General features: G+C 42.8%; 192 protein-coding genes, 2 tRNA genes, 2 pseudogenes and 1 riboswitch. Of the genes and pseudogenes, 80 read left to right on the top strand and 116 right to left on the bottom strand.

Going from position 1 to position 223,699, the window contains the following annotated elements:
- Positions 1-51: 51 nt before the first annotated feature.
- Complete coding sequence (locus tag M5U24_RS18235; RefSeq protein WP_298203196.1) at positions 52-582, bottom strand: rubredoxin-like domain-containing protein; 531 nt, start codon at positions 580-582, stop codon at positions 52-54.
- Between the two features lie 7 nt (positions 583-589).
- Positions 590-766, bottom strand: a complete 177-nt coding sequence (locus M5U24_RS18230; RefSeq protein ID WP_164994612.1) for a hypothetical protein — start codon at positions 764-766, stop codon at positions 590-592.
- Positions 767-1,005: 239 nt separating this feature from the next.
- Between M5U24_RS18230 and M5U24_RS18225 the strand changes: the two genes are divergently transcribed.
- Together M5U24_RS18225 and M5U24_RS18220 are read left to right on the top strand one after the other, a co-directional pair.
- Positions 1,006-1,266 carry a type II toxin-antitoxin system RelE/ParE family toxin gene (locus M5U24_RS18225; protein WP_298203194.1) on the top strand — a complete coding sequence of 87 codons (261 nt, stop codon included), beginning with the start codon at positions 1,006-1,008 and terminating at the stop codon, positions 1,264-1,266.
- A 12-nt stretch (positions 1,267-1,278) separates the two neighbouring features.
- Entirely contained in the window at positions 1,279-1,593 is a 315-nt protein-coding gene (locus M5U24_RS18220) for a HigA family addiction module antitoxin (RefSeq protein WP_099324422.1), read from the top strand.
- Positions 1,594-1,959: 366 nt separating this feature from the next.
- Here M5U24_RS18220 and M5U24_RS18215 read toward each other — a convergent pair whose 3' ends face one another.
- The 25 genes from M5U24_RS18215 to M5U24_RS18095 form a co-directional block, all read right to left on the bottom strand.
- Positions 1,960-2,736 (bottom strand): hypothetical protein, encoded by a 777-nt coding sequence (locus M5U24_RS18215; protein WP_099324423.1) that lies wholly within the window; start codon positions 2,734-2,736, stop codon positions 1,960-1,962.
- Between the two features lie 127 nt (positions 2,737-2,863).
- On the bottom strand, positions 2,864-3,049 hold the full coding sequence (locus M5U24_RS18210) for a hypothetical protein (RefSeq protein ID WP_099324424.1): 186 nt from the start codon (positions 3,047-3,049) through the stop codon (positions 2,864-2,866).
- Between the two features lie 75 nt (positions 3,050-3,124).
- Entirely contained in the window at positions 3,125-3,736 is a 612-nt protein-coding gene (locus M5U24_RS18205) for a hypothetical protein (RefSeq protein ID WP_298203191.1), read from the bottom strand.
- Positions 3,737-4,097: 361 nt separating this feature from the next.
- Entirely contained in the window at positions 4,098-4,694 is a 597-nt protein-coding gene (locus M5U24_RS18200; protein ID WP_298203190.1) for a hypothetical protein, read from the bottom strand.
- A gap of 1,145 nt (positions 4,695-5,839) precedes the next feature.
- The gene (locus M5U24_RS18195) at positions 5,840-6,655 is read right to left on the bottom strand and encodes an alpha/beta hydrolase (RefSeq protein ID WP_164994609.1); all 816 of its coding nucleotides are present in this window, start codon (positions 6,653-6,655) and stop codon (positions 5,840-5,842) included.
- A gap of 821 nt (positions 6,656-7,476) precedes the next feature.
- Positions 7,477-7,665, bottom strand: coding sequence for a hypothetical protein (locus tag M5U24_RS18190; RefSeq protein ID WP_099324519.1), 189 nt, complete (start codon positions 7,663-7,665; stop codon positions 7,477-7,479).
- Positions 7,666-7,714: 49 nt separating this feature from the next.
- Positions 7,715-9,160: a catalase gene (locus M5U24_RS18185; RefSeq protein ID WP_099324518.1), complete on the bottom strand. Its 1,446-nt coding sequence runs from the start codon at positions 9,158-9,160 to the stop codon at positions 7,715-7,717.
- 238 nt (positions 9,161-9,398) lie between these two features.
- Positions 9,399-9,605: a DUF3185 family protein gene (locus M5U24_RS18180; protein ID WP_099324517.1), complete on the bottom strand. Its 207-nt coding sequence runs from the start codon at positions 9,603-9,605 to the stop codon at positions 9,399-9,401.
- Positions 9,606-9,621: 16 nt separating this feature from the next.
- Positions 9,622-10,311 carry a Fe-Mn family superoxide dismutase gene (locus tag M5U24_RS18175; RefSeq protein ID WP_157820417.1) on the bottom strand — a complete coding sequence of 230 codons (690 nt, stop codon included), beginning with the start codon at positions 10,309-10,311 and terminating at the stop codon, positions 9,622-9,624.
- Positions 10,312-10,551: 240 nt separating this feature from the next.
- Positions 10,552-10,812 carry a hypothetical protein gene (locus tag M5U24_RS18170; protein ID WP_099324516.1) on the bottom strand — a complete coding sequence of 87 codons (261 nt, stop codon included), beginning with the start codon at positions 10,810-10,812 and terminating at the stop codon, positions 10,552-10,554.
- Between the two features lie 1,084 nt (positions 10,813-11,896).
- Positions 11,897-12,253, bottom strand: coding sequence for a DUF883 family protein (locus tag M5U24_RS18165; RefSeq protein ID WP_099324514.1), 357 nt, complete (start codon positions 12,251-12,253; stop codon positions 11,897-11,899).
- A 17-nt stretch (positions 12,254-12,270) separates the two neighbouring features.
- The gene (locus M5U24_RS18160; protein WP_298203185.1) at positions 12,271-12,681 is read right to left on the bottom strand and encodes a hypothetical protein; all 411 of its coding nucleotides are present in this window, start codon (positions 12,679-12,681) and stop codon (positions 12,271-12,273) included.
- Positions 12,682-12,705: 24 nt separating this feature from the next.
- Positions 12,706-13,149, bottom strand: a complete 444-nt coding sequence (locus M5U24_RS18155) for a hypothetical protein (RefSeq protein WP_157820415.1) — start codon at positions 13,147-13,149, stop codon at positions 12,706-12,708.
- A 219-nt stretch (positions 13,150-13,368) separates the two neighbouring features.
- Positions 13,369-13,566, bottom strand: a complete 198-nt coding sequence (locus M5U24_RS18150; protein ID WP_099324512.1) for a hypothetical protein — start codon at positions 13,564-13,566, stop codon at positions 13,369-13,371.
- A 125-nt stretch (positions 13,567-13,691) separates the two neighbouring features.
- A complete protein-coding gene (locus M5U24_RS18145; protein ID WP_099324511.1) occupies positions 13,692-13,979 on the bottom strand; it encodes a hypothetical protein in 288 nt (95 codons plus the stop codon).
- Between the two features lie 114 nt (positions 13,980-14,093).
- Positions 14,094-14,252, bottom strand: a complete 159-nt coding sequence (locus M5U24_RS18140) for a DUF3309 family protein (protein WP_099324510.1) — start codon at positions 14,250-14,252, stop codon at positions 14,094-14,096.
- 70 nt (positions 14,253-14,322) lie between these two features.
- On the bottom strand, positions 14,323-14,646 hold the full coding sequence (locus tag M5U24_RS18135; RefSeq protein ID WP_099324509.1) for a BON domain-containing protein: 324 nt from the start codon (positions 14,644-14,646) through the stop codon (positions 14,323-14,325).
- Positions 14,647-14,797: 151 nt separating this feature from the next.
- Entirely contained in the window at positions 14,798-14,977 is a 180-nt protein-coding gene (locus M5U24_RS18130) for a CsbD family protein (RefSeq protein WP_099326992.1), read from the bottom strand.
- A gap of 140 nt (positions 14,978-15,117) precedes the next feature.
- A complete protein-coding gene (locus M5U24_RS18125; protein ID WP_157820414.1) occupies positions 15,118-15,429 on the bottom strand; it encodes an antibiotic biosynthesis monooxygenase family protein in 312 nt (103 codons plus the stop codon).
- A gap of 208 nt (positions 15,430-15,637) precedes the next feature.
- A complete protein-coding gene (locus tag M5U24_RS18120) occupies positions 15,638-17,554 on the bottom strand; it encodes a sigma 54-interacting transcriptional regulator (RefSeq protein ID WP_205713373.1) in 1,917 nt (638 codons plus the stop codon).
- A gap of 59 nt (positions 17,555-17,613) precedes the next feature.
- Entirely contained in the window at positions 17,614-17,973 is a 360-nt protein-coding gene (locus M5U24_RS18115) for a circadian clock KaiB family protein (RefSeq protein WP_099324506.1), read from the bottom strand.
- 129 nt (positions 17,974-18,102) lie between these two features.
- On the bottom strand, positions 18,103-18,438 hold the full coding sequence (locus M5U24_RS18110; protein WP_099324505.1) for a circadian clock KaiB family protein: 336 nt from the start codon (positions 18,436-18,438) through the stop codon (positions 18,103-18,105).
- Positions 18,435-20,183 carry a circadian clock protein KaiC gene (gene kaiC / locus M5U24_RS18105; protein ID WP_099324504.1) on the bottom strand — a complete coding sequence of 583 codons (1,749 nt, stop codon included), beginning with the start codon at positions 20,181-20,183 and terminating at the stop codon, positions 18,435-18,437. Before kaiC ends, M5U24_RS18110 begins: the two co-directional genes overlap by 4 nt.
- Positions 20,184-20,221: 38 nt before the next feature.
- Entirely contained in the window at positions 20,222-20,473 is a 252-nt protein-coding gene (locus M5U24_RS18100) for a transposase (protein ID WP_099324503.1), read from the bottom strand.
- Positions 20,474-20,766: 293 nt separating this feature from the next.
- Positions 20,767-22,389 carry a sigma 54-interacting transcriptional regulator gene (locus tag M5U24_RS18095; RefSeq protein ID WP_099324502.1) on the bottom strand — a complete coding sequence of 541 codons (1,623 nt, stop codon included), beginning with the start codon at positions 22,387-22,389 and terminating at the stop codon, positions 20,767-20,769.
- A gap of 697 nt (positions 22,390-23,086) precedes the next feature.
- Between M5U24_RS18095 and M5U24_RS18090 the strand changes: the two are divergent.
- Positions 23,087-24,822, top strand: a pseudogene (locus tag M5U24_RS18090) (hydrazine dehydrogenase).
- Between the two features lie 64 nt (positions 24,823-24,886).
- Here M5U24_RS18090 and M5U24_RS18085 read toward each other — a convergent pair.
- Positions 24,887-25,141 carry a hypothetical protein gene (locus M5U24_RS18085; RefSeq protein ID WP_099324500.1) on the bottom strand — a complete coding sequence of 85 codons (255 nt, stop codon included), beginning with the start codon at positions 25,139-25,141 and terminating at the stop codon, positions 24,887-24,889.
- 969 nt (positions 25,142-26,110) lie between these two features.
- Between M5U24_RS18085 and M5U24_RS18080 the strand changes: the two genes are divergently transcribed.
- The 5 genes from M5U24_RS18080 (at position 26,111) to M5U24_RS18060 (ending at position 31,076) form a co-directional block, all read left to right on the top strand.
- Positions 26,111-27,601, top strand: a complete 1,491-nt coding sequence (locus M5U24_RS18080) for a SulP family inorganic anion transporter (RefSeq protein WP_099324499.1) — start codon at positions 26,111-26,113, stop codon at positions 27,599-27,601.
- Positions 27,602-27,612: 11 nt separating this feature from the next.
- On the top strand, positions 27,613-28,464 hold the full coding sequence (locus M5U24_RS18075) for a universal stress protein (protein WP_164994588.1): 852 nt from the start codon (positions 27,613-27,615) through the stop codon (positions 28,462-28,464).
- A gap of 208 nt (positions 28,465-28,672) precedes the next feature.
- A complete protein-coding gene (locus M5U24_RS18070; protein WP_099324497.1) occupies positions 28,673-29,992 on the top strand; it encodes a TIGR04282 family arsenosugar biosynthesis glycosyltransferase in 1,320 nt (439 codons plus the stop codon).
- Positions 29,989-30,831, top strand: coding sequence for a sterol desaturase family protein (locus M5U24_RS18065; RefSeq protein WP_099324496.1), 843 nt, complete (start codon positions 29,989-29,991; stop codon positions 30,829-30,831). The genes M5U24_RS18070 and M5U24_RS18065 overlap by 4 nt, the downstream gene beginning before the upstream one ends.
- 95 nt (positions 30,832-30,926) lie before the next feature.
- A complete protein-coding gene (locus M5U24_RS18060) occupies positions 30,927-31,076 on the top strand; it encodes a hypothetical protein (protein ID WP_298203179.1) in 150 nt (49 codons plus the stop codon).
- A gap of 36 nt (positions 31,077-31,112) precedes the next feature.
- Here M5U24_RS18060 and M5U24_RS18055 read toward each other — a convergent pair whose 3' ends face one another.
- Positions 31,113-32,051, bottom strand: coding sequence for a tetratricopeptide repeat protein (locus M5U24_RS18055; protein ID WP_099324495.1), 939 nt, complete (start codon positions 32,049-32,051; stop codon positions 31,113-31,115).
- Between the two features lie 339 nt (positions 32,052-32,390).
- On the opposite strand from M5U24_RS18055, the gene M5U24_RS18050 reads away from it, so the two are divergent.
- Complete coding sequence (locus M5U24_RS18050; protein ID WP_157820412.1) at positions 32,391-33,689, top strand: amino acid permease; 1,299 nt, start codon at positions 32,391-32,393, stop codon at positions 33,687-33,689.
- A gap of 66 nt (positions 33,690-33,755) precedes the next feature.
- Here the strand turns inward: M5U24_RS18050 and M5U24_RS18045 are convergent, their stop codons facing one another.
- The 5 genes from M5U24_RS18045 to M5U24_RS18025 form a co-directional block, all read right to left on the bottom strand.
- Complete coding sequence (locus tag M5U24_RS18045; protein WP_099324493.1) at positions 33,756-34,013, bottom strand: zinc ribbon domain-containing protein; 258 nt, start codon at positions 34,011-34,013, stop codon at positions 33,756-33,758.
- Positions 34,014-34,129: 116 nt separating this feature from the next.
- Entirely contained in the window at positions 34,130-34,702 is a 573-nt protein-coding gene (locus tag M5U24_RS18040; protein ID WP_169703559.1) for a peptidylprolyl isomerase, read from the bottom strand.
- Between the two features lie 81 nt (positions 34,703-34,783).
- Positions 34,784-35,143 (bottom strand): PilZ domain-containing protein, encoded by a 360-nt coding sequence (locus M5U24_RS18035; protein ID WP_099324492.1) that lies wholly within the window; start codon positions 35,141-35,143, stop codon positions 34,784-34,786.
- A gap of 139 nt (positions 35,144-35,282) precedes the next feature.
- Positions 35,283-36,485 carry an HD domain-containing protein gene (locus M5U24_RS18030; RefSeq protein ID WP_099324491.1) on the bottom strand — a complete coding sequence of 401 codons (1,203 nt, stop codon included), beginning with the start codon at positions 36,483-36,485 and terminating at the stop codon, positions 35,283-35,285.
- 69 nt (positions 36,486-36,554) lie between these two features.
- Positions 36,555-37,556 carry a peptidylprolyl isomerase gene (locus M5U24_RS18025; RefSeq protein WP_099324490.1) on the bottom strand — a complete coding sequence of 334 codons (1,002 nt, stop codon included), beginning with the start codon at positions 37,554-37,556 and terminating at the stop codon, positions 36,555-36,557.
- Positions 37,557-38,062: 506 nt separating this feature from the next.
- Between M5U24_RS18025 and M5U24_RS18020 the strand changes: the two genes are divergently transcribed.
- The 15 genes from M5U24_RS18020 (at position 38,063) to M5U24_RS17950 (ending at position 51,841) form a co-directional block, all read left to right on the top strand.
- Positions 38,063-39,343 (top strand): adenylosuccinate synthase, encoded by a 1,281-nt coding sequence (locus M5U24_RS18020; RefSeq protein ID WP_099324489.1) that lies wholly within the window; start codon positions 38,063-38,065, stop codon positions 39,341-39,343.
- A complete protein-coding gene (locus M5U24_RS18015) occupies positions 39,340-40,056 on the top strand; it encodes an isoprenyl transferase (RefSeq protein ID WP_099324488.1) in 717 nt (238 codons plus the stop codon). Before M5U24_RS18020 ends, M5U24_RS18015 begins: the two co-directional genes overlap by 4 nt.
- Complete coding sequence (locus M5U24_RS18010) at positions 40,053-40,898, top strand: phosphatidate cytidylyltransferase (RefSeq protein WP_298203175.1); 846 nt, start codon at positions 40,053-40,055, stop codon at positions 40,896-40,898. The genes M5U24_RS18015 and M5U24_RS18010 overlap by 4 nt, the downstream gene beginning before the upstream one ends.
- Positions 40,899-40,900: 2 nt before the next feature.
- The gene (locus M5U24_RS18005) at positions 40,901-41,893 is read left to right on the top strand and encodes a PhoH family protein (protein ID WP_099324486.1); all 993 of its coding nucleotides are present in this window, start codon (positions 40,901-40,903) and stop codon (positions 41,891-41,893) included.
- A gap of 67 nt (positions 41,894-41,960) precedes the next feature.
- Positions 41,961-42,395, top strand: coding sequence for an rRNA maturation RNase YbeY (gene ybeY / locus M5U24_RS18000; protein ID WP_099324485.1), 435 nt, complete (start codon positions 41,961-41,963; stop codon positions 42,393-42,395).
- A gap of 15 nt (positions 42,396-42,410) precedes the next feature.
- Complete coding sequence (gene recO, locus M5U24_RS17995; protein WP_099324484.1) at positions 42,411-43,184, top strand: DNA repair protein RecO; 774 nt, start codon at positions 42,411-42,413, stop codon at positions 43,182-43,184.
- The gene (gene bamD, locus M5U24_RS17990; RefSeq protein ID WP_164994583.1) at positions 43,181-44,107 is read left to right on the top strand and encodes an outer membrane protein assembly factor BamD; all 927 of its coding nucleotides are present in this window, start codon (positions 43,181-43,183) and stop codon (positions 44,105-44,107) included. Before recO ends, bamD begins: the two co-directional genes overlap by 4 nt.
- 25 nt (positions 44,108-44,132) lie before the next feature.
- Positions 44,133-44,678, top strand: a complete 546-nt coding sequence (locus M5U24_RS17985; RefSeq protein ID WP_164994582.1) for an LptE family protein — start codon at positions 44,133-44,135, stop codon at positions 44,676-44,678.
- A gap of 201 nt (positions 44,679-44,879) precedes the next feature.
- Entirely contained in the window at positions 44,880-45,764 is an 885-nt protein-coding gene (gene folP, locus M5U24_RS17980; protein ID WP_164994581.1) for a dihydropteroate synthase, read from the top strand.
- Complete coding sequence (cdaA, locus tag M5U24_RS17975) at positions 45,757-46,578, top strand: diadenylate cyclase CdaA (RefSeq protein WP_298203170.1); 822 nt, start codon at positions 45,757-45,759, stop codon at positions 46,576-46,578. The genes folP and cdaA overlap by 8 nt, the downstream gene beginning before the upstream one ends.
- Positions 46,579-46,580: 2 nt before the next feature.
- Positions 46,581-47,591 (top strand): CdaR family protein, encoded by a 1,011-nt coding sequence (locus M5U24_RS17970; RefSeq protein ID WP_099324480.1) that lies wholly within the window; start codon positions 46,581-46,583, stop codon positions 47,589-47,591.
- Positions 47,588-48,337: a pyridoxine 5'-phosphate synthase gene (locus M5U24_RS17965; RefSeq protein WP_099324479.1), complete on the top strand. Its 750-nt coding sequence runs from the start codon at positions 47,588-47,590 to the stop codon at positions 48,335-48,337. Before M5U24_RS17970 ends, M5U24_RS17965 begins: the two co-directional genes overlap by 4 nt.
- A 130-nt stretch (positions 48,338-48,467) precedes the next feature.
- Positions 48,468-49,337, top strand: a complete 870-nt coding sequence (gene dapA / locus M5U24_RS17960; RefSeq protein WP_099324478.1) for a 4-hydroxy-tetrahydrodipicolinate synthase — start codon at positions 48,468-48,470, stop codon at positions 49,335-49,337.
- Between the two features lie 11 nt (positions 49,338-49,348).
- Entirely contained in the window at positions 49,349-49,912 is a 564-nt protein-coding gene (gene folE, locus M5U24_RS17955; RefSeq protein ID WP_099324477.1) for a GTP cyclohydrolase I FolE, read from the top strand.
- Between the two features lie 261 nt (positions 49,913-50,173).
- On the top strand, positions 50,174-51,841 hold the full coding sequence (locus tag M5U24_RS17950; RefSeq protein ID WP_164994579.1) for a TolC family protein: 1,668 nt from the start codon (positions 50,174-50,176) through the stop codon (positions 51,839-51,841).
- 217 nt (positions 51,842-52,058) lie between these two features.
- Here the strand turns inward: M5U24_RS17950 and M5U24_RS17945 are convergent.
- The 4 genes from M5U24_RS17945 to ricT all read right to left on the bottom strand — a co-directional run bounded on the left by M5U24_RS17945 (position 52,059) and on the right by ricT (position 55,466).
- Positions 52,059-52,144 (bottom strand) — tRNA-Leu (locus tag M5U24_RS17945).
- 109 nt (positions 52,145-52,253) lie between these two features.
- Positions 52,254-53,075: a M48 family metallopeptidase gene (locus M5U24_RS17940; RefSeq protein WP_298203168.1), complete on the bottom strand. Its 822-nt coding sequence runs from the start codon at positions 53,073-53,075 to the stop codon at positions 52,254-52,256.
- Between the two features lie 17 nt (positions 53,076-53,092).
- Positions 53,093-54,655, bottom strand: coding sequence for a methionine--tRNA ligase (gene metG / locus M5U24_RS17935; protein WP_230405741.1), 1,563 nt, complete (start codon positions 54,653-54,655; stop codon positions 53,093-53,095).
- On the bottom strand, positions 54,648-55,466 hold the full coding sequence (ricT, locus tag M5U24_RS17930; RefSeq protein WP_157820409.1) for a regulatory iron-sulfur-containing complex subunit RicT: 819 nt from the start codon (positions 55,464-55,466) through the stop codon (positions 54,648-54,650). The genes metG and ricT overlap by 8 nt, the downstream gene beginning before the upstream one ends.
- 666 nt (positions 55,467-56,132) lie before the next feature.
- Between ricT and M5U24_RS17925 the strand changes: the two genes are divergently transcribed.
- Complete coding sequence (locus M5U24_RS17925; protein ID WP_099324472.1) at positions 56,133-56,690, top strand: hypothetical protein; 558 nt, start codon at positions 56,133-56,135, stop codon at positions 56,688-56,690.
- A 422-nt stretch (positions 56,691-57,112) separates the two neighbouring features.
- Positions 57,113-58,372, top strand: coding sequence for an IS701 family transposase (locus M5U24_RS17920; protein ID WP_157820408.1), 1,260 nt, complete (start codon positions 57,113-57,115; stop codon positions 58,370-58,372).
- Between the two features lie 242 nt (positions 58,373-58,614).
- Here M5U24_RS17920 and M5U24_RS17915 read toward each other — a convergent pair whose 3' ends face one another.
- Both M5U24_RS17915 and cysC read right to left on the bottom strand, forming a co-directional pair.
- Positions 58,615-59,610, bottom strand: a complete 996-nt coding sequence (locus tag M5U24_RS17915) for a GDP-L-fucose synthase (protein ID WP_099324470.1) — start codon at positions 59,608-59,610, stop codon at positions 58,615-58,617.
- A gap of 134 nt (positions 59,611-59,744) precedes the next feature.
- On the bottom strand, positions 59,745-60,356 hold the full coding sequence (gene cysC / locus M5U24_RS17910) for an adenylyl-sulfate kinase (protein ID WP_099324469.1): 612 nt from the start codon (positions 60,354-60,356) through the stop codon (positions 59,745-59,747).
- Between the two features lie 446 nt (positions 60,357-60,802).
- On the opposite strand from cysC, the gene msrA reads away from it, so the two are divergent.
- A complete protein-coding gene (gene msrA / locus M5U24_RS17905; RefSeq protein ID WP_099324467.1) occupies positions 60,803-61,435 on the top strand; it encodes a peptide-methionine (S)-S-oxide reductase MsrA in 633 nt (210 codons plus the stop codon).
- 43 nt (positions 61,436-61,478) lie between these two features.
- Here msrA and glmS read toward each other — a convergent pair whose 3' ends face one another.
- From glmS to gltX, 11 genes are all read right to left on the bottom strand, one after another.
- Positions 61,479-63,305, bottom strand: coding sequence for a glutamine--fructose-6-phosphate transaminase (isomerizing) (glmS, locus tag M5U24_RS17900; protein WP_099324466.1), 1,827 nt, complete (start codon positions 63,303-63,305; stop codon positions 61,479-61,481).
- A 20-nt stretch (positions 63,306-63,325) separates the two neighbouring features.
- Positions 63,326-64,333 (bottom strand): UDP-3-O-(3-hydroxymyristoyl)glucosamine N-acyltransferase, encoded by a 1,008-nt coding sequence (gene lpxD, locus M5U24_RS17895; protein ID WP_099324465.1) that lies wholly within the window; start codon positions 64,331-64,333, stop codon positions 63,326-63,328.
- A gap of 355 nt (positions 64,334-64,688) precedes the next feature.
- Positions 64,689-65,933, bottom strand: a complete 1,245-nt coding sequence (fabF, locus tag M5U24_RS17890) for a beta-ketoacyl-ACP synthase II (RefSeq protein ID WP_099324464.1) — start codon at positions 65,931-65,933, stop codon at positions 64,689-64,691.
- Positions 65,934-66,167 (bottom strand): acyl carrier protein, encoded by a 234-nt coding sequence (acpP, locus tag M5U24_RS17885; protein ID WP_099324463.1) that lies wholly within the window; start codon positions 66,165-66,167, stop codon positions 65,934-65,936. It abuts the gene before it with no gap.
- Positions 66,168-66,211: 44 nt separating this feature from the next.
- Positions 66,212-67,132: an ACP S-malonyltransferase gene (gene fabD, locus M5U24_RS17880; protein ID WP_298203164.1), complete on the bottom strand. Its 921-nt coding sequence runs from the start codon at positions 67,130-67,132 to the stop codon at positions 66,212-66,214.
- A gap of 6 nt (positions 67,133-67,138) precedes the next feature.
- Positions 67,139-68,134, bottom strand: coding sequence for a beta-ketoacyl-ACP synthase III (locus M5U24_RS17875; protein ID WP_099324461.1), 996 nt, complete (start codon positions 68,132-68,134; stop codon positions 67,139-67,141).
- 39 nt (positions 68,135-68,173) lie between these two features.
- A complete protein-coding gene (gene plsX / locus M5U24_RS17870; protein WP_230405740.1) occupies positions 68,174-69,205 on the bottom strand; it encodes a phosphate acyltransferase PlsX in 1,032 nt (343 codons plus the stop codon).
- 638 nt (positions 69,206-69,843) lie between these two features.
- Positions 69,844-72,501: an alanine--tRNA ligase gene (gene alaS, locus M5U24_RS17860; RefSeq protein WP_099324458.1), complete on the bottom strand. Its 2,658-nt coding sequence runs from the start codon at positions 72,499-72,501 to the stop codon at positions 69,844-69,846.
- A gap of 3 nt (positions 72,502-72,504) precedes the next feature.
- Positions 72,505-73,599, bottom strand: coding sequence for a recombinase RecA (recA, locus tag M5U24_RS17855; protein WP_099324457.1), 1,095 nt, complete (start codon positions 73,597-73,599; stop codon positions 72,505-72,507).
- 97 nt (positions 73,600-73,696) lie between these two features.
- Positions 73,697-74,260 carry an RNA 2',3'-cyclic phosphodiesterase gene (gene thpR, locus M5U24_RS17850; RefSeq protein WP_099324456.1) on the bottom strand — a complete coding sequence of 188 codons (564 nt, stop codon included), beginning with the start codon at positions 74,258-74,260 and terminating at the stop codon, positions 73,697-73,699.
- Between the two features lie 196 nt (positions 74,261-74,456).
- Positions 74,457-75,812, bottom strand: a complete 1,356-nt coding sequence (gene gltX / locus M5U24_RS17845) for a glutamate--tRNA ligase (RefSeq protein WP_099326989.1) — start codon at positions 75,810-75,812, stop codon at positions 74,457-74,459.
- A gap of 504 nt (positions 75,813-76,316) precedes the next feature.
- On the opposite strand from gltX, the gene M5U24_RS17840 reads away from it, so the two are divergent.
- From M5U24_RS17840 to M5U24_RS17815, 6 genes are all read left to right on the top strand, one after another.
- The gene (locus M5U24_RS17840) at positions 76,317-77,402 is read left to right on the top strand and encodes an ATP-binding protein (protein ID WP_099324455.1); all 1,086 of its coding nucleotides are present in this window, start codon (positions 76,317-76,319) and stop codon (positions 77,400-77,402) included.
- A gap of 18 nt (positions 77,403-77,420) precedes the next feature.
- On the top strand, positions 77,421-78,767 hold the full coding sequence (locus tag M5U24_RS17835) for a sigma-54 dependent transcriptional regulator (protein WP_099324454.1): 1,347 nt from the start codon (positions 77,421-77,423) through the stop codon (positions 78,765-78,767).
- Positions 78,768-79,040: 273 nt separating this feature from the next.
- Positions 79,041-79,448 carry a bacteriohemerythrin gene (locus M5U24_RS17830; RefSeq protein ID WP_099324453.1) on the top strand — a complete coding sequence of 136 codons (408 nt, stop codon included), beginning with the start codon at positions 79,041-79,043 and terminating at the stop codon, positions 79,446-79,448.
- Positions 79,449-79,608: 160 nt separating this feature from the next.
- Positions 79,609-80,319 carry an iron-containing redox enzyme family protein gene (locus M5U24_RS17825; protein ID WP_099324452.1) on the top strand — a complete coding sequence of 237 codons (711 nt, stop codon included), beginning with the start codon at positions 79,609-79,611 and terminating at the stop codon, positions 80,317-80,319.
- A gap of 70 nt (positions 80,320-80,389) precedes the next feature.
- Positions 80,390-81,967: an FMN-binding glutamate synthase family protein gene (locus tag M5U24_RS17820; RefSeq protein ID WP_099324451.1), complete on the top strand. Its 1,578-nt coding sequence runs from the start codon at positions 80,390-80,392 to the stop codon at positions 81,965-81,967.
- A 303-nt stretch (positions 81,968-82,270) separates the two neighbouring features.
- A complete protein-coding gene (locus M5U24_RS17815; protein ID WP_099324450.1) occupies positions 82,271-82,783 on the top strand; it encodes a RidA family protein in 513 nt (170 codons plus the stop codon).
- 447 nt (positions 82,784-83,230) lie between these two features.
- Here the strand turns inward: M5U24_RS17815 and gcvPB are convergent, their stop codons facing one another.
- Together gcvPB and M5U24_RS17805 are read right to left on the bottom strand one after the other, a co-directional pair.
- Positions 83,231-84,691: an aminomethyl-transferring glycine dehydrogenase subunit GcvPB gene (gene gcvPB, locus M5U24_RS17810; protein WP_099324449.1), complete on the bottom strand. Its 1,461-nt coding sequence runs from the start codon at positions 84,689-84,691 to the stop codon at positions 83,231-83,233.
- Positions 84,692-84,988: 297 nt separating this feature from the next.
- Complete coding sequence (locus M5U24_RS17805) at positions 84,989-85,210, bottom strand: DUF433 domain-containing protein (RefSeq protein ID WP_197705359.1); 222 nt, start codon at positions 85,208-85,210, stop codon at positions 84,989-84,991.
- 735 nt (positions 85,211-85,945) lie between these two features.
- On the opposite strand from M5U24_RS17805, the gene M5U24_RS17800 reads away from it, so the two are divergent.
- From M5U24_RS17800 to thyX, 7 genes are all read left to right on the top strand, one after another.
- Positions 85,946-89,395 carry a pyruvate carboxylase gene (locus tag M5U24_RS17800; RefSeq protein ID WP_298203159.1) on the top strand — a complete coding sequence of 1,150 codons (3,450 nt, stop codon included), beginning with the start codon at positions 85,946-85,948 and terminating at the stop codon, positions 89,393-89,395.
- 248 nt (positions 89,396-89,643) lie between these two features.
- A complete protein-coding gene (locus M5U24_RS17795) occupies positions 89,644-90,318 on the top strand; it encodes a winged helix-turn-helix domain-containing protein (protein ID WP_205713369.1) in 675 nt (224 codons plus the stop codon).
- Positions 90,315-90,524: a restriction endonuclease gene (locus M5U24_RS17790; protein ID WP_205713368.1), complete on the top strand. Its 210-nt coding sequence runs from the start codon at positions 90,315-90,317 to the stop codon at positions 90,522-90,524. The genes M5U24_RS17795 and M5U24_RS17790 overlap by 4 nt, the downstream gene beginning before the upstream one ends.
- Positions 90,525-90,636: 112 nt before the next feature.
- On the top strand, positions 90,637-91,110 hold the full coding sequence (locus M5U24_RS17785) for a type II toxin-antitoxin system VapC family toxin (RefSeq protein ID WP_099324445.1): 474 nt from the start codon (positions 90,637-90,639) through the stop codon (positions 91,108-91,110).
- A gap of 3 nt (positions 91,111-91,113) precedes the next feature.
- A complete protein-coding gene (locus M5U24_RS17780; RefSeq protein ID WP_164994572.1) occupies positions 91,114-91,287 on the top strand; it encodes a hypothetical protein in 174 nt (57 codons plus the stop codon).
- Positions 91,288-91,522: 235 nt separating this feature from the next.
- Positions 91,523-92,050 carry a cob(I)yrinic acid a,c-diamide adenosyltransferase gene (cobO, locus tag M5U24_RS17775; RefSeq protein WP_099324444.1) on the top strand — a complete coding sequence of 176 codons (528 nt, stop codon included), beginning with the start codon at positions 91,523-91,525 and terminating at the stop codon, positions 92,048-92,050.
- A 75-nt stretch (positions 92,051-92,125) separates the two neighbouring features.
- On the top strand, positions 92,126-92,854 hold the full coding sequence (gene thyX / locus M5U24_RS17770; protein ID WP_298203158.1) for an FAD-dependent thymidylate synthase: 729 nt from the start codon (positions 92,126-92,128) through the stop codon (positions 92,852-92,854).
- 832 nt (positions 92,855-93,686) lie between these two features.
- Here thyX and fliE read toward each other — a convergent pair.
- From fliE to M5U24_RS17740, 6 genes are all read right to left on the bottom strand, one after another.
- The gene (fliE, locus tag M5U24_RS17765) at positions 93,687-93,986 is read right to left on the bottom strand and encodes a flagellar hook-basal body complex protein FliE (protein ID WP_099324442.1); all 300 of its coding nucleotides are present in this window, start codon (positions 93,984-93,986) and stop codon (positions 93,687-93,689) included.
- Positions 93,987-93,996: 10 nt separating this feature from the next.
- Positions 93,997-94,440, bottom strand: a complete 444-nt coding sequence (gene flgC / locus M5U24_RS17760; protein WP_099324441.1) for a flagellar basal body rod protein FlgC — start codon at positions 94,438-94,440, stop codon at positions 93,997-93,999.
- An 11-nt stretch (positions 94,441-94,451) separates the two neighbouring features.
- Positions 94,452-94,829 carry a flagellar basal body rod protein FlgB gene (gene flgB / locus M5U24_RS17755; RefSeq protein WP_099324440.1) on the bottom strand — a complete coding sequence of 126 codons (378 nt, stop codon included), beginning with the start codon at positions 94,827-94,829 and terminating at the stop codon, positions 94,452-94,454.
- Positions 94,830-95,257: 428 nt separating this feature from the next.
- A complete protein-coding gene (locus tag M5U24_RS17750; RefSeq protein WP_099324439.1) occupies positions 95,258-96,628 on the bottom strand; it encodes a sigma-54 dependent transcriptional regulator in 1,371 nt (456 codons plus the stop codon).
- A gap of 41 nt (positions 96,629-96,669) precedes the next feature.
- The gene (locus M5U24_RS17745) at positions 96,670-97,992 is read right to left on the bottom strand and encodes an ATP-binding protein (protein ID WP_099324438.1); all 1,323 of its coding nucleotides are present in this window, start codon (positions 97,990-97,992) and stop codon (positions 96,670-96,672) included.
- 30 nt (positions 97,993-98,022) lie between these two features.
- Positions 98,023-98,880: a tetratricopeptide repeat protein gene (locus tag M5U24_RS17740; protein ID WP_164994568.1), complete on the bottom strand. Its 858-nt coding sequence runs from the start codon at positions 98,878-98,880 to the stop codon at positions 98,023-98,025.
- A gap of 626 nt (positions 98,881-99,506) precedes the next feature.
- Here M5U24_RS17740 and M5U24_RS17735 point away from each other — a divergent pair.
- A complete protein-coding gene (locus tag M5U24_RS17735) occupies positions 99,507-99,800 on the top strand; it encodes a BrnT family toxin (protein ID WP_099324436.1) in 294 nt (97 codons plus the stop codon).
- A complete protein-coding gene (locus M5U24_RS17730; RefSeq protein ID WP_099324435.1) occupies positions 99,797-100,036 on the top strand; it encodes a BrnA antitoxin family protein in 240 nt (79 codons plus the stop codon). Before M5U24_RS17735 ends, M5U24_RS17730 begins: the two co-directional genes overlap by 4 nt.
- A 198-nt stretch (positions 100,037-100,234) precedes the next feature.
- Here the strand turns inward: M5U24_RS17730 and M5U24_RS17725 are convergent, their stop codons facing one another.
- From M5U24_RS17725 to M5U24_RS17705, 5 genes are all read right to left on the bottom strand, one after another.
- Positions 100,235-102,070 (bottom strand): tetratricopeptide repeat protein, encoded by a 1,836-nt coding sequence (locus tag M5U24_RS17725; protein ID WP_298203157.1) that lies wholly within the window; start codon positions 102,068-102,070, stop codon positions 100,235-100,237.
- A gap of 263 nt (positions 102,071-102,333) precedes the next feature.
- Complete coding sequence (locus M5U24_RS17720; RefSeq protein WP_099324433.1) at positions 102,334-103,272, bottom strand: tetratricopeptide repeat protein; 939 nt, start codon at positions 103,270-103,272, stop codon at positions 102,334-102,336.
- A 149-nt stretch (positions 103,273-103,421) separates the two neighbouring features.
- Positions 103,422-103,802, bottom strand: coding sequence for an STAS domain-containing protein (locus tag M5U24_RS17715; protein WP_099324432.1), 381 nt, complete (start codon positions 103,800-103,802; stop codon positions 103,422-103,424).
- Positions 103,792-105,327: a response regulator gene (locus tag M5U24_RS17710; protein WP_099324431.1), complete on the bottom strand. Its 1,536-nt coding sequence runs from the start codon at positions 105,325-105,327 to the stop codon at positions 103,792-103,794. Before M5U24_RS17710 ends, M5U24_RS17715 begins: the two co-directional genes overlap by 11 nt.
- A gap of 39 nt (positions 105,328-105,366) precedes the next feature.
- A complete protein-coding gene (locus tag M5U24_RS17705) occupies positions 105,367-106,776 on the bottom strand; it encodes a sigma-54 dependent transcriptional regulator (RefSeq protein ID WP_099324430.1) in 1,410 nt (469 codons plus the stop codon).
- Between the two features lie 933 nt (positions 106,777-107,709).
- A riboswitch (cyclic di-GMP riboswitch) is annotated at positions 107,710-107,794 on the top strand.
- A gap of 95 nt (positions 107,795-107,889) precedes the next feature.
- Here M5U24_RS17705 and M5U24_RS17700 point away from each other — a divergent pair.
- From M5U24_RS17700 to M5U24_RS17690, 3 genes are all read left to right on the top strand, one after another.
- A complete protein-coding gene (locus tag M5U24_RS17700; protein WP_230408047.1) occupies positions 107,890-108,348 on the top strand; it encodes a hypothetical protein in 459 nt (152 codons plus the stop codon).
- Entirely contained in the window at positions 108,329-109,798 is a 1,470-nt protein-coding gene (locus M5U24_RS17695) for a diguanylate cyclase (RefSeq protein ID WP_164994563.1), read from the top strand. The genes M5U24_RS17700 and M5U24_RS17695 overlap by 20 nt, the downstream gene beginning before the upstream one ends.
- Positions 109,799-110,003: 205 nt before the next feature.
- Positions 110,004-121,076: an Ig-like domain-containing protein gene (locus tag M5U24_RS17690; protein WP_298203155.1), complete on the top strand. Its 11,073-nt coding sequence runs from the start codon at positions 110,004-110,006 to the stop codon at positions 121,074-121,076.
- A 439-nt stretch (positions 121,077-121,515) separates the two neighbouring features.
- Here the strand turns inward: M5U24_RS17690 and M5U24_RS17685 are convergent.
- Positions 121,516-122,618 (bottom strand): annotated as a pseudogene (locus tag M5U24_RS17685) (IS4-like element ISCku3 family transposase).
- Between the two features lie 413 nt (positions 122,619-123,031).
- Between M5U24_RS17685 and M5U24_RS17680 the strand changes: the two are divergent.
- The 3 genes from M5U24_RS17680 (at position 123,032) to M5U24_RS17670 (ending at position 124,760) form a co-directional block, all read left to right on the top strand.
- Entirely contained in the window at positions 123,032-123,205 is a 174-nt protein-coding gene (locus M5U24_RS17680) for a hypothetical protein (protein WP_157820418.1), read from the top strand.
- Positions 123,206-123,454: 249 nt separating this feature from the next.
- The gene (locus M5U24_RS17675) at positions 123,455-124,066 is read left to right on the top strand and encodes an HAD family hydrolase (RefSeq protein ID WP_099324520.1); all 612 of its coding nucleotides are present in this window, start codon (positions 123,455-123,457) and stop codon (positions 124,064-124,066) included.
- On the top strand, positions 124,047-124,760 hold the full coding sequence (locus M5U24_RS17670; RefSeq protein WP_099324521.1) for an outer membrane lipoprotein carrier protein LolA: 714 nt from the start codon (positions 124,047-124,049) through the stop codon (positions 124,758-124,760). The genes M5U24_RS17675 and M5U24_RS17670 overlap by 20 nt, the downstream gene beginning before the upstream one ends.
- 105 nt (positions 124,761-124,865) lie before the next feature.
- Here the strand turns inward: M5U24_RS17670 and M5U24_RS17665 are convergent, their stop codons facing one another.
- The 3 genes from M5U24_RS17665 to ruvC all read right to left on the bottom strand — a co-directional run bounded on the left by M5U24_RS17665 (position 124,866) and on the right by ruvC (position 126,387).
- Positions 124,866-125,147, bottom strand: coding sequence for a tetratricopeptide repeat protein (locus M5U24_RS17665; protein WP_099324522.1), 282 nt, complete (start codon positions 125,145-125,147; stop codon positions 124,866-124,868).
- A 36-nt stretch (positions 125,148-125,183) separates the two neighbouring features.
- Positions 125,184-125,834 carry a tetratricopeptide repeat protein gene (locus M5U24_RS17660; RefSeq protein WP_298203154.1) on the bottom strand — a complete coding sequence of 217 codons (651 nt, stop codon included), beginning with the start codon at positions 125,832-125,834 and terminating at the stop codon, positions 125,184-125,186.
- Positions 125,835-125,919: 85 nt separating this feature from the next.
- Positions 125,920-126,387 (bottom strand): crossover junction endodeoxyribonuclease RuvC, encoded by a 468-nt coding sequence (ruvC, locus tag M5U24_RS17655; protein WP_099324524.1) that lies wholly within the window; start codon positions 126,385-126,387, stop codon positions 125,920-125,922.
- 288 nt (positions 126,388-126,675) lie between these two features.
- Here ruvC and M5U24_RS17650 point away from each other — a divergent pair, with 288 nt between their 5' ends.
- From M5U24_RS17650 to M5U24_RS17630, 5 genes are all read left to right on the top strand, one after another.
- Positions 126,676-130,086 (top strand): DUF4175 family protein, encoded by a 3,411-nt coding sequence (locus M5U24_RS17650; RefSeq protein ID WP_099324525.1) that lies wholly within the window; start codon positions 126,676-126,678, stop codon positions 130,084-130,086.
- Positions 130,087-130,095: 9 nt separating this feature from the next.
- A complete protein-coding gene (locus M5U24_RS17645) occupies positions 130,096-131,727 on the top strand; it encodes a tetratricopeptide repeat protein (RefSeq protein WP_099324526.1) in 1,632 nt (543 codons plus the stop codon).
- Between the two features lie 259 nt (positions 131,728-131,986).
- A complete protein-coding gene (locus M5U24_RS17640) occupies positions 131,987-133,510 on the top strand; it encodes a cache domain-containing protein (RefSeq protein WP_099324527.1) in 1,524 nt (507 codons plus the stop codon).
- Positions 133,511-133,597: 87 nt separating this feature from the next.
- Complete coding sequence (locus tag M5U24_RS17635) at positions 133,598-136,051, top strand: hypothetical protein (protein WP_298203152.1); 2,454 nt, start codon at positions 133,598-133,600, stop codon at positions 136,049-136,051.
- Between the two features lie 49 nt (positions 136,052-136,100).
- Entirely contained in the window at positions 136,101-137,840 is a 1,740-nt protein-coding gene (locus tag M5U24_RS17630; protein ID WP_298203151.1) for an RCC1 domain-containing protein, read from the top strand.
- 759 nt (positions 137,841-138,599) lie between these two features.
- Here M5U24_RS17630 and M5U24_RS17625 read toward each other — a convergent pair.
- Together M5U24_RS17625 and greA are read right to left on the bottom strand one after the other, a co-directional pair.
- The gene (locus M5U24_RS17625) at positions 138,600-138,980 is read right to left on the bottom strand and encodes an RNA-binding protein (RefSeq protein ID WP_099324528.1); all 381 of its coding nucleotides are present in this window, start codon (positions 138,978-138,980) and stop codon (positions 138,600-138,602) included.
- A gap of 552 nt (positions 138,981-139,532) precedes the next feature.
- A complete protein-coding gene (gene greA, locus M5U24_RS17620) occupies positions 139,533-141,758 on the bottom strand; it encodes a transcription elongation factor GreA (protein ID WP_164994558.1) in 2,226 nt (741 codons plus the stop codon).
- 394 nt (positions 141,759-142,152) lie between these two features.
- Here greA and M5U24_RS17615 point away from each other — a divergent pair, with 394 nt between their 5' ends.
- The 11 genes from M5U24_RS17615 (at position 142,153) to M5U24_RS17565 (ending at position 151,679) form a co-directional block, all read left to right on the top strand.
- Positions 142,153-143,481, top strand: coding sequence for a glycerate kinase (locus tag M5U24_RS17615; RefSeq protein WP_164994557.1), 1,329 nt, complete (start codon positions 142,153-142,155; stop codon positions 143,479-143,481).
- Positions 143,482-144,637: 1,156 nt separating this feature from the next.
- Entirely contained in the window at positions 144,638-144,790 is a 153-nt protein-coding gene (locus tag M5U24_RS17610) for a P-II family nitrogen regulator (protein WP_099324532.1), read from the top strand.
- A gap of 531 nt (positions 144,791-145,321) precedes the next feature.
- On the top strand, positions 145,322-146,971 hold the full coding sequence (locus tag M5U24_RS17605) for an ATP-binding protein (RefSeq protein WP_099324533.1): 1,650 nt from the start codon (positions 145,322-145,324) through the stop codon (positions 146,969-146,971).
- Positions 146,972-147,001: 30 nt separating this feature from the next.
- Positions 147,002-147,358: a response regulator gene (locus M5U24_RS17600; RefSeq protein ID WP_099324534.1), complete on the top strand. Its 357-nt coding sequence runs from the start codon at positions 147,002-147,004 to the stop codon at positions 147,356-147,358.
- Positions 147,359-147,499: 141 nt separating this feature from the next.
- Positions 147,500-148,873, top strand: coding sequence for a trypsin-like peptidase domain-containing protein (locus M5U24_RS17595; protein ID WP_320414775.1), 1,374 nt, complete (start codon positions 147,500-147,502; stop codon positions 148,871-148,873).
- Positions 148,870-149,562, top strand: a complete 693-nt coding sequence (locus M5U24_RS17590; protein WP_099324536.1) for a Reeler domain-containing protein — start codon at positions 148,870-148,872, stop codon at positions 149,560-149,562. Before M5U24_RS17595 ends, M5U24_RS17590 begins: the two co-directional genes overlap by 4 nt.
- A 58-nt stretch (positions 149,563-149,620) precedes the next feature.
- The gene (locus M5U24_RS17585) at positions 149,621-150,127 is read left to right on the top strand and encodes a hypothetical protein (RefSeq protein WP_157820419.1); all 507 of its coding nucleotides are present in this window, start codon (positions 149,621-149,623) and stop codon (positions 150,125-150,127) included.
- Positions 150,128-150,233: 106 nt separating this feature from the next.
- Complete coding sequence (locus M5U24_RS17580; RefSeq protein ID WP_099324538.1) at positions 150,234-150,512, top strand: hypothetical protein; 279 nt, start codon at positions 150,234-150,236, stop codon at positions 150,510-150,512.
- 54 nt (positions 150,513-150,566) lie between these two features.
- Positions 150,567-150,995 carry a hypothetical protein gene (locus tag M5U24_RS17575; RefSeq protein WP_099324539.1) on the top strand — a complete coding sequence of 143 codons (429 nt, stop codon included), beginning with the start codon at positions 150,567-150,569 and terminating at the stop codon, positions 150,993-150,995.
- The gene (locus M5U24_RS17570; RefSeq protein WP_157820420.1) at positions 150,959-151,270 is read left to right on the top strand and encodes a CsgG/HfaB family protein; all 312 of its coding nucleotides are present in this window, start codon (positions 150,959-150,961) and stop codon (positions 151,268-151,270) included. Before M5U24_RS17575 ends, M5U24_RS17570 begins: the two co-directional genes overlap by 37 nt.
- Complete coding sequence (locus M5U24_RS17565; protein ID WP_099324541.1) at positions 151,257-151,679, top strand: hypothetical protein; 423 nt, start codon at positions 151,257-151,259, stop codon at positions 151,677-151,679. Before M5U24_RS17570 ends, M5U24_RS17565 begins: the two co-directional genes overlap by 14 nt.
- A gap of 189 nt (positions 151,680-151,868) precedes the next feature.
- Here the strand turns inward: M5U24_RS17565 and M5U24_RS17560 are convergent, their stop codons facing one another.
- Entirely contained in the window at positions 151,869-152,369 is a 501-nt protein-coding gene (locus M5U24_RS17560) for a hypothetical protein (protein ID WP_099324542.1), read from the bottom strand.
- 211 nt (positions 152,370-152,580) lie between these two features.
- Positions 152,581-152,898 (bottom strand): hypothetical protein, encoded by a 318-nt coding sequence (locus tag M5U24_RS17555; RefSeq protein ID WP_230405739.1) that lies wholly within the window; start codon positions 152,896-152,898, stop codon positions 152,581-152,583.
- 1 nt (position 152,899) lies between these two features.
- Here M5U24_RS17555 and M5U24_RS17550 point away from each other — a divergent pair, with 1 nt between their 5' ends.
- The 10 genes from M5U24_RS17550 to M5U24_RS17505 all read left to right on the top strand — a co-directional run bounded on the left by M5U24_RS17550 (position 152,900) and on the right by M5U24_RS17505 (position 163,709).
- On the top strand, positions 152,900-153,241 hold the full coding sequence (locus M5U24_RS17550; RefSeq protein WP_230405738.1) for a hypothetical protein: 342 nt from the start codon (positions 152,900-152,902) through the stop codon (positions 153,239-153,241).
- On the top strand, positions 153,198-153,596 hold the full coding sequence (locus tag M5U24_RS17545) for a hypothetical protein (protein ID WP_230405737.1): 399 nt from the start codon (positions 153,198-153,200) through the stop codon (positions 153,594-153,596). Before M5U24_RS17550 ends, M5U24_RS17545 begins: the two co-directional genes overlap by 44 nt.
- 263 nt (positions 153,597-153,859) lie before the next feature.
- Positions 153,860-154,876, top strand: a complete 1,017-nt coding sequence (gene fbp, locus M5U24_RS17540; protein ID WP_099324543.1) for a class 1 fructose-bisphosphatase — start codon at positions 153,860-153,862, stop codon at positions 154,874-154,876.
- Positions 154,877-154,903: 27 nt separating this feature from the next.
- On the top strand, positions 154,904-156,292 hold the full coding sequence (locus M5U24_RS17535) for a class II fructose-bisphosphate aldolase (RefSeq protein WP_099324544.1): 1,389 nt from the start codon (positions 154,904-154,906) through the stop codon (positions 156,290-156,292).
- 276 nt (positions 156,293-156,568) lie between these two features.
- Positions 156,569-157,075, top strand: a complete 507-nt coding sequence (locus M5U24_RS17530) for a Rieske 2Fe-2S domain-containing protein (protein ID WP_099324545.1) — start codon at positions 156,569-156,571, stop codon at positions 157,073-157,075.
- A gap of 3 nt (positions 157,076-157,078) precedes the next feature.
- Positions 157,079-157,906, top strand: a complete 828-nt coding sequence (locus tag M5U24_RS17525; RefSeq protein ID WP_099324546.1) for a cytochrome b N-terminal domain-containing protein — start codon at positions 157,079-157,081, stop codon at positions 157,904-157,906.
- A gap of 25 nt (positions 157,907-157,931) precedes the next feature.
- Positions 157,932-158,087 carry a hypothetical protein gene (locus M5U24_RS17520; RefSeq protein ID WP_164994551.1) on the top strand — a complete coding sequence of 52 codons (156 nt, stop codon included), beginning with the start codon at positions 157,932-157,934 and terminating at the stop codon, positions 158,085-158,087.
- 3 nt (positions 158,088-158,090) lie between these two features.
- Complete coding sequence (locus M5U24_RS17515; protein ID WP_099324547.1) at positions 158,091-159,791, top strand: FAD-dependent oxidoreductase; 1,701 nt, start codon at positions 158,091-158,093, stop codon at positions 159,789-159,791.
- Positions 159,792-160,011: 220 nt separating this feature from the next.
- Positions 160,012-160,845, top strand: a complete 834-nt coding sequence (locus tag M5U24_RS17510) for a cytochrome C (protein WP_099324548.1) — start codon at positions 160,012-160,014, stop codon at positions 160,843-160,845.
- A gap of 23 nt (positions 160,846-160,868) precedes the next feature.
- The gene (locus M5U24_RS17505) at positions 160,869-163,709 is read left to right on the top strand and encodes a c-type cytochrome (protein ID WP_099324549.1); all 2,841 of its coding nucleotides are present in this window, start codon (positions 160,869-160,871) and stop codon (positions 163,707-163,709) included.
- Between the two features lie 572 nt (positions 163,710-164,281).
- On the opposite strand, the gene M5U24_RS17500 is transcribed toward M5U24_RS17505, so the two are convergent.
- Positions 164,282-165,406 carry a tetratricopeptide repeat protein gene (locus tag M5U24_RS17500; protein ID WP_298203148.1) on the bottom strand — a complete coding sequence of 375 codons (1,125 nt, stop codon included), beginning with the start codon at positions 165,404-165,406 and terminating at the stop codon, positions 164,282-164,284.
- Positions 165,407-165,680: 274 nt separating this feature from the next.
- On the bottom strand, positions 165,681-166,004 hold the full coding sequence (locus tag M5U24_RS17495; RefSeq protein ID WP_099324551.1) for a hypothetical protein: 324 nt from the start codon (positions 166,002-166,004) through the stop codon (positions 165,681-165,683).
- A 578-nt stretch (positions 166,005-166,582) separates the two neighbouring features.
- On the opposite strand from M5U24_RS17495, the gene eno reads away from it, so the two are divergent.
- From eno to M5U24_RS17470, 4 genes are all read left to right on the top strand, one after another.
- Entirely contained in the window at positions 166,583-168,490 is a 1,908-nt protein-coding gene (eno, locus tag M5U24_RS18550; RefSeq protein ID WP_338140602.1) for a phosphopyruvate hydratase, read from the top strand.
- Positions 168,466-169,005, top strand: coding sequence for a septum formation initiator family protein (locus M5U24_RS17480; protein ID WP_099324553.1), 540 nt, complete (start codon positions 168,466-168,468; stop codon positions 169,003-169,005). Before eno ends, M5U24_RS17480 begins: the two co-directional genes overlap by 25 nt.
- Positions 168,971-170,227 (top strand): glutamate-5-semialdehyde dehydrogenase, encoded by a 1,257-nt coding sequence (locus M5U24_RS17475; protein WP_099324554.1) that lies wholly within the window; start codon positions 168,971-168,973, stop codon positions 170,225-170,227. The genes M5U24_RS17480 and M5U24_RS17475 overlap by 35 nt, the downstream gene beginning before the upstream one ends.
- Before the next feature lie 258 nt (positions 170,228-170,485).
- Positions 170,486-171,463, top strand: a complete 978-nt coding sequence (locus M5U24_RS17470; RefSeq protein WP_298203147.1) for an acetyl-CoA carboxylase carboxyltransferase subunit alpha — start codon at positions 170,486-170,488, stop codon at positions 171,461-171,463.
- A 167-nt stretch (positions 171,464-171,630) separates the two neighbouring features.
- Here the strand turns inward: M5U24_RS17470 and M5U24_RS17465 are convergent, their stop codons facing one another.
- From M5U24_RS17465 to M5U24_RS17440, 6 genes are all read right to left on the bottom strand, one after another.
- Complete coding sequence (locus M5U24_RS17465) at positions 171,631-174,168, bottom strand: tetratricopeptide repeat protein (protein WP_298203146.1); 2,538 nt, start codon at positions 174,166-174,168, stop codon at positions 171,631-171,633.
- A gap of 523 nt (positions 174,169-174,691) precedes the next feature.
- Positions 174,692-175,648, bottom strand: a complete 957-nt coding sequence (gene arcC / locus M5U24_RS17460; protein WP_099324557.1) for a carbamate kinase — start codon at positions 175,646-175,648, stop codon at positions 174,692-174,694.
- A 169-nt stretch (positions 175,649-175,817) separates the two neighbouring features.
- On the bottom strand, positions 175,818-177,152 hold the full coding sequence (locus M5U24_RS17455) for a cyclic 2,3-diphosphoglycerate synthase (protein ID WP_197705363.1): 1,335 nt from the start codon (positions 177,150-177,152) through the stop codon (positions 175,818-175,820).
- 229 nt (positions 177,153-177,381) lie between these two features.
- Positions 177,382-177,669, bottom strand: a complete 288-nt coding sequence (locus M5U24_RS17450) for a GIY-YIG nuclease family protein (protein WP_099326996.1) — start codon at positions 177,667-177,669, stop codon at positions 177,382-177,384.
- 481 nt (positions 177,670-178,150) lie between these two features.
- The gene (locus M5U24_RS17445; protein WP_298203145.1) at positions 178,151-178,468 is read right to left on the bottom strand and encodes a hypothetical protein; all 318 of its coding nucleotides are present in this window, start codon (positions 178,466-178,468) and stop codon (positions 178,151-178,153) included.
- Positions 178,469-178,660: 192 nt separating this feature from the next.
- Positions 178,661-178,921: a hypothetical protein gene (locus tag M5U24_RS17440; RefSeq protein WP_169703892.1), complete on the bottom strand. Its 261-nt coding sequence runs from the start codon at positions 178,919-178,921 to the stop codon at positions 178,661-178,663.
- A 287-nt stretch (positions 178,922-179,208) separates the two neighbouring features.
- On the opposite strand from M5U24_RS17440, the gene murI reads away from it, so the two are divergent.
- On the top strand, positions 179,209-180,009 hold the full coding sequence (gene murI / locus M5U24_RS17435) for a glutamate racemase (protein ID WP_099324562.1): 801 nt from the start codon (positions 179,209-179,211) through the stop codon (positions 180,007-180,009).
- A 73-nt stretch (positions 180,010-180,082) separates the two neighbouring features.
- On the opposite strand, the gene M5U24_RS17430 is transcribed toward murI, so the two are convergent.
- The 12 genes from M5U24_RS17430 to M5U24_RS17375 all read right to left on the bottom strand — a co-directional run bounded on the left by M5U24_RS17430 (position 180,083) and on the right by M5U24_RS17375 (position 194,857).
- Positions 180,083-181,090: a tetratricopeptide repeat protein gene (locus M5U24_RS17430; protein WP_298203143.1), complete on the bottom strand. Its 1,008-nt coding sequence runs from the start codon at positions 181,088-181,090 to the stop codon at positions 180,083-180,085.
- A gap of 40 nt (positions 181,091-181,130) precedes the next feature.
- Positions 181,131-182,216: a tetratricopeptide repeat protein gene (locus tag M5U24_RS17425; protein ID WP_298203142.1), complete on the bottom strand. Its 1,086-nt coding sequence runs from the start codon at positions 182,214-182,216 to the stop codon at positions 181,131-181,133.
- A gap of 20 nt (positions 182,217-182,236) precedes the next feature.
- Positions 182,237-182,824 carry a hypothetical protein gene (locus M5U24_RS17420; protein ID WP_298203141.1) on the bottom strand — a complete coding sequence of 196 codons (588 nt, stop codon included), beginning with the start codon at positions 182,822-182,824 and terminating at the stop codon, positions 182,237-182,239.
- Between the two features lie 217 nt (positions 182,825-183,041).
- Positions 183,042-183,332, bottom strand: coding sequence for a nucleotidyltransferase domain-containing protein (locus M5U24_RS17415; RefSeq protein WP_099324564.1), 291 nt, complete (start codon positions 183,330-183,332; stop codon positions 183,042-183,044).
- A 233-nt stretch (positions 183,333-183,565) separates the two neighbouring features.
- Positions 183,566-183,790, bottom strand: coding sequence for a DUF2283 domain-containing protein (locus M5U24_RS17410; RefSeq protein WP_099324565.1), 225 nt, complete (start codon positions 183,788-183,790; stop codon positions 183,566-183,568).
- Entirely contained in the window at positions 183,787-184,014 is a 228-nt protein-coding gene (locus M5U24_RS17405) for a hypothetical protein (protein ID WP_099324566.1), read from the bottom strand. The genes M5U24_RS17410 and M5U24_RS17405 overlap by 4 nt, the downstream gene beginning before the upstream one ends.
- A gap of 68 nt (positions 184,015-184,082) precedes the next feature.
- On the bottom strand, positions 184,083-184,754 hold the full coding sequence (gene phoU, locus M5U24_RS17400; RefSeq protein ID WP_099324567.1) for a phosphate signaling complex protein PhoU: 672 nt from the start codon (positions 184,752-184,754) through the stop codon (positions 184,083-184,085).
- A gap of 406 nt (positions 184,755-185,160) precedes the next feature.
- Entirely contained in the window at positions 185,161-185,412 is a 252-nt protein-coding gene (locus tag M5U24_RS17395; RefSeq protein ID WP_099324568.1) for a hypothetical protein, read from the bottom strand.
- Positions 185,413-186,055: 643 nt separating this feature from the next.
- The gene (locus M5U24_RS17390) at positions 186,056-190,822 is read right to left on the bottom strand and encodes a carboxypeptidase-like regulatory domain-containing protein (protein WP_298203140.1); all 4,767 of its coding nucleotides are present in this window, start codon (positions 190,820-190,822) and stop codon (positions 186,056-186,058) included.
- Between the two features lie 399 nt (positions 190,823-191,221).
- A complete protein-coding gene (locus tag M5U24_RS17385) occupies positions 191,222-192,778 on the bottom strand; it encodes a hypothetical protein (protein ID WP_099323647.1) in 1,557 nt (518 codons plus the stop codon).
- Positions 192,779-193,418: 640 nt separating this feature from the next.
- Complete coding sequence (locus tag M5U24_RS17380) at positions 193,419-193,952, bottom strand: transposase (RefSeq protein ID WP_099324570.1); 534 nt, start codon at positions 193,950-193,952, stop codon at positions 193,419-193,421.
- 371 nt (positions 193,953-194,323) lie between these two features.
- On the bottom strand, positions 194,324-194,857 hold the full coding sequence (locus M5U24_RS17375; RefSeq protein WP_099324571.1) for a transposase: 534 nt from the start codon (positions 194,855-194,857) through the stop codon (positions 194,324-194,326).
- Here M5U24_RS17375 and M5U24_RS17370 point away from each other — a divergent pair.
- Positions 194,856-195,101: a hypothetical protein gene (locus M5U24_RS17370; protein WP_298203138.1), complete on the top strand. Its 246-nt coding sequence runs from the start codon at positions 194,856-194,858 to the stop codon at positions 195,099-195,101. The genes M5U24_RS17375 and M5U24_RS17370 overlap by 2 nt on opposite strands.
- Positions 195,102-195,627: 526 nt before the next feature.
- Here the strand turns inward: M5U24_RS17370 and M5U24_RS17365 are convergent.
- The 24 genes from M5U24_RS17365 to M5U24_RS17250 all read right to left on the bottom strand — a co-directional run.
- Complete coding sequence (locus tag M5U24_RS17365; protein WP_099324572.1) at positions 195,628-196,110, bottom strand: hypothetical protein; 483 nt, start codon at positions 196,108-196,110, stop codon at positions 195,628-195,630.
- 237 nt (positions 196,111-196,347) lie between these two features.
- Positions 196,348-196,851, bottom strand: coding sequence for a hypothetical protein (locus tag M5U24_RS17360; RefSeq protein WP_164994542.1), 504 nt, complete (start codon positions 196,849-196,851; stop codon positions 196,348-196,350).
- A gap of 198 nt (positions 196,852-197,049) precedes the next feature.
- Positions 197,050-197,595, bottom strand: a complete 546-nt coding sequence (locus tag M5U24_RS17355) for a hypothetical protein (protein WP_164994541.1) — start codon at positions 197,593-197,595, stop codon at positions 197,050-197,052.
- Between the two features lie 315 nt (positions 197,596-197,910).
- On the bottom strand, positions 197,911-198,372 hold the full coding sequence (locus M5U24_RS17350) for a hypothetical protein (RefSeq protein WP_157820422.1): 462 nt from the start codon (positions 198,370-198,372) through the stop codon (positions 197,911-197,913).
- 794 nt (positions 198,373-199,166) lie between these two features.
- Complete coding sequence (locus M5U24_RS17345; protein ID WP_164994539.1) at positions 199,167-199,445, bottom strand: hypothetical protein; 279 nt, start codon at positions 199,443-199,445, stop codon at positions 199,167-199,169.
- 9 nt (positions 199,446-199,454) lie between these two features.
- Positions 199,455-199,721, bottom strand: a complete 267-nt coding sequence (locus M5U24_RS17340) for a hypothetical protein (protein WP_164994538.1) — start codon at positions 199,719-199,721, stop codon at positions 199,455-199,457.
- 114 nt (positions 199,722-199,835) lie between these two features.
- Positions 199,836-199,912, bottom strand: a tRNA-Val gene (locus M5U24_RS17335).
- Between the two features lie 312 nt (positions 199,913-200,224).
- Positions 200,225-201,709, bottom strand: coding sequence for a TrkH family potassium uptake protein (locus tag M5U24_RS17330; RefSeq protein ID WP_099324579.1), 1,485 nt, complete (start codon positions 201,707-201,709; stop codon positions 200,225-200,227).
- 33 nt (positions 201,710-201,742) lie between these two features.
- On the bottom strand, positions 201,743-203,098 hold the full coding sequence (gene trkA / locus M5U24_RS17325) for a Trk system potassium transporter TrkA (protein ID WP_099324580.1): 1,356 nt from the start codon (positions 203,096-203,098) through the stop codon (positions 201,743-201,745).
- Positions 203,099-203,263: 165 nt separating this feature from the next.
- The gene (locus M5U24_RS17320; RefSeq protein WP_298203137.1) at positions 203,264-205,339 is read right to left on the bottom strand and encodes a HEAT repeat domain-containing protein; all 2,076 of its coding nucleotides are present in this window, start codon (positions 205,337-205,339) and stop codon (positions 203,264-203,266) included.
- A 31-nt stretch (positions 205,340-205,370) separates the two neighbouring features.
- Positions 205,371-205,757, bottom strand: a complete 387-nt coding sequence (locus M5U24_RS17315) for a hypothetical protein (protein WP_099324582.1) — start codon at positions 205,755-205,757, stop codon at positions 205,371-205,373.
- A 314-nt stretch (positions 205,758-206,071) separates the two neighbouring features.
- A complete protein-coding gene (locus tag M5U24_RS17310) occupies positions 206,072-207,022 on the bottom strand; it encodes a carbohydrate kinase family protein (RefSeq protein WP_099324583.1) in 951 nt (316 codons plus the stop codon).
- A gap of 517 nt (positions 207,023-207,539) precedes the next feature.
- On the bottom strand, positions 207,540-208,448 hold the full coding sequence (locus M5U24_RS17305) for a chemotaxis protein (protein ID WP_298203135.1): 909 nt from the start codon (positions 208,446-208,448) through the stop codon (positions 207,540-207,542).
- Positions 208,449-208,989: 541 nt separating this feature from the next.
- Complete coding sequence (locus M5U24_RS17300) at positions 208,990-209,403, bottom strand: thioesterase family protein (protein WP_099324585.1); 414 nt, start codon at positions 209,401-209,403, stop codon at positions 208,990-208,992.
- Between the two features lie 562 nt (positions 209,404-209,965).
- A complete protein-coding gene (locus M5U24_RS17295) occupies positions 209,966-210,751 on the bottom strand; it encodes a dihydropteroate synthase (protein WP_099324586.1) in 786 nt (261 codons plus the stop codon).
- A gap of 31 nt (positions 210,752-210,782) precedes the next feature.
- Positions 210,783-211,739: an acetyl-CoA decarbonylase/synthase complex subunit delta gene (locus M5U24_RS17290; protein ID WP_099324587.1), complete on the bottom strand. Its 957-nt coding sequence runs from the start codon at positions 211,737-211,739 to the stop codon at positions 210,783-210,785.
- Between the two features lie 185 nt (positions 211,740-211,924).
- Positions 211,925-212,695, bottom strand: a complete 771-nt coding sequence (locus tag M5U24_RS17285; RefSeq protein WP_099324588.1) for a carbon monoxide dehydrogenase accessory protein CooC — start codon at positions 212,693-212,695, stop codon at positions 211,925-211,927.
- A gap of 14 nt (positions 212,696-212,709) precedes the next feature.
- Positions 212,710-214,644, bottom strand: a complete 1,935-nt coding sequence (locus M5U24_RS17280; protein ID WP_099324589.1) for an ASKHA domain-containing protein — start codon at positions 214,642-214,644, stop codon at positions 212,710-212,712.
- Positions 214,645-214,874: 230 nt separating this feature from the next.
- Complete coding sequence (acsC, locus tag M5U24_RS17275; protein WP_298203132.1) at positions 214,875-216,215, bottom strand: acetyl-CoA decarbonylase/synthase complex subunit gamma; 1,341 nt, start codon at positions 216,213-216,215, stop codon at positions 214,875-214,877.
- 844 nt (positions 216,216-217,059) lie between these two features.
- Complete coding sequence (locus M5U24_RS17270) at positions 217,060-217,686, bottom strand: ATP-dependent Clp protease proteolytic subunit (RefSeq protein WP_099324591.1); 627 nt, start codon at positions 217,684-217,686, stop codon at positions 217,060-217,062.
- A 366-nt stretch (positions 217,687-218,052) separates the two neighbouring features.
- A complete protein-coding gene (gene acsB / locus M5U24_RS17265; RefSeq protein ID WP_099324592.1) occupies positions 218,053-220,236 on the bottom strand; it encodes an acetyl-CoA decarbonylase/synthase complex subunit alpha/beta in 2,184 nt (727 codons plus the stop codon).
- Positions 220,237-220,266: 30 nt separating this feature from the next.
- Positions 220,267-222,228, bottom strand: a complete 1,962-nt coding sequence (gene cooS, locus M5U24_RS17260) for an anaerobic carbon-monoxide dehydrogenase catalytic subunit (protein ID WP_099324593.1) — start codon at positions 222,226-222,228, stop codon at positions 220,267-220,269.
- A 199-nt stretch (positions 222,229-222,427) separates the two neighbouring features.
- Positions 222,428-223,201 (bottom strand): AAA family ATPase, encoded by a 774-nt coding sequence (locus M5U24_RS17255; RefSeq protein WP_099324594.1) that lies wholly within the window; start codon positions 223,199-223,201, stop codon positions 222,428-222,430.
- Between the two features lie 239 nt (positions 223,202-223,440).
- Positions 223,441-223,699 (bottom strand): AIR carboxylase family protein (locus tag M5U24_RS17250; protein WP_298203129.1); only part of this gene is annotated, 259 nt, incomplete at its 5' end.

Raw genomic sequence — 223,699 nt, 5'->3', positions numbered from 1 at the left:
GAGTGATTAGCGGGATAATTAACATAAAAATACCATGATGAATAAAATTTGTCAATAAAACAAGTTAGCGCTTATGGGGGTATGCCCTCCGCTATGGAAGGCTTCTATGCCTTTTTCAAAAAAATTCTCTTTAAACTTTACATCAAAGGTGAAACCTGCACAGATTCTGTGGGCAGAATCCAGGTCATGTATGCGTACCTGGGATTTAAAAAATTCACGGTACTGGTTACTCGCACCAAGAAAATGGTGATGGGTAAAGATGATTGCATCAACAGGCTCAAGACGATTGTCAAAGCAGGAAGGGCAGTCTATCCAAAAAGACTTATCTCCTGTCTCGATACGATAAGCAGCATGTTCCAATCCAAGGGCGGGGAAGGAGTTCAAGCGGGTTACCTTTTCGTTCACAGGGGTTCCCATGACTTTAAATTTCGCAGAACATTCCGCTGAAGTAATAAATTTTTCCTTAGGGGCACCACAGAAAGGACAATTATCAGGATAATATCCTACTATGTTATAACCACATACCAAACAAACATATTGTTCTTTTTTCACTACACAATTTATTAAAGGGACACTTCCCATATTTAATTTACCTCCGATTCTTTTTCCTTTTCCTTTTCCTTGGCCTACCGGCCTTCTTTGGCAAAAGGCCACGATCAAGCGCTTTCTCAGGCTTTTTTACAAATCGCTCTGTGCCAAGCGGCCTCCCTGTTTTGTTATAGCCACTGAGGGTCTTTAGATTAAAACGCCTTGTCTTCATCGTCAAAAAAAGACGTCTCCCCGATTGTTTCCACGTTGGGTGATATGGTGCAGATAATTCACAGCGCAGACTCTCGCTATTTTTTTGGCATACAGGGCATACAGAGGAAAATATCACACCTTAACGTGCATGTCAAAAAATATGGGAAATGTCCCTACAATTCCCTACAATTCCAACGTAATTTTTTCTTGACGATAATAAACATTATGTTTATTATCTCTCAATGATAAAATCATTCCGTTGTCGTGAGACTCGAAAAATATTCTACCGCGAATATTCAACGAAGGTTTCCTCGTGATATGCAAATGCGCGCATTTGCAAAGCTCAATGCGATTGATGCAGCCATCCATCTTAAAGATTTGCACCTGCCACCATCAAACCGGTTTGAGGCGTTAAAGGGCGAACGTAAGGAGCAGTATAGCATTCGAATCAATGATAGATGGCGTATTTGTTTTGAGTGGCGTAATGGTAACGCAGAAGAGGTCGAAATTGTTGATTATCATTAAGGAGGTTACATAATGGCTAAACGTCGTATTACTCCAGTTCACCCTGGGGTATATCTGAAAGAATTACTCGATGAATTAAAAATATCACAATACCGGCTATCACAGGATTTAGGTGTGCCTGCCATGAGGATCAATCATGTGGTACATAGCAAACGTCCGGTAACTGCAGAGCTTGCCTTGCGTTTAGGGCGCTATTTTGGTCAAAGCCCGCGCTATTGGATGAACCTGCAAAGCCGGTATGATATGGATATTGCCGAAGATGCCTTATTCGAACAGGTAACACGTGAAGTTCGCCCCTTTAACGGTAGATTTATAATTCACAAGTAAACTTCGTTCATAGGTCGAAATAGAGGGACACTTCCCATATTTAATTTACACCCGATTCTTTTTCCTTGCGCATACTCTTGCTATTTTTTTGGCATACAGGGCATACAGAGGAAAATATCACACCTTAAAGTGCATGTCAAAAAATATGGGAAGTGTCCCTCTATAAGACCATAAAAGCAGAGGGACAAATATTGCTACCACAAATTCAATCTTTTTCATACTTTTACGTCCTTTCTGGTGCAGCGCACCATTAGTTTTTCTGTCTGGCGTTTTATTGGGAGTACACTTGTTTGAGACAACATCCTCTATTTACACAGCGATCCTTTCTGTTTTCTCGCAGCCAATGTATAGTCTCGCGCATGTTGTTTATTCGAGGAATTCAATGCGTTTAATATAAGCCTCGGCTTTTCCTCCACCCTCCGTTGTAGTAGTGTCAACCTCAAGACATAAAGCAGATATTGCAGGAGCTTCTTCTTTGTAATATGTTTGAAACGCACTAGTCAAATCAAACTCTGAAATTACCGTTTCATTAAGTTCCGGATTACCTACACAGACAAAACGCCCACTGTCGTGAAAATATTTCCCTTTGTAAGGTATGTTAATTTCGTCAGCTTCGCCGAGAAACAGGCTTATGAAATAAGGTAAATCCGGTATCATAAAATACCCACTGGACAATTTTTCTGGACCAAAAAATATATATAAACCCAAAGCCTGATTCCTATTTCCGCTCTCAAAGTTAGCATCATTCGGGTATTTACTGATTCCCCATTCAATGCGCACTTTAGAAACTTTCGGAATAATGACATCCTTAAAAACAAGAAAACCTCTGACGGGTTGCTTGGTTTTAATAAACAACATACCCTTCTGAATGGATAATTCAATTTCCGGATGATACTTAGCTGCACCCTCACAATAAAACCCCTTCGATTCCAACCATTTACGGACAGTACCGCCTGAATAATTCGAAAAATCGATTACATATTTTACCTTCTGAACCTTTTCATTGTCTTGTTTTTCCAGACTGTTGTCCTTAGCATCCTGCGATGACTCATGGCTCTCAGCTTGTTTATTTTCTTCAGAAGAAACGTTTCCGCTCAAAACAAATATTACTATAAATATGAGACTTGCAATAAAACTTTTCATTTTCGTTTCCTTTCCATGAAAAATAATGAAAGGAGAGAAGTTGGGATTTAACATATACATTCCCAACTTCTCAACCGTTTAACCTTATAACCTCACGTTTTCAATTATCCAAAACGCATTTGTAGTACTATTTTGCAGCGTCCTGAATTTTCTCACCAGCCTTTTCGGCCTGTTGCCCGGCTTTTTCTAAGGCCTTATCTAATTCCTTGCCTGCGCTCTCCACCGAACCCTCTTTTTTCTGGCAGCCGGCTAACCCTGCAATCAGAGCACTTATTGCTAACGCTACCATTACATTCTTGCCAAATTTCATCATTTATATCTCCTTTATTAAATACAAACTATATAAACGGGAGTATGCTGAGATTTCCCCAACCCATGGGCTACGATTTTACCAAAAATTGTTTATATCACTTTCAAGTGTATCAAGGCGTCCGGAAATTTCGCCTTTTTCATCGGAGGTAAGGGGTTGGCCTTTTATCCGTTGCAAAAATTCCCTTCGGACTTCATCTAATCTCAATTGGAAATCCCTTCCCCGGACACGCGGCAATCTTCCGATCAGCATCCCATCGTCAATCTTCCTCTGGAGTACGATCATCCAATCCTCGAGCCTTGTCTCATCGATTCTTGAAGGATAGGCACGCACCTTCTTGACCTCCCCTTCCAGCTCGTTCAGTGTCGCGATAAGGGGATCCCATTCTTTCTGCGTGGTCTTTCTTTCCCTCAGCACCGTATAATCCCTGCGGAGATTATCAAGTTTTATCAGAAAAGTCTGTGCCTCGTTATGGGTTAACTCACCAGATCCCAACCCATTGCCAATCGTCTGCTGAAGCGAAAACATTCGATCCTCGGTTTTCCTTTCGTTTTCAGGCCATCTTTGAGAATGATAAACCAAATCACATTGTACCAGAACGGTCGTCATCCCCAGAACAATTGCAATAAGTAATATCTTTTTCTTAAAATACCCTCCTTTCAAATATTTCAAATAATCAATTGCCTTCATCTTTCTTTTCCTCCTTTCTGAATTGTACATCGATGTAGATTTTTCAGATTGTTTATTCAGGAAACTGATACTTCAACCATGTATGTTGGGTTTCGTTCCCCGACCCAACCTTATAAATTAGGCCTTCGGCAACTTTTCATGGATACTGAACGTAGGGGTTGAAGATTTTCAACCCTTACATTGAAACATTGAAATCCCTTAACGGTAAATTAGGCCTACGGCGACTTCTCATGTAGAGCGAAGTGGCACTTCGCTCTACAGCCGCAATTTTGAAATGCTAAAACATCAAGAAAAGTCCCACAGGGTTCGGGCAACATAAACGGGAGTCTACCAGGATTTCCCCAACTCATGAGCTACGATTTTACAAAGCATTGTTTACATCGCTTTCAAGTAAATCAAGGCGGCTGGAGGTCTCTCCTTTTTCCTCGGTGGTTAAGGGTCGGTCTTTTATTCGTTGCAAAAATTCCCTTCGTATATCATCTAATCTCAATTGAAAGTCCCTTCCCTGGACACGCCGCAATCTTCCAATAAGCATCCCATCGTCGAGCCTCCTCTGGAGCACGATCATCCGATCCTCGAGTTTTGTCTCATCGATTCTTGAAGGATAGGCGAGCACCACCTTAACCTCCTTCTCCATATCTTCCAGTTTCGTGAGAAGGGGCGCCCATTCCTCTTGCGTAGTCTTTCTTTCTCTCAGCACAGTGTAATCCCTTCGGAGATTATCAAGTTTTACCACAAATTCCTGAGACTCATCAAGGGTTAATTCACCGGACCCCAACCCCTTGCCAATTTCCTGTTGAAGCAAAAACATTCGATCCTCAGTTCTTCTTTCATTTTCCGGCCATCTCTGAGAGACCGAAGCACATTGTACTAGAACGGTCATCATCCCCAGAACAATTACGAGAAGCAGCATTTTTTTCTTAAAATACCTTACTTGCAAAAAATCAATTACCTTCATCTTTTCTTTCCTCCTTTTCTAATTGTACATCGGGATAGACTTCCCAGAATGGTTATTCAGGGAACTTATACTTCAGACATGCAGGCCTGCGCTTTCAACCCTTGCTATTGTTTCTTTATCTTTTGCTTATGCTTATACACGCCTTTCGTTTCTATAGTACATTCCTTTCCTTAAAATGATTCGTGACAAATCGTGTCCTTCTCGTTTTCAATCTCCTCCTGCGACTAGCTCCTGCTCAACAAAATCAGGATCAGTACGATAATCAGCACCATCCCAAAAACAAAGCCGGGTTTATAACCCCACGACCGACTATATGGCCAGGTTGGGATTACGCCCAAAATGACCAGAATCAGAGCTCCGATTAATATTGTGCTAAGTGACATATTCGTGCTCCCGTTAAAAAATGAAGGTTAAATTAAAGTAGGGGCGAAGCATTTGCTATAAATTGTCATAAATGCGTTCATACCTAAACCGGCAAATGCTTCGTCCCTACTTTTTCAAAAAACTAAATTGTTACACAAAATGTGAGTTTTATAAGAATGGCACGGGTAAAACCCGTTTGCCCATGCCACCCGGCCATATCAATATTAAAAGGGGAGCATTCCCGATTTTTGGTTAACTAATTGTACATTGTGACACAAGCATCCTGCTTGTTGTATTTTACCCTCAAGCTGGATGCTTGTGGTACTATTCTTCCCCTTCCCCCTGCTAATGGCATTTTTACAAAAAATCGGGAATGCTCCTGTTCAAACTATGTCCCCCGCTGGCGGGGGTGCAGGGGGTGGACTGGATTTCTCCACCGATTCAACTACCCCTTTATTATGAAAACGAATTCGCCCCTCTTTCCCACGCTCCGCAGACAATTCCACCCCCTTAATCCCCCGCCAGCGGGGGACAAGCTTGCCATATCCCTGCAGCTTTCATGCCCTTGTGGGGTTGATACAGGTGCATTCCTGGTTTTTTGTGACTTCTGCCATGTTTTAATGAAACGTAAAGTAGTATTAACCCCTGGCAGCCTTGTTTTGCCCTAATCACACAAACGGTTACAAAAAATCGGGAATGCTCCTATTAAAAGCTCTTTTGTTTCCGAGGTAACGGGGCTTCATTAGTACCCCCGAAATTGGTATCAACTAAAACATACCGCATTAGCCAACAAAGTTCGCAAGCTCCTTGTTGAACTTCTCTTTCTCTTCGTAGAACAGGGCATGCCCGCTTTTCTCGAATCCTATCAGTTTTGCCCCCTTAATTCCTGCCGCCATTGCTTCCGCCAGTTCAAAAAGGCATATCTTGTCCTGCGTGGCGTGTAAAATCATAGTCGGCACGTTGACCTTTGCCATGTCACCACGCAGATCAGTATCCCGCAGTGCAATAAGACTGGCTGCGGTAGCATGAGGAGATGCTTCCATTCCCATATTGTGAAACCACTCGCCAAGCTTCGGACTCACTGCATTCTCGCTGCGGAAAAAGATTTTGCCAAAATCCTCATTAAGCTTTGCTCTATCTGCATAGCACAACTCTATAAAACCATTAACGGCTGCTGACTCCAGACCGTATTGGAAACCATGTCTTTTGACGAAGCTCGGTGCTGCCGCACCAAAGAGAGCCAGTTTTGATACTCTCTCCCCCTTGTGGCGGGCCATGTAATGCAGGGCAATAGCACCACCCATTGAAAAACCGGCCAGTGTGACGTCGCGCAGGTCAAGCGCCTCAAGCACCTTCCTGACATCATCCGCAAAGACATCATAGGTATATTCTCCCCAGGGTTTGGACGATTTGCCGAAGCCGCGCAGCGTAATACCCACGCAACGATAACCATGCTTAGGCAACTGCGTAAACTGATACTCATACATCTCAAGGCTTAGTGGCCATCCGGGAATGAACACGATTGTCTTGCCTTGCCCCCAGTCCCGTATGTGGAGACGGACGTTTGTATCAACTTCTATCAACTCGTTGCCTTGCATGATATACTCCTTTCCCGTGTTTGATTATATAATGTCTCTTTGCTAACCGTGCATCTGCGATACAGCGGTCTTTTAATCTGTTCAAGTTATTTACGAAGACTTCTAAGCATATTCCCTAATATCATTTTTGCCGGTAAGTTGTTTATTCCCAAGTGATCGGTCTTTCGGAATACCTCCTTTTATTCTCTCATCATTTGCTACGTCTACGTAGCATCCAAACACACAACCTGATGCATCTAAATTACAATTAAACCTGCCAAACCAGTCATCTGGCTCGAAAATAAGACTACAAAAAATAGCTCAAGCACAGGTACCGCAATATGATATGGTTATAAAACCATTTTTCATCGTTTCTGGGTGTTGCAAATGAAACATGATGACTGATGACTCATTTTGCCATTACGCGGGTATCCGTTTTGTCATTGCGAGGGTCTTTTTTTCAGCTTGTCATTGCGAGGGTCTTTTCCGAAGCAACCTCATAAACCGTAATAGAGATCCTTCCATCCTGCATTCATTCCATTAATTAATTCTATTTTTTTAGCCCTTGAGCCACCCTTAATTTGCTTCTTTCTCCCGCGATATGGCGTCTCTTATGTCACAAAATATCTCGTAGTATATTGATTGCTTCGGAAAAGACCCTCGCAATGACAAGCGGAGCCCCCCCTGCAATGACAAGCAGAGACCTTGTAAATTACAATCTGATACCTTTTGGATGGCCCTATACATTTGAACCGGTACAGAAACAGAAATGCCAGATGTTTTCGACTCGAAAGTAAAACTACAAAAAATAGCTCAAGCACAGGTACCGCAATATGATATGGTTATAAAACCATTTTCATCGTTTCTGGGTGTTGCAAATGAAACATGATGACGGCTTGCAGAATAATATATTTTTTATCGGTAGCCGTTATACCCACCCGTGCATTAGCAAGGGTGGGCAAGAACAAACAGCACCCAAAGAGTGCGAGGAAGCCAAACCCTATGTTTTTCTTTATGCTTTTATAGATCATTTTACCTATCCTTTCTATTTCCGCTTCAAGAGGAGAACGTATTATTCTCTTATGAAAGCCCTAGTCCCTTTGCAACACCTTCTCCATAAGCCTCATCTGCTTTGTAAAAATACGGAACCATCCTTTCCTGGATGTCTTTCGGCGTTTTTCTAAGACTTGCAACAATGTTTTCAATGAGCCGTTTCCGTTCGTCAGGCGGCAACAGCCGGAAGAGATTTCCGGGTTGGACGAAATCATCATCAATACCTCTTTTCTGTTCATAGCGATTCGCGTCACCTGAAATTTTCAGCGGCGGCTCATTATACGCGTGGTCTGCTTTGGGTCCTCCGAAACTGTTCGGCTCATAATTTACGGAAGCTCCGCCGTTGTCATCGAATCTCATTGAGCCATCCCGCTGATAGGTGTTTGCTGCCGTGGCAAGCGGACGGTTTATCGGTAGATGCCCAAAGTTCACGCCTAGTCTATACCGATGGGCATCTGCATAGGCAAAAATACGTCCCTGGAGCATTTTACAGGGAGAAAAAGAAATACCGGGAACAACGTTAGCAGGAGAAAAAGCAGACTGCTCGACTTCGGCAAAATAGTTCGAGGGATTGCGGTTCATCTCCAATACCCCAACCTCTATCAAAGGATAGTCACTATGCGACCATATCCTGGTTAAATCAAACGGATTCCACCGGTACGTTTCCGCTTCAGATTCCGGCATTACCTGGACATAAAATGTCCACTTAGGGTAATCCCCACTCCCGATAGTTTCAAATAACAGACGTGTATGGTAGTCGGCATCTTCCCCTGCAATACGGTCTGCATTTTCCGGAGTCATATTCCGAATGCCCTGTTGAGTCTTGAAGTGAAACTTCACCCAAAAACGTTCATTGTCCGCATTGATAAAGCTGTAGGTATGACTCCCGAAACCATGCATAAAGGGGATGCCCATGGGGATGCCGCGATCTGAAAACAGAATAGTTACCTGATGCAATGATTCCGGAACCTGCGACCAGAAATCCCACATCATGGTTTTTGACCTTAGATTGGTTTGAGGTTCACGTTTCTGGGTATGAACGAAATCGGGGAATTTTATGGCGTCCCGTACAAAAAACACGGGAGTATTGTTTCCTACCATATCCCAATTGCCTTCTTCAGTGTAGAATTTCAATGCAAAGCCTCTGACATCCCGAACCGTATCAGCAGAGCCTTTTTCCCCTGCCACAGTAGAAAATCGGCCAAATACATCGGTTTTTTTCCCAACTTCCGAAAAGATGCTGGCTTTTGTGTATCGGGTGATGTCTTTGGTAACGATGAAAGTACCATGTGCACCGGCTGCTTTTGCATGGACAACACGCTCAGGGATACGTTCACGGTTGAAATGCGCCAATTTTTCAAGAAGATGGTGATCTTGTAACAACGTCGGGCCGCGTTCTCCGGCGGTGAGGGAAGTCTGATTATCGCAGACAGGTATGCCTGCCGCTGTAGTTAAGACTTTAGTTTTACTCATTTCTTTTCACCTTTCAATTATATTCTCAAGAGTATCACAATTTGTGATTTACCATGTGAGAAAGAAAGCTCAGTTTGTGAGGACAAGGACTCTTCCTGACTTTTTAACAGGGTTTATAGATAATGTCGTACAAGCTCAACATGAACAAACAGGGTTTGTCCGTGACACCCCACTGTCAATTTAAAACCCACCTTTTATGGTCTTCATGGGTATAGTCATAAAAACAGGACCAACACGCTTAACTTCCCTTTGACCAACTCCGCAGTCCCACCAACCCCACAATTACAGCTACAGCGCCGCCGATCAACATCCATATCGCCTTGTCGGTGGGTGAGCCGGTGAAAAACCGGGAAATGTCGGAACTAAACGACTTCGTTGCGCTGACGCCTAAAATTATAAACAGGATACCCACGGCAAGTATTGCAAGCGAGACTACTTTGTTCATAAAAAAATCCTCCCTTTTATTTTAGCCTTGCTTCTGCGACTGACCAGTCAATGTTCTTAAAGAATGCCTCAATATAATCCGCCTTCTTTAGACCGTGATCTATCATAAAGGCATGTTCAAATACGTCCAGGATCAATATGGGATTGCATCCTGCAGGATGAGAAACATCGTGTTCATTTATCCAGAAGTTAATGAGCCTCCCGCTGGCACTATCCTGATAGAGGACTGCCCACCCGATTCCCCTCATACTTCCTACTGCCCTGAAATCCTTTTCCCACATCTCATAACTGCCAAATTCCGCTGTCATCTTTTTGGCAAGCGTTCCTTCCTTGTTCATGCCGCCTTTTTTCTTGCCAAGATTTTCAAAATAATATTCATGGAGCCTCATCCCATTAAATTCCCACCCAAGCCGTCTCTTCAATTCTGCAAACTCAGGGCTTGCCGTCTTTCCCTCCTTCAACATCTGACCGAGAGTATCGAGTACCTTATTTGTGTTTGTTACATATCCCTGATAGAGGGTAAAGTGGTTTTTCAAAAGTGTTTCGCTGAATCCCTCCATCCCGATGAGTTGCGAATAATCCTTTGCGGTGTATGTCATAATTTCCGTCTCCTTTTTTATTTCTGCATGTAAAGGGTTGTTAAAATTAAGTACGATTGCTGCTCCACCCACGCCTGCCAGTGTTAAAAATTCTCGTCTGCTAAGCATGGTACCTCCTTTTTTGGTCTTTTGGTGAAATAAATATCCATAAATAATTTCAGTGAAATGGTGTTACCACTCAGTCCTCAGTCTGCAATTTGCCGACGATAGACTGCCGATTACTACGGTATAATAAAAAATTCCCAGGCCATTACTTATCCGCGTCATATTTCGTTTTTTTTACGGCCTCCTTATCCTGCAATCAGTTAATAACTGATTGCAGGATGCAGTTTCCTTCTCAATTTAGCTTTAACAACAGCTAGTACCTGCGCCACTCTTGGGTTTTTCCCCTTTGTCTGTCACAATAGAGCCTTCTTCTGTAAATTTGAGCTTTTTTTCCACACCGTTCTTTACACACTCGACTGCATAACACGTTTTGCCATCGGCCTCTTTTTTCACTATTTTCTTGATGGTGCAGCCGGCAGTTTCCTTCTCAATTGCAGCCTTAACTACAGCCGGTACCTGAGCAATATTAATATTTTTCCTCTCGTCTGTACATTTATCTGACATTTACTTCTCCTTCTCTTGTTAAAGAGTTTAACCCGAACCACCTGGAACATTCCCGGTAAGATTGCTGGGCTTATCAAAGTTTTCGTAAAAAAAAATCCTATGACAAAATAATTTTAAAATATACTAATGTTTGCACGTACAATGATCTGTTTTGTCCTTTGTGCAATCTTTTGCACATTTTACATTGTCCGGGCACTTGCAACTGTCCGGACAATCAGAATTTCTTGCAAAGGTACTAGCGACACCAGCACTAAACAGTAACGCACTTACAAACACCGCTGTAATGCCAATTTTCTTAAACATATGCCTACCTCCTTTCAAATTAAAATACCAAACTGATCCCTTGGCGCCAGGCACCAGGGGAGAGGAACCGATACTGTTTTTCATACCGGGCCCCACAAAATAGTCACGGACGTCTTCGTCCGCGAATGATATTAATCACGATGACCACGATTGCGATCACCAGAAGAATGTGAACGAAACCGCTCAGGGTGGTGGAAGTGACCAGACCCAGAATCCACAATATGATCAACACAGCAGCTATAACTAAAAGCATAGTAATTCTCCGTTATATTAGGTTAAGTGTTTAGATTATTCCTGATTTTTTGTAACTATTCAGCGTAATTTATTAAACTACCGGAGATCAGAGCGCAACTCGTTCCCAAACCTTGTACTGAACATAGTGAAGTGCCTGTTTGGGAACGTAATGGCACTGGAAACTTTGTTTCCAGTGAGGGTCTGACTTGACAAATTACAAACTGTCTTAACCCTGTGATTTTATTCCCTATCTATCAGCAAACAGGCGAGAAACCGGAGTTTCTCGAACAAATGCATTCCCAAACTGGAGTTTGGGAACGAGCCGTGTATCGTTTACGCTGAATAGTTACGATTTTTTACCTATTCCTGAATCTTTTTCAGTTTTGAATATTCCAACATATAGGAAATTCAATGTTGCGAATTTAGAGTAAAGAGGCTCTTTGCTTTACTTTAAAAAGCCGCCGAAGGACTAATTTAAGCAGGCATTAATTCCCGGCTTAAATTCTCGCTTGCAAAATGCATTATCAAAGAACGAAAAACCTGCTAATCACTTTGAACGTTTGCCTGCTTCTATGATATAGCATAAGAGGAAACCACTAACGGCAGCAATGCCTACCGCCAACCATGGATTAGCATGAACTTTTCGATCAATTTCCATCCCTATTTCTTTCGTTTTCTCCTCTCCTCTCTTAACAGCCTCTTCCAAAGTATGACATGTTTTTTCTATCGCTTCCCTGCCCGTGTGTGTTGCTCCACTCATAATCTCTTTGAGATTTGAATATTTTTCACTAATCAACCGATTAATCTCACCGCTCTTTCCTTTTAATTCTCTATCCAGCAATCCAAGCGCTTCGTCAATTTTTAATATGTCTCCCGCTTTTTCTGTAGTTTGGTTATCCGCCATGCCCTCTCCTTTCTCATTTATTTTTTATCTTCAGAAACCGTATCCAAAACTTTTTGTATCAATGTACTTGCTTTCGAAAATTTCATCCAAAATCTCTGTGAAGTAAAGTAAAGAAGAACCCCTAGCGGAACCAGAAAATAGACAATACCGAGGGAAAAGATAACGAACATCTTTACTTCTTTACTCAAAGGAAAATAATAAAGAAACGCCACATGTAAAAATATAAAACCACTGATCATTACCACTAAACTCAAAATTAAGAGTACTATACCGATGCATATTCGCCGTATAAATCGAATGGCCTTGATATAGCAAATCACTGCCTTGATTTTAATTTTTGCAAAACTTGTGAATGTTTGCTCTTCTTGTTTCACAAGATCCGCTAAAATACACAAAATAAGATGGTAAATCATCTTCCTGGTCTTCATAATTTTCTCTTACCTGTATGAAGATTATTTGAAATGAGAAACAGCATCATTATAAGAACTCTTCAAACTTTCCAGGGCTGCATCCATTCCGGATTTAACATCCTCCCAGGCGTCAGCGCTTTTCAATTTGAGTTCATTTAATTTATCTTGTGCTTCTCCTTGCTTCTTTTGTAATCCTTCAATTATCTCATTGTACTTTGCCTTGGTATCTGCCCCTGCTTGCCCGGCCTTTGCCTGAAGGTCTTTTATCTTATCACTGAGGTAGTTCAATGTTGATTCAGCATCCTTCTGGTATTTTTCTTTTTGCTGTGTCAGGTAAGTTTTTTTTGTTTCAAGGGCTTCACCTGTTTCACGTTTGACCTCTTCTGTCGATACTTTGGTTTCCCCTTTTTCAGGCGTCTTCTTGTTACAAGACGTCATAAAAAACATAGAGACAAATAGTGCTACCATTAATCCAATTCTTTTCATATTTTTATATCCTTTCTGATACAATAAACCATTAAAAACCATCCAGGCACTTCACTTCACACCCGATTAACACACAAAACAACTCTTTCTCATATCCACAAAAAGCCTTTCCTTATATATCCGTTTTCAACCTTATCCTGCAATCAGTTGATAACTGATTGCAGGATTTAGCTGACCCATTGATACAGCAAAAGATGATGTATGTCTTTGTCCGGGATATTAATAACCCTTCTTTGCGTGACATACACATTTGCAATCATTTTCAGGTTTTGTTGGCAAGTGTCCGCATTTTTCGCATTCACGTCCCTCTTCATGACTTGTAGCCATAACAGAGCCAACCAACACTGTATTTACCGCACCAACACCAAACATCAGTGCACCAATAAATACCAGACCTACTCCATATTTCTTTAACATTTCTCTCTTCGCCTATTGTTAGGAAGATTATCCCGAACTCACAGGAACATTCCCGGTAAAGTTGCGGGGCTTACAACAAATTCACAATCTTGTACATAAACGAAGCCTTACGTGCGGCCATTACTTTACTTGAAATAGGAAACTACGTGGGCGATACCCGCCTGAAGGTCATCCACAACCTTATCCGTGGTCGCCTTGACCTTCTCCCACGCATCGTCACCTGCTTCCTCCACCGCCTTCAGCTTTTCAGAGGCAATACGCTGTTTGTCGCGTAGTTTATCGAGTTCCTGAGCGTACCTGAGCTTCACGTCTGCCGCTGCATTCTCCGCCTTCGCAGCCAATAGGTCAATCTGCGCCTTCGACTCTTGCAGTTGCTTCTCCATCTTTTGCTTATACGCGTCCTTCGTTTCCATCGTAATATTCCTTTCTTTAAATGGTTCGTTACTTTAAAAGGCATGACCTTTCGCAGCCACCTTGTGATAGTTTTTTCCAAAGTTCACCGCTTCATTTCCAACCTCCTCTTACGACTAGATTCTGCCCAATAAAAGCAGTATTACTATGATTATCACTATTACCCCGATCACACTGCCGGGTGTATAACCCCACGACCGGCTATGTGGCCAGGCGGGGATTACTCCCAAAAAGATCAGGATCAGAACTATGATTAAGATTGAAACAAGTGACATATTCGTTCTCCCGTTGAAAAAAGAAGATTAAAGTAAAGTACATTCCAGGATACATTTGCTTTTCGCCCGTTCATTTCACGGACATTTTGTTTTCAACAGCTCTGACGCCCTCTACAGATCTCGCTACTTCCACTGCCCTGGCAGCAGCCTCCGGGGAATCCACGAAGCCGCTTAACTGCACGACATCCTTGAAAGTTTCAACATTGATCTGGAGCACCTTAAGCATAGGATCATTAAATATTGCCGCCTTAACCTTGGACGTAAGAACAGAACTATCGACATATTCCCCTACGCTTTCACGCGTTGAGGTACCTGCACAGCCTGGACTGCCGGCAATCCACCCAACCAAAAAAAGTACTGCAAAAAAACGCTTGATCAAATTTGTTTTATCCATAATTTCTCCTCATGATAACAATATAAAGAACTTCGCTGAAATGATGGGTGTAATGCCTTCCCTTACCCTCCAGCGGTATAATGGTATCAACGTCTATCCGACCTCATCCGCGGCTTCAAAGGTGTGACGACGCATGATACGCGCCGCACTCTTACTTCCCCATGACTTTCTTGACCTGGCCGATCTTTTCCTGAACTTTACCGGCTCTCTTTTCGTCTTTGCCTTCGGCTTCCAACCCGGGATTCTCACTGACTTTCCCGGCTATCTCCTTGATCTTGCCCTTCACTTTGTGAAACTTGCCTTCTACCTGGTCATTCGTACTGGATTTCATGGTATTCCTCCTTTTGTTTTCGGTTTGACTGCTGGCACTCTGCCCCCAGTCTTCCCCGTAATTAAACTGCTGGCTATGCAAAAATTCTCTTCCCCGGACACACGTCAATCTTCCGGCCAGGATCCCTTCGCCAATCCTACTCAGTCGCACGATCGTCCGATCTTCGGGTAAATCTCCTCCATCCCTTTCGGGTGAAAAACGGCGTGGAACATCATTTCATAAGGCTCTCTGAGAAGGCACATCGCTCCCCGGATCACCTTAAAACGTTCCGACTTCAGGTGGGCCATAAGGTTCTTCCGGGTATCCCATTCTTCAAGAAGAAAGAGTCGATTTTCATCCTCGATACTCTGGTAGAAGTCGCAGCTCTCGCATCCCTTCTCCATCCTTATGAAACCGGATAGTGACGCGATCGTCTGTGACAACTCCAGGCGCTTCTCTGAAAGGACATTCATTCGTATGCTTAAGAGGATCATAAGGATACTACTGGCAAATGGTCTGCCAATAGCCGATGGAAAATATGAAGTGTGGATTAATCCTTTAATAACAAGGGGGTTAGGTTAATAGTAGAGGACGGCAGAAAAGTATGAAATGATTCGTTTAGCCTCAATATTTGGCGGGACATCAACATGTTGAGGGATACCTTGTGGAGAGGTGGACAATCTAATTGGGTTCTTTTGTCTCCGGCCGGACTATCCCGAGTTTATGCATCCTCGCTCTTAAGGTACTCGGGTGGATGCCCAGAATCGCTGCGGCCCCGTTCTTTCCCTCGATGCGCCATCGGGTTTCAGAAAGGATTTTAAGAATTTGGTCTCGCTCCGTCTCTTCCAATGTCCTCACGGTGGATGAAAATGCGGGCGATGAAATCTCCAGTTTATCTGCAAGTTGCAAAACCGGCCCGGGGCACAAGATCACGGCTCGCTCAATGATGCTCTCCAGCTCCCGGACGTTCCCAGGCCATGGATAATCCTGCAGCGCCTTCATCGCCTCCTTCTGGATCGACGTGATCTGTTTGCCCAATTTCCTGGAGTATCGCTCTACGAAGGCGTGTACCATCAGAGGGATGTCTTCTTTCCGCTGCCGCAGTGGTGGGACAGTGATGGGGAAGACGTTGAGCCGATAGTAAAGGTCCTGCCGGAAACGGCCATTGCGGATCTCTTCCTCAAGGTTTCGATTGGTCGTTGCCACTATCCGTACATCAACTTTGATGGTATGGGGCGACCCCAGGCGCTCAAACTCGTTATGCTGAATCACCCGGAGTAGCTTTGCCTGCAACTCCAGCGGCAGCTCCCCGATCTCGTCCAGGCAAAGGGTGGAACCATTGGCGACCTCGAACCGGCCGATCCGCCGGGTATCAGCCCCGGTAAATGCCCCCTTCTCCCGGCCGAATAATTCGCTCTCAATTAAATTGCCCGGCAGGGCAGCACAGTTGACCGTGATCATGGGGCGTTCCTTGCGGGGGCTCATGTCATGGATGGCGAAAGCGATCAACTCCTTCCCCGTACCGGTCTCACCAAGGATGAGGACAGTTGCATTCGTGGGGGCAACTTGTTCCGCGCGATAGAGAACATACTTGAGACTATCGCTTTGCCCAAGAATTTGGGCAAAGTGATGTCTCCTTTTGTTCTCGTGACGTAAGTAAATATTCTCGGCCTCGAGTCGGTCTTTCAATGTTTTTATTTCAGAAAGAGCCGTCCGAAGTTCGAGAGTCCGCTCCTCCACCTGCTGCTCGAGTTTGTCATGGTCTTTTTGCCGTGAGTCTTCCATCTTCCTGCGCTCGGTGATGTCCACCATTACGACAACAATACCGATGGCGCCTTTATGAGTAATAAGTGGGTTTGCGCTCAACAGAAAAGAATAAGTCTCGTTGTCCCCATGCTTGAAATTGACCTCAACCGCGTGAAGGAATTTGCCACTCATTGCAGGGAGAAGGATAAATGGCATCCCGTCTGGATAGAGGAGGTGAAATGCCTCGTCAAACACCTGGAAGAGTGGGCTTCTACCGAAGAGACTACTGGTCGACTGACTTGCACGGAGTATACGGCCCTGGGGGTCACAGAGAACAAATATTTCCGCAGCTTGATTGAGGATTTGAGTTGTCAGTTTTTCCTCCGCCAACATCTCCTCATTGCGCTTTTGTTCCGTCAGGTCGGTAACCACCATGCACACCACAGCGGGCATATCCGTGTGCTGAAGGGTGCTTATGGAAAGTAAGGCAGGTGCAGTATTTTCACCTCCGGTCTGCAAGGCCAGTTCCGCCTTACTGTTCCCCTTCAAACCCCGCTCAACCAATGCCTCAAATAATTGGCGGTCTGTTGATGAAATGTATTGGTAGATTGAAGATCCCATTACTTTTCCCAGAGATCTTTGGACGATATCTGCAAAACGTTGGTTACAGAAAAGGATCGTGCCGTCGGAGGCCAGAGTGACGGCCCCTTCGTTCATGGTTTCGACCATGACTCTGTAAGGATGCTCGGCGCCCGATAGTGTAAAGACCCGCTCTCCTTCCGCCGTTGAGACAACCAGTCCATCCACCTCACCGCCCCGGATAGCGCGCAGAGTTTCCTCCGCTTCCATCATCCGCGACGTAAGTTCCTGCAACTCATCCAAAAGTTGTTGTCGTGTTCTATACGATTTGCTCATTGGTTCGTACTCATGAATTCTTTGGGTTCCAGACCTATGCCTGCAAGAAACCTTTCCGTATCCGACATGTCGCCGATAAACCTCCGGAATGGCAGTGGGAGTTTTTTGATGAGCGTTGGGGTGGCGATAATCTGCTCTTCCTTGGCCAGATTGGGCTGCTGGTAGATGTCTATCACGTTGAGTTCGTAGCGCCCTGCCAGGTATGTCTCGCAGAGTTTCCGGACATTGGCGATTGCCCGGGTTGACTTTGGGGTCATCCCTGTAACATACAGCCGAAAAACGTGCTTTGCCTGGCCTAACTTCGTCGCCGCTTTTTCGAATTTCTCAGTGCTCGTTTTACCTCTGTTCCTCTCCATGGCTGTTACTCCAAAATTGATACTTCGACGTTGCCAAGCCCCGGCCTTCAGGACGAGGTAAAAGTGCCGATCCGTATCAACCCTGAGCAAACCCCGGGCTTGAGACCGGAGATAGTCGAAGGGTTGATTTTATCCTCCGGAGACAGAACGAATGTCGAGTCCCACCAGCACGCGCTCTGTGTTAGCCAGATCTCCGATAATCTTTTTAAGCGGTTCAGGGAGCTTCCTTACCAGTGTAGGTATGGCAATAATCTGGTCACCTTTAGCAAGCAGAGGATTCTTTAAAAGGTCTATCACTTCAATGCAGTATTTACCCGCAAGGTGCTCTTCGCAGATCCTCTTTAAATTAGCAAAGGCCGTAATTGATTTCGGGGTCTGACCGGCTACATACAACCGGAGATTCCAGACCCCTTCCGTAAAATCGGTCTTTGCTTTCTTCCTCTTTCCTGATGAGACAGCTTTCACTTTACCCTCCTTTCTCTCTTTTTTTTCGAGCGCTTCGCCGGACTGCTGAATGTCCCCTCCTTGCGAAGATGCGCCATTTCTAAACGACCTTCTGCCAGAACAGCTTGTCTTTTTCGCTCTCCTTCCGCCATCAAATGCAACTCTTCAGATTCCGCATCAAACTCGGCACGGAGGGCTGCGATTTTTGTTTCCAGGACATTCCTCTTGCACTCCTGCTCGCGGAACCTGCGATCCGCCTCATGCCGGCGTACCAACTCAGCGGCCTTTTCCCTGGCTTCCTGGGAGGCCCTGGCACTGCCGGTTAATACCTCGCCAAGACCGGTATAGATATCGATAAGGTCAATGCCCTGGTTCGTGAGCAGGAACTCCTGAATCTGGTTGGAGTGGGCCATGCCGCGTGACTTCAAAATGTAGATGCCCCGGTTGCGTTCACCATTGAGTTCGATATCCCGGAGGAGAAGCCATGTATCGATCAGAGAGGATATCTCCTCGCTTGTGTGTTCAAGGCTGCCTCCAAAATGGGTGAGGTCGGTAAGGAAAGTAGATATCTTTTTCATTTTCAAATAGTCGATCAGGCGCGTTAATATGGATTTAACCTCCGATGCTTTTCCCGCAGCGCTCAGGTTGCTGATCGGGTCTACAATGAAAACCTGGGGATTGAACTCATTGATCACCTTGTGGAAGGTGACAAGATGCATCTCAAGGCCGTAAAGCGAAGGCCGGGCTGAATGAAACTTGAGAAGCCCCTTCTTCACCCACCGGGCGAGATTCATGCCGATTGAACCCATGTTCCTGATGATCTGGCTGGGCGATTCCTCGAAAGCAAAATAGAGACAGCGCTCACCTCGCCGGCAAGCGGCATCGGCAAAGGCAGCAGACAAACTTGTTTTGCCTGTACCCGCTGTACCTGATACGAGGATGGTACTGCCCCGGTAGTACCCCTTCCCGTCAAGCATGGCATCCAACTTGGGGATGCCAGTGGAGATGCGCTCCGTGGAAACGGGGTAGTCGAGCCCCAGGGAAGTGATTGGCAGGATAGAAACGCCGCTCTCGTCTATCAGGAAAGGATACTCATCGGAGCCGTGAGACGAGCCGCGGTACTTGACAATACGCAGGCGACGGGTAGAAATTTGCTCCTCGATGCGAAAGTCGAGGAAGATCACGCAATCGGCGACGTATTCTTCGAGCCCGTAACGTGTCAGCATCTTGTCGCCGCTTTCCCCCGTGACGATGGCCGTCACACCGCGCTCTTTCAACCAGTGAAAAAGCCGGCGAAGCTCTGCCCGAATGATAGCGGCATTAGACAACCCGGAGAAAAGCGCTTCTATGGTATCCAGGACAACCCGCTTCGCGCCGATGGAATCAATGGCGCTGCCCAGGCGGATGAACAATCCTTCCAGGTCGTATTCACCCGTCTCTTCAACCTCACTTCGCTCGATTTTGACGTGGTCCGTTGCGATGAGACCACGCGACATCATGTCCGGGAGATCAAAACCGAGTGAGACAAAGTTCTTCGCGAGATCCTCCGGCGTCTCCTCGAAGCTCATGAAGACCCCGGGTTCTCCGTAATCCCTGACGCCTCGCATGAGAAACTCCATGGCGAAAAGTGTTTTGCCGGAACCCGCACCGCCGCAGATCAGGGTTGTCCTGCCTCTCGGAAGCCCTCCCTTCGTGATCTCATCGAGACCCCTGATGCCCGTCGGGCATTTTTCAAGAACAGCAACATCATGTTTTGCCTTAACCATCGTAACCTCCCAGCGCCTTTCTTAATCTGAAGTAATGCCTATAAGCAGGTAGGCTCTGCCTTTTTTACAAGCCCGTCTTTTACTGGATTTCGTTCTATGTATCTTATCACCGTCCATAAGTATGGCATTTTTTCTATTATCGTGGAATAAAAGCGACTCTGCCATAGCCTGCCGCTTCTTTTATATTTGCGGTTTATGTATTGTGTGTATACCAGATTTGTCCCGCCTATCCCTCTGGCAAGGGATTCTTCTTGTTCAGGCGTCACAAGTATATGGATGTGGTTTGTCATAGACAGGATGCCCAAATATCCAAACCCAATTTTTTACTATAGCAACGGAGGATCTTTAGATAAAACGCCTTATCTTCGTCATCAAAAAAGACGTCTCCCCCATTGTTTCCATGCTGGGTGATATGGTGCGGATAATTTACAGCGCATACTCTTGCTATTTTTTTTGGCATACAGGGCATACAGAGAAAAAAATCACACCTTAACGTGCATATCGAAAAATATGGGAAGCGCCCCTCCAATCCCCAATAAATATCTCATCAATAATTAAGTATGGTGTCCCCTGAATATTAAGGTCACCTCTGAATCCCAAATGCTTTAATTTTAGATGATAGGGTTGTAGATTTCATTCCGAGAAGTTCCGCCGCACCTCCAGCCCCGGAAATTTTCCAATTTGTTTTAATAAGTGCGGCAAGAATATTTTCCTTTTCCAAAGACTTCAATTCATCGGATGTCATTACCTCACCGGGTTCTCCGGAAGATTTAATACGCTGTGGGAGGTTTGGTGGTTTTTTAATAATATATACTTCCGGCAAATCTAATTTTAACTCCCCACCCCTTGATAAAATAACTGCACGTTCAATAACATTTTGCAGTTCGCGTATATTCCCTGGCCAATCATAACTCTGAAGTTGCAGAATCTGCTCTTTCTTCAGAAATAATTCTTTAAATCCAATACTCCGGCAGTTTTGCTTCAAAAAATGTCTTGCCAGGAGAGGTATATCTTCTTTTCTCTTACGAAGAGGGTCTATTTCAAGAGGAAAGACGCTTAAACGAAAATAAAGATCCTGCCGAAACTGTTTTGATTCCATCTCCTTTTCCAGATTTCTGTTGGTTGCGGCGATAACCCTTACATCAACACGACGAGTCTTTCCCTCTCCGATAATCTCATATTCCCCTTCCTGAAGCACCCGAAGCAATTTGCCTTGTAACTCTATTGGTATTTCTCCCACTTCATCAAGGAAAATAGTTCCTCCGTCAGCAAGTTGAAAACGACCAACCCTGTCCTTAATTGCCCCGGTAAAAGCGCCTTTTATATGTCCAAAAAACTCACTTTCAAAAAGTTCCTTCGGGATTGAAGCACAATTAACTTTAATAAGCGGGTTATTTTTTCGTTTGCTACGTTGATGAATCGCCAGGGCAATAAGTTCTTTTCCGGTACCGGTTTCACCTTTTATGAGAACCGTTGCGTTAGTTGGCGCCACAAGTTCTATTTGTTGGAGTGTTTTTTGTAAGGATGAACCTTGGCCAACAATATCCGCAAATGAATATGCTTCTTTGATTTCATCTCTGAGATACTCATTTTCCAGTTCCAACTGTTGATGTAATTGTTCTATTTCTTCAAATGCTCTTGCATTGGCGATGGCAGCGGCAGCGTTCGAAGCAAAAGTCCTGAGCATGATCAACAATGCCTGATCCAACTCTTTTCTGCTGAAAAGCGCAAGCACACCAAGTGTTTCATTTCGAAACACCAACGGCTGCCCATCAAAACTTGCTATTTTTTCTCTTTGCGCCCATTCAGTGTCCAATAACCAATCCGGATTTTCATAGATATCATTGCGTAAAACAGCATTTCCGGTTCCACCTATATAGCCTATTTTCCCTGAGGCGCTAACATTTTTCCGGGAATACGTGTAAAGGGGAAATCGTTTATAACGTCCTTTAATAGACGTTGGCCATTTTTCACTATAGAGTGATCTTCCATTGCTTGCAACCAGATGCAAACATTTAGTTTGATCCGGACACCCCTTCCGCCAATAACATGTATGACATATGTCACCAGGGGCAATGAGCCAAATCCTGGCAAGCACAACATTAGAGTCTTCAGCAAGCCCATTTACAATATTACGAAAAACCACATCCAATGAACGTTCGTTTGATACGGAAATAGCGATAGATTGGAAGAATTCCAAATTCATATTTTTAATAAACCTTTATTTATCCGAAAACAATGCATTTTCCACACTATCGTTAATACTCCAAAAACATACCGGTTTTTCAATTGGATTATAATATTTTGGATTTGCTTGAACGTCAATTTATTTATGTTTATTAAATCCCGTAAATAATAACGAATTATCGTAAGCACCTACGTATCATGAAGGGCGTTGTTTGTAATCGTATAAGCCGTAATTTGCCTAAACAAAAGGATATACGGATTTTTGATGCCATTGGCACAACGATTGTTATTTAAAAATACAGATTAAGTAATTTTTCAGACAACTCTATTTGTAAAAATCAATTAAGAAAGGGTGTATATGATGATTACAACGACATCGTCTTGCAGAACACTAAAGCTTCTATTCCTGATAATTTCCAGCTTCTTTTTAACGCCAATTGTTATTTACGTATTAATAGCGTTCAGTGTAACCAGCGCAATGTTTTTTTTAATAAAATGCTTAAGTTCGTGAATGAAAGATTTTTATCTTTTAAAATTTGTAAAAATGCTGGGATACTTTTTAACTATTTTCCGATACCGAAAGTCTTTTCTTAAAAAGGTGTAAGTTCTTTTTGTAAGGGGGTGATTGTCGCAATGCCTGATAATATTAGTTTTTGTAAAAAATTTTTGTTGAGATAATTAATTCCACACAGGAATTTTTGTAAAGGAGAAGTATCATGCGTAAATTTTTGAAAGTTACATTGGCATCAGCGTTGATTGGTTGTGGCGTTATAGGTACTGTTTCAAGCCTTATGGTGAAAGAAGCCAAGGCTGTAGAAATTATCACTCACTGGGTACCACACGAAGTTTATGGTATGCCTGGGGAGCCTGATAATAGTGGTAAGGTATTTTTCTCTGGTTTGAAAGCAAAATATATGGGTTACCCAAAAAGATGCACAGAGGTCACCATACCCGGGAAAAATACAGCAAGTTTTGGAAGACATTGCCTGCGTACCGTTATTACATCCCGGATTATATGTACAACAGGGATGAGGTAAGGCCTTCAAACCCGATTAAGGGCACATTTAAGCTGGAGCAGTGTGTTGCTTTTCACTCAGTTATGACTCCCGGCATTGTAAGGGATTATAATAAGAGTGCTCATTCAAAGGCAGAGCCGGCACCAACTGGTTGTGATACCTGCCACGGCAACAACCATCAGAAGTTAACTATGCCTTCATCAAAGGCTTGCGGGACAGCGGAATGTCACGAAACGCAGTACAATGAGCAAGGGCAGGGAGGAATTGGTTCCCACGCATCTTGTTCCAGTTTCGCTCAGGTTGAGTGTGCATGGTCAATTGAAAGGCCACCCGGAGATACAGCGGGTTGTACTTTCTGCCATACCAGCCCTGAAGAAAGGTGCAGCACTTGCCACCAGAGGCATCAGTTTGATCCGGCAGTTGCAAGACGCTCCGAGCAATGCAAGACCTGTCACTGGGGTAAAGATCACAGGGATTGGGAAGCTTATGATATAGGTCTTCATGGTACGGTATATCAGGTTAACAAGTGGGATACGGAACAGTTTGACTTCTCAAAGAAGCTTTCTGATGCTGATTACGTTGGTCCTACCTGCCAGTACTGTCATATGAGGGGCGGGCATCATAACGTGCAGAGAGCAAGTATCGTATATACCAGTATGGGTATGTCGATGGCTGATCGTGGTGCACCACTCTGGAAGGAAAAGAGAGACCGTTGGGTATCTATCTGTGACGACTGTCATTCACCAAGATTCGCCCGCGAGAATTTGCAGGCGATGGACGAGTCTGTTAAAGACGCTAGTTTGAAGTATCGTGAAACATTCAAGGTAGCGGAAGATCTTCTTATTGACGGTGTACTAGACCCCATGCCAAAGGATCTTTGTCCTGATTGGTCAGGTCAGCACATCTGGAGTTTGAAGATTGGCGCGTACCATGATGGAGAAGCTTACGGTGGTAAGACTGGCGAATCCGGAGAGTTTAGAATGTCAAACGTTACTGATGTGGAGAGGCTTTGTTTTGAAAGTGTTGGTTACTTCCAGACATACATTTACAAGGGCATGGCGCACGGCTCCTGGAATGATGCTACCTACTCAGACGGTTCATTCGGTATGGATCGTTGGTTGGTCAACGTAAAGCAGAATGCTTCACGTGCAAGAAGGCTTGCTGCTTTGGAAAAGAAGGTTGGTATTTCATGGCAGCCTGAGCAGTTCTGGAAAACAGGCGAATGGCTGGATCAGTTGACCGGGCCATATATCGTAAAGAATCACCCTGGCAAGACGATCTTCGATCTTTGTCCAGATCCAGGCTGGTTAGACACACATCATGCACCTGCTGAAGAGGTTGAGTACATTGAGAGAAAACTCAAGGAACTCGGCATGGAAGCTGGTACTCATGATGTTAAACAGGATTCTGAATCAAAGTCTGTGAGAGAACATTGATTTGTTAATGAATAAAAAGGAATCTGTGCAAAGTACGCACAGATTCCTTTTTATGTGCTGGCAATTACACAGCACCACACGCTTTTTCACTGCAATGGTAAATTGATGCTGAACATGTTACGGGAAAATAAATGACCACTTCCCATATTTCATTTACACCCGCTTTTTTCCCTTGACTTAGCGGCCTCCCTGTCGAGGTCGCCTCCCTGATAAGTGTGTCTAATTCTTTGTCATCTTTTACCATTAAGTCTTTATACTCCTCCCGTTCCCTTTCATCCAGCCAATCTGTATCGCAAGCATTCTTTTTTATTTTAACCATGGCAGGGTTTTTTATGTAAATTGTAGTGGCAAGACGTGCCTTGCAACTGCGAAGCTAAATCCAACAATAATGATGCTATTGAATGGTGGATTCACTATCGCTTAATCCACCATATCTTTGAATTTTTTTACAAGATGCTACGTCTAAGTTTATTTGGTACAAAATATCACATTATTTGTAACACTTTAGTAGGGGCGGAGCATTTGCCCGTTTGGGTATGAACTTATTTATAACAATTTATAGCAAATGCTTCGCCCCCTACATTATGCGGCAAACACCACTATTTTTGGAATTTTTCAAAAAACAAAAATGCTAGTTCCCAAGCCGGAGCTTGGGAACTAGCGTTTTTGTTTCATAGAACTAAAGTGTTACCAAAATTTACCCTGCCTTTAAAAAAGACATTTAATGTGAGAATATCAGGTTTATTGATTATGGGTCTTAGCACAAAAAAATCTGGAATACTCCCCCTTTCGAATATGTATATGTGATATGGGAAGTGTCCCTCCAATTTTGTTTGATATTAATTTTATTTTGTGTTATCTTTACGCCCTTGTTGTGCCAAGCACCATATACTTTTGCTTGTGAAACCTATGCCATCATTCATGCCTGGTCTCTTTCCTTTGAAGGGGTGCATTCCCGATTTTTTGTGACTTCCGCCATGTTTTAATAAAACGTACAGTAGTGTTAACCCTGACAGGGTTTCAAACCCTGTCAGGGTTGTTTTGCCCCAACTCCATGAACACTTACAAAAAATCGGGAATGCTCCCCTTCAAAGATTGCATGCCGTTTTCTATGTTGACTGCGTTTTGAACGTCATCTGCGAGGCGTGCGTCCTGATTAAGACGTAAATCTGCCTGATTATAACAAAATAATAAAAAAATATTTTATTGCCACGCTTTGCTTGTTCGTATCCAGCGACGTCAGTGTTTGGTTTGTCACATGTTTCATTTACGGGAGAAATAGTTCTACATGCTAAAAAACTGGAAAAGAGAGTGGTTTTCAAACGTACGGGGTGACCTGCTTGCCGGTATTGTTGTAGCGCTTGCCCTTATCCCAGAGGCAATTGCATTCTCAATTATTGCCGGAGTTGACCCAAAGGTGGGTTTGTACGCCTCATTCTGTATTTCTGTGATCATTTCCTTTGCAGGCGGCCGTACCGGTATGATCTCAGCGGCAACGGGTGCAATGGCGCTGCTCATGGTCACTCTGGTTAAAGAACATGGTCTGGAATACCTTCTTGCGGCAACGCTATTGACGGGCGCCCTCCAAATCATCGCCGGATTTCTCAGATTAGGGAACCTGATGCGTTTTGTGTCAAGTTCCGTAGTGAAGGGTTTCGTCAATGCCCTTGCTATTATGATTTTTATAGCGCAGTTGCCTGAACTTATGCATGTTAATTGGTATGTATATTCATTGGCGGCTGGCGGTTTGTGTATTATCTATCTGTTCCCTTATATACCGGTTTTGGGTAAAATACTGCCTTCTCCCCTTATTTGTATTGTAGCGGTGACGGCAGTATCTGTCGGTATGGGACTGGATGTCCGTACTGTTGGAGATATGGGTAAGCTTCCTGATACGCTCCCCATATTCTTATTGCCGGAAGTCCCGCTGACGTTTGAGACACTGACCATTATTTTCCCATACTCCTTTGCGCTCATGGTAGTGGGTTTGCTGGAATCTATGATGACGGCCACTATTGTTGATGATTTAACCGATTCAAAAAGTGATAAAAACCGGGAGTGCAAGGGGCAGGGCATTGCCAATATCGGAGCAGGGTTGATGGGAGGAATGGCAGGTTGCGCCATGATTGGACAGTCTATTATCGCTATAAAATCGGGCGGACGCGGGCGTCTCGTGGCTTTTGCGGCGGGGGTGTTTTTGTTAAGTATGGTTGTCTTTGCAGGAACATGGGTAAAGCAAATCCCAATGGCCGCCCTGGTGGCAGTAATGATCATGGTATCTATCGGGACATTTTCATGGAGCTCTATCCGAAGCCTGAAAAAAAATCCGCTGTCGTCCAGTATTGTAATGGTATCCACGGTTGCGGCGGTGGTTGCAACACATAATCTTGCTATCGGCGTGCTCATCGGCGTTTTATTGTCGTCATTGTTTTTTGCTAACAAAATCAGTCGTATTTTTGTGGTAAAAAGTCATATCAACAAAGCTTTGCCATGGCGTATTTATAAAGTAATAGGTCAGGTATTTTACGCTTCAGCGGATAGGTTTACCAACTCATTTGACTTTAAGGAAGCGCTGGAACGTGTTACCATTGATTTGTCTGAAGCGCATTTTTGGGATGTCACATCAGTTTACGCACTGGACAAAGTTGTAATTAAATTCAGACGTGAGGGAGTACATGTTGAAATTATTGGCATGAATGAAGCAAGCGCCACGATTGTAGATCAATTCGGAGTGCATGATAAACCCGAAGAAGTCGAGAAATTGCTTGCCGGTCACTAAGGAGAATAACGATGACAAATATCATAACCTGTATTGGCCGCTTCCACGTCTCCGCAGCAGTATGTGATGCCGGGGCGTGGGCCAGCCAGCGCTTAAACGCACATTTGAAATTGCTTCATGTACTCGATAAGTCTGAATATCCCATCAAGAGAGACCTCACCGGAAAAATCGGACTAGGCAGCCAGGAGCATTTACTTGACGAACTAACAGTGCTGGAAGAAAAGCATAGTAAATTGGCGAGAGAGCACGGAAAATACATGCTGGAAGCCGCTGAGCGCCGTGTCAGAGAAGACGGAGCAAAAGATATTTCCACACTTCAGCGACACGGTAGTCTTGTAGAAACCCTGATGGAGCTTGAGGACGAGACGAGACTTCTGGTTATGGGACGCCGGAGTGCGGAACACGATAACGCCGCTCACCCGATTGGCAGTAATCTTGAGAATGTGATACGCACGATACACAAACCTATTCTGATTGTACTATCAAAATTCTCCCCTCCAAACTGCTTCATGATAGCCTTTGATGGCAGCCCGACCGCCCAAAAAGCGCTTGATATGGTGGCCGGAAGCCCGTTGCTGAAAGGCCTGCCCTGTCATCTGATTATGGTATGCAGTGGTACAGATGAACGGAAAGCGCAACTGGAATCAGCATTTGACAAGCTGGTTTCGGCTGGTTTTGACGTGACACAAAAGACGCTCGAAGGCAAGGTAGAGGCGGCGCTTGGTACCTATCAGAAAGAAAATCAAATTGATCTGATGGTAATGGGGGCATATGGACATTCACGTATCAGGCAGTTTCTGGCCGGAAGCAATACAACCGCTATGCTGCGTACGAGCGATATCCCTTTGTTACTGCTCAGATAACTGTTTATATTTTATCCCTGCTTAAGCCGGCATAGTCAGAACCAAACAAGCACGAGACAAAAAATACGACGCACAAAACACGAAGGTAAAAACATCATGCGACCCGAAATGCTTTTAAAACAATTTCAGAAAATGAAAATAGCACATCAACATCAAGAACATAAAAAGGCCGTTACACCAATTGCTGTTAATAGCAGGCAACAAGTCCATGTACACCAATAGCAAGGCAACATTAATCCTGGAATTTGCAAAATATCCACAACCCGGCCATGTTAAAACGCGATTAGCCGCAAAGCTGGGGGACGAAAAGGCATGTCGTATTTACGATTATATGGCGCAAAAAACCCATTATGAACTACTCACCTTGCAGGGTCAAGGCAATGCAAAGGTGATTGTGTACGGAAACGGTGCAGGCCGGAGGCTGATTTCCCGCTGGCTGAAGGATTCATACGATGTATGGCTGCAACCGCAGGGCGATCTCGGCAAGAAATTGAAATACGCATTTCTCAGGGCATTCGAAAATGGATTCCAGACAGTTCTTGCCGTGGGTACGGACTGCCCTGACTTGACGGCCGAGAAGATACAGGATGCAATCGAACAACTCATGCACGCGGACGTTGTAATAATACCATCAGTGGACGGCGGATACGTTTTGATTGGCGCCCGTTCGATGCAAACATGCCTGTTTGAAAATATTGCATGGAGTTCGAATCTGGTACTTGAACAAACCGTGAGGCATGCGCATGAGAATGATCTGTCAATAGCGCAGTTAAGACCGGAGATTGACGTAGATACCCTGGACGATTTGAAAAAGGTTGCATGTAAGGCAATGCCCACGGTATCCATCATTATCCCGGTACTCAACGACAAATATCCTCTGGGAAAAACCCTCGCGACGCTATCCTGCATAAATACTCTGGGGGAGTTTGAAATTATAATAGTTGACGGCGGTTCAACTGATGGTTCTGACAACGTTGCAATTGACTTTAATGCAAGGCTGCTGAGAAGCACACCGGGACGCGCCGGACAGATGAATCTTGGCGTGAGTAATGCCCGTGGACGCTGGTGCTGGTTTCTCCATGCAGATTGCCAGCCTGGCCCGGAAGTAATGGCAAATTTACCATCGTATTTACTTTCCACGCGACTTGTATGGGGATTTTTCCGACAACGGATAACAGACCCCTCTCCCTGGTACCGACTGATAGAAATGGGAAACAGGCTGCGTGGCCGGATATTAGGACTCCCTTATGGCGATCAGGGGATTATAGTTCGAAAGGACATATTCCATAAGTGCGGCGGTTTTGCAGAAACACCCTTTTTAGAAGATGTTGTTTTATCACGCACCCTATCAAAGATATGCCGCCCAAAAGTGGCGCCCGGTGTGATAAAGATGTCACCACGCCACTGGAAATCGCTTGGCCCTTTCATTGCAACTATCAGGAATATGTCTACAGTATTTCGGTTATTAATGCTTAAGCAGTCTCCGGCAGATTTGCTAAAGCGCTTTCAGCAGTGGAGAAAAGAATGAATTTGAGCGAATATGTTTTGCAACACGAGATGGTCATTCGAATAGAATTTTTTTTCGGGATCTTATTGATCATGGCATTGTGGGAACGTTTAGCTCCCAGACGAAGGGCTGACATCCCAAAATTAATACGCTGGATTAATAATCTTGGCGTCGTGTTTCTTAACAGCTTCCTGTTACGCCTGATATTTCCAGGGGCTGCTGTGGGTATGGCGGTATTTGCCGGAGAACATGGTTGGGGACTATTTCATTATTTCCCAGTGCCATACGGTTTGGCGGTTATAGCATCGGTGGTTGCTATGGACTTTGTTATTTACCTGCAACATGTAATATTCCATGCCATTCCTGTTTTATGGAGGATACACCGCATGCACCATGCGGATTTGGATTTTGACGTCACCACCGGCATACGATTTCATCCTTTTGAGATTATTCTATCCATGCTGATTAAGTTTGGCGCGATTGCGGTGATAGGCGTGCCTGTATTCGCGGTAGTGTTATTCGAGGTGCTACTGAATGCGACATCCATGTTCAATCACGGCAACGTCCGTATAATGAGCCGTTTAGATCGTGTATTGCGCTGGATTGTTGTAACGCCGGAAATGCATCGGGTTCACCATTCGTCACGCTATGATGAAACCAACTCTAATTTCGGTTTTAACCTGCCGTTGTGGGATCGATTTCTGGGCACATACCGCGATCAGCCTCGTATGGGACACGAAGGCATGACCATTGGCCTCGAAAATTTCCGGGATACAAAACACTGTGTAATACTGACAGGTATGCTGGCAATCCCATTTATCGGCAAGTTATCCGGCTACACAATTAATCGCCGGAAATAGGGGATCAAACCAATGAAGGCACCCAACGACATTCTCTTTCTAAGGAGAACAGGGTTTTAACTGCGGTTGCTTGCAGCAAGCGCTGCAGCGCCCCGATGGTGAAATTTTTGGATGGTACTCATGAAATATCAGCATACCGTATCGGCGATGCATCTTTACTGGTAACACTCCGCTTTAGTTTTTTTGAAAACGTAAAACTGCTCATTCCCAAGCTCCAGCTTGGTAACGAGCAGTTTTTTTCATAGAACTAAAGTGTTACGAATGCTCTAACTGTAAGTATATTAGTGGTGGGCGCTGTAATTGCTTTTGTATATTTCAGCATGGCGGTCGGCTTCACTATGCATGCCCTGTGAACGATAGAGTTCCTCAAGCACTTTGTGTACATCGTAAAATTCGGGATCAACTTCAAGCGCTTTATTAAGGAAGGATTCGGCGCTTTTAGCATCCCCTTTTTCTATGTAAACAAGTCCGATCAAATAGAGAAAACTTGATATTTCTTCAGTATTTTCCAATGCGTTTTGCCACACAGCAATAGCGTCTTCCAGCTTTCCTAATTTTGTGTAGGCAATCCCAAGGTTATAATGGAATTCTGTTCTCTTAGGATTGATCTTAATGGCCTTTAACCACTCAGCAATCGCCTCCTCAAATTGCCCGTTTTTCGCATAGAGAATGCCCAAATTATACCGGGATTCAACAAGGTCCGGATTTATCGCAACAGCTCTGTTAAAGAGTCTGATCGCCTCATCCGGCCCTCCCTTATGAACATGTACAAGACCTAACCCCTCATAGGCTTCTGCGTTGTTGATATTTATGGCAAGCGCCTTTTCAAATGCGGTGATTGCTTCGTCAGATTTTGCCTTCTTATTTAATACTTTGCCTAGACCTACTAAGGCTTCCTCGGAAGAAGGATTTAGTTCCGTTGCCTTTTTGTATGCGTCCACCGCTTCGTCAAGCATCCCTTTTTTATCAGAAAGAACGGCTAAATTGTAATACACAGCCGGGTCGTTCGGGTTCGCTTCAACAGCCGCTTTTGCCGCTTCTATCTCTTTGTCCGGTCTTGAGGTACCGTGCATGCCCTGTACTTTTCCACCATGCATCGAACTCTCTTTTTGCTGAACGGCTGACGTTAAATCCTTTTCTTCTTTTCCACAACCGATAAAGTGAAAAAGAAATACATGCATCAGGATGAGACAGGTAATATGTTTGATTCTATGTATCATAAATCGTCCTTTTCTTTTGTTATGATGTTGTTTAATAAGTATAATTCAGAAGTACAGACTGGTCAAACAGGCAACTGTTGCCTGCTTCCCGATAATTGTTCCCCGTTTTAATGTAAAAACAGTAATAAGTAGAGATAGGAAATGAAACAGGTATTTTGTGAGGATTGTTCCCTATTTTTGAGACAACAAAATTCATTTGGCCCGGTCTGAGGAGTTTGTGAATAAGCATTGGTCGTTTACTGAAAGATAATTTTCAAAAAGTCATATCTTCGTCATTCATTATATAACGTAACAAACATTCGTCAATCCGAAATTATGGACATGCGGGAAAAATCAGTTATGAAAGAACATCGCGGCCTTGCAAGGGAGTTAAACTTCTTTGATGTTGTTTGCATGGGGTTTAATTGTGTTGTTGGCGCCGGCATTTTTTTGCTGGCGGGGCAACTTGATAGTTTGGTCGGTATTGGTGCTTTATTGGTCTTTCCCCTATGCGGTCTGCTTTGCTTCGCCGTTGCACTGTGCTTTGCGGAAATAGGAAGTATGTATGATAAAACAGGCGGGGCGTATCTTTATACCAAAGACGTCTTTGGACCATTTGCGGGGTTTTTGGTGGGCTGGATAATGTGGCTTGCCTCTATCATTGGCTGGGCGTCGGTTGCCAGTGGTTTCGGACTCTATTGCAACTATTTTCTGCCAAAAGATCAGCAATGGCTGAGTAAGGTTATTATAACGGCGCTTGTGATCGGATTAAGCATAACAAATTACTGCGGGGTAAAGCCTGGCGCAAGAAGTATAAATTTTTTTTCTATAGGAAAATTCACGGCGCTCTTCATTTTTATTGTGGCCGGAATGTTTTTTGTAAAAAGAGAAAATTTTGGACAATTGCACAGCAGCGGAAGTTTTAGTATGGCAACTACGCTGGCGCTCTATGCGTACACGGGATTTGAGTTTCTGGTTGTGCCGGCGGGAGAAATGAAGAATCCTCAAAAACATATCCCGCGTGTAATTATGGTGGTATTCATGATGGTGACTGCCCTGTATGCTCTCATACAATATGTTGCAATGGGGACATATCCTGATTTGGCAGGGTCAGACAAGCCACTGGCAGACGCAGCCTTTTATTTTCTGGGACCTGCAGGGGGGATCATTATTGGTATTGGGGCATTGCTCTCTATTGGTGGAGTGAATGCGGGCATTGCGCTCACCAGCCCGCGAAGCCTTTATGTACTGTCCGCAGACGGATTCTTTCCGCCCGTCTTTGCCAAAATACACCCAAAGTACCACACGCCCTATTTGGCAATAGCGGTAAACACGGTGCTGACGTTATTACTTGGGCTGACAGGGAGTTTTCGCTACTTAATAGCCGCGAGTGTGTTGGTAAGCATATTACAATACGTTCCCACCTGCCTGGCAGTTATTGCACTGAGACGAAAAAGACCCGACCGGAAACGGGGATATAAGATTCCGGGCGGATACGGTATTCCCGTCCTGGCGCTGATTATTTGTGGATGGCTGCTTTGCCATGTGGAGCTGAAAATAATCGGCGCAACGGCTTTGGCAATAGCGGTATCACTGCCGTTTTATTTCAGGGGCAGGTTTTTCCGGAAGAACCCCTGTCCGTACAAAAAGCAACCCTGAAATTTTTGCCTACATAGTGCCGTCAAAAATATTTTCTAACGATTACGATGAAAGATTTTATGGAAATCAGATCAGATAAATCCACAAAAAGGCCAGGATAACAATAATGGCCACGATGCTAAGAAAATATCTCTTTTTGAATAAAGACCTTGAAGGGCGCAGAACGGATGGTTCCGTTTCGGGAAGGTCAAGCCCGTCATACATCGTATCCTCTGACCATCCGGTATTTTCATCTGACCCGCATTCCTGGCAAGCAAGCGCCTTTCGCGGCGTCTGCGACCCGCAATTTGGACAAAAGAAGTATCCATGCATTTTTTCAGACATTATCGTAGGCTTTTTATATCGTGTTCAGGGCAAAATAGCAAAACACCTCTGCGATCGTTCGACTGATCTCACGACGAAGTCTCGGCGTTCTCTGCTGTAACGCTTAACTGTTATGTTTATTTTATCTCAATGGCTTTTTTCAGAACTACTGTAGAGCGGGGAACATCGCTATGTCCCTCTTTTTTTGTGGTAGGCATTTGTTCAATAGCATCAACCACTTCCATGCCTTTTATCACTTTTCCAAAGACACAATATCCCCACCCTGTTGCAGTTTGGCCCTTAAAATCAAGAAAACCATTATCCACCGTATTAATGAAAAACTGTGCAGTGGCAGAGTGCGGGTCCATCGTACGGGCCATTGCTACGGTACCCCTCAAATTTTTGAGTCCGTTATACGCCTCATTTTTAACGGGATCCAGTGTGGTTTTCTTACTCATACCTTCGGTCATACCCCCGCCCTGTATCATAAATCCCTTTATTACACGATGAAAGATTGTGCCGTTGTAAAAACCATCCCGGACATATTTGAGAAAATTTTCTACCGTCTCCGGGGCTTTTTCGGGATAAAGCTCTAGAACTATTTCTCCCTGATTGGTTTCGAGCAAAACTTTCGGATAAACCGTATTTGCCCGGGCATTTTGTATGAAGCAGGTTATTGCAATGGCAGCACAAATAAGTATTGTTTTCAAATCATTCTCCTCTCACTCAAGATGTTATTCAGAATAAATACATTATCACAATTTTTCAAAAAACGAACCTGTTACCGGCGTTTATTCTTTCAACCAGTATGCCAACTCATTTGTGACTTGTTCGTGGTCTCCGATATTGAGTTCAATCATTTTTCTCAAATGTGTTATGGTGTCAATATCTTCGCTTACAAATTTAAAACCAAAGTGGCCTGAATGAATATGGACAGGTTTTGCTTCAAAATTTAAATTAACATTCGACGAAGGAAGGTGGATTATTATTTCACATTTCTCACCTTTTATGAGGGGAATATTTTCTTTAAATTGCAGCAATGCGCCCTTCAGAGAGATGTCAAGCAGCTCTCCTCTGTATGTTTTGTCCTGATATTTTAATTGCGTATGCGCCACAAAATTAATGCGGCTGAAATGTCTTTTACCATCCATTGCTATTTCCTACCCTGAAAAATGTTTCAAACCATCCATACCTGTTTAACCGGTGGAAAAAAGAATAACACCATTAAATATTTTGTCAAAAAGCACGCACTGACGAATAGAAGTGTGCAAATAAATAACTTTCAAGGTACTACATCGCAAAGGCTGCAAATAAAGCCTCTATAGATATCCCTGCAATAGTGCTGTCTTTATATTTTTCTTCAATTTTTCGTCGTCCGTCCTGCAAATGTTTTGAATTCAGCCCAAGATCATTTGCCGTATACGCCTCTAAATACGCCGACAGGTCATCGGCAATCTTGATAAATTCTCCATCTATCGGGGCATAACCATCGCTATTGTATTTCTCATTTATCTTTTCGGTGGTAACATGCTTCACCCTTCCCTTTATTTTAATCTTGCTTTCATACTCATTCCGGGTGAAATATTTTATCTCCTCAAACCATCCCTCTTCTAACAATGGAGAGATCTCCTTTTCTGCCAACTCTTCTTCGATTTTACTGATGGCCTCCGGCATACCTTCCACAGACCTTTTAATCGGGGATAATATGTCCCTTGTCATTGCTTCAGGCAGATCATGAAACAACGCGCTGAAAAAATTATTATATAATCTTTTAGAACAGGCATTTACCTCTCTTGCAAAAAGATAACAAAATATTGCCACCAAAAGCATGTGTCCCAGTACGGATGTTTTTGGCAACCGGGGCGTTTGGCTCCATCGTATTTGAAACCGTAACTGTCCGCAGAGATCAACAAAGTTTAATATTTTCCCTTTGCAAATAATCTTTCGCATCCCGGCAAGATCCAGGAAGGGTTCCAGATCGTTTTTTAAAACCCTTTCAATTTCTTCTATTTTATAACCGGAAGGATGTACCTTCTGAATTATCTGAAATTCCCAGAAACTCGAATAAATATGAGACGCCTCCAATATTTTTTTTGTTAAATCATCGCCCTTGTTTGTATCAAACAAATAGTGCTTTAGTTCGGCATTCATTTCTTTTGGCAGTCCTTCAAACATTGGTTTGAGTTGTTCATAAACCCATTTGTTGAGCTGCCGGAAGACGTCCGGGTGTAGTTTTTTGATTTTCCTGTATATCGGAGATTTTATATCGGAGATAACAATGCGCCGTAATAGTTCAAATATCCCCCCCGTTATTATGGTATCCCAGTTAACCTGCCGCCCTTTTTCTTCTTCATACTTACCAAGACAATAAGCGATGATCATTTTATGCGCATGTTTATCCATCTCCGTTAACTCTACAGGACGTATCATATCGTTCCATCTCTGCATGGAAAAGGCTTCAAATAATTGTAGCGCCAGCTCACGCCTCAGCACCTTTTTAGTCTCCCGTTATATGCACGTAGAACCGTCAAAACGATAGAAAACACGTATAAAATGTTCCTCTCAGTGTTTAATAACCTTAATAAATGCATCTTCCCTTAAGTCGAGAATATATTTTTTCTTTAATCTTCCAATCTCTTCACGGTACAACTTCTTATATATTTCATCCTGCACGTCTTCAAATTTTTTTACTACTTCCGGTCTGATGAGTTCCACTTTGAAAATATGATATCCGACAGGAGACTCTGTTATCTTGCTGTACTCATTATCCTTCAGACTATTAACAACATCCCGGAGTTCTTTCCTCAACCCTTGTATCTCGTCAAAACTCCATTCGCCTCCTTTTTCAGCGTTGGGGCCTTCTGAATATGACCGTGCTACTGATGAAAAATCTTCCCCTGTGGAAAGAAGCGTCATGATTTTTTCAGCAAAGGCATATGTCTTTGCTTTGTCATTGTCGTGTGTGGAAAATTTGATCATTATGTGCCGCAGTTTTATTTCTTTTTTCTGGCAGAATTCATCCATGTTTTCCATATAATAGCGTCTTAATAGCTTTGGCGGGACTTTTACCTTATTATTAACGTTTTCTTTGATTATTTTATCAATCATAATATCTTCTTTAAGCTCAGTTTTCCTTTCTATAGGATTTATTCCCTGAGACTCTGCTATTTCATAGAACTTTGATAAGGAACCAACATTTTCGACGGCGCCTTTCAAAAAATAATCCAGTTCTTTCTGAACCTCATCCATCATTGATATATCCGTACCAAATACCTTCTGCGCTTCTTTCACCAACAGTTTCCTGTCTATTAATTCTTCAAGGGTATATTCCAGAATTTTCTCAATATTTTTTGCGAATTCCTCCTCGCTATATTTACTCCTTGCCTCCCTTATGGCTGCTGCCGAACGTTTAATGACTTCATCCTGGGTTATTATCGCCTCATCAACGACCGCCCGAATAAACCCAAGATTGTTTTTGTTCAGGACATCTTCTCCGCAAAACAGGTATGAACAGGAAAGCATTACCGGAAATAACAAGGCATAATAAATGTATTTTCTTAACATGTATTTCTCTTTTGTAAATTTTTTTCCGCAAATAAAACAGAAACCAAAACACTCGCCTTCTTTTTTCAGGGCCTTAATTATCGTAACTATTCATCGTAAACGATACACGGCTCGTTCCCAAACATATACTTCACTATGTTCAGTACAAGGTTTGGTAACGAGTTGCGCTCTGATCTCCGGTAGTTTAATAAATTACGCTGAATAGTTACTAATTATCTTTCTATCTCATAAGATTTTATCAGTAATTGCAAGTGATTCAAACAATTTAATTTTGCTATACGCTAATTTATGTCAGGGACGGTCAAAACCCAGCACTCCAGATATGTGGAAATTCGTAACACTTTAGTTTTTTGATAAAATCTACTAACGTTTATACCCGACTTGCCCTGTTCGGAAGTGTATTAGCTTGACATTAACTATTTCATTTTCTATAATCCTTTAAATGCTTGATATTTAAGGGATTCTGATTATTTTTGTTAATTTTTTCGATAGGAAAATTTTTTGCTATGGGATCAAATACCTGTCTTGTTGGTTTGCAGTGGGGTGATGAAGGGAAAGGCAAGATTATAGATATACTTACTGAATCGTTTGATATCATTGTTCGTTATCAGGGCGGTAGCAATGCCGGGCATACGATTGTTATTGATGGTGAAAAATTTGTATTACATCTTATTCCTTCCGGCATCCTCAGAAAAAACAAAAGTTGCATCATAGGCAATGGAGTCGTCCTTGATCCCCTCCAGTTACTCCAGGAAATCGATGAGTTACGGGGAAAAAATATAGCGATCGGCGGGAATCTGCATATCAGCGAGTTGGCACATCTTGTGTTTCCCTATCATAAAAAATTGGATGAATATTCAGAAGGTGAAAAGGGGGGAGAGAAAATAGGCACAACCCGAAGGGGGATTGGTCCCTGCTATGCGGATAAAATGGCACGAAGCGGAATCAGGGTATCGGATCTTTTTTGCCCGGAATATTTTAAACAAAGATTAAAACAGGTCGTAGATGAAAAAAACAGGATTTTCGTACATTTGCATGGCGCAGATGAATTGTCATGGGAGGCGATTTATGACGAATACCTTGGCTATGCGGAACGCATAAAACCGTTTGTTTGTCAAACGATTGAGTTTATGGATAAAGCAATAAAGGCAAAAAAGAGAATCCTGTTTGAAGGAGCGCAGGGTGCATTGCTTGATGTAGATTTTGGGACATATCCCTTTGTAACGTCTTCAACCGTCGTTGCAAGCGGCGCCGCTTCAGGCGCAGGTATTTCCCCCAGGCATATTCATAAGGTTCTGGGGGTAATGAAAGCCTATACTACAAGAGTAGGTAATGGTCCGTTCCCTACAGAGTTAACGGATAAAACAGGTGAACATTTGAGGGAAAAGGGCGGCGAATACGGTGCTACTACGGGAAGACCAAGGCGCTGTGGGTGGTTTGACGCGGTATCCGCTAAGCATTCGATAATGGTAAATGGCGCGGATAGCGTTGTTATGACTAAATTGGATGTATTGGATAACCAGAAAACAATAAAGATTTGTGTGGGGTATAAAATAGACGGCAAAGAGCATAAATACTTTCCCGCTGATTTGGTTGCAAGGAAAGAATATGAGCCTATTTATGAGGAATTGCCTGGCTGGCAGGAAGATACCTCCAAAATGCGTAATGTAAAAGACATTCCGTCCCGGACGTCAGATTACATAAAAAGACTTGAAAAGATTTTAGACGTGAAAATTGAAATGCTTTCTGTTGGCCCGGATCGTGGACAAATAATCAATTTAGTATGAAGAAAAACGGATCACTGCCTGAGCATATTGCAATTATCATGGATGGAAATGGCCGGTGGGCGCGGCAAAAGAAATTGTTACGGATTAAGGGACACGAGACGGGCGCCAAAGCTGTTCGTGAGATTACACGTGAGTGTGCAAAAAAACATATAAAACAGCTTACGCTGTATGCCTTTTCTCAGGAAAACTGGAAGAGGCCTAAAAGGGAAATAGATTTATTAATGAAACTCCTTAAGAATTTCCTTATTGGCGAACGGGAAGAAATCCAGAAAAACAATATCCGCCTGACAGCCATCGGCAGAATCAAAGAATTACCGGAATTTGTCCAGAGGGAACTCTCGGTTTCAATAGAAGAGAGCAAGATGAATACCGGAATGGTTCTTTGCCTTGCGCTAAATTATGGAGGGCGGACAGAAATAATCGATGCGACAAAAAAAATTGTTGCGGAATTGAAAAAGGGGAAACTGAAGATAGATGAAATTACAGAAGAGTCTTTTAAAAAATATTTATACATGCCCAATATGCCAGATCCGGATTTGCTGATAAGAACCGGCGGAGAAATGCGCATTAGTAATTTTTTATTATGGGAAATATCTTATGCGGAGCTGTGGGTAACAGACACGTATTGGCCTGATTTTAAAAAGCCACACCTTGAGGAAGCTCTTTTAGCATATGCGAACAGAGAGCGCAGATACGGGGGTTTAAAAGAGTGAGCACGCTTAAAACAAGGGTAACGCTTGGTGTAATTTTATTTGCGGTGTTTTTTGGAGTAATGAGCCTTGACGTCATGTTTTCCACAGACATTGGGTTCGGCTGTATTGCAATGGTTGCGGCAGGGATGGGATTGTATGAGTTTTACACTATTGCGGGTAAATGCGGATTTCGTCCATTTCGCGTAGCCGGCATCGGCATCGGGATATGGCTGTTTGTAAGCTATTGGGTATCCATACATGGGGACGCCGGCGCAGAGTCCCAATTTTTCAGAAAAGATATTGTTCTCGTACTCATTTTTTTGCTATTGCTCCTACAGGCGGTCACACGCGGCGCAAAAGATGCGATTAAAAATATTTCCGTAACGGTCTTTGGCATTTTTTATGTTCCTTTTCTGCTTGGTTTTGCGATTGCTTTACGCCATTTTCCCAATGGAACATGTGTGGTGATAATGGCCCTGTTGGTTTCAAAATTTGGAGACATTGGCGGGTATTTGTTGGGCAGGAAGTATGGAAAGCATAAGCTTGCAAGGAGTATAAGCCCCAATAAAACGGTTGAAGGGGCTTGCTTCTCTGTCATATGTAGCATTTTAGTAGTAGTGATATTTAATAGTATTCCGCAAACCAGGGTAATCAGCCTGCCATGGTCGGTTTTATTTGGAGCAGTTGTGGGTTCTTTCGCTATTTTAGGCGACCTGGCAGAGTCATTGATAAAAAGAGATGCGAATGTTAAGGACTCGGGGAATCTGGTGCCCTCCTTTGGCGGCGTATTGGATATTATTGATTGTTTGCTGGTAAGTCTGCCGGTGACATATTATTTTTTACTTTTTTTTAAGTTAATCTAAGCATGAATCAAGGAGTTGAAACACAAAAATACGTTGCAATAAAGGAAAATATACAGGAATTTTTACCCGCTAAAGATGCAATAATCCTTGAAAATGATGATGAAGCGTCCCTTTTATATGGAAACCATGATAAAAATTTGCGCCTGATAAGGGATGCTTTTCGGGTAAAATTAGTAGCACGTAACGGGGTATTGAAGATGGCGGGCGAAAAAGAGGGTGTCGAAGCAGCTAGAACGTCCTTAATTAAATTGCTTGAAATAATTAGATTCACGGGGAATCTGGGAGTGAAGGACGTGGAGCAGACCATTATGGATGTACAAAATTATGATGAAGGGGCACCCGCACAAGCAATCAATCTTTTCCAAAAAGAGATGTTCACAAGGCCCAAGACAGAGGGGCAGGCAAATTATATTGCGGCCATCAGAAACAATGATCTTGTTTTTTGCATTGGACCTGCCGGAACAGGAAAGACCTACCTGGCGGTGGCGATGGCGCTTTCTTTTCTCAAAAGCGGAGACGTAAAAAGGATTGTGCTTGCAAGGCCTGCGGTAGAGGCAGGAGAAAAACTTGGATATCTGCCGGGAGATATCAAAGACAAGGTAAGTCCTTATTTGCGGCCGCTGTATGACGCTTTAGCGGATATGATGGACGTCGGGCAGGTGAAAAAATATCTGGACAGCGATCTGATAGAGATCCTGCCGCTTGCATATATGCGCGGGAGAACCTTAAACAGCGCCTTTATTATTCTGGATGAGGCGCAAAATTGTACGGTAAAGCAGATGAAGACATTTTTAACAAGGCTTGGTACGAAATCAAAGGTTGTCGTTACCGGGGATATCACACAAGTTGATTTGCCGGGCGGGGAGTTATCGGGTTTGATTGATGCCCAGGAAAGATTTATGAATGTAGACAATATAGCATTCGTATATCTTGCCAAATCCGATATTGTCCGCCATAAGCTGGTTCGGGATATTGTTGCGGCATATGAATTATAGTATTTATAAGGTAAAAAATCTTTTTGGTTGCGGCTATGCTGCGCTATGATAGAAGAAAAAGGTTCTCATGAAGCTGGAAGTTGTAAACCGGCAGAAATCCTATGCTATCGATGAAAAACGCATAGTAAAATTGATAAAAAGGGTGTTAAAAAGTGAAAACAAAGACGCCAGCCTTAGCATTGTCGTCACTGATAACAAGGAAATAAGGAGATTAAACAAAGCTTTTCTGGGGCATGATTATGCAACGGATGTTTTGAGTTTTATTTATGATGCATCGGAAAATCATGTCGCTGGAGAAATCATTGTATCCGCAGAGATGGCATATAAAGTTGCAAAGGAACATTGCCATGATGCGGAAGGAGAAATAGCCCTGTATCTCATACATGGCTTGCTGCATTTAATTGGTTATAATGATAAAAAAAAAGGTGATGCAAAAGTCATGCATCGGAGGGAAAAGGAATTATTGTCAAAGCTTGGGTACAATATTTCTGTCCCGGATTAATTAACATACCATAATATGTCCATCTTAAAAACAGATGCAATTACCTTGGGAAGGACAGATTATAGCGATTCAAGCCAAATCATCATTTTCTATACCAGGGATTACGGGAAGATAAATACCATTGCAAAAGGCTTCAAGCGCTCTTCAGGCAAGTACAACTCAAAAGCAATCGATCTTTTAACGCACTACCGGATTCTCTTTATTAAAAAGGAACATTCTACCCTCCATACCCTCACCGATGCGGTATTGCAAAACAACTATCCCGCATTCCGGCATGACCTTGATAAGTATTTCAGGGCTTCCTGTATGGCAGAACTTGTCAACGAATTTACAGAAAAAAACGACCCCAACGAGCCGCTTTTTGATTTATTTCTTAATACGCTAAATCACATTGCCACTGACACAAACACCACAATATGGTTATTGGCCTTTGAGTTAAAAATGCTAAACATTTTGGGATATTTACCGGAATGGGAGCATTGCATTCATTGTAAAAAGAAAATACCCCACCATGAGATGGTTACTTTTAATGCAGTGGAAGGCGGCGCGAGATGTGTGGGGTGCCCTGGAGAATTGAAAAACGGAATGCTGATTTCTGCAGGCGCTATGTTTATTGCAGGTAGGTTGGCGAACCTTAATTTGCATCGGTTGGAACGTGTCCGGGTACAATTATCTATTTGTGTTGAAATAGAAAAGGTGCTGAGATATTATATTGTTTCGTTGTTGAAAAAAGAGTTAAACTCGTGGAAATATGTTAACTTTTCCCCGCAAGAAGGCATAAAAATATGAAATTGCGCTCAGGTTTTTTCCCAATAATAGTGCTTGCTGTTACATTTTTAATATCAACGGCGTCTTACGGAAAATGGGTCTGGAACAAAGATACCGGGTGGATGCAGCCGCCGACTGGCGACGTCGGATCGCCGGAACAGCGCTATAAAAATGCACTGTTCATGCTGGTGGAACAAAAATATGTTAGCGCCATAAAAGAGTTTAAACTAATTATTGACGGTTATCCGGACTCAGCGTATGCGGAGCTTTCTCAGATAAACATAGGATGGGCCTATTATCTCAATGGAGATTATAACCGGGCATTAAAGGCATATGATACGGTTTTGAGGGAATATCCGGGAACAAAGAGGACAAAAGAGGTGCATGAGAAGGTGTTTCAGGTAGGTATTGCGCAAATGGAGATGGATGAGAATGCCGCGATAAGGGTATTTGAAAAGATTATTGAAAATCACCCGATGGGACCTATTGCCCCTGAATCGCAAATTAAAATAGCAGATTGCTATTTCAAGCTGGGATATTATGAAGATGCGGTGGATGCCTATAAGAAATTTATGGAAAGCTATCCAAGAAATGAATGGATTCCCTATGTGCAGTATCAAATACCACTTTCAAAATTTTACTTCGAAAAACAGCAGGAGCGCAACTATGGTTTGCTTGTATCCGCAAGGGAAGGTTTTGAGGAATATCTCGTAACAAATCCCCATGGGGTGTATGTTGAAGACGCCAGCAGAATGATAGAAGAAATAAGGGTTATTGAAGCAAGGCGTGAGTTTGAAATTGGCGAGTTTTATTTGAGGAGAAAAACCCCGTCTTCCGCGTCAATTTATTTTAAATATGTTATAAAAGATTTTCCTGATACTATTTGGGCGGAAAGGGCTATGGAAAGATTGGAATTTCTCAGGATGATTGAAGCGATAAAATAACCCTATGAGAAAAAGATAAAATATTATGCCAAAGTGTTTTTATAAAATGACAATACCCTGTGTTTTTAAAAGAAGGCATTACACCCTTTCTGCTCTGGTGTTTCCAATGATCTTCTTTTTTATAACGGGATGCGGTTACAGCTCAAAGTCATTGCTTCGTTCAAATGTTCGAAGCATCTATGTCCCCATTTTTGATAATGATACCTTTCGCAGAGGATACGAATTCGATTTAACCAGGGCAGTACGCGACCAACTGTTGTTAAGAACAAATTTGCGTATTGTTGACAAAGATGAAGCAGATTCCATTCTGTTTGGAAAAATTTCAAGTGTAAATGAAAATGTATTAATTGAGGACAGAAAAGACAATATTGTGGAAAGTAGGGTAACTATCAGGGCGGACATTCGATGGGTTGATACACGGACGGGAAGGGCAATCGTTGAACGGAAGAATATAAAAGGCACGACAGAGTTTATTGTTTTAAGAAATGAAACACTCACTTCTTCCAGTAACGAATCATTTGTAAAATTGGCGCAAAGTATTGTGGAATCAATGGAGGAAGATTGGTGGTAACACAGCAGTAATTTCTTCGCACTTTTGGCAAAATATTTAATGGCTCCTTATGCAATCTACAATCAGCCGTCGGCAGTTGGCAAATTGCAGATTGAGGACTGGGGATTGTTTTCAGGTTTGTCAGATTTAGGATTTTACCGTTTAATGTACGGGAGTGTTTTATAATCATGTTGTTTATGTAATACTGTACCACCAGATTAAATGCAGGAAGATACGAACGGAAGCATTCAGGAAAATTCAGGCAACGGGCATTTTGAAATTGATTACCCTCGGGGAAAGTTGTGCCTGGGCAGGAAAACGCTCGTTATGGGTGTCTTGAATATAACGCCCGACTCCTTTTATGATGGCAATAAGCATTTTGTTCACGAAGATGCAATTGAATATGCGCATAAGATGGTAGCTGAAGGAGCGGATATTATTGATGTTGGTGGCGAATCTACCAGACCTGGGGCGAGTCCGATATCTGAGGAAGAAGAATTAAAGAGAGTGATTCCGCTGATAAAGATACTATCAAAAGAGATCAATAAACCTATCTCCATCGATACATACAAGGCAGTTGTAGCAAAGAGATCAATTGAAGAGGGTGCGTCAATGGTAAATGATATTGGCGGATTGATTGACGACAAAAACATGTCAAAGGTAATTGCCGGGGCAAGAGTGCCTGTTATCATAATGCATAAAAAAGGGTCTCCTGTGACAATGCAAAAAAATCCCATATGTAAAGATCTGTTTCCGGAAATAATGTCCTGTTTGAAGAGATCCATTTCTACCGCAATGGAAGCAGGAATTGAGAAAAGTAAAATAATTTTGGATCCGGGGATAGGTTTTGGCAAGACTATGCAGCAAAATCTTGAAATACTGAAAAAGCTATACGAGTTTAAGGGAATGGGATATCCTTTGTTAATAGGCACATCACGGAAAAATTTTATTGGAGCGCTATTGAATGTTTCGGCACAGGAGCGGTTATACGGAACGCTTGCCACCCTTGCCGTGTCAATTATGAATGGCGCAAATATCATACGGGTACATGATGTGAAAGCTGCTGTCCATGTGGCAACAATATGCGATGCGATAAGGAATGCTTAAGATGTTAGAAAACCTGTCAGTATTATTCGGAGATATCAGCGGGCGTATGATTCTACGGTCAGCGGGGGAGATATTTCTTATTTATATAATGCTTTATGCCGTTCTCAGAATCATGCAGGGTACTAGTGGTACAAGCATTTTAAGAGGTGTGGCGTTTATTATTGTTTTAATCTCCGTAGGTATATTGTTTTTTATAAGGAAACTGCAATTATATACAATCAATTGGCTGGTAACGGAATTTGTGCCGGTGTTTATTGTGCCAATGATTATTTTATTTCAACCGGAATTCCGGCGTGCATTGTTTAGGCTTGGTCAGAGCCCTGTTTTCAGCGTAATGGCAAAACCTGATTACCGGGTAGTTGATGAAATACTTAAGGCTGTCGGGATTTTATCAAAAAAGAGAATAGGCGCTCTTATTGCTATAGAAAGGGAAGCAGGCCTGAACAACTTTGCAGAAACCGGGATTAAACTAAATGCTGATGCCACCAGTGAACTGCTATGTTCTATCTTCTGGCCAGGTTCTCCATTGCACGATGGTGCGGTGATTATTCAGGAGCAGAAAATAAGCGCTGCCGGATGTTTGTTGCCGCTTACCGGAAATAAAGAATTATCAAAAGAGGTGGGAACACGTCACAGGGCGGCTGTCGGGCTTACAGAGGAAACGGACGCAATTGTGATTGTGGTATCTGAGGAGACGGGCAATGTGTCTGTGACATACAAAGGGACATTGAACCGTGGGGTTGATGACAAAGAATTGAAAAAGATTCTGAATGAACTATCCTCTGAAAAGTTTAGCCTTTCCAGGACTAAATAGTCGTGATTAAAGAAATAATTACCGGCAATCTTCTCACAAAATTTATGGCATTAGTGATGGCAATCGCCCTCTGGCTGTATGCAATTAACAGGCATACGGAAGATTTGACAGAGGTTGTGAGGCTATCAGTTTCTGTCCCAACAGGAATTACGGTGCTTGAGCAAAGTGCGGAAGATATTGTGGTGCATCTCAGAGGCCCTCAAAATGTGATTGAAACTACGAAGGGTCTGATCAAAGACCAAAAAGTTCATGCAAAATACGTTATCCAGGAATCTCCGGAGGGAATTGAGGATCAAATCAAACAGACGGTAATTATTGGCAGAGAACATCTCGGCCTGCCTAATTCCGTCAAATTAATATCCGTTTACCCTGAAAAAGTAAGCATCTTACTGGGAAAATTGCAAAAAAAAAGGCTTAAGGTTAATTTGCAAAAAAAGGGGGAGCCTGCTATCGGATATACCATTGCGAATGAATTTGTTTTTCCCGCCGAGGTAGAAGTTGAAGGCCCTTTGAATGCTTTAAAAGAGGTTGTCTCCATCAACACGATACCAGTCGATATTGGAGGTATTACCGTTGAACAAAACCGCACCTTTCCCTGGCGAATTGAGATTGATCAAAAAGTAACCGTTAAACATGGAGATAAAAGCATTACGGTACCAGTTGTCTGCGATCAGGATATACGCATGTGGCTGCAAGTGGTGGAAAAACAGGAAACCAGGGTTATAGAAAAGTTAAAAATAAAAATACTGATGCCGGATAATTATCCGTATGTTATTAAATTGAGAGATGAGTACGTCAATATAAAAATAAAAGGTTCAAAGCTTTTGCTGGAAAAGCTGAATCCGGAGGATATCTTGCCCTATGTTGATGTTACTTCATTAAAACCCCCGGGACCCTACAAACAGCCGATTAAATGCCATTTAAGCAAAAACCTTGAAATTGTTGATAAATTGCCCGATGCCCACCTTGATATCAGGGAAAGGGAGAACCCTTCAGAAAGCGGAAAACAATGATAAAGTTAGGCGTAAACATCGACCACGTTGCTACCCTCCGTCAGGCAAGAAAGACGTATGAACCAGATCCTGTGACTGCCGCCTCTTTTGCAATTCTTGGCGGCGCCGATATTATTACCGTTCATTTGAGAGAAGACAGAAGGCACATACAAGACCGGGATATACTATTACTCAGGGAAACGGTTTTTACCAAACTAAACCTTGAGATGTCCATTGCGGATGAAATTGTAGACATAGCAATTAAAACAAAACCCGAACAGGTCGCCCTCGTACCTGAAAAAAGGCAAGAGGTTACCACCGAGGGCGGACTTGATGTGGCGTCACAAAAAAGTGTTATTGGCAGGGTGGTAAAACGACTTGCCGATGCAGGCATATTGATAAGTCTTTTTATAGATCCTGAAGAAGAACAGATTATTGCTGCAAAAGAGGTTGGGTCACAGTTTATAGAACTGCATACAGGTAATTACGCAAATGCGAAGGATGTGAACTTAAGGGCGAAATGGACGGAAAAACTCAGACAAGGCATTAAGATTGCGCATGGTTTAGGTTTAAGGGTAAATGCAGGGCATGGGTTAACTTATCAAAATGTTGGACATATCGTGGAATCACTGGATGTAGAAGAGTTGCATATCGGGCATAGCATCGTTTCCCGATCTGTTTTTGTCGGAATAAAAAAAGCCGTGCAGGAAATGAAGGATTTGATTTTCAGGCACAGTATGGCAAAGCCGGGGACTTCGTTGGACTAACCTGTAATTTATATAGGAATTTTCGCCGAAGGCCTGACTTAAATAAACGATTGCATTTCAAAAGGTAGAAAGCGTTATTTCTTGCGTACCATAATTGTGTTTTTGTTATTTCTGAAAAAGGAGCTTGATTATGTTTAAAGGTTCCCTTGTGGCCTTGGTAACCCCCTTTAATAATGGGCAAGTTGATTATAAAAAATTAAAAGAGCTTGTTGAATTTCATATTGAGAACGGAACAAATGGAATCGTTCCCTGCGGCACAACCGGCGAGGCCGCAACGCTTTCTTTTGAAGAACATGAACAGGTGGTAAGCGAGGTGGTAAATTATGTATCCGGCAGAATACCCGTTATCGCGGGAGCGGGTTCGAACAATACCAAAGAAGCCATCCATTTGACAAAACATGCCAGAAAAACAGGGGCAGACGGCGCGTTGGTCATTACTCCTTATTATAATAAACCGACCCCTGAAGGGCTTTACCGGCATTATAAAGCAATAGCAGAAGAGGTTGATATTCCCATTGTAATATATAATGTACCTTCCAGGACGGGTATTTCTATTTTGCCCGAAACCGTGGCAAGGCTTGCTGAAATGAAAAACATTGTTGCAATAAAAGATGCTAGCGGAAATATCGATCAGGCAACTAAAATATCGCAACTGTGCAATATAACAGTTCTTTCCGGAGAAGATTCCCTTATCCTCCCTATTATGTCCGTGGGAGGGAAAGGGGTAATATCGGTAACCGCCAATATAGCCCCGTCCGATACCGCCGCTCTCGTCAGGCATTGCTTAGAAGGCAATTTCGGAAAGGCGTTGGAATACCACTACAAGCTCTTTCCGTTATGCAAAGGGATGTTTATCGAGACAAATCCCATTCCTGTCAAGACGGCTATGAAATTATTAGGGAGGCTAAACGGTGAGATGCGTTTGCCACTGTGCGAGATAACGAAAGAAAATGAGGAAAGACTAAAGACTGTATTAGAAGATTATGGATTATTGTCATAAAGGAGCTTTTTTTGATAGATAAGGAAAAAATTCAGGCTGCTATACGTTTATTTATAGAAGGCATCGGAGAAGATCCCAACCGTGAAGGATTGCAGGAAACACCTGAAAGGGTTGCCGAAATGTGCGAAGAGATATTTGCAGGTATCGGGCAGGATTCTCACTCTGTAATTAAGGTATTAAAATCTGAAAAATACGACGAAATAGTTCTTTTAAAAGACATACCTTTTTATTCCATGTGTGAACACCACCTCCTTCCTTTCAGCGGAGTTTCCCATGTTGCCTATATCCCCCAGGGGAACAGGGTAACAGGCATCAGTAAGCTTGCCAGAGTGGTTAATATTGAAGCAAGGCGGCCACAGGTACAGGAAAGGCTTACGACAGATATTGCCGAATCTATCATGAAGGCATTAAAACCCAAGGGTGTTCTCGTCATTATTGAAGCAGAGCATCTCTGCATGACCATGCGAGGAATAAAAAAACCCGGCACAAAGGTGCTGACCTCCGTGGTAAGGGGCATATTTCGCGATAACCCCGCCACCCGTGCAGAAGTTATGGCATTAATCAAGGGACATTAAAAATCCGTAATATTTTAGTTTTTTGAAAAAGCAGAATGCTCTTTCCCAAGTTCCGCAAACTGGGTCAAATGTTCAATATTCAATTCTCAAATTGTTGCTCATTTGCCTCTATTCTTTTACATTGAATATTAATTTTTAAAAAGGTACTATGGCTCAATCCTCACAGATACAAATATCAATTCCGGGGCATTGCTTCCCGTAAAATTCATTTGATGTAAATGACAATGTTAAGGAAAAATTTTAATAGTTAATCGGTATATTATGCGAAGAAGAAATATATTTGACAAAATAGCGGCCGTCGTGCGTGGAACAGAGAAAAGATTTACAAAAAAACTGGACATATTTACGGCACTTTATCGTTTGCTCATCGTGTCAGCCCTTTTTTTTTGCAACGGAAAGATGGTCTTCGGAGAGGCAAAAAACGTGGACGAAAAATGGCCCCAGGCGGCATCGTCTTCATCAGTTGAAATGCATTCAAATCTGAAGTTTATGAATATCGGCCTGAAAGACAGCATTGTATATGCATTAAAAAATAATTTTGATATTGAGATATCACGGTTAGATACGAAGGCAAGAGGTCACGACATTGCAATAGAAAAGTCGGTATTTGATCCTACCTTAGAGATAACCGGAGGCATTAATAACAAAAAAACCCCCATCAACAGCGCACTGGTAAGTGGAGAAACAACCACTACCGAGACAACCCCTTTCGTTTCTGAAGGAAAGACGGGTAATGCTGTCTTGCGATCACTGATACCTACAGGCGCGACTCTTTCTTTAGAATACAATTTATTTCGGGAATTTGTAGATCCGCAGGCGTTTACGTTGCTTACTCCAACGTATGCAAATTACATAGAAGCAAAGATTACTCAGCCTTTGTTAAAAGGCGCCGGCTGGTTTTATAACCGAAGCCCCATTTATATCGCCAGAAATAATAAAAAGATATCATTCGCACAATTTAAAAGCACTGCTATTGAAGTTTCTAATGCTGTTCAAGAGGCATATTGGAATTTCGTAAAGGCAATTGAGGACTTGAAAGTGGCAAAAAAATCTCTGGAACGAGCGGAAGATTTACTGCGGAAGAATAAAATAGAGGTAGAATCAGGAACCCTTGCACCCATCGAAATTATTGAAGCAGAGTCGGGGGTGGCGTCACGGGTTGAAGCAATAATTTCTGCCGAAAATGCAATCAGGGACAAAGAAGATGAATTGAAAAGAATACTGAATCTCGCAGACAGTGAGATTATTTCTGATGTGGAAATTGTTCCCGTTGACAAACCAACATTCGAACCAAAAGAAGTTCCGCTGAAAGAGACTATTAAAATTGCAATGGAGAAACGTCCTGAATTAAAGGAATTGCAAATAGAGGTCGAAAATGCGGGCATGGAAGTACGAAGGAAAAAGAATGAACTATTTCCTAAATTGGATCTTACCGGTGGAGTTCGTTATTCAGGGCTTGGGGGTACCATTGATGGTGCCCATGACTCTACATTTTCAGGGGATTTTCAGGGAGAATTTATCACCCTGACCTTTGAAGTTCCTATTGGTAACAGGGCAGCCAGAAATGACTACAAAAAAGCAAAGCTTGGTAAAGAACAGTCTGCCCTGAATGTGAAAAAGAAAGAACTGGATATTGTTGTAGAGGTGAGAGGGTCGGTTCGTGAAGTAATGACGAACATTGAAAGGGTTATGGCCACCAGAAAGGCGAGGGAATTAGCACAAAAAAGACTGGAAGTCGAAGAAAAGAAATACAGCGTGGGACGATCAACCAGTCTGGAAATTCTCCGCGCCCAGGAGGATTTAGCTACCGCAGAAGGGAATGAAACAAAGGCGCTCACTGATTATGAAATATCTCGTGGTAGTCTCGAAGCTGCAAAAGGAACGATTCTCGATGCCTATAATATTCAGGTAGAAGAGGACATTACATGATATAAGGCACATAGAAAAATTTAATGTGCCTGTAATTGTCCTTTCTGCCAAGGCGAGAACACCTAGGATTCCTCACTTCGCTCAGTCTCCGGCAAAAATAAGGAACGGGAACTAAGGCTCAGGGTAGTTTACTAAAATACCTTTTTTAAATGCTGCGTTAAAAAAACGCGGGAAGGTTTTGGAAGACATTTGAGCAGGGATATGCATTTTAAATAAATGCCAGAGGTGGGACTCGAACCCACACCACCGGTGAAGATGACCAGATTTTGAGTCTGGCGTGTCTGCCAATTCCACCACTCTGGCATATTTTTATCCAGTATAATATTTTCCCGTAAATTATCAATGGATATTTTTTGTTTTGTGCACTTAGATTGCTTCGTTGGAATCCTTTCCGGTTTGACCGTGACCCCCTCTATTGCTCCATAGGTTTTTTATAATACTGCATCGCCTCGGGTATTTTTTCTCTTATCTTCCTTATTCTGGTATCGTCAGAAGGATGGGTACTCATAAATTCAGGAACTGTTTCGCCATTCTTCGTATCTGCCATTCTCTGCCAGAAGTCTACCGCATGATGAGGGTCGTATCCCGCCATAGCCATAAAAATCAGCCCAAGATAGTCTGCCTCGCTTTCATGAAGGCGACTATAAGGAAGCAGAACGCCGTATTGACTGCCATACCCATATGCAGCGGAAACAACTTGTTTTGTCATATCCGATTTGCCGCTTAAAGCAACAGAAACCGCTGTTTCTCCCATTTGTGTCATTAATTCCTGGCTCATTCGTTCATTACCATGTTTTGCAACTGCATGCGCCACCTCATGTCCCATAACCACCGCGAGGCCGTTTTCGTCTTTTGTTACCGGCAATATTCCCGTATATACCACTACTTTTCCGCCTGGCATTGCCCATGCATTCACATCGTTACTTTCCACAAGATTAAATTCCCATGCATAATCCTTTAATTCATGAGACATGTTGTTTTGTGCAAAGTATTGTTCTACAGCACCTTGTATCCTTTTCCCAACCTTTTTCACCATGTTGGATTCTTCCTGGTTTTTACTCAACGCATTGGTTTTAACAAATTCCTGATATTGCTGGAAACTCATGTTAAGTATTGTTGATTCGGGAATAAAGCTCACTTGTTTTCTGCCGGTGATGGGTACAGAACTACACGATAAACAAAAAAAGGAAATAAGTATTAAGAAATAAGAAATGTTTTTTTTCTGAAAGTACATTTTTCTGCTCCTTGTTATTAAACTTTATTATTCATCGCTATATTTTTCCCAGGATTTTCAGTTTCTTTTTCAATCCTGGGGAACAATGGCTTCCCTTTTTTTACGATAACGCCGCTTTTTATGATCTGCTGATATTCCAGGCAAGGGGATTCATTGTTTTCCAGAATACCAAGTTGTTTTTGTATTTCAATGCAGGTGTTTGGCATAAAAGGGTAAATAACTATTGAAATATCTTTGATTGCCTTTGCCAGCGAGCTGATTACATTTTTCAGTTGCGGTTTGTAGGCGCTCGTTTTTGCAAGCACCCATGGTTTTTTTTCTTCAATACATTTATTTGCGCTTCCCACAAACTCCCAGATTGCTTCCAACGCTTTGCTAAATTGAAGATTGTCCAATTCCTTGTTTATTTTACTGAGGGTGTTTTGAGAGATTTCCTTTAATACATCGTCTTTCTCTGAATATTCAGGTATCACTGCATCGAAATATTTTTCAATCATGGTGAGTGTACGTTGTAGCAGATTACCCAGGTCATTGCCAAGGTCAGAATTAATCCTGTTTGTTAAAGCGGTGTAGGAAAAATTGCCGTCGGATCCGAAAGGAACTTCTCTGAGGATGAAATACCGGTAAGCATCCGTACCATAGATTTGGATAATGTTTAATGGGTCTATTGCGTTTCCCAATGATTTGGAAATCTTTTGCCCTTCAATTGTCCACCAGCCGTGGGTAAAGATTTTAAAGGGTAATTCTATTTTTAATGACATAAGGATTGCCGGCCAGATTGCCCCATGAAACCACAATATTTCCTTTCCTATGATATGTACATTTGCAGGCCAGTATTTCTGGAATAGCTCCATATCATCATCATAGCCCAGAGCCGTTATGTAGTTCAAAAGTGCGTCTATCCAAACATATATTGTTTGCGTAGTATCCATGGGCACTTGAATTCCCCAGGTTACTGCAGATCTGCTTATGCTGATATCTTCAATATGAGAGGTTATTCTTTGGAGTATTTCATTTCGTCTTGATTCTGGTTGAATAAATTCCGGATGCTTATCATAGTGTTCAATAAGCGGTTTTTGATATTTTGATAACCGAAAGAAATAATTTTTTTCTTTTACTTTTTCTACATTGCGTCTGCATTCCGGACACCTTCCTTCATCGAGTTGCGTTTCTGTCCAAAAGCTTTCACAGGGGACGCAGTATCTCCCTTCGTATTCTCCAAGGTAAATATCGCCGTTTTCGAATAACTTCTGAAATATCTTTTTGACACGTTTAACATGCCGTTCGTCGGTGGTGCGTATGAAGTCGTCGTTGGAAATATTAAGATTTTCCCACAGATCTTTGAACTTGCCTACAACCATATCGACAAAATCATTAGGTGTTTTGTTGCAGGCTTCGGCAGCCTTTTGAATTTTCTGCCCGTGTTCATCTGAACCGGTCAAAAAAAATACGTCATATTGCTGCAATCTTCTGTACCTGGCTAAAACATCTGCGGCTATGGTAGTGTAAGAATGTCCGATATGAGGTATATCATTTACGTAATAGATAGGTGTGGTAAGATAAAAAGACTGTCTACCCATGGCCACAATCCTCTTTGCAGGATTGAAGACAATCGCTTTTCCCCTTCTGGGCGGGCGGTGCAGGTTTATTTTGTACCACCCGGGTTATCTCTTTTGTGGAAACGGTAAACCGGCTTCCATTTTCCAATTCCACAGTAACCTGTTGCTGCAAAATATCGTGGTTGATTATTTCTCCGATGCCTTTTGCGGTTTTCACGGAAGTTCCTTTTTTAGGAAGTCCTTGTTTTAACTCTTCATAAACGCGGTCCTCGTAACGCAGACAACACATCAACCTGCCACATCTCCCCGATATTTTAGAGGGGTCCAGGGTAGCTTTTTGGTTTTTTGCCATTTTCATCGTAACCGGTTCCAGGTTTTTCAGAAAAGACCGGCAGCATAGTTCCTGCCCGCAGTGTTCGTAATCCGCCAAAAGCCTTGCTTCATCGCGTACGCCAATTTGTTTCAACTCTATTCGCGCCTGATATTCTTTTGCAAGATCCTTTACCAGTTCTCTGAAATCAACGCGTCCATTGGCAAGAAAATAAAAAATGATTTTTTTACTCCCAAATAAGTGCTCTACGTATGCAAGTTTCATGAGGAGTTTATGTTCTTTCATCTTCATTTGGCAAAATTTCGATTCGCTTGGGATGGTTTCCTGGTCTATTTTTTTCTGCTTTTCTTTATCCTCAGGTGTTGCTTTTCTCAAAACTTCCCCAAGATATTCGACGGATGCATCATCTTCTATTTCACGTACTTTGGCAATAACAGTGCCAAATTCTATTCCTCTGTGAGAGCGGATGATCACCTCGTCACCCCTTTTTATTGAGTTCATTGGCGCAAAAAAATCTCCGGTATTTTTTAATACGCCGTATCGAATGGTTAAAATTTGTCGCATATAAATCTATCGGGACAAAGCCTCGTACCTATAAAAAGTGTGTGAAACCACAGATTTTAAGGATTACACAAATTATTGAGATTTCTCTTTGTGAAATCATCGCAATCTGCGGTACCCGTAATTTCTTCTACAACGTAACTCTTTTGTGAATACAAAACGCAGATACCGTTTTTAAATAGAAGTCTGCATTCCGCAATAATGAAACATCCATAGCCTTAAGGCGCAAATGGAATAAAATTTTCCGTATCACTTGAATTTTCTGGCAACAATTTCCCCTATTACGGAAACATTCAGGTAAAACGCATAAATATGAGTGAATAGTAGCAATTGCATTGCCTAATGTCAAGTTATAACGCTTTATTTGATTTTATGTAATTACTTAATAGAAACACACTTGCATTAATTATTTTAATTATGATATGATAATTTTTCGTAAAAAAACCTGCAATTTCACAACAACGGGATTTTCGGGGTTTTACCTTCTCGCACATGGGGAGTGGTATGCAATAGAGGGCAGTGCTATTGAATCACATATAGAAGAACGATTCGTGAATAGAAAGATGTGATGAAAATGATTAATGATTTTTTTGAAAGGAAACACCGATGAAAAGATTTTCTATTTTTATATCATTTATAATGTTCATCATTATCGGTAGCAATACTTTATTTGCTCAGGATGTATCAAATAAGGTGCAGTTGCTGGAAATTGTCATTTCAAATCTGGTATCCCGGATAGAATCACTTGAGAAGCGCGTTAATGTACTGGAAAAACAGCTTACGGGTGCTGCTGGTGTAGCAGCGCCATCCGGTGAAGCGCCGAAAAAAAAGATGGATGCTAAAGTGCATCGTGAGGATTTTGTTGCCGCACCTGTTATGGTGGGGTATGAGGATCTTGGGGACGGATTTTTTGCCAGAAATGTACGTTTTAGTCCTTTTGGTGAAAACGTGTTATTAACAGGGGAAATCACAAACAAATCCGGCAAAAATTACCGCTTTGCAAAATTTAAATTAAGCATTTACGATGACCGGGGCATTTTTTTAAAAGAAGAGGAGTTTTCCATTCCTGATATTCCGAACGAAGGCACAGAATCTTTTGAATCGATGATTGTCGGGTTACCATCTGCTTTTATAAGTAAATATGAAATACGGTTCGCTAAATAAAATACCTCATTGAACAGCTCCGTCAGAGTAAACATTCATTAGCCGATGGCACGCAAAAGGGCATGAAAACATTTATTTATTTGGACATTTGACCCTACTTCTGTACCGATACTATTACATCGTTTCGTTAAAATGTGTACGTAAAAAAATGTCATTGCGAGGAGTGGAGCGACGAAGCAATCTCTTGTCCCAAAAGACTTAAGATTGCTTCGCTGTCGCTCGCAATGACGGTATCAATGTAGATACATTACTTTGTTAAAGAAAGCGTCTGAAAAAATATTTTTAAGTCGTAAGTCGAGTCGGCCACAACTTATGACTTAGCAATGCTTTGCGACAAATATTTACTCTTGATTTTGCTCGTTACTTCCGGTATTAATTGCACTTGTAAATTTTTTACACAATCAATTACCGGAGCAAAGGATTTGAGTATTTTCAGAACAAACATACCGTTATTAAATAAATTTCTTGAACATTTTGCATCGTGTTTTACTAAAAAACAATTTGCAATGTTTCTACTTGTCGTCTACGCAATGTTTAAAGACTATAAAAGAAATTCACTGGAGGCCATGGCGCAAGCCGTTCATACGGATTACCAGAAATTTCAATACTTCTTTTCTGAATCCAAATGGGATTTACCCGCATTAAAGCAGAAAAGAATGGACATTATCCAAAAACAAAGAACCACGGCATTGTCAAAAGACAGCATCCTTACCATAGATGATACCGGATGTCCAAAGCCCTATGCTAAAAATACAGAGGCAGCCAAATGGCAATATTGCGGTCCGCTTAAAAGGCCGGAAACCTGCAATGTTGTTGTTGGCGCGGCATTTGTCTCAAAAACAAAACATTTTCCCCTGGATGTTATTCCCTACCTTCCTGCCGATGAGTTCGGGGAAGGGAAAAATGACCCCAAATTTAAAGACAAAATACAAATAGCAATGGATATGTTTGATGCTGCTTCGAACGCCTTTGATTTTTCAGCTATTGCCTTCGACACATGGTATGCCTCTCAACGGTTTCTCGAACATATTCACGCAAAAAAGAAACACTTTTTTTCAGAAATAAAATCAAACAGAAATATCTCCATGTACCATCCGGAAAAACAAAAATATTGCATAATCAAACCAGATGAGCTCGTGACCCTCATCAAAAAGCATTATGCCGGCAAAATCAAGTATGTTACTTTAAAATCCGCGGATGGAAGTGAAGTCTCCTATAAAACCTACACGTTTGACGCCAAACTGAATGGTTGCAATGTCCCGTTGAAGTTTGTGGTAATTTTGGGAAAATGGAACAAGGAAGATGATAAAAAATATCATGTCCTTATCACCAATCAACTCGACGCCTCTGTAAAAACGGTTATCACAAACTATCTGTTGCGTTGGGGTATTGAACACTGTTTCAAGGAATTGAAGGATACTTTTTATTTCGATCATTATCAGGTAAGGCACATTGACAAGATTGAGCGATATTGGAATATTTGTCTGATCTCATGGACATTCGTTTACTGGATAAAACAAAACGCTTATCTGGATAAAATCATAGAAACAAAACCTTCTACCTTTAATGAATTCAAAAAAGCAATCAATTCCCTGCTTGAATTCTCATCAACAAACGCTTTATCAAAGAACGAAAAACTCTCACAAGAATATTTTAAACATTACTTTGTTAAAAACCACTGAAACCGTTCATAAAGTGATATATTTTGTATGCCTTTGCGTTCGGCATCCTACTTATTGTATGGTATTAATCAAGGATTTTTCAAAGCATAAATCCTTTTAAATAGAGGGAATTAAGGTTGTTTTGCATATTATTTTAACAAAGTAATGTTTTAAAATTAAATCCGCTCGATTTAAGAAAAAAATCGCCGCTTAATTTTTAACAAAGTAATGTAGATATTTTAATGAAACCGCTATACTATACTCTAAAAACTGTGGTGTCGTCTATTTTTGATATACCAGTCAATTGTCTTTTGCAAACCTTCTTCAAACAGCATCCTCGCTTTAAATCCGAATTCTTTTTCAGCTTTAGACGTATCCAACCTTCGCCTTGGTTGACCATCGGGTTTTGAAGTATCCCAGACAACCCCTCCTTTGAAGTCTGTTAGTTTAGTAATCAATCCTACCAGATCTTTTATGGAAATCTCAAATCCTGCCCCAAGATTAACCGGGTCTGGTTTGTTATATTTTTCAGTGGCAAGGACAATCCCTTCCGCAGCATCTTCCACGTAGAGAAATTCCCGGGTGGGAGTACCTGTGCCCCAAACGGTAATAGACGGTTGAGGTTGAGAACGTGAGGGTTCAAAGTGCCCGGCCTCCGCCACCGCCGTAAAATATTTTGCCTCTACACATTTTCTTATAAGAGCCGGGATTACATGAGAAGATTCAAGATCGAAATTATCTCCAGGTCCGTAAAGGTTTACCGGTAAAAGATAAATAGCATTAAATCCATATTGCTGTCTGTATGCCTGCGACTGAACCAAAAGCATTTTCTTCGCCAATCCATAAGGTGCATTTGTTTCCTCCGGATAACCATCCCATAAATTCTCTTCCTTAAATGGTACAGAGGCAAATTTTGGATAAGCGCAAATCGTGCCAATGGATACAAATTTTTCTACCCCGGCCCGTCTTCCAGCCTCCAGCATTTGTACGCCCATCATCAGGTTGTCGTAAAAGAATTTCCCCGGACTCGACTGGTTAGCACCTATGCCGCCGACCCTTGCTGCAAGATGAATGACAATGTCTGGCATGGCATCCTTGTAAAGCCTTTTACAGGATTCATTTTCAACAAGATCGTAGTCTTTACTCCTTGGTACGAATATCTCTTTGCAGCCGCGCTCTTTTAGTTTTTCAATAACAAAGGAGCCGAGAAATCCGGCGCCGCCAGTGACAATTGTTCTTTTATTTATCCAGAAATCCATAATACTAGGAATGGTGTATGAAGAGTGGGTTGCCTTTCCATTCAGCCTCCCTTGAAATTAATGTGCTCTTAAGTGAAGGAGCAGAATCAGCATAAAGTTATGCTTTTACGTAAAAAGAAGATTACACCTTTTTTTCAGAATCGTACATACCTGTTTTCTTCGAGGTATTTTAAAATAGCTCTGGTTGATTCTTCTACCGGCATTACCGATGTATCAATGGTCAGCTCGGGGTTGGAGGGTTCTTCATAAGGCGCAGATATGCCCGTAAATTCTTTTATTTCTCCAGTCCTGGCTTTTTTATAGAGACCCTTTACATCGCGTTGTTCGCACACGTTAAGCGGACATTTCACATAAATTTCTATAAATTCCCCTTCGTTCTGCAATTTCCTCGCATTATCTCTGTCTTCTTTATAGGGAGAGATAAAGGCGGTTATTGTTATTATATTTGCGTCAGTAAAAAGTTTGGCGACCTCTCCAATACGCCGAATATTTTCTGCGCGGTCCTCGGGGGAAAACCCAAGATTCTTATTAAGGCCGTGGCGTATATTGTCGCCATCGAGTATATATGCCTGATGTTTATTTTCAACAAGAGCGTGTTCAAGCTCTACGGCAATGGTGGATTTCCCAGACCCTGAAAGACCCGTGAGCCAGATAGTGACTCCCTTTTGTTTCATCAGATCGATTCTGTGCGCCTTTGTAATCTTGCCATGATGCCATTTTATGTTCGTAACCTTCTGGTCTGACATTTCATCTCCTTATTGATAAGCGAAAGTATTAAATAATTAAAGTATGCGCCCCCTGCTGGCGACCAAATAACTTCATGGGTTCGGGTGACAAACCTGAGTCGCCGTGATTGATTCATTTGAAAATGTTGCATGACAGTTGCCCTTGTTGGCAATAATTCCATGTTGCGCGGTTGAAAACAAATTTCCAAACAAGATAAATATTTTATGGAGTATATAATTGATAAAATAAAGTTTTGTAAATACTATAGAACCTATTGTAAAAATGCAAACTTTTTCCACCTGTATTTGTCGCATAATAATAAGAGTTGGAGGATTTTTTTGTGGGATGTCCTCTTTCATTCTGACAAATATTTGATACTATGAGATTACGCTTCGTTTTCGGTAAAAGCAGTAAACGTGTATTAACGAATATCTTCAAAATTACAGCATGTAAGGGGGGCGCTGGTATGAATAATTATTTGATTCCATTATTTATATTAATTGTTTTAGGAATAAATGGCGCATTGTGTGGTGAAAGTAAAAATAGCGATAGTGATACGACTCATAAAAAATATGAAATGGCTACCTTTGCCGGGGGTTGTTTTTGGTGCATGCAGCAGCCCTTCGACCAATTAGAGGGCGTGATTTCCACTGCTGTCGGATATACCGGCGGCAATGTTGAGAATCCTGCCTATGAGGATGTATATTCCGGCAGGACGGGCCATGCAGAAGCGATAGAGATATGGTATGATCCCTCGCTCATTTCTTACGCGTCTCTTTTGCAAGTATTTTGGAGAAATATTGATCCTACTGCAATGAACAGGCAATTTGCTGACGTAGGGTCTCAATACCGAACGGCAATCTTTTATCATACGGAGGAACAGAAAAATCTTGCCGAGTCGTCAAAAAAAGAGTTGGAGAAATCAGGAAAATTTAATAAGCCAATTGTCACGGAAATTGTGCCTGCTTCGGCATTTTACAAGGCGGAAGAGTATCATCAGAAATATTATGAGAAAAACCAGACACAGTACAACAGGTATAAATATGGCTCGGGAAGGGAGCGGTATTTAAAAGAGAAGTGGGAAAAGGACGCAAAGTAAAATAGCGTTCTCTGTGTTCTTATATGAAATAGTGTTTTTTGTTTTATTCTACCGTGACGCTTTTTGCCAGATTTCTTGGCTTGTCCACATCGCAACCACGTAAGACTGCCATATGGTATGCAAGTAATTGGAGGGGAATTACCGAAAGAATTGGTATCAGAACGCCTGAAGTTTCCGGGATATGGAATACATGATCGACCTTTTCGGTAATTTTTCTGTCTCCTTCCGTTGCAATTGCAATGACTTTTCCACCCCTTGATTTCACTTCTTCAATGTTGTTGAGTATTTTTCCGTACGTACTGTCTTTTGTTGCGATAAATATTACCGGCATATTTTTGTCAATAAGGGCAATGGGGCCGTGTTTCATTTCAGCCGCGGGATAGCCCTCTGCGTGGATATATGAGATTTCCTTTAATTTAAGGGCACCCTCAAGCGCCACGGGATAGTTGAATCCTCTGCCAAGGTAAAGGGCGTGGTTCGTGTCTTTGTAGATTTTCGCGATTTCTCCTATTTCCTTTTCCCTGTCGAGAATGGTTTGTATCTTGTCAGGGATAGTCCTGATAGCAGAAATCATTTCAGGCGGAATGGCGTAGTCTTTGTTTTTCAGAAGCAACAGGTAAAGGGAAAACAAATAGAAGGCGGCTATCTGTGCAGTAAATGCCTTTGTAGATGCAACCCCTATTTCCGGGCCGATATGCAGGTAAATTCCCGATCCGGCCTCACGGGCAATACTGCTTCCGACAACATTGCAGATTGACAACATTGCGGCCCCCTTTCCCTTTGCCTGGCGCATAGCCGCCAGTGTATCCGCTGTTTCTCCCGATTGACTGATGGCGATTACTATGGTGTTTTTTTCGATAATGGGGTTACGATAACGAAATTCAGATGCATATTCCACTTCGACGGGAAGCCTGACCAACTCTTCCAGCATATACTCTCCGACCAATCCGGCATGCCAGGACGTTCCGCACGCAATAATGATAATCCGTTTTGCTTCTAAAAGTTCTTTTTCCCGGTTAATGAGTCCGCCTAATTTTATCGGACCGTGGTTTCCGTCCACCCTTCCTCTCATAAGGTTGAGAAGCGCCTGGGGCTGTTCGTGGATTTCTTTCAGCATGAAGTGTTTGTAACCGCCTTTTTCGATCATATCAATATTCCACAACACCTCTTCTGTTTTTTTATATGTAGGGATGTTTTGTATGGTCTTTGTTTTGTAACCTTCGGGGGTTAGGATTGCTATCTCATTGTCGTCCAGGTACATTACCTCCCGTGTATGTTCCAACGAGGCAGACACGTCAGAAGTAATGAAATATTCATGGTCTCCAATCCCCAGTATTAACGGTGATCCATTTCTTGCTGCTACGATTTTTTCGGGATCTTTTGAAGAAATAGCTGCAAGCCCATACGTTCCTTCCACTTTCTTCAGAGCTTCCATGACAGCGGTTTCAAGATTATCCCGGTAATGTTCCTCGATAAGATGCGCCAGCACCTCGGTATCTGTCTGGCTTCTGAACGTATGGCCGTTTTGCTGCAATTTTAATTTCAAATAGTCATAATTCTCAATGATCCCATTATGCACCACTGCGATTTCGTTATGGCAATCAAAGTGGGGATGCGCATTTTCAAAAGTAGGTGTACCATGGGTCGCCCATCGCGTATGAACAATCCCTGCATGTGAAATACATACATTACCGCTTAATTTTTCTTCCAGCATTGCAATTTTTCCAACAGCCTTCTCACAGCGCAGGGAACCGTTTTCAAAAAAGGCAATCCCGGAAGAATCGTAACCACGATATTCCAGCCTTTTGATACCATGCATCAAAACATTGAGGGCATTTTTAGGTCCAATATACCCGACAATTCCACACATATACGATTTCCTCTCCCGGTTTATGATGTATGCATTACTTTTTTAATCGCCTGATACATTTCGGGCAGTTTTCTCAATAACACCTGTATTCGCTTTTCTTCAGATATCGGCTTTGCCGGAGCGCCCCAGACAATAGCGCCTGGTTTGAGGTTTTTGTGGACCTTCGATCCTCCGCCTATAACGCAATTATCCCCGATTGTTGCATGGCCAGTAATGTCTACGTCTCCGGCAACCATAACATTTTTCCCGATTTTTACGCTGCCGGCAATTTTTGCATAGCCTACGAGCATTGTATTCTCCCCAATTTCCACATTATGCGCGATATGCGAATGATTGTCTATTTTTACGCCGTTTCCGATGATTGTTTTATCTATGGCCGCGCGGCAAACAGTTACCATTGATCCGATTTCCACATCATCTCCAATTTCCACCGTTCCTATTTGGGGGATCTTGATGTGTTTTTTTTCCATTTGGAGGTAACCGAAACCATCATCGCCAATAACACTGTTACAATGAATAATTACCCTTCTGCCAATACTACATTTTTCCCTGATAGTGACATTCGCATAAATAAGGGCATTGTCTCCGATTTTGCAATCCTTTCCAATGAACGTACCGGGATAAATGACAACATTGTTTCCAATTACAGCGTTATCTTCTATTACAACGTACGCGCCAATAGAGGCATCCTTGCCAATTGCAGCGCTGCTGCTGATAATTGCGGAAGTATGGATGCTTGCCTGACGGGCAAATCTTTTTTTTGCAGCATCGCCCATGAGGAGGGTAAACGCAAAAAACGGATTTTGTAGTATGATACAGGGTTTTTTTAATGCAGAAATTTCCTGGTGTACTATAAATGCAGAAGCCTGAGAAGAAAGAGCCTGCCGGATGAGCGTATCATTTTTAACAAAAGAAATATCCCCTTCACCCGCATTTTCAATGCCGGCAATACCGGTGATAACGGTTTCCTCATCGCCAAGGATTTTGCCACCTATGATTGCTTGAATTTGGTGTAGGGTATATTTCATGGTGTATGGCCAAAGAAGCCTATTTTTCTAAAAATATTTCAAAACTTCCGTTATTAAATTATTTCACTAATTCAATGAAAACACATGACGTGATGAAAAATCGGTTGAAAATTGATGTAAACAAAAAAAAGAACCAGATTGGCAGGAGAATGATTGCGTAGTGTTGATACGTTCATATGACAATTGATAATTGCCCAAACAACTTCTAATGACAAGACATAAAATGCAAATCATTTTGTCATTAGAAGTTGTTTTCGTATTTCATCCTTAAATATTTTGACAAAAAGCACGCACTGACGAATGGAAGTATGCAAAGAAATAACTTTTAAGGTACTATTGTCCCGCCCTTAACGCATTATACTTTGCCAAGGATGATGGTTGCATTATGTCCACCAAATCCAAATGAATTAGAAAGTGTCTTATGAATCTTTTTTTCGCGTGCTTCGTTAGGAACAAAATCAAGTCCTGAGCACTGTGGATCAGGAGTTTCATAATTTATTGTTGGGGGAATAACTCCTTCATTCAGTGCAAACGCACAAATGATAATTTCTACGCTTCCCGAAGCTCCAAGCTGGTGTCCAAGCATAGATTTGGTAGAACTCACTGGAATTTTTGAAGCATGGTCGCCAAAAACCTTCTTAATAGCCCCCACCTCTATCTGATCTCCAAGCGGGGTAGACGTCGCATGGGCGTTTATGTAATCTATCGTTTCAACGCCGCATCCGGCGTCGTTTAAAGCATGCGTCATGCATCGTATTGCACCCTCGCCGTTGCTATTGGGAGCGGCAATATGGTATGCATCGGCAGTCATGCCATATCCCAATATCTCCGCATAGATTGTTGCCCCTCTTTTTTTGGCAGCCTCCAGTTCTTCGATAACGACTATTCCCGCCCCCTCAGAGATGACAAAGCCATCACGGTTTTTATCAAATGGACGGCTCGCTTTCTGCGGTTCACTGTTGTGGGTAGACAATGCCTTCATTGCGCCAAACCCGGCTACGGCTAAAGGGGTAATAACTGCCTCAGAACTTCCTGTAATCATGATGTCTGCGTCGCCTCTCTGAATTACCCGCACTGCTTCCCCTATGGAGATTACCCCTGTTGTACAAGCGGCAACTACTGCAAAATTAGGGCCTCTTAAACCATACCGGATTGCTGCATGTGCGGAAGCTGCGTTCGCCATTAGTTTAGGAACCATAAAAGGGGAAACCCTTGATGGCCCTTTATTTAACAGATTTTTGTGTTGCGCCTCAAATTCCAAAAGGCCACCCATACCGGATCCTATAAAGACACCAACACGCGCGGTATCGATTGCGTCAAAGTTTAAACCCGCATCTGTTACTGCAATATCGGTCGCCGCTATCGCGAATTGTGAAAATCTGTCAAGTCTCCTGGCCTCTTTGGTATCAAGCCACTCTGCCGGGTTAAAATCGCTTACTTCGCCGCCAAATTTCACCTCAAATGCGGTAGTATCAAAAGAAGTAATGGGTTTAATGCCGCTTTCACCGTTGCACAATGCAGACCAGAGTTCCTTTTTTTCCCTCCCCAGAGAAGTTATTGCTCCGGTACCCGTAATGACGACTCTTTTTCTTCCGTGCATTTATTTGTGTTCCTCTATATATTTAACTGCATCTCCCACCGTACGTATTTTTTCAGCATCTTCATCAGGAATATTCATATCAAATGCATCTTCAAATTCCATAATTAGTTCCACTGTATCGAGCGAATCTGCGCCTAAATCATTGACAAAGGATGTTTCATGTGTTATCTGTTCCGCTTTTACCCCCATTTGTTTTGTGATAATTTCTCTTACTTTTTCTCCGACGGACGTCACGATTTTTACCTCCTTGTTAAAAACAATTCAAATTTACTGCGCAATTAAAGATCTGCTATTGTGCTAAAACTTTTGACTTGCTGAGCAGGATCAATTTTTTTCATAAGTCCCGACAAGGTTTTTCCAGGCCCTATTTCATAAAATTGAGAAAATCCATCCTGTATCAGTTTCTGCATAGATTGATACCATTTGACAGGACTGTTTAGCTGTTTTATCAGAGCTGTTCTTATTTCCTCCGGATTGGAAACATACTCTGCGTTAATGTTTGCAACTACGGGAACTCCGGGTTTTGAGATAACCGTTGATTCCAGTTCGGAATAAAGCTTGTCACTGGCAGGAGTCATTAAACCGGAATGAAATGCACCCTGCACTTTTAGCGGGATTACCATCCTGGCGCCTCTTTCTTTTGCCAATAGAACCGCCCGTTCCAGTACATTTGATTCTCCTGATATTACTACCTGTCCGGGGCTATTATAATTTGCGGCGCAGATAACACCAAGCGGGTTCAATTCCCTGCAAATATGTTCTATTTTCTTATCTTCCAGTCCAATGACAGAAGCCATTCCTCCGGAACTTTTCTCACAGGCCTCCTGCATATATATACCACGCTTATACACCAGTTTTACCGCATCTGCAAAAGCAACAGAACCAGCCGATACATGTGCAGTGTATTCTCCCAGGCTCAGCCCGGCAACCGCATCACAGGTGGTTTTCTTAAAAAAAGAAATTTCCTTCAACACTTCAAGTATTGCAATGGAAGTCACCAATATAGCCGGCTGGCTAAGAGACGTCTTGTTTAATTCCTCCTGATTTCCCTCAAAACATAAAGATGCAAGGTCAAACCCTAACGCATCATTTGCCTGGTTGAAAATTTCGCGAGCTTCTTTGTATTCTTTGTAAAAATCTTTCCCCATGCCCACCAATTGGGTACCCTGACCTGGAAAAAGAAAGGCTGTTTTCCGCATAATATTCTACCACCTAACAACACATGATCCCCAGGTCAATCCGCCCCCGAAGGCTACCAACATCACTAAATCGCCTTTCTTGAGTCTTCCTTCCTGTTGCGCCTCATCAATTGCTATTGGAACTGAAGCAGAAGATGTATTCCCATATTTATCAATATTTACAAATGCCTTTTCCATGGGCAGTTTAAGTCTTTCCATGGTCGCTTCAATAATTCTCAGGTTGCTTTGGTGAGGGATAATTAAATCGATATCCTGAACGGCAAAACCATTTCTTTGTGCGGTTTCTATCACCAGGTTGGTAATGGTATTAATTGCGAGCTTAAACACCTCCCTTCCTTTAAACCGAATGTAATGCAACCTTTCCTGCACCGATTCTATGGTGGCAGGATGTTTTGAGCCGCCGCCGGGTATTATAAGTACGTCCGTATACGTTCCATCAGAGACCAATCGTGTGTCTAATATCTGATGTTTTTCCTTATTGTTTTGAAGTATGACGGCACCGGCACCGTCTCCAAACAAAATACAGGTTGCCCGGTCTGTATAGTCGGTAATCTTTGACAAACATTCTGCGCCCACCACCAAAACAGTTTTTGCGGCACCCGAATTTATAACACTTTGCCCGATGGAAAGCGCATACACAAATCCGGCACAAGCCGCTGAAATATCAAATGCGCTTGCATGGACAGCACCAATTTGCTTTTGTAAACAACAGGAAGTAGAAGGAAAAAGGTAGTCGGGGGTAATGGTGGAAGTAATAATCATATCGATCTCTTCCGCGGATATCCCGGCATTTTCTATTGCTTTTAACGAGGCGATGGCGCCAAGATCTGATGTTGTCACTCCATTTTCAACAATACGACGCTCTCTTATTCCTGTCCTTTGCAGAATCCAATCGTCCGTAGTGTCTACCAATTTTTCCAGAGCATGATTGGTTAATATCTTTTCAGGGAGGTATGACCCTATCCCTGTTATCGATGTTATTTGATTTTGGCGTACGTTCAATTTCTCATTGCCCAGAGAAGGTGTAAAGCCTTTAAAAACTTAAGCAACTTCTGCCGTAAGTGTATTGGATTTCTCCAGTTCTGAAATAATATACTCATTAATTTCCGTTTTAGTTAATTTTAATGCCGCTTTTATGGCATTTTGTATAGTCCGTGCGTCAGATCTCCCATGGCAAATAATACAAATGCCATTTATCCCCAGCAAAGGAACACCTCCGTATTCGGCAAAATCCATCTTTGTTTTTATCGATTGGAAAACCGGTTTGCACAAAAGCAGTCCAAGTTTTGCCCAAAACCTATTCATTGATTCTGCTTTTATCGTGGTAAGAAGGTTCTTTGCCATCCCCTCTGCAAATTTCAATATTACATTTCCCACAAACCCTTCACAAACGACGACATCTGCCTTGCCATCAAATATCTCACGGCTTTCAATATTTCCGATAAAATTTAAATGTGCGTTGGAAAGAAGCGAAAAGGTTTCCCGAACCAGATCGTTTCCCTTTGCGTCCTCTTCTCCTATATTGAGAAGTCCAACCTTGGGATTTTCTATATTCATTAGGTGCTTGCAGACAGTTGACGCCATAATTCCATACTGATACAAGTGTAATGGCTTGCAACTGATATTGGCGCCTGCATCGATAATAAGACATGATCCATGGAGGGTGGGAAGGGATATCGCAATGCCTGGACGACGAATGCCTTTCAATGTTTTCATGTGTAGCATTGCCGCCGCTACCGTTGCCCCCGTATGCCCCGCACTGACGATTGCATCCGCTTTCCTCTTAGCGACCAACTCAACACTTTGCGTAATGGAAGAGTTTATTTTTTGCCGTATGGAATGTGTTGCAGGATCCTCCATGCCGACTATCTGAGCCGCATGGTGAATGGTTATATTTTTGGGAATGGTTCCGCCAAGACATAATTCGTGTTTAATTCTGTTTTCGTCACCAACCAATATAATCTCAGCATCAGGCACCTGTTGCGCAGCCAGGACAGAGCCTTTGACAATTTCTTGCGGCGCCTTATCCCCGCCCATGGCGTCTACCGCAATCCTCATAAATTTACCTTTCAACAGAAATTACCTGCCTGCCCCGGTAATATCCGCAGTTATGGCATACGGTATGCGGTTGATTTATTTGTTTACAGTGCGAACAAACATAACGTTTGGAGCGGATACGCCCCCCCTTTTCTAAATTTTTATCTAATGGAAAAACGGGAACCGTAAGTTTATCGTGCGTACGTCTTTTACGTGTTCTTGAGTTAGAATGTCTCCTCTTTGGATTGGCCATTTAAAACCTCATTGTTAAAAATTTATTTAATAGTTTACACAAAACTGATCAGCAATGCTGGAGTATACATATGGTTATCTCACCGGGTTTTGTCAATAATACCGGAAATATTTTCTCCCTGATGCGTTCATTTTATAGAAGCAGGATTATACACATTATTTTTTAAATTAACAATACTATTTATAGGCATCCAGACTCAACACCGGCAAAATTTTACCGTTTGGGTAAGAACGTATTTATGCCAGCTATAGCAAATACTTCGCCCCTATTTTTTCAGAAAACCAAAATGTTACCTTATATTAAACGCAAGTCTCTGAGGTACAAAATTATATGTGCAAAAAGGACAAATTGCAAAAAAATTAAGGCAACAATATGGTTTTTTTAAAAATCTCAATAAAATTAAAGGTCGCTATCTTTTGACTTAAGAAACCTTCTGCAGGATTTCTTTGCTGAACAACATTTCGGCAAAATCAAGCGCTTCGTCTAATTTACCAACCACCTGTCCGCCCGCTTGCGCCATCTCCGGTCTTCCACCGCCACCGCCGCCGACTATTTTTGCGACCTCTTTTGAGATACTCCCCGCATGCAAACCACGAGAAGCCAGGCCTGTGCTTAAAGAAATAATTACTATTACACGCCCATTCAGAACACTTCCTAATGCTACCGCGGTTTCCTTTTCTGATTTCATCAGCATGTCCGCCGTTCTTCTCATATCATCCGCCGATGCATTATCTATTCTCTTTGTTATAATGTTAACGCCTGAAACTTCTTTTGCAGTCACGGAAAGCGAATCAATTTTCTCCAATAATTCTTTTTGCTTTTGTTTGTGAAGTTCTTTGTGGAGTTTTTTTACTTCATTCAGGAGTTCCTGTGTTTTTGAAGAAAGATCTTCCTCACACGCATTCAATATGCCGCACAATTCCTGAACAATCTCCTCCTTCTCCCGGTCCCTGGTTAATGCCGAAATGCCTGTGATCGCCTCTATACGACGTATTCCCGCAGCGACAGAGGATTCCCCGACGATTCTGAAGGGTCCTATTTCTCCGGTATTGTTTATGTGCGTACCGCCGCAAAGTTCCTTGCTAAAATCTCCGATGGAAACCATTCTGACCCGTTCCTCGTATTTTTCTCCAAAAAGGGCTACGGCGCCGGCATTTCTTGCTTCCTGAAGCGTTTGTTCTTTCACCGACACGAGCGCATTTTCCATTATTTTTTCGTTTACCAGATCCTCGATACGGTTAATTTCCTCCTTCGTCAAAGAGGAAAAGTGATGAAAGTCAAAGCGTAGACGGTCCGGGGACACCATTGAACCCGCCTGTTCCGCATGTCTGCCAATGACATTCCGCAATACCCAATGAAGCACGTGCGTCGCCGTATGATTTCTTTTTATTAAACCCCTCCTGTGCGTATCTATTCGCGCATCAATCATATCGCCTGTCCTCACTATGCCTTTTGTTATCTTTCCGATATGAATGATAAAGGAATCGTTCTTTTTTGTATCCGTTATACAAATATGACTCCCCTCCGATTCAAGGATTCCCGTGTCTCCAATTTGTCCGCCGGACTCACCATAAAAGGGCGTCTGATCCAAAACTATCGATACCTCGCTTCCGGCTTCAGCCTTTTCGATAAGGTAGTCGCCCTGAACAATAGCAATGATCCTCGCCCTGCATGAATCCTTTTCGTACCCTAAGAATGTTGTGCCTTTTGATATCTCTTTAATCTTGCCCAAAAAACCGGCGTCAAATACCTGGCCGGTCATAGAGGATGACGACCTTGCCTGCATCCGCTGGCGTTTCAATTCCACTTCAACACCGGCGCTATCCATGGAAAAACCGTGTTCCTTGAGAATTAATTCGGTCATGTCCAAAGGGAAGCCATATGTATCATATAATTTAAAAGCCTCTTTTCCGGGAAGCTCCTTTATTTTATTCTTTTGCATTGTATCCATTAACTCTTTTAACCGTACTGTTCCCAGTTCCAGAGTTTCGAGGAATTTTTCTTCTTCGCTTTTTATGATCCTTGCGATATTCTCCCTGCGTTGTTTAATATCCGGATAATAATCCTGCATCAGATCGCTGATAATTGGCACGAGCTTGTATAAAAAACATTCTTTTAAGCCAAGTTGTGCGCCATCACGTATAGCCCTCCTCAGTAAACGCCTTTCCACATATCCCCGCCCTTCATTCCCTGGCAAAACGCCATCGGCAATGCAAAAAATAGAGGCCTTTACATGGTCGGCTATCCGGCGCATACATACGGCGTTTTCTTTTTTATCATGATACCGCAGGTGTGTAATATCTTCTATCGATTTAATTACAGGGGCAAAAATATCTATATCGAAGTTTGTCGGCACTCCCTGCATGACACGTGCCATTCTCTCCAGTCCCATGCCTGTATCTACATTTTTATTGGGCAATGGTTCCAGCCTGCCATCTTCTTTTCGGTCAAATTGCGTAAATACCAGATTCCAGATTTCGACAAAGCGGTCGCAATCGCAGGCAGGTTCACATTCTTCCCGACCACAACCAACGCCTGCTCCCTGGTCGTAAAATATTTCAGAGCAGGGGCCGCAAGGTCCGTTAGGGCCTTGCGCAGGGGCATTTGCAGGCCAAAAATTGTCATTTTCGCCGTAGGAATAGATTTTTGATTTGAGAATGCGGATATGTTTTTCCCATATTTCGTATGATTCGGGGTCATCTTTATACACACTGACAAAAAGTTTTTCTTCCGGTAACCTTAATTCCTGCACCAGGAACTCCCACGCCCATGCAATGGTTTCTCTTTTAAAATAATCGCCAAAGGAAAAATTGCCCAGCATTTCAAAAAAAGTGTGGTGCGAAGCCGTTCTGCCGACATTTTCCAAATCCCCCGTTCGAAGGCATTTTTGGCATGTTGTCGCCCTTTTTATATTTAATCTTCCCTTACCAAGGAACATATCTTTGAACTGATTCATCCCTGCACCCGTAAAAAGAAGCGTAGCGTCTCCCTGCGGGACAAGCGAATCTCCCGGCCAGATTACATGGGATTTCTTTTCGAAGAATGTTAAAAATTTATTGCGAATTTCACCTGTATTCATACGTTAATTACTTTTCGCTCTCTTCGAAGGTGTGCTTTTTTCCGTACTTTCAGGGGGGGAGTCGGGAGGCTTTTGAGATGCCGCAGAAGGCAGTACTATTTTCAGGATTGATTGTTCAATCTCTTTCATCATTTCAGGATGTTCCGTGAGGAATTGCCTGGAATTCTCTCTGCCCTGCCCCAGCCGGGTTTCTCTATATGAATACCACGTTCCCGATTTTTCAATAATATTATGTTCAGCGCCAAGGTCAAGGATGTCTCCTGCCCGCGATATGCCTGTGTTGTAAAGGATGTCAAACTCCGCTCTTTTAAAAGGCGCTGCAACCTTATTTTTTGCAATAGTGGCGCGGACTCTGCTTCCGATTATTGCATCACCGTCTTTTATACTTCCAATCCTCCGAATATCAATACGCACCGACGCATAAAATTTTAATGCCCTGCCTCCAGGCGTGGTTTCCGGGTTTCCTCCATACATAACGCCAATCTTTTCACGAATCTGATTGATAAAAATTACGCTTGTTCTTGATTTTGAAATGCACGCGGTGAGCTTGCGTAATGCCTGCGACATCAACCTTGCCTGTAATCCTATATGTGTATCTCCCATTTCTCCTTCAATTTCAGCGCGTGGCACAAGGGCCGCTACCGAGTCAATCACTATTACGTCAACCGCATTGCTCCTTACGAGCAGTTCGGCTATCTCCAGCGCTTGTTCTCCGGTGTCTGGCTGATTGACCATTAAGTCATTCAAATTTACACCCAATCTTTTTGCATATTCGGAGTCCAGCGCATGTTCAGCATCGATAAATGCAGCTACCCCGCCACCCCTCTGCGCATTTGCGATAATTTGAAGCGTTAGGGTGGTTTTGCCAGAAGATTCCTGCCCGAATATTTCAATGACTCTTCCACGCGGAATTCCCCCCACGCCAAGCGCAACATCTAATGATAACGCACCAGTAGAAATTACGGGAACATCCAGTTTCGTATCGCCCCCTAATTTCATTATCGTCCCTTTTCCAAACTGTTTATCGATATGCGAAATTGCTCTCTCCAATGCTTGCTGCCGTTTTTCTTTATCAGGTATTTCTGTATTAGTAGTCATATTTGTAAGAGAAAGATAAAGTTATCGTTTATAAAAATAATATGATTTGCATGCGCTAAATAAAAACCCTTTTTTTGATAGTAATATTATAATGAAGTTACGCAAAACAAATATTACTTATCCTTGTGTATATCGGCCCCTCCCGAGTGAGATTGCTCTTCATTAACACCAGATGATCAATGCTTTCTTGCCCAAAGGTAAATTCTTTGTATGAATGTACACACTCCATAAGTTTCTTTATATTTTTGTGTGTTTTAACCCGCCCGACAGTAATATGCGCCTCAAATGTATGTTCATCGTATGGTACTCCAAGCGCGGTTAAGTGCCTGTTTAATCTTTCATAAATTGAAGCCAGGGCGCCGCTTGAATCCACAGCTCCGGCAAAGATTACACGCGGATATTTACCAGCGGGAAAAGTACCGGCGCCACTATAGCGAATATCAAATGGTTTTATCTCAATGACAGATTGATGAATAACGTCAACAATCCCGCAAATCTTCTCTTCATCCGTATTGCCAATAAATTTTAGTGTAATATGAAGATTTTCAGGCGCCACCCATTTTACATCAGCAGAAGCCTTTTTAAGGTCATTTTGAAAATGTAATACTTTTTCCCGGACAGCATCTGTAATCTCAATCGCAATAAAAAGCCTTACGCCCATTCAAAATTGCCCTGAAAAAGAATAACGCCCCCCAACCTGGACAAGACACCATGAAATAAAAAATACGAAATTCGACGCACGAAATACGAAACAAATCCTAATGACAAAATGATTTGAAATGCAAAACAAGCGCGGCTTTCGTACTTTGATTACCGTAGTAGAGACAGGTTTTAAACCTGTCTCTACAGTATGTTTGTTACAACCCAACGGCATTCGTGATGCCGTCCATGTTTTTAATGGTGTTTTCAAGCCTTTTAAGTGTGGTTTCTTTTCCAAGGAGTTCCATTGTTTCAAAGATACCAGCGCTGGCGCTTCTGCCTGTTATTGCAACTCTTATAGGTTGGGCGATTTTGGAAAAACCAATACCCGCTTTTGCGGTTAAATCTCTCAAACACCCTTCCAACCCTTGTCTGTCAAAACTGTTCAGGAGAGAAATCGCTGAATAAACCTCCTTTAATATCTCAGAAATTCCTTCTCTTTTAAGGAATTTATCTGTTGCTGCCGGATCATATTCAACGGAATCCGTAAAGAAAAACCTCGTTTGATCAACCAATTCCTGGAGATTTTTAAACCGTTCATGGTACAATTCTATCAATCTTGACAGCCGATTTATTGAGATTCCCGTGGTATCGATATCCGATTTTTCAAAAAACAACCTGGCAGCAGCGGTAAGTTCTTCAATGGAGGTGTTTTTGATATACTGGCCACTCATCCAATTTAATTTAGTATTGTCGAATTGCGCACTGGTTTTGTTCACGCGCTTTAAGGAAAATTTTTCAATCATTTCCCTCATCGATAGTATTTCCTGGTCGTTTCCCGGAGACCACCCCAGCAAAGCAAGAAAGTTTACAAGCGCCTGAGGCAAATACCCTTTGTCTCTGTATTCAGTGACAGACGTTGCCCCGTGGCGTTTGCTCAACCTGGAACCATCTTCACCTAAGATCATTGGAATGTGTGCATATTCAGGCAACCGTACTTCCATGGCGTTATACAGTGCTATTTGTTTTGGTGTATTTGAGATATGATCATCACCGCGAATCACATGGGTAATTTTCATATCAGCATCATCCACTACGCAAGCGAAGTTATAGCTGGGAAAACCGTCTGCCTTAAGAATAACAAAGTCTTCAATAACAGCAGCATCAAATGTTATTGCGCCGTGAACAAGGTCATTGAGTATGATAACATTATCTTGCATCTTAAACCGAATTGCAGTGCGCCCTTCCGCATCGGTGTCATAATATGCATTTCCCTGCGCTACCAGTTGTTCGGCATATCGTTTATATATCGGCAATCGTTGGCTTTGAAAATATGGCCCTTCATCCCAATCCAAACCAAGCCATTTCATACTCTCTAAAATAGCCTGCGTTGCTTCTTTCGTAGAACGCTGCTGATCGGTATCTTCAATCCGCAGGAGAAATACACCGTTATTATGTCTTGCAAATAACCAGTTAAAAAGAGCCGTCCTTGCGCCGCCAATATGTAAATAACCGGTCGGACTGGGTGCAAACCGGACTCTTACTCCTGATATTACATCATCATTTTTATTCATTGAATCTAACATGGACAAACCAGAACCAAGCACTCACAAATTACGAAAGGGAAACCACATATCACACAGATTAAAAAATCCGTCATAAACTTACAAATGAATAATTCGTTTCGGATTTCACCATTAAATATTTTGCAAAAAGCACGCACTGACGAATGGAAGTGTGCAAAGAAATAAGCGATAAGGTACTATGACGTAATTACGCCTGGGCAAGAAAAAGCTGGTTTTAGGGCAGGGTTGTTGTAATGTTAGTACGTTAAACTGCTGCCGGTTTCCCTTCTTTACGCTCCGTCAGTATCTGGCAGTGAATATCTCAGGTGAAATACATAATTGAAAATATGATACCGAATTATGAATAATAGTGTCAAGCGTTTTATTAACCGGCAAAATGAGGCGATAAAGATTATCGCAATTATTTCTGGTTGAATATGATATGTTATTTTATATTTACTTTTTTAGAAATTGTGATACCCTTAAAAACGTAAATTTTTGGGAGGTTTTAGTGTGGAAAATTACATTTTAAGCCAGGCATTAGATCACACCAGCCGGGGGATAATGATCCAGGATGCACATCGCCGGGTTGTTTTTTTTAATCATGCCTGCGAAAAAATTACGAAAAGAACCAAAGATGAAGTTGTCGGAAAGGATTGTGGTGCTATTTTTAAGTGCCATACTTCAACGGGGTTATGTATAACGGATAAGTGTTGTCCCGGTACAGAAATCCTGAATGGCCGTCTTTCTCAGGGTTCGCGGGAACTTTTGATTAACAGGGGCGATAACAGCGAATCATGGATAAGGGTAAATGTTTCCCCTATTAAGGATAAAGAAGGAAGGGTTACACACATCATTTCTGTCATAGAAGATGTTAGCGAAGCAAAAAGATTTTCCGACGAGGTACTCAAATCAAAAACACTATCTTCCCTTGGAACGCTCGCCTCTGAATTGGCGCATGAGATAAAAAACCCCCTCAATGCCATGAATCTTCAATTGTTATTGCTAAAACACGAAATCAACGATAGTTACGACAATGGCAATTCCCCAAAAAATGAATTGTTGAAAATTGTGACAATTGTTCAAAATGAAATCAACCGTCTCAGCAGTTTTGTGGAGGAATGTCTGCAGTTTGCAAAAACAGGCAAGTTAAGCAGAAGCTATGCAAGCATTCGCGAAATGCTCACGGATATAATTGCCTTACTTACTCCACAGGCGCAACTCAATGGCATTCAATTGAAATTAGACGTAATGGAAAATATTCCGGCTCCGTATATTGACAAAGATAAGATAAAACAGGCGATATTAAATATTCTTATCAACAGCATTGAAGCAATGCCGGACGGCGGGGAATTACATGTAAGTGCCAGCGGTGTAAAAGACGAAATCGTTATTGCCTGTCAGGATACGGGACCAGGCATACCGGAAGAATTCAGGGAAAAGATATTTGATTTATTCTATACTACCAAGGATGGCGGCACCGGCATAGGCCTTTCTTCCGCGCAAAATATCATACAGAATCATGGCGGAATGATACGGATGGCGACATCTGACGTTGGCAGTACATTTTTTATTACTATTCCTGTTAATCAGGATTAAAAAAGGGTTCATTACCTCATGACAAAACCAAAGCTGTTAGTGGTTGAAGACGATAAAAATACCCTCGACGGATTGATACAGATTTTGAGAAGAGACGGATATACCGCTGTAGGTGTCTCTTCCGGCTATGACGCCTTAAATCAACTCTCAAGGGAAAGCTTTGATATTGTTATAACAGACATGAAGCTTCCCGGTATGGGAGGGCTGTTATTGCTCCAGGAAATAAAGAAAAAAAACTCATCTATTGCCATTGTCGTTGTAACGGCGTACAGTTCTATCAAATCGGCGGTAAACGCGGTGAAACATGGAGCTGATGAATATTTAGCAAAGCCGGTAGACGTGGAAGAACTTGAATTGGTTTTGGAAAAACTTCGGGAGAAACAACAACTCGTAATCCAAAACCGGCTGTTAAAGGAAGAGCTGAAAGATAAGTATACATTTTCCGAGCTGGTGGGCGGCTCTCCGCAAATGCATCGGATTTTTAAAATGATTGAAGACGTTGCCCCCAGTACGGCATCTGTTCTTATTATGGGAGAGACGGGAACGGGAAAGGAACTTGTAGCACACGCCATACATTACAGGAGCGAAAGGGCCGGAAAACCATTCGTGGCATTGCATTGCGCCGCACTATCTGAAGGAATACTCGAGAGTGAATTATTCGGACACGAAAAGGGTGCCTTTACGGGGGCGATACAATCACGAAAGGGACGGTTTGAACTGGCAGACGGCGGAACCCTTTTTCTGGACGAATTAGCAGAAATGAGTCTGAAAGTTCAGGTCAAATTATTGCGCGTACTGGAAAAAGGAGAATTTGAACGTGTTGGGGGTGAAAAGACCATAAAAGTGGATGTGAGGTGTATCGCCGCAACAAACCGGAACCTTGAAGAAGAAGTCTCCGAAGGTAGATTCCGGGAGGATTTATTTTACCGCCTAAACGTTATCAACATTCAAATGCCCCCCCTGAGAGAAAGAAAAGACGACATTCCCATTCTTTCAAATTATTTTGCCGTTAAATATGCAAAAAAATACAAGAAAGAGATAAAAGGTTTCGACCCGGAGGCCATAAAAGCGCTCCTTTCCCACCATTGGCAGGGCAATATCAGGGAACTGCAAAATACCATAGAACGGGCTATTGTATTGTGTAAAAGCGATACCATTTCCGTTGATCATTTGCCGGAGAGCATTATGCCGGACAATGAATATATCCCGGTAATTAAAATACCCATAGGCACTACCTTAAAAGAAGCCGAAAAAGAGATCATCCAAAGAACCCTCCAAATAACTAATGGCAGCAAACAATCCGCTGCAAAAATATTGGGTATATCTACACGAAAAATCGAATACAAAACCAAAGAATGGTGCTGAATGCGAAAAAAATTCGTACGCTTTGCCAGCATATAGCCAATATACGAAAATTTTTCGGAAAAATCTGCTAACAACCCCTCTCAAAAACTTATCCATCCTGTAACAAAAATATCATCATTGTTATAACTCTCATCATATCAAATATTTATTTCAAAATAACAGACAGGCATTTTTTTCAGGCACAACGATTGCTCACTGAGTTCTACAGTCTACGTAATATCCAAAAAGTCGTTGGGTTTTTAAAGAGGAAATATTATTTATGGAGATGGAATTATGCCGTTAATGACCTGGAAAGATGAGTATAGTGTAAAAATTGCTGAGTTTGATGGACATCATAAGCAGCTAATAGGAATGATTAACGATCTGGATGATGCTATGAGGCAGGGGAAGGGGAAGATCGTTGTTGGTGATATTTTAAAAAAATTGATAAATTACACAGGTTTCCATTTTGCCGCAGAAGAGAAGATATTTAAGCAACATGATTATCCGGAATATGTTGAGCACAAGGACAAACACGACAAGATGACTGCAAAGGTATTAGCGCTTCAAAATGATTACAATGCGGGAAAAGTAAGCTTAACCGTAGAGGTATCAAAATTCCTTACCGATTGGCTGAATAAACATATTAAGGAAACGGATCAGAGGTATAGCGAACATCTGAACAGTAAAGGTATAAAATAAGAGCGGATTATTTTAAGAAATTTAATGCTTTCTTAATTCCTGTATGAAGCAGAAAGGAGGTGTATTGATTAATTCAGTGCAGTATATTGTTAGTGATTCTTTGTTTGAATTTTAAGATATTTTGATAAATCTACATACTTTTTAGGAGGAGTTAATAATTATGGCTATGTCAACTGACGAATTTTTTGACAAACTGGAAGCAGAAGTTTTAAAACATCCGGCGGTTAACGACCACCCATATTTGCAAAAATTCAGAACAAAAGCAGATATGAAGGCAGTAAAATTATATGCGGAACAATACTATTGTTTTTCAAGGCATTTTTCACGGTATTTGGCGGGTGCAATTGCTATTTGTCCCGACGAAGCTGGCAGGGCGCCGTTAATTAAGAATTTATTTGAAGAGTACGGCGGCAGAAGTGAAGAGAAAAAAGGCATGGATGCAGAACTTACCCACCCTGCAATCTTCCGCAGATTCCTGAAAGCAGCCGGAGTTAATACCGACCAGCAGGCATTGAACAATATAGTAATGCTGCCTGAGACAAAATTGTTTGTGGAAAAATACCTGAACATTCATTATATGGATTATGTTGAAGCCTTGGGGGCATTGGGGCCAGGAACTGAGTATATTGTGCCTACCATGTATCAGCCGATTCGTGAAGGCTGTAAACGCGCCGGTTTAAATGATGATGCAGTACTCTTCTTTTCTGCCCATATAGAATTAGACGTTGAGCATGCCGCAAACATCAGAAACTCTCTGGTATTTTGCTCTAAAACGGAAGAGGAGCAGAGAAAAATAAGGAAGGGCGCTCTTGATTTCCTTGACGCAAGAACGGTATTGTGGGACGGATTAGAGAAGGCAACCAGATTTTAATCAAAAATCTGCTGGTGCGCTATAACTATTCCAACAGTTAATTTGTTAACAACAAGGAAAGGAGTATATTATGGGATCCTTGTTTATCCCGAACAAATCAAGGGCCACAGGCACGTGGACCCGTTTAGGCGATGAGGTATTGCCCCAGAGCGGTATGTGCGTTACGTGCCTGGATGGCTGCCCCGGATACTGCGAAATTGGCAAATCCGCCTATAGGGGGCCTGAAGCGATTTATCCTGTGCCGTTTGGCGAAATTACCGCAGGGGCACAAAAGGATTTCCCCGTTGATTTTTCTCATTTTAATATAACAGGCTCAATCACGGGACATCACCAAAAGGAATATGACCTGTTTACCAACGCCTGTATTGAAACAAAAATGGGGAGGGACGGTGGACTAAAATTGCGTATCCCCATAATTTGTACGGGCCTTGGTTCAACGAAAATAGCCCAAACCCACTTTGAGTCTTTAGGCTCCGGCGCAGCTATCTGTGGTACAGGCATTGTCCTCGGTGAAAATGTGGCTGCGATGGATGATGATTCAACCATAACGGACGGCAATGTTACAAACAGCCCGGAATTAGTGCGGCGTTTCAAATCGTTTAAAGATAATCAAAAGGATGGGTATGGATTTATTGCAATTCAGGCAAACCAGGAAGACTGGCGCCTTGGGGTATTGCCCTACTCCCTTGAGAAATTAGGGGCGGACGCCGTCGAATTGAAATGGGGACAGGGCGCCAAAAATATCGGCGGCGAGGTAAAGTTAACCTCCATTGAAAAGGCCATCCGGTTAAAAAAACTTGGGTATGTAGTCATTCCCGACCCGGAAGATGCACTTACGCAGCAGGCATTTAAAAACGGGACGATTAAGGGTTTTGAAAGACATACACGGATCTGCGCAATACCGGACGCCATGTCGCGGGCATTTGACGGATTCATGAATAACGTCCAGCATTTAAGAGATGCCGGCGCCAAATATGTCTTTTTAAAGACAGGGTCTTACCGGCCTTCCGATCTTGCCCGCGCCATTAAATTTGCTTCCTGGGCGAGGATAGATGTCCTGACAATCGATGGTTCCGGCGGCGGAACGGGCATGAGTCCCTGGCGTATGATGAATGAATGGGGACTGCCAACGGTGTATATCGCCGCATTAACGTATGAATATTGCAAAAGGCTTGCGGACCGTGGCGAATATGTCCCTGATATAGTCCTTGCAGGGGGTCTCGTCTCGGAAGACCATATTTATAAATCTTTTGCCCTCTTATCGCCATTTATTAAGGCAGTAGGGATGTCACGGTCTACCATTTGCGCCGCCATGGTTGGCAATACCATCGGCAAGGCGGTGGCAGAAGGGAAAGTGCCAAAACCTGTTTCGGAATATGGTTCTTCCACCGATCAAATCTTCTATTACTCACAAAAGGTAAAGGATCGGTTTGGCAATATTCCCACAGGCGCCATTGGCATGTATTCTTATTATCAGCGCCTGGCAACTGGATTGAGGCAACTGATGGCCGGTTCCCGGAGATGGTCGGTTAACGATATAACGAGGGATGATATTTTTACATTAACGAGAGAAGCTACAGATATCACCGGCATTACCTATATCATGGATTATGACAAAGAACAAGCAGAGAGGGTTCTGGATGCATGACGTTACCATTTGTTGCATCATAACGCAGCAAAGCCGCAATCAAAATGCAGAGACGCACAGCCGTGCGTCTCTGCTTTAACGGTGTAATTTATATACCGGTAGTTATACGGGCAATCCTCCATACCCGTATATCTACCGGTTAATATTGCCGGGCAACTTGTTCGTTATTCATTACACGGTTAAATCAATCCGTAATTTTAACTTAACGCTTATGGGGTTTAACCCCTGGCAGTATGAAAATATGCTCATTCTTCTGGTATTGAATTATATTTTGTTTTGTCTTTTAACGAAAAGAGGGGAAAAATGGCAAATTTAACTTTAGCTGATTTAGATGCATTACCCATTGACAAAGCCTTGCAGTTGTCTTTTAAAGAAAGAGACACATTATTAGACCTTATACTAAGGGATTCTCTGAAAAACGTCGGGAAGCAACCTGAACGGCAAGTAGGGTTGATGAGCGATTACTTTGAAGAGGACATGGTCAGACTTACAAAAATCCGGGCAATTAAAATACGCTGCGGTGGTTTTATACCTGTTGATGCGTCGGGTGAAGTGCCTAGTCTGGTTCCAAAAGAACAATTTAAACTGGTTTTTTCAAACCTGAAAACCGCATTGGAAGCCATGGGCTCAAAGCCAGATAGAATAGTAAATTTAATTATTTTCCTTAAAAATATGGATTACTGGGGAGAGATGAACGCCGTGTATAAGGAATTTGTCAAATCATGTCCAACCCGTGCAGCAATTGGCATACAAGACCTGAACAAGACGTATCAAATTGAACTGGTAAATGTTATTGCCTACAAGGTGGCAAAATAGTCTTCATTGGTAACTATTCAGCGTAAACAATACACGGCTCTGATCTCCGGTAGTTTAATAAATTACGCTGAATAGTTACTAAAGAAGAGGCATTAAAAACAATTAACCTATCTGAAAGACAATCCAAAGCACAATTCATTACAAATACAAAAACCTGAATACGAAAGAACCCTGTCAGGGTTAATATAACATGCTTGCAAAGACTATGTTGTTTCGTTTGGTGTTTCAAACGTTTATGGTGGATTAAGGTGCGGCTTTTTCGCACCGAATCCACCAAACAGTCATCATGTTTCATTTGCAACACACAGAAACTATGAAAATGGTTTTATAACCATATAATATTGCGGTACATGTACTTGAGCTATTTTTTGTAGTCTTATTTTCGAGCCAGCCAGTTTTGATGCAAAACCCAGGCCGCCGAATCCTTCGTAAATCTCACATTAAAGCCTACCCGGTACCTTTCCACCTTAATTTTGGATTTCTGGCGGCAATTACTTCGTCAGGGCGTCCGATTCTCGTTTTTTGCGGTGCATTACGCACGGTTTCCGGCGCTTGTGCAATTGCGCCGGCAATTTCAATCATTGCGCCTGCAAACGCATCCAGTGTTTCCCGTGACTCAGTTTCTGTCGGTTCCACCATTAAAGCCTCTTCCACGATTAGTGGGAAATAAATCGTAGGGGCATGAAAACCGTAATCCAATAATTTTTTGGCAATATCCAAAGCGGAAACGCCCTGTGCCTTTTGTTTTTTTGCGGATATGACAAATTCATGCATGCAGGTCTTTCCATACGGTATTTCGTAATATTCTGAAAGGATGTTTCTCAGGTAATTGGCGTTTAAGACGGCGTTTTCCCCCGTTTTTATTATCCCCTCCTTTCCTAACGACAACAGGTACGTATATGCCCGAATCATTATACCCACATGACCATAAAAAGCCCTGACCCTTCCTATTGAGTCCGGGAAATCATACGTTAATGCATATGAATCATCCTCATTTTTTACTGTTCGTGGTATAGGGAGGAATACCTCTAATGCCCTTGAAACCCCTATCGGACCCGCCCCAGGCCCGCCTCCTCCATGAGGGGTAGAAAATGTCTTGTGCAGATTAAGGTGTAAAATATCTACCCCCATGTCTCCCGGACGTGCTATGCCCAGAAGCGCATTCATGTTGGCGCCGTCACAATAAACCAGCGCTCCGGCATCGTGGGCGATTTTACTTATTTCAAGTATATCTTTTTCAAAAAGACCTAGGGTGTTGGGGTTGGTAACCATGAGAGCCGCTGTATCATTTGACAGCATTTGTTTCAATTTTTTAACATCGATAAGTCCGTTGGCGTCTGATTGGACGGATGCTATACGGTAGCCGCAAAGGGCAGCGGAGGCAGGATTTGTTCCATGGGCAGAATCGGGCACAATAATGGTATTTCTGATTTCCCGCTGCTTCTTCATATATGCCTGAATTATCAGCATACCTGTTAATTCACCATGGGCGCCCGCCGCAGGTTGTAATGTGAAACAAGGCATACCTGATATATCTGCAAGCATCTGTTCCAGATCGTAGAGTATTTTTAAAATACCCTGACATTGTTCTTGCGGTTGATAAGGATGTAGCCTTGTAAAACCTTCCAGGTTTGCGGCATCTTCATTAATCTTCGGATTGTATTTCATGGTACATGAACCCAGCGGATAAAAATGCGTGTCAACGCAATAGTTCATTTGGGAAAGTTTTGTAAAGTGCCGCACTATGTCAATTTCCGATACTTCGGGAAAGTTGGGGTTCCGGCTCCTTTGCATTTTTTGAGGAATTAACTGTGTTATTGGGCTTTCCGGCACATCGCAGGCGGGCAGGCTAAAACATCTTCTGTTGGGAACAGATTTTTCAAAGATAAGCGGCTCTGGGGTATTCATAATGTGTGTATAGTGGTTAAGGTTGATTCGTATTGTTAAAAGTGTTACCAGGATGATTTCTTACTTGTAGAGAGATAATGCCTTTGTAGTTTGCGGGAGGGTAATTTACTATATCTGTAAAATCCCCATCCAAAGAAATCAAAATAGAATCGAGTTCCTGCGCTATTGAAATTACAGTTTGGTCAACCGCATCCGGAGAAGCATAATCCCTTAATCTAAACACTTCGAAACCAGCATCCAGAAGTGTTTAGATTATAAAATTGAAAACACAGTGATCCTCAAGGAATCTCAACGCCATCAAACGGCTACCTCATATTCAGAAAGCTCGCGGGCATAATCCAGACAAGCTGCTATTTGTTCCTTAGTAATACCAGGAAATTCCGCCATAATTTTTTCAAGAGGTTCGCCAGCAGCCAAATACCCAAGGATAAGGCTAACCGGTATTCTGGTTCCTTTAATTCTGGGTTTTCCCCTAAGCACATCCGATGTACTTACAATGTGGTTCCTCCAATCCACCATTATTTCTCATCCTGTATTAATTTTTATAGGGTAAAATTATGCGTGCATTATAGACAACGCAATTCCATTGTCAATATTTAAAAAGTGTTACGAGAACTCTTTCATGACCCGGAGTTTTGTCTTGCGCTATTGCTTTTGCTGTGTGAACATTATTATTATATTTTGAACTCAAAACTATACACAAACTACTATCATGGCCAAAAAGAACCCCCCCTTCTGAAACAATCATTGATACGTACACATTTCCTACAAGTGAAATACATGCCATAAATAGTACTGGACGATGTCGCATTCCTTTTGATGGAGGGGAATCAACCAAAAGAGCTAACTTAAAATTACGGATTAATTTAACCGTGTAATGAAATTTACAGATTCGCGTTTGTTGGCGTTCATTGGCGGTTCCTTTATTAACCGAGAATAGACGTAAATAGACGCTAATGAATAACGCATTACGAAGCTTTCTTATCCTCCTTTTGTTTCGCGGTTTTTACGCTTGTTACAAAAACTGCAAAATCTACGTAGGGGCGTAGGGCAAAATAAATTGATTATTAATAAAAATAGTGTTTATTTTATGATTAAAAATACTATGATGAAAAACGAAGAGTAGTAGGGAAGGAAGCATCCGGTATAGTATTTACCTTTATAAAACAAATGGAAAATGGGCAGATATGAAAGCCGCTATTGCCTAAAAACAATCATATAAAACGATCATGCTTGTCAGTAGAAGGATTTTTAATGGAAATCAGAAGATTTAAAAAACTACTCGTTGCCAACCGTAGTGAAATAGCAATACGTGTTTTTCGTGCAGCGCACGAATTGGGCATAAGGACTGTAGCAATATATTCCCATGAAGATCGTTTCGCACTTCATCGGTTTAAAGCAGACGAAGCATATCAGACAGGCACAGGCAAAGATCCCGTTAAAGCGTATCTGGATATAGAAGGAATCATTCAACTTGCCAAAGACAAGGGGATAGACGCCATACACCCGGGTTACGGGTTTCTCTCTGAAAATGCTGGCTTTGCCCGCGCATGCGAAAAAGCTGGCATTGTCTTTATAGGCCCACGTTCGGAAATACTTGAGCTGCTTGGCAACAAGATATCCGCCAGGCAGATAGCCGGCCAGGCTCAGGTCCCAATACTTTCCGGAAATAAATACCCTATCAGGCACCCGGATGAAGCCAAGGCCTTTTGCCGTGAAGTGGGATACCCGGTTATCATTAAGGCTGCCAATGGAGGCGGCGGACGGGGAATGCGTATCGTTCTGGGCGAATCTGAATTGGTAGGCCGCCTTAACGAAGCGCAGCGCGAATCAATGACGGCCTTTGGCTACGATGAATGCTTCATTGAAAAATACATAGAAAAGGCGCGTCATATTGAGGTGCAAATACTGGGAGACAAACATAAAAATATTGTACACCTCTATGAACGAGACTGTACCCTTCAAAGGCGCCATCAGAAAGTTGTAGAGATAGCCCCGGCACAGCATCTTGATGCGTCCGTCAGGCAAGACATCTGTAACGCGGCGGTAAAAATATGTAAATCGGTAAATTATGATAATGCCGGCACGGTGGAATTCCTTCTCGATACGGAAAAAAACACATTTTATTTTATTGAAATCAACCCAAGAATACAGGTTGAACACACCGTTACGGAAACAATAACCGATATCGACATTGTCAAAAGACAGATATTGATCAGCAAAGGGTTTCCCCTTGATTCACCTGAAATCCGGATACCAAACCAGGAATCAATCCAAACCAGGGGGGTCGCCATTCAAAGCCGGATCACCACAGAAGATCCTTCCAATGCGTTTATTCCTGATTACGGACGTATTCAGCATTACCGTTCTGCCGGCGGTATGGGCATTCGCCTTGATGCAGGAACCGCCTTTTCCGGAGCCATTGTCACCCCCTATTACGATTCTCTGCTCGTGAAGGTTACAGCGTCCGGAATTTGTTTTGAGGATGCAGTTAACCGCATGGACAGGGCTTTGGATGAATTCCGGATTCGCGGCGTAAAAACTAATATTCCGTTCCTCATCAATCTTATAAATCACAAAGATTTCCTGAAAGGAAAGTGCACTACACGTTTTATTGACGAGAACAAAGACCTTTTCCGTTTTTCCCGGCGCAGGGACCGTGCTACGCTTATTATGCGTTTTTTAGGAGACGTCCTTGTCAACGGCCATCCACTTATCAAAGAACTTCCGAAATCCGTATGTCGCCGCAAAGCGCCGGTACCCACAGTTGACCATAAAGAATCAAGGCCGAAAGGCGCCCGTGATATGCTGTTTGAAATGGGACCGGCAAAATTTGTTCAGCATATTCGCAATGAAAAACGACTGTTATTGACAGATACTACATTTCGTGATGCACACCAGTCACTGCTTGCAACCCGCATGAGAACTATCGATATGTTGAAAATTGCTGAGGTATACTCAAAGAACCATGCCGATTTCTTTTCAATTGAAGTGTGGGGCGGAGCAACCTTTGATACTGCGATGAGGTTTCTTACGGAGTGTCCCTGGGATCGTTTGCGCTCCATGCGCAAACTTGTGCCCAACATACTCTTTCAAATGCTGCTCAGGGCTTCTAATGGCGTGGGATATACAAATTATCCCGATAATGTTGTCAAGGCATTTATCAGACAGGCGGCTGAAAGCGGAATAGACGTGTTTCGTGTTTTCGACTCTCTTAACTGGGCTGAGAATATGAAGGTGGCGATGGATGCTGTTCTGGAAACCGGCGCCTTATGCGAGGCGGCGATATGTTATACCGGTGATATACTTGACCCGAAACGCACGAAATATACCCTTGACTATTATGTGAAAATGGCAAAAGAACTGGAAGAACTGGGAGCGCATATGCTGTCAATAAAAGATATGGCAGGACTACTGAAGCCCTACGCTGCTTATGAGCTTGTTTGCGCTTTGAAGTCGGCAGTAAACATTCCGGTACATTTGCATACGCACGACACTTCCGGCGGACAGATTGCCACCCTTATAAAAGCAGCAGAGGCTGGAGTAGATATTGTGGATGCGGCTATGGGACCCCTTTCCGGATTAACATCTCAACCCAATTTGAATACACTGGTAGAGATGCTGCGGTTTCACGAACGCAGCACCGGCATGGACTTTAAAGCACTCGGACTGCTCTCGGATTACTGGGAAGTGGTCAGGGAATACTATGCGCCATTTGAATCCATCCAAAAGGCATGTACCGCAGAGGTGTTCCATCATGAAATTCCTGGGGGACAGTTTACCAATCTTTTCCAACAGGCGCACTCAATGGGATTGGCGCACCGGTGGCGCGAAATTACGGATGTTTACGCAGAGGTGAATCAGCTTTTTGGCGATATTGTAAAAGTAACCCCCTCTTCAAAAGTGGTCGGGGATATGACGCTTTTTCTGGTCACGAATAATATGAAGGCAAAGGATATTCTCGACAACGAAAAAGATATTTCATTTCCGACCTCTGTTGTTGAATTTTTTGAGGGACGCCTTGGCCAGCCCACGGGAGGTTTTCCTAAAGAAGTACAGTACAAAATATTGCGTGGAGCGCCTGCTTATACGGAAAGGCCGGGCGCTAATCTTCCACCTGTGAACCTTGAAGAGGTGAAAGAAAAAGTAGAGTCCTGTATCTTCAGGAATATCTCCAACGAAGAGCTTATGTCTTATTTAATGTATCCGGAAGTCTTCTTTCAATATGCAGAACACAGAAAGAAATATGATGATGTATCTGTCATTCCTACGAATGTGTTCTTCTACGGCATGCCCATGCATGAAGAAATCTATATTGAAATCGAAGAAGGGAAAACCCTGATTTTCAAACTGGTAGCAATAAGTACGGTAAATGAGGAGGGGAATTGCACGGTATTCTTCGAAATGAACGGCCAGCCGCGTGAAGTTGTTATTGCAAATCGTAAAATTGCCGCTTCAATCATCAGACATCCCCAAATAGAGGAGGGGAATAGCAAGCATGTCGGAGCGCCTATGCCAGGCATGATTGTTAAAGTAAAAGTATCAGCAGGTGATAAAGTTGCCAAAAATGATCCGCTCCTGATTATGGAGGCGATGAAAATGGAAGCAACCATTTATGCAGAGCACGATGGCGAGATTAGTAAGGTGCTGGTGAAACCAAGAGACAATGTAGAGGCCAGGGATCTGCTTTTTGTTTACAAGTGATGAGACAGGAGGCAATACACAAGGAAGCAGCCCATTTAGTACCTTATTAGTCATTAGTCATTGGTCAATTATAAGCTTGTATGGAAATATTACAGGAAATCAAACTGTTATCTAATATTGAAAAACTGAAAAGTCGTGCTGCAAGCACTTAGCAGTAATGTATACAAATAAAAATATATCTCATAATTGCCGTAAATTAATATGATATTTGGGAAGTCTAATATAAAGTTAGCAGTCAGAAAACAACAATGACGCGTAAATCAAATGCCGAGTTTGTAAAGTGGTTTGGACCACTTCTTGACGCGCTCCGTGACCTTGGAGATTCCGGTAGGCCGCGAGAAGTTTCGGACCGTATAGCCAAGAATCTTAACCTCACAGACGAGGTGCTGGACGAAACATTGAAGTCCGGTGACAGCAGGTTTCACAATCAGGTTGCCTGGGCGAGGCAGTATCTGGTCTGGGAGGGAATGCTCAAATCGTCCAAGCACGGCACATGGACGCTCACGGAAAAGGGTCGTACAGCACACATTTCTGATGCTCAGGCAGCCGAAATATTCAAGAAATGGGTCGCGATCCACGCCGAGAACAGGAAACAAAAAGCGGCGGAGCAGGGTGAAGCAACGGAAGAGGAAGCACCCACCCCGGACACACCGCAAGCAGATCAGAAAATGAGCCTGATCGCTATTCTGCGCTCATTGAGCCCGCTCGGCTTCGAGAAGGTGTCTCGGGAACTCCTGCGTGAATCAGGATTTGAAAATGTCGAGATCACGGGAGGTTCAGCCGATGGCGGCATAGATGGCTTCGGCACACTGGAGATCAATCCGTTCGTAAGTTTCAAAGTATTGTTTCAGTGCAAGCGATACGCGGATGGCAACTTGGTTGGTCGTTCACTTCACAAGTGGGCGACTTTAGAAATGCCATGATCGGAAGAGCCGAGAAAGGAATCATCATTACAACATCTTCATTTACCAACGCGGCAGTAGTTGAAGCCAATCGAGAGGGTGCGCCAAAAGTTGAACTTGTTGATGGTGCAAAATTGGTCGAAATGTTTCAGCGCGTTGAGCTTGGAGTTAAAAAGCGGACAGTTTATGACGTCGATCTAAGCTATTTTGAGAGGTTTAGAGATTGACTGCTAACAATGCGTTGCAGGTGACGTCTGTCCCGCTGCTCGTGCCAGCCGCACCTGAACGCAGACGTTAGCTGTTTAAGAATATAGTTGATAATAATAGTATAATTTAACCATGAATCAGAAACTGTACATAGAGACAAGTATTATAAGCTATCTAACCTCTAAACCGAGTCGTGATATTATTATAGCCGCTCATCAACAAATTACATACGATTGGTGGTCTACTCATCGAGATGAATTTGATTTATTCACTTCACAATTTGTAATCGATGAAGCCGAAGCAGGCGACCCCGATGCAGCACAAAAAAGATTATTGGAATTAAATAAAATAGCTTTACTTGATATCACAAATGATATTATTGGTTTATCAGAAGCTTTAATGGATAAGAAATGCTTACCTCCTAAAGCCGTGGTAGATTCTTTACATATTTCTATAGCATCAATCCATAATATGAATTATTTATTAACCTGGAATTGTAAACATATAGCAAATGCGAAAATGCGACCATTAATTGAGAAAGTAATATTTGATAATGGTTATATCGCTCCGATAATCTGTACTCCAGAAGAATTATTAGGAGAATAAAAAATGTATAATGATCCAATAATAGAAGAGATTCATAAGTATCGTGAAAAACACGCCGCCAAATTTAATTACGATATTAAGAAAATTGTAGATTATTATAGAAAGCGACAAAACGAAAGCTCAAAAAAAATTGTAAGTTTCATTAAAAAAGCTGATGAAATCCACACAGAAAACTAATAATATCTTTTTGGTAACTATTCAGCGTAAACGATACACGGCTCGTTCCCAAAACCTTGTACTGAACGTAGTGAAGTATCTGTTTGAGAACGAGTTGCGCTCTGCACCCCCGGTAGTTTGATAAATTACGCTGAATAGCTACGCCTAAGTTCTTGTCGTCTGTTTCTACTCTACTGGTTCCTCTTTTGTATTTTACGTTTATTTGATTCTGGCTTGTCCCGCTTTAGGATAATATATGGAAAATGGGCTTATACTTATACATACCGGAAATGGAAAAGGGAAAACTACCGCGGCATTAGGGCTTTGCTTTCGTGCTATTGGACAGGGGATGAAAGCGCTTATGCTTTCATTTATCAAAAGTTCTCAAAAAACCGGCGAGATGAGGGCTGCTAAATTATTGGAACCTGATTTTAAGATGGTTCTCATGGGGCAGGGATTTATTAAAACGCAAAAAGGACATTTTTCCGAAGAAACTATCAAAAATGTCAAAGAATCCTGGGAATATGCGAAAAAGGAGATTTTCTCAGATGAATACGATCTCATTGTTCTTGACGAAATTAACCATTTGATTGATTATGGATTGCTGGATGTCGAAGACGTTATTGGGGTGATACAAAATAAACCCAGGCGATTGAATCTTGTCCTTACAGGACGGAATGCCAAAAGTCAATTGATCGATATTGCGGATTTAGTGACTGAGATGAAAGAAATAAAGCACCACTATAAAAATGGAATAAAGGCACGTAAAGGGATAGAATTTTAGCGGGGTGAAGTCTCAAACCGAAAAGGGATACAGATTTTTAATGTTTATTTTTTCATCTTGTTATATTATGAAAACATGTCTGAATCAAAACTAAATGTACTATTATTACGATACACACAAGACCCTGAACATATCGTGGCGCAAGCCGCCAAACTGTGTTATAGCCCCTCCTCTGTTGCTGAATTAAAGGAACAGATTGACAGCAAGGATCAGTCCGTTTTTATTGAAAAATTAACGGAAATGGGGCATCTCTCGCCCATAGAACACGTCAGTTTTACCTTTGGTATAGAGGGCATTTCCCGCGCCTGTTCACATCAGCTTGTCCGGCATCGTTTGGCTTCTTATTCCCAGCAAAGCCAGCGTTATGTGGGAAAGTACAGTAAGAAAACCGGTGGTTTTGATTTTGTTATCCCCCCCAGGATTGAAAAAATCGGAAAAAAACAGTGGTTCATTGAAAAAATGAATTGTATTCAGGAATGGTATGATGAACTGATAGAGGCGCTGGGCGATAGTGGAGAAAGCACATTTGAAGACGCCAGATTTTTACTGCCCAATGCCGCGGAGACAAAGATTATCATTACCATGAACGCCCGCGAATTATTGCATTTCCTTCGTGTACGTTGCTGCAATCGCGCACAATGGGAAATCAGGGCTATGGCAATTGAAATGCTGCGGCTCGCGAAAAAGGTCGCCCCAAATATTTTGAAAGATGCAGGCCCTGGTTGCGTAAACAATGCATGCCCGGAAGGAAAAATGACGTGCGGGAAGATGGATGAAGTGAGAACTATGTTTAGAAATATATGATACTGTGGGTTGCCTCTTTTTTTCTATTTTTTTGTAAGTTTTTCTTCGTGTCCTTTGCGTTCAATATTCTTTGTACTACTATCCATCAACTTCTTGTTTTTTATGCTAGTTTTTTTAAATGCATAACCGTCCTTCGGAGTGAAAGATAAAGCCAGAGTGAAAATCTCACTTTCACTTTATCTCTCACTCCGAAGGGTTGTTTCGTATTTCGAATTTGGTTGCGACTAAAGGACTCGCCAGGTGTTCCGTGGTTAAAGAGCGTGTTATTTGCGAGGTTGCTTCGGAAAAGACCCTCGCAATGACACGCTGGCACCCTTGTAATGACACGCTTTTGTCATTGCGAGTCCTCAGTTTGTCATTGCGAGGGCTTTTTCCGAAGCAATCTTTTTCAATAACACCGGATTCAATCAAAGTAATTTGTAATGGATAAATTATACTCTGTTTACATAATGACGAATAAAAATGATACAGTACTCTACACATGGGTAACGAACAATCTTAAAAGAAGAGTATATGAACATAGAGAGAAGAGGGTCGAGGGATTTACAAAAAAGTATAATGTTACAAAACTTGTCATTGCGAGGGTCTTTTCCGAAGCAATCAGTATACTACGAGATATTTCGTGACGTAAGAAACGCCATATCCCGTGAGAAGCAAATTAAGGGTGGCTCAAAGGGCTAAAAAAATAGAATTAATTAATGGAATGATGCAGGATGGAAGGATCTCCATGACGGTTTATGAGGTTGCTTCGGAAAAAGCCCTCGCAATGACGAGGTGGTTAAACTCTCTTTGGTTGCGGCTTTGCTGCGATGTGTATTATGTATTATTCCAGTTACATTTGCATACGCATAACTTCCTTGTATGTTTCTACCAGTTTGTTCCGGGTTTCCATCATAAACTTAAAGCTAACCTCCGCCTTTGACATGGCAACCATAACTTCGTGGATGTTTTCAATCTTTCCGCCGGAAAATTTCTCGATACTGTCACTGGCTTTCACCTGAAGGTCATTAATCTCATTGATAAAACCTCCCAATGTATCTTTAAAGGAAGCGCCTTTCTGCTCTTCAACAAAATCAAACCCTTTGTTTTGTTGAATTGAATCGCCATTATTATTAATCGGTAAAACAGCCATAACTACACCCCTATCTTCCAATAATTGACAATGCCTGATTTGTAATATCTTTAGAAGAATTTATCACCGCAAGATTCGCTTCGTAAGATCTGGACGCCGTGACCAGATCAACCATCTCCGTTGCAATGTTTACGTTAGGCATCTCTACAAAACCATTTTCATCCGCCTGAGGATGCCCGGGAATAAATACCTTATTAAAAGGTTCTTTGCTTTTCATAATATTACTCACCTTTACGCCGCCCAAACGTTCCATTCCATCAATATCGGACAAATTAGCCGCCTTATTAAGAATAGACTGAAATTCCACTTGTTCCCTGCGATACGGACCGCCGTCGGGAGAGTTAGTAGCGTTTGCATTAGCAATATTATTTGCTATCACATTCATGCGGATACGTTCCGCGGTAAGCCCGGTAGCGCTTATATCCAGCGCTGAAAATACCTTACTTATTCCCATATTTTCCCTCCTTATCCTTTAGAGCCGTCAATTGCGGCTTTTACTAAATCAAATTTTTTTGCCAGTAACTGCGAATATATTTTATAAAAACCCGTATTTTTCAGTAAAGTAGCAACCTCTTTTTCCATATCCACCGTGTTTCCATCGTTGCGCAATGTCCCATCTACAACATCTTCTGAAATTACGACCTTTGGTTCAAACTTATTAAAATTTTTCTGCGAACTGCTTTGTATAGCCTTTTCAAGCTCACCCTCAAAATTAACCACCATTTTCTTGTAACCAGGAGTGTTTACATTGGCAATGTTGTTTGCAACAACCTTGTGCCTTAGAGACGAAACATCCAACATATTCTCTAATAAACCAAACGTTTTATCTAAACCAATATTCATAATCTTTCTCCTTATCCACAGAACATCGCAAAACAAATACCGGAAAACAGAGACAGCAAATACAATATGCAATAAAAATACACATATATCTATTTATCAATAAGATACAGCGTAAGTAAAAATATATTATTGCATCCGTGAAGGCAAATCTTTGCCCCCCTATTAAGAAAAAATTTCACGGTATGTAGGAAAATACATCGCCTTCTGCTCAATCCTCAGTCCTCAATCCTCAATCTGCAATTTGCCGACTGCCGATTGCCGATTTCAGAAGTCAGAAGTCAGAAGTCAGAGTTTTTCGCGGACATCTGACCTCTGATCTCTGATCTCTGACATCTGACCTCTATTGAAAGCCGACTGCCGACTGTAGATTGTAGATTGCTACGGTATAATGGGAAATCCCAAGTCCCCAATACCTCCATTGCCACAATTTATTGAGCAATTACGTATTTATTGAGTTTATTCCGCAATGTTCTGGTTGTAATTTTAAGCAACCCGGCTGCCTTTGTTTTATTCCCGCCCGTTTTTTCGAGTGTGGTAAAAATCAACTCCTTCTCTGCATCTTCAATAGATTGACCATTCTTTTTTATGTTTACGGAATCATTACACATGGTATGTTCGGATTTTTTTATGTCAATGAGGGATGTAAAGTTCTCTAATCCAAGCTCTTCCGATGAACCCATAACAACCGCTCTTTGCATAATATTTTTCAATTCCCTCACATTCCCAGGCCAATTGTATTGGGAAAGGTAATCCATTGCCCTTTTTTCAATCGATTTGACAGATGAATTATTTTCCGAACTATATTTTTCAAGATAGGTATTCGCCAGCAACGGGATATCTTCGCGCCTCTCCCGTAAGGGCGGTAAGTGTATTGGAACAACATTTAACCGGTAAAACAAATCCTCGCGAAACGTCCCCTTTTGTATTTCCTTTGCCAAATCCCTGTTTGTGGTTGCCACAATGCGGACATCGATTTTTATGGTTTTTTCTCCCCCAACCCGCTCAAATTCCTCTTCTTCCAGCACCCGCAACAACTTTGCCTGTATATTGGGAGAAATCTCGCTGACTTCATCAAGAAGCAGCGTACCTTCGTTTGCCAGTTCAAAGCGTCCTATACGCTTTGCCACCGCTCCGGTATATGCGCCGCGTTCGTGCCCAAAGAGTTCGCTTTCCAGGAGGGACTCTGCCAGGGCTGCGCAATTTACCCGAATAAAAGGTTTTTCGCAGCGCGGGCTGAAATAATGTATCGCACGCGCAACTAATTCCTTGCCCGTACCGCTTTCTCCCTGTATAAGAACACTTGCCTTGCTCTGTGCAATCTTTTTCAGTTGTTCATATATTTGCGACATTTTAGAATTTTTGCTGTACACAGGCTCAGATTTTTCATCCACATTGGAAGCAGACCGCCAGTATTTATTTTCGGCGATTAATTTCTGCCGTTCATTCACCCTTGAGATTAAAAGCTCTATCTGATCGGGAGAAAAAGGTTTTATAATGTAATCATAAGCGCCTTTTCTCATAGCTTCCACAGCAGACTCTATAGTGCCATACGCAGTCATGAGAATGACTACGGTTTCCGACGAAATTCCCTTTACCTTTTCAAGCGCCTCCATGCCGTCCATTCCAGGCATTTTCATATCCATGAATATCATGTCAAAATCTTCTTTGCCGATTCGCGAGACGGCTTGCTGTCCGTTGCCAACCCCTGTAACATCATATCCGCCTCTTTTCAGCGTTTCACAGAGGTATTCACGCCCCAATGCATCATCATCGACAACCATTATTTTCTCGACACTCATTTTATTCCCCTATAGACTGGAAGACATAAATAACTTGCTACTTAAGCAAACTGCATCGCCAATGCCTCTTCTTCCGGAACGAAGGCGCTGTACGAATCCATATAGTCATGCGAATTTATGGGCAGATTAATATAAAATGTCGTTCCCTTTCCCTCTTCGCTTTCAACAAAGATTTTGCCGTTATGCGCTTCTACAATTTTGTTCACAATTGCCAATCCAATCCCCGTTCCATCCTGTTTTGTAGTAAAAAAGAGGTCAAACATCTTCCGGACAACCTCTTTTTTAATTCCTACTCCGGTATCCTTTATGCCAATCTGAACAACGCCGTTGTCGTTTTCTCCCTCTATTGTCCGCGTAAATACCGTTAAATGGCCTCCGCATGTCATAGATTGAATTGCATTTAAGCAAAGATTCAAAAAGACCTGCTGCAATTTTTCCGCATCGCATTTCAAACAATAATCATCTGCGCCGTATTCTTTATGGATAGAAATAGCATCTATTCCATTCCGGTTCATGTCTTCCTTAATAAAAAAGAGTGTTCTGTCCAAAATTTCAGATATACGGCTATTCATTAAACTCAATCGCACCGGACGCGCGAATACCAGCAACTCGGTAACCGTTTTGTTCAGATTTTTTGTGCCTTGTATTATATTTTTTACCAGTTTCTTACGGGGGTCGGAATCTTCAAAGTCCCTTGCAAGTAATGCAGAAAACCCTTCAATACCATTTAGTGGATTACGAATTTCATGGGCAATACTTGCCGCCATTGCGCCAATGGCAGCCAGTTTATCCGCTTTTCTCAGTCGCATTTCCAAATCTCTTATCTTTGATAAGTCTTTAAACACCTCTACAGCGCCTATAATATTGTCCTGCGAGTCCTTAATCAGTGACACGCTGCTTTCCAGCATCCTGGTTAATCCCTGGCTGGTTTTTATTTTACGCTCAACATTAATAAAATTTTGCCCCTTTTTAATAGCCTCCGTAAGCAAGGATTCACCACCGTCCGCATTTTCGTATAAACACGCTATATTTCCCCCTACCACGCAAGACCCGCTGAAGCTCAATATTTCTTCTGCCGCCGTATTGAAAGTAGTTATTTCCCCTTTCACATTTATGGCGATAACACCGCTATGAATACTTCCCAAAAGACTATTTAGATATTTCGTAAGGCTGTCGAGTTCCTGCACTTTATCCTTTAAACGGGCATTTGTATCTTCCATCTCCTTATCTATTTCCTTTACCCTGCTTTGCAGCTTATTGTACGCCTCTTCCAAACGCAATGTATAAAGATTAAACTGTTCAAAGGCGGTTGCGAGTTCATTCCTGAATTTTTTCGGATATTTGTTCACGGCAATATTTTTCATAACGTAACCCCGTTTTCTTTTCCCATTATTTCACTCATTATTATCAGAAAGCATTAACAATTTATTATTCTTCAATGTATTTTTCCCCTGCCATTCCTTCCACCAGGCAATATCATCAACATACCATTTCGCTTGCACTATTAGCTCACTCTTCGGATTTTCGTCGATAAAACGCTGGAATTCATTCAGCGCGTCATCGTATTTTTTTAACTGCCGGAAACAATTTGCAATCTGGTACCGGGCCCACATGTATTGATACGGCGTAACCGCTTCTTGCGGAATATTTTTATAACCCTGCAAGGCTTTTTCATATTCACCCAATGTATAAAAACATTCTGCTATTGTTATGGGAGGCGTCTCTTTTTCTATGCCGGTCAAATAGCGATGCAGCCGGTTGTGCATCCTGGCTCTCTCCTCGCCATCCTCAACGGACGCATCAACTTCTTCTTTTTGCGGCACTGCATCCTCAAAGTTTTTTGAATACTGTAATGGCGTGTATTCTGAAATCTCGTTTGATGTATCACCGGCATCGCTTTGGCCGTCTGTTTTTGACACATTGCCCACTTCATGAACCGCCACAGAATCAATATCTTTCGTTGCGCCTGATTTAAAATATTTCCCAATCCCTGTCTCTGAAGTAACGCCTTGCAATGTTAAATATTTCTTTTCTAATTCCCGAAGCCGTTCGTTTTCAACGTTGAGATTTGATAATACCCTTTCCACTCCTTGATGTTCGCCCGCACCAGACGAAGTACCGACCAAAGCAGAACTTCCATGAGATACGTCCTGAATCTCTCCGGTTCCTGCATTTTTTCCACTGTTTACAGTCTCGCTAAACAAACATCTTTCAGAACTTATAAAAACAGGCACACCCATCCACAAAGCCATAAAAACCACCAGGAACTTTTTCTCTGTTTTTTTCAAAAAACTCAAATAACACGTCCTTATGTTTACCTATGCTGGCGTAGCCAGAACCAAACAAGAAAGAAATAAAAAATACGAAAATTAGAATCCACCCCCTGCACCCCCGCCAGCGGGGGACATTCTTCCCCTTTGGAGGGGGGTAAGGGGGAGGATTTTGCCAAAAAAAGCAAAGAAATCACTGCTAAGGTACTAATTAGTTCATGATATTAAAAAAAATGCAATCAGTATAAAGGGCATCGCAAAAGCAGTGCCGTACACGGTCGACAACAATAACCCTGCAGGCAGATACTACAGAAACTACGGCACATGGACTCACAACTATTTTACAAAAGAAAGCTTATGTCACAATAAGTATCAAAAAAATACCAGGTAGCCATACCTGAAGCGCCTGTCGTTGTTATTGATTAAGTAAAAAATATGGACGTGTTGTCTAATTATAAGACAATACTGAGGCGGGAGACTTTATACAAGGTCATCACTTGGGGTTTTGCAGTTTGTCAGGGTGCATGCCCGATTTTTGTAAAATTTGACTCCCTGTTTTGCTTGAACCTTAACCTTGACATCAATATTTTTATAAGTACAATGTACATATGATCGAATTAACATTTGAATGGGATAACCGGAAGGAAAAGTCCAATATCAAAAAGCATGGGATTTCCTTCGAAGAAGCGCGTATAGCCTTTTATGATGAAAATGCCATTCAATATTTTGATCCCGACCATTCACACGAAGAAGATCGTTTTATCTTACTTGGAATAAGTTATAAACTTAGGCTTCTGGTCATCTGCCACTGTTTCCGGGAAAGCGATACAGTTATCAGAATCATCTCTGCGAGGAAAGCCGATGGCGATGAAGAAAGTGAATATTGGAGGAACAGACAATGAGAGACCATTATGATTTTTCCAAAATGAAGGGGCGTAAAAATCCTTATTTAAAGTATTTAAAACAACCGGTTACTATGCGTTTGGACCGTGATACTGTTCTCTATTTCAGGTCTATGTCGGAGGATACCGGTATTCCATACCAGACCCTAATAAATCTTTATCTTCGTGACTGTGCAATCAGTCAAAGAAAACTCCAAATAAAGTGGCCCCCCGGAAAAGCCGAACAACCGGCTTGAAGCAGGGGTAAAGACGCAGTTAAAGATTTGGAAAATGGATGGTGCTTAGGGACATAGAAGAATTTAATATGCCTGTAATTGTCATTTCTGCCAAGGTGAGAAATCCTAAGATTCCTCACCTTGCTCAGTCCTCAATTTGCAATTTGCCGACCGTAGACTGCCGATTGCGGGGGGATTCTTTTATGGCTGAGACAGGCATCATCCCAACTCTAAACGAAACGCTTTTATTGCTTGTTCCAGTTTTCCCATAGCTTTATAACAAGCGCCAATTCTTTCAAATGCAAACGCCCTGATTTCCTTTTCGCTGCTATTTCCTAAAACATCTATATATGCCTTCACAGCTTGTTCGTATTTTTTTTCGCAGAAGAGTGCATCCGCCAGGCCAACCATTCCTTCTATTAATACCTTGCTGTAAGGGTACTTCTTTATAAAATCCTTAAAACCTTCCTGCGCCCGCGCATAATTATCATCATCAAAATAACACCATCCTATCTCCATGGCCATTTTGTCCGCATATTCATTAGTTGGCCAAAATTGTATCCCTTCCCGGAATGTTTTTATCGCAGAATCATAAAAGTGCATTGCCCGCAGAGACTTTCCCAAAAAATACATACCACGTGGGACATTGCTGCTGTTTGGATAGGTTTCCAGCGCTCTCTTAAAAACCTGGAATGCCTCAACATAATTCTCATTATTATAGAAGCACTCTCCCAATAAGAAACTTGCGTCTTCGGCATATCTCTCATTGCCAGCATTGGCCAGGAAATTCCCCAAAACTGTTTTGGCATCCTCATACTCCTTCAACGAGAATAAACATTTTCCTATTAAATATTCAATCTCAGCCCCTACATGGAGGGAATTATAGAGTTCCCTGGCCTCCATCAATGCCCGAATCGCCTCCCGGTGTTTTTCCATTTTTGCAAGCGCTTTGGCAATGTTAAGCTGCGCCTTAGCGGCAATCTCTGCTTCCGGATATCCATTCAGCACCCTTTCGTAGGTGTCCTTTGCCCGCACATAAAACCCCTGCATCATTAAAGAGTCGCCGATCCCCATAAAAGCATCGGCAATTAAAGGATCTTTCGGATAGCCATAAATAAACTGAAAATACGCCCGAATGGCGCTTTCCGGGTCATTGAGGCGGTAATAACAGTCTCCGATTTTAAATAAAGCATCTTTTGCAAAGAGAGACGTTATATATTTTTTTACAACAACCTGATATTCCTGCAACGCAAGAAAATTGAAACCCAGATCATAATAATAATTCCCCAGTTCATAATACGCCTTGACGACCATTTTGTCGTTGGGATATTTTATTTGTGCCCTTTGATATATTTGGGCAGCCTTATCCTTATAATAGTCAGATGCCGTATCGACGTTAAGCTGTGACAAAGAGGTAACAAATATAGCGTTCTCTTTCGGAATAAATTCCAGGTTGCGCATTCCGATAATTACTTCCAATATATCCTGTAATGGGCTTTTTTTGATTGATACATTTATAAAAGATGACAAGTATTCGGGTGCAATTTCTTCATCCACAATAATACTTTTGCCATAGACTGCTGACAGCGCTTTCAATATTTCAGACACCTGCACCTGTTTTGCGTTAATTGAATAAACCGGCATATCATACTCGTCCAGTTCTTTTTTCAGCATGATATTTTCATTTGGTTGTATAAAAACCTCTTTTCTTTCTTCCGGAGCACCACTCTTCTTTTCAGCCGCCTTCGTCCCGGCGCCATTATCTTCCTTTTCTTCTAACTCCTGATCTCTTAATATTTGCAATTGCATTTGGAGCATCTCAAGATTTCTCAACTCTTTATTTAATGATTCACTGAGTTCGCTTGATTCATCAATAGCCTGCAACTGCATCTGAAGCATTTCCAGGTTTTTCCTCTCCTCGTTCAATACGCCCTGCACGGTATTTGAGATATCCTCCTTCGCCTCGCCAGTAGTCTCCTCACCGGCTTTGGAAAGAGAGCATACAGGAAATACGCCTAAAAGAAATATGAGTATAAAAATTATTCTTCTATTCATTATTCATTATCCCATAAATGGTATATGCAGAATTTTGTAACACTTTAGTTTTTAGAAAAATTCCAATAATAACGCTACTTGCCGTATAAGTGCAGGGGCGGAGCATTTGCTATAAACGGTTGCCGCTCGTTCCTCACTTGAAATATCTAAGCCCACTAAATTCATGTAGTGCGACGAACCTCGTCGCACTACAAATGACAATTCCCCGTTTAACAAGACTAAAGTGTTACCAAAATTCTTCATTTGCCTTCCTATTCTTCGTTCTACAAATGGTCATTGCTTTTCCCGGATCCTGCGGTGACCGTACCTACCATTTGAGATGCATTTTTCAGACGTTTTGACTCCTCCCGGTAATAATCTCCGATTTTAAAATAAGACTCTGCCACGCACGACTTATCTTCTTCCGTTTTGCAGTCACCTTCCTGGGCGATAACGGAGTAAAGGGTTTTTCTTGCTTGCTTATAGTCCCCCAGTTTTGCGCAACATTCACCCATTTTTAATCTGCTTTGCAATTGATACTCGCTGTTAAGATAATCATTGTTTAAATGCCTGAACACTTCAAGGGCTTCCTTATAATCTCCCGATTGAAAATAACAATCGCCCAAACGATATACAATAAAATCCTCATTCAGAAAAGGCATCGATTTGTCTAATCCCTTTCCATAGAGAGAAGCCGCCGTCTTGTAATCGCCCTGTTCGTACAATCGATTTGCTTCGATGATATATTCTGTCCTGTCTTCCTGCGTTTCTTCCCGGCCTCGCTGTACACCAGAAGAATTTTCCCCCTTTATATCGTCTGACAGTTTTGCCTTAGCCCTTTTGCCACCCCTTAAATTGTCGTTCAAGTCCATATATTTATCCAAAGACTCTTCCAGCTTTTTTTCCACAAGGCGGGAAACCATTTTATTGCCTTTTACTTTAATCCAATCTTTCTGGAGAAATAAAAAGAAGCTTATCGCGCCTACTATAAAAAAAAGCACCATAGCGGAAAGTACATATTGATTGAGCAACATGCCCGCTTTTAACAATTTTTTTGATTTTACCGACTCGTCAGAGGCTTCATGAACAGGCATATCGGGCGCGTCTTCACCTTGCGAAATCGCTTCCGGGAAAGAATCTTCCTCCTCCCGTTTTTGCAGCCCTTCGATTATTTCATTTAATGCAGTTTCCTTTTTTTCGTCATCAGATGGAGTATTAGTCATATTTTATTACCTCTTAATAAAGTTAGTACCTTATCAGTAATTTCTTTGCATTATTTGACGAAATATTTAATGGTCACTTATGCAGTCGGCAATCTACAATCGGAAATCGGCAAATTGCAGATTTAGGATTGCCGACTGAGGACTGAGGATTAATTTCCCCCTGACCATAAAAATGTTCTTTCCAGTTTCCCCACACGGGGACCAATGCTTGACATTGCTTCATCCTCGTTCTCAAATACCTCCACAATGCGAAGCAGGCCGGTAATATCCATAAGTTTTTTAATGTTTTTATTTGTTTGAACCAGCTTAAATCCCTTTTGTTTTTCCCTGAAACAACTCACATAATATGCGATACTCCCCAATGCGTTTGCGGAAATATACTTTACATCTCTGAAATTCAGTATAATGGCGCATGCATCTTCGCACAAAATCTTAAGCATGCACTCCAGTTTGATTGCCCCCTCATACACGAGGTTCCCCTTTGGCGATAACACGACCACATTGCCTTTTTCATGCCTTTCAATTTCCATAGAAGTTTACCCGTTTCGCCAAAAAGACCGAAGTCCCGGTTCCCCTGCCGGATTGTATCATTACTCTATCCATTAACTGTTTCATAACAAAAATCCCTCGCCCGTCTTTTCTTGCTATGCCTTTATAAAATGTCGTATCAGGTTCTTCATAGTTCTGCGTATCAAATCCACAGCCCCTGTCGCTTACCACTATGATGATATCTTCCCCCAATCTAGAAAATTTCAGAACAATTTCCCCTTTTTCCCCCTCCTTGTATGCAAAGAATAATGCGTTCAAAACGGCCTCATTAACAGACGTAATAATGTCATGCCTCTTACACTCGTCACCCACTATTTTTGACAACTTTTCTTCGAATAATTGCAGCACTTCATCATAATCATCAATGGGCATGGAAATAGAAATCTCTTCTTTCCATGGCATGCATCTGCCATTCTCCAGGGTAAAGGCAGCGACGGAACAATTTCGTGCATCGGCAGTCAGTTCATGCCATCCAACTATTCCCTCTTTCATTTTTTTCGCCACATGCTCACAATCCCCGGCAACATCCCGCACAAGTGCATCCCTGAGCCTGTCTTTCTGAATAATTCCCTTCCGGATGCTTGTAGCAACAGCATTGCTGTCAATCACAATAAATCTATTACCCGCAGGCATTGGCAGGGTTTGCTCCGGCACGCTTATGTCAGGAAACATATTTAGGAATAAGGGATACGATTGCAACTGTGTCATTTCTTTTTCCTGCGAAAATACAAAACAGGCGAGTCCTTCCCCGCAAATTGAATAAGAGAGTTTTTGCCCTTGTTTCTCCAAAATTACACAGAAAAGCATAAGCGGAAAACGGTTTTTTATATTTTCGCAGAGAAATGTATTCATGTTTTTTATCAAAGATGCCGGTGATCTGCATGTTTTAGCCTCATAGCGAAAAACTGTTTTTATCACCGTATCCAGATTTTCCAACCCGGCCTCGCGTGAAAAACTTCCAAACAGCGCCAACTGGCGGTCATCAGTCTCAACGGCATCATAAAAAGTAAGATTTGCCTTCTCTGTTTCGTCCTGCACAATATAACAGGATGAATCCTTGTGCTTGTCAGTATATACCTCACACGGCCGTGGTTCTTCATTCCCGCGTTTTTTTTCGCTATGCGCATTTGTACCGGTATTTTCGCCTTCACTCAGGACTTTGCGAATCACCTTCTTCATATGTTCAAGCTTAAAAGGCTTTGTTATAAAATCAGAAACGCCGGTATGCATCGCCTCAATAACCGCCTCCGTTGAACCATAACCCGTCATAATAATCGCCCTTATTGAGGGATTTGCCTTCTTTATTTCAGCAATTAACTGCACGCCATTCATGAAGGGCATAGTTAAATCGCTAATCACCAAATCGTATTTTCTTTTTTTCGCCAATTCCAGGGCTTCAATGCTATCGTTGGTCTCCTCCACATCATAACCGTCATCCAAAAGGGTATTTTGCAAAGCCCATCGCAGCGTTTCTTCATCATCTACCAATAAAATTTTTTTCTTCATCTTTTTTTTATAGGCGATCTTTTGCTTATTAATTAAATATTACTGTGCAATGCCATACTCTTTTATTTTATTATATAAGGTCGTTCTGTTGATACCCAGCACCCTTGCCGCTTCCGTCCTTCGCCATGAGGTTTCTTTCAGGACATTTTCTATATGTTGTTTTTCCATAAATGCCAGTGAACGGGCATCAAGTCCGTCGCTGCTTACACAGTCAGTATTTCCATCAACAGTAATACCGGCAAGGCTTTCAGATTCTTTTTTCCCAACGCTGATATTTGCAACATATTTAGGCGATAATGCGCTGCCGTTTGCAATCAACACGCCTCTTTCTACCACATTCTTTAATTCTCTGATGTTCCCAGGCCAGCCGTATTCCAATAATATCCGTTCAGTATCGGGCGGGATATCGCAAATATTCTTGCCAAACTCATTATTATATTTATGTATAAAGTATTTCACCAAAAGCATTATATCTTCTCTTCTTTCCCTCAATGGCGGCACATAAATCGGCAATACCTTCAACCGGTAATACAAATCCTTTCTAAAATTTCCCGACGCTATTTCTTCTTCAAGGTTCCTGTTTGTCGAGGCAATAATCCGAACGTCTATTTTGATATCCTGTATGCCGCCAACCCTTTTGAACTGCCTTTCCTGCAGAATTCTTAAAAGTTTTGCCTGCAGCAAAACCCCCATCTCGCCTATTTCATCAAGGAAAACGGTTCCCTTATCGGCAATTTCAAACAAACCCGGTTTACCGGCTGTCGCCGCGCCGGTAAATGCCCCTTTTTCATAACCAAATAATTCTGCTTCCAGAAGGCTTTCCGTCAGGGCAGCGCAATTTATATCCACAAAACGCCCTGATTTTCTTGCGCTTAACCGGTGCACCGCCCTTGCAACAAGCTCTTTCCCGGTACCGCTCTCTCCTTGTATTAACACCGTTGTAGAAGAACTTTTTGCCACCTGTTTAATAAGAGAATATATCTCTTTCATCTGCGGGCTATTGCCAATAATAATTCCGTCCGATTCTTCATCAAACGTCCATTGCTTTTCCTTTATTTCAAGCACCTCCTGGCGCAGCCCCTGCCTCCTTAATGCCTTTTCAACCACCGACCTTAACCTGTCAAGCTTAAACGGTTTCTCTAAATAATCGTATGCCCCTAGTCTCATTACTTCAACTGCCGAGTCTACGCTTCCATATCCCGTCATTACCACCATTAACGCGTTAGGGTCTTTCTCTTTTATTTTTTCAATAAGTTCCACTCCATTTATATTGGGCAATCTCAAATCCAGCAGTATCAAATCCGGCATAAATGTATCCATTTTCTCCAGCGCTTCTTCGCAACTACCGGCGGCAATTGCTTCATAACCCTGCGCATCTAAAAACTCCCTGACAGAAAGCCTGATTGTTTCTTCGTCATCGACAATAAGAATTATACCTTTCGGCTTCATTTATTTATCCTTCCATTAAAAACAAACCGTTCAATGTCCCACGCATTATAAAACTTAATTTTTTTCCCGTAAAAAAATACTTTGAGTTCAGTATATCAAAACGTTTAATTTTTAAACACTACTAATCTTCCATTATCAACATCTGTTTAAAAATACGATTTCTCACACAATGTAGTATTTTTTTAAGAGGATACTTACACGTTTTTATAAAACTTATGCAAAATAATCAATTTCCGTGTATTCCGCGTGTTCCGTGGTTTAACTGGTTTTTATAAAACTTATGTACAAATTAAATCCCCTCAAGCTGAATAGTTACCAGAAACATTTAAATGATTATGTAGCGTTGTCGCAAATTTTATACCACTGTTTATAGCCATACTTTAATCAGCCTGATCTAAAAATTTGTAACAGTTTAGATTTTTGGAAAAACAAAAATGCTCGTTCCCAAGCTCCGCAGACTGGGTCAAATGGGCAATTTTATCCTATTTTACGACAGGCATTCTCCACTTTAATGGGAAAACAGCACTAAATAGGGTCGAAAACAGGCATAATGCGAAGAGTTGTCCCCACTTTTGAGACAATAAAGTTCATTTGACCCAGTCTGTCCGGCTTGGGAACGTAATTGCGTTGGAAGCTCTAGCTTCCATTTAGCCGGCAAGCGAAGCTTCGTGTATTATTCGATTCAAAAGAGGTTCCCAAATATCTTGGGTAACATACTGAAAAGCCTCCAAGCTGACATAATGGGTTCATTCCCTTTTCCATTCGAAGCTGGAGCTTCTCAAACAATCCCGTTCCCAAGCCGGAGCTTGGGAACGAGCGGTTTTTTTCATAGGACTAAAGTATTACAAAAATTTTGATACCGGTAAAAATAACTATTGAATAACCCGTGGTAATAATGTATATTTCCCGCTTTTAATACAAGATTCATGAAAATATCGATAAAGGCAAACCCTGAGCAATCAGGGGACGCAAAGTAAAAGGTCTTTACTTACAGTACAAAGATAGCCTTACTACCGATAAGTGCTGAATTATTCAGCCTTCGACAGTAAGATTTTTTTTGATTTTAGACATTACTGTGCTTTATTCTTACATGACTATTATGGTTATACGGCTATGGTTATACGGCTATGGTTATACGGCTATGGTTATACGGCTATGGTTATACGGCTATGGTTATACGGCTATGGTTATACGGCTGCGCGAAGCGCAGCCGTATACAGCACAGAGCTATCGCTTTCCGCCTTTGATTTATTTGAATGCACACAGATTCTTAGGTTCGGACAAATCACAGTAGCGAAAGCCAATACAAACTTTACGCTTCGTCTCGGCAAGTTCACACTCCGCACATATCTCTATCGTAACCACCTTCAGATTACACGCCTCAATAGTAACCAGCATGTCTGTTGTAAAGGCAAAACCCAACGTCTTTCTTATCATTCAGAACAAAGTGAGTTAAGTAGGATGGGCATTGCCCAACGAAAAACAAGCAATGCGAAAGAGTGTGTAATGTTTTTTCCCGTTCCAGCGCTCTCGCGTGGGAATGCAGGATCAGATGCCCTGTATCTCGAGTAATAATCCGGACTCAGAGCGTCCAAAACAATTTGTTGCCACGCAGAGCGCGGTAACAGGCAGAAAAGATAAACGTATCATGTTTTACACGTTAATAGAACAAATCCCATGTGCAGTAATTGTGACAGACATAAAGGGAACTATTGAATATGTAAATTCGCAATTTACTGAACTCACCGGCTATACCCGGGAAGAGGTTACAGGGGCAAATCCCCGCATACTGAAATCCGGCAGGACTGCTCCCGAAGAGTATAAACATTTGTGGGAAACAATTACCTCCGGCAAAAAATGGAAAGGGGTGTTTTGTAATAAGAAAAAAGACGGCAGTTTCTACTGGGAGAAGGCGTCTATTTCTCCCCTCATGAATGAGGAAGGAATGATAACACATTTTTTTGCGATAAAGGAAGATATAACAATACAAAAGCAAAATGAACAGCGGCATGAAATCCTGTATATACTGTCGAACATATTGATGGAGTCTGTTTCTGTTGATGAGGCTATTCCAAAAATACTCCAAACAATAGGCGAGGGAGAAATTGGCAGGCAGATCGGAGTTGACAGGGTATGCCTTGTGCTGTCCGGTACGAATAACGGCATGGCTGACAATGTTTATGAATGGTGCAACGAAGGCATACCCTCTCAAAGACGTCGATTTATGGACGTTTCCTTCTTCGCATTCACATGGTGGATGAAACACCTGCGTGCGGGCGATGTTATTCATATCCCACAGGTGTGCCGTATGCCAAAAGAAGCAGCGGCAGAACAAGAGTTTTTGATTAAACGGGAAGTCAAATCCGTATTGTCCTTTCCGGTATTTGCGGACAAAGATTCATTCGGATTTATTAGTTGTGAAAATATTTTGAACGGCTGCTCCTGCAAAGAACAAGATATAATGCTGCTCCGTATTGTTTCTGAGATTATAGGCAATGCCATTGTACGTAAACGTTCGGAAGCGTGTATTCAACACATGGCATATCACGATGCCCTTACCAACCTCCCCAATCGCAATTTATTTCGTGCCCGGCTGGAAATGGCCATCCTTCAGGCAAAACGTAATAAGAAGATGGCAGCCGTCATGGCGCTTGACCTGGATGGCTTTAAGGCCGTTAACGATTCCTTCGGGCATCATATGGGAGATTTGCTGTTAAAGGAGGCAGCCGTGAGGATGAAGGAATGCGTCCGGGAATGTGATACGGTTGCCCGCTTTGGGGGAGATGAGTTTATGGTTATCCTTACAAACATTAATCATAGAGAGGATGCAAATCATGTGGCGAAGAAGCTTCTCGGATTACTTTCCCAAAAATTCCTGATTAATAATGACAAAATCGGCATTACCGTCAGCATAGGCATCAGTCTATATCCGGCAGACGGCAATGACATGGAGGATTTAATCAAAAAAGCCGACAATGCACTCTATTGTTCCAAGAAAGAAGGGAAAAATACGCACCGGTAAGTAATTTCAAATTCCCCTCTTGGGAGGGGTAGGGGTGAGTAGAAATGAATGCCGTTGGGTTTTCGTTTTTTAAAAGCCCAACCTAATTTAATTCTCGTTTCCAAGTTCCGGCTTGAAAACGAGAATGGAATGTTTAGTAATTTCAAAATTGCAGGGCGAAGTGGCGCTTCGCTCTACATAAAGTTTTTGAGATGACCTGACTTACGTGAATAAGTTTATAATTTTAACACTTTTTATACTCACACTGGCCTTTGCCGGTGATGCAGAAGCGCTCGCCGCAGGAACGGTTCGCTGGTCCGGCGCCACAAGTTCTGCATGGGAAACGGCATCAAACTGGACTACCGTTAGCGGTACCCCAAGCCTCCCTCCCGCGTCAGATGATGCAGTCGAGATAGGCACCGGCGCTATTACCAACCAGCCTACGATAACCACTTCCACAACAATCGCTTCACTTACCTATGGTAATTCCGCTGCATCAACACTGACAATTAATGGAAACCTGACCATTTCGGGTGATATTACCAATACAATTACTACAACAGCCAGAGTGCATAACATAAATCTTGCCTCCGGCGTTACCCTTTCATGTGTAAATGCCGACCTGAGCCCTGCCAGAAGCGGTTCGCATATGACGATTACCTTTAATGGAGGAATATTCTCGTGCAGCGGCGATTTTACCGCCCAACCCACTGCGGCCACGACGAATATTACCCTCACGGTGGGTACAGGTACGTTTACCGTAGGCGGGACTACTCTGCAAGGGGCAGCGACAAGTCAACAACGAAATTGCGACATTACAGTTTCAACCGGTGCCTTAACGTTCTCTGGTGATTATATCAAAAACGGAGCTGGCTCAGATCTCACATCCAGCGACGCGGCAACAATCTCCTTTGGTGGAGATATTACCAATACGAGAGGCACTTTTAACCTGTCCAAGGCTACTACCACCCTTGCCTCAACTACTACCATCGCTCCGACTGTCAGCATGACCTTTGGAAATTTGGCCATCGATGGCACAGCAACGGTAAATAGCGGTACTTTAACCATTGCAGAAAATCTTTCTGTTAACGGAACCGGTACGCTTAATTTAGGGGGAGTAACATCAACGGTTACCGGCCCGACAACTATTGACGGAACGGTAAACATCACTTCAGATACAGGGACAAAGATCTTTGTCGGACTGGTTACAATTGATGCGGGTGGAACGTGGGACAACTCAGCGAATGAGGCAGTGACTTTTCGGGGAGGAATCACCCATAACGGCGCGACCTTTACCGCCGGAACTGGGGTGCAGACATTTGCAACAAACAGCCAGGAGATCGGAGGGACAACGGCAATTTCCATTTCCAGTATAACCGTTACGGGAGTCACCCTCACTAATAGCACAATTTTAACGGTTGGCACAGCCTTAAGCGGCACAGGTGGGCTTACCCAGGGAAGCAACGCTGTTTTAAACATCGGCGGCACTTCAGCCATTACCACCCTGACTGCGACTGCCAATCCCAATACGGTCAACTACACCAGTACAACGGCTTCACAAACAGTAAAAGGGACTACCTATCACCATCTAACTATCAACAAATCAGGCCAAACCGCAACGCTTGGCGCTACAACTACCGTGAATGGAGACCTTACCATTACGGCAGGAACGCTTAATACAGGCGCTTATACCTTAGCTGCAAACGGTATTACGAGTGTTACAGGAACATTAGGTATCACGAGCACAACCGGAACAAAGACGTTTACCGGAATGGTTACGATCAATTCAGGCGGTGTCTGGAATAACTCGGCTAACGAAGCGGTGACCTTTCAGGGAGGGATTACACATAACGGCGCTGCCTTTACCGCTGGAACGGCAGTGCAAACCTTTGATATTAACAGCCAGGTAATAGGAGGGACAACAGCGATTTCTATCCCCAGAGTAACCGTTACGGGCGTTACCCTTACCAACAGCATTACCCTGATGGTTGGCACGGCCTTGAGCGGCACGGGAGGGATCACGCAGGAAAGCAACGCTGTTTTAAACATCGGCGGTACTTCAGACATTACCACCCTGACGGCATCTGCAAGCGGGAACGTGGTTAATTATAATGGTTCCGCTACCCAGGCAATACATGCAGGAACATATGTAACGCTGAAGGTCAATAATACCGCCGGGGGCACCCTTGGGGGCAATATAACAGTTAACACGCTTACGATTGGCGACGTAACATCAAATAGTGTCTTTAGCGATGGAGGTTATGTAATCACCCTATCTGGCTCCAGCGTTCTTAACCTCACATCCGGAACGGTTAAACTAGGCTCAGCGACAGTAGGGACTACGTTTCCATCGTTTAATACATTAAATATCGCCTCCGGAACAACGGTGGAATATACATCGGGAATAACTCAGACTGTATCCGGAACACCGGGTTATCAAAACCTGACAATCTCAGGCGCAGGGACAAAAACACCTGATTCGACACTTACTATAGCAGGCAATCTTACCGTAAACGCATCGGGCGGGACGTTTAATCTTGGCGCTGCATTCAACCACACCATCACAGGCAATGTTGTGCTAACCGCAGGAACATTGAATGGGGGATCGAGTACTTTAACGCTTTACGGCAACTGGACAGGCTCAGGAACATTTACGGCAAACACCGGTACCGTAGTATTTACCGGAACGAATGATCAAACAATCGGAAGCAAGACTACTACATTTAATCACCTTACCATTAATAAGGCCTCGAATACGGCGTCGTTCGGGGCAACTATCACAATAAACGGCAATCTTACCATTACCTCCGGAACGCTTGGTATTGGAGGTGTTACATCAACCGTCACAGGAACAACAAGCGTAACTGGCGCAATAAACATCACTTCAAAGTCGAACACAAAGACATTTGGCGATATTATAATAAATGACGGTGGCGCCATGGATTTCACCGTCACAGAAGGCGTTACGATGAATGGCAATCTGCAGATAGACGGAACAGGGTCAATCACGGGGACTCAGGGCACATGGACATTTCAGAAGTCAGGAGGCGGCGGCACACTCAGCGGCACGGCGGCCTCGAAATCACTTACCGCTGCTACTTTTACAACAGATTATTCTGTCGATAGTGACTTTTCGATTCCAACAATAACCGTTGCCTCGGGAGCAACCCTCACGAATAATGCAACTTTAACGGTTGAAACTGCCTTAAGCAGTAGTGGTAGTGGCAGTGGAAGGGAGCTTATACAGGGCAGCGGCGCCGTATTAAACATCGGCGGTTCTTCAGGCATTACTACCCTGACTGCTACTGCCAATCCCAATACGGTTAATTATAATGGCGCTGGCAATCAGACGGTAAAAGGAACGACTTATCATCATCTCACGATTAACAAGGTGTCAAATACAGCAACTCTGGGTGCTACCACCACAGTGAACGGAGTCCTTACTGTAACGGCAGGAACGTTCAATACAGGCTCTAACACCTTAACGGCAAATGGCATCACGAGTATTGCAGGCACATTAGGTATCACACGCAAAACCGGAACAAAGATGTTTGTAGGATTGGTCACAATTGATGCTGGCGGAACATGGAATAATTCGGCTAATGAGGCGGTGACCTTTCAGGGAGGGATCATTCATAACGGCGCGACCTTTGACGCCGGAACGGGAGTATATACCTTTGACACAAACAACCAAGCAATCAGAGGAACATCGGCGATTTCAATTCCCAGTGTGACGGTTGCAGAAGTTACCCTCACCAACAACACAACCCTGACCGTTGACACAGCCTTAAGCGGTTCTGGCGGGCTTACCCAGGGCAGTGGCGCTGTTTTAAATATTGGCGGTACTTCAGACATTACTACCCTGACGGCAACGGTCAATTCCAATACGGTTAACTACACCAGCACGACCGCTGCGCAAACGGTAAAGGGAACAACCTATCATCATCTCACTATTGACAAATCCGGGCGGACGGCGACGCTTGGCGCCGCCATCATAGTAAACGGCGACCTTACCATCACGGCAGGTACGCTTAATACATCCGCAAGCAACTATGCTTTAACCTTGAACGGCAGTTTTGTTAACAATGCAACATTTACGGCAAATGGGTCTAACATAATTATTGGCGGAACAAGTGCTACGCCGGGCATTGCAGGTTTCTCGACAACAGGGGCGCTTTCATTTGAACGGACGGCAAGCACTGCGACTCTTACCGGCAATGTTACGGCTGCATCATTAACGATGAACGGGAGCGGCGGGACGTTAAATCTTGGCAGTGGATTATCTCACGCCATCAACGGTAACGTAACACTCACTGCGGGCACACTCGATGGCAGTTCAGGTACTCTGAGCCTGACCGGTAACTGGACAGGTTCGGCAACGTTTACCGCCGGTACAGGGTCAGTCAATTTTAACGGAAGCGGCGCACAAACGATTACCAATAATGCCACTACCTTTAATAACCTTACAAAGTCCGGCACAGGAACGGGAACGCTGGGGGCGGCCATAATTGTGAACGGGACATTAAATATTACGGGAGGGACATTCAACACATCAGCAAGCAACTATGCCCTGACGTTAAACGGGAGTTTTACTAATAGCGCCACGTTTACCGCTAACGGCTCCAATATAACCATTGGCGGAACGAGCGCTACGCCAAACATCGCCGGTTTCTCTACAACAGGGGCGCTTTCCTTTGAGAGGACAGCAAGCACGGCGACTCTTACAGGCAGTGTTACGGCTGCATCATTAACGATGAATGGGAGCGGCGGGACGTTAAATCCCGGCAGCGGATTATCTCACATTATCAATGGCTATGTAACGCTCACTGCAGGAACACTTGATGGCAATTCGAGCACCCTGAGTCTGACAGGCAACTGGACAAACAACAGCACCTTTACTGCCGGTACTGGCGTCGTGACATTTAATGGTACATCAGAGCAAACCATTGCCGGCACAAGTATAACAACATTTAATAGTTTAACGATTTCAAATACAACCGTCGCTGTTTCAGCAACCACAAATCTCACGGTGAATGCAACCTTGACCTTGACCGGCAACCTTGCCATAGGCTCCAACACGCTTACGATGGGCGCTTCAGCAACTACGGTAGGAACAGGTGATGTGACAGGCATTGTCAAGCGGACAACCATTACCTCCAATACCCAGTATAGTTTCGGTAGTCAGTTTACCACGATAACCTTTTCTGATGCAGGAACGTTGCCAACAGAAATGAGTGTAAAAATTACTATCGGCTCTGCCCCTTCCTGGAAAACAACTGCTATTACGAGATACTATGACATTATCCGAACCGGGGGAAGCGGCTCTGTTGCTACAGTGAAACTCCACTACCACGATTCAGAACTTAATGGGAATACGGAAAGTAATCTGAGTTCATGGCATTATCATGCTGACCCCGAAGCCGCCGTAGAGGAACGTGGCAGTTCAAGTCTCAATACAACAGACAACTGGATTGAATTGTCTAATATGGGTATTGCCGCATTTAGTTCAATCTTTGGAGATTTCGAGTGGACACTTGCCAATAGGGTGGCCACAGATATTGTTTGGGATGGCGATTTCAGTACGGACTGGACAGACCCGGCGAATTGGATAGGCGGCGTCCCGGGAGCAACTGGCGACGTAATAATTCCTGCCCTACCCTCTGGCAACTATTCCCCGGTACTACCCTCCAGCGTTACAATCAACAGCATGACAATCCGGAGCGGCGGTATTTTGAACGGAACCTCAAGTTCGCAGCTTACCATTGATGGCAGCAACGGTTGCTGGGTAAATAACGGAACTTTTAATCCCGATACGAGCACCGTAATTTTTACGAACGCTGCCGCATCAATGTCCGGGGAAACGAATTTCTACAATATTACCATCGACGCCGGCGCAGAACTGACGATGAGCACCGACAATATCATGCGCATCGCCGGTGCAATTACCAATAATGGAACATGGCGGGCACGATTCCTGATAAATACGGTAGAGTATAACGGCGGAGATCAGACGGTGTTAAATCCAAATGGCGGAACAGTGGGATATTGGCATCTCATACTGAGTGGTACCGGCACAAAGACCATGCCAGCATCGGCGCTGACCATCGACGGAGATTTCTCGATGTCGGAAACCGCTTCTGCCGCCGCAGGAGGCGCAATGACAGTTAGCGGCAGCCTCACCATTGGTTCCAGCGCTGCGTTTGACTCTGGCAGCTTTAGCCACTCCATTGGAGGAGACTTTACAAATAACGGTGCCTTTACTGCATCAACAAGCACAATAACGTTGAATGGAACCGCCGCACAAACCATAGGCGGAACAACAACGGCGTTTAACAATCTGACGATTTCGAATACCGGCGCTGCCGTTTCTGTAAATACGAACTTTAGTATTGATGGAACGCTGGATGTTGACCTGAATGCCGTTTTGAGTCCTGGTGCTTCAGTTGTAATCAGCGGAAGCGGCGCTTTGACCGGGAACGGTACTGTCAAAGTAACACGGACGGCAACTACTCCTGATTTTAATGCTCAATATACCATTTCAAACAAGACGCTTACGGATCTGACCGTGGAATATACAGGTACAGCGGCGCAGGAGGTCAGTGCCCTTACCTATGGAAACCTCAAGGTCAATAATTCCAGTGGAGTTACACTTGGCGGTTCTGCAACCGTTAATGGGACACTTACGGTGTCGGGTGGAATACTTACAACGGGGAGTAGTAATACCCTGACTCTTGGTTCGTCCGGAATATTGTCAGAAACAAACGATACTGATGGGAATACTACAAATGACAGTGTCGTTACCGGGAATATTCAGACAACACGCACATTGTCAACGGGGGTAAATGAAACATTTGGTGGTTTAGGAATCCAGATAAATGCTGCTGGCTCAGCACCGGGTTCTACGGTTGTTTTGAGAAAGACAGGCACGGGAACTGCTCAGACTATTGACGGAGTTGCCGGGATAAACAGAATATTTGTTATTACCCCAACGACAAACGCCGGCCTGGATGCTACCCTCGTATCAAAATATGCAGATAACGAGTTGAACGGAATAAACGAAGCAAATTTGATTTATGCAAAATCCACGGATGGGGGAACGACCTGGCCCAGCCGGTATGTTCCCTCAAGAGATACGGACGCCAACACGCTATCGCTTACCGGTGTAGATGCATTTTCACAATGGACTGCCGGACCTTTTGCAAGCAAGTACATCGTAAGTTCAGACGACAACAGCCCGGCAGCGGGAGGCAGCGTAGCAATTACAGCGCAACTTGCGGATGCCAATGATAATGCAGTAAGTGCAGATGGTAAAGTAGTCACCTGGAGCAGCACCAATGGCGGATCCTTTTCATCCGGCACGAGCATAACAGACGTCAACGGCCTTGCAACGGTAACCTTTACCACCAGTACGACAGCAGGAACTGTTCACACCGTGACGGGAACTGATGCTGACAACTTAACGGGCACGAGCGGTAGCATTACAACTATAGCAGGACCGGCAAAAAAGGTGGTCTTTGTTCAGCAACCTTCTGATGCCACGGCAGGGGCTACGATCAGCCCGGCAGTAACGGTACAGTTGCAGGATGTCAATGGTAATAATGTAGCTGCCGCCGGGGTTGATATTACGATTTCATTGTCTTCCGGGACCGGGGAACTTAACGGAACAATACTACAAACGACAAATGCAAGCGGCCTCGCAACGTTTAATGATTTGAACATCAACATTGCGGGTACAAAAAACCTTACGGCGTCAAGTGACGGATTAAATTCAGCCGTCAGCAATGCGTTTACCATATCGGCGGGAGCGGTGGCGAAGGTGGGTTTTAGCCAGCAACCTTCGGATACTACAGCGGGAGATACGATCAGTCCATCGGTGACGGTACAGCTACAGGACATCTATGGAAATAATGTATCTACCGGTAGTGTTTCAATTACAATGACATTGTCTTCCGGAACGGGTGTGCTTAGCGGGACAACGGTGGAAACAACGCAGGCCAGTGGTCTTGCAACATTTAATGACCTGAGTATCAACCTGGCTGGCACAAAGAACCTGACGGCTTCAAGTAACGAGTTGGCTTCCGACGTAAGCGATGACTTTACCATACTGGCAGGAGCAGCCACAAAGGTGGGGGTAGAGACGGAACCGGATGGAAGCGGGGAAATTGTTCCTGCGCAGGGTATAACACCGGGCAACCTGATTACCGCATATGCCATTTCCCGGGATGCCTCGGATAATTTTGTAGCTAATGTTGCGGCAGATACGTGGTCGCTTGAGAACATCACTGGTGGTGTGATTTCCGGTGATATTGCCTCATCAGGCGATGGTAAGAGTGCGGTTTTTACCGGACATATTGCAGGTACTGCTGAAATAAAGGCGACGTCGGGGAGTCTTACTGCAGTAAATTCCGGAACGGTGACGGTAACGGCTGGGGTCAGCTTCACAAGCCCGGCGTATGGCGACAATGATGTTTCCGTCAACAGAGCCATCGCCGCCGTGTTCAGCGAGGCTATGGACGATTCTACGATTACAACGGCAGCATTCACTGTAAGCGACGACATCGGCGGCAATATCAGTGGAACGGTGTCCTACAATGACAGAACCGCTGAATTTATACCGTCAGGTATCCTTGACTCCGATACTGCTTACACTGCCGTCATAACAACTGAGGTAAAAGATCATACTGGAAACAATATGGCGTCTGCGTATATGTGGAGTTTTACCACAGGGACATCCACGGACGACACGGCGCCCGTGGTCAGCGCTACAAGCCCGGCCAGTGGCGCTACAGGGGTTGCTTACAATGGCGCAATCGCAGCCACGTTCAGCGAGGTAGTGAGCGCTTCTACCATTACTGAGGCTACGTTTATCCTGAGTGATGGCGTTGGTAATATTGACGGCACGGTAACCAGTGCAGGCGCTACCGCCACATTTACTCCGCTGACAAATCTGGCGCTTAATACAACTTATACAGCAACGATTACCACAGGAGCGAAAGATTTGGCAGGCAATGGGATGGCATCTGACTACACGTGGAGTTTTACAACCGGCGCATCGGCTGATACCACCGCGCCTGTGGTCAGTTCCACAGTTCCTGCCAACGGGGACACGGATGTCGTCCTTAACGGCGCTATTACTGCCGTATTCGGTGAGACTATGAGCGCTTCTTCCCTTACCATAGCCACGTTTACAGTGGTCAATGGCAGCAGCACCATTGGCGGAGCGGTGTCTTATCATGGGAGCATCGCCACATTTACTCCACTGGCAAATCTCTCATCCAATACCACCTATACGGCTGCGCTTACAGCGGGAGTGGAAGATTTGGCAGGAAATGCGATGTCGTCTGCATATACATGGAGCTTTACCACCGGAACAGTAACGGATACAACACCGCCCACAGTGAATTCCACGAATCCCTCCAATGGTGCATCCGGCGTGGCAATAAATAATGCTACCACTGCTACATTCAGCGAAACAATGAATGTATCTACCATCACCACAACCTCATTTACGTTAAGCGATAGTAGCGGCAGCATTAGCGGAGCAGTAACCTGCGATGGCACGACGGCCGTATTTACACCACTGAATAATCTATCCTATTCCACTGCCTATACGGCAACGATTACCACCGGGGTGAAGGATTTGGCTGGGAATGCGATGGCTTCTTCTTATACCTGGAATTTTACCACCGTTTCTGCGCCGGAACCCCCTTCACCGCCTCCGGTCGTAACCCTTACCATAAATTCGACAAAACCGCTCAATGGGGCAGCAAGTGTGGCGATAGACACGGCAATATCTGCAACCTTTTCAATGTATATCAACGGTTCTACCCTTACGAATGATACGTTTATACTCAGCGATGGAGTTAATAAAGTCACCGGGTTGGTAACCGCAAACGGAGCGGCCGCTACATTTACCCCATTGGTAAATCTGGCATACAGCACCGCATATACTGCAACAATCACCGCTGGCGTTCGTGCTGCAAACTATGCCGGAACCAGCCTGAATTCAAACTATAGCTGGAGTTTTACCACCGAATCAGCGCCGCCTCAAACGCCAACGTCAAAGCCCAGCCCCACGCCGTCGCCTGAACTGAAGTTTACTCCTACGCCAATATTTGTTACGTCGCCTACTCCACCGGCAACGGAGACGCCCACTCCGACAATACCAGCAGAAACGCCCACGCCTTCTCCTGCGCCAACGCCTGGTTACACAGTCAGTATGTCACTGAGCAAGGATATGGCATATCTTTTTGGCGATACCGTAGTTGTCACCGTAACGGATCTCGGCAGAAACGCCGATTCCGCATCGGAAGAGGTGCTTACCACCGCCATTAAGGTATTTGGCGTAAACTATTATTCCGGAAAAGACCTGCTGCTTGACCTGAATGAGGACGGCGCTGACAGCGGCACTTTCCTTGCAACTATAAGGACGGGAACAGCCACCACCGGCGGCGCCAGTTCAAATGTCAGATCAAATATTGGCGTTATAAAAACAGTGCAGGGCGGTACTGCCACTGTGGAATACACCGGCAAAGCACTGACAGAGGCAACAATCTCAAGGGAACTAACATTCGGCAGTTTTGATGCAACACTTTCGTTTGATGCCGACTCCTATTCTATAGGAGACTATGCCAAAATGATGCTGGCAGATGCGGAGCGAAATACGAACCATACAGAAGCAGAGGTGCTGCCAAACGATGTATTTATTGAAACGTCCCCATTTAATACTACAAGGGTGAGGATGGTTGAAACGGGCGCCGATACAGGTGCGTTTGTGGGAACAATTCAGGTGGTAGACAGCGGAGGCACATTGGAATATGAACGTATTCAGGCAGCCGCAGGGGAGACATTAACGATTACCTATTTCGATGAAATTAATACCACCGGTTATCCAAGGGTGGTAACAGCTACCGCTTTTGTGGCGGCGGTAACACCGTCACCAACGGCAACTGCTCCAATGCCGTCGCCAACGACAACACCTGCTCCGGTTACCTGTATAGCCGCATCAATTGCCGCACATCCGGAAGAGTTGGAAATTGTGAAAAATGAGAGTGCGGAAATAATAGTAACGGTAACCGGCGAAGATGGCTGCGTTGCCGAGGACGTGAAGGTAAAAACAAAGGTTTCTAAAAATAATCCGGAGAAAATAAAGATTACTCCATCCGGACAAAAAACAGACGCTAACGGACAGGTGATATTTACCATTAAGGCTAAAAAGGGGAAAGGCAAAGCAGACATCAATTTTAAGGCAAAGGGAGTAAATAAAAAGATAAAGGTTACTGTTTATTTAATAAAATAAGCACGTAAGATCTTTGCTTTATCTTCGGGCGACTCATGTTACGCAACAAGAAAAATATTGTAACACTTTAGCTTTTTGAAAAGGTAAAAACGCTTGTTCCCAAGCTCCGGGCTTGGGAACGTAATTGTTTGAGAAGCTCCAGCTTCGCATGGAAGAAAGAATGAAACCATGATTTGCCGATGATATTTGAAAATCTACTTTCATGCTTCATTAAATCTTTAAATCCCCTACCAGTGGGGGTGGGCAAGGGGTCATAAGCGCTAACTTGTTTTAGGTATGCTCGAAGTATTTTGATATCTGTGTTTTTCGGATTCTTGTATTTTCTGCTAAAGAACAAGCAATGTCATTCCAGCACTTAAGAACTTCCTGTAATGATAACGCTGGTTCTATAGCCCGTTTTACTTGATTAAGCATAAAAGCAAATTCACGCCATTTGCTTTTAGTCTTCTTGCTTGACAATGAAGTATCCCCAGGGGGAAAAAGACGTAGCAAAATCTATTAGTTTTTCTGTCAAAAGAGCAACGAATAGTTTGCCATAAAGCCAAGCTTTTGAGCTATCATCATCGTATTTAGGTAAGTGTCCAAATTGTGCTATTTGTTTAAATCTTTTAAAGACCAGTTCAATTTGCCATCGAACTCGATACCATTCTAAGATATCAAAAGCGGTAAATTGATTTTCAGGAAACGTTGTGAATACTATTACGTACTTGGCATAAATAAGGGTCTCCGGTTTTAGTTCAATGCCCTTTTTGCTTGCATGTCTTTTAAGTTTTTTATGAGCTATTTTAATGGCTTCTTCTGTTTTGTGTATTATACAAAGACGACCTTTGACATATTCAGTATTATCAACGTTTGGAATAAAAACGTTCCATGATTTTATAGCAAGGGGTCTTTTTAAATATTGGATTTCTTTCAATAAAGGAAAGGGTTTCTTTTCTTCGCCGAATATCCGTAGAGATTGCGAATTAACTCTAACGCTAAGATAAGCGCCTTTCCTTGTTGCATGATGAATTCCTTGGCCAGTACAGTAACCTCTGTCAGCTATAATATAATCATCTTTTTCATCGGAAACTGCCGAAAAGATTCTCCTGTGCCTTCTCCTTCAGTTCCCGTAAGTTTAAAGAAATCGCAAGATAATGAAGGAACCTCAATACTATAATGAATGCGCCAAAGACTTCCTGTTTTCCCAGGTTCCTTTACTGTTGTTGCATCAAATAAGCGAAGATGAAAATTATTCCGTTTATTAATTTGGAGGCCACGCTCACGGAATAAAGATAAACATAATTTATATAGCCATTCTTTGCTCTTTTTTAATCGCTTTAATAAGGCAACATCGGATAAATCTGCTAAGTTAGCACGCTTGGCTCGAACTACTGTTTCACGCAATGAATAGCCACATCCTAAATGAATTAATAATGTTCGAAGAAGCTTTTCTTCAGATTTATCCTTGCGCAAGCCTTTTAAAGCATTTGTATCAACGGCTAAACTTTTCCAATCGTTTGGGAAGAAAGTTCTTAGAAGATCCCAATCTTCTCTCATCATGGCTTTATCCTCCTATAGAGTGATTAGCGGGATAATTAACATAAAAATACCATGATGAATAAAATTTGTCAATAAAACAAGTTAGCGCTTATGGGGCAAGGGGTGGATGCTAATCCCTTTAACCACTTATAAAGTTTGAACCGAATAATTATAACGAAAGGGAAGCGGGAGCTTCCAATGCACTTGCGTTCCCAAGCCGGAGCTTGGGAACGAGGGTATTAATAAGAAAAATATTCAATATTCAATTCTCAAATTTTTGCTCAGAACAAGTGACAAATAAATTCCAGATGCCAAACAGGAATTTTGTGATTTGGGCATTGGAATTTTACCGCAATACGTGGCCCCATCATACGCATAAACCCATAAGTTCAGGTTTGCAAACCTGAACCCGCCGGGAGTTATGGGCTGTCAAAGTGAAGCTGACGTCAAAACCCTCTTTACAGGACTTCGACAATCTTAACCGTGCTGCCGATCTGATTGAAGCGGATATACGGGTACTTATCTCCCAGACAACCCAGTCAGCAGCAGGAAAGACACACATTTCATGCCCCTTGCCAGTCTTGTTGAAAATACTCGTTGAACGATAATATATATCAGGTAAAATTTAAAAGGTATTTCTTGTGCTAATCTATATTTGTGAAACACCTTAGTTTTTTGAAACCGTAGGGGCGAAGCATTTGCCATAACTGGCATACATGCATTCATGCCCAAACGGGCAAATGCTTCGCCCCTACATCGTGCGGCAAACAATGTAACTATTGGAATTTTTCAAAAAACTAAAATGTTACATATTTGTTATTTTACCTAAAACACTCGCAATAAAAGGAACATACATAATGTTACAGGGAATCATATTTGATATGGACGGCACACTTACCAAGCCCAAAGTGGATTTCGCAGCCGTTGAAAGAGACATTGGCGCAAAGGTTGGGTTTATTTTAGACTATGCAGAACAATCCAGTCCTGAAGAACGCGCAAGGGCAATGGGTATCCTTGAGCGTTTTGAGGAACAAGCGGCAATGGAATCGGAACTCAATGAAGGGGTAACAGAGATGCTGGAATTTTTGCAAAAGAAACAATTAAGAACAGCTCTTTTAACCCGCAACTCTCGCAAATCGGTCGATACCGTTCTTAAGAAACACAACCTGCATTTTGAATTTATCGTAAGCCGTGACGACGCCAAGCCAAAACCGGATCCGGATCCTATTTTTCTGCTAAGCAAAATGATGAATATCCATACAGACCATTTATTGATGGTTGGAGACTATAAATACGATATTATGTGCGGCAAGGCGGCGGGGACGCGAACGGTTCTTTTGCGTTACAAAGAGTATGTCGAAACAGAGGTAATACCTGATTTTGAAATAGATTGTATTAAGGACATCGTACACATCATAGAACATTTTGAAAAGGCAAAGTTAAACACACATGGGAAAACGAATTTTTAACAGCACTATTTTCAGCCTATTTGCTTCTGCGCTAATTATTTTTCTCGTTAACAGGGCTTCTCTTTGCAGCGAACAGGCAAAACGCAAGACGCTGGACGAAGTTCTCCTTGCAATAGAAAAGGCAGACGGCGAATTCAAAACCATGAGGGCCAATATAGCGATCACCAGAACCATTCCACTGCTGGATTCCACGGAAGTATCCAGAGGAAAGATGCAATATAAAAAACCCGACCGGTTACATTTAAAATTTGACCCTCCCCGCGATGAGGTAAACATTATTGACGGAAAACACCTGTGGATATATCATCCAAAAGCAAAGCAGGTCGAAAAATATGCTGTAAATAAAGGAGAACATACCGCACAGAACATACATTTCTTTGGGTTTGGTTATGGAGAATCGGTAGCTTCGGCGAAAAAAGACTACACAATTTCCCTGGCAGATACAATGGAGGCCGGTAAGAAATGTTTTTATGCGCTTGATTTAACCCCCAAAAGCACTTCATCCCAATATGCAAAAATTCGCCTGTGGATAGAGGAAGGGGTATGGCTGCCGGTAAAAATAGAATTGCATGAAAGCGGCGGTGAAGTGGTAAATTTGATTGAATTTGAGAGCATCACGCTCAACAGCCGGATGTCTGATAAACTCTTTATGTTTGATCCCCCGAAAGGAGTGGAAATTATTGAACCGTTTTAGCAAAACCCTGTATTCCTTTCTCTTCTGTACTGCAAATGTATAAAACCTTGCTTCCGGGTTGCGGCCACCCCACGCCTTGTTCTCCGCATTCCCGAAAACAATGTATCAACTCGTTCTTTTAACTCTTTCTTCCCCCATGAGTGTTTCAAGAAGAGGCTTGTTTTGTACTGCAACGTCTTTGTAATAATTCAGTGTCTTTAGCCTTTCATGTTTTAATATCTCACCCCCCTCAAGCCTCTCAATTGCCTTTCGGTTCATGTACGCTATTTCATATAAGGGGTCGATTTCCAAGGCCTTATCAATGGCGGATAACGCAAGTTCTTTCTTTCCTAAATGCGCATAGCACAAACCTATATTCCCCCACGACTGTGCATGCCCGGCGACCATTTCCGTACATTTTTTAAAACCGCACAGGGCGTCTTCTCATTGAGCATTATCCATATGGGAAAATGCCTCATGAAATTTCCTTTCTCCTTCGAGGTATTTATTTAAACCGACTCCATGATGTTTCATTATATGTTCCTCGCTTTCAAGAAGCATATGCCTTGCCGCCTTCACAAACTCACTATCCTCTTCACCGATAATCACTATTCTTTTCAATGTTCTCAAATAGTTTACCATGTCAGATATTTTCAGCATCGCTACCGCCTTGTTATAATGCGCCTGGACAAAATATGGAAAAATTTCAATTGCCTTATCAAAGTGTAGTATTGCCTCATCATACATACCCTTAAATGCATAGACAACGCCCATGCCATATTGCACAACATGATTTTCCGGGTGCATGCGCAATAATTCATCCATCTTTGCTTTTGCCGCATCAATATCGCCCTTCTCCTGCAATAGTAAGGCATTGTCAACCTCCCGTTCAATTCCTTTGTCACTGCTGTATTTCTCTGCGGTATGACATCGGGCGGCGTGATATCTTTCCGCATATTCATAATAATTGCAGCCTTCGCACATTTGAGTACGAATAGAAGCGCAACATTTCGGACAAATCAATGCATCATGGCGCTCCTTACAACCTCTTTTTGCCTTTGTCGCATTACACAGGATACACCTTGTTTTTTTCATATTTTCATAACCTCGCTTTAAAACTGCTATGAGAGAAACAACTTCATCATTATTTAATCATCGGTAAAAATCCCTGTATTCCTGTTTAGAGCCGGTGACCGTGGCAAATTGCGATGGCAAGGGCGTCAGATGCGTCCTCCGGCTGCGGAATTTCCGGCAAACCAAGTATGGCTTTTACCATTTCCTGCACCTTGCCTTTATGGGCATTTCCGTTTCCGGCAACCGCTTTCTTCACCACTCTGGCAGCATATTCAGCAATAGGAATATTTGCCATCGCAGCGCACAGAAAGATAATGCCCCTGCCTTCCCCTATTTTAATGGCTGCTTTAAAATTTTTGCCAAAAAAAACCTCTTCTACCGCCATGTGATCAGGCTTATATATTGTTATTAACTCTGTTACCCCTGTGTATATTGTTTTGAGGCGTTCCGGGAAATTCTGGTTCTTGCCGGTTTTTATAGAACCATACGCGACCGCTTTTATTTCCGCACCGGATTTTTCTATTACGCCATATCCGGCAATCAGCGTTCCTGGGTCAATTCCGAGAATTTTCATAGTCCAGTATTGATAATTATTTTAATGTTTAGACATTTTCAATTGGCCATTGGTAAGTTTGTGATGAATTTCTTAATCTGTGCAATCTGTGGTTCCCTTTCGAATCTCGTATTTTTTATTTCTAGATTGTTTGGTTCTGGCTATGCCAGCTTAGGAATTTCAATAATTTTTAGTTAAGCATCTCCCCGTTTTTCAACCGTAAGTTTTTGTTTGACAATTTAGCCCTTCAAGCATACCCTTACTATTGTTCACAGACTTAAAACAAATCGCTTTTTTATACATAGTACCATGAAAAAATTATTATTAAATACGAATAAAATAGTAAATAATCTGATAGACATTGTCAAGCTGCTTAACTTCAGGGACGCAAAGTCTCAAAGCAGTGCGAGTACAATAAATATGTCTTTGCGCCTGGTATGCAAACATATCATGGTAAACAGATTCTTCGGCGGCATTGCCCTGGTCTTTTCACTGGGAATATTTTTGCTGATGATAGGAGCATTTACTGCTGCTGCACTTTTGCGTTTCCCCGGAGGCCTTGGAGCATTTTATATGCTTTGCCTTGGTTTACTATTGGTCGTGTTTTTTAAAATACTACTGATACCGTTGCTGTCCATAAATAAAGAAAAGATAGCGCTGCTGATAGAACAAAAATATCCTTCTTTGAATAATGTGCTTATCAGCTCTTTGCAACTGACAAAGAAACAACGAAACACACAGAAGATAAAATATTCCGGGCAGATGGTCTCTATGCTTGTTGATGAAGCCGCAAGGAAACTGAAACAATTAGACCTTCAATCAGTAGTTAATAAAAAACCTCTCATCCTCGGCAATACACTCCTTATTTTCTCCGTGCTTCTTTTCGGAACGGTGTATGCATTTCATCGTTCTTCTCTGGACAAAAACATACCGCTTTTATTTGGCTATCTTAGCGACAGCAGCAGTATAGGCGGAGAGCCATTTGCAGTTTCAGGCGTCCCTGTTATTGGCGATATTACCGTATGCTACCGATATCCTCTTTATTCCGGGCTGGAGACAAAGACGATATACAACACAAGCGGCAATATTAAAGCCTTGAAAGGGAGTGAGGCGCAAATCAGCGCCGTAAGCGGTCGCCCCGTAACATCAGCAAAAATCATTTATAACGAGTCTGCAATAATTCCACTTGCAGTTGAAAACAACAAGGCCATGAGCGGCGTATTGCAGGTGCTGGAGAATGGCTCTTATTGTTTTGAGATAAAGGATTTGAATGGGCGTATTACCAGAGATCCTGCATTATATACAGTTGAAGTTATTCCAGACCTGCCGCCTGAAACGTCTGTTATTGCTCCGGCAAAGGATTTGGTGGTAAATGAAAAAGATGTTGTAAACCTTCAATACAATGCAAAAGATGATTATGGGTTGGCGGAGATTTCTCTTGCATATGAAGTTGGAAATGAAAAAAACACAAGGCATTTGTCCCGTTTTGATAAAAGGCAATTATTTTACAACGGAACGTACAAATGGTCTTTGAGCGAATTGCGCCTGCAGCCCGACGACAAGGTGGCGTACTATATTGAAGCAAAAGACAACGATACGATATCAGGGCCAAAAACCGGCAAATCTAAAACTTATTATCTGGAGATTTATAGTTCCAGAAAAAAACACCAGGAATTGATTAAACTACAGGAATTGCTCGTGAAAGAAGCGCTGTGGTTGTTGTCGGACGACCTTGTGAACAGGATTGATGATGAAAAATGTGCCTCAAAAGAGTACCTGCTTATGAGGCAGGATATTATCAATGAACGGGTGAGCGTTATCAACCGCCTTTTTACGGATATTCTGGTTGGTATGCAGGAAGATGTCAGGGCAAATTACAGTGTTTACTACGCACTGGAAAATTTGAGAAAAAAGTTTCGCGATGTGACGGAACAAAAACAAACGGCCATACAAAAAGCGATGCTCGCCATAGTGGGCAATGATGTGCCCTTGGCAATGTTATTGGAACTGCAGGTAATACAGGATAGGGAAGTGACGGAAGTGGAAGATATGATACTATTCCTTAATGAAATGATACAAAAACAAAAATTGGATGATGTAATAGATACGGGGAATAATCTGCTCCAATCGCAGAACACTCTTGAAAAATTACTGAATCAGATGCGTGAAACCGGGGACATGGAACTGAACGAAAAGGCGCTTGCTGAATTAAACAACATTGAAAATGCTATCCGGCAAATGATGATGAAGCTTATGCAAATGGCGCAGAGTGAGCATATGGATGAATTCTTAAACGCAGATGCACTGAAGGGGATTGAACAGGATGACATTATGGGCGATTTAAACGAGATGAAGAATGCGCTCAAAAATGGCGATAGTGAAACCGCTATAGAGGCGGCCAAAAGGATGCTTTCTTCCTTGCAGAAGATGATGGATCAGATGAATTCCGCCTCACAGGGACTGACGGATTCATTTTACTCCGATACCATGGAAAAGATGGATACGATGCTGGATAATTTGTCGGAACTGGAAAATAAGCAAAGAACGCTGGCAGAGAAAACGGAAGATTTAAGGCAAGAGGTTCAAAAACGTGTCTCAGAATCAACCAATGAAACGCTAAAATCCTTTTTTGAAAAACAGGAAAAAAGGATTGAAGGGTTAAAACAGGATATTGCCGGGACAAAAAAATATTTGGCAAAGAATGAATTGCTGCAGGAATATCTTCAAACAAAACAGCAGTTGCAACAGTTTTCCGGACAAAGAGAAATCCCCGCGAGCTGGTTTAGCGATTTGTTTGAAAACGATAATAAATCCGGCATGTCTAAACAGGAATCGGCGAAGTTCTCCGGGCTGACAAGGAAAAATGCGGAGTTGAACCGTGAAATTAACAGGGACCCTCTGCAAAGAGATTTCCTTTCTATTGATAAGGAATTACCTCAGACGGAGGAAACGCTTCAACATCTGGAAGAAATGCTGAAAGGCAGAGAGATAGCGGAATCATTAACCTTAGCACGGGAAATTGCAAGGGATACAAATCACTGGAATAACCGTATGCAAGACTCTATTGAAATGAGAAAAGATGCGGGGAAAGAACTGTTGTCGGAAGAAGAGCTTAAAACAACAAAACAGATCGACGATGCGGCAAAACAAAGTCAAAAAATAGTCCAGGATCTTGAATCTATAATGAAATTCCTCGATGAACACCAAATCGCCGGCATGACCCTGGAGGATCAGGAGACATTGAAAAAGTATGCGGGGAAACAGGAAGAGTATAAAAATGAAACAGAGGAACTTATGGAAATGTTAGAGCAGCTTGCAAGCCAGGCTCCGTTCATGGACGAAGAGGCAAACAGGCAACTGGAGATGGCTTCAAACTCCATGTCCGGTGCAAAGCAACGGCTGGAAGGGCAGGATATTTCAGGCGCGGTCATTGAGGAAAGGGAGTCGTTGTATCGTCTGTCTGAAGCAAAAGAAGGGGTGCAGAGGGCAAAAGAACACATAAAGCAGGGAATGATTGGTGAAGGGATGCCTATGCCGTTTCGCGGCAGTATGATGGAAGGTCAGGTTACTTCTACTTCAGAGAAGGTGGAAATACCTTCCGAGGATGCATATAAAGCGCCTAAAAAGTTCAGACAAGAAATTCTTGACGCACTGAAAGACGGATTACCGGAGAAATACAGGGATTTAAATAAGGATTATTATCAGAGATTGATTGATTGATTGAGATATATGATGAAAAGAAAAGCGGTCATACTATTATTGCTGTTGTTCGTGGTACTTCTATCACGGGAAAAAGAGGCGAAGTCACGGACGAATGAATTTTTCGATATTCCGGGAGAAATTGCCTATGGTGAAGAATGCCTGAATGCATGGCAGGTTGAAGAGGCAAAAAAGGTTGCTGAAAAGGTGCGATTGTTGGCGCCGGAAGACCCTCATGTATGTTTTTTCGTGGGAAAGGTGCGATTTTATGAGGGAAGGTATGAGGAATCGCTTGATTTCCTGAAAAAAGCGCAAAAAACCCCAGGGGTCATGCAGCAGGCAGAGGAATTTTTCCATTTCGTTCAAACAATATACCAGACAGCAAGCAATTTTAAGGAAATTGAGTCAGAACATTTTCTCTTCCGTTTTGTGGAAGAAAAAGACGCCATACTGGCAGAATACGCCCTCGACACACTTGAGAGCGCTTATAAGGTAATTGGAGGCGATCTGGGCTATTTCCCGCGTGAGAAAATACTCGTGGAGGTCTATCCGGACGCTGAGAGTTTTTGCACTATTTCCACTTTAACACAGAAAGAAATTGAAACCTCCGGTGCTGTCGCAATTTGTTTGTTCAACCGGCTAATCATTACAAGCCCGAGGTTGCAGCCACGGGGATATGAATGGCTTGATACGCTTGCTCATGAGTATGTGCATTATGTGATAATGAAAAAGACATACAATCGTGTGCCGGTTTGGCTTCATGAGGGGCTTGCCAAATATGAGGAAAATAGATGGATAGATGATAATTCACCGACATTGCCTGTTTCACTGGAAAGTCTTCTGGCAGAGGCAGTGGAAAAGAACTACTTTATCACCTTTGAGCAAATGCATCCCTCCCTGGCAAAATTAGAAAAAAGAGAAGACACCGCCCTTGCATTTGCGCAGGTATTTACGTCAATAGAATATTTATATCATCTTGGCGGCTATCCTTTGATCACTGCAATCCTTGATGAAATAAAGAATGGAATGGATGCAAAAGAAGCGCTATCCTCCGCCACCGGGGTACCATTTAATACGTTCGAAGAGAATTATCTGCAATATTTGAAACAGAAAAACCTGAGAAGGGTTCATGGCATCAAAATACTTCCGACAATATTAAAGGAATCGTCCACTATTGTGGACGATCTTGAAAGTGTCGCGGAAATAGAGGTAAAAGAAGCGAAAAAATTCGCTATACTGGGAGACCTTTTACGACGCGAAGGGTTGTACAGCGCAGCGATTATAGAATATGAAAAGGCCTTCATAAGGGCAAAAAATATTTCACCGCAGATCCAGAACAAACTGGCAATGGCATATATCCAGGATACTCAGTATTCAAAGGCAGAAGAAGTATTAAAAACCGCTCTCGAATATTATCCCGAATACACAGCCACATATATTTCACTGGGCGAGCTGTACCAAAGAACAGGAGCATATCAAACGGCAATAAATTTTCTTTCACGAGCAAATCGGGTAAATCCATTTAACCCTGTTGTTTACCGCAATCTCATTCAACTATATACAAAAGTGGAAGATAAGGAAAACGCGGCGAATGAGATGAGAAGGTTAAAAATGGTCACACGGTTCCATAATCCCACTACCCCGGAGATGCCGGAAAAATGATTCAATTGCTTTCTTAAATTAAATCAGGCCGGGCTTTAAAAAGACAAAAACCCAACGCATTTTATACACGCCTTAATCCCATAAATGCTAAGTTATTTCTGATATTTTTTACACGGAGTCAAATATCTAAAGCCGGCAATCGGCAATTTACAGTCGGCAAATTGCAGACTGTGGACTGTAGACTGTAGACTGTAGACTGCTTTCGCGCTTATTTGGTTCCGGCTTGTCCGGATTTTGGTAATTATCAAAGAGGAATTGCATGAATAATTTTTGGAAATGCAGAAATTATCCGGGAATAGTCATAGTAGTAATCATTTTTTTATTGGTAAATACAGGATGCAAAAAGATACCCAAGGGTAACCTGATAGAGCAGAATTTTAAGGTTCTTTTGGAAATAAGCGCATTTAAGAAAAAGCAGATAATTAAATATTTTGCGGACGTAGAAAAGAGAGCGGCTGGTATTGCTGCAGACGAAAGCATGCTTGATTGTTTTCATCAGATAAAGAAATGTTATCAGGTTGAGGCATCAGGAATCGATGCTATGAATATTCAGAAGAAGGAGTATGAAGCGGATGTAAATTTTGTTACTACGTATAAAGATTTCTACGATATTCTTTTTGTCGATAGCAGAGGTTTTGTTTTTCACAGCATAAAACAGGCAGATGATTATCATACAAATCTTTTTACCGGAAGGTATTCGGATACTTCCCTGTCCATACATCTTCGGGAAGCGCCTGAAAGGGAATTTGTCAACTATGAATTTTATGCCCCGTCAGACAAACCTGCCGCTTTTTTTGTTGTGCCTGTATATGAAAAGAAAGACCTTGCCGGCTGGTTTGTTTTACAATTTCCTATAAACAAAATTAATGCAATATTATCCGACCATGAACACCTTGGAAGAACCGGAGAGGTGTATCTTGTAAATGAAAACAAGTTAATGCTGACGGATTCCAGGTTTATCGAAGATAGCACCATTTTGAAACGTAAAGTGGATACTGAGGCAGTGAAACTTGCGCTGCAACAGAAAGCGGGGAGCAAGATTATTGAGGACTACAGGGGCATACATGTGTTAAGCGCTTTTGAACAATTTGAAGTGTTTGGCCATTCATGGATAATTATTGTTGAAATGGATGAGGACGAGGTTATTTCAAATATTTATAAGGAGTATGAAAAATATTTTCTTTCAAAAATTATGGATTACCTGCCGAAAGTAAATGCCGGATATGCTGTTCAGGACAGGGAATCGTTGTCTCCCCAAAATAGCAAAAAAGTGGATATTAACGAGTATGCAATGACAAAATCGGGAGAATTATTAGAAACAAAAGGGGTTGGACCATGCACTGCAATCATTTTGTCCTTTCCCCAAAGCTTTGGATATCTTGCGCATATCAGTCCCGTAGATGAAATTTATCATAAGAATCCTCTTACCAAATATTTCCTGGGAGGTCGAAAGACAAGTTGCCTCCAGAAAATACTGCAAAATATAAGGCGCTACGATTTGTATCCTTACCAATTGAATAAGCTTCGCTGTGTAATCATTGCCACTCACATGAAAAGTCTGGAAACAATAGTTGATCAACTATTAAGAGAGGGCATAGAATTGTCACAAATTGGGTTTTTATTTAATCCCTCTGCGGATTATGCCAATATAATATTTGATCAGTTAAACGACCGCATAAGAATAGAGTGGAAATCTCATAATTATAATACCGTTTTTTATGCTGCACATATTCCTGACGTTAAAACATTAGGGTATGTTGTAAAAGAAATGATTGTGCAATAAAATTGCGGGTCATCGTGTAATCGCGTGGGTAAAAGAGAGTGCAAATCAGTATAAAATGGTATTAGATAATAGTAAGGAGATGAGAAAATGAGACTTAAGATACTAACGGTATTGAGAGTATCGATGGTGGCGAGCGTTGTATGTGGTCTTATGTTTTTTACCCAATACACGGCCGGCAGCTATGATGGGTATGCAATTGGTTCGACTACAGGTTCCTTGCCAGACGACGGCGGCAGCACCCCTACCGCAACAACAGGTTCAGCAACGTGTGTTAGCTTGAGTTCCGTATTACTGAATGGGTGGGTGAATGGCAACGGGTTGGCAACTACTGCGTGGTTTGATTATGGCACGAGTACAGGAATGTATTTCGATGCCACAACAACTATTCCATGTGGAACCGGCTCAACGTACGTAAATGCGACTTTAGGTGATTTAACGCCATGGACGACATACTATTGCAGGATAGCCTCTCAAAACATTGGAGGCATATCCTACGGAAGCGAAACCACCTTTATACCTCGGTCACAGATATCGGCAGGAGCATATCATACGCTAACACTGAAGCCAGATGGCGCCGTGTGGACATGGGGGGCAAACTGGAACGGTCAACTGGGAGACGAGTCAACGACAAACCGCTCAACGCCGGTGCAGGTAAGCGGCCTAACCGATGTAATTGCCATTGCTGGAGGGGCTTATCACACAATCGCCCTGAAATCAGACGGCACGGTATGGGCGTGGGGGAATAATGAAGGCGGTCAACTGGGAGACGGGTCAACGACTGACCGTTCAACGCCGGTGCAGGTAAGCGGCCTAACCGATGTAATTGCCATTGCTGGAGGATATGCGCACACAATAGCTTTGAAATCAGACGGCACGGTGTGGGCGTGGGGGGATAATGAAGGGGGTCGACTGGGAGACGGGTCAACGACAAACCGTTCAATACCGGTGAAGGTAGGCGGTCTAAGCGATGTAATTGCTATTGCGGGAGGGAATGCGCACACAATAGCTTTAAAATCAGACGGCACGGTGTGGGCGTGGGGGGATAATGAAGGGGGTCAACTGGGAGACGGGTCAACGACAAACCGTTCAACACCGGTGAAGGTAAGCGGTCTAGCCGATGTGATTGCCATTGCAGGAGGGTATTCCCACACAATAGTCTTGAGGTCAGATGGCACGGTGTGGACGTGGGGGCATAATGAAGGGGGTCAACTGGGAGACGGGTCAACGACAAACCGTTCAACACCGGTGCAGGTAAGCGGTCTAGCCGATGTGATTGCCATTGCAGGAGGGGTGTATCACACAATAGCCGTGAAATCAGACGGCACGATGTGGGCGTGGGGATATAATTGGTATGGTCAACTGGGAGACGGGACAACTATAAACAGTTCAACGCCAGTGCAGGTGAACGGCCTGACTGATGTAATTGCCATTGCCGGAGGATATTATCACACAATAGCCATGAAATCAGACGGCGCTGTGTGGACGTGGGGATTTAATTATTATGGTCAACTGGGAGACGGGTCTATAACAAACCGTTCAACACCGGCACAAAGATCGCTTTCCGGTATGAAATCCGTTGCTACCCCTACCGTGACGACAGGTTCAGCAACGTGTGTTAGTTTGAGTTCCGCATTACTGAACGGGTGGGTGAATGGCAACGGAGTGGCAACTACTGCGTGGTTTGATTATGGCACTAGCACGGGAATGTATTTCGACGCCACAAAAACTATTTCATGCGGAACCGGCTCAACGTACGTAGGTGCGACTTTAGGTGATTTAACGCCATGGACGACATACTATTGCAGGATAGCCTCTCAAAACATTGGAGGCATATACTATGGAAGCGAAACCACCTTTATGCCTCGGACTCAGATATCGGCAGGTGCATATCATACGCTAACACTGAAGCCAGATGGCACCGTGTGGGCATATGGGGCAAATTGGAATAGTCAACTGGGAGACGGGTCAACTACAGACAGTTCAACGCCAGTGCAGGTGAGCGGTCTAACCGATGCAATTGCCATTGCAGGAGGGGTGTATCATACAATAGCCCTGAAATCAGATGGCACGGTGTGGACTTGGGGGTGGAATAATTCTGGTCAACTGGGAGATGGGACAACTATAAACCGTTCAACGCCAGTGCAGGTAATCGGTCTGACTGATGTAATTGCCATTGCAGGAGGAGATTATCACACAATCGCCTTGAAATCAGACGGCACAGTGTGGACGTGGGGGTTTAATTATTATGGTCAACTGGGAGGTGGCGCAACGACAAACCGTTCAACGCCTGTGCAGGTAAAAGGTCTAGCCGATATAATTGCCATTGCAGGAGGGTATGTTCACTCAATAGCCCTGAAATCAGACGGCACGGTGTGGGCTTGGGGGTATAATGGATATGGTCAACTGGGAGACGGGTCAACTACAGACCACTTAACGCCGGTACAGGTAAGCGGTCTAACAGATATAATTGCCATTGCAGGGGGGTATATTCACACAATTGCCTTGAAATCAGACGGCACGGTGTGGGCATGGGGGCCATAATGAAGGGGGTCAACTGGGAGATGGGACAACGACCAACAGTTCAACACCAGTGCAGGTAAGCGGCCTAACAGATGTAATTGCCGTTACCGCAAGGCTTTATCATACAATAGCCTTGAAATCAGACGGCACAGTGTGGACGTGGGGGAGGAATATTTATGGACAACTGGGAGACGGGTCAACCACAGAACGCTCATTGCCAGTACAGGTAATCGGTCTGACCGATGTAATTGCCATTGCAGGAGGGTATTATCACACAATTGCCTTGAAATCAGACGGCGCGGTGTGGGCTTGGGGGTATAATGGAAATAATCAACTGGGAAACTGGTCAACGAAGAACAGTTCAACGCCTGTACGGAGTTTGAGATACGACATGAATTCCGTTACTACCCCTGCCGTGATAACAGGTTCAACAACGTGCGTTAGCTTGAGTTCCGTATTACTGAATGGGTGGGTGGACGGCAACAGGGCCGCAACTACTGCGTGGTTTGATTATGGCACGAGCAGTGGAGTGTATTTCGATACCACAGCAACTATTCCATGCGGAACCAGCTCTGCGTACATAAGTGCTACTTTAGGATCTTTAACGCCATGGACGACATACTATTACAGGATAGCTGCTCAAAACAGCAGAGGTATATCCTATGGAAGTGAAACCATATTTTTGCCGCGATCACAGATATCAGCAGGTGCATATCATACGCTAACTCTGAAGCCAGATGGCACCGTGTGGGCATGTGGGGCAAATTGGAATGGTCAACTGGGAGATGGGACAACTATAAACCGTTCAACGCCAGTGCAGGTGAGCGGTCTAACTGATGTAATTGCCATTGCAGGAGGAGATTATCACACAATAGCCTTGAAATCGGATAATACGGTGTGGGCGTGGGGGTCTAATTCTTATGGTCAGTTGGGAGACGGGACAATTACAAACCGTTCAATACCGACGCCGGTGACTTATCTAACTAACATAATTGCCATTGCAGGAGGGTATGTTCACACAATCGCCCTGAAATCAGACGGCACGGTGTGGGCATGGGGATATAATGGATATGGTCAACTGGGAGACGGCTCAACTACCAACCGTTCAACACCAGTGCAGGTAAGCGGTCTAACCGATGTAATTGCCATTGCAGGGGAGTATGTCCACACAGTCGCCCTGAAATCAGACGGCACGGTGTGGGCATGGGGATATAATGGATATGGCCAACTGGGAGACGGCTCAACTACCAACCGTTCAACACCAGTGCAGGTAAGCGGTCTAACCGATGTAATTGCCATTGCAGGGGGATATGTTCACACAATCGCCTTGAAATCAGATGGCACGGTGTGGACGTGGGGGTGGAATAATTCTGGTCAACTGGGAGATGGGACAACTATAAACCGTTTAACGCCAGTGCAGGTAAGCGGTCTAACCGATGCAATTGCCATTGCAGGAGGGGATTATCACACAATAGCCTTGAAATCGGATAATACGGTGTGGGCGTGGGGGTCTAATTCTTATGGTCAGTTGGGAGATGGGACAACTATAAACCGTTTAACGCCAGTGCAGGTAAGCGGTCTAACCGATGCAATTGCCATTGCAGGAGGGGATTATCACACGATAGCTTTGAAATCGGATAATACGGTGTGGGCGTGGGGGTCTAATTCTTATGGTCAGTTGGGAGACGTGTCAACTGCAAATAGCTTAACACCGGCGCAGTGCTTGTTATCTCCTATTGTATCAACAGGCACGGCAATAAACATTGGAACAACCATGGTACGGTCAACACCAACGGCACGTCTACCATGACGTGGTTCCGGCACGGCACGGTTAGCGGGTCATATACCGGCACATCTACGACACAATTGGAATCCGGAATTTATTTGTCATTTGTTCTGATAATAGAAGGCGGAATCGAAAGTATAAAACGTTTGGTTCAGGTTACAAACCTGAACCCGCGAATGTAGTTTCCATTGCCATTACGTTCCCAAACAGATACTTCACTATGTTCAGTACAAGGTTTGAGAACGAGTTGTGCTTCGGTAGTTTAATAGATTACGCTGAATAGTTACCAAATTTTAGAAGAAATTACCGATGAACAACAGATTGCGCAGATTTCATTGGTAAAAATACCGGCAATCATTCTGTTTTTTTCCGTTAGAATGGTAGGAAATGCCTTTGTATCAGTATGTAGCGGCAATTCGAGAATTGCCGCTACACTGAATATCACTCTATTATTACGGGAATGCTAATAAAACAAAACTACTAAAAAATATCGAGCTTTCCTGACAATTTGATGCGTTTTTTAGACGAATTTGAAGCGACCCAGGCCATTATACGTCAACATCGATGTAATCATGATCGGTTTTTTACAATACGGGAAGTTGCTATTATGAAAGCAGGGGCTTTTTTGAGCAATTATCTCTTTCTGTGAATTTGATACTGCAATGGTATTGTGAATACAAAGAGGAATCATGCCACGGCCTTTATTATTTTGCAAATGTGTGGCTTGTACTTATAGAACCGAAAGTGCATTATTCCTCTTTGCCCCCAATAGGTAAATCAATTTTACCAGGGCCTTCCGCCACCACTTCTACCACCACCACTACCGCCGCTTCTACCGCCGCCACTTCTGCCGCCACCGCCACCGCTTCTACCGCCGCCACTTCTACCTCTACCACCACCGCCGCCTTGCTTACGGTCATCAGTACGGGGAAGCGCCTCATTAACATTCAGAACCCTTCCATTTAAATCTTTGCCGTTGAGACTATCTAGCGCAGCCTGCGCTTCTGCCCTTGAGGGCATTTCTACAAATCCAAATCCTCTGGATTCTCCGCTGAATTTATCCTTAATGATTGTTACGGACGTGACCTGCCCAAACTCCTCAAAAACCTGTTTCAATTCTTCCTCTGTTGTTTGTCGTGCCAGGTTGCCGGCGTAAATATTCATGTTTCTATCCTTTCTTTTAGGTATTAATAACAATATTTTATTTGGTGTATATTTGCGTTTGAGTAAATCAGACCTATGGATGTTTCAAGTTATTTTATTTCTCCCCCTTTCCTGTTTTTTCAGAAGTTAGGCAAACTTCCGTAATTTCATACGTAGTATAATGCAAGTTTGTAGCATATGCAACAAAGTTATCGTGATTTTAAGCATGGCGGTTGCTTCTTTCAGCATTTGGTAACGAACCAATTACGCATGCATTATACATTACTCCCTGACCTGAACGCTCAATTCTTTTACATTGCGTTCTCTATTATATCCGTTGTAAAGTGTTCACAATGCAGGCCAAATTTTAGAGGGAATTTAAGGGGGGGGTTTTAATACAAATGTAGAGATGTACGGCTGTGCGTCTCTACTCTATAAAACCCGGAATTCTGTAACACTTTAGTTTTTTGAAAAATTCCAATAATCGCGGTATTTGCCCGCATAGTGTAGGGGCGAAGCATTTGCTCGTTTGGGCATGAACGCATTTATTTATAGCAAATGCTTCGCCCCTACTTATAATGCCTTTTCTATTTTTATAATATCGCAAACTATCTCGTTTTCCGGAAGTTGGATAGTGACCGTCTCACCTGTTTTTTTATTCAACAAGCCTTTTCCGATTGGCGACAGATAAGAGATAATATTTTTGTCAATATCAGCATCCCAAGGGCCCAGCAGTGTATACGTTTCCGTGGTTTCTTTGTCCTTGTTTTTAATAGTTACTTTTGTGCCTGGCGAGACGATATTCGTTTTTACGGTATACGGCTCGATAAAAACTATCTTTTGCAAGTCAGCCTTCAATCGTTCCGCCTTTTCGATCAACTGTGCCTGTTTTTCACGCGCCGCCTGATATTCTGCGTTTTCTCTGAGATCACCGCGACTGATAGCCTCTCCAAGGTCGCGCGCATTTTCAGCAAATTGAATATTCATGATGTTGTCGAGTTCCTTCTTCTGCTTTTCGTATCCATGTTTTGTAACATAGATTTTATTTTCATCCAAGGTGAGTATTTCCGGCTTTTTAATCATCTCGGGAAAACGGTCGCGAATAACGCTTTCAATGGAAATTTTAAACCAATCTTCAATACATTTACTGCCCGAAACTACATTATACATGCTGGCTGCATTGGATTCGGTCAAATGGTTTATGGCATGATCGGTTCCTTTTTCCTCTAACAGGCCTTTGATTTTATTAAATATCGATCGGATATTTCCGTCACGTCCCTTTTGCATTTTAAAGTAAATATTATTTATCAGTTCGATTAGTTGAATGAAAAGTGTTCCGGAATTAATATTCGCATAAAGATCCGGGAAACGTCCGTAAAAATTGTTTCTGCAGAACCAGAAATAGTGTTCCGGGTATGCATTAAACTGTGAAAATATTTTTTGCGAAACACTATTTAATGAATCCTGCTTGTTCTCATTAATAAGTTCCTTAATTATAAACTCCCAAAGATGGCTATTTTGGTCAAAAAATAAGCTGGCAAATTCATTTTGCCAATGTTCCGGGTATATTTTTTTGATTCTGTGAAGAACATGTTTTTTATACTCTAATATGCATATGTTACCGATTAGTTTTGATAAATTGTCGGAGTTTTTTATAACGGTTTCAATCATATCCTTGTAATTTGCAGGGCATTCGTTCAGCATAATTTGCACTTGTTCGGCAAGGAGAAGGCATTCAATAACGGCGGAAGGATGTGTGTCCTTTAATTTTTCAGCTTCTTGCGTAAAGAGTGACTTGATTTTCTGTAAGATTTCTTTGCATTTTTCAGTATTCTTTCCTCCCTCGGCGAGGTATTTTCGGGCTGACTCGATTTCTTTGTAAATTTCCCCGGATTGAGTGAGCGTATTAATAATTTCCTGATGCGGCGTCAATGGTTTTGTCCTGATTTCCAGAAGGGCAGTGGTTGGCGAGCCTTCGGTAAACTGGAGGTACGGGTCTTTTAGTATCAGTTTTTTCGTCTTTGTCCACCATTTGCTCCATGCGGATGGCGGCAAGAGTCCTGCAAGGAGTTGTTCTTTTATATTGTTTAACGTAGCCTTGCCATGAAAATGTTTTAAGGTAAGCCTGATCAAACCCACAGGATCTTCATCAATCATTTTGTTCAAAATGTCTTTTTGGCAATACACCATTGCCCGCAAACTATCCTTTTCCAGTTTTTGTAAAATATCAGAAGCAATCTCTAAGGCAATTCCATGGTTGTTTTTCTTCTCAAAATCAATATAAATCTTCTCTCCCTCAGGATCAAAAGAAACTACTTTGCCAACTCCCCAACTCTTATGATATACGTAATCCCCTTGTTCAAACATAAAATACTTTTCCAGCATTTTGAGAGATGCGGCAGTCTCCGGGGATGTTTCTATACTGGATTTACTAATGAATAGGCTTGCATAGGGTTTTTCTTTGTAGATATTGGCGTAACAAGCGGCAAATTTTGGAGCAAGTCCTTTTTCCTTCGGAAAATATTTCAATATATATTTCAAAACTTCCAATAGATCATTATACGCATTTTTCTCGTTATAGTAAGATTCCAACATAATGAGAAAATCATGTGCAAATTTCTTTTCCTGTCTTATAAGTAAATTGATAATATGCAAGAGCGGTTTTTTGTCATCAATTTCCGATTCTACAATGCCTAGCCATTGCTCTTCAAGTTTATCGTATTGCTCTGTATTAACTAAGTGTTCCAGCTCGGTATGCTCCATAATAGTATGATTTATCGTGGAAAGTTCATTGGACATTCTCGGTTCTCCTGGTTTACGGATTTTATTGTAAATACTCTACTTTAGTATTTCGGCAACTTTGTTTGCGACCACACCACGTGGCGGCGCGAGGCGTTTACTGATGTTGCATACCGGTAGAGCCTTATGTTTTCGGCGGCAAATGCTTCGCCCATGCAGAGAAACAGCTATTCATTTACGAAAAAACGTATCCCCCCGTTTTTCGCGGGAATGATGCTTTAGTGCTTTTCGGGTGAAAGTGCTATGTATAATAATATTGACAATAGACATTTAAATCAATATGTTATTTTTTCTGAAAGCAAAAAAATCCGTTGATTGCCGGTAAAATGGTTTCATTAGCAGGCATTAACGCAGGGATATGTTTTGCAAAATGTATTTATTAGAGGAGACGATTATGAATACCGCAGAATCATTAAGAAAAGATGCGTTGCAAATTTATTTTGCTGGTTTACATGCTGTCGAAGCCGATACATGCATACGAAAATACATGGCGGTAAAGGAGAATAGTCTAACTATTGGAGGAAAAACGTACGACCTTGGCAAATATAATAATATTTATCTTACAGGGTTTGGAAAGGTGAGCGGGTTTATGGCTGCGGCAGTGGAAAAACTGCTGGGGGATAAGATAAAAAAGGGCATTGTAAATGTTCGTTATGGTTATACTACACCTTGTAAATATGTCAAACTTAATCCCGCAGGACATCCTATTCCAGATTCTTCAGGCATTAATGGCACAAAAGAAATCATCGATATTGCAAAAGAGGCAAATGAAGATGACCTGGTGTTTTGTTTGATTTCCGGCGGCGGATCAGCGCTGTTTGAATTGCCTTATGCAGGGATTTCCCTTGAAGAAATCAAGGAAATTACTGCTTCGTTATTGAAATGCGGCGCTACTATTGATGAAATGAATGCCATCCGTAAACATCTTTCTCTTGTAAAGGGGGGACGTTTTGCAGGCTTGTGCAAGGCGGAGATGATATCTGTTATATTGTCAGATGTAATAAATGATCCTTTAGAAACGATCGCTTCCGGAGCGACCTCGCCGGACCCCAGTACTTTTCAGGACTGTGAATGGATATTGAACAAGTATAATTTACATCATAAGATTCCCGTTTCCATACAGCAACACATTCAAAACGGGATCCACGGCTACGTGGAAGAAACGCCGAAGCCCGGCGATAAAATATTTGACAGGGTAAGCAATATTATCATCGGCAATAATCGCACGGCACTGGCTGCGTCGAAGGAAAAAGGAGGACAACTGGGGTATAATACGCTTATTTTATCTTCCTGTATAAAAGGCGAGGCCAGGGAAATAGCCAAGGTTTTTGGCGCAATTGCGCGGGAAATTCATGCTTCCGGCTGCCCTGCCGAGCGCCCTGCGTGTATTATCGCAGGCGGGGAGTCTACCGTAACAGTAAAAGGCAATGGTTTAGGCGGAAGGAGTCAGGAATTTTCCTTGTCTGCGGCAATAGAAATTGATGGATTAGCGGATACCTTAATATTAAGCGCGGGAACGGATGGAATGGATGGCAACACTGAAGCCGCAGGGGCAATGGTAGATGGCACTACCATTATAAATGCAAAGAGTAAAAAATTACATCCGGAAAAATATCTTCTTAATAACGATTCATTCTCTTTTTTCAAAGAGACAAATGAGCTCATTGTTACGGGTCCTACGAAAACAAATGTGATGGATGTTATGTTGCTGCTGGTTAAATAGTAAAGCAAGGATTTTCCATTTTTTGTAATAGTTCGGCCCATTCCACCTTACCCAATTATAACACTCATGGTTTAAATCAACCGTTTTCTGAAGCAACCAAAGATATCAAAAACACCATCCACACAATCTATAAAAGCTGTACATTTCCTATTATTAAATAGTTATGAAATACTTTTTCCGACAAATATTTTTAGGCATGCTATGTGCGAATAACTTTACACATCTAAATTATTTATTATGAATACTTTGTTCATGGTGAATGTTTTTTGGAACTAATAATACGCCGGGACCGGCTTAAAAATGTTTTAGTAAACCGTAATATTATTATTTTAATCGTAAAGCAGCATGTGTAGTCAAATGAATTGAATTTTAGAAAGGTAAGCACTCATACCGTGCTTAAAATTAAGAAATTTCGCAAGGGCAAGACTTTTCGAAAAAGGAAATTTTTTGGCTGTAATAAAGAAAATACCTGGCATTTTTGGCGGTCCCGGCCCAATTTAACCAAATTAGCCGGAAATGGTGCGTTTTTTTATTTCAATGTCGTGAAAGATTTGCGGAGCTAATATATGTGCTTTTATTCAGTTAAATTATATTGCACATTTACGGACTATTGTGTATGCCTTTTTTATTTAATTCCGACGGAATCTGTCAAAACCTTGCGGTAAATGGGGAGTTGCAAAAAGAGGGCCGGAGTTGTGTTTTAAGGAAGCAAACCTTTTACCACGTACACGGTAATCTATATGCCTGGCAAATCTTTTTAAAAAAGCTAAACTATTACGTTTTTTGAGAGATGAATAATTAGTACCTTAGCAGTAATTTCTTGTAACTATTCAGCGTAATCTATTAAACTACCGAAGCACAACTCGTTCTCAAACCTTGTACTGAACATAGTGAAGTATCTGATTGGGTACGTAATGGCACTGGAAACTACATTCGCGGGTTCAGGTTTGTAACCTGAACCAAACGTTTTATACCTTCAATCCAGCTTTCTATTAGCAGAACAAATGACAAATAAATTCCAGATTCCAAACAGGGATTTCGGGATTTGGGCATTGGAATTTTACCGCAGTACATGGCCCCATTATACGCATAAACTCATAGGTTCAGGCTTCGTCGTGAGCTCAAGCCGAACGGTTGCAAACCTGAACCCGCCGGGATTGTTGTTGCAGGCGAGAATGTGGATAAGGTCGTAGATTGCATCAAAAAAGAGGCACAAACGGGCAGCATCGGCGGTGGGAAGATATTTATTTCCCCAATTGACGATATACACCGTGTACGTACCGGAGAGAGCGACGAAGCGGCTATTTAGCAACGGCTAGCATTTGATTTGTTGATTGTCGTAAAAAACAGGTGTTGAATATCTGAAGATTCAACACCTGTTTTAATAGAGTCAAACAAATCGTAATAATTTGCAACACTTTAGTCTCCCGGCGGGTTCAGGTTTACAACCTGAACCAAACGTTTTATACTTTCAATCCCGCCTTCTATTAGCAGGACAAATGACAAATAAATCCCATATTCAAAACATGGGTTTTGTAATTTGAGCATTGGAATTTTACCGCAGTACATAGCCCCATTATCTGCATAAACCCATGGGTTCAGGTTGTAAACCTGAACCCGCGAATGCAGTTTCCAGTGCCATTACGTACCCAATCATATACTTCACTATGTTCAGTACAAGGTTTGAGAACGAGCTGTGCTTCAGTGGTTTAATAGATTACGCAGAATAGTTACATTTTTTATACCAGAAAATGCTTTGTTTCCCCTATAATACTCTCAATACATTGGATGTTTCTTATCAGGAAACTCAATAGAAATTACTGATTGTTTAAATCCCCTTATGTTTACTTACAACAAAGACACCTTTCTTAATATTAACAAAATCATCTTCTCCAGCCTTGATATTCGTGAAGTTTATCAGACGATGAGCAATGAACTGTCAAAAATAATTGATTTTGACAGATTAACCATCACACTTATAACCGAGGATAATAATTTATACGAAGCATTTGTGGTTCAATCAAAAACGCATGAAGATACCTACATCAAAGAAGGCGATTTGTACCCCATGAAAGACAGCCTCATGGAAAAGGTAGTGCAATCCCGCAAACCCGTAATAGTGGACGATACCGCCAAAAGCCAATTTGCAACGGACGTCTTTTTGTTTAAGGAGGGCATTCGATCAAGACTTGGTTTTCCGCTTGTTTACAAAGGATGCATAATGAAACATCAAAAACTGTTTCATATCGATGAGAAAAAATATCCGATCGAATTCAAAGAACGCATAATAGGCAGCATAAATTTTGGCAGCAGGCAGAAGCAACATTATTCGAAAAAGCATGTGGATTTTGTGTCAAAAATTGCACCGCAATTAGCCATGGCAATTGAAAATACACGGCTTTTTAACAGAATCAAGGATGCGGAAGAAAAATATAGAAATGTAGTCGAAAGTTCCCCTGACATTATTTTTGAATGCACAAGCGACGGCAAATTCTTTCTGATAAATCCTTCCGTAGAAAAAATACTGGGTTACTCCGTGCATTACTTCTATGATGCGGGCAGTTCCATACTTTCTCTATGCCACGCGGATGACCAGGGGCAGGTGCAGCGCGAAATTCTTCAGTTATTTCATGGCGAGAAGAACTCCTTGATGGATTTTGAATTTAGAGTTGTCCACAAAAAAGGCAACATTGTATGGCTGTCTCTGGAAGCAATCCCCATCAAACAGGATAATAAAATAATTGGCATCGAAGGGTTTTGCCGGGATATTACCGATAGGAAAAAACTGGATGAGTTGAAAAACAGTTTGATCCGTGACGTTACGCATGAACTAAAAACCCCTGTTGCCAAAATGGAAATGGCAATTGACATGTATTGGCGTTCTTTTGCAATAGAAAGTGAATCTCCAGGGGAAAAAGAACTACATCTTTACAATCTTCTTCAAAACAATGTGAGCCGTTTGAAAAACATTATCAGAAATGTGCTCGACATATCTAGGCTGGAATCGGGAGTAGAACGTTTAAATATATCCGATTTCACCTTCGTCGAATTGGTGGACCAGGTTATCCACGAATTAAACCCTATCGCTATACAAAAAGACAATAAAATAACACATCAAATACCTCCCGCCATTATTTTGAAAGCCGACCGGGAAAAAATGTATTATTTACTTGTTAATCTGGTCGGAAACGCAATAAAATTTACCAGTCATGGCCGGATCGATATATCGTTCATGATAACGCCCAACGGCTTTGAAGTGTCCGTAAAAGATACAGGAAAGGGGCTGAACGAAGAAGCAATTAAGCATGCGTTTGACAAATTTTATAAGGAAACCCCTTCCATACCAGGGTCCGGAATAGGCCTTGCAATAAGCAAAAACATTGTCGAATTACATAATGGCTGTATTTGGGCTGAATCTGGCGGCAAAGGAAAAGGGGCAAAATTTACCTTCAGATTGCCCACATGCCATCTGATGAAACAATCAACTTAGTGGTTTATCGTTTTTAAAGGAAGGTACATTATGAAAGATTTATTAATTGTAGAAGACGATCCTGAAATGCAGGAATTTTACAGGGATATGTTGAAAGGCGAACAATTCTCGGTCACGTATGTTTCAGACGGAGAAGAAGGTCTCAAAGAAATGAAGGGTAAAAAATATGACTTGGTAATACTGGATATTCTGATGGAAAATATTACAGGCGACAGGTTGTTTTCCTTGTTAAGGAAAGACAAACATTATAAAGAGGTACCCGTGATTATGGCGTCTTCATTAGACAAACAAGCATATCAATGCTTCCAGGCGCTGGGGAAGGTATCATTCCTGGAAAAACCATTCACAAAAGAAATGTTGATAGCCGAGATAAACAAGTATTTATAGCAAAAAGCCCTACTCCCGGGAAAATCCAAAACAGTCCTCAGTCGGCAATCCTCAATCCTCTGTCCTAAATCTTGCAATCTGCAATTTGCCAACTGTAGACTGTAGATTGCCGACTGCATAATGTACTAACGTGAAGGAGAAATTGCACTGAAAGCAGTATTAGTTCATTTATCTGGCAGCCGTCGTGGAAAAACAGAAGTATTTTCTTCCGATAAAATAACTATCGGCGCCGATGCATCAAATGAAATTGCCTTTGATGCAAAAAAAGATACAAACATCTCCGCTTTTCATGCTGAAATACTACGGAAAGAATGTGAGTATCTGTTAATCGACAAAGGAAGCTTAAAAGGCACGCTGGTTAATCATAGAGTAATTAGCGAAATGGCACTTAAAGACGGTGATTTAATCGAATTTGGAGCAGGCGGGCCAACGGTGCGATTCCGTATAAAAATGGATGAAGATGATATTTGCAAACAATGGTCTGAAATATTGGAAGACTCTTTAGAGATTGCTCTTACTTCAAAGAAGGGGCGTTTCAACACTGCAACGGGATTTTTTAAACAACTTTTATGGGAGATTTACACCCAAATATCGCACCATATCAAATTGCGTATTATTTTAACACTGGTTGTCTTTTCCGGTATTGTGATCGCATATTTTTTTGTTCAAAATATCAAATTAACACAAACCGTCGAAAAGGTGAAAATGCTAGAACTCGAAAGGTCTATTGCAGAAAACATAATAAAAAAGTATACTAACGGCGTTTGCCTTATTCAGGGAGCCTTTTCCTATTATGATGAAGAAACTGGTGAACCGCTTTTTATGATGGGAAGAAGGACCGGGATAAATGAATATACCGGCACTGGTTTTTTAGTTAGCGAAGAAGGCCTGATCATAACCAATCGTCATATTGCCGAACCATGGTGGGAACTTGATACTTTCTCTGCGCCACAGTTAGATCCGGGGGTAAAACCTAAGTTTGTAGTATTCAGGGCGTTTTTCCCAGGAATCAAAGAACCGTTCCCCCTGACGGTGGAAAAGGTTTCAGATGAAGTGGATGTAGCATTGCTTCGCATAAATACCGGTGGCATAAATATTCCGGTGCATGAATTAGATACAACAGACAAGGGAGCCGTTGTGGGAGAACCAATATTACTACTGGGATATCCTGCGGGAATAAAGGCCATTTTTGCAAAGATGGATCCGGAACTGGTAAGACAATTTATTCACATCCCTTTTATTCAGTTAGTTCAGGAACTTTCCAATTTCGGCTTTATAAAACCCCTTGCCACTCAAGGCCATTTAAGTGATATTATGGAAAACAGACTGGTATATGATGCCCAAACAACAGTTGGCGGAAGCGGCGGTCCTATATTTAATAAAAAAGGGCTGGTTATCGGAATTAATTATGGGATATTTCCGGGATTCAGAGGATCCAATTTTGGCGTTCCAGTACGTTATGGATTATCTCTTCTCAAAGAAGTTTCCAAAAGTGTAAAGGATAAAAAAAAATGAGGCAATTTTCTTCCTATTTGTATAAAAAAACAGGTATTTCAGCATTTTTTATCTTTTTACGAATGGCGAATTATGCCTTCATTGTTTTTTTAATTTCCATATTCGTATTATTCTCGCAGCATTCATTTGCCCATTCCGACGGGGCGCCCCTGGCAAATGTAGGCGCTGCGACAACCAAAGACGGCTGGGCTCTTTATGCTCCAGCCTTTTCTACATGTAACGTTCTGGGATGCCATTACCAATATACCGTGGGTTCGGGTAAGGGCAAATTTATGTTATTTGTTTTAGATGAGTGTGAACCGGGAGAAATTATTGATATTCTGGTTTCGTTTAAAAAAACGGATACGTATTATCATGGCTTTCAAATTGCAGCGCAAGACAGGTATTTTAACCGATTAGTGGGCAATTTTATTAACGTCGGAGACGACGACGATACACAAGTGGAAGCGGGCGGCCTTTACGCAACTCATACGAAAAAAGGCACAAACCAAAAATACTGGCATGTAAAATGGCAGGCACCGCCCGAGGAGTTCTGGGTCGCCAATCCCGTCAGATTCTTTGCCATTGGATTGGAAGCCGACAATGACGGCACTGCTATGGGAGATTATGTGTACAGCGCAACAAGGAATATTGTTGTTAGATCCAGAAAATTTCGCAATATGCAAATGCAACAATTAAGAAGGGAGTAATTTTTTGAAACGGAGATATTTTTCTGTTGTATTACTGTTACTGACTATGTTTTGCTTCATGCATACATCATATGCATCTACGCTTGATTTTTCATGGACTGCGCCAAAGACATATGTGCATAATGCAGGGACAAAAGGGGAGTTGCACTATATTGTCTGGTTTTATAACTTAAAGAATACTATCGGGAAAACAATCATGGTGCCCATAGATGTATTTATGAAAACGGATACAGGAGAAGAATATGCCGACGCATATTATCCGGAACTTGTAGATTACATTAAAGAATTAGACGAGGATTTTTACGAAGGAAAGAAATATCAGTATGCCGCAATTGCAAAAGGGGAATTAGCGCCGGATACAACAAAACATTGTATCGCAATGTTCGAGGATATAGCGCCACAGGCAAAACAAGTTGAAATCTTTGTAACGGGCATATTGCATTTTTTCTTATGGCGACAGAAAATGGTCGATTATTCTTATAAAATTACGTATAAAAAAGAAAGGGATCAATGGAAATTGATTGAACATGGCATGAGCAAGGAGTGTGTTGGGGTCACGCCTTGAACACCATGCTTAAACTTACGGCAAATACTACCCCAATACCCTAATTATCCAGTCCGCCTTAGTTACCCGCCCAGTTGTTATTAAAAAGTTGAGGTGTACCCTGGATTTGCGTCCGCCGATTCTTTATCTTGATGATATAGAAGTGCAAAGGAAAAAAGGAAGGAATGTCGCCATTGTAAAAGGAACGGTCGTGGATGATCATGACATAAAAAGTCTCTCTATAAATAATACGGTTGTTCCGCATGGCGATGAAAAGGAGGTACATTTCCAGCAGGAAATAATTTTAGAGGAAGGAAACAATGTATCATTCAGGGTGACAGACGTTGCCGGAAACGAAACAAGCGGAGAGCAAAAATTGACGGTAAAGGCTTCGCTCTGGCCTTAAGATAAATGGAGTGAAATTAAATTTACGCAAAATACCACAATCAACAAACCCGTTTTGCTTGCCGCAACCAGGCTAAGCGGATCCCTTATCAATACGTTTCTCGCCTCTCAAACCGCCGTTGCGCCTGATACAAAAAACAATACTTCGTCTCAAATCAAAGGCGAAGATATATCTTCACCGATTATTCGCAGCAGCATAAAGCCGTGCATCGTGTACGATAAAAACTTTTTCTTTAGCGGAGAGGCGCATGATGACAGCGGCATTGAAAAATTGTTTATTAACGGGGAAGTCATAGACATCAGGCCTGGCAAGCATGTATTCTTCAATCATTTCCTCAAACTCAATGAAGGGGAAAATACCGTTACGGTGAGGGCAATTGACGCAGAAGGCAACGAAGCCGCACTTTTTCCGGTTGTTATTGAGAAAAAACCTTTGAATTATTTGATATGGAAGCCAGGCTTACCATTTCCTTGCTCCCGTTGAGAACGTATTCTGGAGCATCCAGATACTCCGTGGCATTGCAGCCGCTGCAGTCATCTGCACACAAGGGAGTACCGGCAGAACGGCTTTACGCCAAACTCCTCAATGCCTTCGATGAGGACTCTAAAAGGTTTAATTTTGTAGAAAGAGATCAGACAAAATTGCTGGAAATACTAAAGGAACAAAAAATCAGCAACTCTGAACTGGCGTCGCCGGATACCGCCATTAAGATCGGGAAAATAAAGGCGGCGGAAGGCATGCTCTTTGGTTTCGGTTGAGGAAAATGACAAAGGAATAAATGTCACATTGCGGCTTGTGGATACTGAAACAACGCAAATACTGGCGAATACGGATGTTTACGACGAAGATAAAAATGATAAAAACATTAATTGGCTCATGTACGGCCTTGCGTTAAAAATGAAACAGCAGTTTCCGATGACGCAGGGAGAGGTCATACACGTCTCAGGAAAGGGATTTCATGTGAACGCAGGCGCAAACCACGGGCTTTCAATAGGGATGAAATTGCTGGTTTTCAGGGAAATAAATGTGGGGAATTTCAGGATAAAAGAACCCCTGGAGGTAATCGCACGCGTTGTCTATGTGCAGCCGGATACGTCTTTCGTCAAAATTACCACGGCAAAAGACTCTGTAGATATAATGAAGGATGATATGGTGATTACGAAATAGGATGGAAGAAAATCAGGGATAATGGCGGAATGGCATGGATGACGTTTGGTACAGTCAATAATGGAATTGACAATACAAAGGTTATGATTGCAAACGGCGCTACTAAAAATCATGGTTTACCTGCTGCCGCACAATGTTTGGTTAAGTTGTGGAGTGAATTAACGGATAGGGCAAAAGATACTTTTTATTTTACAGTACGCCTCTGGGAGGTTGGAATTTTTCGATGAGTTTCTTTATGAACGAAAGTTCTTCTCTTTGGGTCTCAAGAATGGTTTCCATCTGTGTTTGCCGGCGATGCATCTGCCATTGCATGCGTAGCACAAACCCAAAAATTACCAGGGCAATGGTTATAAAAAGCCCAAGCGTCCATTGTAGTGTGTCAAAACGATTGCCTACTTCTTCAAAACGGCTGTTTATGTCTGTACGGAGGTCGTCGATGCGTTTATTGAGCTTGGAGTCAAGAGCGTCGATACGTTTATTGAGGTTGGAGTCTAGATCATCAATGCGTTTATTGAGGCTTTTATCCACGGTATCAAGCTTTTCATCAAGTCTTTTTAAATTTCCTCGTATTTCAGCAAGTGACTCTATGATCTCACGGTCAGATATGCGGGGGGCGGTCTCTACGGCAATGACGGTATGCTGGAGAATAAAGAAGGAGATCAGTATGATGGCGCTCAATATCTTATTCATAATGCAAAAGGCTACTTTTTGTGCCGGGTATTGTCAACAGAAAAATGAAGGACACCGGATTTGCACGGATTAAATACAAATTTTAGTAGGGGCGAAGCATTTGCGATAACTGGCATACATGCGTTCATGTCCAAACATGCAAATGCTTCGCCCCTACGGTTTCAAAAAACCAAAGTGTTACAAAAACTATAGTGTAACAAAAATTTATGGATTATTCTGCCATGGACGCATGAGCGCCCTGTATGTGCATTTCTACATGGAACGTAGTATGAAACGAGGATATTTTTATGAGACAAAAACAAATATTTTTTGCGTTAACATGCATCTTCCTGTCTCTGCCATTATCACGGGCAGCCTTTGCACAATTTTCCCTATCGCCTCCAAATATTAACTCGGTTCCGCTGCCCACCGGTTCGGGCGCAAGGGCTATTGCACAGGGAAGCGCCTTTATAGCCGTCGTGGACGGCGCTACTGCCGCCTCAAGGAATCCCGGCGCCCTGACACAGTTGTAAAAGCCGGAAATCTCCATAGTGGGTTCTTTTCTGGCAACGGATCAGGATTTTGATCCGGGGCTTACCGGACTCACCCTTGACAATGAATCCGTATCGCGTGGCGATTTGAATTACGCCAGCGCTGCGTATCCTTTCAGGGTCTTCGGGAAAAACATGGTTGCGGCGTTAAACTATCAGCAGATTTATGATTTCCACATGGACGTGGACCTTAGCATGTCCATTGATGACCCATCCCCGCCGTCATTAAATTACATGCAAACGATACAATTTGAATCAAAAGGCGGCATCGGGGCGTTAACGCCCGCGCTGTCAGTACTTGTCACGCCCAAAATATCCGTCGGCATACTGGTCAACATTTGAGCAGAAAGACGAAGAGGGCAATACATCACGTCCACTGGAAGGCGCATCCACAGACAGAGATATTGATGACACCTTTGCCATCAGTACCGGTAAGGAATATTTGATTTTCCGCAAAAAAACCATCATTCCTCTTCTCGGGGGACTTTTTTATGATCCCAGCCCCTCACTTGGAAATCCTACCAATGTGTACGGTTTTAGCGTTGGAAGCGGCATTTCCACGAAACGATTCAGCCTTGACGCCGCCTACCAATTCAGATGGGCAAATGACGTTGACGGCGAAGATTTTGGACTATCGGGCACCAGCTTTGACCTCAATGAACACATGTTTCTTACCTCCCTTATTGTTTATTTCTGATCTGCATTGTCAACGCCAACCCGATAATGGTGAAATCCGAAACACGAAATCCGAAACAAATTCTAATGACAAAATGATTTGAAATTCTAAACAAATGCGTCTTCCGTTTGTTGCCAAAAAGATAAAACATTGACACATAAACGAGTAAGAATGTAGAATATCGCAGAAACGTCTGCCTTTTGGCGGACAGTGAGAATTATGGGGTTGTGAAGATTAAGGAATAGCATTGAATTGAAACGTAATCTTGTTGGGAGGCATGCAGTATGTCGGGAAGTAAAATTATTACCGTACAAAGACATATAATTGAACAAGAGCGGGATCACCCTGAGGCCACAGGCGAGCTGACAGGGCTACTGTGGGACTTAACCATTGCCGCAAAGATCATTTCACGGGAAGTAAATCGTGCCGGGCTTGCCGATATATTGGGTCTCACAGGACAGGAAAATATCCATGGAGAAGAAGTTAAAAAACTAGACGAGTATGCCAATGACGTCATTATAAAATCCATGGATCATGGAGGTCATCTTTGTGTTATGGCATCGGAAGAAAATGAAGACATTATCCCGATACCAGACCAGTATCCCAAAGGCAAATACATGCTCATGTTCGACCCCCTTGACGGATCTTCAAACATTGACGCAAACGTAAGCGTAGGCACCATATTTTCCATTTATCGAAGAAAAACGACTGCTGGCAATGGAACACTTGAGGATTGCCTGAGAAAGGGCGTGGAGCAAGTTGCCGCGGGTTATATTGTATATGGTTCAAGCACCATGCTGGTATATACTGCCGGACACGGTTCCCATGGATTCACGCTTGACCCTGGCATCGGAGAGTTTTTACTCTCGCACAAAAACATTCAAATCCCTTCCAGAGGCAAGATTTACAGTATCAATGAGGGAAACACAAATACATGGGACGAAGGGACACGTAAGTATATTAACGATCTGAAAAAGGTAACCCCTGAGACGGGGCAAAAGCCTTATTCTCTCCGGTACATTGGTTCCCTGGTGGCAGATTTTCATAGAACCCTTTTGTATGGAGGCATCTTTCTGTATCCTGCCGATTATAAAGACCCGAACAAACCAAAATCAAAACTCAGATTGCTCTATGAAGCAGCTCCACTTGCCTTTATTGTTGAACAGGCAGGCGGCAAGGCTTCCACCGGCGATACTGCCATCATGGAAATAAAAGCGGAACAACTCCACCAAAAAACGCCTCTTATTATCGGGAGCAAAGAAGACGTGGAGAAATATGAAGGATATTTCAAAAATAAATAAAAATATACGGAAGGGAGTATACTGTTTATGCTATACACAACAAAAGAAGAACTATTCAATAATATCAAAGGCATTATCGATATTCAAAAAGACGGAACTGTTTCTATAATCAATAAAGATGCGTTAAGAACAAAAACGATAGATAAAATCGTTTACAATGCCGTTTTCAACAGTGACAGCAATCTGAAAGATATCTCACGGTGGCTAATCTGGTCGGCCAGTAATGCGCTTGGCAATGCGTCATCTTCCATACAATCGCTTTATGATGCGATGGGACGGAGAGAATACAAGGGTTTCACCGTGCCGGCCATCAACATTCGGGGACTTACCTATGACGTTGCCCGCGCTGTGTTTTGTGCGGCAAAGAAAAACAATGCGGCTGCAATAATATTTGAGATCGCACGATCGGAAATCGGATATACCGGTCAGCGGCCTGCAGAATACACAGCGGTTGTCCTTGCGGCAGCTATCAGGGAAGGGCATGAATACCCTGTATTTATTCAGGGCGATCACTTCCAGATTATTCTCCGGAAATACCAGGCAGACAAAGAAGCAGAGCTTGCTACGGTAAAAAACCTCATAAAAGAGGCCATCGATGGAGGTTTTTATAATATTGACGTCGATACCTCTACACTGGTCGATTTGAGCAAACCCGATCTTGCCGGGCAGCAACGTCTCAATTTTGAACTTGCCGCCGAACTTACCGCGTATATCAGGTCATTGGAACCAAAGGGCATTACGATATCCGTTGGCGGAGAAATCGGCGAAGTGGGAAAAAAGAACAGCACTATTGAAGAACTGCGTGCGTTCATGGATGGATACAACGCCACTTTAAAAACAAAGGGCAGCGGATTAAAAGGCATCAGCAAAATCAGCGTGCAGACGGGCACATCCCATGGAGGGGTCGTACTTCCTGACGGAACCATTGCCAACGTGAAACTGGATTTTGACACTTTAAAAACCTTGTCAAATACTGCAAAGGATGAATACGGCATGAGCGGGGCAGTGCAGCATGGCGCTTCAACGCTTCCTGCTGATGCGTTCAGCAAATTTCCGGAAGCAGATACGGCGGAAGTGCATCTCGCCACAGAATTTCAAAATATGATTTATGATAACAGCGCCTTCCCCGCAGATTTTAAGAAAGAGATATACGAACTCCTCAAAGACAAATGCCGCAGCGAATGGAAGGAAGGCCAGACCGAAGAACAGTTTATCTACACAACCAGAAAAATGGGATTCGGCCCTTTCAAGCAGAAATTCTGGGATTTACCGGAAAATATCAGGGCAAAAATCGGACAGGATCTTGAAGATAAATTTGACTTCCTCTTTAAAAAATTAAACATAGTCAATTCAAAAGAGATCATTAAAAACACAATTCAACCGGTACCGGTAAAGGTAGCATTGCCAACACCTTGATTCGTTAATTCGTTGATTGGTCAAACAGTTAAATCGTTTTAACTACCTAACGACTTAACGACTTAACCACTTAACCATTTTGTCAATTTAACCATATTTGAAAATTCAGTTGACTTTCATAATTTCTCATTTATTATTCATTATACAATAATGCTGCCGACGGAAATGATAGTATATTGACAATTCCTTCCGGATTCTCAATTTAATCTTCCAGGAATTTTCAATCTTTTAAATAAACACTACATTAAGTGTATTTTAAAATAATTCCGGTGAAATATGTTGGAAGCAGTTAAAAATTCTGAAATTCCTGTAAATCGTAGAAAATTGCTCTACTTTACCGGCTGGGGTTTTATAGGTATATTTGCTGCCACAATCACCGGCTCAATTATCAGATTTTTTTTCCCCAGAACTATCTTCGAACCCCCCACGCGTTATTCAATCGGTTTCCCCTCCCAATATGCTTCAGGCGTAAGCGAAAAATTTAAAAAACAATTCAGGATTTGGATAGTCAAGGAAGATGATACATTGTATGTCATTGAGGCAAAGTGTACTCACCTGGGCTGTACCCCGAACTGGTTGGCCTCCGAGGGGAAATTCAAATGTCCATGTCATGGCAGCGGTTTTACCCCTGATGGAATTAACATTGAAGGCCCTGCGCCGAGGCCCCTGGAGCGATTTAAAGTGGCATTGGGCGATGACGGGCAGATCATTGTCGATGAAAGCACCCGATACAGGGGTGAACGGGGTGAATGGGACAAACCCGGGGCATTTTTAAAGGTATAATCCATGGAAAATCCGCAGAAAGATACATTTTTCAGAAAATACAAAAGGCTTTTAAAAGAAGAAGGATTCTTTAGTGCAGTCCGCAACAGCGTCTTTCGGTCAAAAGTATGGGAGTCTGTTTTCCGGCATGGTTTTTCAGACACGCCTAAAAACAGGATGTTAAAGGTCATTTCCAATGTTTTCCTCCATTTGCATCCCGCAAAGGTAAAACGACACGCACCGCAATTTAAGTTTACATGGTGTATGGGGGGCATTAGCTTCTTCCTGTTTTTAACGCTTACAGTTACCGGCGTACTATTGATGTTTTATTACCGGCCTACGGTACATGATGCGTATTGGGATATAAAAGATCTTGAATATCAGGTGCCGTTTGGGGCATTACTGAGGAATCTGCATCGATGGGCAGCGCATTTAATGGTAATTACGGTGTGGCTGCATATGTTTCGCGTTTTTGCAACGGGTTCGTATAAACCGCCAAGAGAATTTAATTGGTGTGTCGGCGTTGTTCTGCTGGTGGTTACCCTTCTCCTGAGCTTTACCGGTTATTTGCTTACATGGGATCAATTGGGTTTCTGGGCTGTTACGGTCGGAACAAACATGGCGCGTTCCACTCCATTGCTTGGCCATGAAGGACCTTTCGGGGAACAATTGGGTATGACCGCCCACAATGATATACGTTTTGCCCTTCTGGGCGGTTCGCTGGTTGGAAGTAATGCGTTATTAAGGGCGTATGTATGGCATTGCATAGGACTTCCATTAATTATCAGCATATTTATGATGGTGCATTTCTGGCGAATTCGCAAAGACGGAGGCATATCAGGGCCGCTTTGATAGTGTTATTTATCGATTTCAAATTATGGAAAATATATGGGCTATTATAACTAAACCGGATAACATCCCCATTGTGGCATTGATCTTTTTGCTGTGTATCTTCTCCTTTATTACCTTTCAGCAGGCATTCAGAAACGATCGAAGGCTGAAACAAGAGGAACGCCGGAAAGGAGAACAGTGATCTATGGAATACACGCTTATCAAGACAGATGATCATTGGTTTCGGCAAAATATCAATTGCCAGTACGCATGTCCCGTCAACACTCCCGCAATGAATTATATAGAACTTATTGCCGAGGAGAATTTCGATGCATCATTAAACCTTAATTTTATGGCAAATCTCTTTCCCCCTATTCTCGGAAGGGTTTGCACCCATCCTTGCGAAACCGCGTGCAGGAGAGGAGCAATTGACAGCCCCATTGCCATATGCACTCTGAAAAGAAGTGCCGCTGATTTTGCCCTTCATCCATTTCCCCAAAAAAAAGTTGCCGTTAAAAAAACCGGCAAACGCATCGCAATTATTGGTTCAGGCCCATGCGGCCTTGCGGCAGCCCATGATTTAGCGGTAAAGGGGCACGATGTTATTATATATGAAGCGCTGCCGGTTGCAGGGGGCATGCTCAGTGTGGGAATCCCCCCCTATCGTCTGCCGCGCAGCATAATAGAGAATACGCTACAATGGATAAAGGGGTTTGGCGTTGAAATCCTTATAAACACACCGGTAAACACGCCGGAAAAGTTTGAGGAACTCTTACAGACATTTGACGCCGTGTACATTGCCGCCGGCGCACATAAATCATCCCGCATGGATATTCCCGGCGAAGACCTGGAAGGGGTAATACATGGCGTTTCCTTTATGAAAGAAACCAACCTTGGCACAATAAAAAACGTTCCGAAAAGCGTGGTGGTGATCGGGGGCGGCTTCACAGCTATCGATTGCGCACGTACATCTCTAAGGCTGGATGCCGGAAAGGCATCGATTGTGTATCGGAGAACCAGGGAAGAAATGCCGGCGGGCGAGATGGAGGTTCAAATGGCGGAAGAAGAGGGCATTGAAATGCTTTGCCTGACTTCTCCTGTCAGGCTGATTGGAAAAGACGGAAAAGTTACGCATATAGAATGTGTAAGGAATGAACCTGGCAAACCCGATGAATCCGGACGCCGCAGACCGGAGGTTATTGAAGGGAGCAATTTTACCATACCTGTAGATTTGGTTATCCCCGCCATCGGGCAGGCGCCGGATATTGTATTCCTTTCAGAACGACTGGGCGTAAAGGTCAACAAATGGGGGATGCCTTTAATTGATGAAACAGGCATGACGTCACGGAAAGGGGTATTTGCAGGCGGAGACTGCGTGACGGGACCCCGCAATGTAATTGAGGTGATTGCTGACGGAAGAAAGGCGGCAGGTTCGATACATACTTTTTTGACCGGACAGGAAAAGGGAGATTATCAATTTTATTATAAACACCAAAGCCCTTCAAAAAGAGTCTCCGATTATGAAGTAGCTCCCAGACAAAAGCAGGAATCGCTTCCCCTGGACAAAAGAGGCTGCTTAGACGCCGAATCAGAACTGGGATTTTCCATGGAGAATACCCTGAAAGAGGCAAATCGCTGCCTGCTTTGTCATTACAATATATTTATCGATGAGAAGTGCATATTATGCGGCGGTTGCATCGATGTTTGCCCTTACAATTGCATATCGATGGTTTCGCGTGAAAATATTTCGTTGCCAGATTCCTTACGCAATGAAGAAAACATCCCCGAAGAATGGGATGCCGCAATGATAATAGATGAAGAAAAGTGTATCCGGTGCGGATTGTGCGTTAAACGTTGCCCCACAAGGGCAATTACCATGAAACGCTTCGCCTATTCAGAGGGGTAATATTTCTATAAAAATACGTTGGCTGATCACTGCAAAAAAAAGCAGGGGCGAAGCATTTGCCGTAAATTGTCATAAATACATTCATACCCAAACGGGCAAATGCTTCGCCCCTACCCTATGCGACAAACATCGCTATTATTGGAATTTTTCAAAAAACTAAAGTGTTGCAAAAAATGTAACAGCGGCAAAAACAGATTGAAGACCTTTTTACGAAACAGATATGAGTAATAGCGAGGAAAATAAAGAAAAGAAAGACCGGCATCGCGCCCTTGCCTTTATAAAAGGCAAGACGTTTGCCAGGGAAAAAGATATTGATATATCGGAAGATGAAATAGCCACATGGCCATTCTTGATAAGAAAAGAGTTCCTGGCGGCTATTATTTGCACAATCATACTCATCGTCTGGTCTGTCCTGTTTGACGCTCCCCTTGAAGAAATTTCAGACCCTACCATGACTCCAAATCCTGCAAAGGCACCCTGGTATTTTCTGGGATTGCAGGAAATGCTTGTTTATTTTGACCCATGGATTGCCGGCGTTATTTTCCCGATGCTGATAATTGCCGGGTTAATGGTCATTCCCTATGTGGATAGTAATCCAAAGGGGAATGGTTATTATACCTTTAAAGAAAGAAAATTTGCGATGCTGACCTTTTGCTTTGGGTTTCACGTCTTATGGATATTGCTGATCATCGTCGGGGTGTTTATGCGTGGACCAGGCTGGTTGTGGTTTTGGCCATGGCATGAGTGGGACCCACATCGGGTTGTTGCGGAAACAAATTATGATCTGACCAGCCTTATAGGGATCAGGTCGAATTCTTTGCCGGGCTTTATGCTTGGCGGGTTAGTGTTGTTTGGTTATTTTTATTTGGGGATATCCTTCCCCTACCGGTTTTTAAAACGCAGAAAAAGTTTGGCTATAGAGAAGCTCGGGTTCATTAGATATACAATCGTTGCCTTCCTCTTTCTCTGCATGATGGCGCTTCCGATAAAAGTATGCCTGCGATTGGTGTTTCACATAAAATATATCTGGGTGACCCCCTGGTTTAACATATAATTTTCTATTATTTACGTGTGATTATGGAAACCGGAAAAGTACGAAAAAAAGAAAAGAGAGAAGAGGAAAAGTCCTATTCGGCGGCGTTTGCGGTTGTAAGCTTTATCCTTGCTGCAGTTGCCTTGTGGGCAGTAGTGAATGAAGTAGTTGACAGACGGCCATGGAAAAAATATCAAAAGAAATTTTATCAGTTGGAATATGAAAAAGCAGGGGAAGAATACACAAAGTCAGTCGCCATTTTCGAGAGTCCCGAAGTACAAAAAAAATATACGGAGGCAAAAGAAAACCTGAAACATGCACAGGATGCCTTCATTGCTCCAGCAGTACAGAAGGAGTATCAAAACCTGTTAACCGAAGAAAAGCGCGCCGGACAGGAAGTCGAGTCATTGAAATTTCTGTCCGTGGTGGCACGAAATAAAATCTCTGAGAAAGAATACCTTTATGGGAAAACGCAGAATGAACAATTGAAAGAAGAAATAGCTGCGCTGGAAAAAGAAAATGAAGAACGTGCCATGAAACGGAAGGTGGCTGAAAACCGGCTTGCATTAATCAGGACAAGGCAGGGAGAATTGAAAAAAGATGTTATAACTTATACAAATGAATTAGATTCATACACTTCGGGAGTAGCGTATAGCAAAAACAAATTAAATAAATTCAAAACAGCACGTACAGGTCTCCAGGTATACCAAACCTATCTGGAAGATATAAATATAGTTGATCGATGCATGTCCTGCCACCCCGGCATAGATAAACCTGAAAGTGTTTCAGAAGAACAGCCATATGCAAGCCATCCCGACAGACAATTATATCTGGGAAATCACCCGCCTGAAAAATTTGGCTGCGTTTTATGCCACGAAGGACAATCAAGCGCAACATCAGGGGTGAAAAAAGCGCACGGAGAGGTTGAATACTGGCTTACTCCAATATACCGCGGTGTCGTTGCGCAGGCCTCATGCATCAGATGCCATAATGGTGTAAGGGAAGTAAAGGGGGCAGAGGTACTTTGGGAAGGGAAAAAGTTATTCGGGGAACTTGGTTGTTATGGTTGCCATGATACAGAAGGTTTTGGAGAGTATAAGGACAGAATTATAGGTCCCGGTTTGCGTAATATTAAAAACAAGGTAAAACCCGGATGGTTAACTGACTGGATAAGAGATCCAAAGGCTTTCAGGCCAACCACCCGAATGCCGGACTTTAAATTGTCCGAAGAAGAATCCCGTGCAATAGCAGCATATCTATGGCAACACGCTGACAATGCGGAAGACGATAATGACGAAATAATCCGGCTTACCGGGGAAGAGTACGAACGTGGCGATTTCCTTTTTGAACAAACAGGCTGTTTGGCATGCCATAGTTATGAAGAAGGGGCGGAAAGAACGTTTGCCCCCAATCTGGCAAAGACTGGCGCAAAGATGCGCGATATGTATCTGGTTGAATGGATACTCAATCCAAAAAGTAAAGAACCACTTACAAGGATGCCAAATTTCAGGATAGACGACGTAAATGCCCGCCTCATCGCCGGATATTTAATAGGCAAAACAAAACAACCTTCTGACGATGATGAAACTAAGAATATTGAATGGTTAACAGACAAAAACAAGGCGCGCACGGGCGAGGCTTTAATCAAAAGATATGGCTGTTTTGGATGCCATGAAATTAAGGGCATGGAAGGACTTGGCAAAATTGGCGCAGAATTGTCCGATATCGGATCGAAACACATACCCTTATTCGATTTCGGGCTTTTGGAAAAAAAGATACTTGGCGAGGCAGGGCTGAAACATTATACGGAAAACATTGGCGAGGCAAGAAGGGCATGGTTGCAGGCAAAATTGCAGCACCCAAGACAGTTTGACGAAGGGAAGTATAAAAAGCCGGAAGACCGGCTGAAGATGCCAGACTTTAGATTGTCCGTGGAACAGATAAAAGCGTTGGTCATCTTTCTTTCAGGATTAAGGGATGAAAAATTGCCGGAGAAATATGTTGCGTCGTTATCTGAGAGACAAAAGGTAATTGCGGAAGGCAGGATGATTATAAACAAATACAATTGCTCCGGATGCCATCAGTTTGATTTGGACAGAATATATCTTAACGATGGTATAGAACTTTCGGGAATGGTAAAAATAGAAGAGGATGACGGCGTTTATTTTCAATTAATGGAAGATAACGAGCGCTACGGGCACAAAGCCGGTGAGGTGGTATTTATTGCAGCAGAAGATGTTGTAAAACAGGACAGAGTAACGGAAATTGAACTGGCGAACCGGATTATAGCATATCATGTGGAAGAAATAGGCATCATGCCTGAAGAGGCACGGGTCTTTGTGCCACCATTATTATACGGCGAAGGGAAGAAAGTACAATGCGAGTGGACATTTGCGTTTTTAAAAGAACCCTTTGATCTCAGACCCTGGCTTGACGTAAAAATGCCATCGTTTGACATGTCTACCGAAGATGCAACGAAGCTGGCTATATTTCTTGCCGCAAAAGATGGGGAACAATACCCTTATGAGTATATCGAAGAAACAAAAAAGGGATATATAGAAAAAAAAGAACTGGCATTTCCCGGGTATCTCGAAGCTGCGAAAAAGCTATTCGAATCTGAAAATGTTCATTGCCTGCAATGCCATATCAGAGGCAGTAAAATGCCGGAAGGGGAGCCCGCAGACTGGGCGCCTGATCTAATGCTTGCAAAGACACGGCTCAAGCCGGAGTGGATTAAGAAATGGCTTTTAGACCCGCAATCGATTCAGCCGGGAACAAAAATGCCTAAATTTTTCAGAGAAGGAGAATTTCAGGAATATATTCCCGGAACACCTGAAGAACAGGTAGAGGTTATGAAGGATTTTTTGATGAACCTTTGGGAATAGCACTACAAAGAAACAACCATGACAGGGTTAATGCACTGCCAATTTTTGTGCTGGACGTAAGAATAAAATGTCGCTTTAGGTAACACTTTAGTTTTTTGGAAAACGTATCACCTAATAGAGCGCAAAATATTGCATCTCTCTACCGTAGGAGCAAGCAGTCTCCCTGTCAATCATTCATTTTACAGGTTGCTCCTGACGGAGCTATTTATCCTAAGCTAGCATAGCCAGAACTAAACAAGCACGAAATACGAAAGATGCTCTCGTTTAGCATTTCAAATAATACTCTCGTTCCCAAGCTCTGGCTTGGGAACGCAATTGTTTGAGAAGCTCCAGCTTCGCCTGGAAAAAAAGAATGAAAAATGCTACCGATGATATTTAAAAATATCTTTCGGTGCTTCATCTTACCCATTTAGTCCACATACAAAGTTTAAACCGAATAATTATGACGAAAGGGAAGCGGGAGCTTCCAATGCATTTACGTTCCCAAACCGGAGCTTGGGAACGAGCGCTTTTACTTTTTAAAGAATATAAACTGTTAGCGCTTTAGTTATTATTCAAGGTTAACGCAAGGGTTATTTCGCCTCCAGTTTTTTAATTGCCTCTAATACTTTCGACCTGTCGGTTGGGTTTGTCGCATATTTAACACAATTCCGGTATTGTTCGAGGGCCTTTGCCGTGTTCTTTTTTGCTTCATAGAGGGCAGCTATGGTAAAATTGGATTCAAAATCCGCCGGGTCGATATTCAGCACTTTTTTAAAAGCATCCATGGATGCCTCTCCTTTGTCCTCCAGTAGATACAACACTCCCAACTGTTTGAAATATTTAGCCTGGTTCATAGGGTATATTGTTAATGCATGATTGTAGACTGTTATTGCTTTTGAAAAGCTACCGGCAATAACATAGGCATTGGCAAGTTCGTGAAAGAGGTCTAACCCTAAAAAGGACATGTACCTTATATGTTCTTCATTGCCTGAATCAAATAAATGTATTGCCTTTTCTCCCGTTTTTATTAAACGGTCGATTTTTTCAGGATTCTCCAGATAATGGGAAAATAACGTATATTGCAGAACAAACTCTTCCGGCATATCAGAAACAAGTTCCAGTAATTTGTTTTCCGTTTCCTGATATGTGAATTTTCCCTGATAGTAACTTTCTATGATATCTTCGGCAGTTTCCATTACTTTGTCTGAAAGGCAAAGTCTTGTGATTTGCTGCACAAGTTTTTCAAACATTTCCGGAATTTTCTCCGCTGACTCGCATTCCCCCACCAATGCACCCACCGTTTTATCCTTCATCTCCTGCAGTCTTACTGTTTCTATTTCCTTTGCATTTATCACTTCGATATCTGCCCGGTATCCTTCGCCAAATTGGGAAAGACTGCCTTTTATCCCGAAATCTGCATTTAATTGCTTTGTCATTTTTACTACTTTTTCCCACTCAAAACTAAAAAAAAGGTCTATAATATCTTTATTACTAAAGTTTGAACCTTTTTCCACGTTGTCAATCTTGTAGAAATTATGCAAAACAGTTTTTCTCACATAATGGTAAGTACGTTTCTGGTCTATTACGCTAAAAAGACCAGACCGGATTAACTCGCTTTGTATAATACGTTCCACCCCTGCAATTTGACTCTCTGATCCAAGGTTATACACAAAGGGAAAGATAACAACCTTATATTTTTGTTCCTGCGCAGGCAAGGTTTGCGCTGAAAAGATAAAAAAAGTAATAGTGAATATTAATGATGTATAAGTTTTTTTAACATTTTTAAGGGCATCTTTTTATTAAAGGGATTATCGGTATTGAGTTTATTTTAAAATAAATAAAAAAAGCCCGATCATTTGTAGTTAATACAAATTAGCAGGCTCTTATTACCACTCCGGGATTTACGAGAAAGTAAAAACATGTTTAAAATGGATTCGGAAGGGTGCCGGGAGATGACTACCGCAGTTTTTGTATTTGGCAAAAAGTTTTTTATGCCTTGTTTTTGAATGCAGCTATTATTTTATCCGCCACTTCTTCTGATATTTCCTCTTTTTCATAAAACCCTGTTTCCAGTTTTTCTTTTACTTCCACTAATTTTGCAGACCTTGTATCCGATACTTCGTTTTTAACGATTGCTTTCAGATTTTCAATTTTTTCGCTAAAAATCCTGGACTCCTGAGAAATGCTAACGGCGTCTTGTTTTTCGGAACTGGTATTCCCCTCTTTCTCTCTGTTTTTTACCGGCTTATTCGCTTCGTAACGCTTCAAGCCAATACTTTTCAGCATGGAGGGGTCGCTCGTTATTCTATCCATAGTACCTTCCTTAATATTCAAAAATGTTTTTTTAAGTTTGTAGATTTAAATTTCGCACTGTACAGAACAAATAAAAGGCGCGTTTAATATCATTTTTAGTTAAATTTTGCCGCCATTAAAAATTATATCTTCATTGTATCGTTATTCAAAACTTTATTCTCTCAGAACCGTATACGTTTATTGTGGTGCAACGCTAGTTTTGATATCGGCAAAAATGGGCACTGATTTAGGTTTTTATCAAAGTATTTTTGTTTCTCTCTGATAGTAGGTTTTTTGAAACCGTAGGGACGAAGCATTTGCTATAACGGGCAGACATGCGTTCATGCTCAAACGGCCAAATGCTTCACCCCTACACCGTGCGGCAAATATCGTTATTATTGGAATTTTTCAAAAAACGAAATTGATACAATTTAGCGCATGTTTTCCACGTATAAGATATATATAAAATGATTAGAACAGCAGTCTAACAGAATATATTTGACATCAGCCAAAAAATGTGCTATAGAGGAATTCATGTTTTTTTAAAGTTCGTAACTTACATTCTATCAATGATATACATATAAAACAGGAGCTGTCAATTGACCATTATTTATAGTATTAAAGCAAGAGAGATTTTGGATTCAAGGGGAAATCCTACCGTAGAAGTCGATGTGATTTTGAAGAATGGAATTATGGGCCGTGCCGCCGTGCCTTCCGGAGCTTCCACAGGAAAAAGGGAGGCCCTGGAACTGAGAGATACTGATAAACCTTCACGATTTATGGGCAAAGGGGTTCAGACTGCGGTTAAAAACGTAAATGAAATTATTTCTCATAAACTCGAAGGAATGGATGCAACCCGCCAGGTAGAGATTGACAACCTGTTAATACAATTAGATGGCACCAAAAACAAAGAGAAACTCGGGGCAAATGCTATTTTAGGCGTTTCGCTTGCAACGGCAAAAGCGGCTGCTAATGCATTGGGGGTTCCCCTATACCGGTATATTGGCGGTACGAATGCAAAGGTTTTGCCCGTCCCCATGATGAATATCCTGAATGGCGGCAAACATGCCGACAACAATCTTGATATACAGGAGTTTATGATTGTGCCGGTAAATGCGGACAGCTTTGCGAACGCCTTGCGCACCGGCGCAGAAATATTTCATACCCTTCGCTCTGTTTTAAAATCAAATGGATACAACACTAATGTTGGAGATGAGGGCGGTTTTGCTCCGAATTTGAAAACTAATGAAGAGGCGATTGATTTGATTCTTCAGGCGATTAAAGACGCCGGGTATAGTGCGGGAAAAGATGTTTATCTTGCGTTAGACTCTGCTGCCAGTGAATTTTATCAGGAAGGAAAATACGTATTGCGCACAGAGGGTTGCAAGAAAAAAACAAGCGATGAAATCATCGCCCTTTACACGGAATTTTTGAATAAGTATCCTATTTGCAGCATTGAGGATGGTTTGGCGGAGGACGATTGGGATGGTTGGGTTAAACTTACCAATCAACTGGGAAAAAAGGTTCAAATCGTAGGAGACGACATATTCGTTACAAATACGGAAATCCTGGCAAAGGGGATTGAAAGAGGCGTAGCCAATTCCATTTACCGGTATATTGGCGGTACGAATGCAAAGGTTTTGCCCGTCCCCATGATGAATATCCTGAATGGCGGCAAACATGCCGACAACAATCTTGATATACAGGAGTTTATGATTGTGCCGGTAAATGCGGACAGCTTTGCGAACGCCTTGCGCACCGGTACAGAAATATTTCATACCCTTCGCTCTGTTTTAAAATCAAAGGGATACAATACTAATGTTGGAGATGAAGGCGGTTTTTCTCCGAATTTGAAAACTAATGAAGAGGCGATTGATTTGATTCTTCAGGCGATTAAAGACGCCGGGTATAGTGCGGGAAAAGATGTTTATCTTGCGTTAGACTCTGCTGCCAGTGAATTTTATCAGGAAGGAAAATACGTATTGCGCACAGAGGGTTGCAAGAAAAAAACAAGCGATGAAATCATCGCCCTTTACACGGAATTTTTGAATAAGTATCCTATTTGCAGCATTGAGGATGGTTTGGCGGAGGACGATTGGGATGGTTGGGTTAAACTTACCAATCAACTGGGAAAAAAAGTCCAAATCGTAGGAGACGACATATTCGTTACAAATACGGAAATCCTGGCAAAGGGGATTGAAAGAGGCGTAGCCAATTCCATTTTAATCAAGGTCAACCAAATTGGCACTTTAACAGAAACGTTAGATGCAATTGAACTGGCAAAGACGAATGGCTACTCAGTCGTCATTTCTCATCGGTCAGGCGAAACAGAAGATTACACCATCGCAGACATAGCAGTAGCCACCAATGCCGGCCAAATAAAAACCGGTTCACTAAGCAGGACGGATCGTATATGCAAATACAATCAACTTTTACGTATAGAAGAAGACCTCTCGGATAACGCAATATATGGAGGTAAATTATGCAGACTGCAAAAACAGGTATAGAGCATGGCAATCATTTTCGGGGAAATCTTTTTTGTGAGAAAAGAGAGGAAAAACCCTTTTATTTCGGCAAATACATCCTGATTACCCTTGTCACCTCATTTGTCGTAGTACTCTTCTCCTACCTAATTACGCATGCCCGTCAGGAAAGATTTCGTATGTTAGAAACAAAAAGGATTCTTGAGGGACATGTGGTACAATTAAGATTGGAAAACGACAGTCTCGAGAGCGAGTATTCCTCTTTACAGAAAGACCCTCTCCGTATTGAAAAAGAAGCGCGTGAACAATTAGGATATTTTGCGCCTGGAGAGGTTTTTTATGATAAGTATCGTTTTAATATAAAAAGCGTCCCCGGAAAAAAGCCCGTTGCTGCAACTGCCCCAAACCGGTGGAAATCATTCCTCTTCGACGGGTCTTTTCCATGGCAGCTTCCTGCCATGATAATTCTTGTTACCGCCGCATATTATCTGATTACCTACTATTATGAATATAGAAAATTATATAAATCAAATCGTTAGAGATGCGAAAAGCGCTTCGCGGCGTATTGCTACGGCAAGCACAGCGTTAAAAAATACTGCACTTGATTATATTGCGGAAGGCATAAATTCCTCTGCGGATTTCATTCTAACGGAAAATAAAAAAGATGTGCTCGCCGCAAAACAAGCCGGACTGTCAGAAGCGATGATTGACCGCCTATCCCTGACCGATAAACGTATCAACGCAATGGCTGACGGTGTAAGGCAAATCATTCATCTTGCCGACCCTGTAGGAGAAATTATTCATGGGCATACACGGCCAAATGGTTTGCAGATAAAAAAAATACGCACACCAATCGGCGTAATTGTTATTATTTATGAATCACGGCCTAATGTGACCGCCGATGCTGCGGCATTGTGTCTGAAAGCAGGAAATGCCGTTATATTAAGGGGTGGGAAAGAGGCGATTCATTCTAATATTGCGCTGTATAAAATACTTACTGCCGCTTTGGAAAAGGCAGGACTCGATAAAAACGGCATACAGCTTGTCGAAATTACAGAGAGGGAGGCGATTGATTATTTACTTACGTCTGACAAATATGTTGACGTCGTCATTCCTCGTGGCGGAGAAGCACTCATCCGTACCGTCGTTGAAAAATCGACCATCCCTGTTATAAAACACTATAAAGGCGTTTGCCATACCTACGTGGATGAATTTGCCGATCTGAAAATTGCCGAAGAGGTTTGTTTCAATGCCAAGGTTCAGCGGCCTGCAACCTGTAATGCAATGGAGACGATGCTGGTGCATGAAAATATCGCTCCCGTTTTTTTGCCAAAAATAGCGAAAAGATTAGTTGATTCCGGCGTGCAATTGCTGGGTTGCAAAAAAACATGTACCTTTTTAGATACGATAAAACCGGCAACGGACGAAGATTATCATAATGAATACCTGGATATGGTGTTAAACATAAAAGTAGTGGATTCAATAGATGACGCTATTTCTCATATAACAAAATACGGTTCAGGTCATTCAGAGGCAATCATCACTACCAATTATAGTAATGCCCTGCAATTTACCGGCGAGGTAGACGCCGCAGCGGTATACGTCAACGCCTCTACCCGTTTTACCGATGGCTATGAGTTTGGCATGGGGGCTGAAATTGGCATTAGCACGGATAAACTCCACGCCAGAGGGCCAATGGGACTTGCAGAACTTACCTCCTATAAATTTGTGGTTTTTGGAAACGGTCAATTGCGGGAATAACTGTGATGGACGATGGACGAATTGGGAGATATGATTTGGATTTTAAATCATCACTCGTCCATCGTAATTCGTACTTCGCATTTTGCGACAAATTAACTTCCATAGAAATACCTTCCCCGCCGTAAGGGCATTCATAAAACTTGCTTCACCAGAAAAAAATGATATAAATTATTGTTTGTTTTACGGAAATAGGACTTTTAAATAATTTCAAACGAATCAGGGAAACCTTTCATTATTTTTTTATTTGGTGTAAATATTATGGAAAAAGCAGCTTTTGGTGAAAGATCAATAGCAGAACTCGAGAATATGATTCTGGAGCTTGAACATCGTATAGAAGATTTGGAAAATGCCTCTTTGAAAGGCGAATCAGAGCATAACGATGAATTACGCTACTTAAGGGAAGAGCAAGAACAGATACAAAAGGAAATCTTTGCTAAATTAACCCCTTATGATATCGTTAAAATCGCACGGCATCCCTTACGCCCACTGTCAACAGACTATATAAATTTTATCGTGGAAGACTTTGTTGAACTCCATGGGGATAAACGATTTGGCGATGATAAGGCAATGGTTTGCGGTTTTGGCAAGATTGATGAGGAAAAGGTGTTAATCGTAGGACACCGAAAGGGGAAAAGCACAAAGGAACGTATTGCGTGTAATTTTGGCATGCCAAATCCTGAAGGATACCGGAAGTCATTGCAAAAGATGAAGCTTGCGGAAAAGTTTAAATTACCTGTTATTACTTTAATAGATACCCCGGGGGCAAATCCTGATATTGGAGCGGAAGAAAGGGGGCAGGCACATGCTATTGCAGAGAGTATTTATGAGATGTCCCGGCTGAGAACGCCTATAATAAATATCGTTATCGGCGAAGGCGGCAGCGGAGGGGCATTAGGAATCGGAATTGGCGATATATTTGCAATTCTCGAATATGCCTACTATTCCGTTATTTCCCCAGAGGGATGTGCCGCAATATTATGGAAAAATGGAGAAATGGCGCCGGAAGCTGCTAAAAAACTACACTTAACTGCCAAGGATTTATTGAATTTGTGCATTGCGGATGAAATCATACCTGAACCATCCGGCGCTGCCCATAAAGACCCCGAAAAGACTGCCTCGACAATGAAATCGTTTCTGCTTAAATATCTGCATCAGTTAAAAACTATCCCTACCGACAAACTTATAGAAGACAGATACAACAGATACCGTAAAATAGGGAAATATCTGGAGGTTTAAACCAGAATACGAAGTACGATTTTACGATTTTTTTAATCTGTGCAATCGTTCTACAGAGCTCACGACGAAGTCTGTGTAATCGGTGGCTTCCTTTTTTATTAATTTACGACTTGGGACTTGTGATTTTTAAATCGTACTTTGTAGCTCATAACTCGTACTTCGTATTCCTACCTGTTTTCAATCATTTCCAGGTATTTTTTTATTTTTAAATGCCCCGGGCTAATCGCAATCGCTTCTTTCAACAACGTTTCTGCCCTATCTTTATTGCCTTGTTCGTAATGTATAACCCCTGCACGGAAAAGTGCTTCTGTGTGAGAAGGTTTAATACGAATGGTTTCTTCAAATGCTTGTAATGCGAGGGCATTATTTCCCATCCTGAGAAATACGTACCCAAGATTAAAACGAAAATCGGGATTATCGGGAAGTAAATGAACTGCCTCCTGAAACTCTGACAGCGCACTATCCATGTCGCCTTTTTTTGCGAGGGAGGCGCCAAGGTTGTTGTGGGCATAAGGATACAAGGGGTCATATTTTATTGCCTGACGATATTCTTCTATCGCCTTATCAAGGATACCTTTTTTGTCATAAAGAGCACCAAGATTGTTGTGGGCATATGCCAGCGCCTGGTCAATCGCCAGTGCGGATTGATATGCCTCCACGGCAAGTTCGAATTGGTTTTTTGATTCATAAACATTGCCCAGATTGTAATATGCGTCACTGTTTAATGGGTCTGCGGCAACCGCCCTTTTGTACGCGGCAATCGCATCTTCATCCATGCCTCTTTTGTTATACAATACGCCTAAATTATTATGTGCATCGGCAAAACCGGGGTCGATTGCCAAAGCCGTATTGTATTCCTCAAACGCATCGTCATATTGTTCCATCTCAAAATAAATCTTCCCAAGGTTGTTATGCGCTTGTTTGTAATCCTGTTTTATTTGGAGTGCTTTTTTGTAAGAAGAAATTGCCTGGGGCAACTGATTCTTTTTTTTGTAAGCATTCCCCATATTGTAGTGCACCGTAGCATAACGGGTAAATCCGGTTTCCTGTGATTTTTCTATTGCTTTGCGGTAATACATAAGGGCGGTATCCGGGTCATCTTTTTTATTATACTGCGTGCCAAGATTATTATAGGTAGTAAAGCTGCAGAGTGGATTTTGAGCGGAATTGTACCACAGTGTAAATTCATTTTCCCAATGTCTGTTCCGGGTGATTGTGATGATCGCACAAACTATTAAAACCGGAATGATGAAAGAGTATTTAATCGCTTTCTTTTGATGTGTAATTGCCGTTGAAAAAACTATACAACATCCTATGAATGGCAAATAAAGATAGCGGTCTGCCATAAGATTGCTTAACGGAATAATGTTTATGACAGGAAGGAGGGAAATAAAAAACCACAATATCCCAAACAATATGAAATAAAATCTTTCCTGTCGAAATGTTGCGCTATTTTTATCACATTGCTGCGGTTTGAAGGTTTGAAATATGCATTTTCTTTTTAAACGGAGAATGATAACAATAAGAGTTGTTAAAAATAAAAATGGCACAATAAAGGCAACCGACAGAGGCGATTTAATGGGTAAGACATGGTAGTCCACATTAAGATTAAAAGGTATAAAGATATTGGAAATGTATCTGCCTGTTACTTTTGTTGATGTAAACAAGGCCGTCAGGAAACTATTACCGGGATATTCGATATTCTCATGGATATTACGAAATACGATAAATCTGAGGATGAGATACATAATGCTGATCCCTATATAGCTTATGAAATAAGGAGATACGGCTATTTTTGCAAAAGCCCTGAAGAAAAGGCACGCCCTGTTTTTCCAATACCCGGGTTTTGAGGAGTTGTTTTGGGCATCTTCGGTGGGACCTGCACAGCGGTTGATATGGAAAGCGCCTGGTTCTTTTTCCAGGGATGGAGAGGGGATGTTTACCGTGCGTTCTTTGAAAAGGAAGCAAAAGGAAAAGATTAATCCCGGCAGCACAATGGCAGATTCCTTGGAAAGCAATGCCAGGAAATAGGTTGTCATTGCCGCAATATAAACAGGAATACAATGTTTGATTGCAGGCATTGGCGCCATTTCAGTAAAGAATATCCGGCGACGGTCTTTTGTTTTCTCAGGGTATGCGAGAGAAGACGTTTTTTTGTCAGAGAGCAGAAAAAGCAAAAAGGAGAGCAGTGCAAAATTGGTTGCAAGCAGGTCTTCTCTATAACTTATTGCGTTAACCGTTTCGTTTACAATGGGGTGCATTATGAACAACAGGGCAGCTAAAAATGCATGATTGATGTATGATGCACTGCCCTCTATATACTGAGAAGCGGGGTATTTGACGGGGAAAAAGCATCTGCCCAAACAGCATATAAGAAAATACACCAGCACCGAATTTATTGTGTGTGATACTACGTTTGTGATGTGATAACCCATTGGGCGGGATTGCCAGAGTGAATAGTCCACAAAATAAGAAAGAGTCACTACCGGCCTGTATGTCAGCTCTCCGGAGCGGGCAAAATAATCGTGGGTAAATAAGGCGGAAAGATTCCGCCAGTCTTCAATAAAATGGTTATCTATAATGGTAGAATTGTCATCGTAAACAAACTGGTTTGGCAGACAATTTAAATACGTGAGAATTGAAACGGTGGAAAGAATGACGATTGATAGAATATGTAATGATTTTTTGTTGCTATATATAGTCAAAAGCATTTATTTTTTAAAAAAATGGTTTTTTTCTTGCATTTAAAAACGCTCGTTCCCAAGCACGAAACACGAAACACGAAACAAATTCTAATGACAAAATGATTTGAAATTCTAAACAAATGTAACACTTTAGTTTTTAAAAAACAAAAATACTCGTTCCCAAACCTTGTACTGAACATAGTGAAGTATCTGTTTGGGAATGCATTTGTTTGAGAAACTCCGGTTTCTCGCCTGTTTGCTGATAGATAGGGAATAAAATCACAGGGTTAAGACAGTTTGTAATTTGTCAAGTCAGACCCTCACTGGAAACAAAGTTTCCAGTGCAATTGCGTTCCCAAGCCGGAGCTTGGGAACGAGCGTTTTTTTTCATAGAACTAAAGTGTTACAAACAAATGCACCTTTAGTATTTTGCATTTCGTGCTTCTTATTGTTGTATGTTTTGGATTTGTTTTGAATTTTATGCTTTGTTATTCGGATTTGTTTCGTACTTCGTACTTCGTATTTCGGATTTCACAATTACTGGTCAGATGGCTTTCTTTGCAATCCTTGTCCCGGAGCGGCCTTCAAATGCCTCGCGCACCTTGTCAAGCGAAGTAATAAGGGCAAATGATCCGCCCCATTCCAGGAAATGTATGGCTGCCTGGATTTTTGGACCCATACTTCCAGGCGGGAAATGCCCTTCGTCCAGATAGCGCTGCGCTTCATCTGCCGTTATGTTGTAAAGAGGCCGTTCGTTTGGTTTTTTATAATTGAGGAAAACGTTTTCCTCCCCGGTAAGCATAACCAAGGCACTGGCATTAATATCTCTTGCCAGAACGCTTGAAGCAAGGTCTTTGTCTATGACAACGTCCACCCCTTCAAGGTCTCCGTTTTCCTTTATAATTACAGGAATACCTCCTCCCCCGGCGGCAATGACGATATTGCCAGCCCCTGAAAGGCATCTGATCGCCTGAATCTCTATAATCTTCAGAGGATTGGGCGATGCCACTACCCGACGATACCCTCTGTGGCTGTCCTCCGCAATATCCCAGCCTTTTTCTCTTTGAAAACGTTCCGCCTCTTCTTTCCTGAAAAAAGGACCTATGGGTTTTGTCGGACACGAAAATGCCCGGTCGTGTTTGTCCACTACAACCTGCGTCAGAACCGTTACCACACAGGTATCTCTGTTTTCCCTTCGCAACGCATTGGTCAATGATTGCTGGATCATGTATCCGATTGCCCCTTCCGTATCGGCAACGCACATTCCAAGCGTAAGCTCCGGCGTCTGGTCACGGCAGGCCTCGGTCATAAGCAGCAAATTACCCACTTGCGGGCCGTTTCCATGGGTGATTATTATATTATACCCCCTGTTTAAACAGTAAATGACTCCTTCCATACTTTTCCGTGTATTTTCGAATTGTTCCCCTACGGTTCCCTTTTGACCTTTCCGGATGAGAGCATTTCCCCCCAGCGCAATTACCATAGTATTTCTACCGTTCATTGGAGTTTTTAACTTTTCAATAAGTTGGGATTTTTATAATAATTTCTATCTTTCACTGTCCACAGTCCACAATCTGCAGTCGGCAATCCGCAATCCGCAATCCGCAATTTGCCGATTGCCGACTGTATAGAATTCCCCATTAATAAAGGTGGCAAGCGGGTTGTTTATCTCAATTTATTGAGAAGTTACGGAGTTTTGCCCTGATAATCTTTTCGAGTTGAGGTTCGCCTGTTTCCTGCATGCCGTAACGTACTCGTTCTGCAGGTTTATCGATACGGATTATTTTTCTCAGATCTATGGGAGTTCCAATAAGTACGGTATCGCACGGCGTGCGGTTGATGGATGCGCTTAATTCCTCAACCTGTTTCCGCCCGTATCCCATAGCAGGCAGCAGGTTTTCCATGTGGGGATATTTCCTGTATGTTTCGTGAATCGACCCTACGGCGTAGGGTCTTGGATCAATAATTTCCAAAGCACCATATTGCCGGGCAGCAAGTACTCCCGCGCCAAAGGACATGCCTCCATGCGTAAGGGTAGGACCGTCTTCAATCACCAGCACACGTTTGCCTTTTATCAGGCTGATATCTTCAACCGTCACCGGCATTGCAGCGTCAATGATCGTTGCACCGGGATTCGACTTTTGTATATTTTCCCTTACCCTGCGTATATTTTCCGGTTTTGCGGTGTCCACCTTGCTGATAATAATAACCTCCGCAAGAAGGAGGTTTGTTTCACCCGGATAGTAAGAAAGTTCATGGCCTGGCCTGTGGGGGTCTGCAACAGTGATGTACAAATCCGGAAGGTAAAAAGGGGTATCATTATTGCCTCCGTCCCATACAATGACGTCGGCTTCTTTTTCTGCCGCTTCCAGAATATCTTTGTAGTCAACTCCTGCATAAACAGTAGTGTTTTGTTCCACATGGGGTTCATATTCTTCAATTTCTTCTATGGTACAGTCATACTTCCTGAAATCATCGTACGTGGTAAAGCGCTGTAAACGCTGTTTAAAAAGATCGCCGTAAGGCATGGGATGTCTTATTACCACAGGCTTCTTTCCCAGCCCCTTAACAATCTCACAAACTCTCCGGGAAACCGAACTTTTACCGCACCCCGTCCTCACCGCGCATATTGCAATAACAGGTTTATTGCTCTTCAACATGGTTTTTTGTGGGGCAAGGAGGGTGAAAGCAGCTCCCGCGGCATTCACCATACACGCCTTGTGCATAACATATTCATGCGAAACGTCGCTGTAAGAAAAGACAACTTCATCTATGGCATACGATTTTATCAGAAAGGACAATTTTTGTTCAGATTCAATGGGAATGCCGTTTGGATAGTGCTTTCCTGACAGTGAAGGGGGATATTGCCTCCCTTCAATATTAGGGATTTGTGCCGCAGTGAAGGCAACTACGTCATATGCATGATTGTCGCGAAAGCAGACATTGAAGTTATGAAAATCCCTTCCCGCAGCACCCATAATAAGTATCTTTCTTCTGCCTTCCATAGAAATTATTTCCCCCCGGCGCTGTCTTTGTATGCGCCATCAAAAACGCCCGTTCCCAAGCTGGCAGACTTTGAACGAGTGCAAATTTAGAATTTAAAATCTCATACGGCTCATAGCTCATGGCTCATAGCTCATAGCTCATGGCTTATGGCTTATGGGTTTTTTCAACATTTACTGTACATCCACAATTATCACGTTTGTCATTGCGAGGGTCTTTTCCGAAGCAACCTCATAAACCGTCATAGAGATCCTTCCATCCTGCATTCATTCCATTAATTAATTCTATTTTTTTAGCCCTTGAGCCACCTTTAATTTGCTTCTCCCGGAATATGGCGTTTCTTACGTCACGAAATATCTCGTAGTATACTAACTTTGTAACATTGTACTTTTTTGTAAACCCCTCGACCCTCTTCTCTCTATGCTCATATACTCTTCTTTTAAGATTGTTCGTAACCCCTGTGTAGAGTACGGTATTATTTTTATTCGTCATTATGTAAACAGAGTATAATTTATCCATTACAATCACCTTGATTGATCTGGCATTATAAAAAAGATTGCTTCGGAAAAGACCCTCGCAATGACAAGCCGGGAGCCATCAGCCATCAGCCATCTTAAAAATCGCTAAAATCCCCGTCCTCCATAGGAATTATATCTTCCGGCGCTGCCTTTGTCTGCACCATTTTACTGCCGTATCCTTATTATTCAACATATTATGCCATTATAAATATCTCTTCAGCTTAAAAAATGGCTGAAATGCGCTATGTATTCAGGTTTGGGTGAGGAAAAGAATAAAGGCAAATAATCAACTATTTGAGATTTGAATATTGAACATTTTTCTTACTGCGTAACATGAGTTGCACGGTTTTGAAAATTGATGTTCAATGTAAACAACATGGTCTTTGCAAGCTTGGTATACCTCCGGCGGGTTCAGGTTTCGTCGTGAGCTCAGCCGAACGGTTGCAAACCTGAACAGTATCAGATTGTCATTGCGAGGGGCGTCAGCTTGTCATTGCGAGGGTCTTTTCCGAAGCAACCTCATAATATCCGTCATAAGAGACCTCGACCCTCTTCTCTCTATGCCCATATACTCTTCTTTTAAGATTATTCGGAACCCATGTGTAGAGCACTGTATTAATTTTATTCGTCATTATGTAAACGGAGTCTAATTTATCCATTACAATTACCTTGATTGAATCTGGCATTATAAAAAAGATTGCTTCGGAAAAGACCCTCGCAATGACAAGTTGGGACATTTTGGAACCCGCAGGGCGCTGCTGAAGCCACTTGGCTACCCGTGCTACTTCGCGCAATGACAAAAGCTGAGAGTACCTTTAGGAACCCGCAGAGGTAGTAGTCTTTTTTGCATAACCATTTTTATGAAGGTATACTTCAACAAGGATGGGTTCCATGTTCAACGGTTCAGGGGTTTTCATTAGTATACCTCCGGCGGGTTCAGTTTTCGTCGTAAGCTCAGCCGAACGGTTGCAAACCTGAACAGTATCAGATTGTCATTGCGAGGACATCAGCTTGTCTTTGAAGGGCATCCGCTTGTCTTTGCGAAAGCATCCGCTTGTCATTGCGAGGGTCTTTTCCGAAGCAACCTCATAATATCCGTCATAAGAGACCTCGACCCTCTTCTCTCTATGCCCATATACTCTTCTTTTAAGATTATTCGGAACCCATGTGTAGAGTACTGTATTAATTTTATTCGCCATTATGTAAACGGAGTATAATTTATCCATTACAATTACCTTGATTGAATCTGGCATTATAAAAAAGATTGCTTCGGAAAAGACCCTCCCTCGCAATGACAAGTTGGGACATTTTGGAACCCGCAGGGCGCTGCTGAAGCCACTTGGCTACCCGTGCTACTTCGCAATGACAAGTTGATACCCTCACAATGACAAGCTGGGAGTACCTTTTGCAACCAGCAGAGGTAGTTTTTTTTGCATAACCGTTTTTATGAAGGTATACTTCAACAAGGATAGGTTCCATGTTCAACGGTTCAGGGGTTTTCAGCCGTAAAACCCTTCATTTTATTTAAAAATATCCATTTATGACTATCGACGACCCAATAGCAATATTTGATTCAGGGGTGGGGAGCCTTTCAATAATAAAGGAAATCAGAAATGCCTTGCCCGGCGAGAATTATATCTACCTCGCAGATAAAAAACATTTTCCTTATGGAAAAAAAACACACGATGAATTGTTACGCATTATCCGGAACACCATAGAGTATCTTTCGAAAAATTTCACCCCAAAACTCATTGTGCTTGCCTCCAACACGCCTTCCATTCAGGTGCTTCATGAATTGAAAAAAGGGGCGGTTGACGTTATCGGCGTATTTCCTCCGGTCAATGAAGCTGTAAGTGTCTCCAAAACAGGACACATCGCCATTTTGGCAACGCAAAACACGGTAATGAGTTCCGAACTGGACGAGTACATACACTCGCAGAAGATTCCGGCATCGGCAAAAATCATAAAGTGGAATGCCTCACGGATGGTAGAGCTTGTGGAAACGGGAGATTTTTTGTCAAATAAGGATAAAAGCCTCAGAATAATCTCCGAAGAGCTTTCACTGTTGGAAGAGACGGATAACATGGTCGACACAATTACACTTTCAAGCACACACCTTCCTTTTTTAAATGAATATTTTGCGCTGCTAAGGCCCTGCCTTCATTTAATTGACCCCGCAAAGATTGTTGCCAGAAAAGTAAAAAGTCTGCTGGAAAGAAATCTTCGTACTACGTCACAAAAAGGAACCCTGGAAATATTGGCCACGCAGGGAAAAGAATCACTCGAAACAATCATAAAAAGGCTTGGCATCCAAGAGGAAATACACGAGGTACGGTTTTAGAGGTACGAAATACGATTTACAATTTGTACCATGAGCAATTAGCCATGAGCCACCAGCCATCAGCCATGAGCCATTAATCATCTTCACGTATCTTAACAAGCCCTAACTGCTCCGCTATGGAAAAAAAACCCGGCTCATTTACATGGTTGATATCATCCTTCAGGACATGCAGGAGCTGTTCCCTTGCCTCCTGCTTTTTCCCCTGTTGAAAATAAATGATCCCCAGATTCTTACGTGCGCCAATATTCCGGGGATTTGCCCTTATCGAACTCAAAAATTCCATCTCTGCCAAATCCCATAACCCTTGCCGGCAATACAATGCCCCCAGATTATTGTGCGCATTGGCGTGGTCGGGATTCAACCTCAAGGCTTTTTTTAATTCGCTCAGCGCCTCTTCAAAACGATTTGTCTCTGTATAAATGAAGCCTAAATTACTGTGCGCTTCAGCATACCCCGGGTAAATATATAATGCCTTCCGGTACTGCGCAATAGCGGCGTCAAGATTCCCCTTTTTCAGATAAGCGCTGCCAAGATTGTTAAATACCTGCGGCTTATGCATGTTGAGCTGAATCGCCTTGTTAAAAAACACAATGCACTCATCCAGTGCATTTTTATCAAAATAGGCATTCCCCATATTATAGTAGGCATAGGAAGATGCCGGGTCATAGTGTATTGCCTTGGAAAACTCGGAAATCGCCTTGTCAGTAAGCCCTTTATCAATATACATGGTGCCCAGACTATTGTGTCCCTCCGGATAATCATTCTTCAGGAGAACGGCCCTCTCCAACTCCCCGATTGCCCGGTCAAGGTCACCATGCTTGTAATAAAATACCCCAAGATTGTTATGCGCATCATGATTATCCGGCTGCTCTTTCGCAATCTTTGTCCAGAAGGTGTATTCGTCCCGCCAGTCATTGTTCCTTAGCACTGTTCTTAGGGCAAACGAAATAACCACTACTGCTGCAATGGCAATGATACCGGCGCGTCTCTTCAATGCCTGCCTATCGGGCAAAAACAACCCCGTCCTGCTGCCTGCCGGGATATTACCGGGAAACCAGCGGCCTATAACGCAGCCTGTCACTCCGCAAAACCCTGCAACCGGAAGATATAAATCCCCTTTTTCAGATAAGCGCTGCCAAGATTGTTAAATACCTGCGGCTTATGCATGTTGAGCTGAATCGCCTTGTTAAAAAACACAATGCACTCATCCAGTGCATTTTTATCAAAATAGGCATTCCCCATATTATAGTAGGCATAGGAAGATGCCGGGTCATAGTGTATTGCCAGGAAAACTCGGAAATCGCCTTGTCAGTAAGCCCTTTATCAATATACATGGTGCCCAGACTATTGTGTCCCTCCGGATAATCATTCTTCAGGAGAACGGCCCTCTCCAACTCCCCGATTGCCCGGTCAAGGTCACCATGCTTGTAATAAAATACCCCAAGATTGTTATGCGCATCATGATTATCCGGCTGCTCTTTCGCAATCTTTGTCCAGAAGGTGTATTCGTCCCGCCAGTCATTGTTCCTTAGCACTGTTCTTAGGGCAAACGAAATAACCACTACTGCTGCAATGGCAATGATACCGGCGCGTCTCTTCAATGCCTGCCTATCGGTCAAAAATAACCCTGTCCTGCTGCCAGCCGGGATGTTACTGGGAAACCAGCGGCCTATAACGCAGCCTGTCACTCCGCAAAACCCTGCAACCGGAAGATATAAATATCTCTCCGCCATAATATGCCCGATGGGAATAATATTCATCACGGGCAATAAGGCGGCAAAAAAACACAGTGCAAACAGTCCCTGTATGCGGGAGTGTTTTATTATCCTAAAAACAATCACGCCTACCGCCACAAGAAAAAAAACGCTTATGAGAAATGACATGTCGGAGAGCGTGCGTACTGGAATTGCTTTATAATCGGCATTCAAGTGTATGGGTAAAAACATTTGTTTTACATAATATGCCACCACCTTGACCATCGTCATACCGCTTATCCAAAAACTCTTTTCATAATACGCAACCGAAACAAGCCTTGGGTTTTTCAACAGGGAGAAACGCACGAGAATGAAAAAAAACGACACGAACGCGTATCCCAAAAGTATTTTTACATAATACCTTTTCAGATATGGTATGCCGCACAGCAACCGGTACAAAATGATGAATACCGGCAGTACTATTGCGCTTTCCTTGGAAAACAAGGCAAGCATATAAAAGAGCAGTCCGATTATTAAAAAAACCCCTTTCTCAAATGCGACCCGTCATCTGCCGGCAATGGCTTATCTTTTGAACATGTTTTTAGTGATTTTATAAGGAAAATGCATGACAGGAAAGAGAAGCCGGCAACAAGTAAATCTTCCCGGTAACTAATAGCGTTTACCGCTTCGGTTACGCACGGATGAATCGAAAATATTAGCGCGGCAAAGAATGCAATCGACCGCGACTTCACCAGATTATTCACCAATATACAGAACATAAGGACGTTGAACGCATGTATCGCGACATTGGACAGGTGATAGCCGAAGGGATTGAGCCCCCATACCGCATAATCCAGAAAATAACTTAAGGTAACAACGGGACGATAGCTCAACTCATTGGAAAGGGAGAAATACTCTTTGCTGAATATTTTTGGAAGATTCCCGGGTGATTTTATGAAATAATTCTCTTCGATAACGCTGATATCATCATAGACAAAACCATTTGGAATGGCATTGAGAAATACGCAGAATGTAATAACAACAAGCAGCAGCAGCAGCAGATAGAATGCCTTTGATTTTGACATGGTTATAGTAGTGGATGTCCATGGCTCATGGCTCATGGCTACAGTCCCGTAGTCCTTGAGGTTGTGTCGGGTAACGAAACCCAACGACTAGTAACACTTTAGATTTTTGAAAAAACACCGCGAAAAGCCCCGTTCGCACCTTTTTGAAAATTAATATTCAATGTTCAATGTAAAAGAATAGAGGCAAATGAGCAACAATTTGTAGGGACACGCCATGACGTGTCCTTACAAATCTGCGGGATCAAGTTCCTTATCAAACATAGACGACATCTCGCTCTATCCTGCGCCTCAATGTCTTGTTCATTTTATCCCGGAGACGAACAATATCAACCCTGTTGCCAAGAGATTCCTCGACAGCCTGCTTGATGCCTATCAGACAAAACAGGTCGGGCTTTTTAAGTTCAACCACAATATCAATATCGCTCCCCTCCCGGCCCTCGTCTCTTGCGTAACTGCCAAAGAGACCTATCTTTTTAACGCCAAACCTTTGTTCAAATTCAGCTTTGTGTTCAGAAATAAAACTTATAATATCTTCCCTCTTCATTCTATCGCTCTCACAAGAAACAATCGGAATACAGATTTGAACGATAAATGCGAATAATTATTTTCTAAAATTATCAAACACCTATGTTTTTTAGCCCCAACTCATTCATGGCGGGTTCAGATTGCAAGCCTGCCTGAGGTAGTAACATACTCCTCCTTTTGGTCTTTGGTCAATTGTAAACTTGTGACGATTTTTTTAGTCTGCGTAATCTGTGGTTCCCCTTTGCCTTGTTGTTACGTCTTTAGTGTTATTAAATCTTCGTCAAATTCAAGTGAGTAAGAGAGCACTGTCCTTAAATCTATTTTTTTAGAAGCATCCAGCATTTCTATACCCACAATTTTTCCCTCCGAAGTTGTATCCACATTAACTCCTTCTGAAATTTCTATAACCCCATCCGGCGTTTCATCCCCCAGCCTCAAATACAAAGCATCTGCTTCATTGTCGTAATACACTTTCATTTTTTCCTCCCATTCTTCAAAGGATAGTTTGTTATTACTGTTATTATACTCTTCTCCACGACAATTGTAATTTTCAGTGGATACTTAAATCCTTCTGCACTTTCTATAATCTCATGCCTTCCTTGAGATAATTCTTTACCTTCTAAAATCTTTATAATTGTTGACTCTGATATTTTATATAATCTTGCCCTTCTTTTAGCGTGCCGTGAGAATTTTATTTCCACAAATCATTCCTCAATATTAGCGCCCATTCGCGGTTCAAAGGTTTTCAACCGTGAAACCTGAAAACCTCTCATAACTCGCTTAACCTATGCTTCCGGTGTTTAACGACCGTTGCCCTTACAATATACACCACTTCTTCCGCTATATTGGTGGAATGGTCGGCGATTCTTTCCAAATGGCGCGAAATAAACATCAGGTGCACTGCCCGTATAATATTCCCAGGGTCTTCCATCATATATGTCAGTAATTCGCGAAATATCTGGTCATTGAGGGCATCAACCGTGGAATCGCGCTGGCAAACCGCCTGCGCAAGGGTGGTATCTTTATTCACAAACGCATCAATGCTGTCTTTCACCATAGTTTGCGCAATAGTTGCCATCATTGGGATGTCTATTAGGGGTTTTAGCTGCGGTTCCTGATTCAGAGGAACAACCCGCTCCGCTATGTTTACCGCAAGATCACCCATCCTCTCGAGATTATTGGTAATCTTCATCGCTGAGGTTATAAACCGGAGGTCAACCGCCATTGGCTGTTGCAAAGCCAGCAGGTCAACGCACTGCTTATCTATCTCCAGTTCTAAATCATCCACCTGCTCATCGTGCATCACCACTGAGTGCGCCAGGTCGCTGTCTCTTTCTTTTAATGACTTAACGGCGTTTGAAATAGCCATCTCAACGACAGAGGCCATCTGGATAAGATTCCTCCGGAGAACACCTAATTGTTGGTCAAAATGTCTTTCCATTTGTTATTTACGAATTACAATTTTAGTTTTAGTTTTAGTTTTAGTTTTACGAATCACAATAATTTCCCCTCCACTGGGTGGCAATGGGGGGCGTCTTACGCACACACTCGTTCCCAAACCTTTTACTGAACATAATGAAGTATCTGCATGGGAACACAATGGCACTGGAAACTATATTTGAGGGTTCAGATTTGTAACCGTTCGGCTAAGCTCACGACGAACCATTCTTATAGCTCATGGCTCATAGTAATTTGGCTCATGGCTATCAGCACACAAGGGCATCCGTTTGTCATTGCGAGCGCATCCGTTTGTCATCGCAAGCACATCCGCTTGTCATTGCGAGGGTCTTTTCCGAAGCAATCTCATAAACCGTCATAACGAGCCGTGTATCGTTTATGCTGAATAGTTACATTTTTTTAGCCCTTGAGCCACCCTTAATTTGCTTCTCCCGCGATATGGCGTTTCTTACGTCACGAAATATCCTGAACCCGCCGGGAGTCGTGTAATGTTTACGCTGAATAATTACAAAGCCATCAGTCCTGCTTTCTAACTTTTTCCTCAATTTCTTAGCTACTTCTCCGGAATCAACTTCTGATAAACGATCCGCCCATATTCCAAACGCAGGATGGCGCCTTTTTGTTATTTTTTCAGTTTTCAAATCAATATAAACTCTGACTTTTTTTTAGATATACGTTCTAATCTTTTCCTGATCTTTTCAGGTATAGACAAATGGCCATCAGGTAGTACATCGGCTATGTATTCAACTAGTTCGTTGCTCATCATATCTTCCGTTCTAAAAGCAGTGGTTAGTGTTTGACAATTTTATTGTAGCAGCAATTATTTTACACATCCTGTGATTATTTATGTCGTTCAAAAAGCAGTGTTAATCAGCGTTTATCTGTGTCCAACTATTGGTCATTGGTTCATCATGATAGTTCATTATAGATGTGGGTAATGCTTTTTCAAGAACCATTTGGGGATTTTAAATTTTGGATTTTAGGTAATAGTTCACTGCAGTTCGTTATCCTCTTTTTATTTTTGCCGGCAACTTATGGTATTACCCTGTAAAAACCTCTTTTTTTTGTAAGATTTTCTTCGTGCCCCTTTGTGTTCTGTATTCTTTGTGCCCTTTGTGGTTAAACTCTTTTTAATTACGGCTTTATAGCAATATGTGATTTAAGGAATTGGGGATTTTACCAACTTACTTAAAAACCACAAAAAAAGGGGTGTTATATCTTTCGACATAACACCCCTTTTAAACTACTTAACTACTTAACTACTTAACTAACATTGGCGTTTTCTTACTTTGATAGAGACACATTTACTTTAGGTGTCACTTTCACGCCTTTTACGCCAAACTTCACGTTAGCTTTTCCTTTGTTCTTCTTCGCTTTCACGGTAAACGTTGCCTGGCCAGTTCTATCTGTTTTTTGGCTGGCAGGCGTTACCTTAATCTTCTTCTTGTTAGCCGAAGTAAGTTTCCTCTTTACCTTCACGCCTTGTGCAGGGCACTCATTATCACCTGTTACCAGCACTATAACGTCCTCACTGTCACCTTTTACAAGATCCAGGATATCCGGTGTTACCTTAGCGTTTGAAGCCTCTACCTCACCCGGTTCCCCACAACTTTTAATATCTAAGGTTACTTCATGGATCGTTACCGGAGGCGTCACTGTTACCGTTGTATTCGATGTGATATGGTCAGTTGCACTCACAGAAACCTCGTAATCACCGGCTTCCAGGGTAAAGGTAGCTCCACCGCTAGCATCAGTAATTCCGGATTGTCCATCAACAGTCACCGTAGCTCCTGCTAGCGGACCATCTACATCCGAAACCACAACTACCAATGTCGCAGTTGGCGGAGGCGTCACAGTTGGCGTTGTTGTTGGTGTTCCCTGAACAGAAGCAACCAACGCAAAGTCGAGGTTTGTTGTCCCGCCTGCCGTTACTACTATAGCAGTAGGGGCTGAGGGAACGTAACCGAGAGCCACAGCGGTAAAGGTACGAGTTCCAGCTTCAACATTCGCAATCGAGTAGAACCCATCCGCGTCAGTTGTATCAGTGTAAATCCCTGACTGATTACGCACCGTCGCTCCTTCAATGCCATCCCCTGTCGCCGCATCCGTTACAAACCCTTCTACCGAACCGGTTCCAGGTATAGGAGATACAGTTGGCGTTGGTGATGCAGTCGGTGTTGTCGTTGGGGTAACACTTCCCGTAGGCGTCGGTGTCGGAGTTGCGACCTCACCAACCGTAGCCGTATCAGTTACAACAGAAATACTGCCATCCTCATCCGGATTATCAGTGAATGATACTGTCACCGTATCTCCGGTTGCAGCCTTGATGCGTGTATTTACAAGCGTATTGCTTGCACTCACAGCCATCGTACCAAGGAACGACCCGGTGTTGTTACCTGTTTCAGTCAAACGCAGCGTTGTGCCGGTAGAATCAGTAGAAGATACTACATTCACATTCACAACGTTCGCTGTGGATATTGAGGTATTTGTTTCCGGGTCGTAGAGGGAAACAACCGCGTTGCCCTCAAGAGGCACAGCATCCGTCACTTCAAGAACAGCGCCAAAGTTCTTCGTGTCTACAACAGTCGTAATATCCGCTGCAGGCGACGCGTCACTATACGTTACGGTTATATTTCCACCTGCTACTGCCCTGACTGTTGGAATTGTTCCACCAGCACTCGTCGCACCCGTCTGGAATGTACCGATAAATGTACCGGAACTAGTTTCATTCTCTGTAAGTGTCAATCCACCAGTTACATCGGAGCTATCCGAAGAAGACCTCAACTTTACCGATCCTGTATCCTTAGCGGAAGTGGTATTTAGATCATTATCTATCAATGTGACAATGACACTATCACCGCTCAGGAAGGCCTCTACCTTGTCCGTTTCCAGGGTTCCTACGCCGCCTTGAGCAGACAGGGCAACCGTGGTGTATGATATCAAGTTATTTTCGTTTGTCGAACTTGGCGAATCATTATAGTAAATGGTTACCGTATGACCATTAGAAACATTAAGAATAGGATTTAAACCATTGTTATCTGCTCCATTATTATCCGTAGAAGACCCTGCAGACAACTTGAATGTACCTTTAAAAGTGCCGGTATTGTTTCCGGTTTCCGTCAGGAGGACATCGATCGTATTTGTAGAAGAATTAAAATCGGTCGTGCCAACCCCGGTAGTAGCGCGGCTTACGAGAAGCTGCTTTGCTATGGTACCCTTCAGCGTTACTACATTATCATTCGAATTCGCAGTTCCTGAACCAGGCCTTCCCAAGCCGACCTCGTTTACGTTTCCAGCCCATAATGCAGCAGTATCTTTCATCGTTGACTGTTTATCCGCAGTTGATGTATTCAAGTCTTCATCAACAACCGTTACAACGATTTCCGAGTTAAGTCCAACCGTTCCGGAAGGAGAAACTGACAAGGAACCATCATAGGTCTGTAACAATACATTGTCAGCAGTTGTAGCCAATGTACTCCCTGACGCATAAGCCCCATCGTTATTTAACTGATCATTGTAGCGGACTCTATACGTGCCCTTGTGATAACCGCCAATATAAAACACATTCGATTCAATGCGGGTAGTATCCATATCATTGCCAACTACACCTACAAACGTCTTCCATGGCGTATAGAACAATGAATTTGACAGCTTTGTCACCGTCAGCTTTGTTGCCGATACGCTTGTTACTTCAGCAAATTCCGAGAATCCGTCATCTGCAATTCTCACCACAGAACCCGTACCAATCACACTTGTAAGTGTAGGAGTGTCATGGAAATCAATGGTGCTTGTACCGGTAAAATCGCTAAAGGTTTGCGCTGTAGTTTTTGCAGTGTTGGTGGTTATCCGAACCGCCGTCCAGTCAAACCCGATTGTACCGACAAATGTGCTTGAATTTACGCCTGTTTCGGTCACTGGAACAGCTATCCATCGTGTACCATCAGGAGAAACCTCTACCGTATTGCCTAATCCATCAAGGGTAGCAACAAAGGAGGACGTGTTCGCAGATCCCAGGAAGCTCTTCGCATCATTGGATGATCCTTTTACCAGAGTATTCGTATCAACGGTCTGCGTACCCAAAGAAAAGGTAACACTGCCCGCAGTACCGCGAGCAACTCCGCTGCCTACTACAGTGGCATTTGTGGGGAGAACCCAAACCAGCGTATTTCCCGTATTAGAAATCCTTACGGCGGACGTCTGACTGCCGATGGATGTTCCATCAGGGAAGCTCAAAGAAATCTTATTGCTCACGCCGTCTGAATCCGACGAGTATGCCTTAACGGTTAGACGGTCACCTCTCTCAGCGGTTGTAGTGCCTAGCCATGAGCCGCTGGCAACCGATTCCTTTGTGTTGGAACTTGTGTTCAAATTACCATCAACTACGGTAACTGTAAGGAAATCATTAATGTCAACCGTTGTCGCGCTGACCGATACCACACCGGTTTCACCTGTCAAGCCAAACGCCAGAGTACCGGTAACTGTTCCTACCGTACCGCTGGTCGTCAAAGGATCCAGATAGGAAACCTTAATCGAATCACCATCTCTTATGCCTGACATGAGGAATGAATCGATGGAAACGGTAACGGAGCCGCCTGCCTGAAGTGTTTCATATGTATTGGTGGTAGAATCACCAGCAGTATCTGTTCCCTTCCATCTTGAAATTTGCACAAGACAATAATCGGTACCATCTATCAGCTTAATGATACCGCTTGTATTTGTTCCAAAATGCCCGGAACTATTACCGTCGCCAAAAAGCGTTGTATTAGTCCCAACCGCAACAACCTTAGATGAGGAAAGCGAAGACGTACCCCAACCAGAATCAAAATTCGCACTTGCAGCAGTAGAGTTTGCATCATACGCCAAGGTTACAGTACCAAAGGCACCATTTCCAACAAACCCAGAAGACATTGGACCTGCATCAACAAGAGCAATTCTTCCAGAATTCGTGATCTCTAAAATCTTGAAACTTACGCCAGGCCCATCGCCGACGGTCACAGCTCCAGCCTCATCAATAGTAACATCTCCCAATGCAACCAACCCACCATCATAAGTATAGTTAGTATTTCCCGACACACGCGCAGTGCCGCTTCCCAAATACCTCCTGTTATCTGCAGACTGCGTTCCTGTAATCGCAAGATTACCATGCAACTGTCCGGCAGTGGTTGATCCATAAACCTTACCGTTCGCCGTGAAAACGCCGGTGCTGTTGCCTGTTTCCGTCAACACTATATGCGTCGACTTCACCGACGTACTATCAACCGTTAAGGCCAAACCGGTACTTTGGTCTATCGCCTCAACCTGCACCCGCGATGATCCCGTGCCAGTTATGCCGGAAGTAAAACCATCCTGCAAACCGATACAATCCTTCATCAGCGGATTGAGATTTGCGTCAGGATCGGTGATAGAGATGATAATGTTAGCGGCTGCGGAATTAGGGCTGTCAGCCGTTTCGCCCCATGCAGGACCCTGCGTAAACGATATCGAGTCGCTTGCGCCATGGAAACCAATAACTGCGGTATCCAAAGTGGATCCGGAGTAAAGAAGCTCCAACGTGGACCCGGCCGAAACATTCAGCTTTCCACTAGTGCCTGAAGAGGCATTTCCGCCAGTCTGCGTCACAAAATTATGCAACTGGAGGGCAGAAACACCGGTACCCAAGGCCGGATAAAGGTAACTCCCCGCAAAATCACCAACATAACCGCTGGTGGTGCCCACACCCGTTTGAGTGGGCTGCGTGCTTCCCGTGGTGGTAAAAACCGTGCTGGTCGCCCCGGTTTCCAACAACACATATGAGATACTGTTAGAACCGGCCTTTACGGTAACGGTAATCTCATCGGTAGTGCTTGTTGTGATAGAAGTATCCGTAACCGAAAGCCACGCACGATCGAAATCGTTCGTGTCATTCAGGGAAGGCAGATAGGGATCACTATCAAAACTCCCCGTGGCGGCCTTTGCGTTTGACGCTACGCCCATAACCAGGGCCAGCATCAAAAACAAAACACCTGCCATGCTTAACCAATTGCCTTTTAAATTTAATCCAGGTCTTTTCATATCCTACACATCTCCTTTTACTAAGACCAACATGAATATACTTCCAATAAAATACCGCCCATACATTGGCAGCCACAAGGGCTGCCCCAACATTACATCATGATAATTTTATAACTCCCAATGTACTACGACCCCCTTCCGAAATCACACCACCTCCTTTTCAGGAATGCGAATTATGATAAGAGATGGGAAAACTGCACGTGCGTTTCTCTGCGCGTTACACTGCAACGATAGCGCAGGCCTTGGCAGAAAAACCAACTACTTTCTTCCTTATATTCACCCTCCTTTCCTAAATAATAACGCACGATTGTGTATTCAACTATTAGACAAGCTAAGACATTTTAGATTTTTTTAATCTGTACTACTATCCATCAATTTCTTGTTTTTTATGCGTGTTTTTCATGCCGCCATTTCCGTAAGTGCTTTAATATCAAGGGCTGAAGCGGTCATCAGTGAACAAGAGAACTTCTGGCCTTTCTCCGTCAAAACATAGCGGTTGGCCCTCGGAACTTTGCGGATTAGACCGTGTGCCCGCAGCATCTTTATCCGTCGGGTCGTTCGTCCGGAATATTTCTTTTGCTGATCCTTGCCGGATTGTTCGGATTCCCGGTAAAGCCACTTACGCAAATCATGGTTGCGGAATCCATTTATCGCGTTTTCGCCTTTGGACAGGAACATCAGCATCTGGTAATCATCCTGCTGCCAGGGATTCAAACCTCGATACCTCTTGCCCTCTTTGACAACCTTGTTACAAGCGCTGCTCACCACTTCTTTCAGTTTCTCCTCTACCTGAGCCGCCGCCAAAGCATCCCCATAACGATCATTGCATTGTTGGCTCACCTCACACCGTCGATGAAGATCGCTTACGCCCTTACGCATCTTCTGCCATGACGCCGGTTTGCCTTCATCATCATTGGGACTCCGAAAGACCTTAAAGTCCCGCGTATTATTGATCGTTGTCTCAATACGCAAGAGACTACCGCTCTTGTTATACATCTTCACTGAATTATAATTCACACTGTGCTTGACCCGTATACCTTCATAGCGTCTTCGATAGTCGCTGATAACCTCATCAGGGGCAGCGCCTGCAAGGTTACGCCTACCCAAATACTTCATCACCGAAGAACTGTCGCAAACCCGCATCGCATGATGAACAAACGATGGAAACAACTCCTCCAATGCCTCAACCGATTTAAACATGATGTCCGTCGCCCACTCCGTCTCATCCGCAGACCAGTAATACTCCGGTTCCAACGGACGAAGAATCTGCGACAATGCCGGGCAACTGCCCAACGCAAGCCCGTTCAGCAGCTTCGCCCAGTCAGTCTTAAGCTGCTCATGGAGCAGAACCTGCGCAGCCGCAATATCCTCTATACGCACAAAACAGTTGCCGTCCTTAACATAATCAATACCTTGCTTCTGAAGTTGCCGCTCCAGCCAATGACGACCATTGAGACAAATGAAAATATTAAACGGCGCCCAACTCTGGATACGAACATGACCAAAACCAAACACTGGATCGTTAAAATAATGATACACAAAGACACACTTGCGGGGCGCCATTACCAACTCGAGCTTCTTGCTGGCCTTGTTGCCCTTGACCATCGGCGCAATACAAGGCTCTACCACACTCAACAGGCAGATGGAACCTTCCGTAATCCTCTTATCCGCCGCGATCTGGCGAGCCAACTTCTCCTTATCAACACCGCTGCTCATCAAATACCGCACCTCGATACCCAAATCTTTCGCCCGCGATTCACAACTGTCTCGCACCTGTGCCGTAAGCCCATTGACCCAACCGGAAAAATCCTTAAGCAGAATTCTCGCTTGGTTCATGAATGTTCCCATCCCACGCTCACTGGCCAACCACCGCAATGTCCCGCGAAAACGAATCCTGTCCAGACCGCTTATTGCACCCACGATCCTGTCTCGATATAATTCCATCAACTTATTCATAAGTAGTGTCCTCCAAATTGTCTGATTACTATTTACGAGGATACTACTATACTTTATAATAAACTAAAAATCACCTTTTTGGTTGCGGCCAAAGGCCGCGCTAGGTAATCTTTGGTTTCTTTGGTTTTTTTTATTAATTTATGATTTTTAAATCGTAATTCCTAACAATATGCCCTGTATAGCTAAACCCCGGTGTCGCAGAATATAGCACGCAATCAGATGACAGTCAACTAAAAAATCAATTTTTCCCAAACTTTACAAAAGAGTAACACACAGCGTTTTAAAGGGTTAACGTTGGAAGTCAGAAGTCAGAAGTCAGAAGTCAGAAGTCAGAAGTCAGAAGTCAGAAGTCAGAAGTCAGAAGTCAGAAGCCAGAGGTCATAGGGCAGAAGTCGGCAGTCGGCAAATTACAGATTGAGGATTGCAGACTGGGGACTGGGAACACCTCTCGTTCCCAGGCATCTCTAGTTCCCAGTCTCTCTCGTTCCCAAGCTCCGGCGCACACCCTCGTTCCCAAGCTCCGGCGCACACCCTCGTTCCCAAGCTCCGGCGCACACCCTCGTTCCCAAGCTCCGGCGTACACCCTTGTTCCCAAGCTCCGGCTTGGGAATACGCTTATACCAGAAGCTCCTGCTTCTTTTCATAATTCAATTTGATCTATCTCGATACATCCTTTGCCATAAAGGTAATTCCCTGCGCTCGAATAAACCCAATGTCCGGCATCTTCTACCAGCCCCCTTCTTACAGGATTGCAATGTATATATGCAACCTTTTGTCTAAACACATCCTCCTGCGCAACCACCTGCGGGTGGAATCCTTCCTGCCATACCTGATATTCGCTGGTAGCCTTGTGTCCTTTTTTATAAAATTCAAACTGTTTCAGAAGCCGCTTCCTCTGATTCTCTTTTGCTATCCGTATAATTTCCCGCGCAGTATAGCTCTTAAAATCTCTTATTATTCCAGACACCGCCTCTGACGAAACAAGAAGGTGTATATGGGTATCCATTACAACATAAGCAAACAATCGCAGCCCTTTTTTCTGTCTGCAATAAGTTAACGAATTGACTATGATGTCGCAAAATATCTTTTCTGTAAATACCGGTAGCCACCCGACAATTGTAGAGGTTATAAAATACAGGTTGCTGTTTTTTACTATTTTGTAACGTGATCTCATGATTTTCCGCGCAAAGCATAGCTTTTACCGCATGTACGTTCCCAAGCCGGAGCTTGGGAACGAGGGTGTGCACCGGAACTTGGGAACGAGGGTGAAACAGTCCTCAATCGGCAATCGGCAGTCAGAAGTCAGAGGTCTGAAGTCGGCAGTCGGCAGTCGGCAAATTACAGATTGAGGATTGCAGACTGGGGACTGGGAACACCTCTCGTTCCCAGGCATCTCTAGTTCCCAGTCTCTCTCGTTCCCAAGCTCCGGCGCACACCCTCGTTCCCAAGCTCCGGCGTACACCCTTGTTCCCAAGCTCCGGCGTACACCCTTGTTCCCAAGCTCCGGCTTGGGAATACGCTTATACCAGAAGCTCCAGCTTCTTTTCATAATTCAATTTGATCTATCTCGATACATCCTTTGCCATAAAGGTAATTCCCTGCGCTCGAATAAACCCAATGTCCGGCATCTTCTACCAGCCCCCTTCTTACAGGATTGCAATGTATATATGCAACCTTTTGTCTAAGCACATCCTCCTGCGCAACCATCTGCGGGTGGAATCCTTCCTGCCATACCTGATATTCGCTGGTCGCCTTGTGTCCTTTTTTGTAAAATTCAAACTGTTTCAGAAGCCGCTTCCTCTGATTCTCTTTTGCTATCCGTATAATTTCCCGCGCAGTATAGCTCTTAAAATCTCTTATTATTTCAGACGCCGCCTCTGACGAAACAAGGAGGTGTATATGGGTATCCATTACAACATAAGCAAACAATCGCAGCCCTTTTTTCTGTCTGCAATAAGTTAACGAATTGACTATGATGTCGCAAAATATCTTTTCTGTAAATACCGGTAGCCACCCGACAATTGTAGAGGTTATAAAATACAGGTTGCTGTTTTTTACTATTTTGTAACGTGACCTCATGATTTTCCACGCAAAGCATCGCTTTTACCGCATGTACGTTCCCAAGCCGGAGCTTGGGAACGAGGGTGTGCACCGGGGCTTGGGAACGAGGGTGAAACAGTCTTCAATCGGCAATCGGCAATCGGCAATCGGCTCGGCAGTCAGAAGTCAGAGGTCTGAAGTCGGCAGTCGGCAGTCGGCAAATTACAGATTGAGGATTGCAGACTGGGGACTGGGAACACCTCTCGTTCCCAGGCATCTCTAGTTCCCAGTCTCTCTCGTTCCCAAGCTCCGGCGCACACCCTTGTTCCCAAGCTCCGGCTTGGGAATACGCTTATACCAGAAGCTCCAGCTTCTTTTCATAATTCAATTTGATCTATCTCGATACACCCTCTTGACGTATGCATGAGTGTCAAATACGTGTAGATGCGGCATAATGGGCTACCTGCTAAAAATGTTAAAATACGAAATACGACGCTCGAAATCCGAAACAAGTTCCGAAATACAAAAATACAATGACAAAAACATTGTTTGCTGCACGATGTAGTCATGTAGTGCGACGAGGTTCGTCGCACTACAAATGATAATTTCCCGTTTCAAAAGACTAAAGTACTACGGTTTTTTTCATTGGGATTTTGTATTTTTGAATTTGTTTCGTATTTCGTACTTCGAATTTCGTATTTTTTATTTCCTGCTTGTTTGGTTCTGTCTACGCCAGCTCATGGCTCATGGTTCGTGGCTCATGGTTCAAATCGTACTTCGTACATCTTCTGTCAAGGTTCATTTATGTTTTACAGCAGGTTGAATTTCTTCAGGATGCCGGCGACTTTTTCATCGGTCTTGCTGAGGGTTCTGAATGCATCTATGAGGGTGTGCAGTTTGTTACGGTTTGTTGCTATGTCGTCCTCTATCTTCTTAACCTTGTCTTCAAAGGGACGTATCATGGTGCGCCTGTCCCACAGGGCAAACCATATTGTGCCGCCACACAACGTCGCAAATGCGCCAAAGATGCCCAGCATTATATGGACCAACCGGTCAAATTGTTTATCTATGCGGTCAAATTGTTTATCTATACGGCCAAACTGGATATTTATGTCTTCCCGGAGTTGTTTTACTTCTCCGCGAAAAGCAGACTGCCCTTCTTCAAGCCGTGTAAGCCTTTCCACTATCTCCCGGTCGCTGATGTGGGGTGCTGCCTCTATGGCAAATGTTTGGCTATTACAGGCAATAAGAGCGGACGCTATGAATAGAATAATAATGGATAAATTCTTCATAAACAGCAGCTTAAATTTGACATGCGGTTTTGTCAAGGAAATTAGTCATTGGTCAGAAGTCGGAAGTCGGCAAATTGCAGATTGCCGATTGAGGACTGCGGACCGATTTTATAATCTGTTCCTGCCCCATAAAATCCTTTTTTTATTTCATCTGTGAAATCTGTGGTTTCCGTTTTTCAATCTGTGGAATCTGTTAAATCTGTGGTTTCTCTTTTGAAAGTCGGGAACCGGTAGTTTTTACAGCAGGTTGAATTTCTTCAGGATGCCGGCGACTTTTTCATCGGTCTTGCTGAGGGTTCTGAATGCATCTATGAGGGTGTGCAGCTTGTTGCGGTTTGCCGCGATGTCGTCCTCTATCTTCTTAACCTTGTCTTCAAAGGGGCGTATCATGGTGCGCCTGTCCCACAGGGCAAACCATATCGTGCCGCCACACAACGCCGCAAATGCGCCAAAGATGCCAAGCATTATATGGACCAACCGGTCAAATTGTTTATCTATGCGGTCAAATTGAGCATCTATCCTGCCAAACTGGGTATCTACACGGTCAAACTGTTTATTCATGTTCTCGCGGAGTTGTTTTACTTCTTCGCGAAAAGCAGACTGCCCTTCTTCAAGCCGTGTTAGCCTTTCCACGATTTCCCGGTCGCTGATGTGGGGTGCGGCTTCTATTGCAAATGCCTGGCTATTACAGGCAATAAGAGCGGACGCTATGAATAGCATAATAATGGGCAAATTCTTCATAAACAGCAGCTTAAATTTGACATGCAGTTTTGTCAAGAAAATTAGTCATTGGTCAGAAGTCGGAAGTCGGCAAATTGCAGATTGCCGATTGAGGACTGCGGACTGATTTTATAATCTGTGCCTGCCCCATAAAATCCTTTTTTTATTTCATCTGTGAAATCTGTGGTTTCTCTTTTGAAAGTCGGGAACCGGTAGTTTTTACAGCAGGTTGAATTTCTTCAGGATGCCGGCGACTTTTTCATCGGTCTTGCTGAGGGTTCTGAATGCATCTATGAGGGTATGCAGCTTGTTGCGGTTTGCCGCGATGTCGTCCTCTATCTTCTTAACCTTGTCTTCAAAGGGGCGTATCATGGTGCGCCTGTCCCACAGGGCAAACCATATTGTGCCGCCGCACAACGCCGCAAATGCGCCAAAGATGCCAAGCATTATATGGACCAGCCGGTCAAATTGTTTGTCTATTCTGTCAAACTGAGCATCTATCCTGCCAAACTGGGTATCCATCCTGCCAAACTGAGTATCTACCCGATCAAACTGTTTATTCATGTCCTCACGGAGTTGTCTTATTACATCCGCATTTGCCCTGATTTCTGCCCGTAGTGCGTTTTGCCCTTCTTCGAGCCGTGTAAGCCTTTCCACAATTTCCCGGTCGCTGATGTGCGGTGCGGCATCTATGGCAAATGTTTGGCTATTACAGGCAATAAGAGCGGACGCTATTAATAGAATAATAATGGATAAATTCTTCATAAGCAGCAGCTTAAATTTGACATGCAGTTTTGTCAAGAAAATTAGTCCTTGGTCAGAAATCAGAAATCAGAAGTCAGAAGTCAGAAATCAGAAGTCAGAAATCAGAAATCAGAAGTCAGAAGTCAGAAGTCAGAAGTCAGATCAGAAGTCAGAAGTCAGAAGTCAGAAGTCAGAAGTCAGAAGTCGGCAAATTGCAGATTGCCGATTGAGGACTGCGGACCGATTTTATAATCTGTGCCTGCCCCATAAAATCCTTTTTTTATTTCATCTGTGAAATCTGTGGTTTCTCTTTTGAAAGTCGGGAACCGGTAGTTTTTACAGCAGGTTGAATTTCTTCAGGATGCCGGCGACTTTTTCATCGGTCTTGCTGAGGGTTCTGAATGCATCTATGAAGGTATGCAGCTTGTTGCGGTTTGCCGCGATGTCGTCCTCTATCTTCTTAACCTTGTCTTCAAAGGGGCGTATCATGGTACGCCTGTCCCACAGGGCAAACCATATCGTGCCGCCACACAACGCCGCAAATGCGCCAAAGATACCCAGCATTATATGGACCAGCCGGTCAAATTGTTTGTCTATACGGTCAAACTGTTTATTCATGTCTTCCCGGAGTTGTTTTACTTCTTCGCGAAAAGCAGACTGCCCTTCTTCGAGCCGTGTAAGCCTTTCCACGATTTCCCGGTCGCTGATGTGCGGCGCGGTCTCTATGGCAAATGTTTGGCTATTACAGACAATAAGAGCGGACGCTATGAATAGAATAATAATGGATAAATTCTTCATAAACAGCAGCTTAAATTTGACCTGCAGTTTTGTCAAGAAAATTAGTCATTAGTCATGCATAGCAAGATTTGCCTGTGATAATGACGGGCCAGCGAAGGACGAGGGACGAAGGAAGAGGGATATCTTTCGTCTGTAGCATCCTGGCTATACCAGCTTAGGATTTCACAACACAATGTATAGGATGATATTTGTCATTAGGTATGCGGGTATGAGCAGCCATACGAATATAATAACGAATGTGGTATCTGTACAAAACAAACCATAGCGCACATCCAGAGCAAAGAGGATAAGGCAGACCGTGGGGAAGAGTAGGAAGGGTGTTATTATTATGTAAAAAAGTATGGGGTGAGAATGATAAAGCAATATTTGAGAAAGATACGTATTGCATGCGTAAAACAGGAGTAACGCAAAAGAAAATATCTTCGTTTTCGCAAAAAAATAGCTCGCTGCCGCTATGATGAATAAAAAACACGCTATTATGAATAACCCGCTTATTGGCACTCGTATTTCTCTTTGTATGTTTATGAAGCAATCTACAATCTACAGCCGGCAAATTGCAGATTGGGGACTGGAGACTGGAGACTGGAGATCAGTAATTTCTTTGTATTTTTTGGCAAAATATTTAATGCTGAAATCCGAAATCCTCAATACTCACGCAAAATTACGAAAGGGGGAACCCCGGATTATATAGATTTTTCAGGCAGGATGGAGAGCCGGTTTCTTCCCCTCATATTGCAGCCGCTAAGCGGTCTCGCCGTAAGCAACGCCGAAATTTTCCTACTGTCATACTGCAATTATTGATGAGCTGTTATGGCTATGATGGTAATCTGTTTTTTGTCAGGGCCATAGCACCAAAATATTCTATATGCTGCCGGTGTGGATTGTTCAGCATAAGCCTCAAAAACTTTTTTTCCTTTCGGCCCTTTCAAGGTGGTAAACTCATGGGTTTGCAAGCCCGGATGCCTTGGATTTTGAGACAGAAACTGAATGGCCTTTTTTACCGCCGTGTATCTCTTGAAAAGTCCCTTGTCGGTTTTGAGTTTGTCGAGGTCGGTTAAGAATATTTCAAACAAGGGATTTTATTATAGGTCGTCAAGATTGAGTTTTGAGATTTTTCCTTCCGATGCCTCTTTTAAACCTTTTTGGACGTCTTCAAAGGCTTCGCTATTTTGATAGAGCCATACCTCTGATGATGAAATATTCTTTAACACTTCTCCCAGCCTGCCAAGCTCTTCAATGTCAATTATTGCAGCCACCTTGTGACCCTCACTATCGATGATGTATTGCCTGACTTTGATAAGACCGGTTTCCTGCTTTATGGTTGTAGTAATAATACATTCTCCTGACAAAAACGCATATAAACACAGGGGTTGGAGGGGCACGCAGTTCCCTCAGAAGTCGGCAATCGGCAAATTGCAGATTGAGGATTGTGGTCTGTGGACTGGAAACCGGGGATTTGAAAATGGTGGGCGATATAGGACTCGAACCTATAACCCCTTGCTTGTAAGGCAAGTGCTCTAGCCGATTGAGCTAATCGCCCCCGTAGTACCTTATCGGTAATTTCTTTGTATTTTTTGGCAAGACATTTAATAGTGAAACCCGATGATTGTGAAATCCGAAACAAATTCTAATGACAAAATGATTTGAAATTCTAAACAAATGCATCTTTTGTATCTCGCATTTCGTGCTTCATAATTGTTGTATGTTTTGAATTTTATGTTTTGTTATTCGGATTTGTTTCGTATTTCGTGTTTCGGATTTCGTATTTTTTATATCTTGCTTGTTTGGTTCCGGCTATTCCAGCTTTGGTTTTCTATATATATCATTTCATATTTTATGAGTCAACACAATTCTACCTTTTCCACGTTACCGGTAAAAATATAAGGAGAAAGCTGTAAATTTCCAGCCTGCCAAGGAGCATGCAAAAGCTTAAAATCCATTTACAGAAATAAGAAATTTCGCTGAAATTAAGCGATGGGCCAACTTTTGCAAGTCCGGGACCGCAATTGGACATACAGGTGCTTACGGCAGAAAAGGAGGTCACCATGTCAAGATTTGTCGCCATCAATGCCAGCGAACACACCCCGAAAAATCCAAGGTACACCACGAAGAATACCGAGCAGCCGGTAATAATTTCCCCACTCACCGATTCGCCGTTAATCTTTACATGTTTTACCATGCGCGGCCTTATTACACGTACTATTTCCCGCATGCTGGACTTGAGCAGTATCAATATCCTCACGCTTTTAATGCCGCCGCCGGTTGAACCTGCGCACGCACCGATAAACATGAGCAATACGAGCAGAAACCGGCATATATCAGGCCATACGTCAAAATCTGCCGTTGAGAAACCCGTTCCGGTGCATATTGCAACTACCTGGAAGAACGAACGTCTGAGGGAATATTCAAAATGCTGATGATACTCACTGCCGGCTTCATTATGAAAGCTGCCAGGCTGGCCGAGGTATAAAAACACGGCAACAAAGACAATTGCTATCAGATTGAGTCCGGCAAAAAAACGCAGTTCGGAATTTTTCAGTATTTTTTTGAAATTTAACTGAAAACACTGATAATAAAGCCCGAAATTACAACCACAAATAAACATAAAGACGGCGGCTACAATTTCTATATAAAGATTATCAAAATATGCAATACTGGTGTTCTTTGTGGAAAACCCTCCCGTTGAGACCGTGGCAAAGGAATGGCAAATGGCGTCAAAAAACGGCATGCCGCCCAGGAAGTACAATAGCGTCACTGTTGCCGTAAAAACAAGATAGATAATCCACAGCACCTTTGCCGTTGCCGCGATCCTGGGCTTCAGTTTGCCTACGGTAGGGCCGCTTACCTCTGCAGTAAAGAGCGGGTATCCGCTTACGCCCATAGCGGGGAGTAATGCTACAAAAACGACAATAATACCCATCCCGCCAAGCCAATTGGTAAATGTCCGCCAGAAAAGTATGCTTTCCGGCAATATTTCCACGTTTGTAAGAAGGGAAGACCCTGTTGTGGTAAAACCGCTTGTTGTCTCAAAAACCGCATCGGTGTACGTTGTGCATACCCCGGAATACCAATAAGGAACTGCTCCCAGGAATATACAGATGAACCAGCTAAACGTTACAATGGCAATGCCTTCTCTGATGCCTATTTCTTCTTCAATTTTCCGGAAGAATAGTTTATTAAGTCCGCCCAACATGCCGGAAAGAACTATCGCCAGGATAAAGGCCCATAAGGTGTCGTAGTTTTTATAAAACAACGCAACGCCCAGCGGGATTAAGAATATTGCGGAAAGCATTAACGCAAGATTAGATACCGTACGAAGTACTATCGAAATGTTCATAGACGATGAGGTTTAAGTGATGATGAAATGAGTTCAGACTTTTCCATTGGAAAAGAGGGTTTGGACTTTTTCGATGGCATTTGGAAGTGCAAAAACAATCACGCTTTCCCCAGGATTTATTATGGTATCGCCTGTGGGCAGTTTCATAACTCCATTATGTGAAATAGCGCCAATAATAGCACCCTTTGGGAAGTGTACCTCTTTCAGGGGCTTGCCTAAAATTTTTGAGTGTTCCGATGCTATCAACTCCATGGCCTCGGCTTCGCTTTGCTGAAACTTTACCACGGAAAGGGTATCGCCCCTGCGGATATGCTGCAAGATGGAACCTGCGGTGATGAGCCTTGGGTTTATTACCACGTCAATACCCAGAGAATTAATAATAGGTACAAACGCGGGGTCTTCCGTGAGCACAATGGCCTTTTTTGCTCCGAGCCTCTTTGCCAGCAATGCGGCGAGAAGGTTGCTCTGTTCGTTTTCAGAAACAGCCACAAAAAAATCCGCCATGTGAATAGAAGATTCCTTCAGGATATCAATATCCAGGGCATCGCCCTTCAGGATAATTGTTCTGTCCAGCACTGACGCCGCTTCTTCCGTTTTTTCCTTGAGTGGTTCTACAATGGTAACCCCGATTTTTCTATCTTCCAGTTTCTTCGCCAAATTAAGGCTTGCCCGGTTTACGCCATAGATAACGACTTTTGCGACTTCATCTGCCCGCCTGTTCACCATCGGAAGGAAGAATGGCAATGCCTCTTTTGCCATAACCACATAGATGTTATCGTTCGGTTTAATTTCTGTTTCTCCCGTAGGAATAATCATTTCATCATTCCGTTGGATAGCGACGATAAGAAAAGAATCCGTGTATTCAATTTCTTCCAGATCGGCAAGTTTTTTACCGACTATCGGGGCATCCGCAGGCACGCTAAACCCTCTCAGCAGAACGTCCCCTCCTTTAAAATCGGCCACATAGTTTGCGCCAGGAGTGCCGATGATATTCATGATAGAATTAATTGTTATCATTTCCGGGTTTATTATGTAGTCGATATGAAACCCGTTTTGGTGTACAAATGGTTTTTTTTCCGAAAATTCCGGGTTTCTTATTCTTGCAATCTTTGTTTTTACATTATATTTATACGAAAGTATACACGTCACGATATTTATCTCATCGCTGTTTGTTACGGCCAATACGACGTCGGTATTCTTAATCCCGGCTTCTTCCAGGATTGAAGGAGACGTGGCCATTCCCAACACTGCAGAAACATCCATTTTCTCCGTAATACGGTCGACCATGTTTTGGTCTTTGTCTATAACAGAGATATCGTGTCCCTCTTTAGACAATTGTTTTGCGAGATTAAAACCTACCGCACCTGCTCCTACGATAAGGATTTTCATTTATATTTCAAACTCCTGTTAAAAATTATTTACGATTTACGATTTTTTTAATCTGTGTAATCGTTCGACTGAGCTCACGACGAAGTCTGTGTAATCTGTGGTTTCTTCTTTTATTAACTTACGATTTGGGATTTCAGGTCGTACCTCGTAAATCGTACTTCGTTACTATTTTGCATTGGCGACGCCAATTTCAATTTTGTCATTTAATGCCTGAAAATGGGGTAAAAATTCTTCGCCGCCAAGATTAGGGTCCTCCGTCTTCAACAGGGCGATAAGGTCCTTTACCTTTTCATAGTTACCCTGTTCAAGCATGGCAGTGGCAATGTCCAAACGACCTTGCCAGCACCATTGGCAATTCCGGGGATTCTCTTCAAGCCACACGGTGAACCATTTTAGCGCACGGTCAAACTGTTTCAGCTCTTTTGCGCACTGAATAAATTCTTTTTTTATTGTGTCATCAACGGAATTATGTTTTAAAATTTCCTCATAATTATTGAGTGCGTTCTGCCAATCTTTTAACGCAAATAATGTTTTTGCCCGTTTTATCCTGATTTGCAAGACCTTATCCTGTAACTCCGGGAATTTTGCATATTTTGCCATTATTCTGCCAAGAACGATTTCTGCCCGCTTATAATCTGCAATATTATAAAAACTAGCCGCCACGGACTCCATAATATCAAACGTTGCGTCTTCAATATTCACCAAACGCCCGGCCGCTTGTTCCACAACCCGTTTATCAACATCCTGAAGCGCTTTTATCAAAGCCTCAATTGCCGGCAGATTTCCAATCTGGCCGAGAGCCGTCACCGCCGACTCTCTTACTCGGGCACTACTGTCGGACAGGCGCTTAATAAGGGGTTCCACACATACAGGGTCGCCGATTTTCCCTAAACTATCTGCCGCATACCACCGGACACGTTCTTCCCCGTCGTTCAGGGCGGCAATTAAGTACGGCACCGCGCGCACATCGGCGAGTTTCCCAAGAGACGCCGCAGTACACTCCCTTATTTCGGGCTTCTCGTGCGTTAGAAATTGAATCAACGTATCAACCGCTCTTAAATCTCCCGTCTCGCCTAACGATTCTATTATCGTAGACACAATGGGGGCATTTGTTTTATTGTTTAACGCTTCGATGAGAACCGCCACCACCTCATCATTCCCAAATTGTCCAAGCGCCCTGGCAACCTTTTCTCTCACAATCAAACTTTCATCACCCAGGGCACGAATTAAAGGTTTTAGCGCTTTTTCATCGTTAATCACCCCTAGTGTCTGAACAACTTCAATACGTACTTCTTCTTCTTTGTCTGATATGGCATTAATCAATATATCGACAATTGATGAGTCTTTTATCTTTGCCAATTCCTTTGCGGCAAAAATTCTTACTTCCGGATAATCACTTTTAATCGCTTCACTCAACAATGCAGTGTCTATTTTGTCATGTCCAAGTTCAATGAGCTTAATAGTCTTTCGCGCCACTTCCTGTTTTAATTGTTCAATCTCTGCCTCTAATTGCTGGGTCTTTTCTTCCTGCTTCAGCACAATTTCATCCAGCCATTGTTCCCGTGTTTTCGACTTATTACGCAGCCACCATTCCCTCCACCATGAGGAATCCTTGTTGCTTGATACTTTTGTAATTTTCTCCAAAGACGCCATCACGGTTTCCCGCAAATCACTATCATCAGACCGAAGCATTTTAATAAGCGGGTCTACGGAGTCCTGGTCATTCGTATTGCCTAATGCCTTTGCCAACAGTATCTTAACATCCCTTGACTGCTTAGGGTTAAGCATGGCGTCCGCCATCATATTTATTGTTTTTTTTGTTTTAATCCTCCCAAGCGCATTCAAGGTAACGGTTCTTATTTGTTCAGATTCATCGCCCAACAGGCGGATTAAATATTCAACCGCACGATCATCTCTGGCAAATCCGAATGCCCTTATCACGGATATTTTAATATCTTCCCGCACTTTTGCATCTTTTAATATGTTTGTTAAGGGTTCCTGCGCATTTTGCAAATTTAATCCCAGCAAAGAAACTGCCGCAAAACTTCGTATCGTGGGGTCATCTGAATATAACTGAAGGGTCCATTCGTCTATATTCCTGCGCAGTTTTATATCCGCTTTTGGCTCTTTTTCCTCAATAACCACCTTTTTCATTGGTACAGAGGCACATCCCATAGTGCCAAATACACACATGGGATATAACACCATTCCGAATAGCATCAGTTTTATTTCTCTTCGCATGCGTTAATGATCCGTTATTTAAAAGTAATTTTCAGGTAAATACCGCCACCATAGAAGTGGAAATCCGAAATGCTGAATACAAATCCACCCCCTGCACCACCGCCAGCGGGGGACATTCTCCCCCTTTGGAGGGGATTAGGGGGAGGATTTTAGAATTTGCTTTGTGCTTTGTGCTTGTTTGGTTCCGGCTTGTCCATGGCAGGATAATACCTTTTCTCCCTGCAAAGGTATGCGCTACACAATTATGGGCTATTTGGGTTGAGGCAGCAAAAAACACCTTGGTAATCAGGGCTGGGTATATAGTATTACCCCGTAAAAACTTCTTTTTTTGTAGGTTTTTCTTTGCATCCTTTGCGTTCTGTATATCCTTTGTGCCCTTTGTGGTTAAACTATTTTTGATTGCGGCTTTTTGCTGCATTATGACGTTTCTGTAAGAATAGCTGACTGAAAGACCGCTTGATGGTAACAAATTCCACTTTTTCGGTCAATATAAAAAGATTTGGGAGGTACGAGGCTGGATTTATGGTTTTTGTTTGCATAAGTTTTATAAAAACCAGTTAAACCACGGAACACAAGGCTCCTCTATCAACAGGAAATTTAAGAAATGTGTTTATTATTCTAAGACCAGACGCTTTTGGCTACAACAACTCGCGGGAACATTGTGTAGGTTTACAAGGTACGATTTAAATCCCAAATCGTAAATCAAACTTCGTACTTCACAAATCTACTATGCTAAAAAGGTGATTCCTTAAATACCTCTTTAAACCGCACCTTAAATTCATCTGCTGTGAAGTGAAAGTTTTGCGTCCCATACACTTCAACTGCATAGGCGGCACAAACGGCGCCTATCTTTGCCGCATGGACAATCCCCTTGCCTGAAACCAATCCTTTTATTAAACCGGCTCTGTAAGCATCTCCGGCGCCGGTGGGGTCCTTTACCACGGATACTTTTGCGGCAGGGACGTCATATGTCTTTGTGGTTCCGTTTTCTCCGCATATAATTGCGGACCCGTATTCCCCTTTCGTTATAATCAAAATATCCGTTCCCCTTATAATATCTTCGCTTGTCATGGAAGTCTTGTCTTGCGTAAGCTGGAATTCGTAGTCATTGCAGATAAATATTTTTGCCCCGTCAATGGCTTCCATTAGATGCTCTTTTGACCATGCAGGCAAGGACTGTCCCGGGTCAAAGATATACTCTATTCCTTTTTGTTTATATATTTTTGAAAACTGCATCATATCATCCAAATTTCCGGGAGAGACAATTGCCAAGGACACTTCTTTCGCCGCAGCATCAAAATCAAACCAGGCGCTATATTTCATGGCACCCGGATTAAACGCCGTTATTTGATTGTCCGATCGGTCTGTTGTAATATATGCCCCTGCCGTCAATTCTTCCTCTATCATCTTTATATGCATGGTAGATATTTTATGGTCTTCCAGCCACTTTTTGTACGGTTCAAAATCACGTCCGGAAGTTGCAATAATTTTGGGGGTTTCGCCAAACAAGGAGAGCGCGTAAGCAATATTGCCCGCAGTTCCTCCAAAATTTTCTTTCAGTTCATTAATCATAAAACATACATTCAGCAGGTGTGTTTTTTCGGGAAGAATGTGATCTGAAAATTTTCCGGGAAAATCCATAATTCTGTCATATGCCACTGAACCTGAAACAAGTATATTCATTGCTTTTCCTTCTCAATAATGAAGTGATTAAAAAAAATCGTAACAAGTAGGGACGAAGTATTTGCTATAAATTCGAGCTCGTTCCCAAACCTTGTACTGAACATAGTGAAGTATCTGTTTGGGAACGCAATTGCACTGGAAACTTTGTTTCCAGTGAGGGTCTGGCTTGACAAATTACAAACTGTCTTAACCCTGTGATTTTATTCCCTATCTATCAGCAAACAGGCGAGAAACCGGAGTTTCTCGAACAAATGCATTCCCAAACAGATACTTCACTATGTTCAGTACAAGGTTTGGGAACGAGCCGTGTATCGTTTACGCTGAATAGTTACTGATGCTTCGTCAAAATCGTTAAATCATCTCAACCATTTGGCCATTAAAATGGAAGCAGGAGCTTCCAATACAATTACGTTCCAAAACCGGAACTTGGGAACGAGCGTTAGTAGGTGCGGAGTATTTGTTAGTTTGGGCATGAAAACATTTATGCCAATTTACAGCAAATGCTTTGCCCCTACAGTTATTTTTCCTTCTTTAAACAACTATCGTCAAGCATATGTATTAATTTATTCATCTCCGGTTTTGTTACATAGTTGTCAGCGCCAACACTTTCACATTTCACCACCATCTGATTATTTATCAGGCTGGAAAACATAATCACAGGGATATTTTTGAGCAAGGCGTCGCTCTTTATCCTTTTGCATAAGGTTAATCCGTCAAGCTCCGGCATTTCTATATCAGATATTAATACATCGGGTAGTTCTGTGGAAAAAGAATCTTCCGCTTTTACTTTGTCACGTATTCCCATCAGTGCATAAAACGCCTTTTGACCATTTTCAAACACACGGACATTACTATACCCCGCACTGCTCAGTACGCGAACAACATTGTCACGAATAGTCTTCGAATCCTCGGCAAAGAAAACCACCACATTTTCACGTCCCTGTTTTTTTTCTATTTGAAATGTCTCGCTGGCAGCCTCGCCAATCGCCAAGTGTGGAAATATTTTAGAAAGAATATGTTCCAAATCGATAATCATAATTTCTTTATTATCGATATGCACCGACCCGATAACACCTGACCCGCTGCTGTTGATAATATTGCTTATTGGAATAAAATCGCTCCAGGAAAGCCTGTGAATCCGGTTCACTCCATCTACCAAAAAGCTATTAATTGAATTATTAAATTCAGTTACTATTACCACCGATATGCTATTTGCATCATCGCTGTTTTTCTTCTGTATATCTAGTGCGTTTGCCAGATTAATGAGGGGTATTGTTTTTCCCCGGTGCAGCATCAACCCCATCATGGCCGGAAGAGACGTAGCCACCTTAGTGACTGTTTTTGGGTCATGCTGTACTATCGACTGTACTTTTGCAACATTTACACCAAACGACTGATCTCTTAGGAGAAACTCCAGCAATTCCATTTCATTGGTGCCGCTTTCCAGGAGAATTTGTTGTTTTTTTTTTTTTATACTTCTCCTCTTTTTTTTTTCCCCCCCCCCCAAAAAAAAACCAAAAAAAAATTTTTAACACATAAACTACAACACAATATGGTTATAAAACCATTTTCATCGTTTCCGGGTGTTGCAAATGCAAAATGATGACTGTTTTTAAAATACGAGGGGGAACCATAGACTGCTCTTATTACATATATTATTAAGCTGGCATAGCCGGAACCAAACAAGCAATAAATAAAAAATCCGAATAACAACGAATAAAATTCGAAACAAATCCAAAACATACCTATCTGCGTGCAATCACGCGCAGGCAGGCAACAAATATTAAGCACGAAAAGCAAGATAGAAAAGATGCATTTGTTTAGAATTTCGAATCATTTTGTCATTAGAATTTGTTTCGGATTTCGCGAGTATTAACCCCTGGCAGCGTTGTTTTGCCCCAATCACACAAACGGTTACAAAAAATCGTGAATGCTCCTTTGACAAAAAGACAAAAAGTGCACGAGCTTTATGGCTGCAGCAATTTTCGTAATTTTTCCGGTATTGCCGCAGGTTTACGTTTTGCATTAAGGCATGCGAGCTTTGTGTATCCTTCGGCAACCAATGTATCACCCTCTTCCCTGAATACTTTATAACTAAATTGAACCGTTGCATGTTTCAATTCGGAAACCCATGTTCGTACAATAAGTACGTCGTCATAGTAAGCAGGGGAACGGAAATTACAATGCACTTCGGCCACTGGAAAATAGATGTGTTCCTTTTCCATTTCGGAATAAGGCAGTCCGCATTGCCGCAAATATTCAGTACGCCCCATTTCAAAGAAAACAAGGAAATTCGCGTAATAAACAATCCCCATCTGGTCTGTTTCCTGGTATCGCACGCGCGTTTTTATTTCGTGTATTTTCCTTCGAAAATCGTCCATGATGTTTTATAGAACTTCAGGCGGGTTTAGGTTTGCAACCCAATGTCATTAAGTTAAACAAACGGCCGCAAAAGTCCCCATTAATAAAGGGGGGAAAAAGGGAGTTGTTTTTGATCAAATAATTCATAGCACCTTAGTTACTTGAAAAATCCAAGGGGATATAAAAAACAATGTAGCCCCTTTAGGGGCGGTCTGTTTGTAGCGCAATAAAATTCAACAGGTAAATAGCTCCGTAGGAGCGGCCTGTATATGATTGACAGGAAGACAGGCCGCTCCTGATTATAGAGACAGGTTTCAAACCTGTCTCTACGATCTGTTATGGTATCCTATCTACAAACAGGTTGCTCCTACGGAGCTTATCGGCAATACGCTTTTTTTAAAAACCAAAGTGTTACAATAATTCTTAACTTAATGACATTGGTTTGCAACCTGAACCCATAGTTTATTTGGCGAATAGCGCTCTATGTATTTAAAATGGCTAAAATCCCCCTACTGACAGTAATGCTGCAAACCCGAACCCGTCTGGAGGTACGAGGTACAAATCCCAAATCGTACCACCCTACTATTTCCTGAATGCGGTAAGGTAGGAATCGCTGTAAACATTTTTGTTCATAATAATCTCTGCTGTAATTGCAGCATCCATCAGGTCATTATCAAGGACGTCCATCAGTGCGGCATTTAACCCATATGCGATTCCCATAGTCAGGAAGGTGCGGGCAAGAAGTTTTTTTTCTTTTGTACCCTGAGAAAAATTGCTCAATCCCACGTTCCTCTGAGGCGCCGGGTCTGAGATCATTTGTATTTGGCTGAAAATATCAAACATGAGTGCTGGTTGTTTCTGGTCTACATTGATGGGAAACAATACCGGGTCAATCAGGATTTTTTCCATGGGAAAATTATGTTCAACGGCCTTCTCTACAATCTGCATTACAAATTCCATACGCTTCTCCACGTCCTGCGGAATGCCGTGTTTATCCATGGTAAGGCATATTAAAGAGGCGTTATAGTCCTTTGCTATGCCCATGTATTTATCCAGTTCTTCCGGATCGCTCTTTGTTGAATTGATTAATACATCATTTTTTACTACCGACAAACCGGCTTCCACTATGTCCCACTTTTGACTGTCAATGGCAATAGGAGTTTTTACGGTATCCTGAATAACCTCAATCAGCCATTTCATGGCGTCTACCGGGTCAGTTGCAGCAGGCCCCACATTCACATCCAGATACGTGGCACCTGCTTCCGTCTGCTTTTTTGCCAGTTCCTGTATCGCTTTCGGATCTTTATTTTTAATACTCTCCCTCACGTCTTTAAACATACCATTAATACGTTCGCCGATAGAAATCATCGAATGTTTTCCCCTTTTTAAAATCGTAATTTTAGTATAAACGGTCAATACATTTTTTCACTGCGGCTACGGCCTTCGGGTGATTCATGCGGATAATATCAACCCCGGACTGCAAAAGGCTTGTTGCGGTAATCGTTTCCCACATGGGGCCTCTTTCCTCACGTGGCCCCCATTGAGGAGCATCTTTATCGTCGGATTTTGCTTCTTTTGCCCGCCATGCTTCATGGCCAACGTCACAAATTACCGGCATTGCCATTAATTTATCTCCGGTTAAGGCGGCGATTCTTTCACGCTCTTGTATAGAATACGTGTATTCCATACCGTATCCCAATGCGCCCGTTGTCTGGAACATGACGATGCGCTTGAGTGGAAAATCCATTTCAGAGACAAGGATGTTTACCTGTTTCGCAATATTAATATCTACCGGCGAGAGTGTTATAATGCTATGCCCGTCCGCAAGACAGGTAACGGTAAGCGTTTTGTAATTATCCTGAGTTACTACCCCTATCAGGCAATTTTCTCCTTTTAATGCCTGGCTCACCTTTGGCAAAATCTCATTATCTTTTTCATCATGTTCGCAACCCCAGATGATTAAGGGAACTCCGACGGCGGCAAGGATAGACTTTGCGACGTCCACGGTTTCTGCCGCAGATTTGTTTCCTTTATCCGGATGGATGCCTTCCAGTTTCAAACAGATTAAGTCCGCTCCATACTCTACGCACTTTTTTGCCCATTGTGCGGGGTTGTCCAGGACGTCCGCAAAAGGTTTTTTTAACGTTTCAGGCCAGTCGTCGGGCGATATATCGTAAACATCCATTGCAATTACCGGTTTGTGTCCCTTGCTGCCGTCAAAATCCATAAAAGGAATGCATTTTGAGCCGCCGATAGTAACCGTTTTTTCTCTTGTTCCCCCCTCTTCTTTTGTTGCTCCGATGGTAATTTCGTTTACGCTACTTGTCCATTTTTCAGCTACATTTGGTATTTCCATGAATCGTTCTCCTACTTATCCAGGTCTAACGTACCTTGTAAATCTAAATTATGTTCTCACGAGTAGGGTGGATTAAGCAACAGCGAATCCACCTTTTTCGTTATTATTGGTGGATTCGTCGCGAAAAGGCCGCGCCTTAATCCACCCTACAAATGATAAAATCATATTTTGCCGGCAGCGCCTTTTTAAAGCACGGTTGCGGGCAAATGTTGCCGTAAAAAATCTCCCAATTTCCGATAAAATTTACTCTCCCGTGAGATTTCAAAGACGGAGACTCCACAAGCCGCAGAATTGTATATTTCCTGATCGAATGGGAATATGGCAGAAACTTTAATCCCCAGGCTATCCAGTTTCTGCTGCATATTTTCATGAATACCCTCTTCAGGCACGCGGTTTAACACGCAAAATTTTTCCTTAATCGTTATTGGTAGGGATTCTGCCAGTTTAATGATACGCTGCATGGTCAAGGCACCTACAATAGTAGGTTCGCCGACGATCATCAGAAAATCAATATTATTTGTTGTCCTGCGTGAAAGATGTTCCATCCCCGCCTCGTTGTCCAGCACAACAAAAGGATAGGTAGTTCCTACTTTATCAAGATATTTTCGCAGGAGATTGTTAACATAACAATAGCATTTTGGCCCCTCGGGCCTGCCCATGGTCAAAAGGTCAAATTTGTCTCTTTCGACAATCGATTCCTCGATACAATATTCTATGTATCTGTCCTTCGACATGCCCGCAGGAAACTCCGCTTTTTTTTCAATAATATCTTCCCGTATGTCCGCAACAGTGCTGTCGATGTGCAGACCAAGCAATGGTCCCAGGGAAGAGTTAGGGTCCGCGTCAATTGCTGAAACGGTCTTTTTTAATTCTTCGGTGATGTATCGTATGATAAGCGCGGAGATAGTAGACTTCCCCGTACCACCTTTTCCTGCAACTGCAATGTTATATGCCATGATATGGATCTCCTTTATTTTTTACTCACCATTAATTCTTCTGCCACGGAGGGGAATTTTTCAATATTCGTGTGAGGAAGAAAGTTTGCCGATACATATTCTTCCATGTATTTATTGTTGCTCATCAGATCAATATAGGTCATTTTCGTACCGATTTCTTTTGCAACTTCGTGGGCCTCCGCGGAGAATAAGGTCATTTTCGCACCGATTATTGAAGTGTTACCGACAAAATGTACTTTTGCGATCTCAATATCAGGGAGCATGCCAATGGTAACGGCACTTTTCGCATCCAGATAGCTTCCGAACCCGCCGGCGAGGTACACCTGTTCGATACTTTCCACGTCCATTCCCATAGATTCCAGTAAGGTGGAAATCGCGGAATAAATAGCCGCTTTGGACCGGATAAGGTTCTGTATATCCGCCTGCGTAATAATGATGTCTTTCTTTTTTGCCGTTTCTTTCCTGTCTACAAGGAGAAATTCCTGTCCGTTATCCGTAGACCGTAATCTTTCCGTTTTTATCCCTTTTTGAAAATTCCCCGTCCGGTCAATGACGCCGCTTCTTACCAGATTTGCCAGGCATTCCAATAACCCGGAGCCGCAAATTCCGGAGGGAGGGGCGTCACCGATTGTTTTGTACATTACGTCAAAGTCCGGTGTAATGGTTATTTTTTCAATGGCGCCTTTTGCTGCACGCATACCACAGGAAATTCCGCTGCCTTCAAAAGACGGGCCGGCGGACGCGGAACAGCATACAAGCCAGTCCTTGTTTCCCAGCACAATTTCACCATTAGTGCCGATATCTATCAGCAGTGATAATGCCTCCGCCTTATCCAATCTTATGGATAAAACGCCGGCAGATATGTCTCCGCCGACATAAGCCCCAACGCAGGGCAGCGTGTAAAGCAGGCCATGACTGTTAATCCTGACGTCGATTTCACTTGCCCTTATTGGCGCAATAATATTGACAACAGGAAGATACGGTTCCTTTCTTATATTAGTCGGGTCAAGGCCCATGAGAAAATGAGTCATTACCGTATTGCCTGCGCAAACGACGGCATTGACATTGTGGATATTCAGGGTATTCCTTTTCACCAGCGTGGATATGAGGTGGTTAACATCCTCTGTCAGCATTTCGTGCATCATTTCCATCGCATTATTTTGGGCAGCATACATAATTCTCTGGATGTAATCGTCACCGTACTTGATCTGTGAATTATAGGTGGCTTCGGCGTCAATGGTTTCCGTTGTGGACAAATTAATCAGATGTGCTACTACTGTTGTTGTTCCAATGTCAACAGCTATCCCATAATTGTTTGCGCTTACGTCACCCGGCTGCACCTCGATTATTTCAAATAATGGGCATCTGTTTGCCAGGGTTACTGTTATCTTCCAGTCGCTGCTTCTTAGCAGCGCCGGCAATTGCTTTAAAACAGCGAGGTGTATGGATAATTTTTCCGCAGAAATAGTTGTTTCCGAGGAAATGCCCTGGCAGAGCCTTTCATAATCCGCCATGTTGTCGTCCATGGTTGGACGCGGCAATTCAAGATATATCTTATTTATCAACGGGGCATGTTTAAACTGTTCTACTCCCGGATTAATGGCCGCCTGAGAACCGGAAAACAGCATATTATCCCCTACCAGTATCCGGCTCTTGTCCAGCCGTGACTCTTCGGGAATAAATACTTCAAGGTTATCATCTATTAATGTTTTGCATGCAAGCACATATCCTTTTTCTGCTTCTTCTACAGAAATATGGGAGGAAGGCCGCCTTTGTGTTTTCCCGGACTGAAGAATTACCTTACATTTGCCGCAGGTGCCATCCCCTCCGCACAAGGCATTAATAAAGAGATCGCCTTTGTATGAGGCATCAAGCACCGTCTTTCCCGGTTCTATTTCAACAGTTATATCATTAGGGAGAAAATGTATTGTATAGTGTGAATCTTCCATGCTATTTCCACGGCTTTTTATAGCCAAAAGTATATGATTTTCTAAAAAATTTAGTACGGTATATTGATACTGAACATCTTGGATGAACGATTTTAGATTTTAGATTTTTTTGATCTGTGTAATCGTTCGACTGAGCTCACGACGAAGTCAGTGAAATATGTGGTTTCCTTTTTTTATTAATTTATGATTTACAATTTGGAATTTTAAAGCGTAAATCGAACCTCGAACCTCTAATTATGCCACTCGGTCTTCAGGTAAGAGGGTATTCCTGAGGCTTCTCTAGGTCCTACAAGTATTTCCCACCCAAGGGTTTCCTGCAATTTTCCAGACATTGCAGCAACAAGCCCGGGAATAATCAACTTCTTGTGTTTCACCTTAGAGGCCACCTGTGCAGCCTCCATGGCCTTTGCTACCGTTTTATCATTTAACTTGTCGCCCGAATAAGCGGTCAGCACCGAAGTGCCTCCCGTATCAACGGACAGTATGTATGCGGGAACACGACTCGCCTCAACCTCTCCTAATACGGTATAATAAGTAAGAGAGAAATTGGTAGTGAAGATAACCGGTGAATCTTCTTTCACATCGCCTATACCATACAGCTTTGGTTCGACCTGTATTGGCTTTTGCGGGTCGGTATATAAATTTGTTCTGACGGTAAGCAACGGCATAATGCCCCATGGTTCACAATGATCCACCACCACAATGCCAGCGTATTTCGCCACATATGTTGCGGCTAACGAAATTTCCATGAACGGGTCTTCTTCTGAAACAAGCGTAATGGCGGGGTATCCGATGGCACGAAAGTTTTTCTTAAGGGCTGCGCGTCTTATTTTTGTTAATTTTTGCAATACATCCCTGGGATTATCACCGCTCACATCAAGGACAATCTCTTCCACGCCTGCTTTTTTTGCGCATTCGGCAAGGCCTGCAAGCTCTTCAAGAGTAGGGGCGGTCACCGTCATCGGGCATTTATTTTCTACCGCTAATGCCGCCATCGATGCACAATTTTGCGCATTTGCTCCGTGCAGCAAGGGTCTTTTCTCCGCGCAATTAGCGAGGGCAGATTTCATATTATCTACGGAGGTGCTGCTTAATATAATACAATGGTGGGAACCTTCGCTTATTTTTTTTGCTGCATCGGCAAATTTTTCCGGCGTATTGCTTTTATTAATGAGTGTTATCAGATCAATTTCGATCTCAGTGCCAACCCTTGAAACCTTCATATTGTTAATTTTTTTCAGGCGTTCATCGAATGCTTCATTGCTCAAATCGTCACAAATAGTAATCCCTATGCCGGTGGGATGATAAAATTTTTCATCATGCCGGAATAGGACGTTTTCTTCGCCTACCTGCACCTTTTTGCCGTTTGCTCCAATGGTTACCAGTTTTATCGGGGGAGCCGAAGCGGCGCCTAACGTATTTTTAGCCTCTTCACTTACGTCAGGGCAATCCGAGAGATTTGCCTTCTTTTGCGCCAGTTGCATGGCAAAGGCAAGGCACGTAGGCCTCCCACATTTTTTGCAATTTGTTTTTGGAAGCAGCTTATAAATATCCAGTCCGGTTAAAGCCATTCGTCAACATCCTTTCGATAAAGAAGTTAGCAATTTTTTTTATATAAAAAAAATACCCCTTTGCCATTATGTAATATATAAGGAAAAGGGGTAAATATTCTATACATGATTATTTAAAATATCAAGTAATTATCCGTAACTATTCAGCGTAATCTATTAAACTACCGAAGCACAACTCGTTCTCAAACCTTGTACTGAACATAGTGAAGTATCTGTTTGGGAACGTAATGGCGATGGAAACTACATTCGCGGGTTCAGGTTACAAACCAATGTCATTAAGTTAAGAATTATTGTAACACTTTGGTTTAAAAAAAAAACGTATTACCGATAAGCTCCGTAGGAGCAACCTGTTTATAGTAGATAGGATACCATAACAGATATTAGTTCCGTCAGGAGCGGCCTGTCTTCCTGTCAATCATATACAGGCCGCTCCTACGGAGCTATTTACCTGTTGAATTTTATTGCGCTACAAACAGACCGCCCCTAAAGGGGCTACATTGTTTTTTATATCCCCTTGGATTTTTCAAATAACTAAGGTATTAAGAATTATTTTATTAAAAACAACCCCCTTTTCCCCCTTTATTAAGGGGAACTTTTCTGGCAGGTTGCTTAACTTAATGACATTGGGTTACAAACCTGAACCCGCCGGGAGTCGTGTAATGTTTACGCTGAATAGTTACAATTATCCTGCCTAAACAGACATAGCCGAAACGAAACAACTTCCAGACTGCACCCCCCGCCAGCGGGGAACATTCTCCTCCCTTCTGGAGGAGGTAAGGTAGAGGATTCGTACAAATATTTTGCCAAAAGATGCCATGAAATTACTGATTAAGGCACTCTATCTTTATACTTTTAAGTCATCGCTGGAGGATATAATTTTATTGACCAAACCATACTGACAAGCTTCTTCGGCAGACATCCAAAAATTCCTCTTTGTGTCTGTCTCTACTTTCCCTATCGGTTGACCGGTTTCTACGGAAATCATACGATTCATTTTTTCCCTGCATTTCAGTATTTCGGTTGCCTCGATTTGAAGATCCGATGCAGTTCCATGAATACCGGTGGAAGGTTGATGGATAAGTATGCGCGAACTTGGCAAACTATACCGATCCTCTTTTTTTGCTCCTAAAAGAATAATGACCGCCGCACTGGCAACTACCCCCGAGCAAATAGCCTTAATTTTCGGTTTAACAAAACGCAGCATGTCGTACATCGCAAAACCCGCGTCGGCATCTCCGCCCGGAGAATTAATGAATACCCTGATATCTTCGTCATTATCCGCCTCGAGAAGTAATAGTTGCGTTATGACCCTCTCTGCCATTTTTTTATTTACTTCATCCGTAACAATAATCGTGCGTGTCTTAAGCAATCTTGCAATTAAATCTCCACCGCCACGTTTTTTTTCTTCTTTCTCTTCTTTCTCCTCTTCGCTATCACCCCTGGTGTTTAAAAATGGCATTTCAAAAATCATACATTCACTCCACGATAAAATCCTGTAAAAAATAATTTAATTCCACTCTCTGTTGAATAATAAAATTGCTGTAAACTACATTCGCAGGTTCAGGCTTTAGGCGGTTTTTTAAATAAAACAGCGAGCCGCAGTGCATAGCCCCATTATCCAAATAAACGCATGAATTGCAAACCTGAATCCACCGGGATATGCTTTAAATAGGCTGGGTTTTTAAAAGACAAAGCCCAACGGCATTCATTTTTACCCATCCCTAACCCTTCCCTGGAGGGGAATCAGACATGTCCCTATTGTGAGGGGCTAGGAACGGGTTTGTTAATTAGCAGTTTCCAGACGCATGTAATGCGTCTCTGCAAAGATGGGGGGTTCTCAGAACATTGGATCCATGGATAAGGCAGGGTGGTTTATTTTTTGCATATATTCCACTACTTCTTCTTCCGTCTGGGCTACAGTCTCATCGGCTATTTTATCCAGAAAATTCTCCAAATCCATTTCTTTTGACGCCTTTTCAAGCTGTTCCGAAAGTTCTTCTTTTAATGCCTTCGGCATCCACACTACCCTTGCCAAACCCCCGTCGGCGGAAATAAACTTTTTGCTTCCCAAATAAAATTTGCTGTGCCCCATAAACCCCGGAGTTTGGAGACCACCGCCTACAGTGCCTGCCATTGTGGAAAACTTCATGCCGCTTGGGGTCATTTCCGTAAAATCACGGTCTACCACCATAATCCCATTTGCCATGGGCAGCATTGCAGAAATACATTCGAAGCATCCGCAGCTTGTCATAGGATCAGTCATAATGCTGTATAAACTGACCTTTTCCAGCGCCCGATTAGAACTGCTATATAAAAATTCGTTTGTGCCGTCCCACTGACCCAGTCTGTCGTCAATCACCTTTCTTTTTTCTATGGGCTGGTTGGGACCTGTTGGGTTTATTTCATAACCCGCTTTCCCGTCAAGCCAGCTCACGGAACCGCACAAACCAGACCGTTCAGGGGTAACAATACAGACATGTGATGGCGCAAAACTCTGGCAAAGCGTACAACTGTAAAAGAGATTTACAGAATCATCCGTCATATCCCCTAACCGCGCATCACGCTCTGCAAATGCGGCGCGTACCTCTTTTAATTTCCCTTCCACGTCTTCTTTTTTTGTATACAGGGTTACCTGTACCTTATCAATAATGGCACCAAATTCTCCGTGAAATTTAGCATGAATGATTTTCCCGATATGTTTCAGCCGCAAACCGGCCTTAAATGCGTCTTTGCTTATACGGTGCCGAATAATATCCCTCTGTCCCATATGGAAAATACCCTGCGCCTCACCAAGAAAACGATGCATCTGACGTTCAAAAATGGGTTCAAAATCAGGTTGCATCTTTCTGCCTGTAACCTCTGCAACAATACCGATAGATACGCCTGGCCCTTGTGGCATATCGTCGAGATCCGGCCCTATTACCTGTATTTTGCCGTCTTCCACTTCATCTGCTTCCTTTGTGCAAACAAATTCAAAGGCGGGCACACCAGGTCCACCAATTTCTATCTGCATGTCATCTTTTCTGATGCGCTCCCCCTCGAAGGCCGGCCCGTATGCTACCGGAATATCGACCTTGTGGATGGAAATCTTAAGCCCTCGCACCTCGATGCATCTATCCACAATTTTATCAACAGGCACCCTTGATACTACGTGTTCATAGGTGCAGACTCCCGTAGGCAAAATTTCAGGTATGTCAATATTGGTGATAGTCGGGAAGCCATAGTTGATAGCCCCGGCGGCATTTGCATATTGTTCATCAGTCACTGCAGTTCCCAGCGCCAGAACAAAGGCAAAAATGCGGTTTTTATTATAAAGGAGATTCCTGCGCGCCTCACCCGGAGGTACGTTTCCGAATGAAAGGGCTGCCCTGTTTGCAAATCCCAGCGAATACACGGCAGCGGATGTTTCTTTTCCAAAAGGCACCAGACGTGTGTCCCATCCCATTTGTACCCCTTTTTCTTCCAGTTGTTCGGCAAACGAAATTCCTAAATTGTCCGATTGCATGAATACATACAGATTCTTTTCCTGAAGTTCCCTTGCGATTTTCACTGCGGTATCGGCGTCGGGAGCGCAGCCTACAATTGCGGCAAATCCAGGCGCAGTGCCGTCCACAAACTCAATTCCTCTTTCACGCATAATAATATCGTCCGCGGCGCCCAGCCAAATTCCATCAACAGGCGGAGGCCCTATCAGGTATTTGCAAACCTCGTAGACTTCTTCAGCAAAGAGAGTCGCCATGCCGGCATCCAGCGTATGTCCCAAATAAGGAACCCAGTGTTTTTCCGCAGGCAGCGGAGGCAGCATGCTCCTTGCCATACCTATTATGTGAACACAATCTTCCAGTGTTTTAACGGGAATACCCGTCATGGCATATATGATAGGCAGATAATACGCGGTATTAGGAAATTCGACTTTACAATCTCTCCCTTTTTGTTCAATTGCTTCGGTAAGTTTTTTATCCGCCTTATCCACGATCTGATATGCTCCGCGTATTGCGGCAGAACAAATTATCTTTGACATAGAACAACGCCCCTTTAATCCATTTTTTTTTTAATGATGCCCGGCAGGTTTACATTCCTGCTCCAACGCTCTTCGTTCCGCCATATCGTAAAGCTTCCTTTCTTTCTTTACGTTTATACCAAGAGCCTCTCTTTTCATTTCGATATGGTCCATCAACATCTTGCCGATTTTCTTTATATCCTGCTGGAAATCCCATCTTGCGCCTACCTGTTCTTCCAATTCCTTTGTGAGCAGGTTCTGCAAGTCAGGCGCACCGGCAACCGGGGAATTCATACCGAATACAGTATAAATTCCGGAAGCTACCAAAAACTGCCCGATAGCGATAGCCTTTTCGCTCATCCACTCCAGACATGCCCCTGCTACGGGGAGGTCGCTGATATCATTCCCCAGGCCGCCCTCTTTTGCCATTTCAGAACAGGCAATAAGAATGCGGCTGTTATCCACACAGGCGCCGGAATGCAGGACTGGTGGTATGCCGACCGCCTCGCAAACCTCTTTTAATCCCGCCCCGCACTGATCTTTTAATTCGGGGAGCATCAGACCGCCGGAGGCGCATTGTCCTGCTGCACAACCGGTTGCAACAACCAGGATATTGTTTGCAATGAGTTCCTTCGCCAAATCAACATACGATTGTGTGCATTCTCCGGCTTTCGGGCTTGTACAGCCTGCAATCCCAACAACGCCCCGGATCCTTCCGTTGATGATATTATCATTTAAAGGCCGGTAACTTGCCCTAAACCTTCCCCCAAGCATATATTTAATTGTTTCATGGCTAAATCCTGCAATAAGGTTAGGTTCGGAAGCGTCCGGGATAAACACCTTTTTTTTATCACGATTTTTGTAATTACCGATGGCCATAAGGATTATTTTTTTGGCGGACTCCAATGCATTTTCATCTTCAAATTCAACGTGTTCCGCACCGGAGATTTTTGCTTTGGATAATGTAGTGACGAGCTTTGTGTGGAAATGTTTTGCCGTTTCCGCAAGCGCCTGCATTACGCATTGGATATCAACAACCATCACCTCCACAACCCCGGTTGCCATTGCCCCCTCCTGCATCGTCATGTGTCCCGCCATTGGGATGCCATGCCGAACAAGAAGCTCGTTTGCGGTACAACAGAGACCGGCAATCACAATGCCTTTTGCGCCCACTGCCGCCACTGCTTTTTCGATATCGGGGCCAGTGGAAGCCATAACAATTGCTTCCGCAAGCTGAGGCTCGTGTCCGTGAACAACGATATTTACGTAATCCTTCTTCAACACGCCAAGGTTTGCTCTTCCCTGTACCGGCTTAGGAGTTCCAAACAGAATGTCCTGAAGTTCGGTGGCAATCATACTACCGCCCCAGCCATCTGCAAGAGATACACGCATCGCCTGCTTTGTAAGATTCCTGTAATCCTGGTCTCCACCCATGCCGGTACGGTGCATGCTTTCTGTGACCTCCCGGTCAATAGCCCTGGATGCAATTCCTAATTTTTCCCATATCTTTTGGCGTGCCGCAGGGGCACGTTTGAGAAACAAAAGCGTTCCGTAAGGTTTTCCGAACTCCATTAATGCCATCTCTCCAACTTCTTCGGCAATTTCGTTTATTTCCCTGTCCTTGGTTTTAATATCAAAACACTCGGCAATCATTTTAAGTTTTTCTACATCTTTTATGCGGTAACCGGGGGCCTCGCCCCTTGCCGTTGCAACTAAAAGATGGGCAACCGCACGTCCATGATCAGAATGGCACGCAGTTCCCGCAGCACTCATACGAAGGAAATGCCTTGCGGCAAAAGTATTTGCATCTGCACCGCAAATGCCTCTTTTAGGACCAGGGCCAAACGGATCTATATTGCATGGTCCGTAGTTGCAATGTCTGCAACATAGAGCAAGGCTTCCATAGCCGCATTGCGGCTGCTGAGCCTTGTATCTGTCATACATAGTCTCAATCTTCGATTCACGCATTTTATCAAGCATTATTTGGTCTGTTGTCTTTTGTTTATCTTCCATGACACATCCTCCAATATTTTATTTGTGAAAAATTACCGTCAGGCCCTAGTAAATGTATGCAAAGGGCCTAACTTCTCAACTTATTGAGAAGTTGCCGAAGAAACGCCTACTATCTATTTCATCTCCCTGATAAAGAAGATAGAAACATTAATTATAATTGTTCATATATTGAAATCAAGTTAAAAGAACACTACTTTTTTTACTTCTCTTTAACAATCTCCTCTAACTTGTTTTTAATTTGGCAGATTTCTTCTAACAATTTGTTGTTTTCCGCGAAAGCGGCTATTCCCTTAATATCAGATTCGAGTATTTTCTCATCATATGAAATAAACCCCAAAAGGGGAATACCATCAAGTCCATTTTGAATGAAAGCCTTATGCTCTTCGGAAGCTACTTTATTACCCACCGCATAAACAGAGGTAAGACCGATATCTTCAGCCAGTTTTTTTACCTGAAACGCCGTTTGTATACTTTTAGAACCAGGTTCTACTATTACGATCAATACATCTACGGCTTTTACGGTGGCCCGCCCCAAATGTTCCACGCCTGCTTCCATATCTACAAGGACGACCTCGTCTCTTTGCACTATCAAATGGCTAAGCAGTGTTCTCAAAAACGCACTTTCCGGGCAGGCGCATCCGCTGCCACCATGCTTTATGGCGCCCAATACCATTAGCTTGATGCCCTCATGTTCCAGAGAAAGTTTTTCCGGTAAATCAGAAACAGTGGGGTTTAATTTAAAAAATTTACCATACTCATCTGATGCGCCCGTACGTTCTTTTATCAAGTCCTTCATCTGGCTGATGGGGATTATTTCAGACCCCTTCATAAAACCAAGCGTCACCGCCAGGTTAGATACCGGATCAGCATCAATGGCAATGACTTTCTTTCCGGCTTCTTTAAACACCTTCGCCAATGCCGCAACGAAAGTCGTTTTTCCCACCCCTCCCTTCCCTGATATCGCAATTTTCATATACCTTCCTCATACTCTGCGAAAATGGATCTTCATCAAAGAAACAAAGCCTCAGATACTGAATACCAAACGCACTAATATGCAACAATTACATATTAGAAATCACTACAGCATTAATTTTAGCAAATTATCTGTTTAATTACCAAGCAAAATTACTGAAATAACCGCCGGGTTACTATTTATAGTTTAAGTTTTTTATAAATCTTTATTCTTCATAATACTTTCATGGAACATGACAACTACTCCAGACCCAGCTTTGCCCTCAACCCCTGATCTTTCCTGGAAACAGCATTAGAGAGTTGCTTTTTATACATAACTATTTTTTGCCTCAAAGCCGGATTCGCAACACTTAATATCTGTATTGCCAGTATTGCGGCGTTAATTGCCCCTGCCTTTCCAATACCCATGGTAGAAACGGGGACGCCAGATGGCATTTGTACGGTAGAAAGAAGCGAATCCAAACCTCCCAATTCTGGCGTTGGCATAGGAATTCCGATA

The sequence above is a fragment of the Candidatus Kuenenia sp. genome (genome assembly GCF_027493735.1).
GTDB classification, from domain to species: Bacteria; Planctomycetota; Brocadiia; order Brocadiales; family Brocadiaceae; genus Kuenenia; species Kuenenia stuttgartiensis_A.
The sequence above is the reverse complement of the archived record's forward strand: the minus strand, read 5'-3'. Positions and strand labels throughout refer to the sequence as shown.

Excerpts from the sequence above, each read along its gene's own strand:
- M5U24_RS18235 (WP_298203196.1), bottom strand. The coding sequence starts at position 582 with ATGGGAAGTGTCCCTTTAATAAATTGTGTAGTGAAAAAAGAACAATAT.
- M5U24_RS18220 (WP_099324422.1), top strand. The coding sequence starts at position 1,279 with ATGGCTAAACGTCGTATTACTCCAGTTCACCCTGGGGTATATCTGAAA.
- M5U24_RS18215 (WP_099324423.1), bottom strand. The coding sequence starts at position 2,736 with ATGAAAAGTTTTATTGCAAGTCTCATATTTATAGTAATATTTGTTTTG.
- M5U24_RS18210 (WP_099324424.1), bottom strand. The coding sequence starts at position 3,049 with ATGATGAAATTTGGCAAGAATGTAATGGTAGCGTTAGCAATAAGTGCT.
- M5U24_RS18205 (WP_298203191.1), bottom strand. The coding sequence starts at position 3,736 with ATGAAGGCAATTGATTATTTGAAATATTTGAAAGGAGGGTATTTTAAG.
- M5U24_RS18200 (WP_298203190.1), bottom strand. The coding sequence starts at position 4,694 with ATGAAGGTAATTGATTTTTTGCAAGTAAGGTATTTTAAGAAAAAAATG.
- M5U24_RS18195 (WP_164994609.1), bottom strand. The coding sequence starts at position 6,655 with ATGCAAGGCAACGAGTTGATAGAAGTTGATACAAACGTCCGTCTCCAC.
- M5U24_RS18190 (WP_099324519.1), bottom strand. The coding sequence starts at position 7,665 with ATGATCTATAAAAGCATAAAGAAAAACATAGGGTTTGGCTTCCTCGCA.
- M5U24_RS18185 (WP_099324518.1), bottom strand. The coding sequence starts at position 9,160 with ATGAGTAAAACTAAAGTCTTAACTACAGCGGCAGGCATACCTGTCTGC.
- M5U24_RS18180 (WP_099324517.1), bottom strand. The coding sequence starts at position 9,605 with ATGAACAAAGTAGTCTCGCTTGCAATACTTGCCGTGGGTATCCTGTTT.
- M5U24_RS18175 (WP_157820417.1), bottom strand. The coding sequence starts at position 10,311 with ATGCTTAGCAGACGAGAATTTTTAACACTGGCAGGCGTGGGTGGAGCA.
- M5U24_RS18170 (WP_099324516.1), bottom strand. The coding sequence starts at position 10,812 with ATGTCAGATAAATGTACAGACGAGAGGAAAAATATTAATATTGCTCAG.
- M5U24_RS18165 (WP_099324514.1), bottom strand. The coding sequence starts at position 12,253 with ATGGCGGATAACCAAACTACAGAAAAAGCGGGAGACATATTAAAAATT.
- M5U24_RS18160 (WP_298203185.1), bottom strand. The coding sequence starts at position 12,681 with ATGAAGACCAGGAAGATGATTTACCATCTTATTTTGTGTATTTTAGCG.
- M5U24_RS18155 (WP_157820415.1), bottom strand. The coding sequence starts at position 13,149 with ATGAAAAGAATTGGATTAATGGTAGCACTATTTGTCTCTATGTTTTTT.
- M5U24_RS18150 (WP_099324512.1), bottom strand. The coding sequence starts at position 13,566 with ATGTTAAAGAAATATGGAGTAGGTCTGGTATTTATTGGTGCACTGATG.
- M5U24_RS18145 (WP_099324511.1), bottom strand. The coding sequence starts at position 13,979 with ATGGAAACGAAGGACGCGTATAAGCAAAAGATGGAGAAGCAACTGCAA.
- M5U24_RS18140 (WP_099324510.1), bottom strand. The coding sequence starts at position 14,252 with ATGTCACTTGTTTCAATCTTAATCATAGTTCTGATCCTGATCTTTTTG.
- M5U24_RS18135 (WP_099324509.1), bottom strand. The coding sequence starts at position 14,646 with ATGGATAAAACAAATTTGATCAAGCGTTTTTTTGCAGTACTTTTTTTG.
- M5U24_RS18130 (WP_099326992.1), bottom strand. The coding sequence starts at position 14,977 with ATGAAATCCAGTACGAATGACCAGGTAGAAGGCAAGTTTCACAAAGTG.
- M5U24_RS18125 (WP_157820414.1), bottom strand. The coding sequence starts at position 15,429 with ATGAATGTCCTTTCAGAGAAGCGCCTGGAGTTGTCACAGACGATCGCG.
- M5U24_RS18120 (WP_205713373.1), bottom strand. The coding sequence starts at position 17,554 with ATGATGGAAGCGGAGGAAACTCTGCGCGCTATCCGGGGCGGTGAGGTG.
- M5U24_RS18115 (WP_099324506.1), bottom strand. The coding sequence starts at position 17,973 with ATGGAGAGGAACAGAGGTAAAACGAGCACTGAGAAATTCGAAAAAGCG.
- kaiC (WP_099324504.1), bottom strand. The coding sequence starts at position 20,183 with ATGGTTAAGGCAAAACATGATGTTGCTGTTCTTGAAAAATGCCCGACG.
- M5U24_RS18100 (WP_099324503.1), bottom strand. The coding sequence starts at position 20,473 with ATGACAAACCACATCCATATACTTGTGACGCCTGAACAAGAAGAATCC.
- M5U24_RS18095 (WP_099324502.1), bottom strand. The coding sequence starts at position 22,389 with ATGAATTTGGAATTCTTCCAATCTATCGCTATTTCCGTATCAAACGAA.
- M5U24_RS18085 (WP_099324500.1), bottom strand. The coding sequence starts at position 25,141 with ATGGTTAAAATAAAAAAGAATGCTTGCGATACAGATTGGCTGGATGAA.
- M5U24_RS18080 (WP_099324499.1), top strand. The coding sequence starts at position 26,111 with ATGCTAAAAAACTGGAAAAGAGAGTGGTTTTCAAACGTACGGGGTGAC.
- M5U24_RS18075 (WP_164994588.1), top strand. The coding sequence starts at position 27,613 with ATGACAAATATCATAACCTGTATTGGCCGCTTCCACGTCTCCGCAGCA.
- M5U24_RS18070 (WP_099324497.1), top strand. The coding sequence starts at position 28,673 with ATGTACACCAATAGCAAGGCAACATTAATCCTGGAATTTGCAAAATAT.
- M5U24_RS18065 (WP_099324496.1), top strand. The coding sequence starts at position 29,989 with ATGAATTTGAGCGAATATGTTTTGCAACACGAGATGGTCATTCGAATA.
- M5U24_RS18060 (WP_298203179.1), top strand. The coding sequence starts at position 30,927 with ATGGTGAAATTTTTGGATGGTACTCATGAAATATCAGCATACCGTATC.
- M5U24_RS18055 (WP_099324495.1), bottom strand. The coding sequence starts at position 32,051 with ATGATACATAGAATCAAACATATTACCTGTCTCATCCTGATGCATGTA.
- M5U24_RS18050 (WP_157820412.1), top strand. The coding sequence starts at position 32,391 with ATGAAAGAACATCGCGGCCTTGCAAGGGAGTTAAACTTCTTTGATGTT.
- M5U24_RS18045 (WP_099324493.1), bottom strand. The coding sequence starts at position 34,013 with ATGTCTGAAAAAATGCATGGATACTTCTTTTGTCCAAATTGCGGGTCG.
- M5U24_RS18035 (WP_099324492.1), bottom strand. The coding sequence starts at position 35,143 with ATGGATGGTAAAAGACATTTCAGCCGCATTAATTTTGTGGCGCATACG.
- M5U24_RS18025 (WP_099324490.1), bottom strand. The coding sequence starts at position 37,556 with ATGTTAAGAAAATACATTTATTATGCCTTGTTATTTCCGGTAATGCTT.
- M5U24_RS18020 (WP_099324489.1), top strand. The coding sequence starts at position 38,063 with ATGGGATCAAATACCTGTCTTGTTGGTTTGCAGTGGGGTGATGAAGGG.
- M5U24_RS18015 (WP_099324488.1), top strand. The coding sequence starts at position 39,340 with ATGAAGAAAAACGGATCACTGCCTGAGCATATTGCAATTATCATGGAT.
- M5U24_RS18005 (WP_099324486.1), top strand. The coding sequence starts at position 40,901 with ATGAATCAAGGAGTTGAAACACAAAAATACGTTGCAATAAAGGAAAAT.
- ybeY (WP_099324485.1), top strand. The coding sequence starts at position 41,961 with ATGAAGCTGGAAGTTGTAAACCGGCAGAAATCCTATGCTATCGATGAA.
- recO (WP_099324484.1), top strand. The coding sequence starts at position 42,411 with ATGTCCATCTTAAAAACAGATGCAATTACCTTGGGAAGGACAGATTAT.
- bamD (WP_164994583.1), top strand. The coding sequence starts at position 43,181 with ATGAAATTGCGCTCAGGTTTTTTCCCAATAATAGTGCTTGCTGTTACA.
- M5U24_RS17985 (WP_164994582.1), top strand. The coding sequence starts at position 44,133 with ATGCCAAAGTGTTTTTATAAAATGACAATACCCTGTGTTTTTAAAAGA.
- folP (WP_164994581.1), top strand. The coding sequence starts at position 44,880 with ATGCAGGAAGATACGAACGGAAGCATTCAGGAAAATTCAGGCAACGGG.
- cdaA (WP_298203170.1), top strand. The coding sequence starts at position 45,757 with ATGCTTAAGATGTTAGAAAACCTGTCAGTATTATTCGGAGATATCAGC.
- M5U24_RS17965 (WP_099324479.1), top strand. The coding sequence starts at position 47,588 with ATGATAAAGTTAGGCGTAAACATCGACCACGTTGCTACCCTCCGTCAG.
- dapA (WP_099324478.1), top strand. The coding sequence starts at position 48,468 with ATGTTTAAAGGTTCCCTTGTGGCCTTGGTAACCCCCTTTAATAATGGG.
- M5U24_RS17950 (WP_164994579.1), top strand. The coding sequence starts at position 50,174 with ATGCGAAGAAGAAATATATTTGACAAAATAGCGGCCGTCGTGCGTGGA.
- M5U24_RS17940 (WP_298203168.1), bottom strand. The coding sequence starts at position 53,075 with ATGTACTTTCAGAAAAAAAACATTTCTTATTTCTTAATACTTATTTCC.
- metG (WP_230405741.1), bottom strand. The coding sequence starts at position 54,655 with ATGGGTAGACAGTCTTTTTATCTTACCACACCTATCTATTACGTAAAT.
- ricT (WP_157820409.1), bottom strand. The coding sequence starts at position 55,466 with ATGAACTCAATAAAAAGGGGTGACGAGGTGATCATCCGCTCTCACAGA.
- M5U24_RS17925 (WP_099324472.1), top strand. The coding sequence starts at position 56,133 with ATGAAAAGATTTTCTATTTTTATATCATTTATAATGTTCATCATTATC.
- M5U24_RS17915 (WP_099324470.1), bottom strand. The coding sequence starts at position 59,610 with ATGGATTTCTGGATAAATAAAAGAACAATTGTCACTGGCGGCGCCGGA.
- cysC (WP_099324469.1), bottom strand. The coding sequence starts at position 60,356 with ATGTCAGACCAGAAGGTTACGAACATAAAATGGCATCATGGCAAGATT.
- msrA (WP_099324467.1), top strand. The coding sequence starts at position 60,803 with ATGAATAATTATTTGATTCCATTATTTATATTAATTGTTTTAGGAATA.
- glmS (WP_099324466.1), bottom strand. The coding sequence starts at position 63,305 with ATGTGTGGAATTGTCGGGTATATTGGACCTAAAAATGCCCTCAATGTT.
- lpxD (WP_099324465.1), bottom strand. The coding sequence starts at position 64,333 with ATGAAATATACCCTACACCAAATTCAAGCAATCATAGGTGGCAAAATC.
- fabF (WP_099324464.1), bottom strand. The coding sequence starts at position 65,933 with ATGCACGGAAGAAAAAGAGTCGTCATTACGGGTACCGGAGCAATAACT.
- fabD (WP_298203164.1), bottom strand. The coding sequence starts at position 67,132 with ATGCGGAAAACAGCCTTTCTTTTTCCAGGTCAGGGTACCCAATTGGTG.
- alaS (WP_099324458.1), bottom strand. The coding sequence starts at position 72,501 with ATGAATACAGGTGAAATTCGCAATAAATTTTTAACATTCTTCGAAAAG.
- recA (WP_099324457.1), bottom strand. The coding sequence starts at position 73,599 with ATGACTACTAATACAGAAATACCTGATAAAGAAAAACGGCAGCAAGCA.
- thpR (WP_099324456.1), bottom strand. The coding sequence starts at position 74,260 with ATGGGCGTAAGGCTTTTTATTGCGATTGAGATTACAGATGCTGTCCGG.
- gltX (WP_099326989.1), bottom strand. The coding sequence starts at position 75,812 with ATGAATAAAAATGATGATGTAATATCAGGAGTAAGAGTCCGGTTTGCA.
- M5U24_RS17835 (WP_099324454.1), top strand. The coding sequence starts at position 77,421 with ATGACAAAACCAAAGCTGTTAGTGGTTGAAGACGATAAAAATACCCTC.
- M5U24_RS17830 (WP_099324453.1), top strand. The coding sequence starts at position 79,041 with ATGCCGTTAATGACCTGGAAAGATGAGTATAGTGTAAAAATTGCTGAG.
- M5U24_RS17825 (WP_099324452.1), top strand. The coding sequence starts at position 79,609 with ATGGCTATGTCAACTGACGAATTTTTTGACAAACTGGAAGCAGAAGTT.
- M5U24_RS17820 (WP_099324451.1), top strand. The coding sequence starts at position 80,390 with ATGGGATCCTTGTTTATCCCGAACAAATCAAGGGCCACAGGCACGTGG.
- M5U24_RS17815 (WP_099324450.1), top strand. The coding sequence starts at position 82,271 with ATGGCAAATTTAACTTTAGCTGATTTAGATGCATTACCCATTGACAAA.
- gcvPB (WP_099324449.1), bottom strand. The coding sequence starts at position 84,691 with ATGAATACCCCAGAGCCGCTTATCTTTGAAAAATCTGTTCCCAACAGA.
- M5U24_RS17805 (WP_197705359.1), bottom strand. The coding sequence starts at position 85,210 with ATGGTGGATTGGAGGAACCACATTGTAAGTACATCGGATGTGCTTAGG.
- M5U24_RS17800 (WP_298203159.1), top strand. The coding sequence starts at position 85,946 with ATGGAAATCAGAAGATTTAAAAAACTACTCGTTGCCAACCGTAGTGAA.
- M5U24_RS17795 (WP_205713369.1), top strand. The coding sequence starts at position 89,644 with ATGACGCGTAAATCAAATGCCGAGTTTGTAAAGTGGTTTGGACCACTT.
- M5U24_RS17790 (WP_205713368.1), top strand. The coding sequence starts at position 90,315 with ATGATCGGAAGAGCCGAGAAAGGAATCATCATTACAACATCTTCATTT.
- M5U24_RS17785 (WP_099324445.1), top strand. The coding sequence starts at position 90,637 with ATGAATCAGAAACTGTACATAGAGACAAGTATTATAAGCTATCTAACC.
- M5U24_RS17780 (WP_164994572.1), top strand. The coding sequence starts at position 91,114 with ATGTATAATGATCCAATAATAGAAGAGATTCATAAGTATCGTGAAAAA.
- cobO (WP_099324444.1), top strand. The coding sequence starts at position 91,523 with ATGGAAAATGGGCTTATACTTATACATACCGGAAATGGAAAAGGGAAA.
- thyX (WP_298203158.1), top strand. The coding sequence starts at position 92,126 with ATGTCTGAATCAAAACTAAATGTACTATTATTACGATACACACAAGAC.
- fliE (WP_099324442.1), bottom strand. The coding sequence starts at position 93,986 with ATGGCTGTTTTACCGATTAATAATAATGGCGATTCAATTCAACAAAAC.
- flgC (WP_099324441.1), bottom strand. The coding sequence starts at position 94,440 with ATGGGAATAAGTAAGGTATTTTCAGCGCTGGATATAAGCGCTACCGGG.
- flgB (WP_099324440.1), bottom strand. The coding sequence starts at position 94,829 with ATGAATATTGGTTTAGATAAAACGTTTGGTTTATTAGAGAATATGTTG.
- M5U24_RS17750 (WP_099324439.1), bottom strand. The coding sequence starts at position 96,628 with ATGAGTGTCGAGAAAATAATGGTTGTCGATGATGATGCATTGGGGCGT.
- M5U24_RS17745 (WP_099324438.1), bottom strand. The coding sequence starts at position 97,992 with ATGAAAAATATTGCCGTGAACAAATATCCGAAAAAATTCAGGAATGAA.
- M5U24_RS17740 (WP_164994568.1), bottom strand. The coding sequence starts at position 98,880 with ATGGCTTTGTGGATGGGTGTGCCTGTTTTTATAAGTTCTGAAAGATGT.
- M5U24_RS17735 (WP_099324436.1), top strand. The coding sequence starts at position 99,507 with ATGATCGAATTAACATTTGAATGGGATAACCGGAAGGAAAAGTCCAAT.
- M5U24_RS17730 (WP_099324435.1), top strand. The coding sequence starts at position 99,797 with ATGAGAGACCATTATGATTTTTCCAAAATGAAGGGGCGTAAAAATCCT.
- M5U24_RS17725 (WP_298203157.1), bottom strand. The coding sequence starts at position 102,070 with ATGAATAGAAGAATAATTTTTATACTCATATTTCTTTTAGGCGTATTT.
- M5U24_RS17720 (WP_099324433.1), bottom strand. The coding sequence starts at position 103,272 with ATGACTAATACTCCATCTGATGACGAAAAAAAGGAAACTGCATTAAAT.
- M5U24_RS17715 (WP_099324432.1), bottom strand. The coding sequence starts at position 103,802 with ATGGAAATTGAAAGGCATGAAAAAGGCAATGTGGTCGTGTTATCGCCA.
- M5U24_RS17710 (WP_099324431.1), bottom strand. The coding sequence starts at position 105,327 with ATGAAGAAAAAAATTTTATTGGTAGATGATGAAGAAACGCTGCGATGG.
- M5U24_RS17705 (WP_099324430.1), bottom strand. The coding sequence starts at position 106,776 with ATGAAGCCGAAAGGTATAATTCTTATTGTCGATGACGAAGAAACAATC.
- M5U24_RS17700 (WP_230408047.1), top strand. The coding sequence starts at position 107,890 with ATGGTTATACGGCTATGGTTATACGGCTATGGTTATACGGCTATGGTT.
- M5U24_RS17695 (WP_164994563.1), top strand. The coding sequence starts at position 108,329 with ATGCCCTGTATCTCGAGTAATAATCCGGACTCAGAGCGTCCAAAACAA.
- M5U24_RS17675 (WP_099324520.1), top strand. The coding sequence starts at position 123,455 with ATGTTACAGGGAATCATATTTGATATGGACGGCACACTTACCAAGCCC.
- M5U24_RS17670 (WP_099324521.1), top strand. The coding sequence starts at position 124,047 with ATGGGAAAACGAATTTTTAACAGCACTATTTTCAGCCTATTTGCTTCT.
- M5U24_RS17665 (WP_099324522.1), bottom strand. The coding sequence starts at position 125,147 with ATGGTCGCCGGGCATGCACAGTCGTGGGGGAATATAGGTTTGTGCTAT.
- M5U24_RS17660 (WP_298203154.1), bottom strand. The coding sequence starts at position 125,834 with ATGAAAAAAACAAGGTGTATCCTGTGTAATGCGACAAAGGCAAAAAGA.
- ruvC (WP_099324524.1), bottom strand. The coding sequence starts at position 126,387 with ATGAAAATTCTCGGAATTGACCCAGGAACGCTGATTGCCGGATATGGC.
- M5U24_RS17650 (WP_099324525.1), top strand. The coding sequence starts at position 126,676 with ATGAAAAAATTATTATTAAATACGAATAAAATAGTAAATAATCTGATA.
- M5U24_RS17645 (WP_099324526.1), top strand. The coding sequence starts at position 130,096 with ATGATGAAAAGAAAAGCGGTCATACTATTATTGCTGTTGTTCGTGGTA.
- M5U24_RS17640 (WP_099324527.1), top strand. The coding sequence starts at position 131,987 with ATGAATAATTTTTGGAAATGCAGAAATTATCCGGGAATAGTCATAGTA.
- M5U24_RS17635 (WP_298203152.1), top strand. The coding sequence starts at position 133,598 with ATGAGACTTAAGATACTAACGGTATTGAGAGTATCGATGGTGGCGAGC.
- M5U24_RS17625 (WP_099324528.1), bottom strand. The coding sequence starts at position 138,980 with ATGAATATTTACGCCGGCAACCTGGCACGACAAACAACAGAGGAAGAA.
- greA (WP_164994558.1), bottom strand. The coding sequence starts at position 141,758 with ATGTCCAATGAACTTTCCACGATAAATCATACTATTATGGAGCATACC.
- M5U24_RS17615 (WP_164994557.1), top strand. The coding sequence starts at position 142,153 with ATGAATACCGCAGAATCATTAAGAAAAGATGCGTTGCAAATTTATTTT.
- M5U24_RS17605 (WP_099324533.1), top strand. The coding sequence starts at position 145,322 with ATGTTTACTTACAACAAAGACACCTTTCTTAATATTAACAAAATCATC.
- M5U24_RS17600 (WP_099324534.1), top strand. The coding sequence starts at position 147,002 with ATGAAAGATTTATTAATTGTAGAAGACGATCCTGAAATGCAGGAATTT.
- M5U24_RS17590 (WP_099324536.1), top strand. The coding sequence starts at position 148,870 with ATGAGGCAATTTTCTTCCTATTTGTATAAAAAAACAGGTATTTCAGCA.
- M5U24_RS17585 (WP_157820419.1), top strand. The coding sequence starts at position 149,621 with ATGCATACATCATATGCATCTACGCTTGATTTTTCATGGACTGCGCCA.
- M5U24_RS17570 (WP_157820420.1), top strand. The coding sequence starts at position 150,959 with ATGGAAGCCAGGCTTACCATTTCCTTGCTCCCGTTGAGAACGTATTCT.
- M5U24_RS17560 (WP_099324542.1), bottom strand. The coding sequence starts at position 152,369 with ATGAATAAGATATTGAGCGCCATCATACTGATCTCCTTCTTTATTCTC.
- M5U24_RS17555 (WP_230405739.1), bottom strand. The coding sequence starts at position 152,898 with ATGGAGATTTCCGGCTTTTACAACTGTGTCAGGGCGCCGGGATTCCTT.
- fbp (WP_099324543.1), top strand. The coding sequence starts at position 153,860 with ATGTCGGGAAGTAAAATTATTACCGTACAAAGACATATAATTGAACAA.
- M5U24_RS17535 (WP_099324544.1), top strand. The coding sequence starts at position 154,904 with ATGCTATACACAACAAAAGAAGAACTATTCAATAATATCAAAGGCATT.
- M5U24_RS17530 (WP_099324545.1), top strand. The coding sequence starts at position 156,569 with ATGTTGGAAGCAGTTAAAAATTCTGAAATTCCTGTAAATCGTAGAAAA.
- M5U24_RS17525 (WP_099324546.1), top strand. The coding sequence starts at position 157,079 with ATGGAAAATCCGCAGAAAGATACATTTTTCAGAAAATACAAAAGGCTT.
- M5U24_RS17520 (WP_164994551.1), top strand. The coding sequence starts at position 157,932 with ATGGAAAATATATGGGCTATTATAACTAAACCGGATAACATCCCCATT.
- M5U24_RS17515 (WP_099324547.1), top strand. The coding sequence starts at position 158,091 with ATGGAATACACGCTTATCAAGACAGATGATCATTGGTTTCGGCAAAAT.
- M5U24_RS17510 (WP_099324548.1), top strand. The coding sequence starts at position 160,012 with ATGAGTAATAGCGAGGAAAATAAAGAAAAGAAAGACCGGCATCGCGCC.
- M5U24_RS17505 (WP_099324549.1), top strand. The coding sequence starts at position 160,869 with ATGGAAACCGGAAAAGTACGAAAAAAAGAAAAGAGAGAAGAGGAAAAG.
- M5U24_RS17495 (WP_099324551.1), bottom strand. The coding sequence starts at position 166,004 with ATGGATAGAATAACGAGCGACCCCTCCATGCTGAAAAGTATTGGCTTG.
- M5U24_RS17480 (WP_099324553.1), top strand. The coding sequence starts at position 168,466 with ATGCAGACTGCAAAAACAGGTATAGAGCATGGCAATCATTTTCGGGGA.
- M5U24_RS17475 (WP_099324554.1), top strand. The coding sequence starts at position 168,971 with ATGAATATAGAAAATTATATAAATCAAATCGTTAGAGATGCGAAAAGC.
- M5U24_RS17470 (WP_298203147.1), top strand. The coding sequence starts at position 170,486 with ATGGAAAAAGCAGCTTTTGGTGAAAGATCAATAGCAGAACTCGAGAAT.
- arcC (WP_099324557.1), bottom strand. The coding sequence starts at position 175,648 with ATGAACGGTAGAAATACTATGGTAATTGCGCTGGGGGGAAATGCTCTC.
- M5U24_RS17455 (WP_197705363.1), bottom strand. The coding sequence starts at position 177,152 with ATGGAAGGCAGAAGAAAGATACTTATTATGGGTGCTGCGGGAAGGGAT.
- M5U24_RS17450 (WP_099326996.1), bottom strand. The coding sequence starts at position 177,669 with ATGGATAAATTATACTCTGTTTACATAATGACGAATAAAAATAATACC.
- M5U24_RS17440 (WP_169703892.1), bottom strand. The coding sequence starts at position 178,921 with ATGCCAGATTCAATCAAGGTAATTGTAATGGATAAATTATACTCCGTT.
- murI (WP_099324562.1), top strand. The coding sequence starts at position 179,209 with ATGACTATCGACGACCCAATAGCAATATTTGATTCAGGGGTGGGGAGC.
- M5U24_RS17425 (WP_298203142.1), bottom strand. The coding sequence starts at position 182,216 with ATGCTTGCCTTGTTTTCCAAGGAAAGCGCAATAGTACTGCCGGTATTC.
- M5U24_RS17420 (WP_298203141.1), bottom strand. The coding sequence starts at position 182,824 with ATGAGCCATGAGCCATGGACATCCACTACTATAACCATGTCAAAATCA.
- M5U24_RS17415 (WP_099324564.1), bottom strand. The coding sequence starts at position 183,332 with ATGAAGAGGGAAGATATTATAAGTTTTATTTCTGAACACAAAGCTGAA.
- M5U24_RS17410 (WP_099324565.1), bottom strand. The coding sequence starts at position 183,790 with ATGAAAGTGTATTACGACAATGAAGCAGATGCTTTGTATTTGAGGCTG.
- phoU (WP_099324567.1), bottom strand. The coding sequence starts at position 184,754 with ATGGAAAGACATTTTGACCAACAATTAGGTGTTCTCCGGAGGAATCTT.
- M5U24_RS17390 (WP_298203140.1), bottom strand. The coding sequence starts at position 190,822 with ATGAAAAGACCTGGATTAAATTTAAAAGGCAATTGGTTAAGCATGGCA.
- M5U24_RS17385 (WP_099323647.1), bottom strand. The coding sequence starts at position 192,778 with ATGAATAAGTTGATGGAATTATATCGAGACAGGATCGTGGGTGCAATA.
- M5U24_RS17380 (WP_099324570.1), bottom strand. The coding sequence starts at position 193,952 with ATGAGATCACGTTACAAAATAGTAAAAAACAGCAACCTGTATTTTATA.
- M5U24_RS17370 (WP_298203138.1), top strand. The coding sequence starts at position 194,856 with ATGATTTTCCACGCAAAGCATCGCTTTTACCGCATGTACGTTCCCAAG.
- M5U24_RS17375 (WP_099324571.1), bottom strand. The coding sequence starts at position 194,857 with ATGAGGTCACGTTACAAAATAGTAAAAAACAGCAACCTGTATTTTATA.
- M5U24_RS17365 (WP_099324572.1), bottom strand. The coding sequence starts at position 196,110 with ATGAAGAATTTATCCATTATTATTCTATTCATAGCGTCCGCTCTTATT.
- M5U24_RS17360 (WP_164994542.1), bottom strand. The coding sequence starts at position 196,851 with ATGAAGAATTTGCCCATTATTATGCTATTCATAGCGTCCGCTCTTATT.
- M5U24_RS17355 (WP_164994541.1), bottom strand. The coding sequence starts at position 197,595 with ATGAAGAATTTATCCATTATTATTCTATTAATAGCGTCCGCTCTTATT.
- M5U24_RS17350 (WP_157820422.1), bottom strand. The coding sequence starts at position 198,372 with ATGAAGAATTTATCCATTATTATTCTATTCATAGCGTCCGCTCTTATT.
- M5U24_RS17330 (WP_099324579.1), bottom strand. The coding sequence starts at position 201,709 with ATGAACATTTCGATAGTACTTCGTACGGTATCTAATCTTGCGTTAATG.
- trkA (WP_099324580.1), bottom strand. The coding sequence starts at position 203,098 with ATGAAAATCCTTATCGTAGGAGCAGGTGCGGTAGGTTTTAATCTCGCA.
- M5U24_RS17320 (WP_298203137.1), bottom strand. The coding sequence starts at position 205,339 with ATGCGAAGAGAAATAAAACTGATGCTATTCGGAATGGTGTTATATCCC.
- M5U24_RS17315 (WP_099324582.1), bottom strand. The coding sequence starts at position 205,757 with ATGCAGCAAAAAGCCGCAATCAAAAATAGTTTAACCACAAAGGGCACA.
- M5U24_RS17310 (WP_099324583.1), bottom strand. The coding sequence starts at position 207,022 with ATGAATATACTTGTTTCAGGTTCAGTGGCATATGACAGAATTATGGAT.
- M5U24_RS17305 (WP_298203135.1), bottom strand. The coding sequence starts at position 208,448 with ATGGAATTGCTGGAGTTTCTCCTAAGAGATCAGTCGTTTGGTGTAAAT.
- M5U24_RS17300 (WP_099324585.1), bottom strand. The coding sequence starts at position 209,403 with ATGGACGATTTTCGAAGGAAAATACACGAAATAAAAACGCGCGTGCGA.
- M5U24_RS17295 (WP_099324586.1), bottom strand. The coding sequence starts at position 210,751 with ATGATTTCTATCGGCGAACGTATTAATGGTATGTTTAAAGACGTGAGG.
- M5U24_RS17290 (WP_099324587.1), bottom strand. The coding sequence starts at position 211,739 with ATGGAAATACCAAATGTAGCTGAAAAATGGACAAGTAGCGTAAACGAA.
- M5U24_RS17285 (WP_099324588.1), bottom strand. The coding sequence starts at position 212,695 with ATGGCATATAACATTGCAGTTGCAGGAAAAGGTGGTACGGGGAAGTCT.
- M5U24_RS17280 (WP_099324589.1), bottom strand. The coding sequence starts at position 214,644 with ATGGAAGATTCACACTATACAATACATTTTCTCCCTAATGATATAACT.
- acsC (WP_298203132.1), bottom strand. The coding sequence starts at position 216,215 with ATGGCTTTAACCGGACTGGATATTTATAAGCTGCTTCCAAAAACAAAT.
- M5U24_RS17270 (WP_099324591.1), bottom strand. The coding sequence starts at position 217,686 with ATGATTTTTGAAATGCCATTTTTAAACACCAGGGGTGATAGCGAAGAG.
- acsB (WP_099324592.1), bottom strand. The coding sequence starts at position 220,236 with ATGTCAAAGATAATTTGTTCTGCCGCAATACGCGGAGCATATCAGATC.
- cooS (WP_099324593.1), bottom strand. The coding sequence starts at position 222,228 with ATGGAAGATAAACAAAAGACAACAGACCAAATAATGCTTGATAAAATG.
- M5U24_RS17255 (WP_099324594.1), bottom strand. The coding sequence starts at position 223,201 with ATGAAAATTGCGATATCAGGGAAGGGAGGGGTGGGAAAAACGACTTTC.